The sequence below is a fragment of the Paenibacillus sp. FSL R10-2796 genome, from assembly GCF_037965315.1.
Taxonomy (GTDB): domain Bacteria; phylum Bacillota; class Bacilli; order Paenibacillales; family Paenibacillaceae; genus Paenibacillus_AQ; species Paenibacillus_AQ odorifer.
The window spans coordinates 5,878,121-6,108,806 of record NZ_CP150178.1 but is presented as its reverse complement, the minus strand read 5'-3'; the positions used below and the strand labels follow the sequence as shown (position 1 = coordinate 6,108,806).

The window sequence follows — 230,686 nt, the reverse complement described above, 5'->3', positions numbered from 1 at the left end:
TCAGTCTTTCTCCGAGCACGCTTCCTTATCAAGTGAACGGGAATGAATTGGTAGTCAGCCTTTCAGGAGGGACATTTAATCCTGATGCCATTCAGAGCATTTCTGTCTCGGGCCCAGGTAAGGATCAGGGGCATGTAAGTATTGGGGCAGCTGCCTTACTTGACCCTACCCATGTGAAGCTGACGCTGGCCTGGAATGATCATACCCCGTATTATAGTGATTTGCAGCTTGCCGTGAATGTACCTGCAAATGCTTATGCCGATTCAAGTGGTGGCGGCGTGCTGCGTGCGGAGGTTAAGCTCTTAGGAACAACTAGTGCTACAGCACCTATAGAAGTCACAAGCTTGAACGCACTGGATCAATTCTACCAGCTGCAAGGGATCACAGTCAGCGGTCAAGGCAGCGGAGCGAAGCTGACCGGCATTGATGCTGGAGACAGCATCGATTACTGGGTAAATGTGCCGCAGGATGGAAACTATGCTTTTACGCTTACCGCGACTTCCGCGAATGGTGCTCCTAAGGGCATTATTTATAAAACGGAGGATGGGAAGACATTAAGAACCGTTGATGTGCCGAATCTTTACTCGCAAACCGTTGGCATACGCACCGTTCTTCAATTGAAGGCGGGTGAACAGAAGCTGCGCCTGCAAGCTGGATCAGCAGGATACGAGCTCAGTGGTATTCAAATAGAACCTTATACTGAAGAAATCATGGATGGCGCTGGTTCTTTAAAGGTGGAAGCCGAGAATTATTACGATGCTACACCCAATGGAATTCAGAGTACCATGACTGGCGGTGTGCTGGACTTTAGAAATGTAGGGTTTACCGTTGCAGGGGGTTCCATGGATTATGTCCTTGATATTACTGAAGCCGGATTTTATAAAATCGTATATCGGTATGCTACAGCACAAGGCGGGGTAAGCACTACGTTATCTGTAAAGGGTACAAAACTCTCAACAGTGCCTATGCCTACTACAGGTGGATGGTCGAATTACACGCTGGCGAGTGGTGTCGTACAACTTGCGCAAGGAAAACAGGTAGTACGGATGAGCTTCAATAATGACGGTGCCAATCTAGATTGGTTTACGCTGGAACGGACGGAAGAAGGAGAGCAGCCGATTCATTCAAAGGTTTCCTTACCCGTTTCTTCTTTGAAACCGGGAGCTTACAGCGGATTACAAACGATCAGCCTTACTACAGCGACATCAGGAGCAGAGATTCATTACACAACCGATGGGTCATTGCCTACAGCAGACAGTCCACTTTATACCGGAACTATTGACGCAGCAGGAGTCACAGTTCTTCGTACGATAGCGGTAAAAGAGGGCATGGAGAACAGTTTTGTAGCTCCATTCACGTATGTGATCAGCGGAGTGGTTGATATGAAAACGGTGTCTGCACCGCAGGCTGATCCTGCCGGGGGAACTTATACAGGGCAGGTTGCCGTGAAGTTAACTACAGCTACAGCTGGAGCGTCTATTCACTACACGTTGGATGGCACTGTACCTACAGCAGCCAGCGAACTGTATAGTGGAGTGATTTATGTAGGCAAGAGCAAGACGATTAAGGCGATTGCTGTAAAAGAGGGCTGGAAGCCAAGTGATATTTCCAGTTTTGAATATATTGTTTCTGCGGATAAACCTGATCCAACACCTACACCAACAGCAACGCCTGAACCAACCCCAAGTCCAACCATTGAACCGACTACTCGGCCAACGACAGCACCAACTTCCGGAAGCGGGGGTACCACAGGTGGTGGCAACAGCGGAACAACAGGGGGGAATTCAAGCGGAAATGCAGGCAGTGTAACCGGCAGCACCATCCTTACAGCAACACCAGTGCTGAACAGTAATACCGGTGCGGCGAGAGCAAGTGTAGACCTGGAGAGCTTGAAAAAGGCTGCTACAGCAGGCTTAAGTGGAGCAACTTCAGCGGTTACTGTTGATATACCGGCAGTAGCTACAGCTAAGGGTTATGAGCTGCAATTGCCAAACGGTATAATCTTTGCAGATGATAAGACTTCATTGGTCGTTAATACTGAATTTGGTGTGCTGGAGCTGCCAGGTAGTCTGCTGAAACAAGCGGCAAAAGAGGCAGGAACCCCTTGGGTAATTACGATAACCAAGGTGGATTCAGATTCTCGTCCAGAATTTAAACTGAGCGTAACTATCAATGGCAAGGAAGCCGTATGGAACAGTCCTGACATGCGGGTTAAGGTGTCCCTACCGTATATTCCACGATCAGAAGAACGTGGTAAAGAAGGACATATAACGATTCATAGTCTGAATCCGTTGGGGATTCTAACGGTTGTTCCAAGTGGCAGATATATCGCTGCTACAGGGATGGTTTCCTTTACAGGAATTCTCTCTGGTACGTACAGTATCACCTTTACGGAGAAGACATTCCGGGATATCGGTAAATTTGAGTGGGCCCGCAATGCGATTGAGGTGCTTGGCTCCAAAGGCATCATCAACGGAATGACAGAGGATCAATTTGTACCTCAAGCGGAAGTGAAGCGGGGAGATTTTGTGCTCCTGCTTATAAAAGCGCTTGGCTTGGAAGGCGTTAGTGCAGAAAGCTTCATAGATGTGCAGCCTGGCGATTACAGATATGAAGCGTTGGCTATAGCGAAGCAGTTGGGGATCGCCACTGGTCGTCCAGATGGAAGCTTTGATCTTAACGCTTCTGTTACACGGCAGGAAATGATGACATTGGCTGCAAAAGCGATTGCAGCAGCCGACAGACAGCTTCCAGCCGGCAACGGAGCTTCAATGACCCGTTTCACGGATAGCCAGCAAGTATCAGCGTTTGCACGTGACAGTGTGGCAGCACTAATACGTGCTGGCCTGATCAAGGGAGACGGCTTGCGGATTCATCCACAAGGTGTTACCACCCGTGCAGAGGCAGCGGTTTTGATCTACAACTTGTACAATCTGTAATACATCAGTTCAGTTGTAAAGATACTTTAAGCTTTTGGGCTGTCGCATCCGTAGATTTTCTACGTTTGCGACAGCCTTTTTTAGGTGTGGTTGTTGGATCTACATTAAGCCCGCACCTCCGCCGCCAATCATAATTATCCCCTGAGGCTTACGGACCCAGTTGACGTTATTTGCAAATATACAACCTTTATCGGGGAAGTTCGGACACCAGTGGCGTTATTCCCTATGAAGAGGTTCATATTTGGGGTTTGGCATGCCAATAACGGCTTTGGGGTCCGTAAGTGAGTAAAATATGGGATTATACTGCCTTTAGGGTCTGCGGTGTCCGATAGCTGCTTTTGTGCGGGCAAATGTGATCTGAGGTAACGAAGGTTGGTGCGGTTGGTGCTTAGACCAAGGTGGAATTTTAAAAAAAGACGCGGACGTCACAGCAGCCATTATCATGACCTACTGGACACCCACGTCTATTGTAAAAAAAGGGATTGAAAATAGGAAAGAGCTTAGAGCTCTCTCCCGAGACTGTCATTAATGGTTAGACAAAAAGTGAACGGCTGATGATAACCAGCAAGATAAAGAGAACCAGGATGGCGCCAGTGCTAGTGAATGGGCCACCTCCACAACATCCATATCCGCCTCTAACTTCTTCGCTCATGTTCATTCCCCTTTCGGTGTGTGTGTTGTACTTGAGTACATCGTATTGTATGTGCGGAGAGTGGGGCGTGTATAGGCCAATGTCGGATTCGTGTACAAAAAAAATCAGCTCCGTGAAAACGGAGCTGATTGTAAGCTATATAAAGTTCAGTTAGGCTTTTTCTAAATCGCGAACACCTGCGTATACAAGATCGAAAAGATCTTCGAGCTGTTCCTCTTCGATACATGAGAAGGCAATACGTAGATCAGTTTCACCCAAAGCAATAGTGCCTAGTCCGTAATTATGAATCAGATGAAGCCGGAGATCTTCAGCCGCAACAGTATGCAGCTTCAGACACATAAAGTAACCGGAGTTAAAGGGATAATACGTCCATACATCCTCGCCGTATTTGCCGCTATCCAGTAGTGCTTTTACTTTATTCGCACGGCCTTTCATGATCTGGAACTTCTCTTCCTTCTGTGCTTCGAATTCCGGCGACTTCAAGGCGTCTAGTACGAAGGTCTGCGAAGGATGCGCACCGCTGGAAATGGTGGCACGGATGATGCCTAGTGTTTTTTGCTCCAATGCTGCCAGCAGGTCTTTGTCCTCCGAGGCATAAGTGATGAAACCGACACGGAAGCCCCAGACAAATTCTTCTTTGGTTGCACCGTCAATCTTGATTGGAAGCACACGAGGATGCAGATGAGCCAGTTTGCCGAACAGCGATTCTTTCAGTGAATCCTCAAAGAATAGCCCGAAGTATGCATCATCACTTACAACAACAACGTTGATGCCTTCCTCAGCCGCACGGAGGATAGCTGCAACGATCTCATCGCCTTCCTTAATCCCTGGAGTATATCCGGTAGGATTGTTAGGGAAGTTCAGCAGTACAATCGCTTTGCCGCGTTCTTTTTGAGCAAGCAGCGCGTCTTCCAGACCTGCACTGTTAAAAGTCATTTCTTCTGTGAACAGCGGATAGTTAACGGTCTCCCCATGGCGGCGGATTCCGAAGGTTAATTCGTAGTTCTCCCAGTTCTTGTCCGGGTAGATAATCGCGTCACCTGGCTCTGCGAAGAGGTCAGCGACAATGCTAAGCCCGTGAGTCAGGGCATTGGTTACAACGGGATTGCTGATGGTTTTACCTTCTAGCGATGGATTTTCGCGCAGCATCTTTTCACGCCATACAGTACGCAGCTCTGGTTTACCTGCCGGAGGGGCGTAACTATAAAGATCCTTAGGACTGTAAGCGGAGAGTTTATCCTGAATGACGCCGAGGTGCATAGGTACGCCACCTTCAGTAGCAATACCGATGGTTGCGTTGTATTTCTTGGCGTGAGCTCCTGCTTCAGCGGATTGGCTCAGGATGCCCTCTTTTGGGAAGTAAATCTCTTTGCCAAGCGTAGAGAGCATATCATACACATGTTCATTTCCTGCTTTGATACTTTCGTTTAATTGTCCAGCTAGTGGATTCATCAGTTTCATCCTTCCAGGGTTCTTTGGGGATAACATACTGTTAACATTGCCTAACATTATATCACCGCCAATTGCAACCGTCACTTGGAAAGATACGATTTTTAAAAAATATCATTCGGCGTGGAAAGGGCAGTATTTTTTCATCATTTCTATCGTTTCTTCATCACGCGGATTATTTCTTTCAGACAGGCCGGAAATGATGCCGGAGCGCTCTTCTTCTTTTAGGTTTTGCCCAAACTTAAACTTCGCAGTGATCTCCTCGGGGGTAATGCGCACAACGGCAACTCCCTTTAGACGGGGACGATATTTAGGGTCCTCTGCATCGATGGAATCATAACCCCCCTCGGGCTGGAGCTTTTTCATAAATAAGGAGAGTACACTGGCTTTTTCACTAATGTCTTCAACAGGTTCGGCTTTGCCGTAGGCGGTCACACTTTTAAAATAGGCGGTTGCTGGGCAGGCCAGCTCGGGATCGCTAAAATAAGACGGGATAAGAGCATACTCATCCGCTACCGTAAAGCAGACCTGCTGCTGATTGCGGATCGACTTCATTTTGCTACCAGCATGACTGCCGTGGAAATAGAAACAACCATCTGTATATACAAAATTCAACGGTGTCACCCGCGGTTGCCCCTGCTCATCGCTTGTTCCGAGAAAACCAAAACTCATTCCGTTTAGAAAAGAGACCAATTCTTCCTCCTGATCTACTTTAAATTCTTTTCTGCGCATAGGGATCACGTCCTCTTTCTTTTTTAGTCTAGAGCTTCTGCACCAATGTAAATGTTCTTTAAAGAATAGTAGAGTGGTTGACAATTAAAAAGGACCAATTAAGATAGTTTTTAATGGACCACTTGCTGGTCAAGGAGGATAACGATGAATATCACGCTGGCATACGATCAATATCTGGCGATACACCGCTACAAATATTTAGCGTTATATCACGCGCTTCGCGCAGGAATATTGGAAGGAACACTTCCGGGAGGCACTCCGCTGCCGTCTACACGAAGTCTTGCTAAGCACTATGAGCTGTCACGCGGATCGGTCTCGCAGGTGTATGAAATGTTGCTCGCTGATGGTTATGTAAGGACTGAAACGGGGCGGGGGACATTCGTATCGGAAGATAGCTTTGCTTCAGCTACCAGTGGCAGTGACGGTGAGAATCGGGCTCTGAGTGAAGTCGCAGATGCTGCTAGAGGAGATTGTGCAAGCGAGACTACGATTCCAATCTCGGCATGGGGAAAGCGGCTGCTCGCGCGCCCGATACCCTTTTATGAAAAGAGTAACAAGAAAGTAGTGAGCTTCCAGAGTAGTGGTATGCGGATGGAACATTTTCCATACTCCGAATGGCGTAGTGCGCTCTCTTATGCCGGAGGGAAGGAAGGTGGATTGCTGCAAAGCACTTGTCCACCTCAAGGCGATGAAGGACTTCGGAAAGCTATCGCTGCACATCTGCGGATTACCCGCGGGATTCGCGCGGATGCAGAGCATATCGTATTGTTCAGCGGCTCGATGCAAGGCATCGTTATTTTGACGCAGCTGCTGCTGGATGCAGAAGGTTCAGCGGTCGTTGAGAACCCGGGCTTTCACGGGATTCGCCGAGCCGTAGAGATCACCGGAGGCCGATTGCTGGCAGGGGAGCTGGATGGCAACGGTCTTATTCCGGAGGATTGGGATGCCCGGCTGTTGTTTGTTACGCCGAGCCGTCAATTTCCTACGGGTGTGGTACTGCCTTTGGAACGACGCCGAACCTTGTTGGAATGGGCGCAGCGGCATCATGCAGTAATCATTGAAGATGATTATGACAGTGAGTTCCGTTGGGCTGGGCGTCCTATCGAGCCCTTAAAAGCACTGGATCGTGAAGAGCGGGTCGTATATGTGGGCTCCTTTTCAAACACGATGTTTTCAGGCCTGCGGCTCGGCTTTGCAGTGCTTCCGCCCCCTTTAGTAAAGCCGACTATCGCCGCCAAGGCACTATATGAGCCCTTGCCGGTAGGGCTGCTGGAGCAGCGAGCCTTGGCGCGGTTCATGAATACAGGCGGCTATGGCCGTCATCTGCGCCGGATGACACGCATCTATGGTGAACGCGGACGCATCCTCAGGACGCTGCTGTCGGAACGGCTTAAGGAGCTCTTCGAGCTGCTGCCTGGTGATGCGGGCTTGCATGTATATGCCCGCTGGCTGCGCAGCAGCGAAGAGTTTGTTGCTTTCCGAGCGGCAGCGCTTAGGCGCGGCACGGATTTTAGAGATGCCGCGTTATATCAGCTATCACCGGGAGCGCCGGCCGCTTGTTTTTCTTTTGCCCATCTGAATGCCGCGGAGCTGGAGGAAGGGATAACAAGCCTGCATCTGGCGTGGGAAGATGTACAAAATGCAACATGACAAGGTATGATAAAGAAGATGAAATGCAAAACTAAGCGAATGCTTACGTATTTTGACGAAGAAACTCGGAGTAGATTAAGCTAAACAAAACTATATAGACACTGCGAAGTCAGAAAGAGCAGATTTGCTGAGAATACTAAGCGGATGCTTACGAGACAAGTTTTGCTAACAAAACAAAGCGGATGCTTACGAAGCAAGTTTTGCGAAGTAGTTCAAAGTAGGTTATGCTAACAAAACTTTTAGGAGGGAACGTTATGCTGCATGCATCGCCGTCCTCTTTTGTTATTTTGCCGGCTCTGGCTAAGATTGTATGCGAGCCGGGCTGGAAATGGCAAAAAAGAGAGAAGTCGCTGCAAAATTATGATTTATTTTATGTATGGAGCGGGGAAGGGACGGTTGTGCGTAACGATGAACCCTTTCAAGTAGGCAAGGGAAGCTGCTTCCTTTTTCGTCCGGGTGACCATACAAGTGCTACACATAATCCGCAAAAGCCACTTGTACTTACATATATTCATTTTGATGTCTCCGAAGAGGTGACGGATATTCCGCTGCCCTATCGTGAGCTTACAGAAACCGTTGAATTTGAACATCTGCTTGCTCGGTACGTTCGACTATTTCTGGTGGATACTTACGCCGCTGAGGAAGAAGGGCAGCTTGTACTGAAGCAGCTGATGATTCATCTGCTGAGGGAGGACCGTGTGAAGCCAGTAGAACGTTATGTTAGCAACCATTTGACAGAAATCATTCACGAAATAGCGAACTATGTGAGCCAGCATCCGGGGATTGCACACCGTGTAGAGGATCTTGCTGCTCGTGCGGGGCTTTCACCGCGGTATTTTTCAATTAAGTTCAAGGAGCTTACGGGTTCTTCTGTGCAGTCTTATGTCATCCGAGCCCGGATTGAGCGTGCTCAGCATTTACTGCTGTACGCGGGAATGAATGTTACTGAGGTAGCAGATGCGCTTGGGTATCGTGACATTTTCTTTTTCAGCCGCCAGTTCAAGCAATATACCGGAAAAAGTCCATCTGAGATCCGCTGATTCACTTTTGTTGTTTCAGTTTGTTCAACCAAGGGTAAATACTTTGCAGTTTAGTTTACAGAGAATTTACATAACTTCTTGGAAGGAGACTCTTGGCATGATCATCAGACGCAGAATTTGCAACACGGATTGTAAGAGTGGAGGCGGAGGTATTTTTAGAAACCGCTTAAAACGGTTAAAGCAGGCGAATGCTTTTGTCGTGGATAGCTGGTTCTAAACTGAACAAGCAAGCATAGAATCGCCTGATATGACTAAAAATATAAATAGCCGGGGCCGTGAGGCATCCGGTTTTTTTGTGTTGTTAGAAAATGATATATATAATGAACTTAAGTCGAAGATTAGAGTAACTGATGGGCATTTCATCGTGCCTCACGTTGTATTTTGTACAATAGATTGACTCTAATAGCAGTCGAATTTGAATTCTGAAGCACATCTTACATTCAAATTCAGGAGAAACAGCCTTTCTAGAGATTATCACGATAATCTATTGCACGAAGTACAATGTAATGTATCTTCAAGTGAAAGTTAAGATTTTCTGTTGCACATTCTGCAATGAAGCGTACGCTCATTTACCGCAATATCCACACACCATTCACGCTCCATGCACGCCTCATTCACGTACCTTTGAGGATGTTTAATTGGCCTAACTATGAGGTAGCGGTAGATATTTATTTCTACGATTGGGTTATTACTAAGGTGAGAGCTTTCTGCGATACGTTTCGCATAATGTTGTTCGTCGGTAGAATATATAAGGTTCATAGTTGGAAGGAGAGAGAGAAAATGTACGAAATCGTACTTATACGTCATGGTGAGAGCCAGTACAATGTACAGAATTTGTTCACAGGCTGGAGTGACCCGGATTTAACTGAGAAGGGTATCCAAGAGGCAAAGACTGCTGGTAAGCTGTTGAAGGACGCTGGGTATACATTTGATCTGGCTTTTGCTTCGGTACTCAGACGCTCGATTAAAACTCTTAACTATGTACTGGATGAGATGGATTTGCTGTGGATTCCCGTGCAAAAGTCTTGGAAATTGAATGAACGCCATTACGGGGCATTGCAGGGATTAAGTAAAAGCGAGACAGCACTAAAATATGGAGATGAGCAGCTGCATATCTGGCGGCGGAGTTTATCGGTGAGACCCCCGTTGCTGGAGCTTGATGATCCTAGGTATGCCAGAAACGATATTCGCTACAGCAGTGTTCGTCCGGGAGATATCCCGCGTGGAGAGAGCCTGGAGGACACTGTACATCGTGTAGGCGATTTCTGGGGAAACCGGATCGTACCTCTTTTGCGTAAAAAAGAACGGGTGCTTATCTCAGCCCACGGCAATACGCTGCGTGCATTGATTAAATTTATGGAGGATATTGATGAAGCGGCATTACTGGAGCTCAATATTCCTACAGGAGTACCGCTCGTGTACAAACTGGATGAGGACATGAATCCTATCAGTCGCTTTTATCTAGGAGATCCGGAACAGGTAGCGGCCAAGGCGCTTGATGTTGCTAAGCAGGGACATGTGTAATTGGCGTGTAGTAAGCGTATAGGCGTACCAGGTGTATTGAGTATGACGGATGTACAGTAATAAGCAAAACGGGGCGTAAAGGTTAAATAAGCGCATCAGGTGTAATAGGTTATATAAGCGTAACAGGCGTATTAGGTGTAATAAGCATATTAGGGCGTAGCAGGTTGAATAAGCATAACAGGTTTAATAGGTTAAATAGGCGCAACAGGCGTAATAGGTGGGTTACATGAAAAGATAAAAGGACAGCCTTGGGGCTGTCCTTTTTGTTATTAGTGTGTTTGTGACCAATCAAATGTGCGAAAATGGCGCGTTTAAGGTCAGTTGGGTCCGATGGCGATGAATGCTAACCTTCCACCAACTTTCCGTTGATTCTCGACCAACGCTCGACCAGCCCTCCACTACCGCTCGACCAGCCCTCCACTACCGCTCGACCAGCCCTCAACTAACACTCGACCAACCTCCACCAACGCTCTGCAAATGCTTACGGACTCAGCCGTCGCTATTTGCCCATTTATCGCTATTTGAGCGGAGTTTCGGACTCCAGCGTCGCTATTGCCCAAGAATCGACTCTAATATGGCGTTTTTCATGCCAATAGCTGCGGTGGAGTCCGATAGAATCGCAAATGTGTCAAAAATCCGCGTATAAGGTCAGCTGGGTCCGATAGCGCTGAGGCTAACCTTTCCCCAACTTTCCGTTGATTCTCGACCAACTCTCGACCACCTTCCACCAGCTCTCGACTAGCCCTCAACTAAATTTCGACCAACCTCCACCAACGCTCTGCAAATGCTTACGGACTCAGCCGCCGCTATTTGCCCATTTATCGCTATTTGAGCGGAGTTTCGGACTCCAGCGTCGCTATTGCCCAAGAATCGACTCTAATATGGCGTTTTTCATGCCAATAGCTGCGGTGGAGTCCGATAGAATCGCAAATGTGTCAAAAATCCGCGTATAAGGTCAGCTGGGTCCGATAGCGGCGAGCGCACACCTTCCACCAGCTCTCGACCAGCCCTCAACCAGCCCTCAACCAGCCCTCAACTAACACTCGACTAGCCTACACTAACACTCGACCAACCTCCACCTACGCTCTGCAAATGCTTACGGACTCAGCAGCCGCTATTTGCCCATTTATCGCCATTTGAGCGGAGTTTCGGACTCCAGCGTCGCTATTGCCCAAGAATCGACTCTAATATGGCGTTTTTCATGCCAATAGCTGCGGTGGAGTCCGATAGAATTGCAAATGTGTGAAAAAGCCGCGTATAAGGTCATCTGGGTCCGATAGCGCTGAGGCTAACCTTTCACCAACTTTCCGTTGATTCTCGACCAACGCTCGACCAGCCCTCAACTTACTCTCGGCCAGCCCTTAACTAACTTTCGACCAACCTCGACCAACGCTCTGCAAATGCTTACGGACTCAGCCGCCGCTATTGCCTAAGATCTCGCACAAATAGGGTGTTTTTCATGCCAATAGCTGCGGTGGAGTCCGATAGAATCGCAAATATGTCAAAAATCCGCGTATAAGGTCAGCTGGGTCCGATAGCTAACGATAGGTATACGATAGCTAACGATAGCTAGAGCGTTCGCGTCCGCAACTGTGCTCCACACGAAGTCCCAAAAATTAGAGGGCACCCCAGCAGCCATTTCATGGCTTTTGAGGCACCCTCTAATTTTTCTGGGAATTCGCCTAAATCTCCCTACAAAGGTCGATGCAACATTCCCAGTAGTTCGCCCATTTTTACCTTTGAGTTGACCTCAAGCTTGGGTCTCGGGGTAAAGGTACCGCTTTCCGTGAGCAGCACTACGGTGGAGCCAAACTCAAAATAAGCCAGATCATCGCCTATTTGCCACTCGGCAGCGGTATCATCCGTATAACGAATACTGCTGACGTTCATTGCGCCTACCTTTACTACCGCGGTTTCTCCGTGACTCCCGGCAATATACGTAATGAGACGTTCGTTGCGGTTCAGGACACCCTTCATATGTCGCATTCCGAAATCGTTGACAGGATAGGCCCGTCCGCGAATATAATCGCTCTCCACCTTTTGTCCGGTAAGGGGAGAGTGAATCCGGTGATAATCGGTAGGACTCAAATAAAGAACGAAGAAAAAACCCTTCTTGTACAGCTCCAGATGCGGGGAGTGATTAAGGAGATCCTCGATCTTATAATCCTGCCCTTTTACATTCATAATCGTACCGGCGTTAATGTCACCCATAGCAGTAATCGTTGCGTCTACGGGACTAACCAAAGCGTCAGCGTCGGTTGCAATAGGCCGCATGCCCGGCTTCAGCCGGCGGCTGAAAAACTCATTAAGAGTGAGATATTCTCCAGGATTTTTCTCCGCTTGAGCGGAGGGGATTTGATAAGTCTTAATAAATGCCGGGATAAGAAAACGGCTGATTCTACTATGAGAAAAAGATCCCATTAACCGTGAAAGCCACCGGTGTGAGGATAGCTCGGTCATCAGCCGTAGCAATTGTTTTACCATGCCCATCTCCCTTCCATAATGCAGCAGTACGGTTGTATACGGGTCGTCTCTGCTCTGCATTATATTGACATAGAATAGGAGACAAATCAATAACTGTTATATACCGTACTGTTCGTTTCTATTAAAAAACGCGCATATCCCATAGGTCTGCGATAGCTGTCTTTCCAAATTTCCGTAAGGCCGGCTTTATGAAATCCGTAGCGTTGGTCGCGACCGTTACATTCTATGAAGAAGAGTCGTCCGTCCTTAGTAATGCCTATATCCAGTCCGATATCGGCCAGTCCGGGAAGGTGTTGCTCCAGACACCGCGCGATTGCAAGGCTAAGTATTTCGACAGACATACGGATGTGGGCCGCTGTGGATCTTGAAAAGGCTTTTTCGAGCGCCAGGGAGGAGCTTAACGCTTCTCCTCCGCGGGCTATATTGGAGACAAAGCCCCCTGGGGCAGCCAGTTTGGCGAAGAGCCCAGTGACCTGCCAATCTCCTCCCCAGCCGCGCTGAACGGTGACGCGTAGATCAAAGGGACGTCCTCCAATCTCAGCAAGGGGAATACGTTCTTGTACAAGATAAGGCACGGAGGTTAGGCGTGCGCGGAGCGCTTGTGGCAACGCCGCCGGATTAACGGGAATACTTCTCCAGCGCTGCATCGAAGGGGAGAGGTAGCTCAAGGTCCAACGCTGAGCTCCCTTGCGGACCAGCCGCATGACCCCATTCCCTATACTTCCACGGCAAGGTTTAAGAATGAGATCGGGATAAAGATTCATCATTTCTTTTAGGCCTGAGACTCTCGTTGTTACGGGTAAATATTCGCGAAGCTCCGTATTTTTTTCAAGCAGCTGATGGATCTCATCTTTGCCGTATCGATTACATGTATTGAAAATCAGGGGATAGTGCTTCAGCAGACGCTGCATCCCCGGGCTGTTTTTGCTGTATATTGCCCGGTTATGGATAACAGCAGGCGTAGGAACAACTACGCTTTTATATCCATTAACTCCCTTTATATAGGCGGCACTAAAGCCTGTGTCCGTATCGATGTCCGCGAGCTTCAGGAAGCAAGGGACTAAACCGTATGCCGCCGCGGCCTCTTCATAGTTGGATAGAGACTCCTGTCCTGTTTTTAGCCGGGGAACGCCCCGGTGCATATCGGCATTTAGTAATATTCCAACGAGCTTATGCCCCATGTTTGTTCCTCCTGTTTCATCGGTTACATGATCCCTGCTTTTTCTACTCTTGTCATAGTATGTTTGTACCCGCGTGTCAGGGTGGACGAATGCGCGAAGGCAGATGCCTTTTTTTATACATAATCTTATGAAGGCCTCATCGCAAAAGGGTGTCATAAGCCCATACCGCTGCATATGATGCCTAGGAGAAACATTAGATGGAAGGAGGAGACTGCTTGTGAGGGGTTCCAAAAAAAAGCAGCCGCGCAGTCCACAGAAACGACTCTATTTTGTAGATAATCCCAATAAAGAGGAACTGAGTATGCTGGATACCAAAAGCAGCTCTAGAAGCTCGGGGAATAACAGTGACGGAGTCAGTGAAGCAGAGATCGCGGAAGTTCAGGTAAGTGGGGGAGCAATAGCTGAAGTCGTTCTAGAGGAGCCAACTTCTGCTCCAGTTCTACAATTGGAGCCGGAGCTTATAGAGGAAGCGCAGCTTCAGAAACAGGCGGATAATCTTCCTGAAACCGTATGGTTCGCTCCTCCAGAGAAAGAACGTTTTCAGCCCGTTTATACAGATGATCTTTCGGATGCAGCGGTGACCGGAGCCAAAATCGCTCCACGTACCATTGACGGTTCTAAGCTAAAGTTCGGCATTATTGGTACACCTTGGCTGCAAGATTACGCTGTACAGAGTATCAATATCGCGGACAAGGCAGTCACTTCTGCAAAAATCGCACCAGAATCGATAGTGGGCGAGCATTTAGCAGAAGGAAGCGTTAGTGGCGGTAAGCTGCTGGATCATTCGATCAGTGGAGAGAAGCTGAAAAATGGCAGTATTAGTCCAGAGAAGCTGGCTGATCGGATTATAGGCGGCGGTCAAATTGCAGATAAAGCTATTGAGAGCCGCCATTTAAGCGATTTGATTATTACTGCGGATTTACTGGAAGATGGAGCCGTTACTAGTGACAAAATAGGAAGCAGCAGCATCACAAGCCGCCACCTAGCAAACGGAAGTGTTGACCGTTCCAAGCTGGCCGATGCAGCGGTATCTGGCGATAAAATAGCTGATGGTGAAATCAGCAGTTCAAAGCTAGCGGATGCTGTCATTGAAGGCCGCCATCTTAGCGACGCTTTGATAACCGCCAGACATCTGGCCCCGGGAGCGATTGGTTCTGATCAGCTTGCCAGCAAATTGATCGGTAAGGAACAGCTGCAGACGGGTATTATCGAAGGCGGGCATTTAGCTGATGGAGCTATAGGTTCTAAGCAACTTGGTGCAGATGTCGTAAGAAGCGTACATTTAAGCCCAGAAAGTGTGAATGGTAATCATATCGGTGATGGCGAAATATCAAGTCGGCATTTGGCTGACCGCAGCATCTCTTTTTTAAAGCTGGCTGAGGGTGCAGTAGGGACTGCGCAGTTAGTGGAGCAAGCGGTAACCTCGTCCAAAATTGCTGACCAAAGCATTCTCCCACATAAGCTGGCAGACGAAGCAGTGACCACAAGACATATTGCTAAATCCGCCATTCGCGGACCGCAAATTGCTATGCAAGCCATAACTTCTATTCATCTGGAACGCGAAGCAGTGAATCATTCGCATATAGCTGCGGAAGCGGTCGGCTCGGAGCAGCTCAAGGAAGAAGCTATTCAGACTCAACATTTATCTTCCGGTGCTGTGACTGGAGAACAGCTGGCTTCAGAATCTGTGGGTGGGGAGCATCTTCGTGCACAGAGCGTTACTTCAGCCAAGTTGGCAGATGGAAGTGTAAATGCAGCTAAGCTGGCAGCAGGTGCAGTGATTGGCAGCACGATTGCGCGTGAAGTAGTCAGTGGCGAACATATCGCTTTTTGTACAGTGGAGGAAAAGCATCTGGCGGATGCCAGTGTGAGCGGCCGTGTATTGCAGGATGCTGTGGTAAATAAGGATCATTTGGCCACGGGAGCCGTGGAACGAAGACATCTTGGTGAAAATAGTGTGACTTCCGCTGCGATTCAGTCGGGCTCAGTTTCAGGAGATAAGCTGGCTTCCGCTGCGGTGAGAGAAATTCACCTGGCAGCAGGAGCCGTGCAGCCTCATCATCTGGCCGATCATGCAGTGACCTCGTTGAAGCTTTCACCGGAAAGTGTCTCAACGGATAAAATCAGTGATTTAGCAGTCACTTCGGCTAAGCTTGCAGACGGCAGCATAGAATCCAGTAAACTGGCGGCGTCAGCAGTTCAAGCGGAGCATTTGTCGGTAAATGCTGTGAGTTCGAAAACCATAAGCGAAAGTGCTGTTCAAAGTAGACATTTGAATCCCGGCAGTGTCAGTGGGGCGCATATCCGGCCGTTGTCTATCGGGAATGGTCATATCCTTCCGAATTCTATTTCTGCAGTTCAAATCCAAGAGGGCAGTATTAATAGCTCTAAGCTGGTAAAAGGTGCCGTGGATTCTCAGCATCTTTCACCTGGTAGTGTAGACGGCAGCCATCTGTGTATCGATACCATTGAAGGCCGTCATATCCTACCGGGTGAGATCACGCTGGCTCATCTGGCGGAAGAGGTACGTAGCTCTGAGTTGCTGCCAGACGGCTGCATAACTGGGGAGAAGCTGGCAGAAGGATCGGTAGATTCCAACCATCTCCTGCCTGGAAGTGTGAACGGAAGTCATTTGAACTCGGGTTCTGTAGAAGGTCGACATATCCTACCGGGTGAGGTCACGCTTGCTCATCTGGCTGCAGATGCATATACCTCCGACTTGCTGCCTGAAGGCAGTATTACCGGGAAGAAGCTGGCGGGAGCATCCGTAGATTCTATTCATTTAGTGTTTGGAAGTGTGGAAGGCGGACATCTGAGTTCAGGTTCCGTCGAAGGACGTCATATTGGAAAAGGTGAGATTACCTTAGCTCATCTTGCCGATGAAACCCGAAGCGCTGATCTGCTGCCAGACGGTAGCATTACTAGAGAGAAGCTGGCGGAAGAATCCGTAAGTTCTATACATCTAGTGCCTGGCAGTGTGGATGGCAGCCATTTAGGCCCAGACACAGTTGAAGGACGTCATATCCGATACGGTGAGATCACGCTGGCTCATTTGGCAAAAGAAACACGCAGCTCCAAATTGCTGCCAGACGGTAGTATTTCTGGAGTAAAGCTGGCACATGCTTCCGTAAATTCAAATCATCTAGTACCTGGCAGTGTGGAAGGCGTTCATCTAAGTTCAGGTTCTGTCGAAGGGCGCCATATTGGAAAAGGTGAGATTACGTTAGCTCATCTGGCCGAAGAAACACGTAGCGCTGACTTGCTGCCAGACGGTAGCATCACTCGGGAGAAGTTGGCGGAAGAATCCGTAAATTCTAATCATCTGGTGCCTGGAAGCGTAGATGGCAGTCATTTGAGTCCAGACACAATAGAAGGACGTCATATCCGATATGGTGAGATCACGCTGGCTCATTTGGCCGAAGAAACACGCAGCTCCAATTTGCTGCCAGACGGTAGCATTACTGGGGAGAAACTGGCGGAAGCATCCATAAATTCAAATCACATTGTACCTGAAAGCGTGGAGGGAACTCATCTGAGTCCGTCTGCAATAGAAGGACGCCATATTGGAAAAGGTGAGATCAAGCTAGCGCATCTGGCGGATGAGGTACGCAGCTCCGAGCTGCTGCCAGACGGAAGCATTACTGGGGAGAAGCTGGCGGAAGCCTCCGTAGAAGCAATTCATCTAGTGCCTGGAAGTGTGGATAGAACTCATCTGAGTCCGTCTGCAGTAGAAGGTCTCCATATTGGAAAAGGTGAGATCAAGCTAGCACATCTAGCGGATGAGGTACGCAGCACCGAGTTACTGCCGGATGGCAGCATTACCGGTAAAAAGTTGGAGGGTGGATCTATTACTGCCTACCACTTGGCTCCTGGCAGTGTCTATGGGGGACACTTAGGGGGGAATGCGGTAGATAGCCGCCATATCCGTGCTGGAAGCATTACTCTGAATCATTTGGCAGAAGAAGTGCGCAGCGCTGATTTATTGCCGGAAGGCAGTATTACAGGCGAGAAGATTGAAGTTGCGACGATTCAGTCTTTCCATTTAGCCCAAGGCAGCGTCTCTGGAGGTCATTTGGCCGGGGATGCGGTGGATGGCCGCCATATTCGATCGGACAGCATCACCCTAAAGCATTTGGCAGAAGAGGTACGCAGTGCGGATTTGTTGCCGGATGGCAGCATTACGGAAGAAAAACTCGCTGAAGGCTCCGTGAGTTCTTCACATTTACAACCATGGAGTGTTTACGGAGAGCATCTTGCTGACAAGATCGTGGCAGATCGGCATTTGCAGCCTGGCATCATCAAATTAGAGCATCTTGCGGATGAAACACGCAGCTCAGCCCTGCTCCCGGATGGCAGTATCAACGGAGCTAAGCTGAAGGAAGGCAGTATCGAGTCCGCTCATCTGACAGAAGGTGCAGTAGGGACAACAGAGCTTCAGGATGAAGCGGTAGTAGCATCCAAAATCTCTTCGTTTGCGATTCAAGCCCGCCATCTGGAAGAAGAGAGTGTTCAGGAATATCATATTTCCCCAGGTGCAGTAAACGGGACTCATCTGGCACCGAACTCTGTAAATACAGATCATCTGTCCTTCAGTCCGATTCAGACAGCTGGGAAGCGAGAAGCACTACAGCAGTTTGGAATGACAGCATTTATGTTCAATGGGGATGCAGAGAGTGTAGAGGTAACCGTATCGTTTGATGAGAGCTTTGGGCATACGGGTTATGTGCTTGTTGCCATGACCAATCAGCCTTACTTCTATGCTTCCTTAAAGAGCAGAGCCAATGGAGAAGCAGTGATTCAAGTGGTGCGGTTGCGCGAAACTCCGCATTTCTATGGGGTTATCTCTTGGATTGCTATAGGTGCTCCCTTAGCTAAACCGGCAGCAGATGATCGTGTATTTGATTGAACCTTAAGCAATTCCTCTTAAAAACAGCAGAGCAGCGAATCTCCTTATTGGAGATCGCTGCTCTGTTTTTTTGGTGGGGAACGGTACTTGTCAGCATCGCCGGGTTTAATCAATCGCTGTGGCTGCGGTTCTGTCCGATAGCCTGGTAGTCTAACATCCGCTGCCACTACGGACCCAGATGGCGTTATTTGCAGGTTTATCGTTTTTTGAGGCTGGTTTCGGACTCTAGTGACGCTATTGTATAGAAAAAGAGCCTTATTGGGTTCTTTTCATGCCAATAGCTGCTATGGAGTCCGTTAATAACCTAAAAGTGTGATAATGCGGCGAATAGGAGCAACTGTGTCCGATAGCGCTGAAGTATAATCATCCGCTGCAGATTCGGTTGTGTCCGATAGTGCAAAAGTATAATCATCCGCTGCAGATTCGGTTGTGTCCGATAGTGCAAAAGTATAATCATCCGTTGTGGATTCGGTTGTGTCCGATAGCGCTAAAGTACAATTACCTGATGCGGATTCGGCTGTGTCCGATAGCGTCCTAACCTAATCCCCCTGCTGCGTTACTGCGTTCGTTACCGCCGCAGGTTGTGTCCGCGGCAGCTGGCTATGCGCAATGTATCTAAGCCGAAGTTTGGTGGGGAGTACATTTGTCCTGTTTTCAGAACGACAGGAGACAATTGCCGTTACCCTGTGCGTTGTAGTACATAAACTGTGATGTAACCCTCAGCCTGAAGAATTGGCTCTGTAAGGAAGGTGGATGAGCATGAAGCCCAAACGAACTTCTGCCCGCCGCACAGGGCGGCGGGTCTCTCGGATGAAGCGGCGGACTTCACGCCCAGTGCGGCAAGTCGCTGTAGTCCCTATAGTTAACCATCCTAATCCCTATGTTTCGGTTATTATTCCAGCCATGAATGAAGCTCAGACCATTGCGGGAGTGATATCAGGAGCCAGAGGGGTCCACCCGCGCTGCGAGGTAATTGTGGTCGTGAATGGATCCACTGATCAAACGGCAGGGATTGCACAATCGCTAGGTGCGCGTGTTATTTCCTATGAGTTGCCGCTTGGACACGACGCTGGCCGTAGTGTGGGAGCTGAGGCAGCCAAGGGAGAAATCCTATTGTTTACAGATGGAGATTTGGTGATACCTGCTTCGGGGCTGCGTCCTTACGTCACTGCTGTTAGTGGTGGAGTGGACATAGCGCTTAATGATTATTCCGGTCCGGTCCGGAAGCTGTCCCCCCATCCGGTGGTGCTGTCTAAACATGCACTGAATATTCTGCTTGGCCGTCCAGATCTGAAGGGATGTTCGATGACGGCAGTTCCGCACGCAATCAGCCGCAGAGCACTTGATATTTTAGGGAGCGATTCATTATCACGTCCTCCACTGGCGCATGCCCAGGCAATTCTTAGTGGACTGCATGTGGTAGCCGCTCACAAAGTACCTGTAGGGAAGTTAAATGCGGTGAGGCGCAAGGAAGACGGCATAGATCCATTGCAGCAGTTGATTACAGCGGATCATATGGAGGCTGTATCCCTCTTGCTGGAACATCGGGGGAACAGAGCGGGCTTTGGCGACGGAGCCCGGCGCAGAGAGATGGTGAGATGATGGTTGCAACTTTACGAGGCACAGCAGCTCGAACGGCAAAGAAACGCCCAATCCGTCACAGGTCAGCCAATCGCTCTGTAAAAGCCAACGCTGCTGCTCGCCCGCTTCTGTCTCGGCAATCGAAGGCAGGCAAGGAGACTCTGAAATTACCGAAGTTACGTGGGACTTTGTCAGTCATTATCTCCGCGCGTAATGAGGAGCAGACCTTGTCCCGTCTGCTGCATCAGGTTGCACGGCTTGAACCTGCAGAAATTATTGTCGTACTTAATGGCTGCAGTGATAACTCTTTTCCTATTTCTAGACAACATCGTCAAGCCATTGTAGTACACTGCCCAGAGTCTGTCGGACATGATGTGGGCCGGGCTATCGGTGCAAAGCTGAGTCGCGGGGATATATTGCTTTTTCTGGATGGAGATATGGTCATTCCGGCCTCTCAGCTCGTTTCATTCACGGCGGCTGTAGATCGCGGAATTGATGTAGCTCTTAATGATTTAGACTCACTGATGCCTTCCTTTGGATTATGTGATGATGTCACCCGCAGCAAACTGTTTCTGAATTATGCTCTGGATAGGTACGATCTCGGGGTTAGCTCTATGACAGCTGTTCCTCATGCGCTTTCGCGGCATGCGCTTGAGACCATAGGCTACCGTGAATTAATGGTTCCACCTAAAGCCCAAGCTCGCTCTGTATTAGAAAAGTTACGGGTGGAGAAGGTAGGAACGGTAAATGTTATTAAACATAATCGGCTGCGCAAGGCAAATACAGGGGTTGGAAATGCTGTGGAAAAACTGATCATAGGAGATCATGCTGAGGCTCTACATGAGGTTCTTTCCCGGCGAAAAGCTGGCGGTCTGCTAAGTAGTGAAACACAGCGTGAGTACCGCAGACAGGTAGCCGCTTGGAGGAATCGGATATGACGCTGACGAGTATTATTATTCCAACCTACAATGCGCTGCCCTTGCTGCGGGCCTGTGTGGAATCTATTCGTGCCTACACTCCGCCGCCTTATGAGATTATCGTAGTGGACAATGCTTCAACGGACGGAACAGACACCTATTGCCGTGCGAATCATATAACGTTTATTTCATTGCCAGACAATCGCGGCTTTCCAACTGCATGCAATTTGGGGCTACAGCTAGCGTCAGGTGATGAAGTCCTGCTGCTGAATAACGATGTAGTGGTGTCTCAAGGATGGTTAACTAATCTGAAGAGGGCTCTATATAGTGCTCCTGATGTAGGTATTGTTGGACCAGTCACAAACTATGCCAGTGGACGTCAACAGGTGAAGACCGATTATGAAGGTCTGATAGGTTTTCATCAGGCTGCTGAGAGGGCGAACCTTCCAAATCCCCAGAAATGGCTGGAGACGAGACGGCTGGTAGGATTATGTTTTTTATTCAAAAGAGAGCTGCTAACTTCCGTAGGTCTACTGGATGAGAGATTCTCACCTGGACATTACGAAGATGATGATTATTGTTATCGCGCCAGGATAAAGGGATATCGGCTGCTTATCGCCGGGGATTGCTTGGTGCACCATGAAGGAAGTGCAAGTTTCAAGCAAGTTTACAATACCGGACTGCAAGTACTGGTGGAACGAAATCGCAAGATCTTTATAGATAAATGGAATGTAGATCCTATTAATTTTATATGAAGTGCAGATCCGAAGGCAAAGGACGTAGATAAAGAGGAGGAAAGTAAGTGAAAGGAGTCATACTGGCGGGCGGAACAGGATCTAGACTTCAACCGCTGACCCGGCTTATGAACAAACATTTGCTTCCGGTCGGCAAATATCCTATGGTCTGTTACGGCATAGACCGGCTTCGCCGGGGAGGAATTACCGACATTCTTCTGGTCATAAGCAAGCAGTCTGCTGGCCTGTACACGGATTTTTTAGGCAGCGGTGCTGCATTTGGTGTATCTCTGACCTATAAAATTCAGGAAGCTGCCGGAGGCATTGCCGAGGCGCTTGATTTAGCAGAAGGTTTCATTTTCCCAGGGGAACGATTTGTTGTATTGCTCGGGGATAATCTTTTTATGGATGATCTGAAGCCTTATGTGGAGAGTTATCTTCGTCAGCCAGCGGGCACTGCAAAGGTGTTGCTGAAGCCGGTGGAGGACGCGCGCAGATACGGTGTACCTGTGTTTGATAGTCAAGATGCGGCATGGATTGCTTATATCGAAGAAAAGCCTGAGCATCCGAAGACCAATTATTGTGTAACTGGTATTTATATGTACGATGAAGCTGTATTTGATATCATCCGGCAGGTATCGCCTTCCAAGAGGGGGGAGCTGGAGATTACCGATGTAAATAATATATACGCCGCTGATCGCAGACTTAGTTATGATGTGCTTAAGGATTGGTGGAGTGATGCGGGAACGTTTCAGTCTTTGCACGAGGCGGGGGAAAAGTTAAAAGATGCACTGCCATAAGGCAGTGCTTTTTTTGTTGTAATCCTGCTATAGATAGCCGCAAGGGCTTTGAAATCACGCGTTACTCAGAGAGCTCGGGGGTTAGAAATCCTCCACCAGATTAAATCCTCAGTTTCTTTGTATCTCTCAGAGCCTAGACGCTCCAATACTTTGTGGGAGGCTGTATTATCTTTTTCAGTGTCAGCGATTACATAGACAGCTTGGGGATGGGAGAAGATCCATGCATTAATTGTGTGTAGTGCCTCTGTTGCATACCCTTTTCTTCTATATTTCTCATCAATCCCATACCCTAGAATAACCTCGCCTTTCTCATTCGGGTAACCTTTAAGGATAATGAATCCTATAATACATTGATCTTCCCGATGGATGATGGCCCAGTTCGTTAACCATAGGTAATGGTCGGGGTCCTGCTGCACCTTTTTTAGCCTGATCTGCATAGCATATTGCATTTCATCATCAAGCGCCGCACTGATGGCAGCTAAGCCTAATTGCTGCTGTAGCTCCGAATAGTTATTTATTGCTAGCGTGAGCTCTGGGGCAGTTAAAGGTATTAGATCGATACGCTTGCTTTCAAGCTTCATATATTCCCCACCAACCTTTGGTAAACTCAGGATTGTGCATTTCACATTTTAATCCTTTTAAATGTACTTAGCAATAACGTAATTTTTATGTCATTCCAGTCACGAATAGAGCCTTAACTTGTCGAGGATCCCGGCACCGTCCCGGCTCCTGCCGCATATGCTGTAGCAGGGCGTTTGAGCAAAGGAGACATGAAGGTGCAGAGTAAAATAACTAAAGTCCTGCAGCACATGGCCCATACGCACGAACAGATGGCGCGGATTCTAGATGCTGAGCGCCATGTGGCTGTCCGTATGTCGCAAATTGTCCACGATCTGCCAGATGCGGAGCCTGATTTTGATGGGATCAGCGGGATGATCGAAAGCTCAACTCAGGTAAACAAGAACATTATTGCTTACTTGAATGCACTTGCAGATCTGGAAGAAGCGATGGCTGATGGGGTAGGCAGAGTGATTAAGGAATTGAACGGTCAAGAAGAAGAGTAACGCTATAGGAGCAGGAGGCGGAAGATGAGCAGAGAAAAGGCTTATCTGCAAATGCTGGAGTCCACCGCCGCCATCCAGTGGAACGTTGCGTTGATTCTGGAAGCTAAGGCGGTTGAAGCTGAAAAGGTAAAGCAGTGGGCACAGCATCATATCCACGCTAGAGCCTTTGATTCCCACAGTGAGCAACTGAAGGAGTCCCTCTCTATACACGAGGTCATCGTGGAGATGGTCGAAGGGCTGACCAAACTGGAGAACGGACTCTACAGCAATTTAAAAGCAGTGCTGGGCAGTGGTGAAGACGATGGTGGCGGGGAAGGTTTTGGAGACATGTCAGGTGATGGCTTTAGTTTTGGAGAAGACAGCAAATGAGCGGGGACCGTCTCTCTGAACATGCCGTCAAGCTGGAGATGATTCGCTCCATTTCGCGCAGTCAGGCTGCTTTGGCGGCCATCTTGGAGAGCATCGCCGAATTGACGGAGCAATCTGAGTTGACGGCCCGCAAATTGAGCGACAATATCAGGATTTTAAGTGGGTATCAGAGTGCGATGTGCCGGATGATGTCCGGGATTTCACTACATCGTCCTAAACGGGGAATTCCTGCTGCGCCATGGCTGAGCAAGGCATACGCCGTAGGAACCTCCAGAGAACATGGAGCACAGGAGGAGTAGAAGCATGAAGAAAAAAAGCCGCAGAACGCTACGTTCAGGCAGAACCCGTAGACGCACATTGCTGCTCTCGCGGAAAGCAAAAGTTCGTAAAGGGCTAGCCCGTAAATCCCGCAGAGTTCTTGCCCGGAAAACTGCTCGTTATGGGAAGTCAAAGAAAGGCCTATTGCTACGCAAGAAAAGAAGACTTCGTCGCAAGCTTGTTCGTAAAGTAAGGGTTGCGCAGCCACCGGTGATTGTGGTACCCGTGAGCGAGGCTCCGCCTGCTCCACAGGTAATTCCGCTCCCCCCGGAGCTGGGCGTTTCGCCGGAAACGCCTCCGGCAGACGCCTTTCAACAGGGCTACACCGAAGCATACAACGTGGGGTTCGACGCCGGTTTCGCCAAGGGCTTCGAGGACGGGCATAAGCTGGAATTCAGCTAGGAGACACAGATGACAAGATCCGCTCCGTCCGTGAGCGGGTCTTGGGGTTTTCGTGCGGACTGGTTTGCTGCGCTGCCGATGTGATAAACTTCATAATGAAAGTGAAAATAATATGAGGTTAAGATGAAGGCAGGGATGATTCATGGGTACTGAGATTCGCAGAGCACGCAAAGATGAGATTGATGAAATTATGGAGCTGATTGCCAAATGCGTACAGGTGATGCAAGCAGGTGGCAGCGATCAGTGGGACGAGCATTATCCGAACCGGGAGATCATCTCCCTTGATATTGAACGTGGCAATCTATGGGTATGTGAGGAGAACAATGCGGTGGCCGGCATTCTAGTGTTGGACGAGCACCAATCTGAGCAGTATGGGAAGATTGACTGGACAGAAACGCAAGGGCCTCATTTAATTATGCATAGATTGGCTGTGCATCCCGAAGTGCAAGGGAAGGGAATTGCGCGCCGTCTTAGCACTTATGCAGAAGAATATGCTCGCCAGAATGGTTATTCCAGTATCCGTCTGGATACATATGCTAAGAACACTGGGGCACTCGCCCTATATCCCAAGTTAGGTTATGATCGCAGGGGTGAAGTAACTTTTCCGGGGCGCACCGCTAATTTTCCGGTGTTCGAGAAGGTTCTAGAAAAGCATGGAAACTCGGAAGCTTAACATAGCGAGAGAACCAGAGGATATCTCATGAGCCATCAAATGGCTGCTGGGATATCCTCTTTTTTCGTGAAAATAACACCTTTCTCTAAACAAAAACTTTGTTTGATTAGGTAGCATTTGCGCTTACGGAAACCCTGCTCAAAAGGCGATGAATTTGCAAAAAAGCGTCATTGGAGTCCGAAACCCTGCTCAAAAGGCGATAAGTGTGCAAATAGCGTCATTGGAGTCCGAAATACTGATCAATAAGCGAAAATGTGTAAATAGCGTCAGCTGGGTCCGAAAGCATCAGTGGCAGAGTATGACTCGACACTATCGGACCCAGATGACCTTAAACGTGGAATTTTCCCACATTTGGGATGCTATCGGACTCCAGCGCAGCTATTGGTATAAAACACACTGCATATGGACCTGTTTCGAGGGAATAGCGTCATTGGAGTCCGAAACCCTGCTCAAAAGGCGATAAGTGTGCAAATAGCGTCATCTGGGTCCGAAAGCATCAGTGGTAGAGTATGACTCGACACTATCGGACCCAGATGACCTTAAACGTGGAATTTTCCCACATTTGGGATGCTATCGGACTCCAGCGCAGCTATTACTATAAAACACACTGCATATGGACCTGTTTCGAGGGAATAGCGTCACTGGAGTCCGAAATCTTGCTCAAAAGGCGATAAATGTGCAAATAGCGTCATTGGAGTCCGAAACCCTGATCAATAAGCGAAAATATGCAAATAGCGTCATCTGGGTTCATAAGCATCAGCAGTTGAGTATGACTCGATAGTAACGGACCCAGATGACCTTAAACGTGGAATTTTCCCACATTTGGGATGCTATCGGACTCCAGCGCAGCTATTGGTATAAAACACACTGCATGTGGACCTGTTTCGAGGGAATAGCGTCACTGGAGTCCGAAATCTTGCTCAAAAGGCGATGAATTTGCAAAAAAGCGTCATTGGAGTCCGAAACCCTGCTCAAAAGGCGATAAGTGTGCAAATAGCGTCATCTGGGTCCATAAGCATCAGCGGCTGAGTATGACTCGCCAGTAACGGACCCAGATGACCTTAAACGTGGAATTTTCCCACATTTGGGATGCTATCGGACTCCAGCGCAGCTATTACTATAAAACACACTACATATGGACCTGTTTCGAGGGAATAGCGTCACTGGAGTCCGAAACCATGCTCAAAAAGCGAAAATGTGCAAATAGCGTCACTGGAGTCCGAAACCCTGCTCAAAAGGCGATAAGTGTGCAAATAGTGTCATCTGGGTCCATAAGCATCAGCGGCTGAGTATGACTCGCCAGTAACGGACCCAGATGACCTTAAACGTGGAATTTTCCCACATTTGGGATGCTATCGGACTCCAGCGCAGCTATTGGTATAAAACACACTGCATATGAACCTGTTTCGAGGGAATAGCGTCACTGGAGGAGTCCGAAACCCTGCTCCAAAGGCGATAAATGTGCAAATAGCGTCAGCTGGGTCCGAAACCCTGATCAATAAGCGAAAATGTGCAAATAGCGCATCTGGGTCCATAAGCATCAGCAGTTGAGTATGACTCGATAGTAACGGACCCAGATGACCTTAAACGTGGAATTTTCCCACATTTGGGATGCTATCGGACTCCAGCGCAGCTATTGGTATAAAACACACTACATATGGACCTGTTTCGAGGGAATAGCGTCACTGGAGTCCGAAATCTTGCTCAAAAGGCGATAAATGTGCAAATAGCGTCATTGGAGTCCGAAACCCTGATCAATAAGCGAAAATGTGCAAATAGTGTCATCTGGGTCTATAAGCATCAGCGGTTGAGTATGACTCGATAGTAACGGACCCAGATGACCTTAAACGCGGAATTTTCCCACATTTGGGAATGCTATCGGACTCCAGCGCAGCTATTGGTACAAAACACACTGCATATGGCCCTGTTTCGAGGGAATAGCGTCATCTGGGTCCGAAAGTATGGAGGATTATGACTCACCCGTGGTGTGGACGTAGCGAGAGCAGTAGAAGCAGGAGTAGATGTAGATGTAGATGTAGAAGTAGACGTAGCAGTGTAATAGTCGCAAGGGGAACATAGATGTGCAGAAGTAGAAGTAGTGTAGGGACAGTAGTAGCAGAAGCAGTAGAAGTAGCAGTGGAGTAGGCGCAGGGAGAAAGTAAAAGTGCAGAAGTAGGAGTAGAGTAGGAGCTGTAGTTGTAGTTGTTGTAGCAGTAGACGTAGCAGAAGCAGTAGACGTAGCAGTGTAATAGGCGCAAGGGGAACGTAGAAGTGCAGAAATAAGAGTAGTGTAGGGGCAGTAGTAGAAGCAGTATCAGTAGACGTAGCAGTGGAGTAGGCGTAGGGGAGAAATACAAGAAGCCGAAGCAGTGCAGAAGTAGCAGTTGAGTAGCAGTAGGGTCGGCATAGGTCAGTTAGATGAATAGAGCTAGACGTACACTTTCGGGCTCTGACCAGTCCACCATACCGCGCTATATGCAGGCAGTGGTTTAGCACAACGCGTTAGAGTAAGCAGAGATACTGTCCGAAATGGTCGACCTAATCGTGCGAAATGGCCGACTTAATCGAACGAAACGGCTGTCTCTTAAGCCATGAAATAGCTCTCGGAAAGCTTATTTTCTATGTTTTCCTGACAGTAAATCTGACGCAAAGTACAGGGTATCGTGATCGAAATTTTCTTCAAACAGAATAATCGTGATCATAAATCGAATTATGTTATTTAACATAACATAAAATACTAAATCACTTTTATGAAACAGTATTAATAAAACGAAATCAATTTTATGTGTCATGTATATTGACATATAACCTGTCTTTAGATTATTATTGGACTATTCAAATTACAAATGAATAGTCTTTTTTCGTATATCCTTAATAATTGGTTTAAGGGTCTCTACCGGGAACCGTAAATTTCTGGCTACGAAAATATGCTCAGGCATATTTTCGTAGCCTTTTTGTGCTACATGCGTGAGGTTGTACTGGAATTAACTCAATGAGGGGGAGAAGGGCTATGGGGAATATTTTGATCAAAAATGCCGAAATCATTACGATGAACAAGCAAGAGGAAATTATACACGGGGATGTCCGGATTAAGGATGATCTCATTGTTGAAATCGGCACTGGCCTGATCCCGCAGGGCGACGAGCAGATCATTGATGCTACGAACCGTACATTAATTCCGGGTTTTATCCAGACTCATATTCATTTATGCCAGACGTTATTCCGAGGTAAAGGGGACGATCTGGAGCTGATGGATTGGCTGCGCAAACGAATCTGGCCATTAGAGGCCGCGCATGATGAAGAATCCCTTTATTATTCGGCTATGCTTGGCATCGGCGAACTGATCACCAGCGGCACGACGACGATTGTGGATATGGAGACTGTCCATCATACGGATTTTGCGTTTCAGGCTATAGCTAAAAGTGGAATCCGGGCCTTGTCCGGCAAGGTGATGATGGATCAAAAAGGGGGAGATGTGCCTGAGGCGCTGCAGGAGGATACCGCATCTTCTTTGCAGGAAAGTGTCGATCTACTGGAAAAATGGAATGGTTATGGAAACGGCCGGATTCAGTATGCATTTTCTCCACGTTTTGTGATTTCCTGTACAGAGCCTTTATTAACCGAGGTGCGAGATCTGTCCGCAAGATACCATGTGAAGGTGCATACTCATGCGTCTGAGAATTTAGGGGAAATTGAGATTGTGCAGGCCATGACTGGCATGCGTAACATCGTCTATCTGGACCATCTAGGATTAGCCAATGAACGGCTTATACTGGCGCATTGCGTGTGGTTGGATGCTGAGGAGCGGCGGATTTTGCGGGATCGAGGAGTGCATGTAAGTCATTGCCCGGGTTCCAATCTGAAATTGGCCTCCGGAATTGCCGACACACCAGGGATGCTTCATGAGCATGTTTCTCTTAGTCTGGGAGCGGATGGCGCTCCATGCAATAACAATCTGGATATGTTTAATGAGATGCGATTGGCGGCGATTATTCAAAAGCCTCATCACGGACCCACAACCATGGATGCCCGCAGTGTATTCCGTATGGCTACTATTGGTGGGGCGAAGGCCGTAGGGATGGAGCATAAGATCGGGAGTATCGAGGTAGGCAAAAAAGCAGATCTAGTGCTCCTTAATCTCTACAATTTTCATACCTTCCCCTCTTACGACGTAGATCCCATCTCTAGAATTGTATATTCCGCTACGCGGGCAGATGTGGAGACAACGATAATCGACGGGGAGATCGTGATGGAAAGAGGTTTGCTAAAGACTGTGGATAAAGAAATTGTACTAAATGAAGCTAACCGTTCTATTAAAAGATTACTCACGCATACCTCGATCGTTTGAGGGGAGAGGTCGATTCGGATTCGGATATCTTATCATTCGCAGGGGATCATCACTGGACCCCCTGTTTTTTTATGAGAAAATATGAACATAAGGGAACTAAGGTGCCTTTTATGAGGTCGTATTAAGTGAGGTGAAGCTAATTGGAACTGGAAGGTCTTCAGCATAGCGAGACGATGAATGAACAGCAACTAAGAGAAATCATGAGCCGTTACGGAGAGGATATATGGAATTATATCTATTATCTTACCAAAAATTCTGAACAAGCCGATGATCTGGCTCAAGAAGTATTCATTAAATGTTATTACCGGATTGGAACGTACCGGGGGTTCTTCATTTAAAGCATGGTTGCTTACGATTGCCAGGAATACTGTTTTTTCGCACCGGAAATCGCGCTTTTTTCGTTCGGGCTTATGGGGTGGTGTACAGCCATTGTCCACGGTTGATGTGAAGCAGCGGGAAAAAACTGTCGAACCTCTTGGCGTAGCCCGATCTGCGGAGATGGAGTATTTGGGTAATCAGTCCATTGGTGAGATATGGGATCTAATTATGGCATTGTCTCCAAAGCTGCGCGAAATATTGGTCCTGGATTTGAAATATGAGCTCTCTATAAAAGAAATAGCTGAACTGATGAACTTGAGTCACGGAACGGTAAAATCAAGATTGCACCGAGCGCGGCAAAAAATTCAGAACAAATTAAAGGGGGTAGAATGATGGAGGATCATAAACCGGAATGGTATGCTCAGGCCCGAAAAGGACCTTTTGGAAATGAAAAGTTTACTATGAGGCATGCAGACAACGTCATTCGCCGAATTCAAGAAGATCAACAGGGAGCGAAATCTTACTCAGGAAAAAGACTGCCTGTGCAATTGTTGGCTGTGGCGAGTTTTATTGTATTGTTGGGCTTAGGTGTATTCTTTCTGAACGGAAGGTTCCTCGGTAATGAATCAAGCAACCCTGCGCAAACTGAGGTTTCGTCGCATTTCACGGAGGCTGAGCTACAGCGGAACGCAGATCAGGTGATGCAGAGTTTACTTGGAAAGACTTATCCGCTAGATCACCGGGAATGGCTTAAGGAGCAACAGCAGATATTTTACTCTTACCAGAAAGGTGAGGACTCCGCATATATCTGGATCAATTATGAGACAGGAGAACTGGTGCAAACGAAGATGAGTAGGATTCTGACAGCTGCGGAGATCGACGCTGAAATGAATACCCGTGCGGAAGAGATCAAGGGCAAACTGGGTTATGCGAATGATTCAGCTTATGAAGTGCTCAGATACGTTGAATATGATGTTACACAACATTCTGGCGTGAAAATTGAGAATAACTTTAGGGCGGAGAAATGGCGTATCGGATTTGTAAATGGTGAATTCGATTACGCATCAGCCACGCTTGAGGCCTCGGCGGTATCAGAAGAGATGCGTCAAGCTGGGGAACAGGCCTTGAAGGTGTTGAGAGGTAACGGAGGTGAAGAGCTTAGTTTAGTATTTCGGGCTATGGACAAGGATCAGGATACGCTTACGCTGCAATACGGATCAAAGGTTTCGGTTACGTTCGATAATGTTACTAGAAGGATTGAGCAGATTAGTGATACAAATCCTCGTGCTAGTGATAAAACAGATCCCAAACAACTAACGGTATTAGACCGGGAGCTGTCTCTAATTGATGGGGATCGCCTACGTGAGAAGGCAGCACCTCTGCTGACTAAGATATTTAGCGTTGCTGATGTGAGCGAATATAGCTTGCTTAAAAGAGATCAGGAGCCCGGGAATCTCACTTTTCATAAGCTTGGCAGTCCTGAGATCACTGTATATTATGATAGTGATTTAACGATCTGGAAGGTAAAAGAGGATTTGCCAGCAAGCCAGTCTTAGATTGAAAGGCATAACATAATAGGCTTAAATAGGGAGGTTCCACAGCCGAAAAGGCGTGGGATTTCCCTATTTGTAGTGGGAGCGAAAGGTGCACATTTTTGATAAAAAAAGTAAGTATTGTTATACTAGAACAATCTGATATTTTACAGAAAAGATGAATAGAGTTCATAATCAGAACAAATGAAAAGGTAAGAGGGGATTAAAACGTGAAAAAGCACGGGCCGAATCGAGCTCAGTTCTATATTGTTGTCCTGCTGCTATGGTTGAAGCTGCTCCTGCTGAGAGTGCTGTTCTTTGATAGAATTGCTTGGGAGTGGATTGCAGCAGATGTTGCTCCAGTCCTCTTCATCATGGGGATACTGACAGTCATTACTCCTTCGCGGGTGAGAACAGCTGTCTATTGGACATTTAACGGGATATTATCGCTGCTGCTGTTCGCAGCCAGTGTATATTTCAATCACTTTGGTTCTGTTCCTACGTATCTGGCTTTATATGAACTGAATCAGGTGTTTCAAGTGAAGGCAAGCGTAGAATCAACGATACAGACTATTGATTATTTATTTTTCGCTGATTTTGTGATCATGGCAATCTATGTCTTGATCCGCAGATGGCAGCATGGAAAAGCCTATCCGCGTGAGCGTGAGCGATTCAGCTCCCGGAACACACGATTGGCACATATGATGGTGATTCTGGTGGCTATTCTTGGAGGTTTTGCTTTATCGGCCAATTCTGTCAATTCTGCGCGGGGAATTACAAATGAGCTTGTGCAGGCAGAAAGTGCCGGATTCCTGAATTATGAGGTCGTTGCCGCAATTAAGGTCAAGGAAGATAACAATCTCATTGGAACCGGAGATATTAAGGATACCATCGCGAAGATTGATGAACTGCAAGCTTCCTATCCTTATAGTAGTAAGGCCGCGGGCACAGCACCTGAGTATTTCGGCTCGCAAAAGGGCAAAAATGTAATTGTCATCCAAATGGAAGCTTTCCAAAACTTCCCGCTGCATCAATCCCTGAAGGGTCAAGAGCTGACTCCAGTGTTGAACAAGTTGGCAGATGAGGGATTTTACTTCCCCCATGTCTACCAGCAGATTGGTCCGGGCAATACTTCTGACGCTGAATTTATGAGCAACACGTCGATTTATCCAATCGGGACCTTGGCAATGTCCACTGGATTCGGGGACAGAGAACTGCCGAGCCTACCACGTCTGCTGAGAGATAAAGGATATGAGGCGTACACCTTTCACGTGAATCAAGTGGGCTTTTGGAATCGGAATGAGCTATATCCTGCACTTGGATTTAACGGCTATTATGATAAAGATTATTTTACCAATGATCATTTTAATGCGTTTGGTGCTTCCGATGAACAGCTTTATATTACGGGTGTCGAGAAATTGGCAGAGCTGCAGAAGAAAGGAACTCCTTTCTACGCACAAATGGTGACGGCGTCCAGCCATCATCCCTTCCAAATTCCGGACTCTTTTAAGAAGATATCAGTGCCTGATGAGTTAAAAAACACGATGCTTGGCGATTATTTGACTGCTATTAACTATACTGATTATGCCATTGGAACTTTAATAGAGGGTTTGAAGAAAAATGGAATGTGGGATAACACTGTGCTGGTGATGTATGGCGATCATTTTGGCTTGCAGCCGCAGGATGTGCCACCGGAGCAAGTAGAAAGTGCTTTGGGGATTCCATACGATTCCCGGATCAGTCGCTTTAATATTCCATTGATTGTACATGTACCAGGAATGGAGCAAGGGAAGGTAGTAGAGAGAACCGGTGGACAGTTGGATATTCTTCCAACAATAGCTAACCTATTGGGGGTTTCTTTAAAAGAAGAAGGTTATACAGCATTTGGTCATGATCTCTTGAACATTGATCGTAATGTGTTAGGGATGCGGTATTATTTGCCTTCTGGTTCTTTCTTTAATGATGATATTCTCTATGTGCCTGGTAAAGATTTTGCTGATGGTAAAGCTGTGTCGTTGGATACGCTTAAGCCAGTATCGGATTTCACAAAATATCAGACTGATTATGAGTATATTTTGAAGCTAATGAATTTGTCCGACGAATATGTGAAGCTGTTACCACAGAGATAGGGGGAATCATGAAAAAGTTCTGGAAACCGGAGTATCTCGTAGGCCTTGCCGGCTGCGGTATCATTATTTATTTGCTATTCGTAGGGCCATTTATTGGTGTTGCCGATAACGGAGATTTTCTGCGTATGATGAATACCATCGGTCTGAACTACTATGATACTGGAGCATCGTATGCCGACCAGTTTTTCAATTTTAGTCATTCCAGTTTTGCGTATGAAAATTTATTTAGAGGTTTTTATCCATCCTCACAGATTTTTATAGTACTTGTGCCGAGATTGATCGGCGGGCTCATCCATGGCAGCTTTTTTGATGTTCGTTTGCTGGGTGCAGTTTATGGGCTTCTTTTACTGGCGGCAACTTGGCTGCTGGTGAAGTATAATGCTCGTGGCTCTTATGTTACAGGGTTGCTGTTGGGAGCAGCTATCTTATTTGTATTTTACGATATCGGGTATGTGGCCTATTTCAACTCCTTGTTTGGAGAACCAGTGTCGATGGTGTTTATGCTGCTGACATTTGCATTAGGATTAAGATTAACCAGCCAAGAGAAGCCAACCACTAAAGGATTAACCTTATTTTTTATCGCGATTCTGTTTCTGGTCACCTCCAAAATCCAGAATGCACCGATTGGGATTGCCTTTGCACTGATTTTCTTGCGGTTTATGATGCTTGACGGAGAGGGCAAATGGAGGAAGTTGGCGTTACGTTTTTCGATTGCCATCTTTCTTGTATCCATCGTTTTGTATGTGGCAGCGCCAAAAGATCTGAAGCATATTAATCTGTATCAAACGGTGTTTTTTGGGATTTTAAACGAATCGCCGGATGTGAAGGGAGACTTGCAGGATCTCGGATTGCCGGAGCGGCTGGAGGTACTGGCGGGTACAAATTATTTTCAGACCGATACAGTGATTAAGCAGGATGATCCTTCGCTGGTTCCGGACTTCTATGACCGTGTATCTCATAAAGATGTATTGTTCTTCTATCTGAAGCATCCGGACCGGTTGATAGATAATATGAAATATGCTGCGAGTAACAGCATGGCGATTCGCCCGTATTATCTAGGAAACTATGAGAAAAGCGAGAATAAACCAGCAGGTGCATTATCCTATACTTACAGTGCATGGAGCCAATTCAAAAACAAACATATTCCGCACACGCTCGGATTTCTCTCCATATTCTATCTGGTGTATTTTGCGGGAGCTTTGTTCCAGTATTTCCGCAGCAGGGATATTCGTGGCAAAGTTGCCGGCGAGCTGCTGATGCTGCTAGGGCTAATAGGGATTTTCTCCTTCTTGGTTCCGATTCTTGGGGACGGAAGGGCTGACATCGGTAAGCATTTATTCTTGTTTAATGTGTGCTTCGATATGATGGTTGTAGTCATGTTTGGATGGATTGTTCACAAGCTGACGGTGATTGCGAGACGCTAATTTCAAGAACCTATCAAACACAAAATAACACAAAGCAAACAGCAAGTTTCCGATTTGGAGACCTGCTGTTTTTTTATAAATATGACTATGTTAAACTTTGTTGTTGATGTTTGATAATTGCGAACGAGTGTTCTATAATAAGGGCAATATAACTGTTCGGAGATGATTTGCCCATGGATTTAAAGGAACTGAAAAAGCTTGCTGATACGTTGGACGATAATGGTAAGCGAGAACTTATCTACTTTTTGCAGTCCCGAACCAAGGGAGTGGCACTTCCAGTTCGAGCGATTGATGAAATTCAAGAGCAGAAGCATAAAGATGGACTTGTTTGCCCGCATTGCAAAAACCATTCTGTTGTTCGATTTGGAAAGTAGGCTGTAAGAACACGCACTGGAGAGGTTAAACGTCAACGTTACCGTTGTAAGTCCTGTCGCCAAACATTCAATGACCTTACGAACACCCCTCTGCAACGAATGAGGCGACCTCATATGTGGGTTCGTTTTATCGAATGCATGATTGAGGGCTTTTCTCTGAGAAAATGTGCAGAGCAGTTAAACGATGAAGTCACGCATGTCACCTTGTTTTACTAGCGGCATAAGATTCTTTCCGCTCTGAAGCAGATTCCAACCGAAGCATTTCAAGATATTGTTGAAATGGACGAGACCTACTTTCTTTACTCGGAAAAGGGCAAGAGGAATATTACCGAACGCAAGCCACGTAAACGTGGCGGCAAAGCGAAATATCGTGGTATAAGCCACGATCAAGTGTGCGTGCTGGTTGCCCGTGACCGTCAGAAAATGACTTACTCTGGTGTACTTGGGCGTGGACGTATTCGGATTACAAAATTAGACGAAGCGATTGGTGGTCATCTATCTGACTCAAACGTGTTATGCACTGATTCATGGAGGGCATTTAGCTCCTATGCGAATTCAAAAGGCATGACTCATTACCGATTCAAGTCCGACGGAAAACAACGTGTGAAAGGCGTGTACCATATCCAAAACGTAAACAGCTACCACAGCCGCTGGAAGAAATGGATGGATCGCTTCAATGGTGTTGCAACAAAGTATTTGCAGAATTACTTGGCGTGGTTTCGTTACTTAGACAGCAAGGAATATGAGAATACCGCATCGAATAAGAAAAATATGTTGGTCAAATCGTGCCTGTTTACTGTGACCGACACGAACACCAAACTTCGGCTTTCTGCTTATTCTTGTTAAGCTAACGGGCAGTTATGCGTAACTTTTAGGGAATGTAAACATCTAAATAACGTAAGGAACGAGGAGGCAGACAATTCATGGGAGGAACGAATGTATGGGATGCGGAGTGGGAGGTTAACGAAGAGCAGGCGCGGACGCTGATCGGCAGACAATTCCCTCAGCTGTCATCGAAGCAAGTGAAGCGATTGGGCTGGGGCTGGGACAATACGGTTTTTCTCATCGGTGACGAGTACGTGTTCCGGTTTCCAAGAAGAACGATTGCAGTTGGCTCGATTCGTATGGAAGGGAAGCTGCTGCCAAAGCTGGAGGCATATATAACCATCCCCTATCCGAAACCGTTGTTTTATGGCGAAGCAAGTGACGAATACCCGGCACCATTTCTTGGCTATGCCTACGTGCTAGGAGATTTCCCAATCGGTTTGACGGAAGAACGTAGGGCTTTATCGGCAGAGACGCTGGCGAAATTTTTGCGGAGATTGCATGAGTTTCCGGTGCAGGCGGCGCTGAAGTGCGGAGTTCAGCAAGATCATCGAAACTTGACGGACATAGCATCGCGCAAAGTGAAATTGGAGGGCTTTCTATCGAAGGTGGTTGAACACTTGTCGCCGGAGGAGTCCGGTGTGATCGAAGCGTATATTAGCGGGCTGCAAAAGGACCGTGTCGAGGCGGTGAATGCACTGCTACATGGCGATCTTCATTTCAAAAATATGCTTGTGAATGAGAACGGGATCGTTTCCGGCATCATTGATTGGGGCGATCTGAGCGTAGGCCATCCGGCTTGCGATTTGAGCGTTGCTTATAGCTTTTTACCACCTTACGCTCGCGGCGTGTTTTTCGAAACGTACGGAGGAGCGGACGAGGAAACGAAGCTGCTGGCGCGGCTAATCGCGGTATACATCCCCATACTGATCTTAATGCAAGCGGTCGATGACGGGAATGAAGCAATTGCGGCAGAGGCGAAATCCAACATCATGCGGGCACTGTCGGATTAGGCTTATTATTTCGTTGCGGCTATGGGGCTATGGCTATCGGCACCATTTTGTCGTTTAAAGGCCGCGATAAGGTACGATCCGCCTTCTCTGATGCCGCTTTATGTTGAGGAATACGAAATTCAACAGAGTAAGTCGTTGCGCTAACGGGACACGATAGCTAGCAATAAACCGCCTTTTCAACGAAGGCGGTTTTCTTATGGTCAAATATCAAACATAGCCAAAAATATAAAAATTTATATGTTCCATGTTGTAAATATCCTTATATTTCTCGCTTAAACGCTTACCGTCCTTAAAGGGACGTCGAAGTCGTGTATGCTTATTCATCTTCAAATAACTCACGCAACATCCCTTGACGATCGTTCATAAACGCTTTGGTCACGGTATAATGTTCGGTTTCCTCCAAGGCGACGGACCGTATTCCCTCCCCCTCCAAGAGAAAAATTTCAGCACCGGGATAGGACATCAGAATGGGGGAATGAGTTGCGATAATGAACTGTGAATCCTGTCCGACCAGCTCATGCATACGCACCAGCAGAGACATTTGACGTAAGGGGGAAAGCGCTGCTTCAGGCTCGTCGAGGATATAAAGGCCGCGGCCGCCGAAACGGTGAACGAATGTAGCTAAAAAAGACTCTCCGTGGGACTGCTCATGCAGAGATTTGCCTCCGTAGGAGTCTTTGATCGGTGGGCCACCGGGTTGTTCATCCAACTCATCAATATAAGAAGCCACATTATAGTAACTCTCCGCACGCAGAAAAAAGCCGTCCTTCGGCCGTCTAACCCCTCTAGCAATTCTAAAATACTCATAAAGATTCGAATGCGAGGAACGAGTGTTAAAAGAAAAGTTTAGCGTTCCACCCTCAGGGTTAAAGCCCCAAGCAGCAGCAATTCCCTCTAACAAGGTTGATTTGCCCGTGCCGTTCTCTCCAACAAGAAAGGTCACTGGTTTTTGAAAAGTCAGGCGATCCAGCGTTCGAACAGCAGGCAGATGAAATGGATAGGTTTGAAAGGATGGCACCAGATCACGCAGCAGCTCCGCGTGTCGCAAATACAACGTGGTGTTATTCATAGTTCCCCCCTTGTGAATTTCAAAAAGTAATCATCTTCGGACAGATTGGACAGAGATGACAAGTTTAGTGCCTCTAGCTAGACCTTTATAGTATAACAGCATCCAGCGAGTGGATGAAATCTGACGGGGTTCGGGCAAGCCGGGCAAAAGACAGGGTACATCTGCCAATTTAGTTTTAGTAATGACAGATGTCCATGAGGCGAGTGCTGACTCCGCATATAGTTATACTGTCTTGAGAATACAACGGGGCAGGGTGAAGGCCGTGAAAGCGAAAAGGAGAAAACACAAGCGTCCGCGAGATTATCGCGACGGTTATCACGAAGGATATCGTCTTGGCATGTGTGAGGCTGTGCAGCGTCGGAGTACTGTAGAGGTCGAAGCCTGTCGGCCATTTAAGCTAATGTATGTTCCTCAAGGGTTCCATGCAATCGATACTGGGGTAATTGAGGCGCTTCAGCAGCTTGTAAGTGAGCTTGTGATAAGCACTCCAGAAACTATGCTGGAGACCGCAGCTCGGGAGATGCCCGGGGCAGTGCTGGTTATGAATGGACTGCATGTTTTTCCGGAAAATCATTTAGAACAGATTACAGAAATCAGAAAGCTGGGCATTCGGACTGCGATCTGGTTTGTGGATGATCCTTATTTTACAGAGGATACTTCAGTGATTTGCCGGCATTATGATCACGTCTTTACGCATGAGCTCGGTTGTGTGGAGTTTTATCAATCCTTTGGAGTTCCATCCGTTCATTATTTACCGCTTTGCGTCAATCCAAAGATGTTCTATCCGCGCCGTACGGCACCGCAGTATAAGTACGACATTGTGTTTATTGGCAATGCATTTCATAATCGGACAGCGCTGTTTGATGAACTTGCCCCCTATTTAAAGGATAAGAAGGTGCTGATCGCTGGCGGCTTCTGGGAACGGCTTGCGACTTATGACCAGCTTGCCCCTTTTATTAGCAATGGCTTTATCCCACCTGAGGAAACTGCGAACTATTACAGTGGTGCAAAGCTAGTCATTAATATTCACCGTCCGTGGGAGGAGGGGCAGGATAACCGGAATAGCTTCCGTTTACCATCACGCTCTATCAACCCACGTACTTATGAGATCAGTGCCTGCGGTACTATGCAGCTTACGGATGTTCGTGAGGATCTGGGCAATTATTATCGGCCAGGTTATGACTTGGATACTTTTGGCTCTGCTAAGGAATTGCAGGAGAAGATTGAGTACTATCTGAAGCATGAAAAAGAGCGCCGAATATACGCTTTACGGGGACTACAGACAACCATGCGCAACCATACATTCACTGCGCGTTTGCCACATTTGCTGAATGTGATTGCTTCAAGTGTATGAAATCTATAACGGGATAAAGGAGCGAGGATGATAATGAACAACAATGAATTTATTATGCCTGCACCACCGCTACCTCTGACACCTCCAGAGGAAGAAAAGCTTCGTGGTCGTCTGAGTGGTTTTAAGGGCGGATATGATGAAGGATATTTACGGGGGCGGCTTGCGATTTTGGATGGTCGGCCAGAAGAAGTATTTCCCGTACGGAATATTCATGTAATGTATGTGGCTTCTGGTAAAGGATATCCCTACTCTCCATTAGACGATGCAGTCCTCTACGCGCTGCAAAAATTAACCACACAAGTCACGATAACAGATGTGCGCCAAAACTTAGTGGAGTTAGCCGCTGCTCAAAGACCGGATCTGGTACTTGTGCTGGATGGTATGGATTTACCGCTTGAGCAGATCTCCGTTCTTCGGGCTAGCGGGATTAAGACAGCCATTTGGCTTACAGATGATCCTTATTACACTGATTTTACAGTTAAAATTGTGGCGCATTACGATTTTGTGTTCACGCTTGAGCGTAATTGTATTGATTTTTATAAGGGACTTGGCTGCCCTGAAGTTCATTATCTTCCTTTTGCCGCTCACCGCGAGCATTACCGTCCAACTACAACACGTTCACCATTGAATCGCGAAGTTAGTTTTATTGGCTCTGCCTATTGGAACCGGGTTAATTTCTTTCGTGAGATTCTTCCGGATTTGATGAACTATAACACGGTGATTAACGGCATCTGGTGGGACCGTCTGCCTGAGGCGGCACTTTATGGAGATCGAATTGAGATAGGCAAGTGGATGTCACCACAGGAAACAGCGGTAGCTTACAGCGGATCCAAAATCGTCATTAACCTCCACCGCTCGCACATTGATGAAGTAGTGAATAACAATACGCTTTCGATTCCGGCGGTATCTCCTAATCCGCGTACTTTTGAAATCGCGGCTACGGGTACGCTGCAATTAGTAGATGCCAGAGATGATATGGGATCTTTCTACAAACCTGGCGAAGAAATTGAGACTTTTGCAAGCCCTCAAGAAATGATGGATAAAATCCGTTTTTACTTGACTCATGAGGAAGAACGCCGTGCGATTGCCCTGCGCGCTTTTGAACGGACGCTTAAAGATCACACCTACACCAAACGTATACACCAGCTGTTAACAGTAATTTATGGCTAGGTCATATGCCCGGAAATGGAACGGAAATGTGCGCTTACCAGGGGACAGGTGTCGTGCCGGCATCTGTTTTTCCTCGATATACTGTAGAACCGAACCTCAGCTTATGCCTGTGGCCTGATGAAAAGAAGCAACGTCTGGAGCGGGCTTGTATAGCGGAGCGGAAGCGACTGGCTAGATTCGAGAGCAGAGTGGAAGTGAAGGGGCGAAGCTCGGGAGCGAAGTGAAATTGACTGACGAGATTCTAGAGCTAAGCGGAAGCGATGTTGCGAGTCACAGGAGCGACCATTTTCAAAGAGAGTTTTACTGCGAAGGATAGAACTTAGCGCAAAGTTTGTAAATTTTTTAAGGAGGTGAATGGCTGCTCCAGGCCCCTCGTTAGGGAGCGCCGAAACGCCATGGCTGACAAAGCTACAATCGTCCTCTTTTCACATGTATCCAATACACGCAGTATTACGGGAGCGGAGAAGCTATTGTTGTTTTTCGCTCAGGAGCTTTCTCCGTACTTTAATTGTATTCTCGTTGCGCCTCAGGACGGCAAGCTGACTTCTCAGGCTCGAAGCTGTGGAATAAGTGTACAGTTGCTTTCGATTCCTCTTTTATATGGAATGTACACTCCTTATGCAGGGTTGGAGGCAGATGCTCGGAAATTCCAGGAAAGCAGGGAGTATCACGAATTAACAGACTGGCTGAATTCCCTGCGCCCGGCGTTTGTTATTACAAGTACCTGTGTGCATGCTCTGCCAGCAATGGCTGCAAAGTCACTGGGCATTCCGGTGATATGGAAAATATCAGAGACGATAACAGACAATGAATATACACCTATTAGTGTAGGGCTGATTCATCGGAATAGTGATGAGATACTAGCTATTTCACAAACAGCTGCGGCTTGCTTTCCTGAGGACGTGAGAGCGGAAAAAGTGATCCAGCTGCCTCCCTCTTGGAATGATAAAGAGATGATGATTGAGGCTTGGAGCAAGCTTCGGAGCGAACGGCGGCGGGAATTGCGGGTTAAACCGCATGAACAGCTGATCGGCTATATTTCTTCTTTTATCAACAAGGAAAAAGGTCTAGAACATTTTGTGAAAATGGCTGTGCTTGTGCACGCGGTTCATCCAACCTCGAAATTTGTTGTCATTGGGTCAGCTGGCGATAAAAGCTACTATGAGCGCTGTGTCCGCAAGGTGAAGCTTGAGGGACTGTACACCCGGTTTAAATTTGTTGGTTATGCTGAATGTCTTCCATCTGCCTATTGCGCCATGGATGTGCTAGTGGTTCCTAGTCTGATCCGCGAAGGCTTCGGCATGACTGCTCTGGAAGGAATGGCTTTTGGAAAGCCCGTGGTCGCTTACGACTCTGGGGGCTTGCGAGAAATTCTGCACGCAGCGGGCTGTGGCGAAAATCTCGTGCCAGCATCGAACATTTCCGCGCTGGCAGAAAGAGTCAACGTCATGCTGGCGCAGCCGGGACTGGCGTTAACTCTAGGCAGTCAAGCGCGGGAGCGCGTCGACGCCGTCTATGGTCCGGCGGCTTATCGGAGCCGCCTGCAGGGTCTTGCGGAGATGTGGAACCTCCGCTATTGCAGCGCACCTGCGGTGCGCGAGGCTGACAGCGTGGTGGTGGTGGAACCACCTGCTGTCCAGCCTGATTTACCCGCAGCGTCGCCGGCTTTGCCGCCGCGAAGCAAGGGCCTGCCGAGCCGCGTCGCCCGCAAGCGGCGCGGCAAAGCCCGGGCGCGCCGGCGAAGCGGGCGCCCGTTGGTTTTGCGCCGCGTTGCCCGCAAGCGGCGTAAAGGTTCTGCCCGGCGGCGCAGCACTGCCGGGGGCAAGCGCCGCCGGGCCCGCCGCGGTGGGCGGCGGCGCGCGGCGTAAATGCCTCGATTGCAGCGAAGCGGCAAGCTGAGCGCAAAGAGAGGCATATTTGCCCTCGAATGCGTCGAATTCGGCAAGCTGAGCGCAAAGAGAGGCATATTTGCCCTCGAATGCGTCGAATTCGGCAAGCTGAGCGCAAAGAGAGGCATATCTGCCCTCGAATACGTCGAATTCAGCTAGCTGAGCGCAAAGAGAGGCAAAAATGCCCTTCATTGAGCTCATTCCAGCAACCGGAGCCCAATGAGCGGTATAAATCCCGCTAAATGAGCTCATTCCAGCAACCGGAGCCCAATGAGCGGTATAATTCCCGCTTATTGATCTCAATCCAGCAACCAGAGCCAAATGAACGGTATAAATCCCGCTAAATGAGCTCAATCCAGCAACCAGAGCCAAATGAACGGTACATTTCCCGCTAAATGAGCTCATTCCAGCAACCAGAGCCCAAAGAACGGTATAAATCCCGCAAAAAGAGCTCATTCCAGCAACCTGAGCCCAATGAGCGGTATAAATCCCGCAAAAAGAGCTCAATCCAGCAACCTGAGCGCAATGAGCGGTATAAATCCCGCAAAAAGAGCTCAATCCAGCAACCTGAGCACAGTCCGCTGACTGAGCCAAGTCAGACCATAATTAAACAGGCAGGGGAGTGAACTCATGAAGATCATGACGATTTTAGGCACGAGGCCTGAAATCATTCGCCTCAGTGTAATCATTCCGCTTCTCGACGAACATGCTGAGCGGCACATCCTGGTGCATACAGGCCAGAACTTCACCGCCAGTCTCAGCGGCATTTTCTTTGCTGAGCTGGGACTGCGGGCACCGGATTATGTGCTGCAGGATAAACAAGCAGGACTAGGCGGCCAGCTTGCCGCCATGTTCGGAGGGTTAGAAAGCATTTTACTAAAAGAACAGCCAGATCGCGTTTTGCTTCTGGGCGATACGAACAGCGCGTTATGCGCGATTTTGGCTGAACGTATGGGAATTCCGGTGGTGCATATGGAAGCGGGCAACCGCTGTTATGACCTCCAAGTACCAGAAGAAAAAAACCGCCGTGTCATCGACGCCGTTTCGACCATTAATATGCCTTATACGCAGCAGAGCAAAAGACATCTAATCAGCGAAGGTTTCCCCAGCAGGCGTATCGTGTTAACAGGAAATCCGATCCATGAGGTCATGACCCACTTTGAGCACAAAATCCAGACCAGTGACATTCTGGAACAGCTGAAGCTTACCTCAGGACAGTATTTCCTAGTCACGGCCCACCGTGCTGAGAATGTAGATGATCCAGAGTCCCTTGTACAAATTATGTCGGGTCTTAACGCAGTGGCTGAGCATTTTGGAATTCGTTTAATATGCAGCATTCATCCTCGCACTCGCTCCAAACTTACCGAGCAATTTTCCCTTCCAATGAACCCACTAGTTGAATTTCATGAACCTTTCGGATTTTTTGATTTTGTCTATTTGGAACAGCACGCCTTATGTGCCATCACCGACAGCGGGACTGTACAGGAGGAATGCTGCTTGATGAAAGTGCCAACAGTTACGATTCGCAGAACGACGGAACGTCCAGAAACAGTGGATTGTGGCAGCAATGTAGTCTCAGGTGTAGATCAGAAAAGTATTCTGCGCAGCGTCAAGCTGATGACGGCGCTCAATCGGGATTGGGAGGCTCCGGAAGGATACATGACTCCGGATGTTTCGGTCAAGGTAGTTAAATTCTTGCTTGGAGGGAACCTGCATGTTCAATAATAAAAGGATTGTGGTCACAGGCGGAACTGGTTCCTGGGGGCATGAGCTGATTAGGCAACTTCTGCCACAAAATCCTAAGGAAATCATCGTATTCTCCCGCAGTGAATCCGCTCAAGTGGCGATGAGCCGGGAGTTTGAAGATCAACGTCTCAGCTTTATCATTGGCGATATCCGTGACAAGGATGCGCTGATTGCAGCCTGCCGTGGCGTTGATTATATCTTTCATCTGGCGGCGCTCAAACATGTTCCAGTCTGTGAAGATCAGCCTTATGAAGCACTCAAAACCAATGTAGTGGGAACTCAAAATGTGATCGAAGCTGCCATTGTAAATGGCGTTGAGAAAGCAATTTACATCTCTACCGATAAGGCTGCGAACCCATCCAACTTCTATGGAATGACCAAAGCGATCGGGGAAAAATTGTTCGTTTATGCCAATCTGATTGGCTCAAACACCCGGTTCGTTACTGTACGCGGAGGTAATGTGCTCGGAACGAACGGCAGCGTAGTGCATTTGTTCATGAAGCAGATTAAGGATAAGGGTCAGGTACGCATTACGGATATGAAAATGACCCGCTTCTTTTTTACCCTACGCGATGCTATTACGTTATTATTTAAAGCTTCTGAGGTTAGCTTGGGTGGAGAAATCTTCGTCATGACTATGCCTACCTGCCGAATTATCGATCTTGCTGAGGTGCTGATTGAAGCTTCCGGAGAGTCCAATGTGAGTATTGTCGAGACCGGGATTCGTCCGGGGGAGAAAATCCACGAGATTTTGATGAGCGATTTCGAAAGCTTAACTACCGTTGTCTACGATGAACAGTATCTAGTAATTCTCCCTACGCTGAACATGCCGGAATTAAAGGCACATTATAGCGCTTATCCTCATGTCTCTTTCAATAGCTTCAGTTCAGAGACGAATCTGATGGATCGGGAAGAGATCAAAAGCATCTTGATCCGGGGAGGGTTCCTGCAATGAAGCTGCTTATCCTAGGTGGAAACGGTATGGCGGGGCATATGCTGGCGGATTATTTTCGCCGCCAGGGCAAGCATCACGTCTTCCATACAACCCGGGATAAGAGCGATCTTGGCGGGCTGTATGTAGATGCGAACGATATAGCCGGAGTTGAGAAGCTGGTCGATATCGTTTCCCCTCATTGCATTATCAATGCAATGGGGGTTCTCAATCAATTCGCGGAGCGTGACAAAATTGGGGCTTACCACGTGAATGGCTTTCTCCCTCATCACTTGTGGCGAAAGGCGGAGGATGTTCAGGCAAGGCTCATCCATATCAGTACCGACTGCGTGTTCGAAGGAACACGCGGAGGGTACACCGAAGAGGATGCTCCTGATGGAACCTCTGTATATGCAATTTCGAAAAGTCTCGGTGAGGTGCAAAAACCCGGGCATCTTACGATTCGCACTTCCATTATTGGTCCCGAAATCCGCTCAGGCGGTATTGGTCTGATGGATTGGTTCCTGGCGCAGAGTGGTAAAGTTTCAGGATACCGGCGGGTGATGTGGAACGGGGTCACAACGCTCCAATTAGCCAAAGCAGTGGATGTAATGCTGGATTCCCCTGTATCGGGGCTGATCCATTTAGCGCATCCAGAGCCGGTAAGTAAATATGAGCTGCTTCAGTATATTCAGGCGGCTTTTCATAAAGAAAATGTGGAGATCATCCCTGAGGATGAACATATTCAGGATCGTACACTAGTGAATACAAGAGCGGATGTCCTCTTGCCGCTGCCTTCATATCCTTTAATGCTGCAGGAACTGGCTGACTGGATGAAACAGTCAGAGATGTATTTATGACAGGTCAAAGACTTCTGATTACCGGAGCCGGTGGATTTACCGGGCAACATGCGGTTCGATTATTTTCGGCAGGAGGGGCTGAGGTTATCGCTGTATTGCGGCCGCAATCGACAGCTGCCTCCACTCTTTTTCCAGAAGGAGTAAAGATTTATGTTTGTGATTTAAGTGACCGGAAAGCAGTAGCTGAGATGATCAAGCAAACTGCACCGGACGCTGTCCTTCATTTGGCTGGGAAGAACTCCGTACCCGAGTCATGGCTTAATCCCTTGCTTTATATGGAGACCAATGTGATGGCCACCTTATATTTACTGGAGGCCATGCGAAGCCTGCCGAGCAGTCGGATTCTAGTGGCAGGCTCCAGACTTAAGTTCAAACCGGGTGTGGTGGCTGGGCCACCACACCCGTACAGTCTTAGCAAAACAATAGAAGAGCTGGTGTCCCTCGCTTGGGGCACCTTATTTAAACAGCCGGTTCTGCTGGCTGAGCCCTGTAATCTGATTGGTCCCGGTCCTTCCACCGGCTTCTGCTCTTTATTAGCACAGCACATTGTCCGAAGTGAAGGCCAGCCAGAAGAGGAAATACCTCCATTTAAGCTCTCTTCTCGTTATGCGCTGCGTGATTTTTTAGATGTAAGAGATGCCGTTAGAGCTTATGATTACATTTTGCGTAAAGGTACAAATGGAACCATCTATCGCATCGATTCGGGGAAGCAGCGGGAACTCGGGGAGATCGCGGAGCAGTTGCTCAGTCATTCTGTAGGTCCAGTGCCAATGGACTGGGGACCTGCAGATGCTGAACGGGCTATTTCAGAGATCGCAGCCACAGCGGATAAGAAGGTTCATTCAGAAGCATCAACCCCTGAGGCTGATGTGACTTCACTGGGCTGGCTTCCGGAAATTGGGCTTAACCAATCGTTAATGGATATTTTGAATTATTACCGAGTTAGCGGGGAGGGGAGGTTGTTATGAGACCGAAGGTTTCGGTAGTGATTCCTTTTTATAATTGTCCTTATATTGAGCACGCCCTGCAAAGTGCGTTCTCCCAGTCTTGGGAACCTTACGAAATCATTGTTGTCGATGACGGCTCGCATGCCCATAGCAATCTAATTACACCGTATCTTTCCCGAATTCATTATTTGGGCAAAGGCAATGGGGGAACCGCCTCCGCACTGAATCACGGCATATTGAATGCAACGGGTGACTATGTGGTCTGGCTTAGCTCGGATGATTTATTTTATCGGGATAAGATCAACAATCAGGTTCTGTTCATGGAGCAGAACCACTTGTTAATCTCCTATACCAACTTTAATTATATTAACGCTCAATCGCAGCTGGTTCAGCTGAATGCTGCGCCATTGTTTCCTAGTCACCTGGATTACTTACGTTGTTTTTTACACGGTAATCCCATTAATGGCTGTACGGTGATGTTTAAACGAGAGGTATTTGGAGCCATCGGGCTTTTTGATGAATCACTTCCTTACACCCATGATTATGACTTATGGTTCCGCGCCATTCTGAACGGATATCCACCGGTGATGTTGAATCAATCCCTCACAGCTTACCGGACGCATGAGGGCATGGGAACGATCAAATATTTTGATGTAATTATGGCAGAGGCAGCTGCGACCAATGCCCGCTACAAGAATTCGCTGCAGCACTTGATTTCTTCTATGGGGGGCTGAAGGTAATGTACCGGGAAATTGAAGTGAATGACTTTCTGCCAGTCTTACTGGAACAGTTGAAATTCTGCCAGAGTATTCTGGATATCGGCAGCGGCACCGGTACCCTGCTTGAACGATATGAAGCCGCAGTAGTGCTTGGATTAGAAATTCACAGGCCGTACCTGCTGCATCGTCAATATAAGTCACCTCATATTATTCCGGTACATGCAGATGCCAGTCATATGGATAAATTATTCCTCCCCAAAACATTTTCAGCGGTTACCTTTATTGATTCAATAGAGCACTTTAATAAAAATGAAGCGAAGACTCTGCTCGGGATGGCCGAAAGAATCGCCAATAACCGAGTAGTTGTATTTACCCCTCGGGGCTTTTTTCCACAGGAGGGTATGGATCATTATCATTTGCAGGGAGAGTATTTTCAAAAGCATCGGAGCGGATGGGAGCCGGAGGATTTTATTGCACTTGGGTATGAGGTAACGGTACTTAAAGGTTTCCATCATGCCCAAAACCCATCGTTTCGTGAAGCATTCGGGGAGGGCCATGCACCAGTAGATGCCCTGCTTGCTTGTAAAACAGTATAAAAGTTGAGTTCCGGGTGAAGGAGGTGAGCGCGTATGAGTGAAGAACCTAAAGTATCGGTGATCATCCCATTTTATAACTGTTCGTATGTGGATCTCGCCATCCAAAGTGTCTTGGATCAAAGCTATCCGAATATAGAACTTATTGTAGTCGATGACGGTTCTACCCTATGGCTGGAGAAGTTGGCCCCCTTCCGTGACAGAATCATTTATATACAAAAGAGTAATGGAGGGACGGCTTCTGCTTTGAACAAAGGGATAGAAGTGGCTACCGGAACGTATTTTGCCTGGCTCAGTGCAGATGATCAATTTCACCCGGATAAAATCAAAAAGCAAATAGAAAAGCTCAAAAGTACGGGTACTTTGTTTAACTATACAGCTTATTATTATATAAATGAGCAGGGAGAACGGATCTCAGATACGGTAAGTATGCTTTTTAGCAGCAGAGCCCATTTTATTGAGACTATGATGTTGGGTTGTCCGGTGAATGGGAGTACAGTTCTTCTTCATATGGATATATTTCGTGCTGTAGGAACGTTCGATGAAATGTTGTTATATACTCAAGACTATGATTTATGGCTGCGTATTTTACCGCATTTTAGCTGGTCTTATATTGAGTATCCGCAGCTTGATTATCGAGTGCATCAAGAGATGGGCTCAGTGATTTATAGTGAGGCGCAGAAAAGAGAGATAGAACTGGTACAAGCAAAACATCACGGGGTTCTATCGCATCTGCTGCTAAAGGAGAGAGGGGAATGAAGTTAATATTTCCTGTTCTAACTCTATCTAGGGGCGGAGCACAACGGATGCTGGCAGAACTGGCTAATCGTCTGTCAGAAATCGGTCATGAAATTACGATCCTCCTACCCAGCGATGGTGTCGTTGAATACGAGATGAATTGTGAATTGCGTTATGCGGCAGATGGTGAATTAACGGCCCATGATTTTCCAGTGGGGGACGTGATTGTCTCCAACTTTTATACCACAGTCGAGGTATCGCAGCAGGCAAGTAATGAGGGGAAAGGGATTCATATTCGCTTAGCACTTTGCTACGAGCCCACTTTTTTACCTGACAATAGCCGCTCTTTTGCATCTTATAGTTTAACTAGCAATCTGCTCGTACTTTCCCGCTGGCAGCAAGAAATCGTCCAGAAGAATCATGGGATTAAGGGGACAATCGTACCCATTGGTGTGAATCCTGTTTTTAGAAACCTGAACATTCGTGAACCTGAAAATAAGCTTGTAGTTTCCGCGGTTATGCGAAAGCCAGAGGGTGGATTCTCAGGCCATCGTGAACAAGACTATTTGCTTGAACAGTTAAATCGGGTCAGAAGAATGCATCCAGAAGTTGAACTTTATTTGATTATTCCACCTGGTGAATTTGCTGAATCGACTACACTGCAAACTTTACTAACGGATGAACGATATCATATAAGAACCCCAGCAAATGATACTGAGCTTTGTTACCATTATAGTGAGAGCGATATTTTTGTAAGCTCAAGTACGTATGATACGGGATCGCTACCAGGCATCGAGGCTATGCGTTGTGGAGCAGCACTCGTTACTGTTTACTCCGGTGGGAATATGGAATATGGCAGGCATGGCCACAACTGCTTAATGTCCTACCGGTTTGAGAATCGGCTTGCGGATGATATCATAACCTTGATCAAAGACCCTGATTTGCGCCAGCGGCTTGCTCGTAGGGGTGAACAGGATTCACAACGTTTCACTTGGGAAAAAAGCACACAATTGTTTCAGAATGCGCTGTTTGAGATCGTATCGCGGAACTCTTTATAATATACCCCTAAAATATAAAAAACCTTCAATACCACGTGAGAAGTGGCTTGAAGGTTTTTTTGCATGATTTCGGTTAGAAGATGGCATAGGAATTCATCATTTCACGAAAAGACTGCGCATACTTCTCAGTTCCGAAGCGTGAGACCATATATCCTCTTCCTTGCTGGCGGAGACCCTCTCGCAGAGGAATATTGTTCATAAGCTCCAGTCCTTCGTTGACGGCAGTTGGAATATTGCCAAGCGGGTAAAATTTACCCGTGACATTATGAACAATAAAGGATCTGACACCATCGGAATCTGTACTAAGTACTGGACAAGTGCAGCAAATCGCTTCGGCAACAGCATATCCAAATCCTTCTGTAATGGAGGTGGCTAACAGGAATCCACCAGAATTAGCGATCGAGGAATAATAAATCGGCATTACATGATTAGGAATATTGGTAAAAGTACTAAGACGATCATTCAGCCCTAGGGCGTGTAGCTCCTCCTGAAAGGATTGTTTCTGATCCTCTGCGGCTAAATTAGGATCATGGAACATCCACAAATGAATATCTGGTTTATAAAGGCGAATATCATGGGCGATTCTCAAATATTCCCGCCAATTTTTATTGCTCTCTAGCCGGCCTACCCAAGCGATAACCGGATTAGCGGGAGGTTCAGCAGGGATATGCTGAAAGGACTGGACATCAACAATATTCGGAATTACATAACGATGCAGCCAGGGACAGATTTCAATAAACAGCTCCAATAAATGATCGGTTGGCGGGATTAGTACCGCATTACAATAAGAACGTAAATAAGGGACGGCATCTCTGATCAGAGTTTCCGCATGACTGCGTTTTCCAAGGCCTTGAGATTCGTATATCATAATACCGCGGTAACCGAGTTCACGCAGACGTTTCAGTAATAAATAATCAGATGTAACAATAATGGCATCGTAATTATGGGTCTCCAGCAAATTTTTAATTTCTTCATCTGAAGATGAGACAAATACCGGAAAATTGGTCGTATTCTGGCCTGAACCCGGCATTAGATATAAAACATGGCATTCGATCCCATTTCGCTGGAGACTTTCACATCGCAGCTTATTTAATGTCTCCACCCCGCCACTCGGTACATAAAACGTAAATAGAACTTTCATGCACAAGCCTCCTGACTTTTGCGGAGTAATACCGACTTGTTGAGATATGGCTTACTGTTTATAAGATACGCCAATCTGCACTCGCGGGTGACGGTCAAAGCGGCATAGTTCCAAATCCTTTCAGGATAGCTTGTTCTTCAGAAGGTCATCCTAACGATCGTACACTGCACACATACAACATTAGAGATGGAGGATGAATTCATGTTGCGATCCAAGATCAGTATGTCAGTCTCAGCTGCATTGCTTCTCGGCTTGGTGAGTATTACAGGGTGTGGAACCAATACGGCAGAAAAATCGAATGTGCAAACCAATAGTGTCCGGGGAGTAAATGATGGGCGTATTGGTGTGAATTCCGTACGCGGTGGCACGCATAACATCACTAAGATGGAAGTTAGTCAGGAGCTTGCAGACCGGATTGCTGCAATGCCTGAAGTCCGCTCAGCGAATGTAATGCTTGCAGGAAAAAGCGCGTATGTAGCAGTAACTTTAAATGATGCAACTGCTGGCCTGCGTGCCAAAGGGACTCCATCGTATCGGGCAAAATCCTCAACCACTCCTCACAATTACGGACCGACTGGCGTAATGTCTGGTACAGGAAGAGTGAAAATTGGCCGTGATGGAATGAATGATACTGGAGCCGTAACCAATGGTATGAACGGAGCCTTAAAAGGTACTGTAAATACAGTTCCTGGTACAACAAGTACTGGACCGGCAACTAGAAATGGAATCAATGGCATGGGTAATTTGGGAGCGGGTATGTTGGGGACAGGAACAGGAACAGGTACAGGTACGACAAGAAACCATACTTATAATAATGGTCCTCTGCTGAACAGCAATGGCTCGAAACATGATGTAGATATGGGGATAGGAAAAGGTATGGGAACTGGAATGGGAATGGGCATGCGCAGTACCACTCCTAGTACCCATGATACGAATTACAGAAGTAATTCGACGCATATGTATAACACCAATAGCACGAATAACACAAATAACACCATAAATACAAGAGAAACAGAAACAGTTACCAAAGCAATTAAAGATAAAATTGCTGCAGAAGTTAAAAAACATGATGCGAGAATTAAGGATGTATACGTATCAGCAAATCCTGACTTCGTGGAACGCGCCAATGTTTATGCTGAAGAGGCTCGTGCCGGTCATCCAATAAAAGGGTTTGTGGATGAATTCCGCACCATGGTTGAACGAATTTTCCCAACTCGTAATTATTAATGATTTTTGTGATCTAAATAAAAAAGCAACAATCTCACCATCTGGAGAGAATTGTTGCTTTTTTGTTTGGAGCTAATTTTATTAAGTGGTGATTGGACGTCCGCCGATCCATACGCCGCGAATATTAAATTCAGCATCAAGGCGTAGGATATCGCCGCGTTTTCCAGCCTCCAAGGAGCCAATGCTTCGTTCCATTCCAATGGACGCCGCTGGCGTAAGGCTTGCAGCGCGGGAGGCCTCTTCCAAGGTGAGTCCTACCTCTTGGATCAGATAACGGAAGCCGCGAATCATCGTTAGTGTGCTTCCAGCTAGAGCAGCGGGATTATCTTTAAGGGTAGCGATGCCATCTTGAACGAGTACAGGTAAATCACCGATTGTATATTCACCATCACTAAGTCCAGTTGCAGACATGGCATCAGTAATCAGTAATAAATTGTTCTCTTTCTTGAGACGGGTCAATATAGAAATGGCTGCGGGATGAACATGAATCCCGTCGGCTATAATCTCTGCGCGAATGCGCTTATCGAACAAAATAGCTCCAGCCGCTCCAGGCTTACGGTGATGTAGGGGTGTCATCGCATTGAACATATGCACGGCTTGGTTAAGTCCAGCATCTGCTGCGGCAATAACCTCTTCAAAGGAGGCATCCGTATGCCCGAGCGCTGCAGTTATACCGTGCTTGCGCAGCCAGAGAATAGCTTCGAGGGCACCTTCACGTTCCGGAGCAAGCGTGACTTGCCGGATCATTCCTGGATAATCGTTCTCCCATTGTGCTAGCCACTCAATATTGGCAGGAACAATATGCTCTGGATTTTGTGCGCCGGACCATTTCGGGCTAATGAAAGGTCCTTCCAAATGCATGCCTGCGATTTGTGTGTAAGGCATTTCAGCAGCGCGATAAGCGCTGACTTCGGAGAATACTTGGTCAATAGCAGACTTGGAAGCGGTCATGGTTGTAGCCAGCATTGTTGTTGTTCCTTGGGAACTATGGAACTTAGTGATGGCATTAAGCGATTCAGTATCACTGTACATAAAGTCGTGGCCAGCTCCACCATGAACATGTACATCTACAAATCCGGGGATCAGAAGATCCGTTGCTTGACCACTGGCAGGCCAATGCGCGTAACGCTCTGGAAGCCAAGCCGCATCGCCAGCATAGTGGATCTGCTCTCCAGATACGGCAATCACACCGTGCTCAATTAAACCTTGGGGAGTCAGTACCTTACCGAACAGCAACTGTTCTAGTTCTTTATTTATTTCAGCCATTTGCCTGCTCCTTCATCTACGAGAACGATTACATTTGGATGGCTCTGCAGCAAAGATGCAGGGCATTGGGTTGTAATCGGGCCTTCAACAGCATTGCGGATGGCTTCAGCTTTGCCGGCACCACGAACTAATAAGAGGATTTGGCGTGCTTTTAGGATGCCTCCAATGCCCATTGTGATCGCTTGCCGAGGGACCTCATCCAAACTGTCAAAGAATCTAGCATTTGCTTCCCGGGTATCTTCAAGCAGGTCGACGACATGGGTTTTGCTGCTGAGGTTAGCATCGGGTTCGTTGAATCCAATGTGGCCGTTGCTGCCAATACCGAGAATCTGCAAGTCAACGGGTCCGTTTTCTTCCAGCATTTTATCGTATGCAAGGCATTCTGCTTCCATATCCGCTGCGTTTCCGTTAGGGATATGTGTCTGTCCTGGATCAATATCTATATGGTTAAATAATTGCTCGTTCATGAAACTGCGATAGCTCTGTGGATGGTCGACAGGCAAGCCGATATACTCATCCAGATTAAAGGAAGTTGCTTTAGAGAAACTCACAAGTCCTTTTTGGTGCATTTCAACCAATTTGGCATAAACCCCAACAGGGGAGCTTCCAGTCGCAAGACCGAGCACGGCTTTAGGATTGCTTTGCAGCAGGCTGGCGATAAGATTCGCACCCGTTTGTACGAAATCTTCATCACTATGGAACTTTAGAATATTCATTAGGATTGTCCTCCTCGTTTGTTTCGGTATTGTTGGACATTGAGATAAGATTGCTCCAGTCTAGGAATAAAATCCCCAAAACGGGTGCTGACCATTCCAGTGAACAAAATATCAATGATGTGAAGCTGAGCTATGCGTGAGGCCATGTCTCCCCGGCGCATGCCTTTCTCCAAAGATGAGGAGAATAGGGGGATATCCGCCAGAGTAGCCAAGGTGCTGCTGCCATAAGAGGTTAGCGCGATAGTGCTTGCTCCGCTAGCCTTCGCACACATCAAGGCATCAATGGTCTCGGGAGTCTCTCCCGAATAGGATACTGCAAATACGACATCACCTTCGGAGAGTGATGAAGCAGAGGTAATCTGCATATGGGAATCAGCAAAAGCAGTACAATTTACGCCTATGCGGATCAGCTTCTGATAGAAATCCTGAGCGACAATGGAAGAGGTCGCCATCCCGTATAGATCAACGCGGCGTGCTTGGCACAATAAATTAACTGCTGCCTGCAATCGCTCCAGATCTAACAGTGAGGTAGTATCCCGGATGGAGGTCAGATGGTTCGTCTGCATCGCTTCCACAATCACGGAGAGTGGGTTGCCGGCTACAATATCTTGATAAGAAGAGCCACCATCCTGCGGCGCGGCATCACTATGAGCAATTTCTGCTGCCAGCTTCACCTTGAAATCCGGAAAGCCTTTAAAATGAAGCACCTTACAGAAACGTGTGATCGTTGCCGGGCTTATTCCGCATTGTTCTGCTAATTCTGTAATGCCCATATGAACGATTTCGCCTGGTGAGGAGAGAATTCGTTCAGCCAGCTTTCGTTCCATTTGAGAGAGCTTGGCCTTCTCATGCTCGAGTGCATGCAGTATTGGGGACATCCATTCATCCACCTCGTTTCAATGGGGTATTGAAATTATTTTTATGATTATTAACTAAATTCAGAAAATTATTTTCATATTTAGGATAAAACAAATTCCATTCGGAAGCAAGGGATAAAAATGAATACTAAAGGGGAATATGCAAAAATAAAAAACGGTCTACTCGCAGAAGGCTGCAAAGTGGACCGTTAAAATGATGTAATTACGGAGATATAAGATGAAAAGGATACTATACTGTATTGCGTTCTATAATACGGTACTCAAGCTTGCGGTGGACGGGTTGTCCATCATTTCGCTGGATCTGATCATAGATAATCCGAAAAGCGGATATGCCCATTTCAGTTAACTGATTATCTACTGTGGTCAGACCTAACGTTCGGCCGATAGGCTGATCATCAAATCCAATGACGGCCAAATCTTCAGGAATGTGGATATCCTTTTTCCAAGCTTCGATGATTAAACCAGCCGCTATATGATCGCCTGCTGAAATAATCAGGGCATCAGGACGATTCTTCATCTGCAGCAGTTGGTGAAGTACGCGGGCACCGTCCTCTTCGGTCAGACAGTTATAGATCATCCATTCATCATTGTAAGGCTGATCTGTAGCTTCTAGAAAGTCTCTAAAGGCAATTTGGCGGATAGAGCTGCTGCTGCCGTGTGGTCTTCCTTCACAGTAGCCAATATGGCGGTAACCTTTATCATTCAAATATTGAAGGCCACTGCGAAAAGCAGAATAATGCTCAATATATACAGAAGAAAATTGGCGTTCTCCCCTATCCTGACATACCACAATAGGACCATAAGCTGTATATTCTTCAATAGCTTCTGAGCTCATTGTTGAAGAGACCATAACTACACCGTCAATTTCTTTGTTCCGCAGCATCTCAAGCACCTTAATTTCTTCTTCCGTACGATAATCGGTTTGGCAGAGAACGAGCCGGTATTGAGCCAGCAGTGCTTCTTGAGCCAAGCCTGCAATAATGACTGAGAAATAAAATAAGTTGGTATACGGAATAATAACAGCTATAGCTTGAGTCCGCCCAGTGATCAGATGCACGGCGTTCATATTACGCGTGTAGTTTAATTTTTCAATAGTTTTTAGGACTGCGGTTCGTTTGACTTCACTTACATAAGGGTGATTATTGAGCACCCGCGAGACTGTTGTCACAGAAACACCAGCCATACGGGCAATTTCTTTAATATTAGCCATTAGAGTACAACAGCCTCCCTTTTGTGCTTGTGTATAGTCATTTTATTTTATCATATTGTCCGCAAATTACCTCCCAAATAAAAAGCTTGCTATGGAATCCATTTCATAAATTAGACTGTAAATGCAAGAGATTACCGGACTAAACCGGCGTAACCACAAGGGCGTGACGGACCGGTATATCTATTGTATTAAAACTAAGCTGTTCGTGAAGCCTTTGGCGATCTGTTCCGAAACAGCTCCCACACAATAAACAACAAGACAAGCAGCTGTGGAAGCAAGGTTTCCCAAGTGGGATACATGCCAAGCCAGTTAATTGAAGGCAAGCCCTCTTGTACATGTGCAGGAAGTTTGCCGGCAACCTGAAGCGAGTGAATGCTCTCCCCAAGAAAGCGGAATACTAGGTAATAAATCAGAATTGTAGCTGTACGGAAGAAGGCGGCAATCGGTAATTTTGCACTCAAGGCAATAATTGCATAACCTACAATACCAAGAATAATCAGAGCACATCCAATCCCAAGCAGTAATTGAGACAGCTTGATGGATGGAGCCATGCCCACATAAAAAATTGTAGTTTCTGCACCTTCACGTAAAATAGCAAGCGCTGCAACGGAGGACAGTGACCAAAGGTTTCCTTTGGCCAGCGCGCCATCAACTTGCCTACCCACGTAGTTGTTCCAATTTGCAGTGTTTGATTTGCTATGTAACCAGCGTCCGATTGTGAGCATCATAACTACTGCGACAAGACCAGTAATTCCTTCAATCATCTCCCGTGCTCCCCCGGAAGCTGCCCGAGAAATGGTATAAGTGAGCACAACAGCCAATCCGATACTTGCGATGAGGCCGGCAGCTGCACCGGACCAGATCCATTTTTGCGCTTTGGCGTTCCCATCACGTTTCAGGTAAGCAAGAAGAGCTGACAAGACGAGAATAGCCTCAAGCCCTTCGCGCAAGAGAATCAAAGCGGCATCCCAAGCATTATAAGTGGTTTCACCAGCCAAAGGCGTTAGTTCGCTAAGCATATTGTTCATGATGGTTAAAGCTTGATCCAGTTTAGGCGGATTTGAGAGCAGGTAACCTGTGACAGCCGCACTCTCATTTTCGATATTGTTGTAGACTGTTGGTGAGGCGATCTGGACTTGCCCTTCGGCAGAAGGCCAGGCTACGATGAATTGCTCCATGATGTTAGCCGCTTCTGTGCTGTTATTGTCTTTGGCAGCGGAGGATGCTTTGTTCAGGTAGCTGATTAATCCCTCTATAGAAGCTGGTTCACTGGAAGTATCCCCAGCGTCAATGGTTTTGCCTTCACTGTAATCAGCCAGCAGTTGATACAGAGCTTCTGCTTCCGATTTCGCCGATGCCTCGCGAAGCGGTTCAGCCTGCAGCGCAATCCGCAGCAGGCTTATTCGCGTCTCCAGCAGGCTGTAGACGGTGGAATCGTCCGCCCGGATGTTGCGCTCCGCCGGCTTCCATCCGCTGACGATGTCGCGGTACGCTGCCGCTACCGCGCTCCAGTCGGCGCTGCGCGCCGCATCCCGCGTGCGTTCCGCCGCGGGCAAAAGCTTCGCCGCCGTCTCGCGTCCGGCGGCTCCGGTGTCACCGCCGACCGTGCCGGAGGCGGCGGTGACGTACGCGTCCACGCTTCTCGCGAGCGTGGACAGTGCGGTTTTGGCGGGCTCGCCGCCGCCCGCCGCAAGGGCTTTCGCCGCGTCTGCAAGCGCGGCGTCAACGGCAGCAGCCGGACCGGCGAGTGCCGGGTCCGGCGTGCCTGTGTTCGCGGTGCGCCACAGCGCAGCGAACACTTCTACATCGGCCGCGGCCGCGTCCCAGCGGCTCTGGCCGGCTTCGACGAGTGCGCTGCCGACCGGCGGCAGGAGCTCGTCGACCGTGCCATCGCCCTCCGCCCCCGCGGGGCTGGAGAGCAAAAGCATACACAAAAAGCCAAACAGAATCAGCAAGGCAACCTTTGGCATTTGCCGTTTAGGATGCGTAAGAGATAACATCGGGATAATCCCCCTTCAATAATGGACAGCCATAAATTTAGCTTAGTAGTGTTTCCCCGATAAAGCCGCCTCTGCGGACACCGGGGAAGCAGGCAAATACAGCGCTGCCGGTGTGAGTCATATATTCGTTCAAAAGATCAGTCTTAGAGAGGCGCTGCTGAATGGCAACGAATTGTTTCATTAAATCACGTTGAAAGCTAATGAATAACAAACCTGCATCAAGCTGGCCCGTGGTAACGTCCAAACCGCTGGAAAAAGAATAGGAGCGGCGCAGCATTTTGACTGTACCGTCACCATGCGCCAATGCGGAATGTGAATTCACCGGAATGACAGGTTTCCCGGAAGCGTCCGCAGCTGAAAGATCCAGATCATCGAATTCATCCTTAGCTCCGAGTGGAGCTCCGGTGTGACGATAACGCCCGAAGGTAGCCTCCTGATCACTTAGCGACGACCGATCCCAGACTTCAATACGCAGACGTACCCGGCGTACCGCCATATAAGTGCCGCCGCTCATCCAAGAAGGACCGTCACTGCTGCTGTTCCAGACCACTTTGTTCATTTCAGCGTTATCGGTTGTATCGGGATTGCCCGTGCCGTCTTTGAAACCCAAAAGATTGCGTGGCGTAGCCCCCTTGGGATCCGCTGCTCCAGTGCGTTGAAAACCTTCCTGTGTCCAGCGCAGTACAGCAGTCCCCCGGGCGATACGCGCCAGATTACGGATCGCATGGAATGCGACCTGCAGATCATCCGCACAGGCTTGCACACAAATATCCCCGCCACACCATTTCGGATCAAGATTGTCACCCGCAAATGCCGGAAGATCGGTCAATAGGGCTGGGCGTTTCGAAGCTAAGCCGAATCTTTCATCAAAAAAGGAAGGGCCAACACCAAAGGTCAGCGTACACCGTGCAGGGTTTAGCCCGTCCGCTTCCCCGGTGTCTGAGGGTGGAAGATTGGGGTTGTCATTTACGTCACCAATAAGCTCGCCAGTAGTAAGAGCGGCAGCGGCAGTGGTCCATGCTTGCATTAGTTTTTTCACATCGGCCAGTTTGGTTGTGGTGAAATCAAAGGCAGCAAAATAAATAAAGTTCTGTGCAGGTGTCAAAATCCCTGCCTGATGGCTCCCATAAAAAGGAATGGAACTGGAATCACCTTCTGCGGATTTCGTTGGCTCAGCTACAGCATTACGCGCAGCCATAATTCCACCGACACCTCCGCCCCCTAACAAAAGACCAAGGCCAGTGGCGCCAGTAAGCCGCAGCATATCGCGGCGGCTTAATTTTTTACCAAATATAGGCTCATTCTTCGATTGATCATTAAGAGGGGGACTTTCAGGATTACCTGGTACTCCAGTGAACTTGTTATGTTTATTCATGAGGGTCACACTCCTAGAATAGTTCCCATGTTGGACAATGGCTCAGCCAAGGCGTCCAAATTCTGACTCAGTTTACGTACTTCATCTTCTTTCAGCTCTTCATAGGAAACATATCCATCTCCGGATTTGAAAGGGGCAAGCTCAGCTTGCAAGGCAGCGAATCGCTCACCAATGGTTTTTTCAAGATCGGCATCTTTTTTAGCTAGTTCTGGTTTTAACAGCTCGTATATCTTTTGCGCACCCTCAACGTTTGCGACGAAATCATACAGGTCTGTGTGCGAGTAACGTTCTTCCTCTCCGGTTACTTTGGAGGAGGAGACCTCATTTAACAGCTCAACAGCACCAGTTACGAGCAGATTCGCGTCGATCTCAACGGTCTCCACTTTCGCACGCAGCAGCTGTGCATCCTTCAGCAATTGGTCAGCAACTTCTGTCATGTCTTTAGTTGTATTGTCCTGCCAGAGTGCTTTCTCAAGCTTGTGGAAACCGCGCCAATCTGCCGCATCTACATCATTTTCCCGGGCATCGATATTTGGGTCCAAGTCACCAAGGGCTTCTGCAATAGGCTCAATCCGTTCATAATACATGCGGGCAGGAGCATAGAGCGCCTTAGCCTCATCAATCTTGTCCTCTTTTACAGCGTTGGTGAAACTCTCTGTTTGCTTCACAAATTCATCACATTGCTGGATGACGTATGTGCGATATTGATCTATAGCTGACGTGAAGTCAGCGGTGGCAGTCTCCGGTGTGTTGGTAGCTGCTGCAGTCGTCGGTGCGTTGGTGGCTGTAGTGCTGTTGGCAGCAGTATTTGTAGAGTTGTTGTTATTGGCACATCCAGTGAACAGTATGGAGGCCGCAAGTAGACTTGCAGGCACAGCATAAGTAAATTTCATTAAAAAAACACCCCTTTTTTTATATCTAAATGATAATCGTTATCAATTATGCTGGACTTATCATAAGTCCGTATACAATTACTGTCAATATAAAAATGTGATGTATCTCATTGTAATAATTGCACGACAAAAAACTCCCAGGGTTGGGAGTATAGTTTGTAGCAATGTATCCGATTACAATTAAAAAAGCAGAATAGTAACCGCGCCAGCAAAGCTTTACGTGAACGCAGCAGTAACCGATATTTTGATCTTTGCGCATACGCAGTAACTAAAGGACCCAGATGACACTAAATGCAGCATTATTCGATATTTGAGCCGCTATCGGACCGCATAGTCGCTATTGGCTTAGAAAGTACCCTATATGAGCTTGTTTCTAAGGAATAGCGTCACTGGAGTCCGAAACTTCGCTCAAAAGGCGATAAATTTGTTAATAACGCCATCTGGGTCCGAAAGCCTCAGTAGGGGCGTTGAATACACTATTGAAGCGGGTAGCCGACCTGGCGAACCATTGCGTGCACGCAGCAGTAACCGCCCCAGCAAACTTTTGCGCATACGCAGTAACTAAAGGACCCAGATGACACTAAATGCAGCATTATTCGATATTTGAGTCGCTATCGGACCGCATAGTCGCTATTGGTTTGAAAAGTACCCTATATGAGCCTGTTTCTAAGGAATAGCGTCACTGGAGTCCGAAACTTCGCTCAAAAGGCGATAAATTTGTTAATAACGCCATCTGGGTCCGAAAGCCTCAGTTGGGGCTGGTGAATACACTATTGGAGTGGGCAGCCAACAGCCTACAACATAAAGCAGCGATTCCCATTAATGGCGAATCGCTGCTCTAAGTCGTTTACGATGTTTAAATGAAGGGAACCGTCTCATTTATAGTTAATTAAGCTGTTAATGTGACAGTTCCATTCTTTGAAGGTTTGATCTGCTTAAGAATAAGATCAAAGCGTCATCCGCTTTTTATCGTTCATTATGGGATTCATGATCTGCAGAGGGTTGGTTTTCGAACACTTCTGCAGCTTCCTCTGCAGAAAATTCAGGTTCGAATTTACCTACGAGTGGTAATTTGTTTAATTTCGTTGTTTGTACTTCTGCTTTGGTAGGTTGATTGTTTTTTGAATGGCTCATACATACACCTCCTTTAATAAGGAACAACAAACCGTAGTTTGCCCTAAAAAAAGATGTTCTTATTCATGAAAATTTCAGGCTTTTGCATTTGAATGAACTAAGCCCATTTTATAATTGTGACAGCACCATTAACATCAACACTACATAATATGTTTTGACTGTATCCCTTTACCTTGTTATACCAAACAAACCCAGGGCAAGGAGGGGTGACACCATTGAAGGGGAACGAACACCACAGCAAATTTCTGTTGACTCATCGTGAGCGCGAAGTTTTTGAGCTTCTCGTGCAGGACAAAACGACTCGTGATATCGCTGGCTTATTATTTATCAGCGAAAAAACAGTTCGAAACCACATTTCCAATGTAATGCAAAAATTAAACGTTAAAGGCCGTTCACAAGCGGTTGTCGAGCTGATCAAGCTTGGGGAGCTGAAAATATAGCTAGCCAATGTCTTCAGAAGTGACGCGTTTAAGCCTTCTCCACCCTTAGGGGTGTGGGAAGGTTTTTTGTTGTGAAGGAAAGAGCGACACGTGATGTCGCTGTGCTGTTCCCTTCTTCTGTGAAAATCTAAACGCTCTTTTGATAGAACTTCGTCTTTAAAAACATGAAAGATTTCGTGAATTGCCTATAGGGTGCTCGTTCCTTTTTTTTTGGAGCTATGTATAAACGGTATTTATGTGGATTATACTACTAAGTTAGCTTGGAGACGGGACTGCTTTAGAAACGCCTTCGATGAAGAGATGGAGATTCTATCTCCAAAAGGAGGAGTCTGGGGAATTACCACTATTCAGGGGATTCTCACTAATGAGGTATACACAGGCCAGAATATGTTTGGTAAATACGAAGTGAAAAAGTCTCTAACTGGCAGTTTAATTGAAAAATAACTTTTAAAAATCCCTTCGAATTTCATTGCGTATACAAAATAAGCGGAATTACTTTACATATGGAGAGTGATTCCGCTATTCTGCATCTTATAATTGGATTTATCTACTAGTTTATTTATTCAGCGAGCGACGAACAATCGGCGCAACTTTATTCGCAAGTAAATCAATAGCTTTTTCCACACGTGCCATCGATTGGTTACCCATATCAAATTGCCCCATGAAGCGTAAGTGACCAAATAAGCTCATGCTGATATAAAATCTTTTCAGCAAGTTCTTCTGCGCTACCGACGGCTAATATTTCATTTGCAGCGCGTTGTGGCATCATTTGCTCGGCTGATATTGGATAAAATGGCATGCCACGGTCCTTCAGGCCATACGCCATGTACTGATTATAGCAAGGTGCAAATTCACGAATGGCTTGCTCGCCGCTATCAGCAAGGTAGCTATGCCCTGTTACGGATACCTTTAGCTTGGATAAATCGTGACCTGCTTCATTTGCAGCTTGCCAGTAAAGTTTCGTTAAATGCGATACACGTTCTGGTGCACCTGCAAGAAGTCCAAGTGCCATGTTTAGGCCAAATTTCCCTGCACGAATGGCACTTCCTGGTGTACCACCCACGCCAATCCACATTGGAATTTTTGATTGTACGGGACGAGGTGCAATTTGTGCATCACGAAGAGGGGGACGGAATTCACCATGCCAATTCACGACTTCTTTTTCTTGCAATTTCATAAACAGTCTAAGCTTTTCTTCAAATAACTTGTCATAATTGTCAAGACTTACTCCGAATAATGAGAAGCTTTCTAAATAGAGCCCTCGACCTAAAATAATTTCGGTGCGACCACCACTTAATAAATCCAGTGTAGCAAAATCCTCATATACGCGAACAGGATCTGCCGTGCTAATGACCGATAGCGAACTCGCTAATTTAATGTTTTTTGTTTCTCGTGCAATCGCTGCAAGAATCATTGTATAGCTTGACGTGACGAAATCTAAACGATGATGTTCACCAACCCCAAACACATCAAGCCCAGCTTCATCTGCCCATTTAGCCATTTGAATGATATTTTCAATACGTTCCTGTGCAGGGAGCGCGTGACCATTTGCATCTGGAAACCGTTCTCCTAATGAATAAACACCAAATTCGAAGTTCATCGTATTTACCTTCTTTTATAGTAGGATGATTAGTAAAATAAGTGCTAAAACACCAAGTATTAAGATTGTTGCTGTTTCTTTCATTGTATCTTTTACACGAAGATGTGTAATTACGCCACCAATACCGACTGCTACTAAAATGGCTGCACCGATTAGAGCTGCTGTATGATTCCAAAAACCTACGACTAATAAAATAGCTGTACCTAATTCAATGCCACCTGTTAGAACACGGAACCATTGTGGTAATCCCCATTTTTTAAAGCCCTCGATGTGCATTTTTGAACCAGTTATTTTCCCAAAACCAGCCATTATAAACATTAATGCAAGTAAGCCTTGTAAAATCCATGCTAAAATTGTCATTAGTAATCCCCCTTATTTGTTAAATACGATTGGCATTTTGCCAATCCATTCTTTCTTACGAATTGCATCGTACATACATTGAGCTGCATTTTTGAGTGAAACTGTAAATTTTCCTTTGGTATCCCCGAGTGAAATTGCATACCCGCCACCATCTTTGTTGGTATTTGGGTTGACGATGCGAATAACTGTCCAATCCACCTGACTTTGATGAATTAGTTTACCAATCGCTTTCATTTCTGCGTAACCAGTAGGGAACAGCTGCTTCGCCATAATACTTGGCATGATCGTTACAAGCTGTTTTTGATCGAAAGTAGATTTAATGGTAGGTGTTGCAAGTGTAATAAAACGTTTTACATGTAATTGCTCCATGACATGTAAGATGGTTTCATGTGCCTTTGTAATCGGTAAGTCTTTTACTTTACGACTCATTGATAAAGGAGAGCCAAGGGTACTCACAGCAGTATCTTGCCCTTGAATAGCTGCTGCCACTTGTTGCTCATCCGTTAAGCTACCGACAATGGTTTCTAAGTTCGGGTGTTGCATCGTTAAAGCGCCTTCACGACGTACGTATGCTTTTACGTGATCGCCATTTTGTAGGGCAATTTGAATAAAGTGCTGACCGATTTTCCCGTTGGCACCAAATACTATAATGTTCATTTTGTGACCTCCAACTACTTTTGTATATCCAACATTTGTTGTATAGTTAGCATAAATTCAAATGGATTTTGGCACAACCAACAAAATGCTTGGGAAAATCGTATATCCGACATATTACTCGAAATGTCGGAAAAGTAGGGGGACTAGTATTGGAAAAAACAATTGATCCACGCATTTTAAGAACGAAACGCTTAATTATGGATGCGTTTATGCAATTAGCGATTGAAAAGGATTTTAAAGATATTACGATAAAAGATATTACCTCGCGCGCAACAGTAAATCGTGCAACCCTTTATTATCACTTCTATGACAAATATGATTTGCTTGAGAAAGTGTTGAGTGAAGATGTGCTAAAAGAAGTATTAAAGAATGTGGGTTCACATGAAGCATTGTCAGAGCGTTCATTAAAGAATATTTTACTTAGTCTGATTAGCTTTCAAAGGGGCTTAGCTAGCCAATGTAGTAGAAGCTATGAAGCATTCACACCTAAAATTGAAACCATTGTTAAACAAGAACTTGGAAGGATTTTCTGTGAGTTATTAAAGGGAGAACATCCAACTTGGGCAGATGAAAAGATAAATTTGCACAGTATTATGATCAGTTGGACGCTATACGGAATTTCTACGGAGTATGTAAAAAATGGCGAACAGCCTACGGAAGATGTAGTTGAATCCATTTTTAAAGCTTTACTATTAGACTAAAAATAAGCCCCTGTTCTTGATGAACAGAGGCTTATTTATTTTATGCTAATAATTGTTGAAGTGCTTCTTTTACAGATGCTGGCTTGCGTCAGCACGTGGAGCAGAAGAATACACCAATTGTTTTACACCTGCTTGTTTTGCCGCTTCAACAGCATTTGTTTGTTGTCGTACGTAAGATTCTAGATCACCAAATGTTGAGACAATATCAGGTATATTATCTCAATTCCCTAATTTAATTTCAGTTTTAGTTAAGAATTTCCCCAATGCTTCACTGCTATCAATATTCATACGTTCAGCCAAAATAATCAACCACCACATGCATTCACCAATCTTATGTTCAAGTTCAGATTCAGTATCCCCATTTGTTGGCCAACGACCTTGTTGAGACATTGTTAGGCGACCGACCAAGCCAGCATCTGTAAGGAAAGCTAACGCATCTTCTTCTACTGTCCATGCTTTTTCATGATACTTTCGTTCTAAACGATGGTAGACTTCCCTTAATTGTATAGAACGTTCAATAGCTTCACTGAAATTTATATTTTTCATTTTATTTCCTTTCTTTTTCCAGACAATTATTGTTCACCTGTTTGTGGATTGGTAAGGGCTTCTTCATTACTTATGAAAACATATGTTCGCGTTTTATTGTACCTTTAATCTACATAAAAATACAACAATAATTTCTTTAACTATTCTGCCCGTTAGCGGAACAACTAACCTTTGTAAACTTCGATCACCTCTCGATAATCAAAATTACACCACACCAAACTCTGATATTTTCGGAAAGACTACTTAAAGCTAATTAAAGTAAGTGAATTATAACGAGATATGATTGAACTAATGGGACACGAAAGTTGAATAATGAAGGTAGTCAAACGGATCGAATATTAGTAAGAAAACAAAGGAAATCTTGAGATTCAAGGGTTTATTGCATTGACTGTGAGTTCAATTTGGTGTGTTTCAAACCACACCACGAATGTAATGCAAAAACTAAACGTTAAAGGCCGTTCACAAGCGGTTGTCGAGCTGATCAAGCTTGGGGAGCTGAAAATATAGCTGGCCATGTCTTCGGAAGTGACGCGTTTAAGCCTTCTTTTGCCCTTCGGGGCAAAGGGAGGTTTTTTGTTTACTCACCAAAATAACTGAAGAGTGAGTTAGATCACCGTATGATTTTTATGGCATGATAAATTAGAGATATTAAGGTAGTTCAGGAGGATCTGTTATGACCAGATATGAACAACAAAGAAATTTTCTGAAATCCAATTTTCATGAATTCAAACATATCAAAACAGATAAGATCAAGGGAATTGCACAACCGCCAATTGTTAAGCCATTTGATTCAGATTCACTAATTATTGATTTGCCCAAGGTCAGCAAAGACGTTGTGAGTAAAGATAATATTTTTGATTGTATAGATCAAAGAAGAAGTACACGGTTCTATTCTGAGGATACTGTTAGTCTGGAGGAGTTATCCTATTTATTATGGGCTACCCAAGGGATTAGCGGCATGAATAAGAACGGACTTACGCTGCGGACTGTACCCTGCAGTGGGGCGACGCACACCTTTGAAACCTATTTAATGATTATGCGTGTAGAGGGTATTGGGCAAGGGATCTATAGATACCTGCCTGTGGAACATAAGCTCTTATTTATGTTTGAATTAGATCAACTTGAACAAAAGATTGATGCTATTACTTTGGATCAGCCCTTTGTCCCTAACTTTGCCAAAAAGGCTTCTGTATTGTTTGCCTGGAGTACCACACCCTACCGCTCCGAATGGAAGTATGATATTTCTGCTCACAAAAAAATCCTCATCGATGTTGGACATGTCTGCCAGAACCTTTATTTAGCCAGCGAATCCATCGGTGCAGGTGCTTGCGCAATTGGAATCTATGATCAAAAGTTGATAGATGAGATTTTAGAATTAGACGGCGATGAAGAGTTTGTTATCTATCTTGGGGCAGTTGGGAAGAAACGAGAGTAGCTATGAAGGCTAGATACGGCTTCGGAAGTGAGACATATAAGCCTTTTTCACCCTTCGGGGTGGGAAAGGTTTTTTTGATTATAATCCAGTGTATTTGCCCAACTGCTCAGTCTGAACGAAGAGGAAATCGTAATGTTTAATTGATAATCATTCTCATTGCATATATAATTAACCCAAAGTAAGAGGAAGCAGGGATGTGCATGGAGCGAAGCAATGGACTGAAAGAAGCAGAAACGATTGATGCCCATAAGACGCTTACATGTGAAGGGGTGGATTATAATTATCGTTTTGATGGGGCTCATTTTGAGATTAAACCTCCAGTCGAAATAGGGGAAGGCAGTTGCCGTAGCCTGCTTAGCCATGGGTATATCCAGATGACAGATTTTAATCTCTGTTTTAATCGGGATATCGAAGCGAAGGGCAATTTTAGCACTCCGCGTACAGAGCTGGCATTCTGCATGGGGCATGGCATTGAGTGGGGGACCTCGCTGAAATCGGACTATTTTGTTATAGATACAGGAGAAATTGCGCTGTTTCATGGCGGAGTAAGAAGTGAAAACTGCACATACCTGAGTGGAGCGGGGTACCGATTCATCAGCATAGATATGAGCCCTGCACAATTTGAGCGGATGACCAGTGGTCTGACTGAGGATACACGGCTTCGCATCGGAGCTGGTGCGGGTTTGTTTTTTGGAAAAAATAACATCACACCATCCATCCGCTTCATTCTATCGCAGATTGCGGATTGTTCCTATAGCCATGGCATGCGTGAACTTTATCTGGAGGGCAAAATGCTGGAGCTTATGGCGGTCTATCTCAATGAATCTTTATATGAAGCAGACCGGATTCCACGCTCGGTCAAGCTGTCCAGAGAGGATATGGAGAGCCTGCGGCTCGCTAAGGAGATTTTGCAGCGTGATTATTTGCACCCGCCGACGCTTGCAGGCCTTTCTCGCATTATATGCCTCAATGAGTTTAAGCTGAAAAAGGGCTTCAAGGAAATGTTTGGTTATACCGTGCATGCCTACGTTATCGAACAACGGATGCAGAGAGCACAGCAGCTGCTGGAACAAGGGAGTATGACTGTAAGTGAAGCAGCCTCCAGAGTTGGATACGGTAATGTGAGTCATTTCTCGGCAGCCTTCCGCAAAAAGTTCGGTGTGCGTCCAGGAGAATATCTGATCAGCGGCAGGCAGCGTCTCTTCGGTATTAAGTTGTAAGTCCGTATCCTGCACAGATGCTCCTGATTTGGTTAATAATAATCCCTTAAACGGTAGCAATCGTGAACAACGTTCCTATACACTAGTGCACAGAGAATCATTCTCAGTGCACTTTTTTTGTGCGTAATTACCAAGAGTGGGGGAACAGCTGTGAGTAAAACCAAAACCGGCATGCCAAGGCTGCTGGAGATCGCCGGAGAGAAGCGAGGTTTGCTGCTCTTGTCCGGAATATTGTCATCTGTCAGCGCTGTATTAATGCTGATTCCGTTTTTGTCTGTTTATTTCATTTTGGCAGAGCTGCTGCGCCATGCTTCATCGCCTGGACAGGTCGACGGTGCGTATATGATCCGCTGGGGGTGGATTGCACTTGGAGGGTTAATCGGAGGGCTGGTGACTTCGTATTGTGGTATTATGTGCTCGCATATTGCGGCTTTTCGTATTCAATATAATTTGCGTGTGCGAATGACCGAGCATTTGGGCAGATTGCCGCTCGGTTTCCTGAACGGGACTTCAACAGGCGTGGTCAAGAAGACGCTAGAGCAGAATGTCGACAAGGTGGAAAATTTCGTAGCGCATCAGCTTCCCGATTTAGTCAGCGTGCTGGCTTCTACAGTGCTGATGATCGTGGCGATGTTTTGGCTTAGTCCGCCGTTGGCGGTAGCTTGCCTGCTGCCGATAATTATAGGATTAGGTGTGCAGTCAGCGCTTATGATGAGCAGCAGAGGCAAGGCCAGTGTGAAGCAGTATCATGATTCGTTGGAGCAGATCAATACTTCGGCGGTGCAGTATGTACGGGGGATGCCCGCGGTTAAGGTGTTCGGGCAGACGGTGCATTCTTTCAGAAAGTTCTACAGTGATATGACCAGCTACCGCGATTATTGTCTGGAGTATACGGACCGTTATCAAACAGGTTATATCTTATTCAAAACATTGCTTGCGTCACCGTTTACCTTTATTTTGCCGGTGGGCGTCTTCATGCTAAGCGGTCGGCCGGATTCCATGTCCTTTGCGCTTGTGCTGTTGTTCTTTCTGATTATGGCACCCGGCGTTTCATCTCCGCTCTACAAGCTACTTCTGCTGGCTTCAAGCACTCGGGATATTGGCGAAGGCGTGGAGCGGATGGACCGTCTCTTGGCACAGCAGCCTGTACCGGAAATAGCAGAACCGCTATCCCCGCATACCTTTGACGTTGAATTTGTGGATGTAACTTTCTCCTACAGTGAAGATGCAGGGACTGCAGCGGCGCTCAGCGAAGTCTCATTCCGTGCGGAACAAGGGAAGGTTACAGCACTGGTAGGCCCGTCAGGTTCGGGAAAATCGACGGTGGCCAGCTTGGTGCCGCGGTTCTGGGACCCGCAAGTGGGTGCGATCCGTATCGGTGGAGTCGATATTCGCCATATGGCGATCCATGAATTAATGAATACAGTTGCTTTTGTATTTCAGGAAACCTTCCTGTTCTATGACACTTTGTATGAGAATATTGCTGTTGGAAAACCGGGAGCGACTTTGGAGGAAGTCCAGACTGCAGCCAGAGCGGCACAATGCGACGAGTTCATTACTCGGCTGCCGCAGGGATACGATACGTTAATTGGTGAAGGCGGTGTCTATCTCTCGGGTGGTGAGGAGCAGCGCATTGCAGTAGCTCGGGCTATTCTCAAAAATGCTCCAGTGCTCGTGCTCGACGAAGCGACTGCTTTTGCCGACCCAGAAAATGAGTTTCATATGCAGTTAGCACTTACGGAGCTTATGCGCGGCAAGACGGTTATTGTCATTGCTCACCGACTCTCCTCTATACGTGAAGCTACACAAATTCTGGTGCTGCGGGATGGAGAAATCGTGGAACGTGGAGAGCACGCAGGTTTGATTGAGGCGAAGGGGCTTTACGCAAAAATGTGGCATGCCTACAGTGACGCCGGAGATTGGCATATGGAAAAAGGAGGGGATCAGCTATGAAGGTATTGCATAATATTACTGCCGGTAAACCGCAGCAGTTGCTGAAGCCTGTACTTTTTTCTTTGCTGGCTAATCTAGTTAGTGTGCTGCCGTTCGCGCTTGTAATTGAGGCGGTGCGGTTGATTTTTGCTCCTTATATTACTGTAGGCGCAGAACTTCAGACAGAACGCCTTTGGTGGATCTGCGCAGGGCTTGTCGCCGTCATGGTGCTGATGTTCCTGAGTGAGATTCCCGCCTATCGCACCGCTTACCGCGGGGCATACAATGTTGCTGCACAGGGACGTGCGGAATTAGCAGAACATCTGCGGAAGCTTCCGCTGGGTTACCTGACTCGCCGGGATCCAGGTGATTTAGCCAATATGATGATGGGCGATTTCACGCTCGTTGAGACGGGCATTTCACATCTGCTGCCACAGCTTGCGGGAGCTTTTGTACTGCCGATATTTGCACTTGCTGGTTTACTGTTTCTGGACTGGCGGATGGCGCTTTCTATGTTCGTAGCGCTGCCGGTTGCTCTCCTGATCATGTATATATCGGGCAAGCTGCGGCGGAGACTCGGAGCGGATCATATGAAGGCCAAGCTGAACGCTGCGAACCGCTTGCAAGAATACTTGAACGGTATACGGGTGATGAAGGCCTATAACCTGACGGGAGAACGATTTGTCCGTCTGGATAACTCTTTTAAAACTTTGATGAAGGAAAGTGTGAAGCTGGAAGGGATGTTCGGTCCGGTTATTCTAACCGCTATGGCTCTTCTTCGTGCGGGACTGACCTTAATGGTATACGTAGGTGTTCATCTATTATTAGGGGGGGAGCTCGGTATTTTGCAGTTGGCAGTATTCCTTATTGTCGGCACACGTATCTATGATCCATTGACCACGGCGCTAGCCAATTATGCCGAATTCCGCTACAACGAACAAGCGGGTGAACGTATAGTAGACCTGCTACGCCAGCCGGTAATGACAGGTAATACGAGTCCTCTTCCTAAAAGCAGCACCATTCGGTTTGACAATGTAACCTTCAGCTATGGAGGAGAGCCTGTTCTCAAAAATTTAAGTCTGGAAATGCCGCAAGGTTCACTGACTGCAATTGTGGGCCCGTCAGGCAGCGGCAAGAGTACAGTGCTGCGCCTGATCTCACGTTTCTATGATCCTGAAGAAGGGAGCGTTCTGCTAGGTGGGCGCAACATCAAGGATATTGATCCAGAACATCTGCTAGGATCTGTATCGGTGGTGTTTCAGGATGTGTACCTATTCCAAGATACCATCGGGAACAACATTGCTTTTGGGCGGCCGGGGGCGTCGCATCGGGATATTCAGCAGGCAGCGCAAATGGCTCACTGCCATGATTTCATCATGAAATTACCGCTTGGTTATGATACGCCGGTAGGCGAAGGCGGCAGTACGCTCTCCGGAGGGGAGAAGCAGCGAATTTCCATTGCCCGTGCGATTCTCAAGAATGCTCCAATTGTGCTGTTGGATGAAGCTACTGCATCGCTTGACCCGCAGAATGAGGCCGAAATCCAGAAAGGAATTGATGCGTTGATTACGGGCAGAACCGTCATTGTTATCGCTCACCGGCTGAAAACCATACGCGGTGCGGACAACATTATCGTACTGGAAGACGGTCGGCTGGTCGAGCAGGGACGACATGAAGCCCTACTGTTGCGCGGCGGACTGTACGACCGGCTCTGGAAGCTGCAACAGCAATCCGTCGGATTCCGCATCACATCTTAGGCAATGCTCAGCACAGTTTAGGAGGGACACGTATGGCTATAACAAAGGATGAATCCGCTTGGCCGATCATAAGCCTTAGTTTGGGGGAGGCGTTTGATCAGGAGACAGTAGAAGAATATATCGCTTATTGGGAAGAGCTGCTCGCGCGCCGATCTGCCTTCGGCCTGCTGATGGTGCATTCTGCTGAGAAAAACACACGTCCAGAGCGTGCGGTCACACAGCTGTATATGAACTGGTGCAAGATGAACAAGCGGGAAATCGCCCAATATTGTTCAGGCATCGCGGTCGTAATGCAGAATGCTAAGTTACTTGCTGTCTACAAGCCAGTTACAGCGTTGTCCACTAAAAGAACCTACGGCTGCCCCGGAGGCGCTTTCTCCGGAGAGGCTGAGGCGATAAGGTGGCTGGAGGAGCAGTTGACTAAGGCACCCTCGGGTACGAAAACCTAATATAGCTGCCCATAATTTGGGGATACACATTTAAGCTTTCTTCACCCTTTTGGGTGGGGAAGGTTTTTTTGTCTAGAAAGATAAGAATCCGCCAACCCCTTACAACCAACGTGTCAGAGTAAGCTTTTTGAAATATAAATGGGGTGTGTTAGATGAAGATAAATAATAATTATTTGAAAGAAGAATTAAACCAAGAAGTTTGTAGAGGAATTAGGTTTTCAAACATTAGAGGATGATCTCTAGCCAATGGTTATTTCAAGTGGTCGAAGAGATGATGGAATTCTTTATTATTGACTTGCTGAAGTTACCTGATGACCAACCAATCCTAATAGATTTAGGAATAATGCCTGAATTTATATTACCGTTTATCCCGGAAGAGAGAATGCACTAAGCTGGGCATCAAAACCATAGAAAGAACACCAAACATGAGCGTAGAAGAACAATTTAGGTTAGTTCGTGAACATTTTAAAATGTAGGGATGACCGAAAGGTATACCTACTCAAAGAAACCATTCCTTTGTCAGGGATGGTTTCTTCATAACTAGAAAAGTACACAGGTGTGCCCGTATAATAAATAGGAGTAAGTAATTGGCAGTAGACTGATAATGAGGGGAGAGAAGACATGTTTTTCTTTAAGAAAAATAAAGGCATCACCAAAGAGGAGCTGCAGGCCCTGGTTGAAGGCTTGGAGCAGGCTTATATGGATAAGGATGAAGAAGGTTTGAGCAAAAAATTTCATCCAGATAAGAGGGGAATGTCCTTTTTAAATCATTTTCAATTAATGATGACATTTCAAATCTATAATATAAAATCTGAAATTCTCGAATTTGAATTGCTGTCAATGGATGCCACTAAAGCAGTCTTTACATACACTCGGAAGCACATTCATACCTGTATCAACCCCGCCGATGAACGTGAGGAAAAAAGAAATCAAATAATCAGTTATTACGTTGAGGCTGTGAAGGAGAATGGTTCAATTTGGATTACGAGGTACAGCCCTTATAGCACGATTTATGTAGATAAGAAGGGTGATTTCCTTAGTGGTGTGGATGCGGTCATTCCTCCTGGAGAAGAGATCAATTCAGGCATTGCGCGATTCATCCCGTATTTTCAACTTGATAGCTATGTACCTGCAACCTTCCATGTCTACAGTAACAGTCAATTTATCGGATATTATCCGCTGGGAGAATACCATCGGTACGAACCTTCGCATACGTTCACGATTAATTATTTTGATAAGATAGAGGCATCTTCTGTAGAGAAGCATACAGCGGATTATATCTCCCAAGAGACCTTGTTGACCGCTCAAGTACTGCATCAGACTGATAATAGCTCTATAGTGGAGACGCAGTTGATGAACAATAATGTATTAGAGCATGAACTTGTTACCAGCCTGCTTACGAAGGATGGGTTCTATATGATTAGATTTCTGTATGACAAAGGGGAGCCGATCCCGCCAGAGGAGCGAGAAAAGTGGAAGCGTGAGATGGTCACTTTAATAGAAAAAGAGCACAGCAGTTAACACAGAAACTTGCTGTTACAGACAACACGCGAACCGTATCCTAAGTAACGATAAGTTTTTTTGGTAATAATGAGAGAAAAGGAGAGATGGAAATGTCCTATATCGTTGATTTTAAAAATGTGTCTACGGTTGGGTTAGAATCTTCACCTGTAGTAGATGCACTTGCTGGTCTGCGTGCTAATGAGGCCCGTTACTTTATGAACAAATACAAACATGAGTTTACGGTTGTACAAGCCAGCGAAAGTCAGGAGACCCTTGATTATGTGAACCGAATTTTAAAAGAAGAACGTGATATTGAGTTTGCGGCCAAGCCTTTAGAGACGTCGCGTTTTCAAGTGGAAAACATTAAATTTGCTTATGTCTTTTATGAGGATGGTCTTGCAGTCAACGTTATGTATACGGTGGATGACCCTAAGAAGCGGGCTGTTGGTTTTAAGCTTTCTGAGGGGATGGAGATCCCAAAGGAGCTTGGAGAGAAGTTTAAGTTTGCTAGGCAGAAGTCCAAGCTAGCCGGAACAATTCGGGGTTCGTTTTTTGTAATTAAAGGAGAGTATTAAGGTTAGCAAAATTGCAACTTAATCAATGAGAGGGCCATCCTGTAAAAGGATGGCCCTAAATCTTGCCGATATAGATAATTTGCGTAGGTTATCTATGGGAATGGACTCTCATTCAAGAGGCCGAATTTATTATATAGGGCAACGAAAACTGGAGTTGCGAGCGTACTTCATAATTATTTTGCATGAATAGCTGGGACGGTAGAATGTACGGTATAAATCCCGTAGAAAAGAGCTGGAGTGGCTGAAACGGTAGAATGTACGGTATAAATCCCGCAGATAAGAGCTGAGGTAGCTGAAAAGGTGGAATGTACGGGATAAATCCCGTAGAAAAGAGCTGGAGTGGCTGGGACGGTGAAATGTACGGTATAAATCCCGTAGAAAAGAGCTGAGGTAGCTGAAAAGGTGGAATGTACGGGATAAATCCCGTAGATAAGAGCTGGAGTAGCTGAAACGGTAGAATGTACGGTATAAATCCCGTAGAAAAGAGCTGAAGTGGCTGAAACGGTAGAATGTACGGGATAAATCCCGTAGATAAGAGCTGGAGTAGCTGAAACGGCAGAATGTACGGTATAAATCCCGTAGAAAAGAGCTGAAGTGGCTGAAACGGTAGAATGTACGGTATAAATCCCGTAGAAAAGAGCTGAAGTGGCTGGAACGGTGAAATGTACGGTTCAACTGGTGGATATTCGCCAACATGTGATACGTAGACAGAGTAAACAGCAACATATACTCCCAGCTAGTTGTTTTATATTTGTCGTGCGGGGGCAAGGTGCTATCTGGTTGGATGGTAATAGGCATTCCTTAGAACGATTCTTTGTTTTACATGCGGGAAAAGGAAGTAACATCAAGTTCGAGGTTGGACATGAGGATGTCACATACTATTACATTTTATATAGAGGTAGTATTTCTACTAAAGCTAGTAAAACAATATTGAAATCCTATTATATAAATAACCCTTTTCATCTGCAATATGCATGTAAACCAAATTCTCCGGTTGTTTTATACCGTCATGCGGAATCGATGTATGAGGAATGGAATCGCAGACCGGCTATGGAACGGTTCCAGGCGAAAATCCAGTTTTATCAGTTTGTATATACACTTGTCCAGCAGTTACAGCTTCAAGGAGTTGCCCCCAAAGAAATAGATTTAGTGGAACAGATCATTCAATACATTCACAAACATTATTATGAACCTATTTCACTTGAATCTATGGCAGAAGTATGGAATTATAGCATTCAATACTTATCGAGGCAGTTCAAACGCCGTACAGGGAGAAGTCCCATTGAATATGTAATTCAGACCAGGATGGCTAAAGCGAAGGAGTTACTGATTCAAACCGATGCCACCGTACAGGAGATTGCTGTAAGCGTAGGTTATAGTGATGTCTTTTATTTTACCCGTCTGTTTAAGAAGCAGGTTGGGACAACGCCAGTTCAATACAAAAATAAGGTGAAGTCAGGTTTGATCGTTTCAGATAGTCCATGGCAAGAGTTCTTATCCTCCATGGGCAAATATTCTTCTGCTTGTTATATTGATGATGATAATCATTATCAATTAAAACTTGAAGGGGATAAACAGATGTTAAAGGGGATCGAAACGAAAAAAGGATTAATGCTAATGCTTGTGCTCACACTGTTACTTACAGCTTGCGGAAATGGGAACACTAGCCGTAATAGCAATGCGGGAGCAGAACCAACACAAAGTAAACCTTCCAATCAGGCCATTGAAAATACGGGTTTACGGAAAATAACAACGGTCATGGGGGATGTTAATGTTCCAGCCAATCCCCAACGTGTTGTAGTTGATTGGGATTTGGGACCAGTCTTAGCAGTTGGGGTAGTACCGGTTGGAGCATCAAATACCCAACTGGAGTATTCTCAGTTTCTCAAACCTTTCTTAGATGAGACGGTACAAGATATAGGGGCAGAAGGAAGTATTTCTTTTGAAAAAGTATTAGAGCTAGCGCCAGACGTCATCATAACCTGGAATAAAGATGCTTATAGTAACTATTCTAAGATCGCACCGACCGTATTATTTGATACAAGTAAATACGCAACGATTCAAGAAGAGATTACAGCTATGGGAGAAATTCTGGATCGAGAAGAAGAGGCTAAACAGTTTGTGGCAGATTTCGAAAAACGTAAAATAGCTGCCCGCGAAAAAATTAATAATGTACTTGCAAAAGATGCAACTATTTCTATCGTAGATTATATCACCGTAGAGAAATTTTTAATGGTCATTGGTAATCAGGGTGAGAGAGGCGGCAGAGCTACTTACGATATTTTGGGTCTGAATCCCGCTCCAAAAGTTCAAAGTGAAATCATTGATAAGGAAATGAGCCGGGTTGAAGTTTCTTGGGAAACGGTAAATGATTATGTAGGTGACTACGTTATTGTCCTTACCGTAAAGGACAAAGAACCGCCTAAGTTGCCAGCAACATGGAAGATGTTGGATGCAGTCAAAAACAATCGAATGATTGAGATTGATATGGAAAAATATTTTGCAGCAGATTCATACTCCTCCTTATTACAAGCCGAAGATATTGCCGACAAATTATCGAAGCTGGCTTCATCAAAATAACCTTATTGGATTGAACCTACCTGAAGCCATCTAAATATAAAGACGAAGCCTATTATGGCTTCGTCTTTTGTAGTTTTGCATACCCTTTTACAAATGAACTATTGGACCGAAAGTACAGTCTCCAGCTCAGGGATATATTCCTTGACCATATTGTTGTCTTCCCACAGTCCTTTAGTCCCAGCTAGGGCTTGACCTTCGGAAATGACTAAGTACGGTTTGATGGTTACGGTATTCGGTATAGTCTTGAAGGGTTCAAAACGAACATTATAAGATTCGCTTAAGGGGTGAGCACCGATGGGCTTCAGTTGAACGCCACGTTCATCGACAATGTCAAATTGAAGAGCGATGACGCCCCCGTTAGCACCCTTATATTTCGAAGGGATAGAAGCGAGCATTTCTTCTACGCTCTGGCCCGGTTTGGTTTTGTACTCAATGGATACCTGCGTTGTGATTGGGGTGATTTCTACCTTACTGATCTGCAAGTTAATGTTATCGTGATGCTTGGTCTCCTCTGAAGTTAGTGCGGTAACAGGCGTTGATTTGGTAACAGGCAGAACGAATTCGAACGGGACATCGTAACCCTTTAACGTTACATTTACAGTCAAGTCAAACTGATCAGGGAACTGGACAGTCTGTGTTGTTGTGCTCGGATCATAATAAGTATTCAAAACCTGAACCATTATGCTGGAAGCAGTCTCACCATCCATGTGTTCGTAACTCCAGAGCAGAGGTTGACCTTTATAGAGAACCTCAAACTTATCCACCGCCCCTTTATTGGCATCTGAAGGCGGCGAATTGGGCTCCGAAGCCAGACGGTTTCCAGGAGTGGTTAGGTTCATAAGAATTCGGGTTCCGTCAAATAACAACGTTGGGATATTCATGGTCACATCGCTATGGGTCACGCTTTGGTTTACGTTTGTGATGAAATCCCCGGCTTGTTGAACACCGGGATCTAAGTTTTTTTCGCCCCATAATGAATAGATTTGTCCCAAAACCGGAATTTGCTTGAGTGCACCAGCCATTGCGGGCGATACAAAGCCGGAAGCGAGGACTGTAACTCCAAGAATTGCAGCGGCTGCAGTGGAAATCAACCACTTATTAAAAGTTCTTGATGCATCCATCTTTCTCTGAATGGGGGAAATGGAATTATCGGTCTCCCTGATGATTTGGTAAGTCTCATTCAGTTTGGAGCGGGCAATATCCGATAACTGAGCGGGAAGTAGGCTTTGGCAGTTCTTTAACTGTTCTTCTAACTTAGTGTTTACCATGTCGCAACTCCATTTCTTGATTGAATTGAGATGAATGCTTTAGCTTTTTGCGGGCGCGATGCAGCCGGGTCTTCACAGCAACCGTAGAAATTTCGAGAATGTCGGAAATTTGACGGATCGGCATGTCCTGTAGGTAGTGAAGGTGAATGACAATCCGGAGGTTCTCCTCAAGATGTTGAACGGCATCCCATAATTCGATTTTCTCATAATCCTTGGAAGTGGAAGGGACTTCGGGAAGCTCTCCATAAGGGAGGGCTCTTGAGTTGTTTTTGAGCATTTTATTGCATTCATTAATCAGAATCCGGAAGATCCACGTTTTGAAAAAAGCGGGCTCTCTGAGTGTATGGATGTTCTTAAAGGCTTTAAGCATCGTCTCCTGCAGGGCATCTGCACAATCTTCTTCTTTGTTGACGATGGACCTTGCAGTTCTGTATAAAGGTAACTCTATCTCCTGCATCAACTGCACGAATGCTTCAGGGTCTCCAGCTTTGGCTTTGACGACAATAGGATCTATATGCAAAGATTTACCTGCTTTCTTGACTAGAAGTCTTAGGATGTTCGTAACGTTACTTAAATATTAGATCGGGTAGGTAGCTAGAAGGTTACCACAAACATGATTCAATTCTCCGCATCTCGCAATGCTAGCAAGGTGAGAAATTGGTTTTTTTTCACAAAAAAATCGTCGTTCAAATTCCCTGTCAGGAATCGGTCGACGATTTTTCATAAGCAAGTCAGTCAGTTAGTCAATCAATCAGTCAGTCAGTCAGTCAGTCAGTCAATCAATCAATCAATCAATGATATAAATGACCCATTCCCCTTGATCGTTTGGCCGAATAGCGTATAGCATTTTTACATTTTCAACTGTCTTTGCGGCCATATCCAAGCGTTGTCCGATTACCGTTATATTCACCTGATGTTCGTTGGGTAACATGGAATCGATGCTTTCGATGTCTGTGAATTTGTACTGATATTGTTCGTCATAATAAGGTTCCATAGCATCTGCTAGTTTTTTGTTTACGAACCCGGATTGGAAAAGTGTGTGGTCATGCTCAACCAAAGCAGTTAGGTTTTTTTCCAGCACTTCAAGTGCGGGGAGATCATACTCTGTCAATTGATCTGAATATGATTTCAGATTTATCGACAATTCTGCTTTAAAACTAGTTTCATTTGGCTGCTTGGGTTCTGTGTTTTGCGGCTTCTGCGTATTCATCGCTGGACTTTGGGTTGGCGTATTTGCTCCTGTGCTCGGCTCCTCGATGGGTTTAACATCCCCTGCACATGCTGCCAGAAAGATTAAAGACATCAACATGAGCATTCTTGCAATAGTTTTTAACATCTAACCCCACCTTTTTAAGGATATGTTAGTTAGTCGCGAGAAAATATGGAGAAGTTTCAAGGGCTGAATGAAGCCCGAAAAAGCGGATTAAATCGCTAGTTTTTGTGGATCATCTACAGAGTAACGTCCGCTTACCGCAAGCATGATTGTAGAAATAATGACGAGTATGAAACAGAGCACAAATGAGTACCGGTACCCAACAACACTAGCTAATAACCCGCCAACAAGACTGCCAATCAGTCTGCCGATCGTGGATGAATTAGAGTAGAGCGTGGATGCATACCCAGGCATGTTTGGAAGCAGATCCTGAATGTAGCTAATGCCAATCGCTGAAATAACGGCAACAAAAAAGGCAAGCAAAATTTGGGCTGCAAGCATTTGCCACATCGCGCCTGAAGTAATGACAACGAGATAATAAGCTCCTCCGAAAATGGCTCCGCACATCATCAGGATTCGGTTACTGTATTTCGCACTAAGTAGTCCCAGCATGATCATAAAAGGAATTTCCAGCGCAGCACAAATACTGCTGACTAAACCGACATCGCTTGTTGTTCCCCCTAGATTGTTAGTAATAAAGAGGGCAGTATTGATGCTACTCGTCCAGTGGGCTACATACATGAGTATCATAATCAGAAAAGGAAGCAGAACATTACGGTTCTGACCCAACCGGAAACTTTTTACTTTTACTTCTGCAGTACTGCTTTTCACTTCTGTATTTGATTTCAGGAATAGTGAAATAAGTAAGGCAACCAGCAGGAATACTCCGATGGTGCCCGAGAAAATCCCTTTAAACCCAACAGCAGCAATTAGCAGAGTACCGATTAAAGGACCTGTAATAAAGCCGAGAGAGAAAGCAGAACGCAAGGTAGAATTTGCAAACGCAGTATCCGTAAAATCGCTCTTATTCACTGCTTCTCTAGCTATGGCGAACAATTGAGGCATCCCTGGTGCACCTAGAGCGGTGAACACAATCATGTAGATGAATAAGATCGTAAAATCCCCAATGAGCAAGTATCCGCTATAAGCCAGAGCATTACAGAGCGTGGAGACAAGGTAAATGTTTCTTCGATTTAAGCCGAGGTCAGAGCGTCTTCCGATTAGTGTACTGATCCATATCCCGGCAATTAACGTGGTGGCCAGAAAAACACCAAACAGCCCGACAGATACTCCAAGCTGTTCCGTGAAATAAATGGATAAAAAGGGTGCGCTGAGTGAAATCCCCATCCCCTGCAGTAACATACATAAAAAGAGTAAGCCATAAGAGGGAATCGAAAATAGTGCAGTTAGTCGTTTGAACATGTTGTGAAAGTACTCCTCTATATTTGTATAGATATTTCATAAAAAAAAGCCGTTGAAATTGATTCCAACGGCTTTTTGTATGCTTGTTTTTTTCAAGACCTTATTCAACATCATAATTGATCAGAAAGAATAAGTCTATACTTTCGGCTGGATTTTATTTACTATTGTGAAGCCGGCAAAACCTAATAAATGGAGTGTTGTTAATGGACGTTACTTGTCATCTCGATAAGGCTGACTTACAGGATTATATTAGTAGGGTTTTTGGCAGCAGTTATTTCGTTGCTCGTGTTTCGCGCATGCATGGCGGCGCACAAAAGGTGGTCTACAAGATTGAGTGCAGTAATGGATTTTCCTGCGTTTTGTATGTGTGGGATCTTTCCATGAATTATTTTAAAGAAGAAAAAGAAAATGAAGATATAAACGAACAATCCTATGGAAGTCATTTATTCGAATTAAATAACAGGTACTTAACACAACATGGAATTCAGACCCCTGCTCTTTATGATCTGAATAAGGTAAGAGATCGTTACTCTTTCGATTATGCTCTGGTTGAATATATAGATGGAAGAATGGCAGAAACCTATTTTCATCATCCCGAGTTACGTGTTCAAGATAAAGTTTTTCAGCGTGTGGGGGAGATGCTTACTGCTATGCATACCCACGAGAGGCATGTTTTTGGGAAAGCAAATGCTAACGAGAGCAGCATGGGGCAATGTCATTTATTACAAATGGAAAATGCGAAAGTACAGCTAGCCTATGCCTCCCAACATATTGAGAAGATCAGGTCTAATCAAAGCAAACTGCTCGATAAGTTGTACGAGCTTGAATCAAAAATTCAACCCAGACAGCAATATGGGTTTATTCACGGGGAACTGGGTCCTGACCATGTTATGGTTAACGATAAACTGGAACCTTTCTTGATCGATATCGAAGGAGCAATGTTTTATGATATTGAGCATGAGCATAGTTTTTTGCAGATGAGATTTGGGGATTTCTACCGGTACTTAAAGAACGATGCTCTGGATCATGATAGGCTGTTATTTTATCAATTCCACCATCATGTCTCCTTAACTTCAGGTGGATTAAAGCTGCTGCATAGAGGATTTCCTGATCAACAATTCGCCCAAGGCCTAGCTGATTATCAATCGGAACGCGCGCTGAGGTTTATCGAAGGATGAACTAAACAAGACGTTTGGATTGATAACCTACTGCATGTCCTCGAAAGTAACCTATTAGCCTTCTTCACCCTTTAGGGTGGAGGAGGTTTTTTCGTTATACAACTACAAGGCATAATAAAAGACCGCATCCACTGAAATTGCTTCCAGAACTGGCGGTCTGATGTCTTCGTTATGAATCAATCTTTATCTGAAGGGTTAGTTAATGAAATTTAACGGTCTTGATGCGAGCCTCTTCTTCATAGCTAAGTGGTTTCGGAGATTGCGGAGTGTGCAGATGGCGCTCCACGGAGTACTCCATTTTCCGGTAGTCCTCATTACCTGTATTCAATGTTGGATTCCAGTTTTCTGTCACCCAATTTTTAAGTTCCTTAAGTCCTGCTAGCATTTCCTCCAGCCTCCTTTGGCGAAGAAACAAAATAGATTTTGTTGTTCTTTGTTTACGCTTTCATTATAATCCTAAACTCCATTTTTTAAAAGGTGTGTCCGTCTGAAAAACACAGATTATTCAGTGAACATTGTGTGTTATTTAGGTTTTGTGCTTCATCTGGAGAGAAGTGTCTCCCTGTAGGAGACACTTTTAGTGAAGCTGAAAGGATACTCATTAGTACCACTTTTTTAAATTATTTTACATCCGTATATCCAACAAATACTGCCCTGAAGAAATAAATTTAGGGTGGAGAATTTACAGGATTATTTTCTAATGAATATGGAAAAATAAATGATTATTAGCTGCGAGTTGCACTGAAAACCATTATTTTGCTAATCATAAATAAGATTGGTGGAAATAAATTTTATTTTTCTAAAAATAGAGAAAATAATTTACAAAAGCAAAATATAATGATATTTTGTTTATGTAGAAAAGAAACCGCTCACAACTTAAGGGGGATTAACAATGACACTCACAAAGTTCCACGGAATTATACCTGCCTTTTATGCCTGCTATGACGATCAAGGAAATATTTCGGAATCCCGGACGCATGCTTTATGTGATTACTTATTTGAAAAAGGAGTTCAAGGTGTATATGTGGGAGGCAGCTCAGGAGAATGTATTTACCAGAGTCTCGACGAACGCAAAGCGGTACTAAGCTACGTAGCTAGTAACCTGAAAGGTAAAATGACACTGATTGCCCACGTGGGTGCCCCTTCCACTAGAGATAGTATTGAGTTAGCGAAACATGCTGCAACCTTAGGATACGATGCATTATCCGCAATCCCGCCTATATATTTCAAGTTACCTGATAGTGCAGTCTATAAATATTGGAGCGAGATTATGGAGGCAACCCCTCTAAGCTTCATCATCTACAACATTCCTCAGACTACTGGATATACACTGACTCCGTCCCTATTTGAGAAGCTGCTTGCGAACAAAAAGGTGATTGGTGTGAAGAACTCCTCCATGCCGACTATGGATATTGAAAGATTCAAAAGAGTGGGTGGAAAAGATGTAGTGGTATTTAATGGACCGGATGAACAATATGTTGCGGGAAGAATCATGGGAGCGGATGCGGGAATCGGTGGAACCTATGCGGTTATGCCTGAGCTGTTCCTGCAAGCAAATGAATTTGTTAAGGCTGGTAAGTTCGAAGAAGCTGGACAAATTCAAAGCGATATCAACGATATTATCATCGCCCTTTGTTCGCTCAAAGGTGCCATGTATGCCGGAATAAAAGAGATTCTAAAATTAAGAGGCGTAAACATTGGTAGCGTAAGAGCACCGCTTGAGGCAGTAGCCGCTGAAGATGCTGGTCCGATCGCAGACATTATGAAATTGATTGATCAAGCTATTGAAAGATATTGCGGTTAAGACAAATGAAGAAATCCATCGTATGCTTTGGCGATTCTAATACTTGGGGCTACGACGCAGAGACAGACCGCAGATTTAAGGATGATATTCGTTGGACGGGAATTCTTCATACAGAATTGGGTGACGCCTACCGTATGATCGAAGAAGGGCTTCCCGGCAGAACAAGTGTCAGTGAGGACCCTCTATTTGAAGGACTTTCTGGAATTTCCTATATCTATCCCTGCCTAATGTCACATTCGCCATTAGACTTGGTTGTGATCATGCTTGGGACCAATGATACCAAAGAAAGGTTTGGATTAACTTCTTATAACATCGCACAAGGTATTGTTAGACTGGCTCTTAAAGCTAAAGGTAGCGGTGCAGGACCTGAGGGGAAGGCTCCAGAGGTTCTAGTAATCGCGCCCCCTCCGATTGGAGCAGAGTATATTCATACCCCTATTGGCAAACCAATGGGTAGCGGATGTAGTGAGAAGTCTATGGAGCTCGCTGAGCATCTTGCAGCTTTGCTAACGGGAACTGGTATCCACTTTGTAGATTCCAGAGACCATGTATCGATGAATGAAATTGATTATATGCATCTTGATCCGCAAGGACATCGCAACATGGCCGATTTAGTGCAATACCATGCTAAACGGATTTTAAATTAAAGGTTCTATGCTTTCGAAGCGAGTTTTGTACGAAGAGATTCAGAGAAGATAATGCTCACAAAACTTTAAGCGTATGCTTTCGATGCGAGTTTTGTACGTAGCGATTCAGAGAAGGTAATGCTCACAAAACTTTTAGGGAGGTTTATAAATGAAGAAAAAACGTTTACTCTCGACAATGGTTGCGCTAATGGTGATTATTTCTTTAATTTCAGGTTGCTCAGGTAACAATGCTGCGAGTTCTAATACATCCGATAATTCTTCTGCATCTGGGAAGGAAAAAGTGGCGATCAGAGTATGGCTGACTCCACAGTGGAAGGGTGTTGTGGATGCCACGGAGGCAGGCGCGGACTATGATAGCTTCCTAAAGCACGCCGCTGAGAAATTCAAAGCACAATATGATAAATACGATGCAGATATTCAAATAGAGGTCATTGCTGGAGATCAGCGCGATCAATTGCTTAACGTTAACTTAAGCGGAGGAACACCTCCAGATGTGTTCTTTGAGAGTGTATTCCCGATGGGCGATTACGTTCACCGGGGAGCATTGGTTCCTTTGACCGACATCATTGATGAAGACGCGAAAAGCGATATTGCTCAAAACTACTGGGACGCTGTAACGTTCGGAGAAGATATTTATTTCTATCCATTCCAGCACAACCCAGGCACCTTGGTTTACAACGCGGACATGTTTAAAGCAGCAGGCTTGGAAAAGTTTGTGGGTGAAGAATCCGAAATCAAAACTTGGAACTTGGATGAATATCAACAAATTCTTGAGGGTCTCAAAAACAATCTGCCGAAGGATAAGTATTCCAATGCATATCCAATGGCATTATTCGCTGTAAATAATCAGGGCGATACATGGAACCTTGCCTATATGAGAATGTTCGGCAATAAGTTCTTTGATGATCAAGGCAACATTGTCCTGAACGATGAGAACGGAGTTAAAGCTGCAACTTGGCTGAAAAACCTATACGACGGCGGATATACAAATCCAGGCGCAGAATCTGTTTCTTCTAATGATGCCAATGCTATGTTCCAAAATCAGCAATTAGCAATCAGTTTCACTAACCCGATTCTGTTTAATGGTACGAAAGCAAATATGGCGGACGGTACGGCAGCGAAATTCGATATGAGACTTGCTAATATTCCGTCGGAAAGCGGAGATCCTCTATCCTTTACTTATGTAGTAGGCGCTAGTGTATTCAAGTCCAAAGATGCTAAGAAGACTGAAGTAGCTAAGGATTTCGTGAAGTTCTTCTCAAGCGATCCTAAGTTAGTTAAATCCTCTAAGAATGGTATTCCTGTAAGAAGTTCTGTAGCCGAAGCACTTAAAGCAGAAAATCCACTGTTTGCAGCTTACGATGCCAACTCTAAATATTTGTTCAACTTCACAGGCAACGTTCCAGGATACAGCCAATTAAGAGAGGTTTTATATCCAGAGCTACAAGCACTTTACATGGGAGCTAAGACACCGGAACAGTTTGTGCAAGATTATCAGGCAAGTGGCAACAAGGTGATTGAGACCAATAAAGCTGGCTCTGTAATTTTCCAATAATCTAAGACCAGATAAACAATACACGATTGACAGCCTTTAGGGTCTGAAGAGACTCTGGGGCTGTTAATTAGAAAGGTAAACGATATGAAACTACGTAGTAATTACCTAAAAGAGAATATTACAGGTTATCTGTTTATTTTACCTCAGATGATAGTATTCTTAGCCTTTCTTGTCTATCCGATCTTAGAAGGGATGCGGCTGAGTCTATACCAGATTAATTATGACAGCGAGAAGTTTGTGGGTTTTGCCAATTACACTACATTGTTTAATGATCCGGTATTTTTTAAGGCTACCATCAACACCGTTGTGTTCGTAATATTTATCGTTCTACTTACAGTGGGGTTTGCATTGTTCGTAGCCTCTGCGGTATTTGATAAGAATGCTAAGTACGTTTCCTTTATTAGAGGAAGTTATTATATCCCGGTAATGGTGTCCATGGTGGTTATGAGTATGGTCTGGAGCTTTTTGCTGAATCCGGCTAACGGACTTATCTCTTATCTATATAAAGACATGGGACTAGGGACGATTAATCTGCTGGGAAATCCAAAGACGGTTCTGCCAGTCGTGATATTTGTAACCTTCGCAACTAACGTGGGCCAGGCAATTATTCTGTATATAGCTGCGATGATTGGTGTCTCGAAAGAGCTTTTTGAAGCAGCAGAAATCGATGGTGCTAGCAGATGGCAAGTGATTACAAAGATCCTGATTCCTTCGGTAGGACCTACAACAACTTATATTACGATTATCAATATTATTGCCGTATTAAAAATCTTTGTAGTTATTCAGTTATTGACCGGTGGCGGACCGAATAATTCCTCCGTAACGCTGATGTACTACCTTTATAATAATGCCTTTAAATATAACCAACTCGGTGTAGCTTCTGCGGTAGGGGTTATCATGTTCGTGATTACATTGATATTGTCTGTGCCACAGCTACGAAGCATGATTAAGGTGAAGTGAGGGGGAATACAACATGTCGAAGATTAAAAATAAGAAAAAGAGAGAGAAGTTTGATGTGATATCGAATGTGATCATTATCCTCTTCGCACTCCTTAATCTTTTTCCACTATATTGGTTATTCACAAGTTCACTTAAAAACAGCTCGGATGTTGTGAAGATGCCTCCAGACTGGTGGCCCAAATCGATTACATTCTCCAACTATGTGGATGTATTTCAGAACCAGCCGGCTTTAAGATGGACGTTTAATAGTATTTATGTATCTGGTATTTCTACTATTTTGGTTATTGTTGTAGGCTCTATGGCCGCCTATGCGTTCTCAAAGATTAATTTTAAAGGTAAAAATATAATCTTCATTATCTTTATATCAAGCTTGATGATTCCTAAAGAAATTATGATTGTGCCCTTATTCCGGATCACCCAACAATTTGGAATGGTAAATAGTTATAACGGTATGATTTGGCCGAACGTGGCGGGTGCATTTGGAGTGTTCCTATTAAAGGGATTCTTCGATTTAACCCCTAATGCCTTAAGAGAAGCCGGGAGAATAGATGGTGCAAATGAATGGAGAATCTTCACGCGCATCATGTTGCCTATTGTCAAACCTGGTATTGGAGCCTTATTTATTCTGAATTTCGTGCAAGTCTGGAATGATTACTTGTGGCAGCTGGTTATAGGCCAAGAGAACAAAATGAAAACATTAATGGTTGGTACTGCGACCTTAATGCAGGATTTGAATCCTAATTTCGCTTATAAAATGGCCGGAGCTACCATCGCTGCAATTCCGATGTTGCTAGTGTTCATGTTATTCCAACGGTTCTTCACCAATGGGATTACGGCAGGAGCAGTTAAAGAATAAATAAAAATGTGGAGTGGTTACTGATGAATACTGAAAATAATGTACTTAAAAAAATAAAACATAAACTAGTCGTCTCCAGTCAAGCCTTACCAGAAGAACCGCTGCATAGCCCGTTTATTATGGGGAGAATGGCTTATGCTGCTTACTTAGGCGGGGCTTCTGGAATTCGGGCAAACAGCGTAGCGGATATTCAAGAAATCAAAAAGCAAGTGAATCTGCCGATCATTGGGATAATCAAAAAGGTGTATGAAGGCTCTGAAGTCTTTATTACACCCACTCAAAAGGAAGTCGATGAGCTGTACCGCGAAGGGGTAGATATCATTGCTATGGATGCTACAGACCGTATTCGCCCGGACGGATCTACTATTTCTGAACTTTTTCCACTTTTAAAAGAGACCTATAAAGATCAACTGTTTATGGCGGATTGTTCTACATTTGCGGAAGCTGCGAAGGCTGTTGAGCTGGGATTTGATCTGATAGGAACTACCTTGAGCGGTTATACCGAGGCTACTAAAGGCCGCAACTTGCCAGATTTTGAATTGGTTCAACAAATCGTCAACAACTTCTCTGTTCCCGTTATAGCTGAAGGTGGGGTTTCCACTCCTGAAGAATTAAAGACCATGTTTGATTTAGGTGTGTATTCAGCAGTGGTTGGCTCTGCGATCACGAGACCGATGGAGATTACGAAACGGTTTGTGAACGCTATTCAGTAGAACGCCAGAGAGGGTAGATGGGAATGAGAATTGTAGCCGTAGATATTGGCGGTACCAATACCAAGATGTGTATATGCGATAAACAGGGGAATGTACATGACTTCAAGGAGTATGCAACAGAAAGCTACTTGGGGGGACCCCATGTAATCTCGAGAATGCTGGAAAAGATTGCAGAATACGATCATTTTGATGCCATTGCCATAAGCACCGCGGGCCAAGTTAATGCAGAAGAAGGATTTATTGTCTATGCTAACGAAAATATACCTAGATATACTGGAATGAAAATTAAGGATATTGTCACCCATCATTTTCATAAACCTGTTATGGTAGAGAACGATGTGAATTCAGCAGCATTAGGCGAAGCTTATTATGGAGCTGCTCAGAGCTTTAACAATTTCTTATGTCTAACCTTTGGCACAGGCATTGGCGGTGCGATCGTCATTAATCGCCAAATCTATAAAGGGGCTAATGGGGTAGCGGCTGAATTTGGCCATATCTTTACTCACCCATTGTCGGCCACATCCGGAGTAGAAGGACTGCCGTATTATGAGAAATACGCTTCAACTACAGCTTTAGTGAAGATGGCTCAGCTGGCAGATCCCGAATGCATGGACGGAAAAGCTTTATTTGATAAAATACAGAGCGGAAATGAGCAGCTTGAACGTATTTTAGATCTATGGATTACTGAAGTGGCTGTTGGTTTAGCTTCTATCACACATATCTTCAATCCATCCGCCATTATTATTGGTGGCGGCGTAATGGAACAAGAAGATTTGGTTCGAAGGGTAGAAGAACGCACGAAGTCTTTGATTATGGAAAGCTTTGCGGGAGTGAGAATTGTTAAAGCCTCATTAGGGAATAAGGCAGGTCTGCTGGGAGCTTCCTCCTTATTCGTACATTAATTTATTGAAAAGGAGGGGCTTTTTTGCGGACAATCAGTATTTTTTCTTCAATTCATTCTAAATACAATAATTTGACGAATACGGAGAAGAAGGTAGCGGACTACGTACTGGAGAATACGAGAAGTGTAGTCTACATGTCGATTACTGATCTTGCAGATGCATGTGATGTTGGGGAATCAAGTATATTTCGATTTTGCAAATCTTTAAGTTATAAAGGGTATCAAGAGTTCAAGATCGCATTGGCACATAGCATCACTGTGGAGAATGAGATCCCGCAGCTTACCGATCAAATTCTGATGGATGATACGATTGAAGCTGTTGCTTCTAAAGTGCTGACCACAAATGTAAGTGCACTCAACGAGACCTATAATTTAATTGATATACAGAAGATCAGTGAGGCCATTGAGTATTTGATTAATGCAGAACGTGTATTGTTTTTCGGTGTGGGCTCTTCTCTAGTCACAGCTATGGAAGCCAAGATTAAATTTATGCGTATTACGAACAAAACGGAATGTTTAATGGATTCACATCTGCAGATGATGTCGGCAGCGTTGATGTCTAACCGGGATGTCGCTGTTGTGATTTCTTATTCCGGCTCGACCAAGGATAGCATTGAGGTTGCGAGAAAAGCAAAGGAACGAGGAGCCAAAGTAATATCCATTACCAGGTTTGAAAAGTCACCGTTAACCTCGTACTCCGATCTGACCCTGCTATGTGGTGCTAATGAAGGACCGCTGCAAGGGGGTTCATTATCTGCAAAGATATCGCAGCTCTATCTGCTTGATATTTTATATGTAGAATATTTCAAGAAGACTAGTGAGCAATCCATAATCAATAAAGAAACTACAGCTTCAGCAGTCAGTGAGAAACTGGTTTAGCACATTAAGATGTGAGGGGAATGGGAAGTTATGATCTTAGGTTCTTTGTCATCTTGGGAAGAGCATATCAAGTATGAGAATCCTGTCATTGTTGAGGCTGTTGAGGAATTGAAAGTAATCTTACAACATGATCCTGATCTTGGGCGAATCGAAATCCGTGGGAACGAAATGTATGCTTCGATTATGGCTCTGGAGGCAAAATCGCTGGAGGAACAAGTCGCAGAGAAGCATGAGACTTATATTGATGTGCATTATCTGATAGAAGGTGAAGAAACGATTGGCTGGGCACCCCTGCAAGAAGGGATCGAGCCCATTAAGCCTTACGATGCCGAAGGAGAATATGCGCTTTATCCCCCATCAGCAGATGAAATATTGTTATCTTTGAAGCCTGGAATGTTCGCGGTCTTTTTCCCTCATGATGTTCACAGACCGGGCATGGGTCAACCGGGGCAGCAGATTAAAAAAGCTGTCATTAAAATCCACACAAATCTACTAACTCCATAATATAGAGATTGAGGCTGGTAGCGGAACCATTCCGCTGTCAGCTTTTTTTGCGTCGCTTCTATTTACTTATATCTAAATTTATAAATATACAAAATATAAAGATTGGTGGTAAACTTAACATGCCTAAAGCTTTTTTTGTAGAGCTTAAGGATTTTTTTGCATGCACATTTATGAGTGAGCAAAGAATATTACAGAGAATTACACTATAGAAAGAATAATGGAGGCAGGAGAGTTAAATGAAGAATAAAGGTCTAAAGAGAATGTTGTTGTTATCTATGATGGTTGTTGTCATCGCTGCACTTGCAGTGGGTTGTGGTTCGAAAAATAATACAAATACAGAATCGTCAGAGGGAGCTGCTCCAGAGGCTGCAAAAGAAGTTACCTCATTGTCGCTCGGTTTATTACCCTCGATTGATGCTATTCCTTTTATCATCGCACATGAACAAGGTTTCGATAAAAACCACGGTGTGGATCTGGACATCCAGACGTTTAAAAGCGCCAAAGATCGGGATGTAGCTTTTCAAGCAGGCAAGCTGGATGGTCTAAGTGCTGACCTGGTTGCGATCTCCATTTACAATGAGGCTGGACTGGATGTGAAGATCACCAGTACAACTTTTGGGGAATTTGATTTGCTGACTGGAAATGAATCGATCCAGGATGTGAAGGGTTTGAAGGGGAAAACCGTGATTTTGTCCAAAAATACCTCCACACAATATACAGTGGCCATGATGCTGAAACAAGCAGGTCTGACCGAAGCTGATATTACAGTGACAGAGGTTCCACAGATTCCGACCCGTTTAGAATTGCTTAAGAATAATAAGGCGGATGCGGCAATTTTGCCAGAACCTTTTGTAACGATGGGCAAAACCTCAGGCCTGCGTGTACTGAGCTCAACGCTAACTGCGGGAGTAAATCCGTTCGTATTAGCTTTCCCGCAAACTGCAATTGATGCCAAAGCAGAAGCTATCCGCAGTATGTATGCTGCTTATGATGAAGCAGTAGCTTATATGAAATCCCATGAACAATCTGAATATATCGATCTTGTAATCAAAGAAGTAGGATATCCAGAAACATTAAAAGATGAGATCAAGGTACCGGATTATGTACCAGCTTATCAAGTGGATGTGAAGGAAGTAGAGGCTGCATTTGCTTGGGCACGGGAAAAAGGTTTGCTTAGCAAAAATATCTCGGCTGAAGATGTGATTTCTGATGTCCAATTCAAGAAATAAAGGACTCGCCATAAAGGATCTGAAAGTAGAATATAAGAGCGGACAATTAGCCTTAGGTCAGGTGGATTTATCTTTGCCGGAACATGGGATCTACACCATTATCGGACCCTCTGGCAGCGGAAAATCAACCTTATTACGGGCGATTGCGGGCTTGCTGCCTAGCTATCAGGGACAAATTCTTTTTAATGAGAAATCTGTACATGAGAAAGAAACGTTAATCGGGCTGGTGCCGCAGAACTACGGGCTTCTTCCTTGGAAGACTGTACATGATAATATTCAGATAGCGATGAAGATTACGCATACGGCAAGTTCATCCAAGCAAGAACGGGAGACGCAGATTAAGCAGTGGCTTTCGTCGATGGGGATCTCTGATTTAGCAGAACGTTATCCCTTATCCCTCAGTGGAGGCCAGCAGCAAAGAGTAGCGATTGCCAGAGCTTTTGCCATTTTGCCTACTATTCTGTTGCTGGACGAGCCATTCTCTGCACTCGATGCGATAACAAGGGAAACGCTGCAGGTCCTCTTTTTAGAGAACTGGATGGCTAACCCGACGACTACATTATTTGTCACTCATGATGTGGAAGAAGCGATTCTGCTGGGGCAAAAGATTATCGTCATGCCGTCCAACAAAGAAACTACACCTGAAATTATTGATAATCATTTGGTGTTTCATATGAAGCATGAGGATAAGCGGGACAGTGTGGATTTCTTTGAGCAGACTAAGCGGATTAGAAAGGTAATGCAGGAGATATGGTAAACAAACGTCGACTTCATCATCTAGTAAGGCTGCTATTTGTATTTGTCTGTATGAATGTAGTCTGGTATATCGCATTTTTACTTATGAACCATTCGATTTTGCCAAGTCCCTTTGCTGTATATAAGGCGATGTTTCAGTTAGGAGCGCAGGATATTGCTATAAATGTAGGGTATAGCTTGTTCAGAATTTTTGCAGGTGTGGTACTGGCGTTAATTATTGGACTGCTTGTAGGTCTTCTAATGGGACGTTCGTTGACCTGGAACAAACTGCTGGACCCTGTGGTTTACTTGACCTATCCTGTTCCCAAAATTGCCCTGCTTCCAGTAGTGATGCTGTTCTTCGGGCTTGGGGAGACGTCCAAAATCCTAATGATCATGCTGATTCTATTGTTTCAGATCATCATTTCGGTAAGGGATGGGGTTAAGGCTATTCCGGACAATACCTATGATGTCTTAACTAGTATAGGTGCCAGCGCTGTGAAGAAGTTCTGGCATGTGACACTGCCGGGGGCATTGTCAGTAATTCTGAGTACGATTCGTATTTCGCTTGGAACGGCGATATCTGTACTGTTTTTTACGGAGATCTATGGAACAGAGCACGGTATGGGCTTTTTCATCATGGATGCGTGGTTAAGATTAGATTATCCGGAGATGTATGCGGGAATTATGTTGTTCAGCTTGGTCGGTTTTATTCTCTTCTTGCTTGTTGATTTTCTTGATTACAAGTTTATGAAGTGGCGGAACTAAATTTAGTTGGAAATTAAACGATAGCTTTCCTTTGCCTGAGTTTGGGCAAGGGGGAGCTTTTTTTATATGATTTTTTGGGGGCAACACAATTAATTTTAGTTTCATTATTATTTGAATGGAAAAATAAAACAGTAAAATAAATGAAGGAAAAAATGAAAATTAAACTTACTTAGGGCTGTAAACCCCCGTTTATTTTAGAAAAATATAAAGATGGTGAGATGAAAAGAGGGAATTTGTTTTAAAAAAACTAATAAATCTCTTGATTTCTTGCAAATCTATTGGAAATTATATTCATAAAAGTATAAAAAGGTTTAGTTTAATTTATTTACAACCAGATTTTAGTATGGTATTTTATCAATGGAAACGGATTCATTTAGGTTTTGTGAAATGATTTTAAGTTATTACGAATGGAAGGATCTGTTCACTTCATAAAAATGAAAACGCTAATAAAAGGTTGGGGGTAATTATCTTTGAATAAATATGGACGGAAGCTATGGCTTACGGTACTGATTTTCGTGATTGCGATTGGCGGGCTGACGTATTATTGGGCTTCTAAGGGCGAAAACCCAGCAACACTGTCTCAGGAGTCTGCCAAAGAAGCAACGGGTGAAGCGGGAAAGGAAACTCTTCCAACGGCGACAGCAGCTAACACAAGTAGTGGAACCGCATATACGTTGACTGTGGATACGGGGAATCCGGGAGCTAAGATCAGCCCGATGTTGTACGGAGCCTTTTTCGAAGAGATTAATCATGCGGGAGATGGAGGGCTATATGCAGAGCTGATTTCCAATCGTTCCTTTGAGGATAGTTCGGTCACACTGTTCAATTGGTGGATGGATGAAAAAGGAGGGAGTAAAGGGAAGCTTGCTCTGACCAGCACTAAGCTTTTGAACGATGCTCAGACCCAGGCAATGGCTTTAACAGTATCATCAGCTGCCGAGGGTGGTTCGGTATCTGCTGTGAATAATGGTTACTGGGGGATTGCTTTGACGAAGGAGGCCAGTTACAAGTTGTCTTTCTATGCGCGGCCAGAGCCAGGGGACAATATGCCACTGCGTATAACGTTAGAGAGCCCAGATGGCAATGAGCTATATGCAGAACAGACCGTTGATAAGTTAAAAGAAGGATGGCATCCATATACATACACACTGACTTCTACAGGTACTGTAGCAAACGCACGAATTGTAATCTCTGCTGCCAATGTAGGGACTGTTTATCTCGATATGGTGTCTTTGTTTCCTGAGACTTGGAACAACAGGGAGAATGGGCTTCGCATCGATTTGGCTGAAAAGGTAGCTGCGATGAAACCCGCATTCGTTCGTTTTCCGGGGGGATGTTTCGTGGAAGGGAAAACGCCAACTGATGCTTATCAATGGAAGAACACCATTGGTCCGATTGAAACGCGTCCCGGTCATAAGGGATATTGGGATTACCGCTCCTCAGATGGGCTGGGCTTTCACGAATATCTGCAATGGGCCGAAGATCTGAAAGCGGAACCATTATATGTAGCTTATATCGGGATTTCACATAACGGAGATCCTATAGCCAAGCAGAATACCGTTCCAGTCAGTGAAATTCATCCATGGATACAAGATGCGCTGGACGCCATTGAATATGCCAACGGACCGGTTACTAGCAAATGGGGGGCACAAAGAGCCGCCAATGGTCATCCGGAGCCTTTTAATATGAAATATGTAGAGATTGGTAACGAAAACAATTTTCAGATGAGTGAATATATTAAGCGTTATGGCTTGTTTTATAAAGCAATTAAAGAGAAGTATCCAGAGATTCATCTCATTGCCAATGCAGCAGTTGAAGGTGAGCCTATCGAGATGGTTGATGAGCATTACTATGAAACCTCTGAATGGTTCCTCAGCAACTCGAACAGATACGATACTTATGACCGGAGTGGTCCTGAGATTTATGTTGGTGAGTATGCGGTAACCAAGGGTGCCGGAGAAGGCAATCTGAACGCTGCAATCGGCGAGGCCGCTTTTATGATGGGCATGGAACGGAATTCTGATATCGTAAAAATGTCCTCTTATGCCCCGTTGTTTGTGAATACGAAGGATCGTACTTGGAACCCGGACGCTATTGTGTTTGATTCATCGACTAGCTACGGAACACCTTCTTATCATGTGCAGCAGATGTTCGGAAGCAATAAGGGGGATGTAGTTCTTCCAACCTCACTTGTGGCTCTAGGTCAAGAAGAAACCTCCGGTAAGCAATCCATTCAAGGTGGAATTGGTTTGGGGACTTGGGCCACCCAGGTAGAGTACAGCGATGTACGAGTAGCCAAAGGTGATGACGTTCTTTTTGAAGATCATTTCAAGAAGGATTCCGGAGCCTGGACTCTAAACAATGGGGACTGGGAACAATCCAAGGGTACTTTTAAGCAGACTTCTAATGATATTGATATTCGCGCAGTTGCCGGTGAGGCTTCCTGGAGTGATTATACACTTTCTCTTAAGGCGAAAAAGACTGGCGGAGCAGAAGGTATGCTCATTATGTTCGGCTCTAAAGATGAAGGCAACTTCTATTGGTGGAATCTTGGCGGCTGGGGAAATACGCAGAGCGCGATTGAAAAATCAGTAGGTGGAACAAGAGCAGTCATCGGAAGAACGGTTCCTGTAAGGATTGAGACTGGGAAATTGTACGATATCCGCATTGAATTATCAGGTGCTAATATCCGGCTCTATCTCGACGACGAGCTTATACAAGAGGTGAACGATGAAAGTCCAGCAGGGCCGCTGTTCCAAACTGCGAGCCGTGATCTTGCCACAGGTGAGCTGATCGTTAAAGTCGTTAATGCGGGTGACACTGCTCAGCGCACGGATGTTTCTTTTACCGGACTTGCCACATCAAGCCTGGAAGGAACAGCTACCGTACTTCAGTCGGACGATTTAAATGCTGAGAATAGCTTCGCTGAACCTGACAAGGTGGCACCTGTAACTCAAAAGGTAAGTGTAGACAAAGGTAGTCTGGAGTTTGAATTCCCGAAATATTCCGTGACCGTGTTAAGACTAAAGGAAGGGGGGAAATAGCCGGTCACGGAGGGAGGTTCACTCCTTCACTATAAACAAGCATTTATTTGTTCAATTTAAGAGGGAGGTTAGGTTATGAGTTCGAAAAGAAAAACGAGCAGTTTAGTCGTATGTATGTTAATGGTTTTTGTGCTTATTCTGTCAGCCTGTAGCAGCGCTGGAAGCTCAACGACGAATAAAAATGCAGCTAACAACGGTAAAACGAACACTGAAAAAACTAATAATGCTAGTGAACCAACCAATGCAACAGCTACTGAGGGCACGGAAGCAGTAGATCCTGCCAACGACCTGCCAAGCAAAGATATTCAAGGTGAGGTTACCGTTTGGGCCTTTAATGAAAAAGTGTTCGAGGAAGTCGGCGCTGCATTTATGGCTGAATATCCTGGAATCAAGCTGAAGACGGTAGTTATGCCCTTTGGCGACCTGCATGACAAGCTGCAAACGACAATCGCCGCAGGTAGTGGAGCGCCGGATGTAGCTGAAGTAGAAATGTACCAGTTGAACCGTTATATGGCGGGCAATGTGCTGGAGAATCTTTTGGAAGAGCCTTATAACGCTGGAAAATATAAAGATCTGGTTGCTCCATATAACTGGGAACGTTGGATGACACCGGACAGCTCACAGCTGCTTGGTATGCCTTGGGATATGACACCGGGGGTTTATTACTACCGTGCAGACATTTTTGAAGAGCTTGGATTGCCAAGTGATCCTGCTGAGCTTGGTGAATACATGCAAGATGAAGAGAATCTCTTGAACCTGGCTCAAATTTTGAAAGCTAACGGTAAATATTTCATGGAGTGGAGCGATGGCCCGATCGTATGGGCAGGAGATGAAGTCGGCTACTTTGATAAGGATATGAACTGGACACGTAATACGGACAAAATGGTGAAAGTTCTTGATATTACAAAACGTGGACAACAGCTGGGCTGGGCACCTCATATCGGTTATGGCTCAGACGAAGGTAAACAGCTAGTTCTGAAAGGTGATTTAGTTGGTGTCGTATCGGGTTCATTTGGAGCGCGCGGACTTCAGGAAACATTCCCTGAGCTTGCCGGAAAATGGAAGGTAACCCGTTTGCCAATAGGAATTAACGTGGGAATGGGCGGCTCAAGCTTTGTTATTCCTTCGCAAAGCAAAAATAAAGAAGCGGCATGGGCTTACATTCAGTGGAGCATGAGAAGTGAAAATGCTTGGAAAATTTGGACAAAACATTCCATTCAGCCGGGTTACAAGGATATTTCCAGTCTTGATTGGTACGCAAACACTAAAAATGAATATCTGGGTGGGCAAGAGGAATTTAAACTATATGAGCAATTAAGCAACGATATTCCAGTCAAACACCTTACACCAGTAGATAACAAGGGCTGGGAAATCTTTATAGCGGCGATCGGTGATGCACTGGCTAAGAACACAGATTCCAAGACGGCTATTCAAAAAATTGGTGATGATGTCTTGAAGCAAGCTTCCAAAGAAATTGCTGCCTTTAAAAAGGCAATGGGAATGCAGCCGTAAGGAAATCTAATAACAGGAGGGGCAGCCTGCAATTGCCAGAGCTGCCCTGCTTGTATTCACTTAAGTCCGAGAGGCCCGTAAAGATGGGAGGAGACCGATGCGTGTTACGCATACTGCGAAAATATAAGATTAGTTTGTTGTTACTGGTACTTTTAGGAGTCTCCCTAATGTGGTGGAATCAATCACGAGGGTTTGATAATTCAGCGATGGAGGGCGTCCCCGTTTATGCGGATGTTGATGAAAGCTCTATTTTAGAAAGCGATAGTGTGAATTCAAAACTCGAAGCCTCTTACTTAAGCTATTACGAGGAAAAACAGCAGGATGGAGCAAAGGACTCATCGGATTTTACGCTTGCTATTCCTTCGGCGGATTATACGGCCATTAGTGCTGAAGGTACAGAGGTAATGACGGATCTTGGTGGAAAACCCGGCAAGGTACTAGCGCTTAAAGCAGAGGATAGCTGGGTGGAATATACATTTACGGTTCCGGCAGATGGGTTGTATCAGATGGGGATGGAGTATTATGCCCTTCCTGGTAAACGATCCTCGATCATTCGAAGCGTAAAGATTGATGGGGAGTATTTATTCTCTCAAGTAAAAAAAATGGAATTCCAGCGGATGTGGAAGGAAAGTGCAGAGCCATGGCTGGACAATCAAGGGAATGAATTTAATCCCAAGCGGGAAGAGGTAACAGGCTGGCAATATCGGGAGTTTCGAGATGCCGAGGCCAGAACTGCGGATCCCTTTCGCTTTTATCTGACCAAAGGGGAGCATACGGTGAAGCTGGAAGCCATCCGGGAGCCGGCCGCACTTAGTGAACTGAGAATATTTTCTCCAGAACCGCTCCCGACTTATGCGGAAGTGAAGCAGGAGTATGAGAATAAGGGTTACAAGCCTGTTCAGAATCAAGTGATCAAAATTCAGGCAGAAGAATCCTCCCTTCGTTCAGATCCAACGCTGAAGCGGATCGAGGACCGGGAGCCACTCACCGAACCTTTTAACAAAGATGCTATTGTGCTTAATAGTTTTGGGGGTGTCGGGTGGCGTACGGGTGGACAATGGGCGGAATGGGATTTCGAGATTCCTGAGTCAGGGCTCTACAATATCGCAATTCGTTACGGCCAGTGGTTCCTAAACGGGATACCGGTGGAACGCCGGATTATGATTGATGGCGAGGTACCGTTCCAAGAGCTGAATGCCTTGAAATTCCCTTACAAAGCGGAATGGCAAGTAAACAAGCTGGGAAATGAGGACGGAGAATACTTCTTTTATCTCGAACAAGGCAAGCATACGTTGCGGATGGAAGTTCAAGTATCGGGTGTAGGCGGAATGATTGAAGCTGTGCTGAACACTACACATAAAATGTCTCTTTTGGGACGTGAAATCACGCAGGTAACGGGAACGAACCCTGATCCAAACGGGGATTGGCAGCTGGAGCAGAACATTCCTAATCTTGTGCCACGTTTACATTTGATGGCGCGGACGTTGGATGATGCCGTGCAGGATATGTATGCTTTTGGCGTTGCTGATGGAAGCTCTGAGCTGAGTACGCTTTATGAAGCACGTGATCGGTTCCTGGAAATGGCGAAGGATACCTCAAGTATTCCAGGTCGTCTTCAGCAATTTACGGATCTGCAGTCATCGCTTGGCTTATGGGTCAACGGATTAATGAAGCAGAGTATTGTAATGGACTATATTGAAGTGAAGTCGGAAGATCAGCCATGGCCTAAAGACGCGGCTCCTTGGTATACCCGTGTAGGGACGATGACGTATGACTTCTTTAGTTCTTTTACAAAGGATTACAGCGGCATAGGAAATACGTACAAAAATGAAAAGGTGCTGGATGTCTGGATCTCTCGTGGACGTGATTGGGCGGAGATCATTAAGCAAATGGTGGATGAGGACTTTACACCAAACACGGGCATCAAGGTGAACGTCAATATTATTCCTACGCTTGCAGCGGATCAGAAGCAGATTCTGTTATTAGCCAATACTGCCGGACTTGCTCCCGATGTGGCACTGGGGGTTGAGGGTGAAGTGCCGATTGACTTCGCGGTGCGGAATTCACTCGTGAATCTGAATGAATTCTCGGATTATCAAGAGGTTGCTGAACGTTTCAGAGCGGGCGCACTGATTCCTTATAAGTATGATAACGGAGACTTCGCATTGCCGGAGAATCAGAACTTCACGATGCTCTTTTACCGGAAAGATATTATGGCACAGCTGGGCATTAGCGAGAAGGATATTCCGAATACGTGGCAAGAGGTTATGGAACTGATTCCTGTGCTGCAACAAAACGGGATGGACTTCTATTATCCACATGCCCCGAACAATCCGAGTCTAGCCATTAATGAGTTTGCGCCGTTCTTATTCCAGTATGGTGGAGATTTCTATAAGAATAATGGGATGTTGTCTGATCTGGATTCACCAGAAGCACTGACAGCTATGAAAATGTGGACGGGACTCTTTACGAACTACAAGCTGCAGAAACAAGCGGATTTCTATAACCGTTTCCGTTCTGGAGAGATGCCAATCGGCGTTGCTGATTATTCCACATACATTCTGTTATCTACTGCCGCACCTGAGTTGACAGGCTGGTGGGGCATGAAACCAATGCCGGGTATTGAACAAGCCGATGGACAGATTAACCGTTCTACAGGCGGGCTTGCACAGACAGGAATTATTTTTAAGGATACGGATATGAAAGAAGAGTCTTGGGAGTTCCTGAAATGGTGGACCAGTGCGGATGCACAGGAGAACTTCGGCTCAGAGCTTGAGTCTTTGCTGGGTGTTGAAGCTCGTTGGAATACAGCCAATGTTGAAGCGCTCAAACGTCTGCCGTGGCAGCAAGATGATATCGACGCCATTATGGAACAGTGGGAGTGGTTTAAAGAGCGCGAAGTGGTGCTTGGAGGATATTACACGACCCGGCATATCGCCAACATCTGGAATGAAATTGTGCTCAACGGTAAATTCCCGCGGGAGGCGATGGAGCAAGGTGTGCGTGAAATCAATAAAGAGCTTAGTAAGAAACGCGAAGAGTTCGGAATTGAAACTTCCCAGACTTCAAGCGCTAAAGAGGAAGGAGGTCAGAAATGAGTAGTGAAATAATCACACCGGCACAGAACGAAGCCGTACAGATGCAGCCGACGAAAACTCCCGGGAAATGGGCTCAGCTTTGGTTGGATATCAAGAAAAATAAAGTTTCCTATTATTTCTTGGCCCCTTTCCTGATTCTGTTCACCGTTTTTACTATTGTTCCTATTATCATGTCCGTCGTTCTAAGCTTCAGCTATTACAACATTATTGAGACACCGAGATTCATTGGCTTCTCTAACTATAAGCTGTTGTTTGTAGACGATGATATCTTTCTTAAAGCTGTTGGGATTACGCTGAAATTTGCCATTATTACAGGTCCGATAGGTTATATTATGGCCTTCTTGCTGGCCTGGCTGATTAGCCAGATTCCGCAGAAGTTCCGCTTTTTCTATACCCTATGCTACTATGTGCCATCGATTACAAGTGCAGTAGCAATGTCCGTGGTTTGGTTGTATTTGTTCGCCGGCGACCGCAAGGGGTTGCTCAATCACTGGCTCATTCAGCTGGGGATTATCAATGAACCTTATTTATTTCTACAAAATGTAGATTCGATCGTACCGGTGATCATCATAGTTTCCTTATGGATGAGTATGGGGGTAGGTTTCCTTGCTTTTCTGGCCGGACTTCAAAATGTACCGACAGATTTATATGAAGCTGGCTCAATTGATGGGGTCAAGTACCGCTGGCAGGAGCTTTGGTACATTACGATTCCATGCGTCAAACCGCAGCTATTATTCGGTGCGGTGATGCAGGTGGTCGGTTCGCTTACCGTTTTTGACGTCAGTATGCGGCTTGTTGGATTTCCGAGTCCCCTTTATGCAGGCCATACGATTATGGCGCATCTGTTCGACTACGCATTTATCCGCTTTGAGATGGGATATGCGTCAGCGATTGCTGTATTACTGTTCGCTTTGATGCTTGGGCTCAACCGTCTCATCTTCAAAGTGCTGGGGAGGGATTAGGATGCACAAAATAAATTTACGGCGTATTGACTATGGCGGCATCTTTTTATATCTGTTCTTAACGGTGTTTGGCCTAATTATGCTGCTGCCACTTGTCTATATGGCAGTGACTGCTTTAAAACCAACAAGCGAACTATTCCTGTTCCCACCGCGGTTTTTCGTAGTGAATCCGACGTTGGTGAACTTTCGTGATTTGCTGTTAATTACCGGAACTTCGGCGGTGCCGTTCTCACGGTTTATTTTCAATAGCGTGGTCGTTACATCGGGGATTGTGGTCGGGGGTGTCTTAATTTCAGCAATGGCGGCTTATCCGCTTGCCAAGCACAATATGCCATTTAAAAGCGCTATCTTTAGTATGATTGTGGCGGCGCTGATGTTCTCACCTTTAGTATTGCAAATTCCGCAATATCTGCTGATTAGCCGCAGCGGATTAATGAATTCGTATTTTGCAATGATCTTACCTTATCTGGCTGCACCGATGGGAATGTTTCTTATGACCCAGTTCCTGCGGCAGCTTCCAGATGCTTTATTAGAGGCGGCCCGCATAGACGGGGCTTCAGAATGGAAGGTATTCTGGGTGGTTGTGATGCCAATGCTTAAGCCGGCGATTTCGACTTTTGCTTTATTTAGCTTTATTTCTGCTTGGAATGATCCGTATCCTTCAATGGTCTATACGACTGTTCAGGAAATGAAGACATTGCCGCTTGCCATCCAAACCATCAGTGGTGGAGCCGGAGTCGTTGCTAGGGTAGGTACTTTGGCAGCAGCAAGCTTCTTGATGATTCTCCCGACTATTCTTGTCTTTATATTAACGCAGCGGATGGTGCTTCAGACAATGGCCCATTCGGGGCTGAAGGAATAGGGGGAGTAATGATGATAGGACGCAATATGAAAAAAATGCTGCTAACAGGGCTACTGGTGACGCTGACACTGCCAGTGCTGCTGCTTCCAGGGCAGGCACTAGCTGGCGAAGCCCCGTATGAGGGGTATACGTGGAATCAGTCCGGCAATGAGGTCCGCTCGATTAATGGTTATCTCTACGATTCTTCTATCGATCCAACAGGAACAGATACGGGGTCCTTCAAAAATCCGGAATCTCTCTTTATTAGTGATGACGATTCACTCTACGTAGTAGACACGGGCAATAGCCGTATTGTTCATATGGATAAGGACGGTCGTCTGCTAAATCTGATCGGCGATACGGAAGGCAGCGGCAAGCTGCAGGAGCCGAAGGGTGTATTCGTGAAAGAGGATGGAACGGTATATGTAGCAGATACAAAAAACGCGCGTATTGCTATTTTTGATAAAAATGGCAAGTTCGTAAAAGAGTTTCTAAAACCGGATAGCCCATTACTGGGTGCTAATTTCTCTTATTCTCCTTCTAAATTAGTTGTAGATAAGCGTGATTATATGTATGTGGTGAGCGATGGTAACACGCAGGGGTTGCTGCAAATTGACTCGGGCGGTAAGTTCAAGGGGTTCTATGGAGCGAACCATGTAGGCTTCTCCTGGACACGACTCTTAATTAAGCTGGTGGCCACCAAAGAGCAGCAGAACCAGCTGGCGACGGTTAAACCTTCTGAGTTCTCCAACGTGGATCTGGATGAAGAAGGATTTATCTACAGCACAACCCTGGGCGAAGAGTATAACCAGATCAAACGGTTATCTCCGGTAGGCGTAGATACGCTGAACATTGGTAAACGCTGGTACGGCGATTATTACTCCGAGGGTCCATTCAGTATGGCTTCCTTTATGGGAATCAGTATTGATAAGAACGGGTTTATAACCGCGCTGGATTTGCAGTCCAGTAAAGTCTTTCAATATGACAAGCTGGGGAATTTGTTATTCAGCTTCGGCGGGATCGGGGATCAGAATGGACTCTTCGTGACTCCTTCCGCCGTAGATCAAACCGCTGATGGTCTCATCTATGTAGTGGATAAAGGACGGGGCAGAATCGATCGCTTCCGGACCACGCCGTTTGCGGATTTGGTTCATCAGGCATCTTTGCTATATGTAGATGGCAGCTATGACGAAGCGCAATCCTTATGGCAAGAGGTGCTGCGATTAAACGCCAATTATGATATGGCTTATCAGGCTATCGGCAAAGCGCTTTATAAAGCAGAGCAATATAAGGAATCTATGAGCTATTTCAAGCTTTCAAATTCCAAAGCTGACTATTCATCCGCTTTCCGCGAATATCGTAAATTGTATATCCGGGAGCACTTTACTTATTTCTTCGCGGGCGGAATTGGACTGTTCTTAGTACTGTTCTGGAGTGCGCCGAGATTATACCGGAGATTCCATGCCTGGCTGTATAGAGGAAACAAGGCAGTATTGGACCCGGCAAAGGGGGAGATTGGATGAACACTTTGCGAATGATTCATCAGGTTGTAGTTCATCCTTATCAGTTCTATAACGATATTCAGGGTAAGCAGCGTATCCGCTGGATACAGGGGATTGCCATCGTTCTACTGACCTTTGTGGCACGAATGATCTCGATTCTGATTACAGGGTATGCTTTTCAAACTAGAGAGCCGCATGAAATCTCTATGTTTCATGAGTTTATTTGGCTTATCGTTCCTTGGTTGACCTGGTGTATCTCGAACTGGGGTGTCAGTACGATTATGGATGGTGAGGGGAAATTTAAAGAGATTTTTGTGGGCAGTGCCTTTGCGCTTGTTCCATACATGCTCTTTATCATCCCAGTCACACTGCTAACGTTGATCCTTTCGCTGGATGAGGCTTCAACCTTCAATCTGCTGCACAAGTTTGTGATTCTTTGGGTGGCTTGGTTGATTTTAATGAAGGTGAAGATCCTGCATGATTTTGAGATTCGAAAGGTTATTTTTATCACCATAATCAGTGTAATAGGGATCGCCATTATCTGGTTTGTAGGCATTTTGCTGTTTGGTATTTCCAATCAATTTGTTTCATTTATTGTCGATCTGCTCAAAGAGTTGAGATTGCGCGCGTAAGGAGGGAAAGGTAACACGATGAGAAAAAAAGTTAAAGTGCGGGGCATTCTCTGTATTGTTGTGATGATGCTGTTCGCAGTGATAAATGTTCAACCCCTACACAGTTCCGCCGATCCGTCCACCGCTGCGCAGTCTGTTCAGGCTGAAGAAAGCAAAGAGGTTGGGCAAGAGCAAACATCGGTGGTGACTGAACCAGCTGAAGGGCAGGCCACTTCTGTGCAAGAAAAGGAGACCACGGCTCCCGTAGAAGAGCAGGCTCCAGCCGCTGTAGCAGCACCTGTACAGAAGGTTGAGCTACAGCCGGTCACGCCTGGAACAAAAGCATTGGAGAACGAACGCTATATTTTATATGTAGATGAGAAATCGGGAAATCTTCGCATCACAGACAAAATCACAAACAAGGAGTGGCTTGGATCTCCACAGCTGGAGCGAACAGCCATGCCAAATATTAAGAAATATACGACCGCGCCAATTTATGCCAGATACACACAGGGGGCTGACATTACACAGGTCTACCCACTTAAAGATGAAGACTCCACGGTTACCGTAACGATTGAGCAAGATGTCGTCCGCGCGGAGTTTGCTTTTATTAGCCTGAAGCTTTCTTTTGCTCTGGAGTACAGACTGACTGCTAATGGATTTGAGGCTTCCATTCCACAGGAGTATTTGAAGGAAGAGGGGAATGCGAAATTCACGAGTCTGGAGGTGCTGCCATTTTTTCATGCGGCTAGAGAAGATGCAGAGGGGGCAATGATGCTTCCAGATGGTTCAGGGGCATTGCTGGAGTTTCGGAAAGATCATCCCGCTTATTTGAAAGGTTATTCTGAATACATTTACGGCGGGGACGAAACCTTCGTGAAACAAAATCATGAAATTACGGATAACTCTTGGCAAAAGGCGGCACCTCTTAAAAAAGCTATCGCCTTGCCAGTGTTTGGGATCTATCAGGGAGACACCGGATATTTAGCAATTGTCACTAAGGGAGATACCGATGCTAAAATCAACGGTGTTCCATCAGGCATTCGCGCTATTTCGCTTTATAGAGCATCAAGTGAATTCACTCTGCGCAAGGATGATGTTATTTTTGTCGGCAATTCCGGCCAAATTCCTTATTATCAGGGTGAGATGATCAAAACCGATCGTAGCGTACGTTATGTTCTGCTCCAAGGCGAGGAAGCCAACTACGTTGGGATGGCGAAGGAATACCGTAATTACTTAATGGAAGAGAAAAAGGTCAAGGAAGTAGTTCTTGAGAACACGCCATTGTATCTTCAAGTGCTCGGCGGGATTTCACGTGATGAAGTCATCGGTTCAACTTTTATAGAAGCAGCTACGTTTAAACAAATCAAGAACATGATTGATCAATATCAGGCAGAGGGTGTTACTCAGCTAGAGATTACGATCGAGGGATGGTCCAAAAATGGTTTATACGGAAACCAGCCAGAACAATTCCCTGTTGAGAAGAAGCTGGGAGGCAAAAAGGGACTTAAAGAGCTTCAGGAATATGCCGCAGGTAAGGGCGTAAATCTTTATTTGAAAGCTAACTACGTGAAACCTTACCAAGATAGCAACGGCGTGAAGGCAAGCAGAGATGCTGTCCGCGGTATTAATCGTGAAGTCTTGAAGCAGTACGTCTACTATCTCTCTACCCGGTGGAATACGGATGATTATTTCTATTTAATGAAACCTAGTGTTATCGCAAAACGCAGTAATGCTGAGTTAAGCAAGTTTCAGGATCTGGGTGTGAAGGGTGTACAGTTTGAACACTTTGGAAGCTTGCTATACTCCGATGAGGATAATAAATCCAATACGGACCGCCAGCTTACAGAAGATACTTATGTTAATGCATTGGATAACTTCCGTAAGGGTGAGCTTAACACGGCAGTAGATTATGGTTTTGCCTATACATTAGGACATGTGAACCGGATTGATCAAGTTCCGCTCGACTCCAGTCAATTTGTCTATACAGATCGGGCGATTCCTTTTTATCAACTAGTGTTACACGGCTTAGTGCCTTATACAGCAAGCCCGGTTAATCTGTACGATGATTCCCGTAACCAAACCTTACGGGCGCTGGAATATGGAGCCCTTCCAAGTTATGAATTAACTTATGCTCCGACTAGCGATCTTCAGAGAACCATGGCAGACCGGCTGTTCAGCTCTAGTCTTGAGAACTGGCTGGTACCTTCTGTGCAGAATTATCTCGCATTGAAAGTGGTCTATGACAGCATTAGCAACCAGCAAATGACGAATCATGAGCAGCTGCAAAGTAAAGTCTTTCGGACGACTTATGCAAACGGTGTGAGCATTATAGTCAACTATAATGAGCAGTCCGTTGACGTGTCTGGTCAGACCGTCGAGGCATTCAGCTATGCGGTAACAGGAGGATGATGAAGTGAAAAAATCAAAGCTATCGATGCGAGCGCGTTATTTCGTTGAAGGATATTCCTTCATCGGCCTGTGGCTGGTCGGATTTCTGGTGTTTATGGCTGTTCCGCTGGGCCGTTCCTTGTATTATTCCTTTCAGGATCTCCAAGTGAGCAAAGGCGGCTTACTGGCCACTTTTGTTGGGATGGAGCATTATCGCGCCGCTTTTACTACAGATGTTAATTTCTTGCCTCTGCTCAAATCGACGATGGTGTCGACGGTGACTCAGGTTCCGTTAATTCTTATCTTTTCGCTCTTTTGTGCGATTCTGCTAAATCGCGGACTCGTAGGAAAAACCTTTTTCCGTGGCGTATTCTTTTTGCCGGTCATCATTGCTTCAGGGGCGATTCTGGGCAAATTGATGGATCAGGGTGCCGCAAATTTACCAATTTTTTATAATCAGGATTTATATGATAAGCTCCATAACTTTATCCCCGGCGACATTTTGAAGTCATTGCTGAAATATGCAGAATCTTTAACGCTGGTGATGTGGGATTCTGGCGTGCAAATTCTGATTTTTCTAGCGGGGTTACAGACGATTTCTGTTTCACTGTATGAAGCGGCCAAATGTGATGGAGCAACCGCGTGGGAGAGCTTTTGGAAAATCACCTTTCCGATGATTATGCCGATGATGCTCGTAAACACATTGTTTAGTATCGTCAGCTCATTCACGAAGGCAGATAATCAAATCATGAGTCATATTTTGAATGTCGTCTTTAAGAATAATGATTTTGGATATGGCTCAGCGATGGGCTGGATTTATTTTGTGTTTATTTTCTTGGTTCTGGGTTTGGTCTTCCTGTTATTCAGCAAGTCGCTCGGTGCCACCGAAGGGAGGAAGTAGAAGATGTTGAAGGAATCCGTAAAGCAGGTTCGGACAACGAACATGGAACATCTGACAACTCGTCTAAAAGCAAGCGGCAAGCTGGACAGGGTCGTGAAACGTTCGCTTCAGGTGCTGAATATCGCTTTTTATTACTTGGTTATTCTCAGCTTAACATTCGTATTCCTATATCCCTTGTTATACATGGTATCCAAATCCATGATGCAAGTAACAGACGTGGCCGATGCCACAGTGCAATGGCTTCCGAAAAAGATAAGTTTTGGCAACTATTTTTTGGCATGGGATTCGCTTAAATTCTGGGCCGGGTTCGCAAATAGTGCGATTATTTCCTTCGGGAGTGCGGTTCTGCAAATCTTAAGCTGTTCCTTAATCGGTTATGGTTTTGCCAGATACCGTTTTCCAGGCTACGCAGTGTGTTTCGTTCTGCTGCTGTTTACTTTTCTAGTTCCACCGCAGACGATTGTTGTGCCACTGTATTTGTTCTTTAGTGACTTGGGGTGGATTAATACACATTTGCCGTTTGTGGTTCCTTCTATGTTTGGGCACGGGTTGAAGGGGGCATTATTCGTACTGATCTTTATTCAGTTCTATCGCGGAATGCCTAAAGTGTTGGAGGAAGCAGCACGTATCGACGGTGCAGGCGCATTCAGAACGTACTGGAAAATCATGTTTCCTATCGCCAAGCCGGCAATGCTGATCGTATTCTTGTTCTCTGTGGTATGGCACTGGAATGACAGCTTTGAACCGAATACGTATTTAACAACACCGGATTTCTATAATCTGTCGCAGCGATTAGCGATGTTTTATGGTTCCAATAATCAGGCAGCGGAGACGATGTCGCAAATGACTTCGGGTTCTATTGGGATGGCCCCAACTGGACTGAATCAGGTTATGGCGGCGTGTATTCTAACCATTCTGCCAATTCTGATTCTGTATTTGTTCGTACAGCGTCATTTTGTAGAAAGTGTGGAACGCTCCGGTATTGCCGGGGAATAACTTTATTTACTAAAAACCAGCAAGCTCCCTGTGTGGAGGCTTGCTGGTTTTATTTTTAGGTAAAGGGTCTTCAAATTAGTATATCAATTCGGTTAAGATGGATAAGTATCCGATAAACTGTATTAGAAATACACATCCAAACCAAGGGAGTCAGACGATGAATAAACGCACATCGGGATTTGAGCACAGTACAGTATCCATTGCTGAGAAGAAAGTTACTTGGCTGGAGCTATTTTATGATCTGCTTTTTGTAGCAGCAGTTTCAAAAGCGAGCCATGTCCTATTGCATGTAGAGGCGGGTACAATTCCACTTGAATACTTATCCAAATTTATCTTAATATTTATTCCGATCTGGTGGGCTTGGGTAGGGCAATCGCTTTTTGTGAATCGGTTTGGGCAAGATATCTTTTCACATCGGATATTCTTGATTCTACAATTATTTTTTGTATTAATAATGACGGCGAGCCTATCGGTTAACTTTGATCAATATTATATGCCATTCTTAATAGGTTATGTTGGTTTAAGAGCTATGACAGCCATTCAATATCTTACGATAAATAAGAATGAAGCGGCTGATAGAAAGAGCACTGCCCGGTATTTGGGAAGCAGATCTTGGATTGGATTAATGATCTCTTCTTTATCACTTTTCTTTGACTCTTGGATGCGTTATGTAGTTTTGTATGCGGGAATTACTGTAGACATTCTGCTTCCATTAGTAGGCCGGAAATACTTGGTGAAAAGTCCGATCAATACTCATCATTTATTGGAACGCTTCTCGTTGTTTACGCTTATTCTGCTTGGGGAATCAGTGGTCAGTATCCTTGCGGTTTTACAGTCTAGCCACTGGACGTGGCAATCTATTGTATTTGCATTATTAACTTTTCTATTAATTATAGCTATGTGGTGGCAATATTTTGATAATGTTGAAAAGAAAGTGGATAAGACTATAGAGACTGCCGGGCAAACCATAATTTACGGGCATTTATTTATTTATGTATCCTTGAGTATGATTGCAGCTTCGATCCAACTGCTATTTTTAGATCAATTAAATTATACATTTATGGTGTGTTTTATTTTTGGATCGGTCCTGCTCTACTTCTTCTCTACCTCACTGGTCTTCCATAAATATAGACGTATACAGCAACGGTTAGGGATATTCCATTTGACGTTATTATTAGGTTTACTTGGTGTTTTTTTCGTAGTAGATTTGTTGTTCCTTATACCTAATTACCTGATCATTGGTGAAATGATGTTATTTTTTGTGGTATATGCAAAATTAACGACGTAAGCTTGTTGTGCCGAAGCTGAATACGAAAATAAGAAGGAAGCTGATCCGTGTGATCGGCTTCCTTCTTGTTTTAGATCCCATGAAATATAATCTATCTAGTTACGATCGAACGGGGAGGCTTATTTCATAATATGTATAAGATTGTATTTTTTGATGTGGACGGTATTCTAGTGAGTGAAATTGATAGAAGTATCCCAAGATTTCCTGAATTACGGTTCGAACGTTTTCACGGATACGTTATGAATGTGCTTGAAGAAACAAAAGTTTCTAAATCAACGGCGATTAAACAGGTGCTGGATTATCTGAATATTTGCAAGTCAGAGGCTATCGCGTTTGGTGACGGTGGGAATGATATCGACATGTTGGAGTATGTGGGATTGGGCATTGCGATGGGAAACGGTGCGGAACAGTTAAAACAAAAAGCCGATTTTGTTACAAAAAAAGCAAGTGAAGGCGGGATAGCCTACGCATTAAAGAAATTTGGTGTCATTTAAGCTTGCAGCAAACGAGTTGAAGAAAAATTAATAGCGATCATTTGTACAAATCTAACAGCGACAGCCCAAGACTTTATCAGTCTATGGCTGCGGCTGCTTTATGGATTGTGTGGTATCCACACATAGAACTGCATGTGATTTCTGGTTCTTACTGCCCTAGAAGAGCTGGCACAATAAATCGGCCGAAAACATTTGCAGGAGAGCCTTTTTTGTACTTATCCGCGGTGATAACGGCGACCAGCTCGTAAGCAGGAACTACAATGATATGCTGCCCTTTAAAGCCGAGTGCAAAATAATAAGGGATCTCGTTCGGCTGTTGCTCTGAACCTGCATTGAATTGGGATACCCACCAATGCCAGCCGTAGAATCCTTTTTGCGGATGATTGGCTTCAACGTAAGGGCGAGTAGATTGCTGAATTGTATCTGAAAAAAGGATCTGCTGATCCTTCCAGCGTCCCTCTTGCAAATAAAGTAAGCCGAATTTCAGCATATCCTCCGGCTTCAGATGAAGTCCGAACCCACCGGTATGTATGCCTTGCGGATCGCTCTCCCAGTGATAGCTTTGAATGCCAAGTGGTTGAAACAGCTGGTCTTCGGCAAATTCTGCAACCGCCTGTCCAGCACAATCACGCAGGATTGCGGACAAGAGCTGAGAGGAGCCTGAGTTATAAGTCATCACGGTTCCTGGTGTATGAGCTAATGGCTGTGCAAGCACAAATTTTATCCAGTCTGCGGTTTTAGTCATGGCCGGAAAAGAATTCTGCCCACCAAACTCTGTCCAGTTAAAGCCTCCGGTCATCGTTAATAAGTGTTCGATAGTGATCTCTCTTTTACGTGGGTCACGATCTTCTTTTAATGAAGGAAAAAATAAAGAAATAGGTGTGTCTGGAGGTGGAATCATTTGTTTATCTATGGCTATGCAAACTAAGGCGGAGAGTACGCTTTTGGTGCACGAGTTGATTTTGCCAAGCTCTTCAGCGATTTGTGGATCGCGGTAATGCTCCAGTATGGGTTCTCCATGTTGAATGATCAAACAACTGCGAATGTCTAGGTTAGTAATACCGTCAATAAGCGGCTGAAGGTTCCAGTCAGTAATGTCGGTGACCCCCTTTCTAGATGAATTATAGCTGCAACTGTTTACCATTATAGCTCACATCACAAAAATGTCGTAATTTCCTGTCGTTAAATAATTATGGAAAATACAAGAAAATATCTGTATAATAATATGAATCACGTGTTAGAGGAGGATGAATTCTTTTGAAAAGCAATAGTACTCTTTTTGTTCATCAAACAGCTAAAACGGTATTAATCACTTCCGTTGCACTCGCGTTACTCTTACCCCCTGGCTTAGCCGCAGCCGATTCTATATCTGTTAGCAGCAACACTTCCGTAACGCAGGTTAGTACGCAATCAGCGGCTCCAGCTACGACTACGAAATCTGAGGCTGATCCTGCTAAAGTGAAATTCACGCAGGAGCAAGCCATTGCAAAGTTAAAAGAACTATTCCCATCTCTAAAAGATGCAACTGTAAACAATGTTCAACTGGGATCTAACCAAAGCTACCCAGCTCCAGCAAATCAAATGATCTGGCATATTCAGTGGCAGGTTCAAGAAGGGAATATAGGATATGGTTTTAGCAGTGAGGTAGACGCCATTAATGGTGATATCATCAACACCTATCTCTCATTCTCCCAGGAGAAGAACGAATCCTATTATCCACCGAAAGTATCGCAGACTCAGGCATTGGAGATCGCTAAGACTTTTGTGGCTAAGGCAGCCTCATCGGTTAAGAGCAGTGAGCTGCAATTAAATGAGAATGTTGGTTATAGTTATTTTTCGGAATCATTATTCGGTCCTGTTCAATATGGATATAACTTCAGTATTCTGAAAAATGGTATTCCTTCTGGTTCGGACAGCATTAACATAGTTGTGGATGGTAACGGAACTGTAACGCAATTCTCTAAGTCTTCTCAAGGGCTTGAGTACCCGTCTGCACAGCCCAAGATTACCTTGGAGCAAGCACAGAAGCAATTTGCGGAACAGTTTGATGTGGGCCTATTTTACATTCCTATTTATAAGAACGGAAAACCTAACAACTGGATCCTAGGCTGGCGTCCAATAGATCAGTCTCTATATCCTATCGATGCATTAACGGGTAAGCGGATAGATTATGAAGGAAAAGAATCCGTATCCACCTCAGTCGTGTATTCAGAAGTAGCGAAGAGCAAGGATGTTTTTCAGGCAAGAAGTTCTAGTACAGAGCTTTCTGCAAAAGAAGCAGCACAGCTTGTAGAGAAGGTTGCTTATATCCCGGCAGATCGTAAATTGATCTCGCAAACCTTGAGAAATGACTATCAGGATTCAGATCGGAAAATCTGGCAGCTATACTGGGGCAGTAATGGAAATGATCGTTACATTGGTGCTGGCTTTCCAGAACAATCCTCTGCCGAGATCGATGCAAAGACCGGTGAAGTATTGCAGTACCAGGTTCAAGCTTATGGTGCTATTCAGGATAAGAAGAAGGAAGAGCCGGCACCTGCTGGAGGTAAGAAGCTTAGTGAGGCTGAAGCGAAGGTGAAAGCGCTTAGTATAATTAATAGTCTATATCCTCAGGCGAGCCAGAAGCTAAAGCTGGTAGAATACGGGGATAATTCGAGTTTGACTTCAGACGGATCAGGATATGGATACCAGTTTATTAGATATCATCAAGGAATTCCTGTGAGTGACAGCACCATTACGGTAAGCTTGGATCTTTACGGCAGACTGACTTCTTACATGGGGAATCGGATAAGCGGTATCGATGGAATCACATTATCGCCTGATGCAACAATTTCCAAGAAAGAAGCGCTCGAAAGTTATAAACCTAAATATCAGACTAAACTGAAGTATACTCAGGTTGGCGGATACAATACTTATAGTAACTATGTCGCACCGAAGGTGAAGCTGGTATATGATACAACCTTTGATGAATCTAATGGATTGAATCAGGTTTTGGATGCAGCCACTGGAAAATGGGTTGCGGTGTATGATTACCTCGGTCAGCAAGATGCTCAACTATCTGCAACGGATATCAAAGGTCATGCAGCAGAGCGGGAATTATCAGAATTGGTAAACCACCATGTGATTACACCGGATGCCGATGGCAAAGTGAACCCGGATCAAGAAATAACTGTCGGTGATTGGTTATCCTATCTTGCCAAAGCTTCTAGTCCAAATTTCACCAATTATTATAATAATAATGAACGAAAAACTGTGGCAGGCGTGAAGCCAGAGAATTCATATTATGATGCAGTTATTTTTGCAGCAGATCGTAAATGGATCAATAAGGATGAAAGCCTGCAAGTAGAGAGTAAGTTAACCCGGGAACAGCTTGCTGTTCATCTGGCTAATTTCTTGAAATACAATAAACTCACAGCTTATCTTGATAAAGATGTGACTGTAAGTCAGTTTAGTGATAGCTCAGCTATAAACAATAAGGGGGCCGTGGCTCTTGTTGTGAAATTGGGACTCTTAAAGGATGACAACGGCAAGTTTAATCCGCAGCAGAATGTAACAAAAGCGCTGGCGGCTTCGGTGATCATGAAGTTAGTGGAGCTGCAAGGAAAGACCGATCAGATCATAGGTCAATAAGTGTTAATAAGACAGCCAGGCAGCGATTCTCCGATGATTGGAGAATCGCTGCCTGGTTTTTTAGTTTGCAGCGCGGCGGATTGAATAAAGCATCTCTATCTGGCAGATGCAGTTTCCAGTATTCTCTCAGCATTTTTTGTGCGCCGATTCTTGCTGGAATCCGCAAAATAACTGCATTCTATACAGCTATTTCTTATGCAAAAGGTGCATGTGTATCTTTAATTGCATTCTCTGCAACTAAAAACTAGAGAATTCACCTATTGGCGAGAAAAGCAAGAATATAAGTGTACGAAATACACTTATATCCTTTGGCCGAGTGATTTGATGCATTATAAGTGTACTAAATACAATTAAACGCGTAATGCCGCGTAATTCAATGCTTAATTCAACGCTTAATTTATCCTCAGCGCAATCCTCCGCGTAATCCTCCGCGTAATCCTCCGCGCAATCCTCAGTCCATTCCTCAGCGTAATCCTCAGTCCAATCCGCCTACACTATGCAACCGCCGGCTCACTATATAGGTAATCTTGATGGCTAAGATTCTTATGGGATAGCATAAGGATCAGCCTCTTTTTTGTGTAATTAATTACCAATACATAGACACTTACAAACTCACAGTATTATGATAATCAGAGTGACCCTAAAGCGGAGCTTTGTTAGGCGAACATGAATAGGTAAAGAAAAGATACCGAATGTAAACGGTTCACACTCGCTGTGTTAACGCTTTCTTCTTACAATTAGGATATAGAAAATAAGGGAGGTTCAATAGATGAAAAGAAAGATTAAAGGCTTGCCTTTAATGGCATCGGCCATTGTTTTATCATTAGTTTTCAGTGGTTGCTCCAGCAATAATAGTGGAAACAGTAGTGGAAACAGTAGTAGTACCGCAGAGGGAAACACTAGTGCGCAAACGGAAATGGAAGGCGGCCCTTTAACCAAATATGATCCGCCGATCAAACTTCGCTCCACGATGAACGAAACAGGCAAAGAGACGTTGGCGCAGGGCGATACACATTCCAATAACATCTGGACCAGAGGATACGAGGAAGAGCTTGGGATTAAAGTGTCCTATGACTGGATTGTGGCTGATGCCAACTATAACGATAAAATGAACGTTACCTTGGCGAGCGGGGATTTGCCTGATTTGTTAAAGGTGTCCACGGTGCAATTCGAGCAGCTTTATGAAGCTGGCATGTTGGAGGATTTGACCGGGGTATTTGATAAATATGCTTCGGATCTTGTCAAAGAATATTACGCAGAAGAGGACGGAGCAGGGCTAAAGCCGGTTACGAAAGATGGAAAACTGATGGCGATGGTAAGCTTCCCGGGTTCGCTGGATTCCTCTGATATGATATGGATTCGAAAAGACTGGATGGACAAGCTGAATCTGGCAGAGCCAACATCCATGCAGGATATTATTAAGATTGCAGAAGACTTTACATTTAAAGATCCAGACGGAAATGGCAAACAGGATACTTACGGCATTTCGTTGAACAAGGACTTGCCAATCAATGCGTTTCTACTCGGGTACCATGCTTACCTGGAAACTTGGATCAAAAACGCCGATGGCGAGGTTGTGAATGGTACGATTCAACCGGAGGTAAAGGCTGGACTTGCGGAGCTGCAAAGATTGTATAAAGAAGGAGTCATTGATCCAGAGTTTGGGGTAAAAGACTTTGCCAAAGCGATGGAGGATGTGAATGCTGGTAAATCCGGTATGTTATTTTTGCCGCAATGGGCCCCTTTCCAAGTAAAGGACATGATTAAAAAGGATCAAAATGTTAACTGGGTGCCTTATCCAGTACAATCTATTGATGACCAACCTGCCAAAACCCAAAACCATCTTACAATTGGTGGCGTATTCGCGGTCCGTAAGGGCTACGAACATCCGGAGGCATTGATCAAGCTGCTTAACTTCCAAGCAGAGAAAATGTTTGGGGAGTCCGCTAAAACAGAACGGGCAAAATATTTGAACGGGGACACAGGTCTGGGCTTCCAAAACGCGGTTGTATCCAACCTCCCACCGAACAAAAATGTAAAGGCACAGGATGAAGTGGAAAAAGCCCTTGAATCGGGAGATACCTCAAACATGGGCCTTGAAGCTAAATTATTCTATGATGATATTCAAAGCTACCGCGGTGGAGATCTTGATAAATGGCATATGGAACGGATCTTTGGGCCGCTTAGCTCACAATCGGTTATCAAACATTACCGCGACAATGACTTGGTGTTGATGAATGAGTTCATTTATGCCCCAACTAAAACGATGAACAGCAAAGCGGCTACCTTGGATAAACTGCGTGCAGAGACCTTTGTCAAAATCATTTACGGAAGTCTTCCTATCGATGAATTCGACAAATTCGTAGCCAACTGGAAAAAGCTCGGTGGAGATCAAATAACGAAAGAAGTAAATGATATCGTAAAAGCAAACTAGTAAAAACGACGCAGAAGAGGACTGTCCCTAGTCATGATAATGACAAACGGGCAGTTCTTTTTTTGGCTGAACAGCTATTCGGTTCGATAACCAGGTCAACAAAAGATACTTAAAGTCAATACGCTACACTATTAAGGCAATTTGGGGCTGCTCTATAATTGAGATACAAGGAGGAGAAAGCATATGCACTTTAATACTAAGCAATTTCTACGTAATATTCCGCTCCATTTAATGATTTTACCTGCCTTAATAGTGATCATTATTTTTAGTTATATTCCGATGGCTGGCCTTGTAATTGCCTTCCAGAATTTTTCCCCGATCTCAGGGTTTAAGAATATGAACTGGACAGGGCTCGAAAACTTTCGTTATTTGTTTGAGCTTCCCGGTTTTGGTCAGGTCGTATGGAATACTGTATTTATCTCTGTCATGAAAATTATTGCTGGCCTGACCGTGCCAGTTATAGCGGCTCTATTGCTTAATGAGGTTCGTGTAAACGGCTTCAAACGTTCGATTCAGACGATTATTTATATGCCGCACTTTTTCTCATGGGTTATCTTGGGCGGGATTATCGTAGATGTACTGTCTCCGAGCAGCGGGATTGTCAACATGCTTTTAAAAGCACTAGGCATGCAGCCTATTCAATTTCTAGCGGACAATAGCTGGTTCCCATACGTACTAGTGATCACAGATCAATGGAAGGAGTTTGGATTCGGGACGATTATTTATTTGGCGGCTTTAACCAGCATTGACTCCTCTCTTTATGAAGCTGCTGTAATCGATGGTGCCGGAAGATGGAAGCAGACCTGGCATATTACGCTTCCGGGCATTCGCCCGATTATGATCCTGATGCTTACACTCAGCCTTGGCAACGTCCTGAATGGGGGATTTGACCAAGTGTTCAACCTCTACAACCCGCTAGTGTATGAATCAGGCGATATTTTGGACACGATGATTTACCGAATTGGTCTACAGGATGCTCAGTACTCTGTATCGACCGCACTAGGATTGATAAAATCGGTAGTTTCCTTCGTATTTATCGGGCTGGGTTATTATCTGGCGTATCGTTTTGCTAAATATCGGATTTTTTAGAGAGAAAGGAGTGGACTAAATGCACCATACTTCAACTGCTTATCGTTGGTTTCTCCGCTGCAATTATGTATTTCTGACTTTGCTCGCAGTGCTTTGTCTTTTTCCGATCGTGAACATTCTGGCGATCTCCTTTAGCTCCAGCGCAGCTGTTAACGCGGGTAGCGTAACCTTCTGGCCTGTGGATTTCACTCTTTCTTCCTATAAATATATCCTTCAGAACAACCAGTTCATTCACTCCTTCGGAACTAGTCTGCTTCGGGTAGTGCTTGGGGTATCCGTTAACTTGTTGTTTACGATTCTAGTAGCTTATCCGCTGTCTAAAGAGGCAAAGTCCTTCCGCTCACGGACCGTGTATGCCTGGATTTTTGTGTTCACGATGCTCTTCAGCGGGGGTCTGATTCCTGGCTATTTAATTGTAAAAGAAATGGGGCTGCTGGATAGCATCTGGTCGCTTGTTATACCGGGCGCGGTGCCGATCTTTAATGTTCTGCTCATGCTCAATTTCTTCAGAGGTTTGCCAAAAGAATTGGAGGAAGCCGCATGGATGGATGGCGCAGGACACTTACGTACGTTGTGGAGTGTGTATCTGCCGGTATCTATGCCAAGTATTGCGACCATTACGTTGTTCGCTTTGGTAGGTCACTGGAATGCATGGTTCGATGGCATGATTTATATGAGAAGCCCGGAACATTATCCGCTGGCCACCTATTTACAATCCATACTTCAGCAGGTATCGATCCAGACCGAAAATATTACTTTTGAACAAGCTGCGTTATTAAACCAAATCTCAGACCGTACAACGCAAGCCTCCCAGATCTTCTTGTCTATCATTCCGATCCTGGCGATTTATCCGTTCCTGCAAAGATATTTTGTGCATGGACTAGTCGTGGGTAGTGTAAAGGGTTAAACTGGACTGGACCTAAAAATAAGAAGGAGCCTGAACATGGCTCCTTCTTTATTATTATTCGATAGAAGAGGGAGAAAATTCCAATGAAATCATTCTCCATCGGGTGGAACCCCGATTCCATTGTGATCAAGCTGATCGGAGCTTTCCTATTGGTCATGCTTCCACTCTGTGCGCTGAGTATATCTATTACCTACTATAGCTCCAACCAAATGCAAGCTGAAGTGGAGAGGGCGAACGAATCGAAGGTTCATTTTTACTACAGCCATCTTGAATTTGAGCTGCAACGGATAACGGGCTTAGTCACGGAGTACTCTCAGGATGAAACGCTGGCTACCTTCAGTACCCGTATTCCAATTATGAGCCGGTACGAAGTGGATTCTAATCTGAACAATATATACACCAAGCTAAAACAAATCAAAGAAACCAGTCCTTATATTAGTGATGTTGTGTATTATGTCCCGGAAATTAATAAGCGGGTTAGCGCTGCGGTGGGGGTTAGGGATGTCACCAACGAGGAATGGCAAAGTCTGCTGGCCACTATGGGTAATCTGAAGGGTGCTTTATCTAAATACGAAGACGACTTATATTTACTGCGTAGTAATCCTTATAACCTGGATCGCAATCTTTCACCTAATTTTTTGCTGGGAGTGAAGCTTTCCTCACCTGAGCTTGAGTTGCGTTTGAAAGAATTTGCGGTATCAGGGGGGAGCGATATTACGTTAGCCTTCGGCAATAACGATTATGTGATATCAACTTCTGACCAGAAGCCCAGGTTGTTCCCCATAGAGAAACCACTAAATAGTGAAGAGACTGTAAGTGTGCAGCGGTATCGTTTTGATAATTCTTTTTACTATTCGCTCTACGATCACAGCAATAACTTTAGGCTGACCGCAAATATTCCCAATACGGTGCTCATGAAGCCGATTCAAGTCTACTCATTGCTGCTGTGGCTGTTGTTCGTTGTCTCGATAGTGATCATTATCTTGTTCTCTTTATGGACGTACAGGATGATTCATCGCCCGATGTCTATTCTTATCAGGGGGTTTAAGAAAGCGGAGCAGGGGCAGACGGGGATCTTTATTACTCACTCCCGCAGGGATGAGTTTGGGTATCTATATTCTCGTTTCAATGAGATGCTGAAGCATTTAAATACACTGATCGATGAGAACTACGTGCAGCGTATCCGGACAGGGGAAGCGGAGCTTAAACATCTACAATCGCAGATCACGCCTCATTTTCTCTACAACAGTCTATTTAGCATAAAACAGATGGCTGAGGTGGAAAATGTAGAGCTGATCAAGGAGTTCTCTGATTATTTAGGGCAATATTTTCGGTACATGACCCGGGATTCCGCCCAGGAGGTTACTTTGCAGCAAGAGCAGGAGCATGCTTTGGTCTATCTGGCTATACAGCGGATTCGTTTTGGCGCGAGAATTAGAGCTGAAGTGGATGAGATTGCAGCGGATTGCCGGGACATCAAAGTCCCACGGGTTCTCCTGCAGCCCATCATTGAAAATGTATTCGAGCATGGGCTTAAGCAAAAAAGCAGCAATGGCCTATTAAAAATGAGTTATGAAAAAGTTGAGCATACGCTGACTATTATAATAGAAGATAACGGTGACTCACTTAGTGAGGACAAGTTAAATCTCTTGCAGCGCCAGTTCTCCGAGCAGAATGCCATTCAGGGGGAGATCACGGGTTTATTAAATGTAAATCAGAGATTGAGGATCAAATTTGGTTCCCCTTATGGCTTGCAGGCAGAGAGAAGCAGTTTGGGCGGACTTTGTGTAAGAGTCAATTTACCGCTTAAAGGGGACGTGCAGGATGCAACGAATGATGATAGTTGATGATGAGCCTAATATTTTGGATGGGCTGTACGAATTTTTTGTAAAGGCGGATTTTAAAGATTTGGAGATCATAAAGGTTCATTCAGCGGATCATGCCATAGACTGGCTTAATACCGTAAAAATAGATATTGTGCTTAGTGACATCTGTATGCCAGGTATGGATGGGATGGCGTTAATTCAGGAAATTGTCGACCGCTGGCCACGTTGTAAAGTAATTCTGCTGACAGGACATAATGAATTCGATTTTGCCCATCAGGCGATCCGAAATCCATGTGTAGTTGACTATTTATTGAAGACAGAGGGGATGGATAAAATTCGTGCCGCTGTGGAGCTGACTTTGGAGAAAATATCTTCAGAAGAGGATTATTTCTATAAAAGCCAGTGGCTTCGCGACAAGCTCCCGCGCGCGCTGCCCCAGTTACAGCAGCAGTTATTACACGATATTCTAAGACGCACCGAACGGATAGACCGGCAGAGCTTGCAGGTTGAATTCGATGCCATTCAGCTCCCGTTCAAAGCGGATGGATCCGTCCTGCCTATTATTCTGCGGATGGAGGCTTGGCGAAATTATGAAACGGCTTCAGACCGGAGTTTAATTCGTTATGCGGTAGCCAATATTGCGGAGGAGCTGCTCAGCGACAAGGTTGAAGTTAAGGCTGTGGATCTGGATCCGGGGACGATAGCTTGTTTTGTTCAGCCTAAAAGTGAAAGTGTATCCTCAATCAAGGAAGAAGAGCTCTGGTTAAAAACGCTGCGCTTCGTCCACGGAACAATGGAATCCGTTCAGCAAGCCTGTGGCAAATGTCTGCAACTATCTGTGTCTATCATCGCCAGTGATCAGGAAGTGCATTGGCATGAGCTGAACTATGCCTTGAACCGTTTACGATTAGCTATTTTTGATAGCCCCGGACTTGGGATGGAAAAGCTGCTGAGGATAAATACCAAGGAAGTGAGCCAAAGTCCAGGTTCTATGCATAATCGAAATGCAACAGCGGAATTACTGCTCGACTATTTAAAACAACGGCTGCTTGAAGGTGATCTCGATTGGGGCACATCTTTTCGCAAATGGGTGGAGCTCTCGGGGGAAGGTGGGCCGGAGGATCCTTTTTTGAGATTAAGATTAATGTCTGGGATCAGTAACACCCTGCTGCAGACTTTACAAGAGTTAGGTTTAACGGAAAAAGCACATAGCGGTATGAATTTATCACGCTTGTTATATTTTAATATCAATACACACTGGTCGGATGTCATCTCTTTTTATCACACGTTTTTTGAATGGATTATCTCGAACAGAAGCGCTACCTATAAACATGATGAATCGAATATCCTGTCCATGATCCACCAATATATTAAATCCCATCTGGCTGATGATTTGTCCTTAACCCGGATTGCGCAGGAAGTCTCACTTAATCCGTCCTATCTGTCACGCTGGTATAAAAGAACGACAGGGAAGGGGATTTCTGATTATATTCTGGAGAAAAAAGTGGAGCTGAGTAAGGAGCTGCTGCTTGGAACTGCTCTAAAAATGCACGAGATCTCCGGCCAGCTCGGGTTTAGTGATCAGCACTATTTTTTTCGATTCTTCAAAAAAACCGTTGGCTGTACGCCGCAGGAATATCGAGAGCAAAAACGAGGATAAATAACAATACCCCGAAAGACAGACACCTGTTCAGAAGGTGCATCTTACGGGGTATTGTTTGTGGCTGTATTTTAACGATTATTTACCGAGTTGTTTGTCTACTTCTCGAACCGGATTCTCGCCAACATTCTCTTCAACCTTGTGGCTACTCATAAACCAGCCGATTACAGCGATGAGTACGAGCACAACGTAGAAGGTGGCTTTCCACCAGGTACTATGAGCGAAATCTTCGGACAGAACACCAAGTGAAGGGTGCGCCAATGTAATGACTGACAGCTTAACACCCACCCAACCTACGATAAAGAAGGCTGCAATTTCAAGTCCTGGACGGGAATGCAACAGCTTAACGAAGAAGGAAGCTGCGAAACGCATAATGACCAGACCGATAAATCCACCGGCAAAGATGACGAGGAATTGTCCACCATCAAGGCCTCCGATTTTTGGAAGACCACTTGCAGGAAGAGCAACCGCGAGTGCAACTGCGGCTAGGATGGAATCGACCGCGAAGGCGATGTCAGCAACTTCTACCTTCAGAACAGTAAACCAAAAGCTGGATTTCTTTTTATTGACCGCACCGTCAGTGCCGCTTTCAGCAGCTTCATCTGTGACGGGCTTCTTAAACAACAGTTTTCGGAAAATATGATTACCCGCGATAAATAATAAATAAATCGCGCCGATGGCTTGTACTTGCCAGATATCGACCAGATAGGAGATGACAAATAGCGAACCGAATCGGAACACGAAGGCCCCCGCTAATCCGTAAAACAACGCTTTTTTTCTTTCCTCATCAGGAAGGTGCTTAACCATAATTGCCAATACCAATGCGTTATCTGCGGCGAGTAGTCCCTCTAGTGCTACCAGAACAAGCAATACCCAACCGTACTCTAATAATAATCCCCAATCCATTACTGTTGTCCTCCCTTTTTGAATGCAAATATCTACCAAAAGATATCTACCCTACCATTTTAACCAAATTTATATAAAAAAGACCTTTACCAAACAGATTAGCCTTTGGAATAAAGGTCTAACCTGATTGGTAAAGGTCTCGCTAACAATGTGAATTGCCAATAAAGCCGGAGAATATCCTCATATTCTCGTATTGACGACTTTATTTAACAGCTACTCCCCTTTACGGGATATATTAAATTTTTAAGATTATTCAATGTGTTCTTGCCTAAAGAGATCATATACGAGATGAAAGTCATTGTCAATAAAAGTTGCAGAAATAAATGGATTCTATCTTTTAAGAATCCTTAAAATGGCCAGAAACATGACATGATGACAGAGAATCAACAGAGATTGAATAAAATGGAAACGGAAACATGATAGATATAGGTTATATAAACTAACATTTAATATGACGAAACTGCAAACATAAGGAAAAACAGGACTTAAAAAGGGAAAACTCGATTGACGATGTAGGTTGATGGAAATATGATGAAACTAATCAAAGCAATCAAGCGAGAACTATGTTAACTAAAATTACATCAGTTGTTCTATCAGAGTGAGTTTTACTGCGAAGAAGTACTAGTAGTTCATGCTGCATAAAATTTTTAGGAGGTGGGGAAATGCCGCAGACGTCATCGAGGTTATCCATTGAAGCAGAGGAGGAGCTCAGCCGCCATCCCTGCTACAGTGAGGAAGCTCATCGTTTTTTTGCTAGGATGCACATCCCGGTTGCTCCCGCCTGTAACATCCAATGTAATTACTGCAACCGAAAATTCGATTGTGTGAATGAAAGCAGGCCTGGTGTAGTTAGTGAAGTGCTAACTCCAGAGCAAGCTGAACGCAAAGTGAAAGGTGTAGCCGCACAGCTGATGCAACTGTCGGTAGTTGGGATTGCAGGTCCGGGTGATCCGCTGGCTAATCCAGAACGAACCTTTGACACGTTCGAACGAGTCAAGCGGCAGGTCCCTGATGTTACCCTTTGCCTGAGTACTAATGGATTGACCCTTTACAGGCATGTAGACGCCATACTAGCGCTAGGTATCCGTCATGTCACGATCACCATCAATGCCATTGATCCCAATGTGGGCCGTGAAATTTATCCATGGGTTGTTGACGAAGGGATCCGGTACGAAGGACAAGAAGCAGCGGAACTGCTGATCAGCCGCCAGCTTCAAGGTTTGGAGCTGCTGGCACAGCAAGGCGTTCTTGTTAAAGTTAATTCCGTTATGATTCCAGGGGTCAATGATCATCATCTCCCTGAAGTATCGCGAACAGTTAAAGCGCTCGGGGCAACTCTGCATAATGTGACGCCTTTAATTATCGCACCGGGAAGTCAGTATGAACGGGATGGGCGCAAGGCGCCGCGTCCTAAAGAACTGCACAACCTGCAGGAAGTGCTTGGGCGCGAAGGGATGAAGGTCATGCGCCATTGTCGGCAATGCCGTGCTGATGCCATTGGGCTGCTAGGTCAGGATCGTAATCAGGATTTTATATTAGAAAAGATGGATGCAAATCCAGTTATTAATGAGCAAGCTAGAGCGCTCTTTCAACGTGAACTCGATGCCAAAATCCGTCAGCGTGTCAAAGCCAAAGAGCTAAGGCAGAACTCTATCCAGCAAGGGCAGCACACCACTAAAGTCGCTGTTGCTACACGTGGTGGGGATAAGGTCAATCAACATTTTGGCCACGCGACAGAGTTCATGGTTTATGAAACGGATGGAATAAGCGTGAAACTGCTAGGTATCAGAAAGATTCAGGCCTATTGCCACGGTAAAGCGGATTGTAATGGGGATAAGAATGCCACGTTACAAGAAATTATTTCTATATTACAGGACTGTCAAATATTGCTCTGTTCTGGTATTGGCGATGTCCCTCGCGCCAGCTTAAATAAAGCCGGAGTATTGCCTCTGGTGCGTAAAGGTGAAATACAGGATGCGATTCTCGAAAGTGTGAAGATCAGCTCTTATTTTGAAAATATATCGATTTCGAAGGGATGATGAATGATGAGACAAATAGCTTTTTACGGTAAGGGCGGTATCGGTAAATCCACAACTTCGCAGAACACTTTGGCGCAGCTCGCCACTAAATTTGGTCAAAAAACAATGATCGTAGGCTGTGATCCTAAAGCGGACTCCACACGGCTGATTTTGAACACTAAAGCTCAGAATTCAGTGCTCCAATTGGCTGCAGAAAGAGGAACGGTTGAGGATTTGGAGCTCGAGGATGTAGTTCAGTTGGGATATGGCGACATTCTTAATGTGGAGTGTGGTGGACCTGAACCGGGTGTGGGTTGTGCCGGCCGCGGGATTATTACAGCTATTAATTTTTTGGAGCAGCAAGGGGCTTATGAAGGATTGGATTTTGTATCCTATGACGTACTTGGTGATGTGGTATGTGGTGGATTTGCAATGCCGATCCGTGAGAATAAAGCACAGGAAATTTATATCGTATGCTCCGGGGAAATGATGGCTATGTATGCGGCCAATAACATTGCGCGCGGAATTCTAAAGTATGCCAACAGCGGTGGCGTAAGATTGGGCGGTCTGATCTGCAACAGTCGTAATACGGACCGTGAGGATGAGCTCATTATGGAGCTGGCACGCCGTTTGAATACACAAATGATCCATTTTGTCCCGCGGAATAATGTGGTTCAGCATGCAGAGCTGCGAAGAATGACCGTAGCCCAATATAATCCTCATCATCAGCAAGCGAGAGAATATGAGATTTTGGCAGAAAAGATCCTGAATAACAATATGATGACAATCCCGACCCCGATTTCTATGGAAGAGCTGGAGGATTTACTCATGGAATTTGGTGTGATTGAGGATGAAGAGACGGCGCTGAAAAAGCTGAAGGCATCTGGCCAATAATTAGGTTCGTCCGGTGAACAGGAGTGGAGAGACGGCTGTTCACCGGATCACTCTGAGGGATGAGGAGGGTTCAGAATGGGGCTTAATATCGAAGATAACCAAAAGATGCTCGAAGAGATTCTTGAGGCTTACCCGGAAAAGGCACGGAAGGATCGTCAGAAGCATTTTGAAATCAATAATGAAGAGTTAATAAACTGTGGCAAATGCGCCATCAAATCGAATATGAAGTCCCGTCCGGGGGTTATGACCCAAAGAGGATGTGCTTATGCCGGTTCGAAGGGCGTGGTCTGGGGCCCGATCAAGGATATGGTGCATATCAGCCATGGTCCTGTAGGTTGTGGGCAATATAGCTGGGGAACAAGACGGAATTATGCCAACGGAACACTGGGCATTGATAACTTTACGGCTATGCAGGTGACGAGTGATTTTCAGGAGACAGATATTGTATTTGGCGGTGACAAGAAGCTTGAAGTCATTTGCCGTGAAATTAAAGAAATGTTCCCACTGGCTAAAGGAATTTCGATCCAATCAGAGTGTCCTGTGGGGCTAATCGGAGACGATATTGAAGCGGTGTCCAAAAAAATGTCTATCGAGCTAGGTATCCCGATCATTCCCGTTCGTTGTGAAGGGTTCCGTGGGGTTAGCCAATCCTTGGGTCATCATATTGCTAACGATGCGATCCGTGATTTTCTGATGGGGAAGAAGGAGCTTGCGGAATGTGGTCCTTACGATATTAATATTATCGGAGATTATAACATCGGTGGGGACGCTTGGGCTTCACGCATTTTACTGGAGGAAATGGGTCTGCGTGTAATTGCGCAGTGGTCTGGGGATGGAACCATCAATGAATTGGCGATCGCGCATAAGGCGAAGCTTAATCTGATTCACTGTCATCGCTCCATGAACTATATGGTAACGACGATGGAGAAAGCATATGGGATTCCTTGGCTGGAATACAACTTTTTCGGGCCGACCAAAACCGCTGAAAGCCTTCGAGCCATCGCCGCAAGGTTTGATGAATATATTCAGGAAAACTGCGAGAAAGTCATCGCTAAGTACACGCCGCAAATGGAGGCGATAATCTCTAAATTTAAACCCCGGTTGGAAGGTAAAAAGGTCATGCTGCTGGTAGGCGGATTACGTGCCCGCCATACACTGGGGGCTTATGAGGATCTGGGGATGGAGGTAGTGGGCACAGGTTATGAGTTCGCTCACAAGGATGATTACGAGAAGACATTTCCTGAACTTCCGGAAGGCACTATTATTTACGATGATCCAACCGCTTACGAGCTGGAAGAGCTTGCGCAAAGACTTGATATTGATCTGATGGGCTCGGGTGTGAAGGAGAAATATGTGTATCACAAGATGGGTATTCCTTTCCGGCAAATGCACTCTTGGGATTATAGTGGTCCTTACCATGGCTATGATGGGTTTAAGATTTTTGCTAAGGACATGGACATGACCATTAACAGCCCAGTGTGGAGCTTGATCAATTCAGGGAAAACAGGATCACTCCCTAAAAAGGAGGCGGGTGTATGAAGGACAAACTGGAGATCCCAGATTACAATACATTATTTCAAACTGAACCCTATGTGAAGCAACGTGAAGGGAAAAAAGCATTCGAGGCACCCTGCAGTGAGCAAGAGACAGCAGAAGCATTAGCCTACTCGAAGTCGTCTGAATATAAAGATAAGAATTTTGCCCGCACCTCACTGGTAGTTAATCCTCATAAAGCATGCCAGCCCCTAGGAGCCTTGATGGCTGCGCTGGGATTCGAAAAAACTCTGCCGTTTATACATGGCTCTCAAGGCTGCACTGCGTATTTTCGTAGTCATTTAAGCCGTCATTTCAAGGAGCCGACCCCCGCAGTTTCTTCCTCTATGACAGAAGATGGTGCGGTGTTTGGAGGGATGAACAATCTTATTGATGGTCTTGAAAATAGTGTGGCGCTCTATAAGCCAGAGATGATAGCTGTATCCACTACATGTATGGCTGAGGTTATAGGGGATGATCTGCAGGCGTTTATATCCAATGCCCGCCAGAAGGGTGCAATTTCGAACGAAATTCCAGTGCCCTACGCCAACACGCCAAGCTTTTCCGGATCACATATTACAGGTTACGACTCCATGTTAAAGTCTATCCTCAGTACCTTGTTCATCCGCTCTGGGATTGAAGCTACCCCTGGCAGTGGAGAGGGAACTGGAGAGAAGCTGAATGTCATTTTAGGGTTTGAGCCTTATACGGGGAATTTTGCGGAAATTCGAAAAATCCTTGCCGCGTTTGATACAGGCTACACCTTCCTTGGTGATCACAGCGGCAATTTTGATTCCCCGGCTACAGGTGAATATTCCTATTATTATGGGGGAACGAAGCTGGCGGATGTGCCGAAGGCAGCTAATGCGTTGGGTACTCTTTCACTTCAGAAATATTCTGTCAAAAAAACGTTGGAATACATCAGCGGCACATGGAAACAACAGACCGTTGCGATGTCGACTCCGCTGGGCATTCATGCGACAGATCGGCTAATAGAGTCTATCAGTGAATTAACGGGATTGCCCATTCCGCCTGAGCTTGTGGAAGAACGTGGCCGGGTAGTGGATGCTTTGCTCGATAGCCACCCTTATCTGCATGGCAAACGAGTGGCTTTAGTTGGCGATCCGGATTTGCTGATCGGCCTGATTGAATTCTGTCTGGAAGTGGGTATAGAGCCTATTCATATTGTGTGCTCCAATGGGGAAAACGGATTTAAAGAAGAAGCGAAAGCTCTGCTTGCTGCCAGCCCTTACGGGGCAGAAACGACGGTTCATATCGGAAATGATTTGTGGCATATGCGCTCTCTGCTGATTGATGATCCTGTGGATCTGGCCATTGGAAGCTCTCATCTTAAATTTGCTGCCAAAGATGCCGACGTTCCTTTGATCCGTGTAGGCTTCCCTGTCTTTGACCGCCATCATCTGCATCGTTATCCGATTATCGGTTATCAAGGTGCCTTGAACCTGTTAACTACTATAGTAAATACAATTCTGCAGGGGTTGGATGAGGATTCATCTGGCTTCAACCACGATCTTGTTCGTTAGTAGGAGAACGTTAAGCCGAATCGTATACTTCCGATTCATTCCCTCGTCCTCATACGGAGCCGAGCGTTGGGGAGCGGCCGGAAGTGCAATATTTATCGTAGTGACACTGAATAATTGAGCATTTTAAGCGTAAGGAGTATTCAGTTACGGGAGGTGGTACGATGGAGTCCATCAGAAACGATGTATCCGACGCGCAAGCTTGCGGGAGCTTAACTCCGAAATCGAAACCATGTCCACGCCCCAAGCCGGGCGAAGCGGCTGGGGGCTGCTCCTTTGACGGAGCCCAAATCACGCTGCTGCCGATCATGGATGCTGCGCATCTTGTCCATGGGCCGGCTGCTTGTGCCGGGAATAGCTGGGAAAGTAGAGGGGCTTTGTCAAGCGGGCCATCACTTTCACAATACGGTTTCACTACAGATCTCAACGATAACGATATTATTTTTGGCGGAGAAAAGAAACTCAAAGATAGCATTGACTATATTGCCGGGCGCTTTATGCCTCCGGCAATATTTGTATATGCGACCTGTGTGACAGCATTGATTGGCGAGGATTTGGATGCGGTATGCAAGGAAGCGGCAGGCAGATTGGGACTTCCTGTGATCCCCGTGAACAGCCCCGGATTCGTAGGCAGTAAGAATCTCGGAAATCGGCTGGCTGGAGAAGCGCTGCTACAATATGTCATTGGCACAGGTGAACCAGAAATGGAGACTCCTTTAGGTGTGAATTTGATTGGGGAGTACAATATCGCGGGTGAAATCTGGGATATCGAGAAATTAATGAAGAGTGTTGGAATTACGCTAATGTCCAGAATTACAGGGGATGCAAGATATAAGGAAATTACATGGGCACATCATGCAAAAGTGAATATGGTTGTGTGCAGCCGTGCATTGTTAGGTCTGGCAAAAGAAATGGAGGCAAGATACCACATTCCTTATTTCGAAGGCTCCTTCTATGGGGCCAAGGAGACAACTTATTCCTTACGTCAAATGGCTTATTTGCTGAATGACCGTGAGATGGAGCGGCGTGTGGATCGGTTGACGGAACGAGAGGAAAGCAGACTGATTCAGGAGCTGCGGCCCTACCGCAAGCTGCTTAAAGGAAAGAAAGCAGTTCTCTATACGGGTGGAGTAAAAAGCTGGTCGATTATTTCCGCACTGAAGGAGTTAGGCGTTCAGGTGGTAGGTGTAGGCACGAACAAAAGCACGGAAGATGATATACGGCGTATAGCGGATCGTGTTGGTGATGACACCGAATATATCCCGGAGGGCGGGGCAAGCCGAATTATCAAAACCGTCCGGGATCGTAAGGCAGATATTATGATTGCTGGCGGACGGAATATGTATGTGGCAATGAAAGAGCAGATTCCGTTTATCGATATTAATCAAGAAAGACACAAAGCCTATGCTGGTTACGAAGGTTTACTAAGGCTGGCTAAGGAGCTGACGTATTCTCTTGCTAATCCAATCTGGAAGCTGGCTGCCAGTGCCGCTCCCTGGGATAAGGAGGAACCTTCCTATGACCGTTAACAAAAGGAGTAAACCTACTTCAGTTAATCCAATCAAAATCGGTCAATCCCTTGGTTCCGTACTGGCATTTCAGGGCTGCTACAAGGCATTGCCTATTGTGCATGGTGCGCAAGGTTGTTCCGCATTTCCGAAGGCGCTGCTTACCCGGCATTTTCGCGAGCCTATAGCCGTACAGACCTCTGCTTTACAGGAGATGGATGTAATCTTTGATGCGAATCGTAATTTAGAGGAAGCTCTAAATACCATACTCAGTAAACACCGACCAGACATTATAGGCATTATTGGGACTGAGCTGACGGATGTGGCTGGAGTGGATTATCAATCCATGCTCAAGACCTATAAAAGGGAGCGGAACATGCGGGGTGGGCTTGCTTTTTCCGTCACCTTACCAGACTTTCGTGGTTCATTGGAATCGGGGTTCAGTTCTACCGTAGAGGCGATGCTTGATGAGATGATTCAGCAGGTAGGCCATCGGGGTTCAAGGAGTGTGAATTCACGTCAGATTACCCTCTTGCCGGGATCGTTTCTGACGCCGGGTGATGTGATGGAGCTGAAAGAAATGATATCCTCCTTCGGTTTTGAGGTAATCGCTGTACCTGATATATCGACCTCTTTGTCTGGGCATCTGCTGACAGGATTTTCACCGCTAACAAGAGGTGGGGTGCCTCTAGATTCGATGCTGCAAAGCTTGCATTCGGGTCTAACCCTTGCCATCGGCGGAAGTATGGAGCGTCCAGCTAGAAGACTGCATAATGCGCTGGGAACTCCCTACAAAGTATTCGAGAGTGCTATGGGGCTTAAAGCAACGGATGATATTTTGCAATTTCTGCATCAAATTAGCGGGGAGCCGGTACAGCTTCGTTATTGCTGGCAACGAGAGAATTTATTGGATAGCATGCTGGATGCTCATTTTCAATTTGCGGGAATGTCTGCACTTGTTGCGCTGGAGCCAGATCATTTGTATACCGTATCTTCTTGGCTCGAAGAGCTGGGGGTGGAGCAAAAGGCCCTGGTCACTTCCTATGAAACTCCTTTGGTGGTTGAGATGGAACGAGAGGTATGGGTCGGTGATCTGGATGATGTTGAGTTTTTGGGTAAAGGTGCAGATTTATGGATCGGTAACTCACATGGGATAAATGGAGCGGCGCGGTTAGATGCAGCATTTATGGCGGCTGGATTTCCCGTTTGGAATGAGCTTGGTGCTTATATGGCCACTTCTGTAGGGTATCGGGGAGCGATGGAGTGGACGAATAAAGCGGCGAATCTGTTAATGCGAAGGGAGGAGGAACATCGTGAAAGTAGCATTCGCTACAGAGGATGGAATTAGAGTGAATGCCCATTTTGGGCAGAGTCCGATGTTCGCAATTTATAAAGTTACCAAAGGTGGCGGGGAGCTTATAGGTCTTCGTAAACTGCCAACGATTCTCAATCAGGATGAAGCAGGCAAAATAGAGAGTCGTCTGGAGGTGGTAGAGGATTGCACGCTAATATTCATCATGCAGATTGGAGCCTCAGCAGCGGCAAGAGTCACACGTCGTAAAATTATGCCGGTAAAGGTTCCACCAGGCAGTCCTATTGATGAGCAAGTGAAGCGGATTGTTGAAATGCTACAGGGCAAACCACCGATGTGGCTAGCCAAGGTATTACATGCTGAAAATGAAGCGGAAGGGGCGAGTGTAGATGGATCCCATAGCTAATGAGAGTGCTGCATTAATGGGCCGGGTTGCTCCGGAAGCGGCAGTATTAAACCGCCGTAGTCGAACCACGGAGAAAGAGCTGGATAAAGATATAGCAAAGATGTTCATACGGCGGTTGTGTCAATTGCTTGATACAGAAGACTTTTTTGGAAGACATGCTTCTCTTTCACCACAGAAGAAGATCGAACGATTGTTTCTCGCTTCCCCTGAAGACAAGAACAAATCTGATTTTAACTGCGCGGTTTCTCCAAAAGTCCGTTTGCAGGTTCCTCTCTTGTTTCAGGCGGTGGCGGGCGTGATCGAGGAGAAGAGTGGGGTTCTGGTTCAGAGTTCATCTGAAATAAACGGGGAAGGATTTGGGCGTGCTCTTTTATATAGTGATCGGATTATTCTTGTGTTAAAAAGCTTGAGAGCAGGTTTTCCGTTTCCTTTTACCTCTGAGGAGAAAGTAATTCGCTACGGCGTTGCTTGTGTAGAAGAAGGGTTAGCCTTTATGGATAAATTTAATGAAATGACAGCTCTTTATGGAACGGATGGTCTGGAGGGTTAGATTCCAATGATGCAGCTCAGACAGGGAGGGAGCAACATGGAGCAGCTTGTAGGCGGCACTGAACTGGAACGATACGCTCGCCAATTGAAGCTGCTTGGAGAGGGCGGGCAGAAAGCACTAAAAGAAGCTACAGTGATGATTGCTGGAATTGGAGGGCTTGGAGGCACTGCCGCACTTTATTTAGCTGCTGCCGGAATCGGCAAGCTGATCTTGGCGCATGAAGGAAAGATTGTGCCTCCAGATTTAAATCGACAGATTTTGATGGACAGTGATCATTTAGGTATGGAAAGGATGAGCACAGCCATTCAGCAGCTAAAACGTCTGAATCCAAATGTTGAAATGGAAGGATTTAATTCGAAGATTGAATACAATATGGCAAAACCTTGGGTAGAACAAGCCGATATAGTGATTGATGCACGGTATGATTTTCCGGAAAGATATACGTTGAACCGCCTATGTGTAGAAACCGGCACGCCAATGGTAGAGGCGGCGATGTATGGATTTGAGATTTCACTAACAACGGTTATACCTGGTGAAACCCCTTGCTTAGAGTGTCTTTATCCGGATGTGAATCCAGAATGGGAACCGTTTGGCTTTCCAGTATTGGGAGCAACCTCCGGAATTGCGGGTTGTCTGGCTGCGTTGGAAGCCGTAAAATGGGTTACAAGGGTAGGGACGACTTATGCGGGCGTAATGCATCGCTTCAATTCACTCGACTTCGCCTGTTACAGCGTCCATATTACCCGTAATCCGAATTGCACTTGCTGCGGAGAGGAAGGTAAACCGTGAAAAGTCTCAGGCTATGTGACACGACACTTAGGGATGGTGAACAGGCGGCTGGAGTTTCATTCACGAGGGAAGAAAAGCTGGAAATCGCAAGGTTGCTGTCGGAATGCGGAGTGGAGCAAGCAGAGGTAGGAATTCCTGCCATGGGCAAGCAAGAGCAAGAAGATATTGCGGCCATCGCTGATTTAGGTCTACCTATGAAGATGATGACTTGGAATCGGGCTTTGGAAAGTGATATCGACAAAGCTTGGGCGACGGGTGTGAACTGGAGTCATGTATCGATCCCTGTCTCGGAAATTCAATTACAAGGTAAGCTAGGTTTAACACCTGCCAAAGGTCTGACAAGATTACTGCATGCGACGGAATATGGCCAACGGCTAGGAATGACTGTGTCGGTGGGGATGGAGGACTCTTCAAGGGCAAGTATGGAGTACCTGGTTGAACTGGTAAATACATTATATAAAGAAGGCATTCGTTGGTTCCGTTATGCAGATACGGTATCTGCTCATCATCCGGGTCAAATGGCAGAGCGGGTGAGCACATTACTTAGTGCTGTTCCTGTAGATGTAGAGCTTGAGGTACACTGCCACAATGATTTTGGTCTTGCGGCTGCAAACACACTTAGCGGTATTGCCGCGGGTGCGGTCTGGGCAAGCACTACGGTAGCAGGGATTGGTGAACGTACCGGGAATGCAGCAATGGAAGAAGTAGTGATGGCTTGGCGTTATCTTTATGGCGGAGAGAGCAGCGTACGTCCGGAGTGTTTGAAGGGGCTGGCGGATAGGGTGATCACAGCCTCGGGCCGAAGTGTCGGCGATGCCAAACCAATCGTCGGATCACTCGCCTTCACACATGAATCTGGGATACATGTTGACGGTTTGTTGAAAGAAACAGCCACCTACCAGACCTTTGATCCCACAGAGGTGGGGAGAGCACATCATTTTGTGTTAGGTAAACATTCCGGAAGTGGTGGAATCATGCATGTTCTGAACGCACATGGTTTAGAGGTTAGTGCTGGAACCGCGGGACGTTTGCTTGAACGGGTGAGAGACTATGCCGAAGTTAATAAAGTGAATGTGCCAGAGCTCCTCTTGGTTGAATGGCTGAGGGAGGATTGGCAACGACCGTAAGAGATATTAGTAAGAATGAATAACGGCTGACAAGACGGGTACGAAACCTGTCTTGTCAGCCTTTTAATGTTGTTAGGATTAAGTTTATTGTGTTAGCCCTTAACCGCTCCAGCGGTAATTCCCTTGGTCATCTGTTCTGTGAAGAGCAGGTAGATCAGGATGGTTGGGATAGCGATGATCGTCATAACCGCGAACTGTGCACCATAGTTGGATGAATACTCACCAGTGAATTTCATAATGGAGAAGGGAATCGTCTTAAGATCTTCCGAGGTGAGGAAGGTGTTCGCCATAATGAATTCATTCCACGTGCTGATGAAGTTGAGCACACAGATGGTTGCCAGCGCGGGTTTGGTGATGGGCAGGATGATACGGAAGATTAACCCGTAAATGCCACTGCCATCAATAACGGCGGACTCTTCAATAGCCCGTGGGATGGTCTCCAGGAACCCGGTCATAATCAGGACACTCATGGGGATGACAATGGCTGAGTAAGGCAAAATCAATGTGTACATATTGTTCAGCATCCCAAGCTTGTTAAACAGAATGAAGTTTGGCAGCAATGTGGCGTGAATCGGGATGATCATGCCTAACATGATTAGAGAGAGGACAATGCCACTTAGCTTCCATTTCATCCGGGTAAACGCATATCCCATCATCAGGGACACCAGCGCAGAGAGCATAACAGTTATCACTGTAATGATAAGACTGTTGGCGAAATAACGTGGCACACGCCCGTAGGTAAAAGCGTTTCGATAGTTCTCCCACTGGGGTGGAGAGGGCCATTTCAGAAATGAGCTTCCAAAGAACTCACCGCTCTTGAGCAGGGAATAATCGATCAACCAAATAAGCGGAAATAACTGAATCAACGCGATGATACACAGGAACACCATCATTAGGATTTTGCCCGTTGTAGGCTTTCTGCGTTCTTGTTTGTGAAGGTTTAGCTTAGGGGGTGAAGCGGCAGGCGATAAGGAATTATTCATAGGATTTCCTCCGGTTACAGGGTTTCTTTAAAATTCTCCGATATCTTTCTTTAAAATCTTGTTGAGGATAACGGTTAGGATCAGGCAGAACACAATAAACAGAATGGAAATGGCATTACCATAGCCGTATAGCGATGATGAGAAGGCGGTTTTGTACAGATAGTTCCCTAGGAACTGTGTGCTATTTGCAGGGCCACCGTTGGTCATTAAGAATACGGTTTCCATTTGCTTAAGACAGGTGGTGACGGCAATGATGATGGCAACCCGCATCATCGGCGAAAGCAGCGGAATGATGATACGCGTGTAGAGGGTAAAGTTGTTGGCGCCATCGATTCTTGCGGCTTCGCTTAAATCTTCCGGAATGCCTTGCAGACCTGAATAATACAGCAGTAGTGCATACCCAAAGCCTTGCCACATAACAACAATGATGATGCACCAGATGGCCGTCTTTGGATCACCGAGCCAATCATGTGTAAGTGCATCCAATCCAACTCCGCTTAGCAGCTTGTTAAGCAGTCCGTAGTTCGGATGGAAAATTCCGGTCCACAGCTTGGCTGTAACGACGACGGAAATTACAGCGGGGATAAAAAAGATCGTCCGGAATATTTTTTCGTATTTGCCGGAATTGGTTAGGAATATCCCCATGAGAATGGCAAAGGGATGTTGTAAAAATACTGTGGCGGCGGTCAGGAGCAGGGCGTTGACCAGCGATCTCCAGAACACTTTGTCATGAAATAGAATTTCGCGGTAGTTATCAAAGCCGATGAAATTGTATTTGCCGATTCCGCCCCAATCCGTAGAACCGTAATAAGCGCTCATGAAGATAGGGATGCAGATCATAAAAGCAAATAGGAACAGTCCAGGTGCGATGAGTAAGAAAATCGCTTTTTTGTCGCTTAACACTCTGTGCATGGAAATCTCCGTCCTTTTAAAGAGTAATCTATCTATTACCATCGTAACGGGAAGCCAGGCACCGGAACATGCCGTAAATTTCAGATCGGTGTATACATTTTTTCGAAAACAAACCCCCGGCCTCTGGGGGAAGCCGGGGGTTGCGCACTGCCATCTATAAGGTTACTTCAGGAGCGCTAAGGTTCATGTTTTTTGTAGTTCTCTGGTTTATTTACCAGCGAATTTATCAGATGCAGCATCCAGTGCTTTGGCGAATTCTTCAGGGGTAATCGCATCAGATAGCAGGCTTTGATGCGCCTCCATTACCTTTTGCTTGAACTCATCGTCACCCACATCCTGCAGTGGAGTACCGCTGGAAGAGGTCATGGAGCTGAACACTTCAATCAATTCTTTTTGCAGCTGGGTTTCGTTACCCGTTAGGAATTGATCGAATTGCTGCGCAGGTGTACCCGCGCCAGCTTGCCATAGCATTTTAGACCAATGCTCTGGAGCGAAGAAATATTTCAAGAAATCAACAGCGGCTTCAGCATGTTTGGAGTTTTTGCTGACTGCATATCCACCACCATACCAAGCGGCATCATCGGTTGCTTTACCTTTAGCTGAAGCTGGGAATGCGAAAGCACCTACGTTATTGCGGAATTCTTCAGAGAAGTTCTCGTCTGTTGCCAGACCCGACTCCCAAGCGCCCATAAAGAACATGGCAGCTTGCCCTTGTCCGAACAAGTTGCGTGCAGCACCGTAATCGGCAGTCAGCCAGCCATCGGCAAAACCTTTAGCATCGGCGAATTGCTGCATTTCAGTTGCAGCTGCAACCAGACTAGGATCTGTAAAGGATATTTTACGTGCAACAGCTTCATCCATTGTATTGAAATCGCCAGTCTGACGTTGGGCTACAAATTCATACCAGATAGGCAGTGTCCAAGCGTCCATACCATTCATAGCGATCGGGTTAATTTTCTTGGCACGAAGTGTTTTGACGGCGGCAAGCAAATCATCTGTTGTTTTTGGAACCTCGATGCCGTTGTCAGCAAATATTTTTTTGTTATAGTACATCACCATGTAGTCGGCACCACGCGGCAAGCCGTAAAGCTTACCGTCTTTACTGAAGCCGTCCATGGATCCGGACACAAACTGATTACCTTCGAAGTCAGCACTGTTCAGTTCAAGCAGTAGATCGTTATCCAGCAGCGGACTCAGGAAGGAGGGCTGACCCCAGGCTTGAATGATATCGGGAAGCTGATTGCTGGAGGCATACACTTTGATTTTTGATTTGTAAGGCTCATCTTGAAGCGCTTCCACTTCAATCTTGACGTTAGGGTTCTCTTTCATGTAAGCATCGATAATGTCTTGCTCTACCTTACCTGAACCATTGGCCCGATCCGCGAGCGCGGTGAAGAACTTCAGTGTGATTTTTTCGGCGGGTGTGTTTTCCCCTGCACTAGCTGTTGCTTCGGCAGTAGCTTCGGCCTTGTCATTTGTAGGTGCATTGGTAGCTTTCGCATTGTTATTTCCGCCACCGCAGCCTGCCAGCAGAGCTGGTAGCATTAGACTCATAAGTGCTAGCTTTATTCCTTTACCTTTCATCAAAAACCCACCTTTTTTATGAGATATATTTCCACGAGAACGGCTGTCATCAAACGAGGACGACAATGTCGTTTCTTCTTGCATCCCCATCTTAAGAGTTTATGACCGATAGAAACATGGTCCATATTTAAGAACTATGTAGGCATTTTTCAGTGATTGTAAAAAGCTGGTTCAGGGTTTAATGATTTCAGTTATACTTGGTTTACACATTTATTGATTATACATGAAGGTGGTTCTCATGAATCGAAACATCCGCTTATTAAGCCGTTATCGCCATCTTCCGCTCCAGTTTAAGCTGTTATTATGGTTTGTGCCGCTGCTTCTCGTGACTATATTTGCTATGGGGTGGAACTCCTATCAGATCTCTTCGCAGCAGGTGGTGGAGAAAATGAAACAGTCACAGGATCACCTGACCCGGAAAACAGCAGAGCAGATTGATGAGATGGTGAGGGGAATGATTTCTTTTTCCAATACACTCTTTCTGGATGAAAGTGTGCAGCGGCTCTTAGTGTCGTCAGAAGCACAAAAAGAACGTAATTCCGTATTTAAAACGGTCACCAACCTGATGGTCGCTGGCAATTCGATTCAATCCCTGATTCTATACTCTTTGGAAGACCAGAATAATGGGGCGGAGCCTTTTGCTGCGAACCAAGCCGGATTGACGACTGGCATGAAGTTCTCTAACTTTATCCAAACCTCGTACTACAAGGAAGCCGTTGAAGCCGCAGGCAGTCCAACCTTTGGATTGTCCAGACCCACGGATGGCATATTTGTTGGTGATCATTATCATAAGATTGTACTTTCCAGAATTATCAAGAATGTATATACTTTAAAACCCGCAGGGCTAGCGGTGATCGGGGTCGATGCTGGAAAGATCGGAAGCCAATATCTAGACAACTCTGAAGATGATGTAGATATGTTTGTGGTAGATCGAGACGGACTCATCATTACGGCTTCTAACCGGAGCTGGATCGGCAAAAGAGATCTTGATCTTCCGTATTTTGCGGACAGCGACCCTAAGTTGAACCTAGAGGAGAGACTGGAGTCTACAGCGGATCACAAACAGTGGATTGTCTCGCATCTGCAGTCAGAAACGACGGGTTGGTATGTAGTGGTGGTGCATTCCAAACGGCAGCTTGTCAAAGAGCTGGGGCAGATTTCACAGGTCACGGTGACGATCGCTTTTCTGTGCTTAGCAGTTAGCTTAATGGTTACCTGGCTCGCCGCCGCCTCAATAACGAAACCGCTGAAAAAACTTTCCCGCTCCATGCGCAGATTCCAGACAGGGGATTTCACGCAGCGCGTATTTTTTGAAGGGAATGATGAGATTGGTCTCTTGGGCCATGGTTATAATCTAATGGTGCAGCGGATCAAATCGCTCATCAATGATGTATATGCCTCCAAACTGAAGCAGCAGGAAGCAGAATTGAAAACGCTTCAGGCGCAGATCAGGCCGCACTTTTTATATAACACGCTGAATACGATTTGTTGGGAAGCTGAGAAGAAGGGCGACAAAGAAATAGCGGATATGGTCTATTCGCTTTCTCAAGTATTCCGGCTGAGCTTAAATGATGGGCGGGATACGTTTACATTGGAACAGGAAGTAGAGCTTGTGACGAATTATTTGTTCCTGCAAAAAAATCGGTTTAGAGAACGTTTTGAGTTCGAAATTGCCTTGGATGAGAGTATCAAGGATTTCACAGTTCCGAAGCTGCTGCTCCAGCCACTGGCGGAAAATGCAGTGATTCATGGGATCGAGCCACTGGCTGGAAGTGGACTCATCTCGATTCGCGCCTTTCGCAAAGATAGAACTATTGTACTCGAGGTTCAAGATAACGGGGTGGGAATCACGCCGGAAAGACTTCAGGAGCTACATCAGCGTTTAGCGAGAGGAAGCTCTATTTCGGAGGAAGAGGAGAATGCTGGACGTTCGGGGTTTGCACTCTCGAATGTACAGGAACGTTTAGCTTTGTTTTTTGCCGGAGCCTCATTGCAAGTAGAGAGTGTAGAAGGAGCAGGCACACGTATTATCATTCATATCACTGTGGAGGGTCCCTAAATGATGAAGCTGAAGCTGCTGATTGCTGAAGACGAAGACACCATCCGTGAGGGTATCGTCAATATGATTGACTGGAATTCGCATCAGATTGAGGTAATGGGCGAGGCGGGGAACGGAAGTGAAGCGCTGGCTCTGATGGAGTCTGAACAGCCGGATTTATTGTTAACGGATATCCGCATGCCGCAGATGAATGGTCTGGAGCTAATCGAAGCTGGACGGCGTCGCGGTTACGACTTTCGCTCGATTATTTTATCTGGCTACAATGAGTTCTCTTATGCGAAACAAGCGATTGCGCTGGGGGTTGTCGATTATGTGCTGAAGCCGTGCCGGCCGGAGGAAATTCTGAAGACGGTACTCAAGGCTAAGGAGCTAATTGAAAGGCAGCGTTGTCAGGAGAATGAGCAGCTAAAAAGAGATCGTTCCTGGCATAAAAATGCACCGCTTGTCAAAAGCCAAGTGCTGTCCCAATGGATTCATCATCCTCCGGTTCCGCTGGAGCGGCGGCAGGAGCTGATCGGTGAGTTAGCTATGGCTATTAGTCACGAAGGTCCGCAGATTGGGCTGGTCAGCTTTGATTTTGATCCTCCCTCTGCTGGTGGGTCTGGACAGGATTTTGTACTTTTACGTTACGCGGCCCTAAATATTATTAGTGAGACCTTGTCTCCTATCTATAAAGGAAAAATCGAGACCTTTCATGATGGCAATCTCCTGCTCTGGATCGGCAGTGGTTTAGCTGGAACGGATTCTCGCAAGTCTTACCGAACCCCCATCTATTTAAAAGAGCAGATCGGGATGCTGCAAAGCAATCTGGAGAAATACCTCAAGCTGTCAATCAGTATTGCTGTAGGCTCCTGTCGTGCGGATATTTCGGAAGCTCACCTGTCTTATAAAGAAGCGCTTCAGGCTATGGAATCCCGCTTTCTGAACGGGAAAGGCGGCGTTTATTTTTTTACAGAAGGTTCGGGAGTTATTGGGGGTGGCGCACAGGAGATCGGGATTTTAGATGATCCTGAATTAAATGTGCTGGAGGATGAGATGCTTGTGGCAGTCGGTGCAGGAAGTAATGAGCTTGCCCTCGATCTGCTGGAGCAGTGGCTGGAACGTTTTCGCGGAAACCCCGGATGCCTCAAGCAGGAGGTGAATATTCGGGCAACAGCTTTTGTCGTTCGCCTTAAGAGGCTTGCGCAGGAAAAACAAGTAGCTGGATTCGAATGGAAGCAGCATTTGGTCAATTGGATGGAGCAGGCACCACAGATCGAGACGCTGGAAGAATTATCTACGATCCTGAATAAGATCATGCAGAATGTGGTAGAGGCTTTTTCTAAACATCGCCCTCTGCATCGAACAGTAGTTACAGCGCTTGAGATCATCCGTAACAAATATAATACCAATCTATCTCTGGAGTATGTTGCGAAGGAAGCTTATGTATCTAATACTTATTTAAGTTCACTGTTCCGCCAGGAGCTGGGTGTGAATTTTCTCGATTACTTGCATCAATACCGGGTAGAAGAGGCAAAAAAGCTGCTCCGCCAAAACTTAAAAATGTACGCCGTTGCAAAGTTAGTGGGCTATGGGGAAGAACGCCACTTCAGTGCTACTTTTAAGAAATGGACCGGACTTACGCCCTCACAATATCAAAAGGGACTAGGGAAGTAGGAGTAAATTGTTATCTACTAGGCTTTGTGTGGTTAAACTCTACATATAGCTAAATAGGAGGTAACCGAGAAATGAACCCGAAATGGTGGAAAGAGAGTGTCGTGTACCAAATTTATCCGATTAGCTTCATGGATAGTAACGGAGATGGGATTGGAGACTTGCAAGGAATCATATCCAGACTGGATTATCTGCAGGATTTAGGTGTAGACGTGATTTGGGTCTGCCCTATTTATAAATCACCAAACCATGATAACGGTTATGATATCAGTGATTACTGTGACATTATGAAGGAATTTGGCACGATGGATGATTTTGACCATTTGCTGAGGGAGATGCACGCACGTGGGATGAAGCTGATGATGGATTTGGTTCTGAACCATACGTCACATGAGCATCCATGGTTTGTTGAATCCAGATCGTCGAAGGATAATCCGAAACGGGACTACTATATTTGGCGAAAAGGAAAAAATGGAGGTCCCCCGAATAACTGGGAGTCTTATTTCAGTGGCTCGGTGTGGGAGCTTGATCCGCGGACCGATGAATATTACCTTCACCTCTATTCCAAATATCAGCCTGATCTGAACTGGGAGAATCCGGTGGTCATTGATAAGCTGCATGAGATGGTGGAATGGTGGCTGAAGAAGGGTGTGGACGGATTCCGCTTTGATGCCATTGCACATATCGTGAAGACGAAAGGTTACCCGGATGCGGATAATCCAGGTGGAACACCTACCGTAAGGGCTTATGGAATGTTCTCCAATCTGGCAGATGTGCATACCCTGCTACAGAATTTATATGATAAAGTGCTTTATTTCTACGATATTATGACGGTAGGTGAGACTTCAGGACTTGGACCGGAGCAGGCGCTTGATTATGTAGGTGATGGTCGCCGGGAGCTGAATATGACTTTTCAGTTTGAGCATATGTTTCTGGATGCCGCTTCGGCAGGTAGTGGGAAATGGGATGTCGTCCCATGGAGTCTACTGGAGCTGAAAAAGATTATGAGTAATTGGCAGACGGTTCTGCATGACAAAGGCTGGAATGCGAATTATCTCTGCAACCATGACCAGCCGCGCGCAGTGTCCCGGTTTGGGAACGACCTTTTTTACCGGATTCCTTCGGCTAAAATGCTGGCGACCTTCATTCACATGCTGGAAGGCACACCTTATATTTATCAAGGCGAAGAAATTGGTATGACGAATGTCTGTTTCGAATCCATTGATGAGTACCGGGATGTAGAGACGCTTAATTATTATGAAGAAAAGCGAAAAAACGGCGTTCCAGAAGAGCAGATTATGTCTGCCATTCATCATAAAAGCCGGGATAATGCCCGCACCCCGATGCAGTGGGACGATGGTCACGCAGGTGGTTTTACGACGGGGACTCCTTGGATTGAAGTAAATTCCAACTATATGGAGATCAACGCTGGCAATGCGATTAAAGATCCCGATTCCATCTACAACTACTATAAACAGCTGATTGCCCTGAGAAAAAAACACAAAGTCATCGTTTATGGAGCCTACGGGCTGCTGCTCGCAGAGCATACAGAGATATATGCGTATACTCGGACATTAGAAGATCAGCGGCTGCTGGTTATTCTGAATTTTTATGATGGAGAGCCTGTATTCGAATGGCCAGCGGAGTTCCAACCAGACAATATTGAGCTGTTAATTTCTAATTATTCCGTAGAAAAAGATGAGCAGATCCAACCGCTTAAACTTCGTCCTTATGAAGCGCGAGTATATTTGCAGCAGCTTGTGTAAGGGAAGCTACAGGAATGAGTTGTCATGAAGGGGCTGAGCGCTCCACTGTGACAACTCTTCTTTGAGTTTGTGAGTAAAAGACTGTACAATGGCGATACATTAACATACATAGAGTGGAGTTACAGGAAGACGCCTGTGGGAGGAGAGACAACATGACTGAATGGTATGAAAAGAGCTTCGGAGAGGATTATCTGGTCGTATACAAACATCGAGACTTTGGTGGAGCTCGTAAAGAAGTTGAACGAATGATCTCGTGGCTGGGACTACCGCCAGGCTCCAAAGTGCTAGATTTATGTTGTGGGATGGGACGTCATTCACTGGCGCTTGCGGAAGCAGGGTACGAGGTAACTGGAGTAGATTTATCAGAGGTACTGCTGCGTGAGGCAAGATCTCAAAAAGGAGCGGAGCAGGTAACTTGGCTGCGTTCTGACATGCGGGACCTACCGTTAACTGGAGGTTTCGATGCTGTGGTTAATCTATTCACTTCCTTTGGTTATTTTGAAGAGGATGAGGAGCAGGTAAAGGTTTTGCGTGAAATCTATCGGATGTTGAAGCCGGGTGGCAAGTTTGTTATTGATTATCTGAACCCTGCGTATGTGATTCGTCATCTGGTGCCGCATTCTACCCGTGAGGATGGAAAGAATCTGATTGATGAGTCGCGGCGGATCGAGGATGGGTATGTGAAGAAGGACATCATTTTAACCTCTAAGAATGATTCTACACCTCGTCAATATCATGAACGTGTGAAGCTGTATTCCTTGGAGAAATTCAGCGGAATGATCGAGGAAGCGGGTTTACAGCTCGAAGCTGTGCATGGCAGCTATGAAGATGAGGTTTATAATGCAGCAAGCTCCACGCGGATGATTTTTAGTGGAATTCGATCGTAATGGTATCAGGAAAAAGATTCAAAGGCGGTGATCGCACCATGTCTAAGGCGGATATCACTTCATGGGACGAGAACATTCTTCAGGTCTCGGTGCCCATGGACTCGCCGCTTCGTCAAGTGAACAGCTATATTCTTCCCGATGAGGATGGCAGAATTACTATTATCGATCCGGGTCCGCGTAGCCCGGAGACAGAAAAATGCTGGCATGCGATCCTGCAGGAGCTGGGATTGTCGTGGAAGGACGTGCGGGATATCGTCGTAACGCATCATCATCCCGATCATTATGGATTGGCGGGATGGTTGCAGTCGCAGACCGGATGTAAAGTATGGATGACTGAACGTGCTCATGCCGAAGCGATGTTGATGTGGGGCAGTGACACGGATATCAATGAAGTTTTGCCGTTATATTTCATCAGACACGGAATGTCGGAAGAATGGTCGAGTGGAATAAAAGCGCATTTGGAGAGCTTTGACGCGCAAGTGGAGCCGCAGCCGGTTGTAACTTATCTGAATGAGGTAGAGCCTTTCGGGATGGGTGGCCGTGAATGGAAATTGATTGTAACTGGCGGACATGCACCGGGACATGTGAGTTTCTATCATGCGGGCAGCGGGCAAATGATCTGCGGCGATGCTGTGCTGCCGCAGATTTCGCCCAATGTCAGCCTGCTTCCAGGCAGCGATCCACAGCCGCTGCAGACGTTTCTTCAGGGGCTGCGGGAGCTGGGGAGCTACCCGGTCAGCATGGCGTTCCCGGGTCATCGGGAACCGTTCACGGGCTTCGCGCATCGGGTCAGCAGCCTGCTCGCTCATCATGAGGAGCGGCTGGATACCACGGCAGCCTTGCTCGCAAACGGCCCGCTGAGCGGCTTCGCCGTCTGCGAAATTCTGTTTCGCAGCCGGGTAACCACCGTTCACCAGATGCGCTTTGCAATGAGTGAGACACTTGCGCATTTAGCGGAGTTAATGCGCCGGGAGCAAGCGGTAATGATAGAGGCGGACGGTGCTATATTGTTTGCAGCATCTGAAAGTGCTGGAGACCATGTTAGTTAGAGTTTCTAGCGGGATCGAAGAGTGATGAATGATGAGTGATGAAATGAATGATGAATGATGAGTGATGAGTGATGAGTGATGAATGATGAAATGAATTGAGATATGAAGGTTATGATCGAGTAGAGGTACAGAGCAGTCCTGTGTTATTGGGACTGCTCTTTTTTTGGGTTTTGGTTTTAGTGACTAAGCAGAGAGTATAATTCGGTTATTTATATGAATATTGAGCTCCTTAGTCCGACCGAATACCAAACTAACATTTGATTACATACTCATGCGTCACGCTGATCATTTAGACTAACATTTGATTACTTTGCTTATGTGTCACGCTGATCATTTGGACTCAGATTTGATTACTTTACTCATGCGTCATGCTGATCATTTGGACTAACATTTGATTACATACTCATGCGTCACGCTGATCATTTGGACTAACATTTGATTACTTTACTTATGCGTCACACTGATCATTTGGGCTAACATTTGATTACTTTACTTATGCGTTATGCAGGTCATTCGGACTCAGATGCAGCTATTCGTGGATTTTGAGACTTTTGAGGTGAGTATCGGACCGGAGAGGCGTTATTGCTAGTGCAGAGGGTTGTCGTTGGTCATTTTTGAGTGAATAGCGACTCTGGAGTCCGAAAGTGTCCAAATCAAAGGGGATATGTGAGTATAGTGTCACCTGAGTCCGATCGCATTACCAAACTAACATTTGATTACTTTACTCATGCGTCACACAGATCATTCGGACTCAGATGCCACTATTCGTGGGTTTTAGGACTTTTGAGATTAGTATCGGACCGGAGAGGCGTTATTGCTAGTGCAGAGGGTAGTTATTGGTCATTTTTGAGTGAATAGCGACTCTGGAGTCCGAAAGTCACTAAATCAAGGGTGTTTTATGGAAATAGGGTCACCTGAGTCCGATCGCATTACCAACTACCATTTGATTACTTTACTCATGCATCATGCTGATCATTCGGACTCAGATGCCGCTATTCGTGGGTAGAAACACATCTTGCCGAGTAACTAAGTGTTGGTATTGACTAATTGGGGAATTTCTCCCTGTTTTTTGAGGTTTGTTAGGGTGTAGAGCGGATATTAGGGAATTTCTCCCTAATAATCTACGAATGTAGCTATAAATTAAGGTTTTCGTAGAGTTATTAGGGAAGAATTCCCTAATAACTTAGGTTTTGAACGATTTTCGGTATTTTTTAGGGAGTTTTTCCCTAAAACGGTCCCAACCCAACCTCAAAAAAAGCGATTGTCTCATAACCCGCAAGGGTTACGAAACAATCACTTTTTAATTCTCAGAGTGTACCCAAAACACCGGTTACTCCGGTTGTTTTTCATGTTCTGCAAGTTTCCTTGCAGCTTCTTCGCGATCCTCAGGCGAATGCGGAAGTTCGAGGTCTATCTCACGCTCCGCTTGCTTACGGTGTGCGATTCGGCTACTAGCTGCAGCGGCTACCGCGCCGACGATATCGTCGAGGAAGGTGTGGATCTGCCCGGTGTTTTTGTCGTTCAACCGTTCAAGAACGCCTGGCTTAAGCTTGTCCACATAACCATAGTTGGTGAAGCCAATGCTGCCATATACATTTACGATGGAGAAAGCCAGAATCTCATCCACTCCGTATAATCCCTCATCATTTTCGATCATATCCTGAAGCGGCGGAAACAACTTCCCCTCCTCCGCGAGCATGTCCAATTGAATGCCCGTAAGTACCGCATTTTGCACTTCCCGTTTGCTGAGTACCATCTCAACGTTATGGACACATTCTTCCATCGTTAAGTTTGGATAATATTTTTTTTGCAGAAACATAACGAGCTCTGCGATTTCCTGCAGGTTTACTCCACGCTTATTCAACCACATTTTGGTCGCATCTGCGACTGCCTTGCTGTTCAGACTGTAAGGTATTTTTGCGATTGGTTCATCAGCCATGATTAGTCACCTCGTAAGTTAAGTCTTTGCATTACAACGTTCGTTAGCATGATGTTAAGCGCTGGTGTTATCTCAGATTGTACGTTTAGAAAAAGTATTTGTCCAGAAAACGGAGTCTATGTGAATTAAAATCTAGATCCAACCTAACCTGAAAATAAAGCACACAGGCTTTTCCAACAATTTAGGATAAGCAGTTGTTATTTTTTGGACAAAGGTCTCGTATACATAGCAGTACAAATGCTATCTAACCTTGAAAGGGGTAATAAATGATGAAAACAATGCAACAAATCCGCGGGATTTCCGCAGTCTGCCTACTCGCAGTTCCACTGGCACTATCCGGTTGCGGCTTGTTCGGTTCGGAATCAGCATCGATTGATGCTCCGCCACCTGAGGTTGAAGCGCAGATGTTACAGACAGAGGGAAATAACACTTTGGATTCAGGTGTATTTGGTCCAGTGGCTCAGGATGATGCACAAGCAGTTGTGAAGGACAGCACCAAAGCCGCTAAAGCAACGGATAAAGCAACGGCTTCCGGTGACCGGACGACCGTATATTTGGAAGATGGAAATGGCTTACTCGCTCCAGTGTCGCTAAATCTGCCAAAAAGCAAAGATTCCAGCACGCTCAAGAACTCTTTAATGGCATTAGTGAATAAGGGAGAATATGCGTCCTCATTGCCAGAAGGCTTCCAAGGCATTCTACCAGCTGGAACTGAGGTGCAAAGCATTACGGTAGACAAGTCGAATTTGGCAGTTGTTGAGTTCAATTCGGAATTTAACAACTATGATGCTGCGGATGAACGCAAAATCCTTGAAGCGATCACTTGGACACTTACCGGTCAAGATGACATTAAAGGTGTACAGTTCTGGGTAGATGGTAAAAAGCTTACGGAAATGCCGCTTCAAGGTACTCCGCTGGATCGCCCGCTGTCCCGTACAATGGGCATTAACCTGCCTAAACAAGGTCCATCTTTGATGAACTCTAGTGCGGTTACTGTTTATTTTTCCACAACATCTCCTGACGGTATCCAATATTATGTTCCGGTTACGCGCTTTGTACCCGCAGGGCAAGAGCAGCTGACTGCTGCTATCAATGAACTGATTGCGGGACCTGAATCCGGAGACGGTCTGGAAATGGTTATGACACAGGGCACATCACTTGATTCGGTTGAAGCCGGACAAAACGGTGTTGTTACTGTATCCTTGACTGACGATATGTTCGCAGATGGGAAGGAAGTTCCTGCCGAATTGCTGGAATCGGTTGTTCTGACTGTTGCGCAAAATACGGAAGATGCTCTGGTTCAAATTCGTTTGAACGGCAAACAATCGATTACTGACACTGACAATGTGGATTATAGCAAACCTGTTTCTGCACCTGAATTTTTGAACGAGCTCCCGTTATAGAATGACCTTCTAAGGTTTAAAAGATGCTTTTGTGCCTCCTCTTTGGTAGAATAAAAGTTGCTCAAAAAGACGTAACGTCCCGAACGGTGAACTGCCGCAATGAACAACAGGGAAACGGGACTCACACTAAACTATTAGCTATACGATGTAGGAGGCAGAAAAGATGAGATCAAACGGGCGAACTGACGACCAATTACGGCCGCTGACAATAACGACCCAAACGAATAAATATGCTGAGGGCTCCGTGATCATTGAGATGGGAGACACCAAAGTTATTTGTACGGCTACTGTAGAGGAAAAAGTGCCTCCGTTTCTTAAAGGACAAGGAAAAGGCTGGGTAACTGCCGAATATTCGATGCTTCCTCGGGCCACCCAGTCCCGTAATCAACGTGAAGCTGCACGCGGTAAACTTACCGGACGTACAATGGAGATCCAGCGGCTGATCGGCCGTGCGCTTCGCTCCGTGGTGAATTTACAAGCGTTAGGTGAACGCAGTATTACGCTGGATTGTGATGTGATTCAGGCGGATGGGGGAACTCGGACGGCTTCGATAACAGGCGCTTTTGTTGCCATGGCATTTGCTATTAATAAAATTGCACTACAGCACAAGCTGGCTGTTTTTCCTATAACAGACTTTTTGGGAGCAATTAGTGTAGGTGTTGTAGGAGATAAAACATTGCTCGATCTGAATTATGAAGAGGATTCTAAAGCCAAAGTGGATATGAATGTAGTCATGACCGGCGGCGGTGCTTTTGTTGAGGTACAAGGGACTGGCGAAGAAAGACCATTCTCGCGTCAAGAGCTGGACCTATTATTAGGTCTAGGTGAGAAGGGAATTTATGAACTGATTGCGGCGCAAAAAGAAGCGCTCGGAGCGATTGCTCTGAAAATCCCTTCCGGCCAACCGGGCCAAGAGGTGTAACATGAATTCCAAGGGCAATATTCTCATTGTCGCAACGAAGAATAAGGGGAAGGTGCGCGAATTCGAGCACGCTTTTGCCCCGCTGGGCCTGACAGTTAAGAGTATGTATGACTATCCGCATCTGCCCGATGTGGTGGAAGACGGGGCTACTTTTGCAGAGAATGCGTTTAAAAAATCCAAAGCCGTAGGTGATGCACTTGGAATTCCGGTACTCGCTGATGATTCGGGTCTTTGTGTAGATGCTTTGGATGGCAGACCGGGTGTGTACTCTGCACGTTTTGCCGGTGAAGACGCTACGGATGGGGAAAATAACCTGAAGCTGCTTAGCGAGCTAGAGAGATTGAAACAGGGGGAAGACACAGATCAGCCTTTGCTGAGCACGGCTAGGTTCGTCTGTACTTTATCGCTGTACGATCCAGTTTCCAAGCAGGAGCTAACCGCAGAAGGTGCGGTCGAAGGTTGGATTACTTCAGAACCATCAGGTGCTGGCGGTTTCGGTTACGACCCGCTATTTTATCTGTCGGAACATGAAAAAACTATGGCCGAGCTTACGCTGGAAGAGAAGCAGCAGATTAGCCATCGAGGAACTGCACTGCGACTGCTGACGGCAAAGCTGGAGAAAAAACTGGCAGCCGAAGGCGGCCTATCGCAGGAATAGATTTTTATATAAAAGTGGGGGTGTCCAAAAGCCGCGAAATGGCTGCTGGGCACCCCCGTTTTTTATTCCTTCCCCTTAAACAAAGCATCAAACTTCGTTCGATTCTAGCACATTCAACCGTATGAAGCGGCTACCCGGACACAGCTGACCTTAAACGCAGCTTTATCCGATATTTGAGATTCGAACGGACCCCAAAGTCGCTATGGGCACGAAAAACACCCCGAAAGAAGCATTTTATAGGGAATAGCAGCACTGGAGTCCGATACACAGCTCCAAAGGCTTGAAATTTGTAAATAACGTCAACTGGGTCCGTAACGTAAGCCCCAAAGGATGAAAATGTCTCTGCACTAATAATGGGATGTTCTCCTTGTTGGAATCAAGGAGAGTACCGGATTATATCAGCTTCCAAAGAGCAGGTGTGGAAGCTGGCTCCCACCCCTGAAGTGAAGTGTGAGGCTGCAAGCAGGAATACGTTTTTCCACTGTAGGCGACGACATCACCTACTTTATAAGCAACTCCTGTTACCCAGCTAGACCCTCCCGAAGTAGGAGTAGCAGTCGGTAATGGAGTTTGCGTCGGTGTTACGGTTGCGGTGGGCGTCGGTGCCACCGTAGGCGCTGGAGTAACGGTTGCAGTAGGCGTCGGTGCCACCGTTGGTGTCAAAGTCGGTGTTACTGTTGGAGCTACAGTTGCCGTTGGTGTAGAAGTTGCTGTTCTACACACGCTGATGTATTTCCAGACACCGTCCGGTCCGCTAAGATCGGGACGATCGCCTTGTGTCCACCACTTGGCCTCATAGAGTGAGCCGTTGTAGGAAACGCGTTGTCCGCCAGTATATGCGGTTGCCGCATTCCAGGTCGCTGCCGAACATTGTCCCGGCGTAGGAGTAGGTGTTGGCGCTACAGTTGGCGTTGGCGTCACGGTTGCCGTCGGAGTCGGTGTTGTTGTAGGTGTAGTCGTCGGAGTCGGTGTCGGTGTCGGTGATGCAGACGGTGTTGGTGTTGGCGTAGGTGTAATGCCTCCGTACAGTTTATCGTATTCCTGTTGGGACGAGTTTCCGTTCAGGGTGATTCGCTGTGGACCGCCTGAAAAATTCAGCTTCATCATACCCGGAATTTCAAGTGAAGCTCCATTCGCAATAGTTTGAGTAGCTGTACCTGTAATACGGTAGCGGTTGAAATCCCAGGCCGTGGAGATTTGCTCAACGCTACCGGCTCCCCATGCCGAGGTTAGGGTTGTAGTTGTTGGCAGGTCGAACTCCAGCTTCCAGCCACCGGAAATATCTGTGCCGGTATTGTTCGTTATTTTTAATGAATAGGTATAGTTCGGATGATCATAGGCGCCGCTGAAGCTGAGGATGAAGTTTTTAGGTTCAGGCAACTGCGGCTTAGGAGCTCCACCCGGTGGCGTGGCTGTCTTCAGCTGATCATAGGCAAAATCGGTCAGAGAATTGCCATACGTATAAGTGCCATCGCTCTGCTCAGAGTAATCGCCCGTTAGTTCCCAGAACATCATACCTCCCAAGCCTTTTTGCTTGATGTAATCCAGCTTGTAGCCAAGAGATTCCTTATCTTCATACGTAAGAAAAATCTTCTTGTCTGCATTGAATAAGTACGGTGTTTTGGTAACAGGATCGAAGTAGCGCTTATTCGCTGGATCTTTGAGCAGATTTAGCACATGCCAGATCGGATTTGCACCAGCAGGCTGCTCTGGTGCGGGATCATTCCAGATCCCGTATTGGCCATCTGCTCCCCCACCGGTTGTCGGAGCTGTGCCGTAAAGGCCGGTATTGTTGATGCCTCCATTCACATTTTTCCAGCCTCGTGAATAATAAGGAACTCCGATCACGATTTTTTCCGGAGGAAGCGTTCCAAGATAGTATCGGACCGCCCAGTCGGTATTTAGAACCGGAGTGCCCAGCGCAGCAGTTTCAGTATCGCGGGAATCCGGGTACAGTGCAGAATGCGGCCCTACATATCCATTCCAAGCCCCATGGAAATCATAGGTCATAAGGTTCGCCCAGTCTAAATACTGATTGGCTTCCCCAAGCTTCATGCCCCCAAGAATCCAGGAAGAGGCGGTGGCCGCAATAGTCAGGTCATATTTCTGATTGTCTTGTGAACCTGCCAGATCGAGCTTTTCGCGGAGTTTTTTCATAAGAAGAACATAGTTGTTGTAATTTACGGTACGCAGCGGTTCTGCCACGGCAAAATCGTTAGGATTACCGGACTGCCCAGTGCCAGAAGGGTACTCCCAATCGATGTCTACTCCGTTGAACTGATAGGTACGCAGAAAATCCACAACACTATTGGCAAAAGCTTCTCGCCCGGCTTCTGAATTCGCCATGTTGAAGAACCCTCCGGAACCCGACCAGCCGCCAACAGAAATCAGGGTGCGGACATCAGGATAGAGCTGTTTGTACTTAACCAGTTGGTTAAAATGCCCCTTAAAAGGCAGGGTGGTCAGCTGACCGGGATAGTCTTTTTCGATTGCAGCTGTACGGTCCATGAGATCAATCTTGTTCGTTTGAGGATTTACCTTGGCGAAGGCGTAGTTAATATGGGTAATTTTATCCCACGGAATCTTGTCTACGGTGTAAAATCCTTTGTTCTCCTGATCGCCCCACTCTGGGAAGTAAGCAACGATTTTACGAGGGTGATCAGCTGCTGGAGCGGGAGCGGAGGGTGTTGTTTCCGCGGCATGGGCCACTGGTAAGGATGCACCTGTCCCGGTGTAAAGTGGAACCAGAACGATTAGGCTCATTAGCGCAGCAAGGTAACTTATGGATATTTTGCGCTTAGCACGTGCTTTTGCAATCATATTTAATATACCTCCAAAGGGGGATAATGTTATTTCAGGAACGATGCTTCCTGCAAGTCTTTAATTGAGCTTCCATAGCGCAGGTGTGGTGGCTGGCTCCCAGCCCTGAAGTGAAGTGTGGGGCTGCAAGCAGGTATATGTTTTTCCGTTATAAGCGACGACATCACCTGTTTTGTACGCAACGCCTGTTCCCCAGCTAGACCCTTCCGAAGTAGGCGTAGCGGTAGGTAAAGGAGTTTGTGTAGGTGCAACGGTTGCAGTTGGTGTTGGCGCTAAAGTAGGCGTAGGTGCAACGGTTGCGGTAGGCGTTGGTGCTACCGTTGGTGCTACCGTAGGTGTTAAAGTTGGGGCCACAGTTGCAGTTGGTGTTGGTGTCGCTGTTCCGCATACGCTGATGAATTTCCAGACCCCATCAGTTCCGCTAAGATCAGGACGATCCCCTTGCGTCCACCACTTGGCTTCATAGACTGAGCCATTGTAGGAGACACGCTGTCCGCCAGTGTATACGGTTGTTGCACCCCAGGTCGCTGCTGAACATTGTCCCGGTGTAGGCGTTGGGGTTGGCGTCACGGTTGCAGTTGGTGTTGGAGTTGCAGTAGGTGTAGCGGTTGCAGTTGGTGTAGGTGTTGGTGATGTGGATGGTGTCGGTGTCGGCTGCACCACTCCGCCACCAAGATCGGCGTTTAGTTTATTGGTTAGTGTTTTGTTCCGGTCACCACTTGTTTCCCAGAACATAGCACCTGCAAGACCTTTGGACTTCAGGTAGCTGATCTTGTGGCCAAAGGATTCTACGTCGTCATAACTGATAAAGGTTTGATTTGTTGGATTATAGAGATAAGGCACTTTGGATGTATCATTCCAATAGCGGGTATAACCGTTTTTGTTGATATAATTGGCTTCGAGATCATAGAAATCATAGCTGCCTTTTTCCCATGTACCCGTTGGTGAGATGCCAGCGGACACTTGATATTGGCCGTTTCCTGAAGCAGGAGCTCCGCCCCAACCACGACCGTAAAAAGCCATGCCAAGTACAAGCTTGTTCGCAGGTACACCATTCGCAAGATAGGAGGTTACCGCTTTATCGATGTTAAAATTTTGCGGTTCGGTTAAGCCCGAAGCGGAAGCTGCGGGATCATAGTACAACGGAGCATTATGTCCAGTGGTGGTGTTCCAGCTCCCATTAAAGTCATAGGTCATAATATTGATCCAGTCGACAACGGAAGCAATGCCGGCCAGATTATTATTGTTGATATACGTTGGGCCTGCCCCGGAAGCAATGGTCAGCAGATAGGTTTTTCCATCCGCCGCGCCGGCTGTATTCAGCTTTTCGCGAACTTTTTGCAGCAGCAGTACATAGTTTTCTTTATCTTCAGGACGGTAGCTATTGCCTGCGAGTCCACCACTTACTGGATATTCCCAGTCGAGATCCACGCCGTCCATCTTGTATTTTCGAATAAAATCAACCGCGGAATTGGCAAAAACCTCACGGGTCGCAGCTGTCGCAGCTACATCCGAGAAACGGTTCGACCAGGTCCAGCCCCCAACGGAGATTAGGGTCTTCAGGTTCGGGTTCTTTTCCTTCAGCTTCCATAGCTGCTTCAGGTTACCTTTGATGGGATCATCCCATTTGTCATCCCCGAAGCTTTTTCCAGTGTCAATCCACGGGTCACCAAGAACAATCGTACCGTTCGGAACGCTGATGGCTTGGCCTTGCTCATTCTGGCAAGACCAGGTCACCGGATTAGGTCCGGTGGGGTCGGGATTGCCATGGATGCCATTCCAACAAATATCCGCAAAAGCGTAGTTAATGACATTCATTTTGGTAGGATCGATATCAGTTACATTGTAAGCACGCCCGTAAGCGGCCCATGAAGCGTAATAACCAACCAGTTTGTAATCCTGTGCGGCGTTGGCTGTTTTGGGACTGCCGCCCAGGGTGGAAAAGAGTGTCAGAACAAGCGCGGCGATCATCGCAATTGCAAAGGTTTTGCGTGAAGCTTTTTTCGTGAAGATCATTGAATTTCTACCTCCTAGATTCAAAGTGTAGTTCGAAATTCTTTTCGGCAAGATGTCCTGACCTTCACCTCCCGTCGGTTGTAGTGCACCATCACCCTTGGCGTCCCTATCATTCTATTGAAGTTCAATTCGTAGATTCAGCAGCAAAAAAGCAGCGGTCCAAATCAAGCCTTACCCAATCAGTAAGCGCTTTCTTTTATGCTTTTTGTGTGCTGCTGTTTCTTGGATTTTAAAAGATGTAACATGCTGTGTATGGTTTGAATGAATAGAGGAGGTTGTTTGGAAGTTGGATAATTAGGATGAATTAGATATAAATGGGTGATGGTAACTCTTATTCTCAAGCATAGCTTGCAATTGCGCTAGGGATAAAATCAGGTGATATAGGGGGAGAATTTTCTAATTTATAGTGACTCTTCAAAAAGTGAACCCTTTTGGATTTGTATACTCGCCTTTTATCAAGAAACTCATGAAGAAACACATAACCACCGATGTAATGAATATAAATCATATACATGCCTGAAATATTTATTTATGGAACTATGCAACGCATCGATGTTTCTTTTCGTTATAGTAGTATCATACGGAAGGTGGTGGGCTCACCGATGGTTGTGTGGGTGTTTTGGCTGATCGCAGCCGGTGTCCTGTTTGTTGTTGAGATGATGACGCTTACTTTTTATTTATTGTGGCTTAGTATTGGTGCTTTGGCCGCAGGTTTGGTGTCGCTGATTGTTCCCGAAGCCATTTTGTTTCAGGTGGTCCTTGGATCACTGGTCGCACTTGGTCTGACTATATTCTCGAAACCACTGGTTTCAAGATTTCGCCATTCACGTGGGTTCAAGGATACAGGTACAGAAATCATCGGTAGGCAAGGAGTAGTTGTTGAGCCGATAGAGCAGGGACGTTACGGGCAAGTGAAGGTAGGCGGAGATACGTGGAGCGCGAGCTCTGATCAGAATCTGGGCAAGGATGAGGTTGTAAGAGTAGTGAAAAGAGGCACGACGATTATCGAAGTAGAACGATGGGGGGAAATGAACTAATGCAATGGGCAATTATCGCAATTATTATTGTAGTGGTCGTAGTTTTTGTGGCATTAACAGTCAAAATCGTACCACAGCAACGGGTAGGCGTAGTGGAAAGGCTCGGTAAATTTAATCGTCTGCTGACACCGGGGTTGAACATTCTGATTCCTGTAATTGATCAGGTGCGCACGTACCATGATTTACGGATTCAACAAGCGAATGTACCTCCACAAACGGTAATTACAAAGGATAACGTGCAGGTGCAGATTGATACGATTATTTTCTACCAGGTGGTTGGACCAGAGGAAGCTACTTATGGTATTTCTGATTATGTGTATGGGGTAAGAAACATTTCGACGGCAACAATGCGGCAAATCATCGGTAAGCTGGAATTGGATGAGACCTTGTCTGGACGGGAAAAGATTTCGACGGACATCCGTCTTGCTCTCGATGAAGCTACTGAGAAGTGGGGCGTACGGATCGAGCGTGTGGAAGTTATCGATATCAAACCGCCATTGGATATTCAGGAAGCGATGGATAAGCAGATGAAAGCAGAGCGGAGCAAACGTGCCATTGTTTTGGAGGCGGAAGCCGCCAAGCAGGATATGATCCTACGCGCTGAAGGGGATAAACAAAGTAAGATTCTAAAAGCAGAAGGCGATAAAGAAGCGCGTATCCGTCAAGCGGAGGGTTCTCGCCAGGCGCAAGAGCTGGAAGCACACGGTGAGGCTAAAGCGATTCAAGCCGTGGCAGAAGCAGAAAAATCACGCATTGAGCTAATTCGTTCGGCAGGTCTGGATGAGCATGTTCTGGCTTATCGTTCCTTCGAGGCTCTGGCTGAGATTGCCAAAGGTCCTGCTAATAAAGTGTTCTTGCCAACAAGCGCTGTTGAAACGCTGGGAAGTCTTGGAGCGATTGCAGAAGTCTTCAAAGCGAGCAAGGACAGTAAATAGATTTTACAATTCGAGCTTATTCCGTTAAAGTAAAAAGCAAAAACAACCTTATGCATAAGAAGCTATTGTTGTTCATGCTAACTTTGAAGGAGAGAAGCTACTGTGACGCAAAAAGAAATTTCACCGCTAGTTGAACTGCTTGGATTACAGCCTCACGTTGAGGGTGGTTGGTACAAAAGACTTTGGAATTCGGAATTTGAAATTTCGCAGGAAGTGTTAGGCGATAGCTATTCTGGATCACGTCATTCGGCATCTTCAATTTATTTTTTACTTCACGAAGGCGAACAATCTGATTGGCATACTGTATTGTCCGATGAAGTTTGGTTGTGGCATTCCGGTAGTCCAATCGTGCTAAGTCTCGGAGGTAATGGAGATAAGCCTGAGGATGTGCAGGAAGTTATTCTGGGTCTCGATATTGCTGCAGGCCAGCAGCCACAAGTGGTTGTTCCAGCGGGAGTATGGCAGGCCGCGCGCTCGTTAGGTAAAGAGCCGACGCTGGTATCCTGTATTGTTTCTCCTGAATTCCACTTTGATGATTTCAAACTAATTGAGAAATAAAGAAGAGCGGGGGCGCTTACGCCTCCGTTTTTTTATAAGGATTTGGGGAATGATGAAGCCATCTGCTATACTTTTTATGGTAGCGTTTGCTTCTTAAGTGGGTAAATAGGTTAAGTATGTTTAACGAAATAACAATAAGCTTGGAGGGTTAAGCGATGAGTGAATTAAATGCACCGTTCTCGGGTGGTCCTACTTTAAATGACGGGGTGACCATGCCGTGGCTGGGTCTTGGCGTGTATAAGACTAAAGATGGCGAAGAGGTTATTCATGCGGTCAAAACCGCAGTGGAATTAGGATATCGCAGTATTGATACGGCAGCCGGATACAATAACGAAGAAGGCGTAGGACAAGCTATTCGTGATTGTGGAGTGGCCCGGGATGAGTTGTTTATTACGACTAAAGTACGAAATCCTGATCAAGGTTATGAGTCTACGCTAAAAGCGTTCGAGGATAGCCGGCGCAAGCTGGGTCTGGACTATCTAGATCTGTATCTCATACACTGGCCGGTGGCAGGAAAATATCGTGAGACATGGAAGGCCTTAATTCATCTGCAAAAAGAAGGCCTCATCAAATCTATCGGCGTGAGCAATTTTCAGGTTCATCATCTGAAAGATATCATCGAGGATACCGGAGTGGTGCCTGTGGTGAATCAGGTGGAATTCCATCCGCTGTTGACTCAGCGCGAGCTGCTGAAATATGCCAATGAACAGGGCATTCAGCTTGAAGCATGGAGTCCATTAATGCAGGGGAATCTTGATCTACCGCTCTTAAAAGAGTTGGCTGAGAAGTATGGCAAGACCCCTGCTCAAATTGTACTTCGCTGGGATTTGCAGCAAGGTGTCATTACGATACCTAAATCCGTACATGCGGATCGAATCAAGGAGAATGCGGGATTCTTTGACTTTACGCTTAGTGATGAGGATGTCAAAGCTATCGAGGGCTTGAACAAAGACCATCGATTTGGCCCGGACCCGGACAACTTTAATTTTTAAAGATCGTAGAGTAATTATTGCAAATACAAGCCAAACAGCAAGCCACCGGATACGGGGACTTGCTGTTTGGCTTGTCGGTTACCTCAGTTCTCTACGTGCTTATTGGATGGAGACGTTATATTTACGCAGCCAGAGATCCACTTGGGCGAGGTAAGCAAACAGCTGAGGACCGGACATGAGCTGGCCGAACCAAGGCAGATTGGTTGAGGATTCCGGGGAAGCGGCGATCTCACGGATTTTGGCAGCATCAATTAGCGGAAGTAGGGGGGAAGTGGAGTCATCCAGAATGTTTAATACCTGAGTTCGTACCGCATTTAAATAGGCAGGATTATGAGTTTTGGGGTAAGGGCTTTTTTTGCGGTAGAGCACATCGTCTGGAAGAATGCCTTCAAGAGATTTACGTAAAATCCCTTTTTCACGGCCCCCCAGATTCTTGATTTCCCACGGAATATTAAATACATATTGAACGAGTCGGTGATCACAATATGGAACACGTACCTCTAGCCCTGCGCCCATGCTCATTCGGTCTTTACGGTCTAGCAGAGTAGGCATGAAGCGGGTGATATTCAGATAGGACATGACGCGCATTTGTGCTTGTTTTCCCGTCTCTCCATCCAACTTCGGAACTTCAGCCACCGCATCACTATATCTGTCACCCAAATATTCCAGTGGACGAATCCACTCGTTAATTTCTGGGGAAAGTAGACTTGCACGCATTTTCGGAGCAACTGACCAAGGAAAAGTGCCTGAGGAGAGCATTTCCTCACGGTGGAACCAAGGGTATCCGCCAAAAATCTCATCCGCAGCTTCACCGGAAATAGCTACTGTCGCGTTCTTTTTAATCTCCCGGCAAAATAAGTACAAAGAAGAGTCTACATCGGTCATCCCTGGTAAATCCCTAGTGTACAAAGCATTATCCAGCGCTTCTACAAGCTCTGGGGTATCGAACGAGATGTAGTGGTGGTTTGTATTCAATTCATCGACCATTCGTTTAATCCAGGGCCCATCTGCTCCCGGCTGGAAAGTATGACTTTTGAAATGTTTGTCGTTATCTACATAGTCTACGGAATAAGTATCCACTTGTCCCTGACCATTCCGGTTGTAGTAATCCACTGCAAGTGCCGTCAGCGCACTGGAATCCAGCCCTCCCGACAAAAGAGAGCAAACAGGGACGTCTGAGACCAGTTGGCGTTCGAGTGTATCTTGGAGCAGTTCACGCACCTTAGCGGCTGTCTCTGCTTCATTGTCAGTATGCTTTGCGCTCTCCAGCTTCCAATAGGCATAACTGCGCAGACCTTCACGGCTATAGATCATAGCATGACCTGGACAAAGCTCTTGCATATCCTTATAAACACCATGACCCGGTGTACGCGCTGGACCGATGATGAAGATTTCTGCGAGACCTTCAGGACCCACGATTGGTTGTACCTTGGGATGCTGCAGCAACGCCTTAGGCTCTGAGCCAAAAACTAGGACATCATCAACCTTGCTGTAGAACAGGGGTTTCACACCTAAACGGTCACGTGCAAAAAAGACTTGGTCCCGCAGACCGTCCCATACTGCAAAAGCAAAGATTCCATTGAGCTTCTCTGCGCAATCCGGCCCCCATTCGATATAGGAATGCAGCAGCACTTCTGTATCGCACTGGGTGCGGAATTGATGCCCTCGCTGCTTAAGTTCCTGTTTGAGTTCGAGGGCGTTATATAATTCGCCGTTGTAAACAATCGCGTATACCTGTTCCTCATGGCGGGTGATCATGGGCTGGGCACCGTTCTCCGGATCGATAACGCTAAGTCTGCGGTGACCGAAAGCACAGGGGCCTGAGATCCAGGTTCCGGCTGCATCGGGGCCGCGGTTTGCTAAAGTTTCAGTCATTTTGACCAGCAGCTGCGAGTGCTGAGTGAGATCTCCGCGCCACTGGATAAATCCGGTTATTCCGCACATGATGGTTCATCCTCTCTTTTGTGCGATTGTTGTCCTTACTTTTTTGCCAAGTAATACAGATATATGCCGAAGGAAGGCATAAAATGTATGTCCTTATCCGAACACTAGGGGAGAGGGGAATTTGCCAGGAGGGAAGGATGACAGGTGTATTATATTAAAGACGCCAAAATTCGCAGAATGATGGAGTACGATGGTGCGCCTTGTGCAGAAGTGGGTGTTTTGCCGGGTGCTGTTAGTGATCCTGCGCTTTTGGTGTATATCGTTGAGGATCGGCGTGAAGAAGGATATGAGATTGTCCGTATTCTGACTAATGATGCTGATACCTCCACCGATTGGTTTGATAACAATATGCATGACGCTTTTCAAGATGTGACCTCGAGTGCATTTACAGGCAGTAACTTCATGTCGCCAGAAGATGAGCATTCCAAGTTTCAACGAGAATTACTCACTTTTGGGGATTTAAAAAAGCAGCTGGAGAAGCGTTTTCGAAAGCTGGAGTAAATATCGAAGGTTTGTAAAACGCACACTGGAATGGCTGAAAAGGACGGCAGAAATGCCGTTTTTTTCATTTCCTGTGGTTACGCTGATGTGTGAAAAAGCTGCACCGGAAACACTTTTATTATTTTTCTAAGTTGTTTTGACTTGAAAAATCCGCTGAATAAGGTATAATAAATATCGTTGCGTCAATACATAGTATTTATTTCTTATATGTCCCGGTAGCTCAGCTGGATAGAGCATGCGCCTTCTAAGCGCACGGTCAGGGGTTCGAATCCCTTCCGGGACGTCAATTAACAGCCTTCCTTTGGGAAGGCTGTTTTTGCGTGCGGGAGTTTTAGTTCGAGGTCACACACGGGGTGCCTTTGTCTTCCTTCTTGATCTAAATGTTGAAATTCGAGTCATCGTTGAACATTAAACTTCGAACGACTAGATCACATTTACACCTATGCAGTAGCTATCGGACCCAGATGACCTTAAATGCTGAGAAATGCGGAATTTGCGATGTTATCGGACTCCATCGTCACTATTGATGCCAAACGTGCCCCAAAAGAGCCGCTTTCTCAAGAATAGCTGCTGTGGAGTCCGAAACGTTTCTCAAAAGGCGATAAATGAGTAAATAACGTCACCTGAGTCCGCGAGCCTCCTCGGTCTGAGTAATGCTGGTTACTTGGTGTGTTGAGCTACTAACCATCATAGAACATCAAGCTTCCAGCATCTAGCCCACATTTGTACATACGCAACAACTATCGGACTCAGATGTCCTTAAATGCTGAAAAGTGCCACATTTGCGATGTCATCGGACTCCATCGTCACTATTGATGCCAAACGTGCCCCAAATGAGCTACTTTCTCAGCAATAGCTGCACTGGAGTCCGAAACGTTGTTCAAAAGGCGATAAAAGAGTAAATAACGTCATCTGAGTCCGCGAGCTTCCTCAGTCTCAGGAAATACTGGTTACTTGGTGTGATGAGTTACTTATTTTGCACATACGCAGCAGCTATCGGACCCAGATGACCTTAAATGCTGAAAAGTGCGGATTTGCGATGTTATCGGACTCCATCGTCGCTATTGATGCCAAACGTGCCCCAAAAGAGCTACTTTCTCAGGAATAGCTGCACTGGAGTCCGAAACGTTGCTCAAAAGGCGATAAAAGAGTAAATAACGTCATCTGAGTCCGCGTGCCTCCTCAGTCTCAGAAAGTGCTGGTTACTTGGTGTGATGAGTTACTTATTTTGTACATACGCAGCAGCTATCGGACCCAGAGGACCTTAAATGCTGAAAAGTGCGGGATTTGCGATTTTATCGGACTCCATCGTCGCTATTGGTGCCAAACGTGCCCCAAATGAGTCGCTTTCTCAGGAATAGCTGCACTGGAGTCCGAAACGTTGCTCGTAAGGCGATAAAACAGTAAATAACGTCACCTGAGTCCGCGTGCCTCCTCAGTCTCAGAAAGTGCTGGTTACTTGGTGTGATGAGTTACTTATTTTGTACATACGCAGCAGCTATCGGACCCAGATGACCTTAAATGCTGAAAAGCGCCACATTTGCGATGTCATCGGACTCCATCGTCGCTATTGGTGCCAAACGTGCCCCAAATGAGCTACTTTCTCAGGAATAGCTGCGCTGGAGTCCGAAACGTTGCTCAAAAGGCGATAAAAGAGTAAATAGCGTCATCTGAGTCCGCAAGCCTCCTCAGCCTCAAACAGTGCTGGTTACTTGGCGGTGTTATGTACTAATCGCCGAAGAATGTAAATTACCCATTATGCGCACGCTAACCTCAAGCCATAAAAAAAGACCGCTCCTAAAGAAGCGGCCAGATTTCCTCCCAGACGGTATCCAGGATTCCCTGCATGTTATCTTCCATGCTGTTAATTGCAATGACTGCTTGAGCGTCCGGCACCACAAGACAGAATTGTCCATGAGCGCCATCGGCACGGTAAGCGTCGTGGGAGCAGAGCCAGAATTGGCAGCCGTATCCTTCTCCCCAGTCGCCGTTTCCATCATTGTCGATCTGTTTTTGTGTAACAAAATCGATCCATGCTGCGGGAATCAGTTGCTGGCCCTGCCACTTTCCTTGCTGTAAAAGCAGCTGTCCAAACCGGCTTAACTCTTCCGTGCTAATCTGAAGTCCGGCACAGCCAAGGGTTACCCCTTGAGGTGTTGTTTCCCAATCGACATTGTTTATGCCCAGAGGTGCAAACAAACGAGGTACCAGATAATCCTTTACGGTTTGCCCGACGCGGGCTTGCACCATTGCAGAGATCATAATGGTATCTCCGCTGCTGTATGTAAATTTCTCTCCTGGAGCTCTGTCTAAAGTCAGAGCCAAATAATGCTGCACCCAATTTTTATCCTTCAAGGCTAATCTCTCTTCAGCCCAAAATGGAGGGGAGTCGTGCCCTGTACTCATTCGCAGCAAATCGAACAAAGTTATATCTCCGGGCTGCATGGATGGAGGTGTTGGTTTAAGAGGAGAGGCGTACTCCGGAAAAACATCTTTAAGCGTTGTTTCCAGTGTCAACTTCCCTTCATCAATGGCAAGACCTACTGCCATACAAGTAAAAGACTTGCTGACGGAATGCTGCAAGCGCCGAATATCCTCCGTGAGATCCAGTTTTCCCACAAGGTTTCCGTTTTGAAGCACACGAACATTGAAAATATTCAGGTTTCGTTCACGAGCCTTAGCTGCGAATGGAGCCATGTTCAACATAAAAAGAGTCCTTCTTTCTCTTGATATTCCTAGCTAGGATAGCGAAGTGACAAAAAGAAAAACTAGAAAAATGAGTGGAAACGTTTTCTGTTATTGCGATAAAAATCGCTAAATTGATGGTATTCCATTCTTATTTTAAAGTCAATAAAACAAGGAAAACTATTGTTTGATATATAAATACCAATTATTTCTAATTTATAGATTGAATAACTATAGACTTATTGTAATTTTAACCAAATAAAAAGTGATGAATCACAATTTTTTTTGCCTTTTTAGTTGACTTATAAAAATTACCTGTTCATAATGGACGAAGTAAGCGAAAAAAACGCGCTAAGGACTCAAAATGATGTCGTGGGAAACGTTTCCCATCATTTCATGCGTTTCCACAACCTGATTTTCATCGGGTGAAGGGGGGACTCATCATAGGAGTGGAGCAAGGTAAATATGAATATCAAAGATATTGCAAGGCTATCAGGCGTGGGTATCGCCACAGTCTCCAGAGTAATCAATAATAGCGGTGTTGTAAGCGATACAACTAGAGCTAAAGTGATGGCGGTTGTTAGAGAACATAACTATATTCCAAACGGTAATGCGAGCAACTTGAAAAAAACGCGATCCAATACCATAGCGCTAATGGTAAAAGGGATCTCAAACCCGTTTTTTGCCGACATGATCAAAGAAGTTGAACGCCAGGTGAACCTACGGGGATGTCCGCTAATGATCCAGCATGTAGAAGATGGAGTAGACGAGATCGATATCGCTCTACAGCTTGTAAAAGAAAAAAATCTATATGGCGTAATTTTTATGGGCGGAACGTATGATCACTCCGAAGATAAATTCAAACAATTAAAAATTCCATTTGTTCTGACTACCATCACGACTACAAAAGAAGTCGATCCTGCTGTTTTTTCAAGCGTGATCATTGATGATCTTCAGGAATCTTATAAGGCTGTCAGCTATTTAATCTCATTAGGACATCGCAATATCTGTTTTTTAGCCAGATTTCCTCTGGTGCAAAATACAACAGGTAACCGGCGGCTTATGGGTTATATCAAGGCGCTTGAGGAGCATGGAATTGAGTACGACCCTTCAATGGTAGAGGACTGTGAATATAGTCCAAGCTCAGGCTTTACAGCTACCAAACGTCTGCTCAATAAGAAAAAAGATATCACTGCTGTTTTTGCTGCATCAGATACGATTGCCATTGGGGCGGCTAAGGCGTTATTGTCCTTGGGCTTATCAATTCCAAATGATGTTTCGATTATCGGATTCGACGGGATTGAAATGGCAGAATATTATCATCCATCTCTGGATACGATCAGCCAACCCGGAGTGGATATGGCGAAGGCCAGTGTTGAAATTTTGTTTGACCTGATCACAGGTGATTCGCAAAACAAACATATGGTATTCGAATCCGTACTGGTTAAGCGGGGATCTTGCAAGAAAATAAACAAATGAATAAGAACGAAAAGGAGATAACTCATGGCATTATTAACAGTTGAGACAGGCTCTCCTACCTTGAGAATGACAACGACCATCAGCATTATCTCCCCCGTCGATTCAGGCAACATGTCTGGAGGAACGCTCTACCTGCTGCATGGTGCTGGTGATAACGCCAGTACTTGGCACAGGATGACTACTATTGAGCAGTATGCAAGTCAATATGGTTGTACAGTCATAATGCCCCAAGTAAACAGGAGCTACTATACAGACATGGAGTACGGACTGGATTACTTCCACTATGTGACCCATGAGCTTCCCGAGCTTTGTGGCCGAATGATGAGGTTGGATGATAATCCGCAGAAGACGTATATCGCTGGTTTATCGATGGGCGGGTATGGCGCTCTGAAATGTGGACTTACCTATCCCGAGCGTTACAGCAAAGTGGTTTCGTTATCAGGAGTTACCGATCTCCAGAAACGATTAAACGATCCGCAAATGTCCAAGGACATGGCGAGGGAGATGGCGGGTACTTTTGGAAAACGCTTACAAATTAAGCCGGATCAGGATCTGTACGCTTTAGCCACTAAATTGGTCGACGATAAACGTAACCTGCCTTCGATTCTGACTTGCTGTGGTTCGGAAGATCCGTTTGTGGAGATGAATCGGGAATTCGCAGCTTACCTAGAGACGACCCCTTATGAATTTCAGTATGTTGAGACCTCTGGAACTCATGAATGGCGATTCTGGGAGGAACATCTGAAGACAACCTTTGATTTCTTGTACAACTAAAAGACATAAGCAGAGTGAGGAGATGCAAATTGAAATCCGAAGTTGCAATACCGGCTAAAAAAATGAACGACAGCAGATTCCAACTGTTCCTAAGGGAAGTCTGGAAGAACAGAATGGTCTATACTCTGGTGCTTCCTGGACTAGTGTGGCTTTTCCTATTCGCTTATCTGCCGATGGGTGGTCTATCTCTGGCTTTTAAAGATTTTAAAGCGAATTTAGGAATTTGGGGCAGCCCATGGAGCGGATTCGAGAATTTCACCTATGTGTTCCGTGACCCGGCTTTTATTGACGCCGTATGGAGAACGTTAACCATTAACATTGGTAAGCTGATTATTCAGTTCCCTTTTCCAATCATATTGGCATTGCTGCTGAATGAACTACGCATGAATCGTTACAAAAAAGCTTTACAGACGGTGTTCACATTTCCGAACTTCCTGTCATGGATCGTAGTATCCGGGGTTGTTATCAATGTGCTTTCCTATGATGGTCTGGTCAACAGCCTCATTCAAATGTTTGGCGGGACAGGCATTAACTTCCTAGGTTCTGAAAAAATGTTCGTTCCGATGTTGTATCTTACGGATATCTGGAAATCAGCAGGTTGGGGAGCCATTATCTTTATGGCCGCTATCTCTGGTATTGATACAGACCAATATGAATCCGCACAGATTGATGGTGCTACACGCTTGCAGCAAATGTTCCGCATTACTCTGCCTAACATTCTTCCGACGATTACGATTATGTTTATCCTTTCTGTCGGTGGCCTGATGTCATCTGGATTTGACCAAATCTTTAACTTGAGCAACGCTGCAACGAAAAACGTCTCGGAAGTACTAGATGTGTATATCTACCGAATCACGTTCCAGTCTTCAACAGACTTTTCATTCTCCACTGCAGTCAGTTTGTTCCGTTCACTTGTTAATATGATTCTGCTGATTCTGGCAGACAGAGCTGCCAAACTTATGGGCGGAGACGGTTTATTCCGGTAAGAAAGGAGTGCAAATGTATGAGTAAAAAAAAGCTGACAATTATGCAAGACCATAAAAAAATGACCGCTATGGATTATGTGATTTTCGTAATTCTGAGTGTAGGCGCTTTGGCCATTCTTATTCCATTCTGGAATGTCATTATGATTTCTTTTTCTACGCAAAAAGAATACGCTGATAACCCTATGATGTTATTTCCGAAGAACCCAACACTGGAATCCTATCGGGCACTCTTTGCTGATGGGCGGATCGGGACAGGGTATTGGAATACCTTTAAGATCTTAATCTTAGGACTCCCGCTTAGCTTGTTCTTGACGACAAGTATGGCTTACGGCCTTAGCCGCAATAAATTCCCGGGTAAAAAGCTGATTTTTATGCTTGTCCTGTTCACAATGATTTTTAATGGCGGGATTGTACCTTTGTACCTGGTGATGAAGGATCTGCATCTGACAGGCAACCTTTGGTCAGTTATTCTGGCAGGAAGCTTCAGTGCGTTTAACCTGATTCTGATGTCGAACTATTTTAGCAGTCTGCCTGAGTCCCTGATGGAATCTGCGCGACTTGATGGTGCTGGGGAATGGAGAATCCTATTCTCTGTAGTCCTGCCATTATCTGCTCCAATCGTAGCTACCATCACACTGTTCTACGGAGTAGCCTTCTGGAATGGATGGTATGACGCCATGATCTTCCTGCGGAAAGCGGATCAGATGCCACTGCAGAACGTGTTGCGATCTATCATTATGGAAGCCCAAGTGAATGCATCGAATGCCACAAGTGTTGACGCAGTGGGTAAACAATCATTCTCCATGGGTATGAAAATGGCGGCAGTATTCGTTACCATGGTTCCTATTATGTGTTTCTTCCCAATGCTCCAAAAGCACTTTGCCAAAGGGGTACTTACAGGGGCTATCAAGACCTAGTGGTTTATGATTTATCCATATAAAAGAGGGTCAGTCACACAATTTAAGGAGGACAAAATGAATATTTTAAAAAGAAAATCTGTAAAGTCAATCCTTGCCGGTGTTTTATGTCTTACTCCAATCATGTTGGCAGCATGCTCAAGCTCAGACAACAATGCTAATAGCGGAAATTCAGGCAATCCAACAGATGGATATAAAGATGAGTTGAAGATTTCGTTAGCCAGTACCATTAAGACAACAGAATCTGATTTTGATAACGTGTATCATAAATATTTTACGGATAAGTTCAATATTAAATGGGATTACAACTATATTGAATGGGATTCATGGGCTGAGAAGCTTCGCCTATGGATTAACTCTGGTGATCTTCCTGACGTAGCAAGCTGGAACTATGTTCACGGTGATGCGCTTAATTACATTGATCAAGGGCTGCTGTACAAGCTGCCAGATGACTGGAAAGAACGCTGGCCGAATGTGGCAGCCGCTTATAAGCTGACAGGACTTGGCGATGAATTGGAGAAAGCGGTAGGTGGCACTTATGTTCTGCCAAGACCGGTATACTTTGAGAACAAGCCGGCAGATCCGCTCATTAACCAAATCGGAGTAATTGCTCTGCGTTCTGACTGGGCTAAAGCCGTTGGTTTTGAATTGAAGGATGCCTACACTACTACAGAACTGATGGAATTTGCTAGATTGCTTAAAGAGAAAGACCCTGGCAAGGTAGGAGATAAACTCATTCCTATTTCTTATGACATCAACGATGCTTTGACTAATATTGTAATGGCTAATAGCGTGCATTCCAGAGTAGAGTCAGCATTCTATAAAGATGCAGATGGCAAATACCAATGGGGTCCAGCCAACGATGAAACGTTAGCGGCACTGAAAGAACTTCAAACTACTTATAAAGAAGGATTACTGCACCCTGAGTTTTATACTTGGAAAAATGGTGAATCTGGCCAAAAGTTCACAGTTAACGGTGTTTCCGGTATTACGAGTCTAGGTGGTTTGGCTTCTTACAGAAAAGACATGGACGTTAAAATGAAAGATAACCTAGGTGTAAATAGTGATGACCTAGTACACACAGCTATTGTACTTGGCGATGACGGTAAATATCGTAACCTCGATCAAGTTAACTTCTGGTCTGCTGTAATCTTCTCGCCAGATATTAGCAAAGAGAAATTTGAACGGATTATGGACTTCATGGAATATACAACAAGTAAAGAAGGTCAATTGACCGTTAACTTGGGCTTTGAAGGAACAGACTGGAAAAAAGGCGAAAATGGCGAATTAATCAGCCTACTCCCTGAAGGAACAACATTGGATAAGAAATATCCGAACCGTTTTGAAGGACTGTATGTCTTGGCGGATGACTTTAGTGTCGTGAACCCTGCGATCAAAAAAGAATATCGCGATCGTTCTGTAGAACTGTTCAAGGAAAAAGCTGAGCTTGCGTTAAAAGACAAAGCAACGGCTGAATATGACTGGGACTACCAGTTGTATGATTCCAAGGCTAAAAATCAGGCTTCCTTTGACTATGCTACAGAATACACTAACCTGATTTTGAAACCAGGCGATCTAGAGGCGAACTGGAAAGAATGGGTTAAGAGCAAACAATCCCTCGTTCAGCCGGTTCTAGATGAACTAAACAATCTAAAAAAATAGCTTTCGCCCTATGCATGTAGGAATGAACCTACAGGACCCGCGTGCAATTCTTGCACACGGGTTTTTCCATTCATAGGCATCGGCAGAATTGAACAATGGAGGATTTGAAATGAATGAGCAGCAACTGACTACCTTGTTGAACCAGATGACGCTTGAAGAAAAGATTGCACAATTGCAGCAGCTAGCCGCTAATTTCTATGAAGGGGCAGAGGATGGAGGACAAATCACTGGCCCTATGGCATCCATGGGAATTACGGACCACATGATCGAGAGCAGCGGCTCTGTACTTGGTCTATCAGGTGCAGCGCAAGTCATTGCGGTTCAGGAAGCCCATTTACGCAAAAATAGATTGGGCATTCCCTTGCTGATGATGGCGGATATTGTGCATGGCTTCAAGACGATTTTTCCGGTCCCGCTGGCAATTGGCTGCTCTTGGGATATGGATCGCGCAGAGCTGAGCGCCGAGATTGCGGCTAAAGAAGCGGCAGTCTCCGGTGTGCACGTTACTTATGCGCCAATGGCGGATCTTGTACGGGACCCACGTTGGGGAAGAGTAATGGAATCTACAGGAGAAGATCCATATTTGAATGGTAGGTTTGCCCGTGCGTTTGTGCGCGGATTTCAAGGAAGCGACTTGACTGGTGATGTAGATCGTCTGGCGGCTTGTATTAAGCACTTTGCTGCCTATGGTCTATCCGAAGGCGGTCGTGATTATAATACGGTGGATTTATCGGAACGGCAGCTGCGTGAATATTATCTGCCGGCCTATCGTGCAGCACTGGATGAAGGTGCAGAAATGGTCATGACTTCATTTAATACGATTGATGGGATTCCGATAAGCGGCAACGTCAAGCTGCTTCGCCAGCTGCTTCGTGAGGAATGGGGATTTGATGGCGTATTGATTTCGGATTGGGGTGCAGTGAAGGAACTGATCCCACATGGTGTCGCCGAGGATGAGGCTGAGGCAGCACTTAAAGCCATCAAAGCTGGTGTAGACATCGAGATGATGACGGCTTGTTACGTTCATCAGCTTCCGGCGCTTGTTGCAGATGGACAAGTAGATGAAAAGATTATTGATGAAGCTGTGCTTCGTATTTTGAAATTGAAGCAAAGATTGGGCTTGTTCGAGCATCCGTTCCGCGGAGCTGACGTCGAGAAAGAGCGTGAGGTAATCTTCTGTGAAGATCATCGAAATGCGGCGCGTGAGTTGGCGGCTAAATCCTGCGTACTGCTCAAGAATGATCAGGTTCTGCCGCTTGCTGCAGAGCAACGGATTGCGCTAATTGGACCGTTTGCTACTAGCGGTGATATTCTTGGACCGTGGTCGTGGTTGGGTTCAACGGAAGAGGCAAGCCGTCTTGCACCAGCACTTCAAGCTCGCGCAGGTGCGGGTAAGATTACTGTTGCAGAAGGTTCTGGAGTCGATAGCTTTACAGAGGAACAGTGGCTGGAGGCGGAAGCGGCTGCTAAGCAAGCTGATGTGATTGTACTGGCGCTTGGTGAACATTCAGAGATGAGTGGAGAAGCGGGCAGCCGTTCAGATATCCGTTTGCCGGAAGCGCAGCTTGAGCTTTTACAACGTCTGAAACAGCTGAATAAGCCTATCGTGGTGGTGTTGTTTAATGGACGTCCACTAGACTTGGCCGGTGTGTACGAGCATGCAGATGCTATTCTGGAAGCTTGGTTCCCGGGCAGTGAAGGCGGAGCGGCAATTGCCAGTCTACTTTATGGAGATGAGAATCCTTCAGGAAGATTAACGATGTCTTTCCCGGTATCCGTTGGGCAGATTCCAGTCTATTACAATCATTTCAACACTGGACGCCCACTTCATGCTCCGGGTGCCGACAAACGTTATGTCTCGCAATATCTGGACATTCCTAATGAACCGCTTTTGCCATTTGGTTTTGGACTGAGCTATACGACATTTAGCTATAGTGAACCAATTCTGTCCGGTGATATCATGACTGAAAATCAGCCTATTGAAATAAAAGTTACGGTGACCAATACTGGAGAAGTGGATGGGGAAGAGGTAGTGCAGCTGTATATCCGAGACATTTCCGGAGAGGTCGTCAGACCAATGAAGGAACTGAAGGATTTTGCCAAAATCAACCTCTCACCAGGGGAAAGTCGTGAAGTGACCTTTACACTTACCGAACAGCAGCTTCGTTACTATCATAGCGATCTAAGCTTTAGCAGCGATCCGGGACGATTTAAATTATTCGTCGGTTCGAACAGCAATGAGGTTAAAGAACGGGATTTTTGCTTAACATTAGCATAAGTAGAATATATACGGCAGTAACGCCGTAATGGAGGAAGTGTATAATATGACTACTAATTTGAATACTAACATCCGTTTAAACGCCGGGGATCTATCCTTCACTTTTACAAACAGCGGGGACTTGTTCCAAGTCCTCTACGAACGGACAATGATCAATCAATTGCTGCCAAGCATTGTGGATGGTTCATTATCCAATCTATATTTGCGAGTGCACAATGATGGAAACATTCAAGCCATTCCTTTGCTGGGCATTCATTCTTCAAGCACTGTACGTAAGGCTGGAAACCGTTTGGTTTGGGAAGGTACTGCGGAAAATATTGAATATCAAGTTATTTTCACCCCTACTGCAGGAGGAGCTTGGTTCTGGGATGTGAAGCTTACTGGACAAAATGCAGAGGTAGATCTTGTGTACGGACAGGATGTAGGGATTGCTGATATCGCCGCTGTCCGCAGTAATGAAGCTTACCTGTCACAGTATATCGATCATGCGGTATTTGAGGATCAATCCAACGGGTACGTTGTTTGCTCTAGACAGAATCAGCCGCAGGGCGGGAAATTCCCATATCTGCAACAGGGTTCACTTACCAAGGCAACAAGCTTCTCAACAGACGGTTTTCAATTCTTTGGACTGTCCTATAAAGAAACCAACCAACCAGAGAGCTTGGGTCGTGAGCAATTAAGTAATGAGATCTATCAATATGAATTTGCATATACTGCGCTGCAATCGGAACGGGTGAAGCTGAGCGGGGAAACACGGTTTGTGTTCTACGGATTGTTTAAGCAAGATCATCCAGAAGCGATCACTGCGCTAGAATTTGCTAATGATATTGCTGCGGCTTGGGATGCTGTTAAAGATTTACCTTTAGAAGCTGAAGCAGCACTTGAACGTTCTTTCTTCTCGAAGGAGCTGGGAGCACCGCTGGCTGCAGATTCGCTGACAGAGAAAGAGATCGGGGTCTTGTTTCCGGTTCGTTATCAGGAGGAGAGAGAAGGAGACACACTACTTTCCTTTTTCACGGAGAATTATGAGCACGTAGTATTAAAAGAGAAAGAAATGCGCGTAGAACGGCCACACGGCCATATCCTGATGAGTGGGGATAACGCTCGACTTAATGATAAGGTCATCACAACAACTTCTTATATGTACGGGATCTTTAACTCCCAAGTGGTAATTGGAAATACCAATTTCAACAAGCTAATGTCCAATCCAAGAAATGCGCTTAACATTCCAAAAGCTTCAGGACAACGCATTTATGTAGAGTGGAACGGTGAATATCGTTTGCTGACCATGCCTTCTCTATTTGAGGTTGGTTTCAACTATGCTCGTTGGTATTACAGAACAGATGGTGAATGCTTCATTATTACGAACTACACCACCGAAGATTCGCCAGAGATATTCCTGAATGTGCGTTCGGAAAGCGGACGAGCTTATCGTTATTTAGTCACTAATCAAATCACTATGAACGTTAATGAATACGAGCTTCCATATCAATCTAAGCAAGAAGGTGGAGCAGTAATCTTCTCCGCTGACAGAAGCGCACTAAGTGCTGGTGAATATCCTGACTTACAGTATAAATTAAAGGTACAGGGTGCGGAGTTAACTCTGCAGGATGAAGGTAGACTTGTCTCTCCGGTTCAACCAACTGAAGCGCCGTTAGCAGTTCTGGAGCTGTCTGCCAGCAGTGAATGGACCTTGAATATTCAAGGGCTTCTGGATGGTAAGTCACTTGCTCCAAGAAATCGTTCAGCTGAGGAAGAAATTTCTGCTTATCGCGCGTTTTATGCTGGTGTGATGAATGGCTTCCGCCTGACGCTTGGGGACGGAACAGAAGGTGAACTGTTTAAGGTTAACGCTCTGACTTGGTGGTACACACATAACATGCTGGTTCACTATTCGGTTCCACATGGTTTAGAGCAATATGGTGGCGCTGCTTGGGGAACAAGGGATGTATGTCAGGGACCTGTGGAATATTTCATGGCTACGCAAAAATACGAACAGGTTCGGGAAATTTTGCTGACGCTGTATAGTCATCAATATGAAGATGATGGCAACTGGCCACAGTGGTTCATGTTTGATAAATACACGAAGATACAACAAGAAGAAAGTCATGGAGATATTATTGTATGGCCGCTTAAGGTGCTTGGAGACTACTTGGCAGTAACTCAGGATTACAGCATCTTGGGAGCAACAGTACCGTATACCCGTAAGCACAGCTTTGACTTTACAGAAGAAAAGGCGACGTTGCTGGATCACGCACGGAAGGAAATTGCTTATATTAAGGATCATTTCCTGCATGACACACATCTGTCTTCTTACGGTGATGGAGACTGGGATGATACGCTCCAGCCTGCAAATCCACAGCTGAAGCAGTATATGGTCAGCAGCTGGACAGTGGCACTTACCTATCAGACACTTAATCAGTTCTCAGAGGTGCTTCGTTCAGTTGATCAAGCTGAGGCAGAGGAACTGAAGGCGATGGTGGAAGGGATCCGTGAGGATTTCCATACTCATATGCTTCAATCCGAAGTGATTCCTGGCTTCCTGTATATGGAAGACCCTGAGCAAATTAAACTTATGGTGCACCCAAGTGACACAGAAACAGGTATTCAGTACCGTCTGCTGCCTATGACGCGCAGTATGATCAGTGAGCTGCTTACTCCGGAACAGGCCGAAGCACACTATGATGTCATTCAGGATAAACTATTCTGCCCTGACGGTGTGCGTCTGATGAATCGTCCAGCTCAATATGTTGGCGGGGTCAGCACTCATTTCAAACGTGCGGAGCAAGCGGCTAACTTTGGCCGGGAAATTGGACTTCAGTATGTGCATGCACATATCCGTTATGTAGAGGCTATGGCTAAGCTCGGTAAAACCGATCAGGTCTGGAAGGGTCTGGCAGCGATTAATCCGATCGGAATCCGCGATGTGGTGCCAAACGCTGAACTACGTCAAGCTAACTCCTATTTCAGTAGCTCGGATGGTAAATTTAACACCCGTTATGAGGCACAGGAGAATTTCGATAAACTGCGCAATGGTGACGTAGCTGTTAAAGGTGGCTGGAGAATCTATTCCAGCGGTCCTGGGATCTATATGAACCAGTTAATCTCGAATGCACTGGGGATCCGTACGGAAGGTGGAGACTTAATTGTTGACCCTATTCTGCCGGAATCGCTGGATGGAATGCACTTTAGCTTTGAATATGCAGGCACTAAGGTAGACTTTATCTATCACCTTACAGGTCGTGAGATTAGTCAAATTACTATCAACGGTACGGAAGTGCAAACAGAAGGTACACCTAACCGCTATCGTAGTGGTGGTGTTCGCATCAAACGTGCGGACTTTGATCGTCTCAGCACGGAAGCTGGAAATGTGATAGAGATTTATAAGTAACATATATATAGAAGGGCAATCTCCGCGTTAAGCGCGGAGATTGCCTTTTTTGTGTTTTTTACATTCGGCTCGGTGTCGGTAACCCAAGCACTTCGAGCACATCTCCCAAGATGTCCTTGAATCTTGAAGTGAGCCAGAGGCGGAATTCGATCGTAGCTGGATCTCCTTTTAGAATCGGACATCCAGAATAGAAGTTGTTGAACAGTGTAGCTAAGGTATGTGCGTAAGTGCAGAGCGTATTTGGCGTTAACTCTATACTTGCTGAATGTAATATCTCCGGCCAGAGGCTTAGCTGTCTTAGCAGGGCAAGCTCTGCTTTTTCCAATTCGGAAGGGAACTGAAGCTGTGCGGCAGCTGTAAGGATTGGGATCGTAGCTTTACTCAAAACGCTTGTCGCACGCGCAAAAGTATACATCAGATAAACTCCGGTATTGCCGGATATTTCGGTAGCCTGTTTGAAATCAAACACGATTTCCGTTCCTAAATTAAACCGTAGCAGATAGTAGCGAATCGCAGCAGTGGCAATCAATCGGCTGGAGAGGCCGTCTTTATCGGAACGTGAGTGCTCAATGTTCTGTTCCATAAGCTCCACCAGATCGCTTACCTTAATCCCGATTCCCTGACGTCCGGACATAGCATAAGAAGATTTGCCTTCTGAAATATCTATACCCAGCTCGGCCGCCGAAGCGGGACTAAGAGATACAACACCATAGCTCACATGATGGAGTTTGTCTGCTTGCTCGTTATAACCTAGTGCCCCTAAGGCTTGCTTAACCATCTGTTGTGGATATTCCTGTCTGTAATCGATCACATTGATGACTCTGTCCGCCTGCCCATAAGATTCTTGGGTTCCAGTTAATCCAGTTGTCCATAAACCGGACGAGAATTCGCTAAAGGAGAAATCTTTGGTCAAAAGACCAAATTTCCAGAGATGATAGGCAATATCTTTGGCTGTATACGTTAAAATCCCATTCGAACGCACCAGCACCTTATCGAGCTGATGCTCCTCTGAATCCGCTCCAATGTTAGCCTCTGTTCCTTGCTTCAGCACCCAGCAGCCTGCGAGTTTACCTTCAGTCTCTTGTACAAAAACGGCTGTCTGCTTCAGTAGCTCAGCTGCGGCTGCCCAAAATCCCTCTTTTAAAATACTGCTCTCCCATACCAGCAAATCATAATAAATTCCAAAATGTTTCATTTCCTCTACATGCTCTCTAACGATGCGTTCAGCTACAAGGTTGCCCAGCCAGGCTTCGTTACCGCCCCCTTGTTCAAGGGAGTGCAGTATATCTGTGCGCTTATGTGTCATCTCAGGGTTCAGCGCATATTCTTTGTTCACTTTGGCATAAAGATCCCAGCAAAAATCACCGAAACGTTGGTGTTCCCCTTCTAAAGATATATTTAATAATCCAACAACTGTATCCGCCAGCTGATTGCCGAGATCATCAATGTAGTTATGGACCTCTACGTTATACCCAGTTCTTTTCATAATTCTGACTAGAGTATCGCCGATACAGGCGTTTCTTAGATGACCTACGTGAGCGGCTTTGTTGGGGTTGATAGAAGTGTGCTCGATGATGACTTTTTCCCCAGTGCTGGCAGGCAGTTCAAAGGAATGTTCAGCCCAGCTTTGCCAATTCATATACAAATTGATAAATCCGGGAGCAGCGATTTCAACTTTTTGTAAAAGACCGGCGAAGCGCCCTTGGAATTGAAGCTCTGCTTTCACTAATTCTGCTATGACCATTGGGGATTTACGTAGAGTTTTGGCTAGCTGCATAGCGATATTGCATGAATAATCACCATGCTCTAGATTAGCTGGCTGTTCGATCAGAATTGTAACATCTTTTGGGTAGGCAACTTCTAAGGTGTGGAATACTTTTTTTACACTTTGTTCAATGCTGTTTTTGATGATTTGATTTAACATGGTATACCCTCCTTTGAAAATACAAAAAAGCCCTCGTCTCAAAAGAGACGAGGGCTTTAGCGCTCGCGGTACCACTCTCGTTGCTGAACAAGTTGTTCAGCCACCTTACGGGATAACGGCCTTCAGCCGGGACTTCCTACTAAGGTTCAGAAGTCCATCTCACGGGTGCGCTTCATTAAAGGGATCTGTACCGGCTTACACTCTCCCGGCTCGCTGAGGACTAGATCTCGTTAACTACTCTCCCGCTCATCGATGCTTAATTAATTTTTACCAGTATACCTAATATTTCATAAAAAGCAATAGTGGTTAGCTTCTTAACAATCTTGGTTGCTCTTTGTTGTTAGCTTATCAGATTAGTAGATTATAAATTTGGAAAAAGAAGGCTGTCTTGTTATAGGACCAGCTGTTCCTTTGCACAACAGTCCACACGCTAACTCAAGCCAAGGAATATTACTATACGGAGCCACTAATCTTTCAAATTGTAGTGGAAGGGAGGAGTGAATAAAACATGGCTATTTTTTCTACTGGACCTATAGATAACAGCCCGATCCTAGGGGTCAGACCGTCGCAACTGGTAACCGTAAAAGTAGTTAATCGGGATTCTCTTAATCCTTATAATCTAGTTATTCAAGGTTTCCTTCTTAACGGATCAAGAACGATGTATGTGAATGAAACAGTAAATCTAGCACCTAATCAAGTTTTAACTAAGAACTATTTTGCCGACTTGGACGCATTTGAATTTGTGTTTACAACAGTAGAAGCGGTTGAAGCAGAGGTTGGGATTTCAGTCTGGGGTAAACAGAACTCAGGGGCATTGGTAGATCCTCATCGCATAGTTGCGTGGGAGAAGCAGGCAGTATTAATTTAATAATTATTTTTGTGACACAGTTAACGTTAAAGGAGTGATGAGAAATTGAGTTATTTATCTACCGGACCGATAGACAATAGTATGGTAGGGGGTGTAAGACCTACTCAGCATGTTACTGTCAAAATTGATAACCGAAGTGACATTGATTCATCAATGGCTCTTGTTCAAGGATACTATATGGATGGGACAAGAACTTTATATGTCAGCGAGCTGATAAATGTAGCACCTAATGAAGTTATAACACGTGATTATTATGCCGATTTTGATGCGTTTGAATTTATTTTTACAACTACAAGTCTGGTAGATGATCCGATTCAAATCTCAGTATGGGGAAAAAATAGCGTTGGCCAGATTGTGACTGCCCATCGACTTGTACATGCAGAATTGCTTGGTGTAACGCAAGGGATAACTGGCGCGACCGGGGCGACTGGTGCAACGGGAGCGGATGGAGCAACAGGAGCAACGGGAGCAGACGGAGCAACGGGAGCGACCGGCGCAGGAGAGACTGGGGCGACAGGTGCAGATGGAGTAACTGGTGCAACCGGGGCGACGGGAGCGGATGGAGCAACTGGAGCGACTGGAGCAGGAGAGACTGGGGCAACAGGTGCCGATGGAGCTACAGGTGCAACTGGTGCAACCGGAGCGGATGGAGTAACGGGTGCTACCGGAGCAGGAGAGACTGGAGCTACAGGAGCAGACGGAGTAACTGGTGCGACTGGTGCAACGGGAGCAGACGGAGCAACGGGTGCTACCGGAGCAGGAGAGACAGGGGCAACAGGAGCCGATGGAGCTACAGGAGCAGACGGAGTAACTGGGGCGACTGGTGCAACGGGAGCAGACGGAGCAACCGGGGCGACCGGAGCAGGAGAGACTGGGGCGACTGGAGTCGATGGAGCAACTGGGGCGACTGGTGCAACGGGAGCAGACGGAGCAACGGGTGCAACAGGAGCGACCGGAGCAGGAGAGACAGGGGCAACAGGGGCGACAGGAGCAGACGGAGTAACTGGGGCGACTGGTGCAACCGGAGCGGATGGAGCAACAGGAGCAACGGGAGCGACCGGAGCAGATGGAGTGACTGGTGCGACTGGTGCAACGGGAGCTGACGGAGCAACGGGTGCTACCGGAGCGACCGGAGCAGGAGAGACAGGGGCGACCGGAGCAGATGGAGTGACTGGTGCGACTGGTGCAACGGGAGCAGACGGAGCAACGGGTGCTACCGGAGCGACCGGAGCAGGAGAGACAGGGGCGACCGGAGCAGATGGAGTGACTGGTGCGACTGGTGCAACGGGAGCCGATGGAGCAACGGGTGCAACAGGAGTGACCGGAGCAGGAGAGACTGGGGCAACAGGAGCAGATGGAGCTACAGGTGCAACAGGAGCAACGGGAGCAACGGGAGCAGACGGAGCAACTGGAGCGACTGGAGTCGATGGAGCAACTGGGGCGACTGGTGCAACGGGAGCAGACGGAGCAACGGGTGCTACCGGAGCGACCGGAGCAGGAGAGACTGGGGCGACAGGAGCCGATGGAGCTACAGGTGCAACTGGAGCAACGGGAGCAGACGGAGCAACGGGTGCTACAGGAGCGACCGGAGCAGGAGAGACAGGGGCAACAGGGGCGACAGGAGCAGACGGAGTAACTGGGGCGACTGGTGCAACTGGAGCAGGAGAGACTGGTGCGACTGGTGCTACGGGAGCAACGGGAGTAGACGGAGCAACGGGTGAAACAGGAGTGACCGGAGCGACTGGAGTAGCAGGAGCAACTGGAGCAACAGGAGCAACAGGAGTAGCTGGTGTAACCGGAGCAACGGGTGAAACAGGAGTAACCGGAGCGACTGGAGTAGCAGGAGCAACTGGAGCAACAGGAGTAGCTGGTGTAACTGGAGCAACGGGTGAAACAGGAGTAACCGGAGCAACAGGAGTAGCTGGTGTAACCGGAGCAACGGGTGAAGCTGGAGTGACCGGAGCGACTGGAGTAGCAGGAGCAACAGGAGCAACAGGAGTAGCTGGGGCAACCGGAGCAACGGGTGAAGCTGGAGCGACTGGAGCAACGGGAGTAGCAGGGGCAACAGGAGCAACAGGAGTAGCTGGTGTAACCGGAGCAACGGGTGAAACAGGAGTAACCGGAGCGACTGGAGTAGCAGGAGCAACTGGAGCAACAGGAGTAGCTGGTGTAACCGGAGCAACGGGTGAAGCTGGAGTGACCGGAGCGACTGGAGTAGCAGGAGCAACAGGAGTAGCTGGAGTAACAGGAGCGACTGGAATAGCTGGTGTAACCGGAGCTACCGGAGCTACCGGAGTAACTGGAGCAACAGGTCCGAATATTCAACAAGAAGGGTTTTCTGCTTTCAAACCCTCATTGGCAATTTCCACATCTACACAATTAACTGGCTGGACTGTGACAACACCTTTTTATGATAGCCCGTCTTTCGACGAAGTTGGTGGAAATTATACCATTCCGACAACTGGTAGATATTCGATTGAAGCGACTATCAATTATTCCACAACTGCCTCACTTTCTATCAGTCTTGGTGCTGGAGTTAATCCGGCTTTCGTAGTTCAGAGAACTTCTCCTACTGCAACAAATCTGGTAAGTGGGTTGTTCCCAGTACTTGATGTGAATGTAGCGCTTATATTAGATTTGAGAGCAATTTTGGGAAGTGGTACTGTGACGCTAGCTGGAGAATTTGCATTAACCGCAGGTGATGTGATTGGCTTGTTCTATGTGGCAAATGGTTTGACGGTTCCTTTGAATTTGGGTGGAGCGAACTCAGCAGGTATCGTCTGGTCTGTTCATGAATTAACTTAAGCTTATTTATCTTCAAGTTCAGTGTTTATAACAGGGGTAATTCGGTAGCCGTTAGTGTGGCTCTCGGGTTACCCTCTGTTTTGTTGGCATATGTTATAAGTCGACTGGAACGTTGCTTATTAGATTCTTATTCTATTAAACCATTACAGATTTTTAGCTTATTTTAATAAATCAAATATGTGTAATAGTAGTTTTTAAATGGATGTCCACACCTTAATTCAAAATAAGAATAATACTATAAAGAGCCAAAAAATATGAACTGATTTGTAGGCTCATAGATTATCAACTTAGAGCAGGGGGAGGAATGATTATAGATAAAACCCTAGTTTATACGTAACTCTTGAGGATAGTTTTGTTCAGGTGAGTTGATTTTCGAAATTCAAATAATACGAGTATTATAATTTCATAAAAAATGAGGTGTTGAAAATTGAGTCAACTATCTACTGGTCCCATAGAAAATAATCTGGTAGGCGGTGTAAGACCTACTCAGCTTGTTACTCTTAAAATTGTCAATCAGAGTGATGATACTCCGTCAACGGTTCAAGTCGAAGGCTATTATATGAATGGGACAAGAACTTTATATGTAAGTGAACAGGTTAATTTAGCTCCTAATCAAGTGGTTAATAGGGATTATTATGCAAACTTTGATTCATTTGAATTTCTATTCACAACACCTATTACGATTGATGATCCCATTCAAATTTCAGTTTGGGGGAAGAGTAGCACAGGTCAATTAGTGATTGCTCATCGCCTTGTCTACTCTGAATTATATGGAGAAAATATAGGAATTACAGGTGCTACTGGAGCTACTGGAGCTACAGGAAGCGTTGGTGCAACGGGAGCGACAGGCGCTGGCGTAACCGGAGCCACAGGTGCTGGAGCCACGGGAGCGACAGGAAGTGCAGGGGCAACGGGGGCGACAGGAAGTACTGGAGCAACGGGAGCAACAGGTGCTGGCGTAACGGGAGCGACAGGAAGTGCTGGAGCAACGGGGGCGACAGGAAGTACTGGCGAAACCGGAGCGACAGGTAGTGCTGGAGCAACGGGAGCAACAGGAAGTACTGGAGCAACGGGAGCGACAGGAACTGCTGGTGTAACGGGAGCGACAGGTGCTGGCGTAACCGGAGCAACAGGAACTGCTGGAGCAACGGGAGCAACGGGAGTAGCTGGTGTAACGGGAGCCACAGGAGTAGCTGGTGTAACCGGAGCAACAGGAACTGCTGGAGCAACGGGAGCGACAGGAACTGCTGGTGTAACGGGAGCGACAGGAACTGCTGGTGTAACTGGAGCGACAGGAAGTACTGGAGCAACGGGAGCAACAGGTGCTGGTGTAACTGGAGCAACAGGTGCTACTGGTTCAGGTGCAATTATTCCATATTCTTCTGGTCTTCCAGTAGCAATGACCACTGTATTAGGGGGGCTTTTGAATACTTCAAGTGCAGTTGGTTTTGGTAGCAGTGCAACTAATATCAGTATTACAGGCGGTACTATAGATCTCACCGGAGCGGCTGGAACCTTGCTGAACTTTGCGTTCTCGGTTCCTAGAACTGGAACGATTACGTCTATGGCAGCCTATTTCAGTGCGACAGCTTCCGTTAGTTTGGTGGGGTCTACGGTAACAATCACGGCTCAATTATACAGATCTACTACACCTAACAATACCTTCACAGCAGTACCTGGGGCTTTAGTTACGTTAAGTCCTCCGCTTACAGGATTAATTGCTCTTGGAACTATTAGCAGTGGTAATACCACAGGTTTGAGCATCCCTGTAACTGTGGGAGAACGCTTGTTGTTGGTCTTCACTTCGACGGTCACGGCTGGCATTGACGTTGCAACAACTGTTGCTGGCTATGCTAGTGCAGGAGTTACAATCGCATAATCTGAAGAAAAAGGGATATCCCGATAGCCCTATGGGCTGCAGGATATCCTGATTTTTTCTCCAACGTTGTTATTTAGATCATTAGAATCTCCCGGATGTCTTGCTCTGTGAGGGTAGACAAGCTTTCTTGACCTGGCTGGATGACCTCATCGATCAAGTTCTTTTTCTTCTGCTGCAGCTCATACATCTTGTCCTCTACGGTGCCTTGGGTGACGAGACGAATTACTTGCACTACATTTTTCTGCCCGATACGGTGAGCCCGATCCGCAGCTTGCTGCTCGACGGCAGGGTTCCACCAAAGATCGTAAAGGATTACAGTGTCTGCCCCAGTTAAGTTGAGCCCGGTCCCGCCGGCCTTTAAGGAGATTAAGAAAATATCACGCTCTCCTTCATTAAATTTATTACATAAATCTACTCGTTGAGAAACAGGCGTTTGACCATCTAAATAAAAGTATGGAATGCCCTGATATCCTAGTTCACGTCCAATCAGGCCGAGCATCTCTGTGAATTGTGAGAATACTAACATACGTTTACCCGAACTGCGACATTCTTCTATGATTTCGAGCAGCTGCTCGAATTTAGCAGAGCTTCCTTCATATCCATCGACAAAAAGAGCAGGGTGGCAGCACAATTGGCGCAGACGAGTTAGTCCCGCCAGAACTTTGATCCGATTATTATTGCCGAAGCTATCTTGGGTCAAATGCTTAAGCGCCTCTTTTTTCAAACGGGCGAGATAAGCTACATATAACTTTTTTTGCTCCGGCAGCAGTTCACATGCTTGTACGGATTCAATTTTGTCCGGAAGTTCCTTTAACACATCACTCTTTAAGCGCCGCAGCAAAAAGGGACGCGCCCGCTTCGCAACCGTTTCTCTTGGTAAATCATGAAAAGCTTTTTTGCCTGGAAACAACCCAGGGAACACGGTGCCGAAAATGGACCATAAATCTTCCAACGCATTCTCCACGGGAGTACCCGTAAGTGCAAAACGGTGCCGGGCTTGAAGCGCCATTACAGCTTGGGCTGTCTGTGTAGTATGGTTTTTTATAGTTTGTGCTTCATCGAGAATCAGGGTATGAAAAGACTTTTTAGCATACAGCTGAACATCTCTGCGAAGCAACGGATAAGAAGTGATGATTACATCAGCTTTTGCTGTATTTTTTAAAATCCGCCCGCGCTCAATTAGACTACCGTCTGCAATGACAGCTTTGATCTCTGGCGTGAATTTTTTAAGCTCATTAAGCCAGTTATAAGTGAGAGACGCAGGAGCGACAATTAGGGCAGGCAGTCCATTCTGGCGGATCTCTGGAAGTTCTGACAGGAGAAAAGCGATACTTTGCAGCGTTTTGCCTAACCCCATATCATCCGCCAAAATACCACCAAAACGGTAATGGGCCAACGTCTTCAACCACTGAAATCCATATTGTTGATAATCCCTTAGCACAGGAACCAGACTGTCAGGTATAGGAAAATCAAGATTCTCAGGATTCCGCATGTTCGCAAGTAACTTTTTAAAGGATCTGCCCAGCTTAATGGAGTCACTCTTAGCATCCGTGGAGGTCAAATGTAGCCCGCGAACAACGGGCAGAGAAAATTCCACCCCTTTGATCTCACCTTCCCGGATGCCTATATCATTCATAAAGGTAATGATTTCTTGAAGCTCCTCGCTCTCCAGCGGTAGCAGGGCCCCATCAGGCAAGCGGTAGTATCTGCGTTTTTCCTGCAGGGATTTCAGAACCATAACAATCTCAGCTTCTGGAATCCCGCCCATATCGAATTTAAAATCAAGCCAGTCCGTCTTTTCATTCCAACTAATGCTCACCTTTGGGGGTGTAGTGCTCGTGAACAGTCTTGCTTTGACTGCGGAGGTCGCATAGACCGAAAGCAGCGGTTCCAGCACCGGAATGGTATGGTACAAAAAATCGTACTCGCCCTCTTCGTCTGTCATAATGTATCCGCCCTCGGTTTTAGCGAAGGATTCGTGCTCCATCAGCTCCAAAATGCGGGCTTCTCCCTCCCCGTCTCGCAAAAGAATCAAATTCGTCCCGCGAACATGGGCTTTTTCATCTAAGGGATTGATCACAATGTCACCATATTGGAACTCTAGTCCGGCGAGCAGCCGATCTCTCACACGGTCCAGATAAAGTCTCGCGATAAGCCTATGTTGGACAATCCGATCCGCGATGGAATCGGCGATATGGACGTTGCCTAGCTTTTTCAGACCAGGAATAACCTTGTCCATAAAAGACTCCATTTGCTCGGGGGCAATATCGATGCCATTTCGGCGGGAGGAATCCAGCATTTTTTTCATTTCAGCAAGGCGTATGCATTCTTGAGGGGATAGCTTCAGCAACTTACCTTCCGATAGTACTATCCCGTAATCTTCTAAGACCGAAATCTGCTCAAGTCCTTGAATATCCAGATGATATCCATCCTCTTCTGCCTGTTCAAATTCAAAGCTGAGTGGAGGCGCCTCATTAGACACAAGGATGCCTTCGTACAGCACCTCTTCTTGTTGCAAAAATACCGAAGAGACCTCTGAAAGCGCAGGTTGAAGCGACTCCCAGAAAAAAGGAGGGACGGCCAGCAACCGATCTCCCCCAATACTCCCCCCATAAGGTGAGTAAGGAGTGACGTTATCGCGGTACATTTTTTCATTTAATACAATATCAATCAGCTTCTGTAGAACAACATTGTCTTCCTTCCGAAAGCTGTAAATGGCAGGATCATAGATAAAATGTTTCGAGAACTCAAAGGATTCTCCGCGGTGTACGCTTTCTAGAAATCCCCTTATTTTCTGAACAATATATAGACGTTTTGGACCGACTTTCATTTCTATACCCAGCATGGTGTGGCTGTAACTATAAGTGAACGGCTTGCATGTAAACTCTATATTTAGAGGAAGTCTGTTATCTACAAAAGCCCCCGTACCGCTAGGACGCGGTGTATGGTTGCTGAACATCCCCAGTAGGCTGCTCACGAGCTGTTGATCTCTGGACTTTCCCCCGTTGTCTTGCGCAGTATCTGTAAAAATACGTGGGGTTAGAATCTCAGTATCTTTTATAGAAGACAGGTGCGAAGTATCGGTAAGCTCTGAACGATCTCGGCCAGTTTTAAGGGCGTCAACGTTGATCAGCACAGCCGCGATATGTTTACAGAATGGCCCCCCATGGGAGTAGGCTGGACAATTACACTCTGCCTGGACATCCCCATCAATATCAATGACCACCATAACTTCATAGTCGATCGCCCCCTGAACAATGGCTTCATATCGAGAGCGGGGCAAATCTGGAATGGAGTCATTGTATTCTTCAACTTCAATTATATCGACACTTTCAGTTTGGTAATAAGCTAATCCTTTTTCAAAAATAGACTTGCCGCACAGCAGTTTGATTACCCGTTCTGATACACTAAAGCCCATAACATAATTCCTTCCTCATAACTTGATCTCGAAAAGTCCGAATTTAATATAGTACTTATGATAACAGAACGGGCGTGCGCATCAAATAGGGGGTGTTGCTTTACTTATTCCATGCATGATAAAAGCGATCGTCAGGTTGATTTCTTCCTCGTCGTTCCAGTCCTTATCTGGCTGCAGCAGCAAGCGATTCATCAAATAACCTACGACAGACGAGAGTGTGAAGCGTATAAGTGTGGGTGTAGGCACCTCGATGATTTCACCCTTTTCCTTAAAATGTTCAACAATATCAATCACGCGCTCCAGTATTTTGCTAAGAATATTCTCTACAAACTGCGCTCTAACTGTTGGCTGAAAAGGAATCTCCTGAATAAGAATCTTAAGAATTTTAAAATTCTTGCGGGCGAAATCCAGCCGATTGATCATAAATGCCCGCAGGAACTCCTCGAAGCTGTCGTAGGGCATATCGAGCACGCCGTTGAAATTCCGCAGCACAAAAGGCGCAAGCATGCGACTCATGGTAGGACCTACTATGGCAAGCAGCAGATCATTTTTAGTCTTGTAATAGCGAAAAATCGTTCCCTCCGCCACGCCCGCCTTCTGAGAAATTTCACTCGTGGATGTCGCAGAGTATCCTTTTTCGGAAAACACCTCAATCGCCGCTTGTAGAATAGAAATCTGCTTCGGTGTCAGTTTCTCGTCTTTGCCAAGGGTCAGCAGCTCTTCTATCCACTGCTCTTCTATATTTTGTTCCGTAGAAACTTCCTCTTTCATTACAATAACCCTCCATGCTTGATTCATTTTGTTTCAATGATAATAGCTTTTGTGAAGTTACATTTTGCGATGCTTGCGCAGTGCCAATACATTCAGCAGCATAAATAGCAGCGAAAATCCTATAAGTACATAGACATCCATTGCAATTGCGCTCCATCCTTTGCCACGGACCATAATGTTCATCAGAGCTTCTGATCCGTAATAGATCGGTGTAGCGAGGCCAACGCGCTGGAGCCACAGTGGAAGGGTATCGAGCGGGAATAATCCACTGAGGAAGATTTGTGGCACTATAATGAGTGGAATGAACTGAATCATCTGCAACTCATTGGCTGCAAAAGCCGACAGCAGTGTGCCCAACGTCAGCGCTGTCATCGATAGGAGTAATGTGATCAGCAACACGTAACCAAAGCTGCCTGTCATCATAATGCCAAGAATCTGTATGGAATACCATGAGATCAATAGCGCCTGAAAAACGGTAAATATGCCGAAACCACATACATACCCGATCACAATCTCCCATCTTTTCAATGGAGTCGAAAGTAGGCGTTCAAGCGTGCCTGTGGTTCGTTCCCTTAAGAAGGATACACCTGCAATCAAGAATACGAAAAAGAAAACAAATACGCCAATCATAATGGGACCGAAACGGTCGATCGTCTTCATATTCTCAGAACCGTAAAGATAGCTGATCTGCGGCTGTAATTGTTCCTTTGTACTTGGAAGAAGTTTTTGGGAGATTTGTTGCAGCGTCATGATTACTGCCTTATTGGCTGTAGGGTTGCTACCTTCTAACAGCACTTGAGGCGTAACTTGCGAATCTCCGGCGATTCCGTTCAAAGTGATCAAAGCGTCAATTTTTCCTTCTACTAAAGCGCCTTTTCCCAGCTCTGCGCTGGCATATTCTTTGATGGTGGCATTTTGTTCTTTTAACGCAGCTGACATATTTAGAGGTACACCGGACACACCGATTTTGGGTTCATAGGCGTCACCGTTGAAGACCAAGCTCATTAAGCTTAGAACGAGGAGTGGTGCAATGAACATTAATGCCATTGTTCTTTTATCATGAATGAATTGTCGCAAAATCCTTAAGGTGATCGCTCGGATTCTCATGAACGCACACCTCCATAATATAAAAAGGCTTCTTCAATAGAAGCTGAACCGGTGGCTTGCAGCAGTCCGGCAGGCGTGTCGGCGGCAAGTAGCTTGCCATCACGGATCATTCCGAGCCGGTCACATTTTTCAGCCTCATCCATGACATGCGTGGTCAGCACAATGGTGGTGCCTTTCTGGTTCAGAGCTTTTAGTTCTTTCCAGATGGATAGCCGCAATACCGGATCTATGCCAACTGTAGGTTCATCAAGAATAAGCAACGGCGGTTCATGCAGCAGCGCGATCGCCAATGATAAGCGGCGTTTCATCCCGCCGGAGTATTGGTCTACTCTTTTTCTTAAATGATCTTGTAAATTAACGATCTCCATTACGGCTGTGATGCGTTTGGAGCGTTGCTCCCCCTTTAGTCCATATAGCGCTGCAAAAAACTCCAGATTCTCCTTCGCGCTAAGCTCCGTGTACAAGGCATCAGACTGGGCCATATACCCAATCTGTTGCAGCATAGTCAGCTTCGGCATCGTCACGCCAAGTATTTTCACCTCGCCGGAGGTTACCTCATCGATACCTGTAAGCAGCTTCACTAATGTTGTTTTTCCTGAGCCCGATGGCCCTAGTATGCCAAAGGTTTCCGCACGTTCCACTTGAAGCGAAATATCCTCGAGCACCTGTTTCTCTCCAAACGCTTTCCCGACATGGCTCACTGAAATAACTGGAATCTCTGAACCCATGTTTATCTCCTCGATTCTGAATGTTCTGGGATACTTGCTTGAGTTGAAGATGTAGATGGTGTAGAAGGTGTAGATGGTGTAGATGGTGGTGAAGGTGTAGATGGTGGTGAAGGTGTAGATGGTGGTGATGGTGATGGTGATGGTGATGGTGATGGTGATGGTGATGGTGATGGTGATGGTGATGGTGATGGTGATGGTGATGGTGATGGTGATGGTGATGGTGGTGGTGATGGTGATGGTGATGGTGATGGTGATGGTGATGGTGTTGAACTGCATTGCGTTAAACACTCTAAGTACATAATGAGTGAGTACTCACTCATTACTCTGCATCAAAAGTTAGGAATTGTAAACCATATATTTTATACAAATGTATCCCACAGTATAAGCTTAATCCCGATTGAGGTTTGTTAATTCAACTTGTCCTTTTACTATGTATATAGAGATGATTTGAATGACAGGCAAAAGTGCCACTAAATAGTGTCAGTCCGCCTAAACTAGGTAATAGAAAGGCATAAATGCCCTTAAATGGCGTCGATCCACTTAAATCAGCTAAAAGAAAGGCATAAATGCCTCAAAATAGCACGGGTTTACCTAAACCAGACAAAAGAAGGGCATAAATGCCACTAAATAGGCATGATCTAGATAAATCAAGCTAAAGAACGGTATAAATCCCGCACAATGAGCTCAATCCGACTGAAGTCAGTAAAAGAACGGTATAAATCCCGCACAATGTACCCAATCCCGCTAAAGTTAGCAAAAGAACGGTATAAATCCCGCACAATGAGCCCGATCCTACTAAAGTCAGTAAAAGAACGGTATAAATCCCGTACAATGTACCCAATCCCGCTAAAGTTAGCAAAAGAACGGTATAAATCCCGCACAATGAGCCCAATCCCGCTAAAGTTAGCAAAAGAACGGTATAAATCCCGTACAATCAGCCGAATCTCCTACGATGCCCCTTACGCAGAAAGCGCCCCAACAGACCAGTTAGTTTTTAAATCGTAAGCAGCAGCCACATAATTGATAGCAGACTCTCGCCAGTAACAAGCTTCCCCCACCCGCCAAGCGATCTCCGTAATACGCTCCCCACCCGCCCAAGCGACCTCCGCAATATACTCCAAGTGCCCATCGACCTTAGCAACAAGCTTCTCCACGCACCCAAGCGAACTCCACATATACTCCACCCGCCCACCTCGGCAACAAGCTTCCCCCACCCGCCTGCAATCTCAAATTAGTCCCTACGTCTCACCAAATCCCAAACAATTCTCCAACTAAATAAGCTAGCCACACCAAGCACCTTTTTACGAAAAGAGGCTATTTTGCTCTTTAGTTCATTTGGTTTAGAGCAAGAAAATTGTTAAATGAGCTAATATACCTGATTTTTTTAAAAAAAGAATACTAGTTAATATTTCCATTACATTCCTCTGCAACAGAATTGACAATTGTAGACGAAAATGACATTAGCAGTTACCTATACGAAAAGGGTGAATCTAATTGAAAAACAGTAAATGGATTAGCGCAACGTTGGCTTCAGCACTTCTTGCAACAGTAGGCGTTGGAAGTGTATCTGCAGCTAGCACCGGCAGTAATGTAAAATCTGTAGCTACCAATCAAGTCGCTGCTGTTACAGCAGTTAAAGAAGGTACAACTACTTGGAATGTAAACGGAACGCCGATTGTGTTTAACACCATTAACAGTAGTGGTTACAAGCTTTACTCGCTGACTCAGGTAGCTGGTGAAATTGGGGCTAAGGTAGTACTGGGAACAAGCGGGTTTGAACTTAACGACAGCAAAGGACTACATAATGTGCAACTCAAAACAGGCTCAAAGAGCTATCAAGTAGATGGTAATTCCGAATCGTTCACAGTGGCTCCAGTGTTTTATAACGGTAAAACCTATGTAGAGCTGACTAAGTTAGTTATTGCATTAGGTGGAGAGCTGGATGCTGATGCTAGCACGATTTTGAGCTTTGCACGTCCGGAAGGATTGTTTGATACTTTGCACTGGACAGCAGCTGGTAACCTGATTGCGAACAAAGGTGATGCTGAAACTACTCAGCTTATCAAATTCAGTACAGAACCAGGTAACTATGAAGTGTTTTCGTCAAATGACAGTGCGGTGGACTTTGCAGTATCGCCGGATCAACAGTGGGGAGCTTTTAATGATGAGAAAGGTTTGCTGAATCTGATTAACTTGTCTAGCGGAGCTGTTAAAACACTAGGCACCGACAATAGCGTGAAGACAGATCTGGTTTGGTCCAAAGATGGGAAAAGCATTTATTTCATCCAAGGAGACAAGCAAGAAAAAATCGCTAAAATCTCAGTAGAGACTGGTGATGTTAAATCCGTTTTGGCTGACAAGGTTGAGAATAAATCCGAACTGCGCATTTCTGCTGACGAAAAAAGCGCCGTTTATATCGTTAATTTGACGGGTGTTGCAAAAAATGATGCAGACAGCACAGAAGATTCTCTTACGGTAGACTTTAGCTCGGCAGGAGAGCAGCTTTACAAGCTTGATCTGGCTACAAAAGATGCTAAACCAGCTGCATTAACAACCACAGCGGATAACAAGCTTTACCCAGAGATTTTGGCTGATGGAAATGTGGCATACCTGAGCGCAGATGCAGACGGCAATGCGAAGAATACCCTGAAGCTTGTAAAAGCGGACGCAACCAGCACTAATATTGCACTTGATATCGAAGTGAATTGGTCCACTGGCGTTAGCAATGGTTTGGTAGTGGCAGGTACTACGGCAGACGGAAGCACAGTGATCTATTCTATCGATGGTAGTGGTGCAAAGACCGAACTGTTCCGTACGACTGAAGATGTATCTGAAGTATCTGTATCTAAAGACGGATGCAAGCTTGCGATTGTGAGTGGCGACAGCGTATGGGTTATCCAAGACGGTAAAGGGCTGCAACTGACTAAATAATTATTATTCCAAACATATTTTAACGGCCTAGAGCCGAGAGGAGAAAATAGTACAATGAAAATCTTCAAGAAATTAACAGTAACGGCTTTAACAGCCGTAATCGCGGTAACCGCATCTTTTGCAGGGATTGCAGCAGCAGCAGATTCACTTAGTGGCAAAATCACCGTTAACGGTTCAACCGCACTTCTTCCATTGACCTTGCAAGCGGCAAAAGAATTCCAAAAGCTGCACCCTAAAGTGAAAATCGCAGCATCTGGTAAAGGTTCTGTAACTGGACCACAAGCTGTGAAAAAAGGCATCGCTGATATCGGCGCTTGCGACTGGGATGCTAGCATCGACGTACCAGGCTTCAAAGCTTTTGACGGACAGGTAGCGAACAAAGTGGCTGTCATTCCTTTTGCAACGATCGTAAACAAAAATGTGGGTGTAGATAACCTTACAACAGAACAACTTAAAGGCATTTTCGCTGGCAAAATCACCAACTGGAAAGAAGTAGGCGGCGCAGATGCAGATATCGTTGTCATCACTCGCTCATTCGGTTCTGGTACCCGCGTTAACTATCAAGCTAAAGCCTTGGATGGCGGAGATATCGTTAAAAAAGCTAAGAACTACAAAGAAACAGGTTCATCCGGCGACATGAAAACAGCAGTAGGAACAACTCCTAACTCCATCGGTTATATCGACCTTGTTTATGTAAGTGGCGACGTAAAAGCAGTGAAACACAACGGTATCGCAGCTACTACAGACAACGTAATTAACGGTTCTTATAAGATTTGGGCTTATGGTTACTACATGACTAAAGGCCAACCTACTGGTGCAACTAAAGAATTTATCGAATACGTACAAAGCAAAAAGTTCCAACAAGGTTCTCTGAAAAAGCTTAAATTCATTCCGATCGCAGCAATGAAGGGTTAATAACATCTGAAGGTCATATTGAACGGTAACAGCGGCCAGCCCCGATTTTGATACGGGGTTGGCCGCTTACAGGAGGGAAAGTATGGGGGCACCAGTCCACAACCTGGCAACTAAGGTTAAGGAGGGCGTTACAGAAGTTAGCGCCAACTCCAAACGTCACAGTAGACATATGTTTAGCAACCGATTATTCCGCTTTTATTTCTTATTCAGCATTCTTGCACTTTGCTTCGTGCTTGGACTTGTAATTCTATTTATCGGCAAAACGGCGCTGCTTCTGTTTGGTCATCTCTCGCCTGCGGACTTTTTCTTTTCTTTTAACTGGACGCCTGAAGAGGACTCCTTTGGGGCTGCTGCCTTCATTGTAAATACACTTTCACTGACGGCTTTGACCCTGCTGATCGCAGTACCTATTTCTGTGGGTATGGCCGTGCTCTGTGCGGAAATTGCTCCAAAGTGGATGAAGACCTTCATTCGCCCGGTGCTCGATTTGCTCGTTGGTATTCCTTCTATAGTATATGGTTATTTAGGCTTAACGGTATTACTTCCTTTTCTGCGTAGAGTTAGTGGGGAGAGCTTGGGCGATGGATTACTGGCTGCGGCCCTCGTGCTCGCATTAATGGTCCTGCCAACAATTTGCCGAATCAGTGATGATGCTATTGTCGCTGTTCCACGCAAATATCGGGATGCTGCGTACGCTCTTGGATCTACCCGTTTGCAAGTTATTATGCGTGTTGTTTTGCCTGCTGCTAGCAGAGGAATTATCTCCGCGGTCATTCTCGGGATGACTCGTGCTGTGGGGGAGACAATGGCTGTAGTTATGGTTATCGGAAACACACCACAGTTGGCAAAAACCTTATTTACACCTGCCTCGGTCTTGACTAGTAACATCGTTATGCAAATCTCGAATGTAGAGTTTGAGTCAACCTGGAATTATGCCCTACATATGATGGCCTTTCTTCTGCTGGTGATCTCATTTGTACTGATTCTGATCATCCGCGTGCTGGGTAGAAAAAGGAGGGATGCAGCGTGAACGGATTCGCAAGTACAAAGCATACAGCGCGTGCTCAGAGACGCAATAAGCTCGCGACTATTGGGTTTTATACGCTTGGGGCTTTAGTCATGCTGCTAATCTTCTGGCTGCTCTTCACGATTCTTAGTAAAGGTCTGCCAGCGCTGCGGCCTGACTTCCTGATTAAACAGCCTGAAGAGATTGACGTAGGTGGCGGGATCGGTCCTGTACTTTTCAACTCTTTTTATATTTTGTTCATCTCGCTGCTTATTTCCGTCCCTATCGGTTTAGGTGCGGGGATTTATATGGCGGAGTATGCTCCGGATAATGCTTTTACAGGCGGCCTGCGTATATGTGTAGAAGCTCTCTCTTCGGTTCCTTCAATTGTATTTGGTATGCTTGGACTTGCGATATTTGCTGAATATTTTGGAATCGGCCTGACGATTCTTGGCGGTGGGGTAAGCTTGGCGCTTTTGAATCTGCCTATGCTTGCACGTGTGACGGAGGAAGCGGTTCGTGCTGTTCCTGGGGAGATGCGTGAAGCTGGATATGCACTGGGCATGACTAAATTCCATGTGATCCGCACAGTAGTTCTACCCGTTGCAATGTCAGCCATTGTTACTGGGATTTGTCTCGTTGCTGGGCGCGCCTTCGGGGAGTCTGCGGTTATTATCCTTACCGCAGGCCTCAGTACCTCGGGCGAAATGTGGGACTTTAATCTGTTCTCGCCGGGAGAAACCCTAGCAGTGCATCTATGGTATGTACAATCTGAAGCAATTGTAGAAGATGCGCGGCAAATCGCTGACAAATCAGCAGCCGTACTCGTATTTGTAGTTCTGTTTATTAACTTTGCCTTCCGTTTTCCGCTCTGGCTCGGAAATCGTCGCAAAGGGCGCTGATTCCGCTAATATAGGAAGACATGCATAAAAAACTGTCTCTCGGCGAGAAATCGCCGTGAACAGTTTTTTTATTCCCGATTAAATAAGCAAAGGTACTCTCATCCTTCGATAAAATTACTAATGCGCGTGTCTTTTGAGTAATTGGATTGGCCACGCTTAGCTTATAAAAAACTGAAAAAATCCCCATATTTAAAAATCAGAAATGGGAATTTGAAGATTAATAGTCGATGAGTGGTGAGTGGTGAGTAGTGAGTAGTGAGTGGTGAGTAGTGAGTAGTGAGTAGTGAGTAGTGAGTAGTGAGTAGTGAGCGATGAGTGGTGAGTAATGAGTAGAGAGTGATGAGTGGTGAGTGAGTAATGGTGATAAGAGTGGTTTTTAATTGCACTTTATGCACTTATTTTTAAGGGGGATAGGTTTGTTTGGGTTTAATTGCACTTTGTGCAGTTAAAAATGGTGAAAAGGCCATTCTAGGCGTAAATCTGAGAATATAAGTGTATGAATTGCAATTAAAGCGAGTTTTGGAGGTAAAAGGGTACTTTTAGTTGCAGAAAATGCAATTAGATAGCATGTAGCGGCGTTTCTCCGGAAAATTAGCCGTAATGTTCTAATGCGGCGGGGGATGATGTGGAACTGACTCATAAAAACTGATCAACGATTGCTAAGCTTCACAGAACCCTGAGCCCCAATGAGTTCTAAGGGTGACCAAGTCCGAGCGAGCATCAAAAGTTAAGCTCCATCGACTCTAGCCCGACGAGGCATGGGTTTTCACTGAATTCTAAGCTTCGAATGCTAAGCTCTATCGGATCCTGAGCTCCGACGAGGCTAAGTTTTCATCAGGCTCTGAGCTTCGAATCCGAACTCCATGAACCCCTGAGACTCAACTAATCCAGAGCCGCGAATCTTTAAGCTCAGTCATTCAGTCGTCTATTCGTCCCAGTGACTCCCTGAGCTCCGCCCAACCCCTCCCCTGAACACAGAAACAGCCTTCCCGAAGGAAGGCTGTTTCTATATGACGTCCCGGAAGGGATTCGAACCCCCGACCGTGCGCTTAGAAGGCGCATGCTCTATCCAGCTGAGCTACCGGGACATGGTTGCTGGCAGAAAAGCAAGCAGGGATTATCATATCATATGGGGTGTTTTTTTTCAAGCTGTTTTTTAAAAAGAGTACGGGGTATGCTATAATCTACAATTATTAAGTTTCGGAAGAAGCTTAAGGTATTAATAACTTTTATAATGGTTAGGATTCCATTCACATAAGTAGACATAAGGAGGTGCCCTCATTAAACATTCGGATTCCCCCGCCACCAAAGAGAATATCGTCCTTTTCCCCAAGACACTGGACTATTATCAAATCCAGCTGACGGTGATGCTGGAAAGTGAACGCTACGGGGAAGCGATGGAGCTGCTTCGTTTTTTGCTGCAGTGTCAAGGACAGGAAGAGCGAAATTACGAGGAATGGCGGTCCCTGCTGGAATGGCTCGAAACGGCATTTCCTTACGCGTCCCAGAATGGAGATGCGGAGGGAGCTGTTCACCCCGAAGACGAAGATTTAAGGGAAGAGGATATGGCCCGCTTTTTGGCCAAATCTAAAATGAACGAGGATACGGGGTATCCCAAAAAGCTGCTGCAGCGGGTGATGAACGAGCCTCTGTCTGAGGCGACAATACTTGCACTAGAGCAGCTATCCTATCTAGAAGGTGGCGGCGTTGACGAGGAGCTGACCACTTGGCTACAGGGGGATAATGTTCATCCACTGCTGCAATTTCGGACCTTGCAGACGCTTAAGCGGCGTGGGATGCAGGGAACAGTGAAGCTGATTCGCGGACATGAAAAGGTACTTGTAGAGATCGAGAGCGTGCCACTGCAGACGGAGGATTTTCCTCCGCAGGTGAGTCATGTGCTGGAGCGGGTAGCCGGGCAGGCCGAGGTGCATGAGCCTACGCTGTATTATTTTGCACAAGAGCTCTGGGGCCAGTTCATCATGTCGATTTATGGGTCGGATGAATATCGGAAATTGCTGGAAGGCGAAGACGTTTTGCTGGATATTTGGGCAGGAGCGTTGCACCAATTTGTTTCTGAGAGTTTAAACGGCTCCCGACAAGAGGAAGAGACACGTGGAATGTATGGCATCACAGACGGCATGCGCTTTCAATTTGAGGGAGCTTATCGTGCTCTCAAGGGTTTTGTAAAGACTTCTCTACTTGATAAATAAAGTAATGTTGTATATAATATAATGGTTATTCTGTGCGTGGATTGTATCATTATTTGAAGTAAACTTGTGAACCTATATTTTGGAGGGAAAAGTATAATATGAAAGCAACATGGGAAAAAATAGAGAAGAACCTTGGAGTTCTTGAAGTAGAAGTAGACGCAGAACGCGTAACAGCAGCACTTGATAAAGCTTTTAACAAAGTCGTTAAAAAAGCTAACGTACCAGGCTTCCGTAAAGGTAAAGTACCTCGGCCGATCTTTGAATCCCGTTTTGGTGTAGAAAGCTTGTACCAAGATGCAATCGACATTCTTCTTCCTGAAGCTTACGGTGAAGCAGTTGAACAAACTGACATCTTCCCTGTAGACCGTCCTGAAGTTGATATTGAGCAATTTGCTAAAGGCCAATCCTTTATCTTCAAAGCGAAGATCACGGTTAAACCTGAAGTGAAGCTCGGCGATTACAAAGGTCTGGAAGTTCCAGTACAAAAAGCTGAAGTGACTGAAGAAGAGTTGAGTGCTGAACTTGCTCGTCTGCAAGAACGTCATGCTGAGCTTGTAGTAGTTGAAGAAGAAGCAGCAGCTAACGGCGACATCGCTGTAATCGATTTTGACGGATATGTTGATGATGTACCGTTTGAAGGCGGAAAAGCTGAACGTCACTCTCTTGAGCTTGGCAGCAACTCCTTCATTCCAGGATTCGAAGAGCAAGTGGTAGGAATGGCTACTGGAGATTTCAAAGATGTTGAAGTTACTTTCCCTGATGAATACCATGCAGAGAACCTTGCGGGTAAAAAAGCAGTATTCAAAGTGAAGCTGCACGAAATCAAACGCAAACAACTTCCTGCATTGGATGATGAGTTCGCTAAAGATGTAAGTGAATTCGAAACTTTGGATGAGTACAAAGCAGATTTGAAGGCTCAACTCGAATCCCGTAAAGAGGAAGAACTGAAAGGCCTTCGTGAGAATGCAGTTGTTGATAAAGCAGCAGCTAACGCTGAAGTTGAAATCCCTGAAGCTATGATCAACAGTGAAGTTGAGAATATGGTTCGTGACTTCGACACTCGTCTTCGTCAACAAGGCATGAACATGGATATGTTCCTTAGCTTCTCCGGCCAAACTCGTGAAGACTTGCAGAACCAAATGAAAGGCGATGCTGAAAAACGCGTTCGCAACAACCTGGTATTGGAAGTTATCGCAAAACAAGAGAACATTGAAGTTTCCGAAGAAGAAGTTAACGAAGAGTTGGCTACTATGGCTGAAGCTTACAAACGTACTCCAGAAGAAATCCGCAGCATCTTGGCAGCTAACGGTTCACTGGGCAGCTTGAGCGAAGAGCTTTCGTTGCGTAAAACCATTGATTTCCTTGTTAGCAATAGTGTAGAAGTTGAAGCAGCAGAAGAAGCACCAGCTGCTGAAGACACTAAAGCTGAGTAGGATATTTTAAAATTATAAGAAGGTATAAGTTTCACTTTATACTTTATTCTTATAATTCTCGCATAAACGCTTACCGTCCTTAAAAGGACGCCGAAGGCGTTTTAGCTTGACACTACCTAGAACGGCCAGTTACACGGCCTCCATACAGATATGATAAGGCACGTAAGTTTCGTTACGTGCCTTATTTTTATCCTCGGCCGCAAATATATGTGACTACATAGGTATCCGTATGAACGTATGGCAATAAGGTAATAGGGGCGGTAACGTCACAATTCACAAGCAGCGGACTGTCCACTGTAGTGAAAAAATGACATCGCGCCGTGAACGTGTTAAAATATTTCTGAAACGATAAGACTAATCTGTACAGAGAAAAGAGGTTGGTGGCATGAGTCTGGTACCAATGGTTGTGGAATCAACAAGTCGTGGAGAACGTTCGTACGATATCTATTCCAGATTGCTCAAGGATCGCATCATTTTCTTAAGCAGTGCGATTGACGATGATGTCGCCAATCTGGTTATTGCTCAATTGCTGTTTTTGGCAGCAGATGATCCCGAGAAGGACATTCACTTGTACCTCAACTCACCCGGTGGTTCAGTAACAGCCGGCATGGGTATATACGATACGATGCAATATATCAAACCGGATGTTTCAACCATTTGTGTAGGGATGGCAGCAAGCATGGGATCGCTCCTTCTAACAGCTGGGGCTCCGGGCAAAAGATATGCGCTGACCAACAGCGAAGTTATGATTCATCAACCGCTCGGCGGTGTTCAAGGTCAAGCGTCTGATATTTGGATTCACACTGACTGGATCCTCAAGACGAGACAGAAGCTGAATCAAATTTATGTAGATCGCACAGGTCAGCCCCTTGAAAAAATCGAACGGGACACAGACCGCGATAACTTCATGAGCGCGGAAGAAGCCAAGGAATATGGGCTTATTGACCAGGTTCTTTCTTCACCGATGAAATCTTAAAGGGGTGGTTAGATGTTTAAATTTAATGATGAAAAAGGGCAATTGAAATGTTCTTTTTGCGGTAAATCACAAGAGCAGGTTCGTAAGCTTGTAGCAGGACCGGGCGTTTATATATGTGACGAATGTATCGAGCTTTGCACGGAAATTGTGGAAGAAGAGCTCGGTCATGAGGAAGAGCTTGATCTGAAGGACATTCCAAAACCAAAGGAAATTCGTGATATTTTGGATCAATATGTAATCGGTCAAGAGCAAGCGAAGAAATCTCTTTCTGTAGCGGTTTATAACCACTACAAGCGCGTGAACAGCCAAAGCAAGATCGAAGATGTTGAGCTGACGAAGAGTAATATCCTTTTGCTCGGTCCAACAGGTTCTGGTAAAACCTTGTTAGCACAAACGATGGCGAAGATTATCAACGTTCCTTTTGCTATTGCAGACGCTACTTCCTTAACGGAAGCTGGTTATGTTGGCGAGGATGTTGAGAACATTCTGCTCAAACTCATTCAAGCTGCAGATTACGATGTGGAGAAAGCCGAACGCGGCATTATCTATATTGATGAAATTGATAAAGTAGCACGTAAATCCGAGAATCCGTCCATTACTCGTGACGTTTCCGGCGAAGGTGTACAGCAAGCGCTTCTGAAGATTCTGGAAGGAACTGTTGCTTCTGTGCCTCCGCAGGGCGGACGTAAGCATCCTCACCAGGAGTTTATTCAGATCGACACGACGAACATCCTGTTCATCGTTGGCGGTGCCTTTGACGGTCTGGAGCAAATGATTAAACGCCGTATCGGTAAAAAAATCATTGGCTTCAACGCAGCAGTTGAAGGACAAAAGGATCTTAAGCCTGGCGAATATTTGTCGATGGTATTGCCTGAAGATTTGCTCAAATTCGGTCTTATTCCTGAGTTTGTAGGCCGTCTGCCAGTCATCTCGACTTTGGAGCCGCTTGATGAGAATACGCTTGTACGTATCCTTTCCGAGCCTAAGAATGCACTCACTAAACAATATATTAAGCTGCTGGAAATGGACAACGTAGCGTTGAAGTTCGAACCATTGGCACTCGAAGCAATTGCCAAGGAAGCGATCAAACGTAATACGGGAGCCCGTGGACTGCGCGCGATTATTGAGAGTATCATGCTCGATGTGATGTATGAAGTTCCTTCACGCGATGATATTAAGGATTGTGTGATCACGGAACAGGTCGTTCAGGAGAAAGCTTTGCCTGAGCTCAACCTTAAGAAAGACAAGAAGAAAGAGGAAAGCGCGTAAGCCGCTTTTCCTTAACAATACATGTCACAGTCTCCACCTTTCTTCCGCTTATCCCGCTTCACATTAGCGGGAGCGAAGGGGTGGAGCTTTGGCGTTATGGGGGAGAAAAATCATGTTCTTGAGACACCAAACCCGTCCTGTCAATGTTGGCGGGCTCATTATTGGGGGAAACAACGAGGTTGCGATTCAAAGCATGTGTACAACCAAAACCGCTGATGTGGAGGCTACTGTAGCTGAAATATTGCGGCTTGAGGAAGCAGGCTGCCAGCTAGTACGCGTAACTGTCAACAATGAAGAGGCGGCTGCCGCAATCAAGGAGATCAAGAAACAGATTCATATCCCACTCGTAGCGGATATTCATTTCAACTATAAGCTAGCGTTGATGGCTATCGAGAACGGCATCGATAAGGTACGGATTAATCCGGGGAACATTGGTCGTCGCGAAAAGGTAGAAGCGGTAGTTAAAGCATGTAAAGAAAAAGGAATTCCGATTCGGATTGGTGTAAACGCCGGTTCTTTGGAGAATCACCTTTTGGAAAAATACGGATACCCAACCCCAGAAGCTATGGTAGAAAGTGCGTTATACCATATTGGTATTCTGGAGGAACTGGATTTCCACGACATTATCGTTTCTCTAAAAGCATCCGATGTGCCAATGGCCATCGAAGCTTACCGTCAGGCTGCGGAAGTCATCCCTTATCCACTGCACTTGGGGATTACAGAATCTGGCACATTGTTTGCTGGTACAGTGAAGAGCTCCGCAGGTATTGGTGCACTGCTCTCTATGGGCATCGGCAGCACACTGCGTATCTCGCTTAGTGCCGATCCAGTTGAAGAGGTTAAGGTGGCGCGTGAGCTGCTGAAGACGTTTGGTCTGATCTCTAACGCGGCGACGCTGATCTCATGTCCAACTTGCGGCCGACTGGATATCGATCTTTTCTCCATCGCTAATGAGGTGGAAGAATACATTTCGAAGCTTAAGGTGCCTATTAAAGTTTCTGTCCTTGGCTGTGCTGTTAACGGTCCTGGTGAAGCACGTGAAGCAGATATCGGTATTGCTGGCGCTCGTGGGGAAGGTTTGCTTTTCCGCTACGGACAAATGATCCGTAAAGTGCCTGAAGCTGAACTCGTGAACGAGCTGAAGAAGGAAATTGATGCGATTGTGGTGGCTTACGAGGCAACGGGCGAAATCCCAGGCCGCGCCCACGCTAACCTTGCACCTCCGGTGCAATCGAAGTAACTTGGTTTGAATGGTATTTATAAAGAAATTTTCAATCTCATAATATTATAAACACTTCTTAGCATCGTATAGTAATTTTGGGCGACGTTAGGTAAGTAGTGATCTAAGTGGCGAAGAACGTCCTGTGCAGTTCCGGTATATCCGGGGCTCATGGGGCGTTTTTTTTTGCGTTTATTTCCTATTTTGGAGGAAGGAATGAGTAAACATGAACTATGAACAAGCCCATGAAAAATTTATTGCGCATCATCTTGCAAGCAGAACGGGCGAACGGCGGGGAAGGCTGGAGAGAGGTCATGGCCACGCCGAGAAATTATTTTTGCAGAATGTCTGGTGGCCGCTTCGTGGTGATTTCAATAATCTTCATCCGGAGTATGAGGTGCTGGATTTACAAAGACGAGCTTATTTTGCTGATTTTGCTTTTTTGCCGGGGCCGATCAAGCTCTTGTTTGAGATCAAAGGGTATGCAGCTCATGTAAGAGACATGGATAGGCTGAAGTATTGTAATGAGCTAAATCGTGAAACTTTTCTGTACGGAATGGGTTATCAAGTAATTTCATTTGCCTATGATGATGTTGAACAGCGCCCTGAGTTATGTGTTACACTGCTGCGTTTGGCGCTAAGCCGCTACCAAATTGTAGATGCACCGCGTGGCAGACTGCTAATCGCTGAGAAGGAAATCATGCGTTTAGTGGTGCGTCAAGCTGGGGTGATACGCCCTAAAGAAGTCGCTGATTATTTCACGCTAGATCCCAAAACAGTACGCATGATGCTAAAGAATCTCTGTGAAAAAGGTTGGCTTACCCCTGTGAAGAGGGGAATCGGCGTCAAAAATGTTGAGTATAACTCCTCACTCCTCCGCATTCCTTCCTCTCCAACCTCCTCAACAATCTCCTTTTTTTAATATTATCTAAGCTACATTCGTACTCCCCATACTCATTAATGCCCTTATAGTTAATTATCAGAGTCTATCCTACTGCAACAATTCAACAAATCCTCAAATTCGCGTTTACTAATTACCGAAACGGCTATACTACCTAATAGTAGCCAAGGGTGGAAAGGTAGACTGAACGAAACAGGAGGATGACCTATGGAATTAAGTATAGTTGTGATGATCGTGCAGCTCTTTTTCGCGCTGGTTATCGGCGTATACTTTTGGAATCTGCTGCGGGGTCAGAAGACAAATAAGACAGCGGTAGAACGAGAGTCGCGCAAGGAACTGGACAAGTTACGGAAAATGCGGATGATTACATTAACTAAACCATTGTCGGAGAAAACACGTCCGGCTTCTATTGGAGATATTGTCGGGCAAAAAGATGGGCTGCGCGCCCTGAAAGCCGCACTTTGCAGCGCTAATCCGCAGCATGTGATTATTTATGGTCCGCCGGGAGTGGGCAAGACTGCGGCAGCGCGTGTTGTCATGGAAGAGGCGAAAAAGAATGTGCTTTCTCCTTTTAAAAGTGACGCCAAATTCACAGAGATTGACGCCACTACCGCTCGTTTTGATGAGCGTGGTATTGCTGACCCGTTGATCGGCTCTGTGCATGATCCTATTTATCAAGGTGCAGGGGCCATGGGTGTGGCGGGTGTGCCACAGCCGAAACCGGGCGCGGTCACTAAGGCGCATGGCGGGATTCTTTTTCTGGATGAGATAGGAGAGCTTCACCCTATTCAGATGAATAAGCTGCTTAAAGTGCTTGAAGACCGGAAGGTCCTGCTAGAGAGCGCTTATTATAATTCGGAGGATAATAATACTCCGGCTTATATTCATGATATTTTTCAAAATGGATTGCCTGCTGATTTCCGGCTAGTTGGCGCTACTACGCGCTCTCCGGATGAGATTTCACCTGCGCTGCGTTCGCGCTGCATGGAGATTTATTTCCGCCCGCTGCTGCCGGATGAGATTGCCGTCATCGCGCGTGACGCGATACAGAAAATTGGGCTTAAACCAAGTCCGGAAGCAGTCACTGTGGTGCAACAGTATGCAACCAACGGCCGGGAAGCAGTTAATATGATTCAACTGGCTGCTGGGTTAGCCTTAACAGAGCAGAGAGATACACTAAATGCTGCTGATGTAGAATGGGTAGCAGGTAGTAGCCAGCTTCCGCTGCGTACGGAACGCAAGATTCCTTCGGCACCGCAGATTGGATTAGTCAATGGTCTTGCCGTGTATGGGCCGGGGATGGGGACTCTGCTCGAAATCGAAGTTTCCGCAGCGCCTGCTGTGAACGGCCAAGGCAGACTGAACGTAACCGGTGTGGTGGATGAAGAAGAGATCGGTGGAGGCTCCCGCACGATTCGGCGAAAAAGTATGGCAAAGGGTTCGGTTGAGAATGTATTGACTGTACTACGTACGATGAATCTGGAGCCCGATCGTTATGATCTACATGTGAATTTCCCAGGGGGTACACCGATTGACGGACCTTCTGCTGGAGTTGCGATGGCAGTAGCAATTGTCTCCGCTATTCGTGGACTTCCCGTGGATAACACGGTAGCGATCACAGGTGAGATAGGCATCCATGGTCGAGTTAAGCCAGTGGGCGGTGTAATTGCCAAAGTAGAAGCTGCTTTTCAAGCTGGTGCCACTACAGTGCTTATTCCAAAAGAAAACTGGCAGTCTCTCTTCGCTGACCTCGCGCCATTACGCGTTATTCCAATGGAAACAGTAGAAGAGGTGTTCCGTCATCTGTTTGGTGCCGATACAGCAGATGTAAGGTTGCCTGCAGTTGCTGGAGAGCTGTTCTCCGCTGCACCTTCACTCCTGAAGGCCGATGCGGCTGGTGAATCTGCAAAGGGTTAAACTAAATTGATCCCTAATTCGAAGAATAAGGTGAGATTTGTCGCTGTAAAATAAAGGAGGCTGCAGGCAATTCTGCTGCTTCCTTTTTAAATGCTACAAGAAAGGTTGTCTCTATTTAAGGAAAAGCAAGTCGGTTCTTCTTGAAATCTAAGGACTCTGTTGGTGTTTTGGGGCTGCTTTTGTTAGAATGAATGCATATGAGATTAATTGAGAGCCATGGGAGGTGCGAAAGCGATGATGACAAATAAAACAAAAGGTCGTCGTTTTCCTTTATTGCCGCTAAGAGGGCTTCTTGTGTACCCAAGCATGGTTCTTCACTTGGATGTGGGCCGTGAGAAGTCAGTTCGGGCGTTAGAGAAAGCTATGGTTGAAGATAATTTGATTCTTCTTTGTTCCCAGTCGGAAGTGAATATTGAAGAGCCAGGTCAGGACGATATTTTTCGGGTCGGTACTGTTGCCAATGTGCGGCAAATGCTGAAGCTTCCAAACGGTACGATACGTGTACTGGTTGAAGGTGTAGAACGGGCCGAAATTATTAATTATATCGATAATGATGAGTACTATGAGGTTATGGCGCGTGAGCTGCCGGAAGATGAAGATAGCGATCAAGAATGTGACGCGCTGATGCGTACAGTACTCAATCAGTTCGAACACTATATTACGTTATCCAAAAAAGTGACCCCAGAGACCCTCGCTGCTGTATCCGATATAGAAGAGCCTGGTCGACTTGCGGATGTCATTACGAGTCATTTATCGCTAAAAATTAAGGATAAGCAAGAAATTCTCGAGACAATTGATGTCAGTAAACGGCTGGAGAAGCTTCTTGATATTCTTAATAATGAGCGTGAAGTGCTGGAGCTTGAACGTAAGATCAATCAACGTGTCAAAAAGCAGATGGAAAAGACGCAGAAGGAATATTATTTGCGTGAGCAAATGAAAGCGATCCAGAAAGAACTCGGTGAGAAGGAAGGCCGGGTAGGAGAAGCGGAAGAGCTGCGGACGCTAATGGAAGAGAAAAATGTTCCGGAACGCGTGAAAGAAAAGATGGAGAAAGAAATCGACCGTCTGGAAAAAATGCCAGTCAGCTCTGCGGAAGGCGGCGTTATTCGCAACTATGTAGATTGGCTGCTCAGTCTCCCTTGGAGTGAACAGACAGAGGATGATCTTGACATCAAAAAGGCCGAGCAGGTACTTGATGAGGATCACTACGGTTTGGAAAAACCGAAGGAACGGGTATTGGAATATTTGGCCGTTCAGCAGTTGGTTAAGAAGCTTAAGGGTCCGATTTTATGTCTTGTAGGTCCTCCAGGGGTGGGGAAAACCTCACTGGCTCGTTCCATCGCCCGCTCGCTCAACCGCAAGTTCGTCCGTATCTCGCTAGGCGGTGTACGTGATGAGGCGGAGATTCGAGGTCATCGACGGACTTATGTAGGTGCGATGCCGGGCCGGATTATCCAAGGCATGAAGACGGCGGGTACGATTAATCCGGTTATCCTATTGGATGAAATCGATAAGATGGCTGCGGATTTCCGTGGAGATCCATCTTCAGCGCTGCTTGAGGTGTTGGATCCAGAACAAAACAACACGTTTAGTGATCATTTTGTAGAGCTGCCGTTCGACTTGTCGAACGTAATGTTTGTAACAACAGCCAACGTAGTGCATAATATTCCGCGTCCTTTGCTGGATCGAATGGAAATGTTGTTCATTCCGGGATATACGGAACTGGAGAAACTGCAAATCGGCAGCCGTTATCTATTGCCTAAGCAGAAGAAAAACCACGGTCTTGCAGAAGATCAACTGATTATCGAAGACGATAGTTTATTACGCATTGTCCGCGAATATACCCGTGAATCCGGTGTTCGTAATTTGGAACAGCAGATTGCAGCATTATGCCGCAAAGCTGCGAAACAAATCGTGTCTGAGGAAAAAGAGAAAGTGGTCATTCTTCCTGACGACATCAAGGATTATCTTGGGGCTTCCAAATATCGTTACGGTATGGCCGAGCTTGAAGATCAGATCGGTACGGTCACTGGGCTGGCTTGGACTGAGGTTGGCGGTGATACATTGCTGATCGAAGTTACGGTTGTGCAGGGAACAGGTAAACTAACCCTTACCGGACAGCTTGGCGACGTAATGAAAGAGTCGGCACAGGCCGCATTCAGCTATACTCGTTCGAAGGCGGAGGAGCTGGGCCTCCAGCCCGATTTTTATGAGAAGATTGATATTCATATCCATATTCCGGAAGGTGCAATTCCGAAGGATGGTCCGTCTGCAGGGATTACGATTGCAACCGCATTGATCTCCGCGCTCACGAAACGTTATGTTTCGAAGGATGTGGCGATGACAGGTGAAATCACCTTGCGGGGACGTGTACTGCCAATTGGTGGATTGAAAGAGAAATCCCTTGCGGCTCACCGAGCTGGATATAAAAAGATCCTTCTTCCCAAAGACAATGAACGGGATTTGAAAGATATTCCTGAGAGCGTACGTAATGATGTTGAGTTCGTACCAGTATCTAATATGGATCAGGTCTTGCATCATGCGTTAGTTGAGCATCATAATGAAATTAGCAGTGAGCCACCGAGTAGTGTGCATTAGAAAGGAAGTCCTATGAAAGTTAATATTGCCGAATTTATTATCAGTGCCGTTGGCCCTGATCAGTACCCTGATGATTCCTTGCCAGAGGTTGCTCTGGCAGGGCGTTCCAATGTGGGGAAGTCTTCCCTCATTAACCGAATGATTAACCGTAAGAATCTGGCTCGGACAAGCTCCACGCCTGGTAAGACACAACACATGAACTATTACCGTATCAATGAAGACAGCATGTATTTTGTTGACTTTCCAGGTTACGGGTATGCCAAGGTTTCCAAGACGCAACGCGCGGTATGGGGTAAAATGGTTGAAAAATACCTCTCTGAGCGCGATACGTTGAAGCTTGTTCTGCTTATTGTGGACCTGCGGCATTCACCTACCAGCAATGATAAGATGATGTTCGACTGGTTGAAGCATTACGATCTTCCAATGTGTGTTGTAGCGACCAAAGCGGATAAAATTCCGAAGACGCGCTGGCAAAAGCATATCAAGACCATGAAGCAGGAGCTGGGCGTGCTGCCAGGGGATAATTTTATTCCATTTTCCTCGGAAATTGGTCTCGGCAAAGACGAGCTTTGGGGCTTAATCGATGGGTATATTCGCCCTTCTGAGAATGAATCTCCGGATTCAGAGGATGCTGAAATGATAGCAAATGAATCTCAGCAAGAGGATTCAACCGAAGCGTAAGATAAGAACTCATTTACAATCAAGCAACCATTCCTAGTACGAATGGTTGTATTTTTTTGTTTAAAACTAAAATTTCTATGGAAAAGGACCGATAGATAACATATGATAGATATTCATTGCCACATCTTACCCTTTTTGGATGACGGAGCCTCTGATTGGGAAGCCGCTCTTGCCATGGCGCAAGACGCCCACAGAGAAGGGATTACTTCAGTCATCGCCACGCCACATCACGCCAACGGTCAATATATGAATAACGCCCCCAAGATTAGAGAAGCTGTGGAGCTGATGAACGAAAGACTTCGTCAGGCTGGTAATCCACTGCTTGTTCTTCCAGGTCAAGAGATCCGTATCTACGGTGATCTGCTGAATGATCTGGAGCGGGGGGAATTGCTGAGTCTTGCAGATTCGCGGTATATTTTACTGGAAATGCCTTCATCACGAGTACCACGTAACATGGAAGAAATCTGCCACGAGCTGATCATTCAAGGTTTCGTTCCGGTCATCGCTCATCCGGAACGCAATGCTGAAATAGCTGCTGATCCTTCTAAACTAGAGAGATTGATAGAGCTAGGATCACTAGGGCAGGTAACCGCACAGAGTCTTGCAGGCGTTTTCGGGAATAAGCTTCAGAAGCTGTCACTGGAGCTATGCCGTAGAAATGCAGTACATGTATTGGCCTCTGATGCACATGACAGTGTTCATCGTCCATTTGGATTAAACGCTGCTTATGTGGTTATGGAGAAAGAACTAGGCCCTGAGCTGCGCGACTATGTTTGCGGCAATGCTCAGCAAATTATGACCAATGGCGAGGTTATTCATGGAAAACACGTACAAACAAGGAGAAACCGACAAAAATTGTTTGGATTTTTTTTCCGAAAGGGCTGACTAATCTACCTAATAGTGGTAGAATGGGTTTTATTGGGTGATTTAATGCTAAACGCAATAGTGTAGCATTTGGGCGAATGGTTCTAGGTCTATGGTAGTACAATATTTTATTACATAAGAAGAGGTGGATATTTAGTGACTTTGAAAAAGAAACTAGTAGTATCAACATTAGCAGCAAGTATGGTAGCAGCATCCGTAGCGGGTCTTCCGCTGGGTAGCCTTGGTGCGGTAGGTACAGCATCTGCGGCTACAGTTAGTAGCAGTACCGCAGTTAAGGAAAAAGTTCTTGCTGTTTACAAACAATTGTCCGCAACAGATGCAGTTTATCTCTACAATTTGAAGACTGAGGTTGCAGCGCTGGATGAGGCGACTTTCGAAAAGATTTTTGCTCCAATTCTGGATAAGCTTGCTTTGGAGCCAGAAGAAAAGACAACATCTCTTAAATTGTTCCAAAGCGTTACTAGTGTAGTCTACGACGTCTATGGCAATGACTTCTCTGGAATCCAAGTTATCCGTAACAATGACAAAAATATTGCTTTGGTGAGCAAAATTGCAACTAAAGCAGGTGTGTCTGGACTTACTGTTGATAGTGTTGCTGAATTCTTGAGCAGCATTGAAACAGAACTTCGTGCACTGGTAGGCAGCAAGTCATCGGCAGATTTGTTGGCAATTCTTACTTCTGAATCTGGTTACGATACTTTGTTGGATGAAGCTATTGCAAAAGTATTGAGCCACACAACAGGAACAGGAGCACTTACAGTAAGCCAAGCGTTGGACAAGCTTGGAGTTACTGCTAATGATGTGAAGCAAACACTGAAAAACCTGAACAATACGATTAAATCCGCGAAACCTGCGGCAAAATCACTTGCTGTTGCTTACGTTAAAGCCTATGGATTTAGCGATGGTAACGGTAATGGTAACAGTGGAAGCGGAAATGGAAGTGGAAGTGTTACAACGCCTGTAGCTCCTGTTCAAACTCCAGGAATCTATGATGTATCCAAACTTGTAAGTATTGTTGATGGTAAAGCAACTGTGAAATTGGTTGATGCTGATGTAATTAAAGAATTTGATAAGCTGGTTGCAGCGAACCCTGGTAAAACTGGTCTTACTTTGACCCTGAATCTGGGAACAATAAATGCTACTACAGTTGAAGTTCCACTTTCCCAAGCTATTATTGAAGCTGCAAAAGCTAGAGGTATTGCAAATATTGCAATTACTTTCAACGGTGTAACTGTAACGATTCCTGTAAGCCAATTCAGCACAGCGATTTCATTGACAGTAACTACAGCTAAACCAGAAGTTGTAACTTCCGTTACCAAACTGAAATTGGCTTCAGATGTGTATGAATTCACACTTAGTGTGAACGGTGTAGTACAAAGCACATTTAAACAACCAATTACTATCAAACTACCACTTAAGAATACTGATGGTCTTGATAAAGAATTGCTTTCCGTTGGTAAACTTGTATACGGCAACCTGCAATTCCAAGGCGGAGTTCTTGATGGAGAATTCATCGTAGAACCACGTGATACATTCTCTTCTTACGCAGTACTTGAGAATAAAGTATCCTTTAATGATATTGCTACTGTACAAGCATGGGCTGGTAGACAAATTCAAGTCGTAGCTGCTAAAGGCGCGATTGAAGGTGTCGGAGCAGGTAAATTTGCACCGAAGAGCAATGTAACTCGTGCTGAGTTCTCCAAAATGCTGATTCGTGCGCTTAACCTGGAAAACAACTCTGCTATACAAAGCTTTAGCGATGTAAGTTCAACTGCTTGGTATGCACCATATGTAGCTGTTGCAGCAGAAAAAGGGATTATTACTGGACGCAGTGCGGCTAAATTTGATCCTAATGCAACTATTACACGTGCAGAAATGGCAACAATGATCTCCCGTGCGTTGAAATCTATCAATCCTGATGCAAAGACTGATTCTACTGCAATCAGCAAATTCTCCGATGCTGCTAAGATCAGCGCATCTCTAAGAGATGGCGTAGCGTTTGCAGCAAGCCACAACCTGGTTATCGGAAATGCTGGTAAGTTCAACCCGAACGATACAGCTACCCGCGCTGAAGCAGCAGTAATTATCTACCGTACTATTAACTTCAAGTAAATAAAACTTATAGTAAACAGCCTCCTCTCATGTAGGTGAGAGGAGGCGCTTTTTTTGCAAATAGGGAAGATTTGAACAGGCATCGAAATATTTCAGAAATAGCTTGGGGGTAATTTCACTTGTCATCACAAGAATTGGATCTTCGCGATTATTTTCAGATCGTCAGGAAGAGACTATGGCTGATTTTCAGCATAGTTGTATTGGTGTGTGGTATTGCTGGTGTATATAGTCTGTATATTAAAAACCCAGTATATGAAGCATCTACGAAAATTATCGTTAACCAAACACCGACGCAGTCAGCGGCGGGGCAGCTTGACTTAAACCAGATTAATACCAATATTCAATTAATTAATACGTATAAGGAAATTATTAAGACTCCGGCCATCCTTGATATTGTTACAAAGGATTATCCGCAATTCAATATTACTGCGGAAGAGCTATTGAAAAAGGTTAATGTGAGTTCCGTAAATAATACGCAGGTGATGACACTTGTCGTTCGAGATAATTCTTATCAGCGGGCTGCTGAAATCGTGAATGCCATTTCACTTGTGTTCAAGGAAGAAATTCCAAGTCTATTTAATGTGGAAAATGTATCGATTCTGAATGAAGCTAAAGTGAATCCAACTGTTGAGCCAGGGCCGGTAGAACCGAATGTTTTACTGAACATGGCTATTGCTTTTATCGTTTCTTTAATGATTGGATTAGGGATTGCCTTCCTACTGGAATATATGGATGACACCCTAAAGACAGAAGCTGATATTGAAAAGTATCTTGGATTGCCTACCATAGCTATGATTACAAGATTGGGGCAAGACGAAAGCAAACAAGGTGCCGCACAAACACAGAAACAATCATCCAGAAAGGCGGGGGACCTCGAACATGTCACAGCTTCCAAATAAACAACGCCATCTGATCACCGTTACGAACCCACGCTCTCCTGTCTCTGAAGCGTTTCGCGCATTGCGCACGAATATTGATTTTTCTTCCATAGATCAGACTATTCAAGTGATTATGGTCACTTCATCCGGACCGGAAGAAGGTAAATCTACGGTATCTGCTAACCTGGCGGCAGCATATGCACAAGCAGATAAAAGAGTGTTGTTGATTGACGCCGATTTGCGGAAGCCGACGGCACATAAGACTTTTACACTAAGTAACCGTTTTGGTTTATCCTCCCTACTGTCTCAACAAGCAGTTCTCGAGGACACTGTCCAAGAGTCCGGCGTTAATAATCTTTCAATCATGACCTCAGGACCAATCCCGCCAAATCCGGCGGAAATGATGGCATCTAATCGGATGAGCACTCTTTTACAGGACTTGCGTCAGCGGTATGATGTCATTCTTATTGATACTCCACCATTATTAGCGGTTACGGATGCACAAATTGTGGCCTCGAAGAGTGATGGCGTTATTATGGTTGTCAGCTATGGTAAGGTGAAACGCGATATCGCAGTAAAAGCTAAAGCTAATCTAGATCGTGTAGGTGCAAAAATGCTCGGCGTTGTTCTCAATAATGTAAAACGTAAAGCTAGTGAAGGGTACTATTACTACTACTATGGAAATTGATTTATTCATAATTAAAAATGTTATTTTTGGAGGCACTGAAAATGACAGCGAAATCTAGAGTGGTTCTTTTATTCTTCATTGATCTTGCGATCATTTGGTTCAGTATTGTGACATCTTATATGTTCCGATTCTATGATAACTTTCCCCAAGAGTATGTAATTCAAATGTTGCAATTTGGATTGATTTCAACGGTTTCATTTGGGGGGAGTCTAATTTATTTCGGTTTGTACCGGAGAATGTGGCAATATGCCAGTATTGGCGAGATTATTTCCATTCTTAAAGCTAGCATAGTAGGTGGGGGGATTGCTTACGCTCTGGCTTTCTTTATCCTACCTGCACGTGTACCACTTGGGGTGGAGGTGCAAGCCATGGAGGCGACCCTTGTCCTAGTGGGCGGAGTTCGCTTTTTGTGGAGAGTATTTCGTAATGATCGGATCAATTACAAGGACACGCAGACCCAGACGCTTATTGTCGGGGCAGGGGATTGTGGAATATTGATTGCCAGAGAAATGATGGGACCCTCTTTTGCCCATACCAAGTTAGTAGGCTTTATTGATGACAGCATGAACAAATTTCATATGACAATAATGGGTATTCCAGTGTTGGGTAACCGTTACGCAATTCCTGCTATCGTGAAAGAACGCGGAATCCATGAGATTATAATTGCGATGCCTTCCGTTTCACGTACTGAGATTTCTGAGATCATTAATCTTGCGAAGAAGACAGGAGCTAAACTTAAGATTATTCCAGCACTAAATGATCTGATTGCTGGAAAAATATCTGTAAAGAAGCTGCGGGATGTCAGTGTGGAGGATTTACTGGGGCGTGAACCTGTCGTAGCTGATCTAAACGGTATTCTTAGTTATGTGCATAATAGAACTGTATTAGTTACAGGAGCTGGTGGATCTATCGGCTCGGAGTTATGTCGTCAAATCTCACCTTTCGCACCGGAGAAGTTATTGCTTCTTGGACACGGAGAGAACAGTATCTACACGATCGAAATGGAGCTGCGTAAAAAATTCCCTGATTTAAATATAGTTACGGTGATAGCAGATGTGCAAGACCGTAATCGCATGATGGACGTTTTCCGTAGCCATAGACCGCATGTTGTCTTTCACGCAGCAGCACATAAACACGTTCCCTTAATGGAGCGGAATCCTTCGGAAGCCATTAAAAATAATGTTTTTGGTACAAAAAATGTTGCGGATTGTGCAGATAAATACGGAGCTGAAAGATTTGTAATGATCTCTTCAGACAAAGCGGTTAATCCAACTAGTGTAATGGGTGCGACTAAAAGAATTGCTGAGATGTATGTTCAGAGTTTGGATACAACGAGTGAGACTAAGTTCTCAGCGGTGCGTTTTGGAAATGTACTTGGTAGTAGAGGAAGCGTAATACCAGCATTTAAGAAGCAAATTGAAGCTGGTGGACCGGTCACGGTTACCCATCCTGAGATGGTACGTTACTTTATGACAATACCAGAAGCTGTACAGTTAGTAATCCAATCGGGTTCCTTTGCTAAAGGTGGCGAAGTCTTCATATTAGATATGGGAGAACCTGTAAAGATTCTGACACTGGCAGAGGATTTAATTACTTTGTCTGGATATGAGCCATATGCGGACATTGACATTCAGTTCTCAGGCATTCGGGAAGGTGAGAAGTTATATGAAGAATTGCTCACCGATGAAGAGAATCTAGATTCTACACATCACGGTCGAATCTTTATTGGCAGACCTAATGTGATCAGTCAGAATCAGATGGAACTGGAATTTAAACGTTTGGAACGTGTGCTAGCGGAGGATGCGGAAGTAATACGAGAGGTCATTGATCAGATTGTACCCATGCAACCAGTTGCTCAAGCTGCAATTAGCTAATTAATTCAAATGGGGGATACCCAATGTTCAATAAAAGATGGAAGAAGATATTAATTTGGACACTATCAGTCCTTGTTGTACTGGGTGTAGGTGGATTATTCGCTGCTAATTATGCTGTGGATAAGCTGATGAACTCCATGGCGGAGGGATTAGACTTAGAATCGGAAGATACAGTTACCGATGTTCGAGTTGAAGAGGTAGTGGACTCAACACCGACAGCTACTCCTGTTAGTACTTTTAGTGAACCTGTTGAGACTCCAATGCCTGTGGTAGAGCCTCTAAACGGATCTACCGAAGTTGGGGCAATTAATCCTCCTATAGCTAGCCAAAAAAAGGGGAACAACAAAACTCAAGCAACTCCAACTATAACAATACAACCATCTATCGAACCTTCCAAAGAAGTTTCTAACAGTACTGACGAAGGCTATACAGCTCAGATTTCTGCGGATAAGGCGAAGAAAATTCAAGATAATGTCACTGTGAAAGAGAAGGCAGATGTGGCCTCCATTGTATTAGGACAATTAAGTGTAGCAGATATTAAGAGGCTCAAGGAATTGGCATCTGGCGGGTTGACCCTTGATGAGAAACGGGAAGCGCGAAGTATTATTCTAGATAAAGTATCCGCAGAGCAATACAATGAGCTTTCTCAGATTGCTAAGAAGTACGGAGTTAGTCAAGGGAAAACACGTGACCAAATCATTGCCGAAGAAGAACAATTAAAAGCGGAAGAAAAGGGAAGTGAATAAGCATGTCTAAAGTAACACTACCAGTAGTAGCTTTATCATTAATTGCTTCAATTGGTTTAGCGCCATTAACAGCATCCGCACCTATATCAGTATCGGCAGCTGCGGTGGTGCCAAATGCAACGACTAAGACTGCAACTGCTACGATTAAAGTACAAAGTATGAATGTGAATTTGATTTTTGACGGCGTGAGTATTCAGCCACCCGCAGGTCAGTATGTATTCATGTACAACAATACTACTTATATTCCATTACGCTTTATGTCATATGCCTTGCAGAAAAGTGTTGCTTGGGATGCTAAAAACGTTAAAGTTACCGTAGCAGAGCCTAGCAGTTCAGAACTAGTTGTGATTAAAGAATACCTAATGAATGCAACGAACGGGAATAGTACTTCAGTAGCATCGAAGAATATTGTCCTCAATCAAGTTAAGGCAAGTTATGTATTTAACGGTTCAACCAAGGCTTTGCCTGCAGGTCAATCCAGCTTCATCCTGAATGGGTCCTTATATGTGCCCCTTCGTTTTTTATCGGAATCTGTAGGTCATAACATTAGCTGGGATCAGAAGACGAAGACCATTACTGCTGCTTCCAAGGCTTATCAAGAGCAATCCAATAATGGTTCAACAGGTAACAATGGTAAGGATCTATCTCCAGTAGCAACACCAGCACCAACGGATACAACTGACGCAGCGGGAGGGGGTTCTGCGGAAACTGGAAAGGTTTCATATGAAACTATCACCAGTGATACAGAAGCTAAGCTTACTGCACTTAAAAATCAAAGCCAATCGACATTAATGAATATTGCGTTTGAGTATATAGGAGCAACAGATGAAGCTAGTAAGAAAAGTATTAAAGCTAAAGGGGTACAACAACTAGCCTCATTTACTGCTAGCTTTAATAGTATAGTCACTGATGCTGAACAAAAACTGAACAGTAATGGCTACAGTACAGAAATTATTGGTAAATATAAAAGTGAATTTGAATCGCAGTTGCAGTTAGGGAAAGATCTGGCCGCGGGAATGGCGGATTAATTAGCTGTTAAGTGCTATTGAATTAGAGACGATATCGAAAGTAATAATATCAATAGGATCAGGTGAATTTATGAGACCTTATGTTTTTTTAAAACAAATTCTTGATTTTCTTATGGCGTTAATTGGAATCTTAGTGTTATGGCCTGTTTTTTTGATCATTGCGATTGTTATAAAAATAAATTCCAAAGGGCCTGTCTTATTCAAGCAAAAAAGATTGGGTAAGAATAAAAAAGAATTTTATATTCTTAAATTTAGAACTATGAGAATTGATACCCCAAAAGATACACCAACTCATCTGTTGGAAGATCCCGATTTCTTTATAACTAGTGTAGGTCGATTTCTTAGGAAAACAAGTTTGGATGAATTACCACAAATTATCAATATTTTAAAAGGTGAGATGAGCATTGTTGGTCCACGTCCTGCGTTATGGAATCAGTATGATTTAATTGCTGAGCGTGATAAATATTATGCAAATGATGTTAGACCAGGACTTACGGGGTGGGCACAAATAAATGGTAGAGATGAGTTAATAATTGATGAGAAAGCTAAGTTTGATGGAGAATATACTAAGAAAATTTCACTTTTTTTCGATAGTAAAGTAGTTCTTCTGACAATATTTATTGTTTTCAGATCTGAAGGAATAAAAGAAGGGAAGACTATCGATTCATTAGCAGATAATAAAAAGAAAGTATTATCATAAATGAAATACCAAAAGTAAATTATAATATCCCTTGGTTTTATACCTAATAAATAAAAAATGCAAACTTTCCATATAATCGCATTACTGAAGGGTGCTCCGTAATGAAAAAAGTGTTATTCTCTGCTACAGTAGATAGTCATATTTTTAACTTTCACATACCTGATTTAATATATTTGAAAGAAAATAATTTTGAAGTTCATGTTGCGAGTAATGGTACTGCTGATAGCCCCTCTATAGACTTTAAGTATAATGTACCATTCCAAAGATCTCCTTATAAAATTGATAATATAAAAGCATTTAAACAATTAAAAAAAATTATTGTTAATAATGATTTCGATATTATTCATTGTCATACTCCTATGGGAGGGGTAATAACTCGGTTAGCTGCCATTAGTGTTGGAAGAAAGAACACGAAAATTATATATACAGCACATGGTTTTCACTTTTTTAAGGGTGCACCATTAATTAATTGGCTGATGTATTATCCAATTGAACGATGGTTGGCAAGATATACTGATCTGTTGATCACTATTAATAAAGAAGACTATAGAAGAGCATTAAGTTTTAAATCTAAGAAGGTTAAGTATTTACCAGGAGTTGGTCTGGATACTAAAAAATTTGCGGGAATTGAGATAGATCGAGATAAGAAACAAATTGAATTAGAGATTCCATTTAATACGCTTAAATTAATCTCTGTGGGAGAACTCAATAAAAATAAAAATCATGAAATTATTATCAAAGCCATTGCAAAACTGGGAAATCCAAATATTAGCTATTTGATTTGTGGTGTGGGGGAAAAGGAAGAATATTTGAAAAAGTTATCTCAATCACTTGGGGTATCAAGTCAGGTGAAGTTTTTGGGTTACAGAAGTGATATTAATGAAATTCTAAAAATAGTTGATGTATTTGTATTTCCTTCCTTTCGTGAAGGTTTATCATTGGCTCTTATGGAGGCGATGGGGTCATCTCTGCCTGTCATCTGCTCAGATATTAGAGGGAATACTGACTTGATTGAAAATGAAAAAGGGGGATATCTTGTAAAGCCTGATGATCTTAATGGGTTTATAACAAGTATAACTAAAATGATTGATAACCCTGAACTACGAGAGTCGATGGGGGCCTATAATATAAAGTACATTGAAAAATTTGACAGAAAAAATGTTTTAGAAGAGATCGAAAAGGATGTATATTTACTTTGAAGAAAAGGTGGTAACAATGAGGATTTTACATATTTTACAAACTCCTAGGATATCTGGGGCGGAAAATGTTGTTGCAGACATTTGCATGATGTTTGAAGGGAATATTGATATGATGTATTGTTCACCAGATGGACCAATACGACAAGCATTAGAGGATAGAGGGGTTGAATTTTCCTCCTTGCGAAAGAGAAAAATTTCAGATTTGAAAGGAATTATAAAAAAATACAAACCCGACATAATTCATGCTCATGATGTTCGGGCAACTGTGCTTGCAACGTTGACAGCAGGGAAAATACCTGTTGTATCACATTTACATGGTAATATGGAAGATATGAGAAAGATAGGGTTAAAGTCGATTCTTTATATGCTCGCAGCAAAGAAGGTGAAGACAATAATCACTGTCTCTGAAGGTTGTTTAAAAGATTATATTTTCAAAAAGAAAATAGAGAAAAAAACTTTGTGTATGAGAAATGTTATTCATGAACCAAGAATTCAAAAATTGATGAATAAAGATTCAAAAGAATATAATATTGATTTCGTATTTATGGGGAGATTAAGTTATCCAAAGAACCCGCAAAGGGTGGCTAAAGTCGCCTCCATAGTATTGAAACAGTGCCCTAAAGCCTCGTTCGGAATAATTGGAAATGGTGAACTGAAGAACGAAATGGAATCTGTATTTATGGAAGAAGGAGTAATCGATAGAGTGGTATTCACAGATAGACTTGCTTATCCATATAAGGCGTTAGAACAAGCGAAATGTATGATAATGTGTTCGAGGTTTGAGGGCACTCCTATTGCTGGATTAGAAGCAATGGCGTTAGGTGTACCGATTGTCAGTACACCAGTAGATGGCATGTTGGATTTAGTTGATGATGAAAATACAGGGTATTTGCGCTCAGAAGATAAAGCATTAGCAAATGCAATTATTGGACTGTTGACTGAAAAAAACAAGCGAGAAGTGATGTCAGATAATAGTATTCGTAGATTTGGAAAATTGAATGCTAGTGATCGTTATAAAACACAGTTGAATGATATTTATTGCAATGTGGTTAGATAGGAGAAGTAGACAATGATTAAGCTAGCGATTATTATTCCAACATTAGATACTGGTGGAGCAGAGAATATGGTCGCCCAACTAGTTTCTAAAATAGATCAAAAATCTTTTGATTTAGAATTAATTGTGATATCGACTTCTAATGACTCAGTAGTAGAAAAGCGCATTAAAAATAAAGATGTGAAAGTAACTTTTTTTAATAAGGGACTTGGATTTAGCATGAGTACTCTTTTGAAAATATACAAACATTTAAACAAAATTAAACCTGATATAATTCATACACATTTAAGTGCATGCATGTACGCTGCGCCGTGGGCAGTTTTGAAAAAAACTACGATATTACACACTGTACATAATAGACCTATATATGAAGCTCATGGGTTGATTAGATACGTTCTTAAATATCTTTATAAAAGAAAATTAGCGATTCCTATTGCAATATCGGAAACTATAGCAAAAGAAACAGTTGAACTATACGGACTTTCTTCAAGTGTAGTAGAAACAATTTATAATCCTGTGGATGTCTTTAAATTTTCAAATATTCAACCTAAAGAAAAAATAAATTCAGAAGTAGTCTTTGTTAATGTAGCACGCTTTTCGAGACAGAAGAATCATAACGGATTAATAGAAGCTTTTTATGAAGTCTCTAAAATCAAAACTAATTGTAAGTTGATTTTAATAGGAGATGGCGAATTGAGAGCGGAAATAGAAGAGCGGGTTAAACACCTTGGTTTATCTGAGAAAGTTCAGTTTACAGGAAACGTATTGGATATTCCTCAAAAACTTGCAAATGCAGATGTGTTTATTCTTTCATCACATTATGAGGGATTACCTTTAACCATCCTTGAGGCAATGGCTGCTGGTTTACCTGTTATTTCTACGGCAGTAGGTGGTGTTCCTGATGTAGTAAAAGAGAATGGATTGCTTGTTGAACCAAATATTAGTATAAAACTAACAGAAGCGATGATAAAATTAGCTAATAATGAAAAATTGCGTGAAAAAATGGGGAAAATTGCACTAAAAGAAGTACGAAAATTTGATATATCAGAAGTGACACTACAATATGAACTACTATACAAGAAATATAGAAGGAAGTAGTTTTAAGTACTATATAACATAGAATCTTTTTATATTTACATACATCTAAAAACTCGTTTCTTCTAATAAAATATATTTGTGACTTTAAGGAATATCAGTCATTGACTGAAGGTGGGTTTAATAAATTGAGGAGATTTATCAGCTGTTTTAATTAATCTAAAGGCTGGTTTGGCTAAGGTTTGAAAGTCAATTCTCTTAGGAGTGTATATAGTGATTGAACAGTACGAAAAAAGGCCAATAGATGATAATAGTAGAGGGAAAAAAATACTGTATTTATTATTTTCCGTGATCATAGGGATTGTATTAATAGCTCCCAGAGATATAACGTGGGCAAGAGACAGAATGAACTACCTAGTCTACGCAGATTATAGCTGGGATATTATGCAAAGATATATATCGAACGGGATCTTCTCTTTTTTTTCAAATGAACCGCTATTTCTTGGTATTAATGCGCTGTTATCTCAAATGATTTCGGCTGAAAATATAGTGAGGTTTATTATATTTATATCTACTATTGGAGTTCTTTATTCTTTGGGTAAGCTATCTAATTATAATTTTTTTGTATTATTTTTCTTTCTATTTGTACCTCAGATTTTAAAAAATCATATCATTCACCTTAGACAAGGTTTGGGATTAAGTGTGTATCTTTTAGGTTTAGTGAGTAATAAGAAATATGGGAAAATCCTAAGATTCTCCTCAATGTTTATTCATACAAGTTTTGTATTTCTTATATTATTTGAAGGTTTAGAGGCATTGTTTCGAAAATCCCAGCTTAAATTCAGCTCGAAAATATCTTTATCAATAATATTTCTTATAGTGTTAGTTATTGCAGTTCCTTCTTTAGCTTCATATTTTGGAGATAGAAGAGTATTAGAATATAGTTTTGAGATGGCCCAGGGTGCTAGCGGATTCGGATTTATATTATGGTTAATGGTAGGGTCTTTCTTTATATTAATAATAAAAAAAAGTTATATTAACATCATCTGTTGTTATGGAATATTTATGTATATAATATCATACTTCTCATTGGAATTTGGTGCCAGAATTTTCGAAAATATAATTCCACTTATATTAGTAGGTGCATTAACTGATGAAAGAAAAGAAGTTAGGATAATATTTATTGTGTTTTTTGTTTTTTTTGGTGCTTTTCAGTGGTATTCAAATGGAATTAACTTTCTAATTTGAAAAAGTTTCTTTTGAGAATACATGATGGTTTTCAATGAAACAAGAATTATCTGTATAAAAGTTTAAGCTTATGCATTTAGATTAAATAGAGGATTTAGAATATGATATATATTTCAAAAGTAGTTCTTATATCTAGAGATTTTACCTAGAGTTTATTATATGGCTAACTATAACTCAGACAGAGAACAAATCTGTAATAATAAATTTAGCATTAGGTAGAAATTAATTAATGGATAATTCATAAGTTGAGAAGTAATGTCATAATCGAATTGCCGCAATAAATAAATTGATAAATATGAGGGATTATAATTGATTGAATTACTAAACCAATGAGAATTGAATAGGAGGGTAATTTTGAAATATTTACATATATTTTCTTACGATGAAAATGAAAAGTTTTCGACATCGTTTATCGAATTTATTAACGAAAATTTCAATTTAAACGAACACTATTTTCTTTTGACTAGTGGTAGAAAATATAATAATCATACAAAAAGTGGAAATAATCTGGAGATTTTGCCTTACGATATAAAAAGCATTGGAATATTAACAAAATATATAAATAAATCAGAAAAAGTGTTCTTTCATGGATTAAGTAATAATAAGTACATAGACATTACCCTGTTACTTCAACCTCGGGTATTAAAAAAATGTAATTGGTGTATATGGGGAGGAGACTTATATCTTTATGAGTCAAGAAATTCAAGCTTTAGGACGAAACTACGTGAAATTCCGAGGAGAACTATTATTAAAAACATAGGAGGATTAATAACTCATGTTAAGGGTGATTTTGAATTAGCACAAAAATGGTATGGTGCGAAAGGCGAATATTATTATTCTTTTATGTATACAAGTAATTTGTTTAAAGGGTATAACTTAACTAATAGTAAAAAAGATGAAGAAATCTACATTCAGATTGGTAATTCTGGGCTTGATACTAATAATCATTTAGAAGTATTCACTAAATTAGAAAAATATAAAACAAAAAAAATTCAAATAATATGCCCGCTTTCCTATGCATATGAATCGAATCCTAGTTACAGGGAAGAAGTAATAAAGGCAGGAAAAGAAATTTTTGGCGATAAGTTTATTCCTATATTAGAATTTATGCCCTTCGATGAATACCTTAATCTATTATCGAAAGTAGATATAGCAATATTTAATCATGATCGACAGCAAGCAGTGGGTAATATAACAACTTTACTTGGTTTAGGTAAAAAAATATATATTAGAGATAACATAACTACATGGGATTTTTGCATTGAACACGGATTGAAAGTTTTTGATTCTAATGGAGATTTTGAAGACTTATTTGAAATGTTAGATAATCATACAAGAGAAAGAAATATTGAAAATATAAAAGATAAATTTTCGAAAGAAAAATTAAAAAAAGATTTGAATAAACTATTTTCATAGGAGAATTCATTTGAAAGTTATAATTTTTGGAGTAGGCGATTTTGCAAAGCAACTTCATTACTATCTAGATAAAGAAGCTGAATATGAAGTTGAATATTTTTGTGTGAATGAAGAATATTACACTGAAAAGGAGTTCTTAGGTAGAAAAGTTATCACTTTTGAAGAAGGGTTAGTGTCATTATCTACCGAAAAATACAAATTTATAATAGGTGTCGGTTATAAAAACTTGAAAATGAGAAAAGAAATATTTGAAAAAATAAAAGCAAAGGGATTCGGCCTTATAAACTATATTAGTCCAAATGCTGTGATTTATGGGAATATAATTGGAGAAGGAAATGTAATATTGTCAAATGTTATTATAGAACCATTTTCGAGTATTGTTAATAACAACATTATATGGTCAAATTCCGTAATTTGTCATGATAGCGTTATAGGGAATCATAATTTTATTGCAGCTAATTCTATAGTTGGTGGTTTTTCTGAAATAATAGAAGGTAACTTTTTAGGTTTTAATTCTACTATAAAAGACAATGTTATCGTTGATAAAGAGGTCATAATTGGTGCTAAAAGTTTAGTAATGAAATCACCAGAAAATCACAGTGCCTATTATGGTGTACCAGCCAAAAAAATCAGAGAGCATTCAAAAAAAGGTATACAAATTTTCTGAATAAAAGGCAGTTTAGCATTAATATTTGAAAGGTAGGGAGTTAAAATTAAAAAATTAGTGATCTTAGGTGCGAATGAGTTTCAAAAGAAAATAATTAATAGAGCAAATGAACTAGGATATGAAACTCATGTTTTCGCTTGGAATGAGGGCGCAGTTGCAAAAGAAATAGCTGACTTCTTTTATCCAATTAGTATAACTGAAAAACAACAAATTCTTAATTTTGTCACAAAAATAAATCCTGATGGTATTTGTTCAATCGCTTCTGATTTAGCCATGCCAACCGTTAATTTTATTGCCAATGAATTAGGGTTGGTGGGAAATACATTACAATGCACAAGGGTTACAACTGATAAATTTGAGATGAGAAAAGCATTGAGTTATAACAATTTACCATGTCCTAAATATAAATTAGTAAAAGATATTAACGATATGAATTTTACTGACCTCGAATTCCCATTAATAATAAAGCCTGTTGATAGATCTGGAAGCAGAGGGGTTTCCTTGGTTGAAAAGTGGGACGAACTTAATGAAGCAATTAATAATGCCAAAAATGTATCTTTTGGTGATGAAGTTCTAGTTGAAGAATATATAGATGGAAGGGAGTTTAGTATTGAGTTTATTACTCAAAGTGGAAAACATTTTTTTCTGCAAATGACGGAAAAGTTTACTACAGGGGCACCGAATTTTATAGAAAAAGGACATCTTTCACCAGCAAGGATATCCGAAGATTTGATGAAAAAGATTATTGCAATAATTGAAAAGTCTCTTGATGTTTTAAATATTGAGAATGGGGCCTCACACTCTGAAGTGAAGATTAATTCTAACGGAGATATAAAAATAATAGAGATAGCTGCTAGAATGGGTGGAGACTTTATTGGCTCTAATATGGTCTATATATCCACAGGTTTCGATTTTTTAAAGAATACTATAAAGGTGGCTGTACAAGAAAAGATAGATTCAGTCAAAATTACTAACGAAAAGATGGCCTTAGTAGGCTTTATATTTAATAGAAACGATAAAAATAGATTCGAATTGTTAAAAGATAGACATCCTACTATCTTAAAAGAATATGAAATTAAGACAGAGCTAAACAATGTTTGTGATAGTTCTTCAAGAAACGGATACTACATATTAGAAATAGATAACGAAAAAATATTAAACGAGATATTGGAACTTCTGAATATGGAGGAATAAATAATGATTTCATTTAATGTCCCGCCTTATGTGGGTAAAGAACAATTTTATATAAATGAGGTGATCATGAAAAATCAAAAACTTAGTGGAGACGGCGAATTCACCAAGAAATGTAATAAATGGTTTGAAAAAAGATTCGACACGCCAAAGTCTTTACTCACTACTTCTTGTACTCATGCATTAGAGATGGCGGCAATCTTAGCAAATATTGAAGCAGGGGATGAGGTCATAGCACCATCATTTACATTTGTTTCAACAGTAAATGCATTCGTGCTTAGAGGTGCTAAGATAGTTTTTGTTGATATCAGACCAGATACTATGAATATTAATGAGGAATTAATTGAAGACGCAATTACTGAGAAGACCAAAGCAATTGTCCCTGTGCATTACGCAGGGGTATCTTGCGAAATGGATAAGATAATGGATATAGCAAAGAGACATAATCTATACGTAATAGAAGATGCTGCGCAAGGAGTAATGTCAACATATAAAAACGCATACTTAGGTACGATTGGAGATTTTGGATGTTATAGTTTTCATGAAACAAAAAATTATACCATGGGAGAAGGTGGAGCTATATTAATTCAAAATAAAGATAATATTGAAAGAGCAGAGATCATAAGAGAAAAAGGTACGGATAGAAGTAAATTCTTTAGGGGACAAGTAGACAAGTATTCTTGGGTAGATATTGGAAGTTCTTTTCTTCCAAGTGAATTGAACGCAGCTTATTTATACGCACAGCTTGAGGAACCAGAAACTATTAATAATAATAGATTACATACATGGGGTATTTATTATAGTGAACTCAAGAAATTAGAAGAAAAAGGAATTATTCAATTGCCGCATGTTCCTCAACATTGTAAACATAATGCCCATATGTTTTATATTAAATGTAAAGATTTAAAAGAAAGAACGGAATTAATTAGCTACCTGAAAGATAATAATATACTGGCAGTTTTTCACTACGTTCCTTTACATAGTTCTGAAGCTGGAAAACGGTACGGTAGATTTCATGGAGTAGATGAATATACAACCAATGAGAGTGAGAGATTGGTTAGATTACCATTATATTATGGGCTAGAAGAAGAAAAAACAAAATTTATAATTAATAAGATTTTTGAATTTTATAATACATTTGGTTTATCATAGGGGATTAGTTTGTTAATGTTAATGAGAATATATAGTAAACTATTTAAAAGTAAATTTGCTAAGAATATAGCTCTTGTAGCTGGAGGAACAGCATTCGCCCAATTGATAGGGGTGGTGTTTTCACCCATAATAACTAGGATCTATCTACCGGAAGAGTATGGGGTACTAACTGTATATGCTTCAGTTTTGGCAATTATATCGATATCAGCATCGCTTGATTATCAACTGGCAATTCCCATAGCTGATGACGATGAGAAAGCGATAAATTTATTAGCATTATCAACTATTGTTCTAACCTTTTTTGTAGCATTTACTGTCTTGTTGCTTATTTTTTTTGGTGATGAAATTCTTGAGATTTTGGATAGTCAGACTTTGATGAATTATAAATATCTTATTCCGGTAGGAGTTTTTTTTACTGGAGGATACAATATATTGCTCCAATGGACCTTTAGGATGAGGAATTATAAAGCTATCACCAAAACAAAAATTAACCAAAGCGTATCTTCCAATTTACTAAAGGTCATTTTAGGTTTCTTTCATATTGGACCATTAGGTCTGGTACTGGGAACAATTGTAGGTCAAAGCGCTGGAATAACTACACTAACATTACCGATATTTAATGAAAAGAGTGTTGTGAAAAAAATCAATATCAAAGAGATGAGGAAGCTTGCAAAAAGATATATAAAATTTCCATTATATTCAGCACCTAGTAACTATGTTTATACTTCAGGATCGCAATTACCTTTTATTTTTTTAACCTCATTGTTTGGGAATAATGTAATAGGATTATTCGGTTTAGCTAATAGTATCGTAAATATGCCTATGGATTTAATAGGAACATCAATTTCACAAGTTTTTTATGCAGAAGCAGCTAATATTGGTAAGAGCAATCCAGAAAAACTGAAAAGATTATCCATACAATTGGTAAAAAAATTAGCTCTAATAGGAATGATTCCAGTGTTAGTTCTTTTTCTGTGTGGACCTGAACTATTTTCTTTTATATTTGGCCCTAAATGGTATGAAGCTGGTGTTTATGCACAAATAATTTCAATTATGATTTATTTTCATTTCATTATTTTACCATTCGGGAGAATATTAGAAATATTCGAAAGACAAAGAGAAGGATTAATGTTAAACATTTTTAGATTAGTTTTAATTTTTTCTGTTTTTGGTATTGCTAAGCTCATGGAATTGAGTTCATATCAAACAATTATCCTTTATACAATTTCAAATTCCTTTACGTATGTACTTCTGTTTATTGTGGTATTGCGGATTATGAACTCTGAAATCAAAGACATTTATGAGAAATAACAAAAGAATAACAACCACTAGAAGAAAATTTATTTTTTATCATTAAAGCAATAATGTGTGAGATAAAAGAGATACATTAATTTATAGTGGGAGGTAATTCTGAATGATGATATTAGTAACTGGTGGTGCCGGTTATATAGGCTCACACACCTGTATTGCGTTGTTAGAAGCAGGACATACCGTGATCGTAGCCGATAATCTTTGCAATAGCAAGGTTGAGACTATAGATAAAATAAAACAAATAACGAATAGAGAAATCATATTTTATCACATAGACGTAACTGATCAAACCGCAGTAGATACTATTTTTTTAAATCATTCAATAGATGGGATTATTCATTTCGCGGCTCTTAAAGCGGTAGGAGAGTCTGTAGAAGAACCGCTGAATTACTATTGTAACAACATCGTTGGCACATTGATACTAGCTAAAGCGTGCGAAAAATTTGGAGTTAAGAGGTTTGTCTTTAGCTCTTCAGCTACAGTGTACGGTGAGAATGAAGTCCCATTTGTAGAAACTATGAAGCTTCAGCCCACTACAAATCCCTATGGTGAAACAAAAGCCATGAGTGAGAGGATTTTAACTGATATTGCGAAAGTGAATCAAGAGTTTTCAGTGTCGATTCTTCGATATTTCAATCCAGTTGGTGCGCATGAAAGTGGATTAATTGGTGAAGTACCCAATGGTATTCCGAGTAATCTTATGCCTTATGTCACTCAGGTAGCAAAGGGGAAAATCAAACACTTACGAGTTTTTGGTGATGATTATTCGACATTGGATGGTACAGGAATAAGAGATTACATTCATGTTATGGATTTGGCTGAAGGTCATGTTGCTGCATTGAACAAATTAAAAGCAGGTGTACATGTTTATAATTTGGGTACAGGTGAGGGGACTTCAGTTTTAGAGTTAATAAAAGCCTTCGAGAAAGCAAATGGTGTTGAAATACCTTTCGAAATAGTGGATCGCAGACAGGGGGACATTGCGGAGTGTTATGCAGATGTTTCCAAAGCTAAACAAGAACTTAATTGGACTGTCAAACGGGGGTTAGTAGAAATGTGTCGAGACGCTTGGCGCTTTGAGAAGAATTATAGAGCATCTGATATGTTGATAAAACATTAAAAAAGTATTCGTGTCAGCTTAATATTCCTTTGCTGTTGGTTGTTCTTCAAATAGTATTGAGTGAGCATATTTTTTTTGTTTTCGCACAAAATTAATTAATCTGAATATGGATTTAAGCTTATATAAATTCTCGGGAAGAAGGAATTATTAATGAAAGGTATTATCCTAGCAGGCGGCAGCGGTACGCGCCTATATCCATTAACAATGGTGACAAGTAAGCAGCTTTTACCTATTTACGACAAACCAATGATTTACTATCCGCTATCCACATTAATGTTAGCGGGCATTAAAGAAATTCTTATTATTTCAACTCCAGAGGACACGCCTAGATTTGAAAGCTTATTAGGTGACGGTTCTCAATTTGGTATCTCATTACAATACAAAGTGCAACCAAGTCCTGATGGTTTAGCTCAGGCTTTTATTTTGGGTGAATCTTTTATAGGTGATGATTCTGTTGCCATGATCCTTGGAGATAATATCTACTATGGCAATGGAATGCGGAAGATGTTGCAACGTGCTTCTACTAAACAACAAGGAGCAACGGTGTTCGGATATCATGTGCAAGATCCAGAGCGATTCGGTGTTGTCGAATTTAATGAAGAGGGCAAAGTGTTGAGCGTGGAGGAAAAACCAACTCAGCCAAAATCTAACTATGCAATTACTGGTTTATATTTTTATGATA

General features: G+C 44.9%; 184 protein-coding genes, 2 tRNA genes, 2 pseudogenes, 1 riboswitch and 1 other annotated feature (2 of these 190 cut by a window edge). Of the genes and pseudogenes, 144 read left to right on the top strand and 44 right to left on the bottom strand.

Translation table 11 applies throughout. The annotated features are described in order from the left end of the window. On the top strand, window positions 1–2,939 hold the final stretch of the coding sequence (locus tag NST58_RS27265; RefSeq protein WP_339244831.1) for a glycoside hydrolase family 3 N-terminal domain-containing protein. The gene continues 4,906 nt to the left of window position 1, outside the view; 2,939 of the gene's 7,845 nt are visible here — the last part of the coding sequence; its start codon lies off the left edge, out of view; the stop codon is at window positions 2,937–2,939. 532 nt (window positions 2,940–3,471) lie between these two features. Here NST58_RS27265 and NST58_RS27260 read toward each other — a convergent pair. The 3 genes from NST58_RS27260 to NST58_RS27250 form a co-directional block, all read right to left on the bottom strand. Then, window positions 3,472–3,591, bottom strand: a complete 120-nt coding sequence (locus tag NST58_RS27260; RefSeq protein ID WP_212592220.1) for a YjcZ family sporulation protein — start codon at window positions 3,589–3,591, stop codon at window positions 3,472–3,474. A gap of 150 nt (window positions 3,592–3,741) precedes the next feature. Further along, window positions 3,742–5,043 carry an aminotransferase class I/II-fold pyridoxal phosphate-dependent enzyme gene (locus tag NST58_RS27255; RefSeq protein ID WP_036679816.1) on the bottom strand — a complete coding sequence of 434 codons (1,302 nt, stop codon included), beginning with the start codon at window positions 5,041–5,043 and terminating at the stop codon, window positions 3,742–3,744. Window positions 5,044–5,154: 111 nt separating this feature from the next. Next, on the bottom strand, window positions 5,155–5,772 hold the full coding sequence (locus NST58_RS27250) for a pyridoxamine 5'-phosphate oxidase family protein (RefSeq protein WP_339244829.1): 618 nt from the start codon (window positions 5,770–5,772) through the stop codon (window positions 5,155–5,157). A 144-nt stretch (window positions 5,773–5,916) separates the two neighbouring features. Between NST58_RS27250 and NST58_RS27245 the strand changes: the two genes are divergently transcribed. The 3 genes from NST58_RS27245 to gpmA all read left to right on the top strand — a co-directional run bounded on the left by NST58_RS27245 (window position 5,917) and on the right by gpmA (window position 9,986). After that, window positions 5,917–7,422 carry a PLP-dependent aminotransferase family protein gene (locus NST58_RS27245; RefSeq protein WP_339244826.1) on the top strand — a complete coding sequence of 502 codons (1,506 nt, stop codon included), beginning with the start codon at window positions 5,917–5,919 and terminating at the stop codon, window positions 7,420–7,422. A gap of 254 nt (window positions 7,423–7,676) precedes the next feature. After that, window positions 7,677–8,462: an AraC family transcriptional regulator gene (locus tag NST58_RS27240; protein WP_036679782.1), complete on the top strand. Its 786-nt coding sequence runs from the start codon at window positions 7,677–7,679 to the stop codon at window positions 8,460–8,462. Between the two features lie 780 nt (window positions 8,463–9,242). Beyond that, entirely contained in the window at window positions 9,243–9,986 is a 744-nt protein-coding gene (gpmA, locus tag NST58_RS27235; RefSeq protein WP_076141983.1) for a 2,3-diphosphoglycerate-dependent phosphoglycerate mutase, read from the top strand. A gap of 1,692 nt (window positions 9,987–11,678) precedes the next feature. Here gpmA and asd read toward each other — a convergent pair. Both asd and NST58_RS27225 read right to left on the bottom strand, forming a co-directional pair. Continuing rightward, window positions 11,679–12,470 (bottom strand): archaetidylserine decarboxylase, encoded by a 792-nt coding sequence (asd, locus tag NST58_RS27230; RefSeq protein ID WP_076195251.1) that lies wholly within the window; start codon window positions 12,468–12,470, stop codon window positions 11,679–11,681. Window positions 12,471–12,556: 86 nt separating this feature from the next. Further along, a complete protein-coding gene (locus NST58_RS27225) occupies window positions 12,557–13,651 on the bottom strand; it encodes a YheC/YheD family protein (RefSeq protein WP_339244823.1) in 1,095 nt (364 codons plus the stop codon). 217 nt (window positions 13,652–13,868) lie between these two features. On the opposite strand from NST58_RS27225, the gene NST58_RS27220 reads away from it, so the two are divergent. From NST58_RS27220 to NST58_RS27200, 5 genes are all read left to right on the top strand, one after another. Continuing rightward, window positions 13,869–18,557, top strand: coding sequence for a WIAG-tail domain (locus NST58_RS27220; protein ID WP_339244820.1), 4,689 nt, complete (start codon window positions 13,869–13,871; stop codon window positions 18,555–18,557). A 759-nt stretch (window positions 18,558–19,316) separates the two neighbouring features. Next, entirely contained in the window at window positions 19,317–20,159 is an 843-nt protein-coding gene (locus NST58_RS27215; protein WP_249267796.1) for a glycosyltransferase, read from the top strand. Beyond that, window positions 20,156–21,076: a glycosyltransferase gene (locus NST58_RS27210; protein WP_111505479.1), complete on the top strand. Its 921-nt coding sequence runs from the start codon at window positions 20,156–20,158 to the stop codon at window positions 21,074–21,076. Before NST58_RS27215 ends, NST58_RS27210 begins: the two co-directional genes overlap by 4 nt. After that, on the top strand, window positions 21,073–21,810 hold the full coding sequence (locus NST58_RS27205; RefSeq protein ID WP_339244816.1) for a glycosyltransferase family 2 protein: 738 nt from the start codon (window positions 21,073–21,075) through the stop codon (window positions 21,808–21,810). Before NST58_RS27210 ends, NST58_RS27205 begins: the two co-directional genes overlap by 4 nt. A gap of 47 nt (window positions 21,811–21,857) precedes the next feature. Further along, window positions 21,858–22,589: a sugar phosphate nucleotidyltransferase gene (locus NST58_RS27200; RefSeq protein ID WP_076208710.1), complete on the top strand. Its 732-nt coding sequence runs from the start codon at window positions 21,858–21,860 to the stop codon at window positions 22,587–22,589. A gap of 65 nt (window positions 22,590–22,654) precedes the next feature. Here the strand turns inward: NST58_RS27200 and NST58_RS27195 are convergent, their stop codons facing one another. Beyond that, entirely contained in the window at window positions 22,655–23,170 is a 516-nt protein-coding gene (locus NST58_RS27195) for a GNAT family N-acetyltransferase (protein WP_076142552.1), read from the bottom strand. 195 nt (window positions 23,171–23,365) lie between these two features. Between NST58_RS27195 and NST58_RS27190 the strand changes: the two genes are divergently transcribed. The 13 genes and pseudogenes from NST58_RS27190 to NST58_RS27130 all read left to right on the top strand — a co-directional run bounded on the left by NST58_RS27190 (window position 23,366) and on the right by NST58_RS27130 (window position 37,378). Continuing rightward, on the top strand, window positions 23,366–23,653 hold the full coding sequence (locus tag NST58_RS27190; protein ID WP_036679726.1) for a hypothetical protein: 288 nt from the start codon (window positions 23,366–23,368) through the stop codon (window positions 23,651–23,653). A gap of 24 nt (window positions 23,654–23,677) precedes the next feature. Further along, on the top strand, window positions 23,678–24,022 hold the full coding sequence (locus NST58_RS27185; RefSeq protein WP_036679724.1) for a hypothetical protein: 345 nt from the start codon (window positions 23,678–23,680) through the stop codon (window positions 24,020–24,022). Beyond that, window positions 24,019–24,321 carry a hypothetical protein gene (locus NST58_RS27180; RefSeq protein ID WP_051491084.1) on the top strand — a complete coding sequence of 101 codons (303 nt, stop codon included), beginning with the start codon at window positions 24,019–24,021 and terminating at the stop codon, window positions 24,319–24,321. The genes NST58_RS27185 and NST58_RS27180 overlap by 4 nt, the downstream gene beginning before the upstream one ends. Next, entirely contained in the window at window positions 24,302–24,742 is a 441-nt protein-coding gene (locus NST58_RS27175) for a hypothetical protein (protein WP_139330222.1), read from the top strand. The genes NST58_RS27180 and NST58_RS27175 overlap by 20 nt, the downstream gene beginning before the upstream one ends. A gap of 142 nt (window positions 24,743–24,884) precedes the next feature. Further along, window positions 24,885–25,415 carry a GNAT family N-acetyltransferase gene (locus tag NST58_RS27170; protein WP_076179672.1) on the top strand — a complete coding sequence of 177 codons (531 nt, stop codon included), beginning with the start codon at window positions 24,885–24,887 and terminating at the stop codon, window positions 25,413–25,415. Between the two features lie 2,841 nt (window positions 25,416–28,256). Then, a riboswitch (purine riboswitch) is annotated at window positions 28,257–28,355 on the top strand. 70 nt (window positions 28,356–28,425) lie between these two features. After that, window positions 28,426–29,763, top strand: coding sequence for a 5'-deoxyadenosine deaminase (locus NST58_RS27165; RefSeq protein ID WP_339244814.1), 1,338 nt, complete (start codon window positions 28,426–28,428; stop codon window positions 29,761–29,763). A 140-nt stretch (window positions 29,764–29,903) separates the two neighbouring features. Further along, on the top strand, window positions 29,904–30,101 hold the full coding sequence (locus tag NST58_RS27160; protein ID WP_339244812.1) for a sigma factor: 198 nt from the start codon (window positions 29,904–29,906) through the stop codon (window positions 30,099–30,101). Continuing rightward, window positions 30,031–30,474 carry a sigma-70 family RNA polymerase sigma factor gene (locus tag NST58_RS27155; protein ID WP_339244809.1) on the top strand — a complete coding sequence of 148 codons (444 nt, stop codon included), beginning with the start codon at window positions 30,031–30,033 and terminating at the stop codon, window positions 30,472–30,474. Before NST58_RS27160 ends, NST58_RS27155 begins: the two co-directional genes overlap by 71 nt. Further along, on the top strand, window positions 30,471–31,637 hold the full coding sequence (locus NST58_RS27150; protein ID WP_339244806.1) for a hypothetical protein: 1,167 nt from the start codon (window positions 30,471–30,473) through the stop codon (window positions 31,635–31,637). The genes NST58_RS27155 and NST58_RS27150 overlap by 4 nt, the downstream gene beginning before the upstream one ends. A 206-nt stretch (window positions 31,638–31,843) precedes the next feature. Then, a complete protein-coding gene (locus tag NST58_RS27145; protein WP_339244803.1) occupies window positions 31,844–33,742 on the top strand; it encodes an LTA synthase family protein in 1,899 nt (632 codons plus the stop codon). An 8-nt stretch (window positions 33,743–33,750) separates the two neighbouring features. Further along, entirely contained in the window at window positions 33,751–35,166 is a 1,416-nt protein-coding gene (locus tag NST58_RS27140) for a hypothetical protein (protein WP_339244801.1), read from the top strand. Window positions 35,167–35,453: 287 nt separating this feature from the next. Then, window positions 35,454–36,386 (top strand): annotated as a pseudogene (locus NST58_RS27135) (IS1595 family transposase); the annotation flags it as partial. Between the two features lie 77 nt (window positions 36,387–36,463). After that, window positions 36,464–37,378 (top strand): phosphotransferase, encoded by a 915-nt coding sequence (locus tag NST58_RS27130; RefSeq protein ID WP_076187163.1) that lies wholly within the window; start codon window positions 36,464–36,466, stop codon window positions 37,376–37,378. Window positions 37,379–37,694: 316 nt separating this feature from the next. Here the strand turns inward: NST58_RS27130 and NST58_RS27125 are convergent, their stop codons facing one another. After that, entirely contained in the window at window positions 37,695–38,447 is a 753-nt protein-coding gene (locus tag NST58_RS27125; RefSeq protein ID WP_076130435.1) for an AAA family ATPase, read from the bottom strand. Between the two features lie 253 nt (window positions 38,448–38,700). Between NST58_RS27125 and NST58_RS27120 the strand changes: the two genes are divergently transcribed. From NST58_RS27120 to NST58_RS27065, 12 genes are all read left to right on the top strand, one after another. Next, entirely contained in the window at window positions 38,701–39,801 is a 1,101-nt protein-coding gene (locus NST58_RS27120; RefSeq protein ID WP_076098583.1) for a DUF3880 domain-containing protein, read from the top strand. 54 nt (window positions 39,802–39,855) lie between these two features. After that, window positions 39,856–40,971, top strand: coding sequence for a glycosyltransferase (locus tag NST58_RS27115; RefSeq protein WP_076187192.1), 1,116 nt, complete (start codon window positions 39,856–39,858; stop codon window positions 40,969–40,971). A gap of 53 nt (window positions 40,972–41,024) precedes the next feature. Continuing rightward, window positions 41,025–41,195: a hypothetical protein gene (locus tag NST58_RS27110; protein ID WP_178420205.1), complete on the top strand. Its 171-nt coding sequence runs from the start codon at window positions 41,025–41,027 to the stop codon at window positions 41,193–41,195. 171 nt (window positions 41,196–41,366) lie between these two features. Beyond that, window positions 41,367–42,839 carry a glycosyltransferase gene (locus tag NST58_RS27105; RefSeq protein ID WP_339244797.1) on the top strand — a complete coding sequence of 491 codons (1,473 nt, stop codon included), beginning with the start codon at window positions 41,367–41,369 and terminating at the stop codon, window positions 42,837–42,839. Between the two features lie 651 nt (window positions 42,840–43,490). Beyond that, window positions 43,491–44,585 carry a UDP-N-acetylglucosamine 2-epimerase (non-hydrolyzing) gene (gene wecB / locus NST58_RS27100; protein WP_076103696.1) on the top strand — a complete coding sequence of 365 codons (1,095 nt, stop codon included), beginning with the start codon at window positions 43,491–43,493 and terminating at the stop codon, window positions 44,583–44,585. Next, complete coding sequence (locus tag NST58_RS27095; RefSeq protein WP_036679704.1) at window positions 44,575–45,561, top strand: polysaccharide biosynthesis protein; 987 nt, start codon at window positions 44,575–44,577, stop codon at window positions 45,559–45,561. Before wecB ends, NST58_RS27095 begins: the two co-directional genes overlap by 11 nt. Further along, the gene (locus tag NST58_RS27090; protein ID WP_076305607.1) at window positions 45,558–46,397 is read left to right on the top strand and encodes an SDR family oxidoreductase; all 840 of its coding nucleotides are present in this window, start codon (window positions 45,558–45,560) and stop codon (window positions 46,395–46,397) included. Before NST58_RS27095 ends, NST58_RS27090 begins: the two co-directional genes overlap by 4 nt. Beyond that, the gene (locus NST58_RS27085) at window positions 46,394–47,365 is read left to right on the top strand and encodes an NAD-dependent epimerase/dehydratase family protein (RefSeq protein ID WP_339244794.1); all 972 of its coding nucleotides are present in this window, start codon (window positions 46,394–46,396) and stop codon (window positions 47,363–47,365) included. The genes NST58_RS27090 and NST58_RS27085 overlap by 4 nt, the downstream gene beginning before the upstream one ends. After that, window positions 47,362–48,078: a glycosyltransferase gene (locus NST58_RS27080; RefSeq protein ID WP_076130428.1), complete on the top strand. Its 717-nt coding sequence runs from the start codon at window positions 47,362–47,364 to the stop codon at window positions 48,076–48,078. Before NST58_RS27085 ends, NST58_RS27080 begins: the two co-directional genes overlap by 4 nt. A 5-nt stretch (window positions 48,079–48,083) precedes the next feature. After that, a complete protein-coding gene (locus tag NST58_RS27075; protein ID WP_076141519.1) occupies window positions 48,084–48,659 on the top strand; it encodes a class I SAM-dependent methyltransferase in 576 nt (191 codons plus the stop codon). Between the two features lie 33 nt (window positions 48,660–48,692). Continuing rightward, window positions 48,693–49,415, top strand: coding sequence for a glycosyltransferase (locus tag NST58_RS27070; protein ID WP_339244792.1), 723 nt, complete (start codon window positions 48,693–48,695; stop codon window positions 49,413–49,415). Then, window positions 49,412–50,452, top strand: coding sequence for a glycosyltransferase family 4 protein (locus NST58_RS27065; protein ID WP_339169615.1), 1,041 nt, complete (start codon window positions 49,412–49,414; stop codon window positions 50,450–50,452). The genes NST58_RS27070 and NST58_RS27065 overlap by 4 nt, the downstream gene beginning before the upstream one ends. A 73-nt stretch (window positions 50,453–50,525) precedes the next feature. On the opposite strand, the gene NST58_RS27060 is transcribed toward NST58_RS27065, so the two are convergent. Beyond that, complete coding sequence (locus NST58_RS27060) at window positions 50,526–51,593, bottom strand: glycosyltransferase family 4 protein (RefSeq protein ID WP_076130424.1); 1,068 nt, start codon at window positions 51,591–51,593, stop codon at window positions 50,526–50,528. A 201-nt stretch (window positions 51,594–51,794) separates the two neighbouring features. On the opposite strand from NST58_RS27060, the gene NST58_RS27055 reads away from it, so the two are divergent. Then, entirely contained in the window at window positions 51,795–52,820 is a 1,026-nt protein-coding gene (locus NST58_RS27055; RefSeq protein WP_076280487.1) for a YhcN/YlaJ family sporulation lipoprotein, read from the top strand. An 81-nt stretch (window positions 52,821–52,901) separates the two neighbouring features. Here the strand turns inward: NST58_RS27055 and nagA are convergent, their stop codons facing one another. From nagA to NST58_RS27015, 8 genes are all read right to left on the bottom strand, one after another. Then, window positions 52,902–54,086: an N-acetylglucosamine-6-phosphate deacetylase gene (gene nagA / locus NST58_RS27050; RefSeq protein ID WP_076130422.1), complete on the bottom strand. Its 1,185-nt coding sequence runs from the start codon at window positions 54,084–54,086 to the stop codon at window positions 52,902–52,904. After that, window positions 54,074–54,802 (bottom strand): glucosamine-6-phosphate deaminase, encoded by a 729-nt coding sequence (gene nagB / locus NST58_RS27045; RefSeq protein ID WP_076130421.1) that lies wholly within the window; start codon window positions 54,800–54,802, stop codon window positions 54,074–54,076. The genes nagA and nagB overlap by 13 nt, the downstream gene beginning before the upstream one ends. Further along, entirely contained in the window at window positions 54,802–55,680 is an 879-nt protein-coding gene (locus NST58_RS27040) for a MurR/RpiR family transcriptional regulator (RefSeq protein ID WP_036679688.1), read from the bottom strand. The genes nagB and NST58_RS27040 overlap by 1 nt, the downstream gene beginning before the upstream one ends. Window positions 55,681–55,909: 229 nt before the next feature. After that, the gene (locus tag NST58_RS27035) at window positions 55,910–56,890 is read right to left on the bottom strand and encodes a LacI family DNA-binding transcriptional regulator (protein ID WP_076187186.1); all 981 of its coding nucleotides are present in this window, start codon (window positions 56,888–56,890) and stop codon (window positions 55,910–55,912) included. 194 nt (window positions 56,891–57,084) lie between these two features. Next, window positions 57,085–58,689 carry an FTR1 family protein gene (locus tag NST58_RS27030; RefSeq protein WP_339244788.1) on the bottom strand — a complete coding sequence of 535 codons (1,605 nt, stop codon included), beginning with the start codon at window positions 58,687–58,689 and terminating at the stop codon, window positions 57,085–57,087. A gap of 238 nt (window positions 58,690–58,927) precedes the next feature. Then, window positions 58,928–60,265, bottom strand: coding sequence for an iron uptake transporter deferrochelatase/peroxidase subunit (gene efeB, locus NST58_RS27025; RefSeq protein WP_076305601.1), 1,338 nt, complete (start codon window positions 60,263–60,265; stop codon window positions 58,928–58,930). A 5-nt stretch (window positions 60,266–60,270) separates the two neighbouring features. Then, window positions 60,271–61,158, bottom strand: coding sequence for an iron uptake system protein EfeO (gene efeO / locus NST58_RS27020; protein ID WP_076305600.1), 888 nt, complete (start codon window positions 61,156–61,158; stop codon window positions 60,271–60,273). 966 nt (window positions 61,159–62,124) lie between these two features. Continuing rightward, window positions 62,125–62,292, bottom strand: a complete 168-nt coding sequence (locus NST58_RS27015; protein ID WP_169744806.1) for a hypothetical protein — start codon at window positions 62,290–62,292, stop codon at window positions 62,125–62,127. 215 nt (window positions 62,293–62,507) lie between these two features. Here NST58_RS27015 and NST58_RS27010 point away from each other — a divergent pair, with 215 nt between their 5' ends. Continuing rightward, entirely contained in the window at window positions 62,508–62,732 is a 225-nt protein-coding gene (locus tag NST58_RS27010; RefSeq protein ID WP_019908812.1) for a LuxR C-terminal-related transcriptional regulator, read from the top strand. A 300-nt stretch (window positions 62,733–63,032) separates the two neighbouring features. Continuing rightward, a complete protein-coding gene (locus NST58_RS27005) occupies window positions 63,033–63,176 on the top strand; it encodes a recombinase family protein (protein ID WP_081387619.1) in 144 nt (47 codons plus the stop codon). 205 nt (window positions 63,177–63,381) lie between these two features. Here the strand turns inward: NST58_RS27005 and NST58_RS27000 are convergent, their stop codons facing one another. From NST58_RS27000 to NST58_RS26990, 3 genes are read right to left on the bottom strand one after another with little or no spacing between them, the layout of a single operon-like run. Then, a complete protein-coding gene (locus NST58_RS27000) occupies window positions 63,382–64,332 on the bottom strand; it encodes an LLM class flavin-dependent oxidoreductase (RefSeq protein ID WP_339244784.1) in 951 nt (316 codons plus the stop codon). Between the two features lie 15 nt (window positions 64,333–64,347). Further along, complete coding sequence (locus NST58_RS26995) at window positions 64,348–64,692, bottom strand: DoxX family protein (RefSeq protein WP_339244782.1); 345 nt, start codon at window positions 64,690–64,692, stop codon at window positions 64,348–64,350. Between the two features lie 12 nt (window positions 64,693–64,704). Continuing rightward, window positions 64,705–65,349: an NAD(P)H-binding protein gene (locus tag NST58_RS26990; protein ID WP_339244780.1), complete on the bottom strand. Its 645-nt coding sequence runs from the start codon at window positions 65,347–65,349 to the stop codon at window positions 64,705–64,707. A gap of 149 nt (window positions 65,350–65,498) precedes the next feature. Between NST58_RS26990 and NST58_RS26985 the strand changes: the two genes are divergently transcribed. After that, window positions 65,499–66,050 (top strand): TetR/AcrR family transcriptional regulator, encoded by a 552-nt coding sequence (locus NST58_RS26985; protein ID WP_076277630.1) that lies wholly within the window; start codon window positions 65,499–65,501, stop codon window positions 66,048–66,050. Window positions 66,051–66,119: 69 nt separating this feature from the next. On the opposite strand, the gene NST58_RS26980 is transcribed toward NST58_RS26985, so the two are convergent. Then, window positions 66,120–66,254 carry an NmrA family NAD(P)-binding protein gene (locus NST58_RS26980; protein WP_256719074.1) on the bottom strand — a complete coding sequence of 45 codons (135 nt, stop codon included), beginning with the start codon at window positions 66,252–66,254 and terminating at the stop codon, window positions 66,120–66,122. A gap of 15 nt (window positions 66,255–66,269) precedes the next feature. Further along, entirely contained in the window at window positions 66,270–66,596 is a 327-nt protein-coding gene (locus NST58_RS26975) for a 30S ribosomal protein S15 (protein WP_076277629.1), read from the bottom strand. Window positions 66,597–67,004: 408 nt separating this feature from the next. On the opposite strand from NST58_RS26975, the pseudogene NST58_RS26970 reads away from it, so the two are divergent. The 9 genes and pseudogenes from NST58_RS26970 to NST58_RS26930 all read left to right on the top strand — a co-directional run. Beyond that, window positions 67,005–67,103: pseudogene (locus NST58_RS26970) on the top strand (LuxR C-terminal-related transcriptional regulator); the annotation flags it as partial. Between the two features lie 166 nt (window positions 67,104–67,269). Then, entirely contained in the window at window positions 67,270–68,031 is a 762-nt protein-coding gene (locus NST58_RS26965) for a SagB/ThcOx family dehydrogenase (RefSeq protein WP_076130854.1), read from the top strand. 200 nt (window positions 68,032–68,231) lie between these two features. Beyond that, window positions 68,232–69,251 carry an AraC family transcriptional regulator gene (locus tag NST58_RS26960; protein ID WP_179086330.1) on the top strand — a complete coding sequence of 340 codons (1,020 nt, stop codon included), beginning with the start codon at window positions 68,232–68,234 and terminating at the stop codon, window positions 69,249–69,251. A gap of 171 nt (window positions 69,252–69,422) precedes the next feature. After that, a complete protein-coding gene (locus tag NST58_RS26955; RefSeq protein WP_339248804.1) occupies window positions 69,423–71,204 on the top strand; it encodes an ABC transporter ATP-binding protein in 1,782 nt (593 codons plus the stop codon). Continuing rightward, window positions 71,201–72,940, top strand: a complete 1,740-nt coding sequence (locus NST58_RS26950) for an ABC transporter ATP-binding protein (protein WP_339244775.1) — start codon at window positions 71,201–71,203, stop codon at window positions 72,938–72,940. Before NST58_RS26955 ends, NST58_RS26950 begins: the two co-directional genes overlap by 4 nt. Window positions 72,941–72,972: 32 nt before the next feature. Further along, entirely contained in the window at window positions 72,973–73,389 is a 417-nt protein-coding gene (locus tag NST58_RS26945; protein ID WP_339244773.1) for a hypothetical protein, read from the top strand. Window positions 73,390–74,010: 621 nt separating this feature from the next. Continuing rightward, window positions 74,011–74,910, top strand: coding sequence for a hypothetical protein (locus tag NST58_RS26940; protein WP_339244771.1), 900 nt, complete (start codon window positions 74,011–74,013; stop codon window positions 74,908–74,910). 92 nt (window positions 74,911–75,002) lie between these two features. Next, window positions 75,003–75,467: a phage tail protein gene (locus NST58_RS26935; RefSeq protein WP_339244769.1), complete on the top strand. Its 465-nt coding sequence runs from the start codon at window positions 75,003–75,005 to the stop codon at window positions 75,465–75,467. 780 nt (window positions 75,468–76,247) lie between these two features. Then, window positions 76,248–78,047 carry an AraC family transcriptional regulator gene (locus tag NST58_RS26930; protein WP_339244767.1) on the top strand — a complete coding sequence of 600 codons (1,800 nt, stop codon included), beginning with the start codon at window positions 76,248–76,250 and terminating at the stop codon, window positions 78,045–78,047. Between the two features lie 98 nt (window positions 78,048–78,145). Here the strand turns inward: NST58_RS26930 and NST58_RS26925 are convergent, their stop codons facing one another. The 4 genes from NST58_RS26925 to NST58_RS26910 all read right to left on the bottom strand — a co-directional run bounded on the left by NST58_RS26925 (window position 78,146) and on the right by NST58_RS26910 (window position 81,950). After that, window positions 78,146–79,315: a DUF4179 domain-containing protein gene (locus NST58_RS26925; RefSeq protein WP_339169596.1), complete on the bottom strand. Its 1,170-nt coding sequence runs from the start codon at window positions 79,313–79,315 to the stop codon at window positions 78,146–78,148. Further along, window positions 79,302–79,835: a sigma-70 family RNA polymerase sigma factor gene (locus NST58_RS26920; protein ID WP_076129163.1), complete on the bottom strand. Its 534-nt coding sequence runs from the start codon at window positions 79,833–79,835 to the stop codon at window positions 79,302–79,304. Before NST58_RS26920 ends, NST58_RS26925 begins: the two co-directional genes overlap by 14 nt. Window positions 79,836–80,102: 267 nt before the next feature. After that, window positions 80,103–80,651, bottom strand: coding sequence for a hypothetical protein (locus tag NST58_RS26915; protein ID WP_339244764.1), 549 nt, complete (start codon window positions 80,649–80,651; stop codon window positions 80,103–80,105). Between the two features lie 87 nt (window positions 80,652–80,738). Beyond that, window positions 80,739–81,950 (bottom strand): sugar efflux transporter, encoded by a 1,212-nt coding sequence (locus NST58_RS26910; protein ID WP_052097297.1) that lies wholly within the window; start codon window positions 81,948–81,950, stop codon window positions 80,739–80,741. Between the two features lie 248 nt (window positions 81,951–82,198). Between NST58_RS26910 and NST58_RS26905 the strand changes: the two genes are divergently transcribed. Continuing rightward, window positions 82,199–83,128 (top strand): aminoglycoside phosphotransferase family protein, encoded by a 930-nt coding sequence (locus NST58_RS26905; RefSeq protein WP_076218773.1) that lies wholly within the window; start codon window positions 82,199–82,201, stop codon window positions 83,126–83,128. A gap of 199 nt (window positions 83,129–83,327) precedes the next feature. Here NST58_RS26905 and NST58_RS26900 read toward each other — a convergent pair whose 3' ends face one another. Beyond that, window positions 83,328–83,513: a hypothetical protein gene (locus tag NST58_RS26900; RefSeq protein WP_036679656.1), complete on the bottom strand. Its 186-nt coding sequence runs from the start codon at window positions 83,511–83,513 to the stop codon at window positions 83,328–83,330. 507 nt (window positions 83,514–84,020) lie between these two features. On the opposite strand from NST58_RS26900, the gene NST58_RS26895 reads away from it, so the two are divergent. The 24 genes from NST58_RS26895 to NST58_RS26780 all read left to right on the top strand — a co-directional run bounded on the left by NST58_RS26895 (window position 84,021) and on the right by NST58_RS26780 (window position 112,319). Then, the gene (locus tag NST58_RS26895) at window positions 84,021–84,932 is read left to right on the top strand and encodes a dihydrodipicolinate synthase family protein (protein ID WP_038573110.1); all 912 of its coding nucleotides are present in this window, start codon (window positions 84,021–84,023) and stop codon (window positions 84,930–84,932) included. Between the two features lie 5 nt (window positions 84,933–84,937). Next, the gene (locus tag NST58_RS26890) at window positions 84,938–85,579 is read left to right on the top strand and encodes an SGNH/GDSL hydrolase family protein (protein ID WP_076186401.1); all 642 of its coding nucleotides are present in this window, start codon (window positions 84,938–84,940) and stop codon (window positions 85,577–85,579) included. Window positions 85,580–85,727: 148 nt separating this feature from the next. Continuing rightward, window positions 85,728–87,134 carry an extracellular solute-binding protein gene (locus tag NST58_RS26885; protein ID WP_339244760.1) on the top strand — a complete coding sequence of 469 codons (1,407 nt, stop codon included), beginning with the start codon at window positions 85,728–85,730 and terminating at the stop codon, window positions 87,132–87,134. A gap of 84 nt (window positions 87,135–87,218) precedes the next feature. Beyond that, window positions 87,219–88,094, top strand: a complete 876-nt coding sequence (locus NST58_RS26880) for a sugar ABC transporter permease (RefSeq protein WP_076129168.1) — start codon at window positions 87,219–87,221, stop codon at window positions 88,092–88,094. A 13-nt stretch (window positions 88,095–88,107) separates the two neighbouring features. Continuing rightward, window positions 88,108–88,950, top strand: coding sequence for a carbohydrate ABC transporter permease (locus tag NST58_RS26875; RefSeq protein ID WP_081382492.1), 843 nt, complete (start codon window positions 88,108–88,110; stop codon window positions 88,948–88,950). Window positions 88,951–88,973: 23 nt separating this feature from the next. Next, window positions 88,974–89,663 (top strand): N-acetylmannosamine-6-phosphate 2-epimerase, encoded by a 690-nt coding sequence (locus tag NST58_RS26870; RefSeq protein ID WP_036679646.1) that lies wholly within the window; start codon window positions 88,974–88,976, stop codon window positions 89,661–89,663. A gap of 23 nt (window positions 89,664–89,686) precedes the next feature. Next, window positions 89,687–90,565 (top strand): ROK family protein, encoded by an 879-nt coding sequence (locus NST58_RS26865; RefSeq protein ID WP_339244756.1) that lies wholly within the window; start codon window positions 89,687–89,689, stop codon window positions 90,563–90,565. A 23-nt stretch (window positions 90,566–90,588) separates the two neighbouring features. After that, window positions 90,589–91,443, top strand: coding sequence for a MurR/RpiR family transcriptional regulator (locus NST58_RS26860; RefSeq protein WP_051491079.1), 855 nt, complete (start codon window positions 90,589–90,591; stop codon window positions 91,441–91,443). A gap of 30 nt (window positions 91,444–91,473) precedes the next feature. Next, window positions 91,474–91,947, top strand: coding sequence for a YhcH/YjgK/YiaL family protein (locus NST58_RS26855; protein ID WP_339244754.1), 474 nt, complete (start codon window positions 91,474–91,476; stop codon window positions 91,945–91,947). A 236-nt stretch (window positions 91,948–92,183) separates the two neighbouring features. Beyond that, complete coding sequence (locus NST58_RS26850; protein WP_139329957.1) at window positions 92,184–93,176, top strand: MetQ/NlpA family ABC transporter substrate-binding protein; 993 nt, start codon at window positions 92,184–92,186, stop codon at window positions 93,174–93,176. After that, a complete protein-coding gene (locus NST58_RS26845) occupies window positions 93,157–93,933 on the top strand; it encodes an ABC transporter ATP-binding protein (RefSeq protein WP_076129171.1) in 777 nt (258 codons plus the stop codon). Before NST58_RS26850 ends, NST58_RS26845 begins: the two co-directional genes overlap by 20 nt. Next, on the top strand, window positions 93,927–94,679 hold the full coding sequence (locus NST58_RS26840) for an ABC transporter permease (protein ID WP_076186390.1): 753 nt from the start codon (window positions 93,927–93,929) through the stop codon (window positions 94,677–94,679). Before NST58_RS26845 ends, NST58_RS26840 begins: the two co-directional genes overlap by 7 nt. A 470-nt stretch (window positions 94,680–95,149) precedes the next feature. Continuing rightward, on the top strand, window positions 95,150–97,723 hold the full coding sequence (locus NST58_RS26835; protein ID WP_339244748.1) for an alpha-L-arabinofuranosidase C-terminal domain-containing protein: 2,574 nt from the start codon (window positions 95,150–95,152) through the stop codon (window positions 97,721–97,723). Window positions 97,724–97,798: 75 nt separating this feature from the next. Continuing rightward, window positions 97,799–99,235: an extracellular solute-binding protein gene (locus tag NST58_RS26830; protein ID WP_339244745.1), complete on the top strand. Its 1,437-nt coding sequence runs from the start codon at window positions 97,799–97,801 to the stop codon at window positions 99,233–99,235. 167 nt (window positions 99,236–99,402) lie between these two features. Continuing rightward, a complete protein-coding gene (locus NST58_RS26825; RefSeq protein WP_339244741.1) occupies window positions 99,403–102,333 on the top strand; it encodes an extracellular solute-binding protein in 2,931 nt (976 codons plus the stop codon). Continuing rightward, window positions 102,330–103,295 carry a sugar ABC transporter permease gene (locus NST58_RS26820; RefSeq protein WP_076129175.1) on the top strand — a complete coding sequence of 322 codons (966 nt, stop codon included), beginning with the start codon at window positions 102,330–102,332 and terminating at the stop codon, window positions 103,293–103,295. The genes NST58_RS26825 and NST58_RS26820 overlap by 4 nt, the downstream gene beginning before the upstream one ends. A gap of 1 nt (window position 103,296) precedes the next feature. After that, a complete protein-coding gene (locus NST58_RS26815; RefSeq protein WP_036679629.1) occupies window positions 103,297–104,157 on the top strand; it encodes a carbohydrate ABC transporter permease in 861 nt (286 codons plus the stop codon). A gap of 8 nt (window positions 104,158–104,165) precedes the next feature. After that, complete coding sequence (locus tag NST58_RS26810) at window positions 104,166–105,659, top strand: hypothetical protein (protein WP_339244739.1); 1,494 nt, start codon at window positions 104,166–104,168, stop codon at window positions 105,657–105,659. Next, window positions 105,656–106,270, top strand: a complete 615-nt coding sequence (locus NST58_RS26805; protein ID WP_076303280.1) for a YIP1 family protein — start codon at window positions 105,656–105,658, stop codon at window positions 106,268–106,270. Before NST58_RS26810 ends, NST58_RS26805 begins: the two co-directional genes overlap by 4 nt. A gap of 18 nt (window positions 106,271–106,288) precedes the next feature. Then, window positions 106,289–108,661 (top strand): DUF5696 domain-containing protein, encoded by a 2,373-nt coding sequence (locus NST58_RS26800; protein ID WP_339244737.1) that lies wholly within the window; start codon window positions 106,289–106,291, stop codon window positions 108,659–108,661. 4 nt (window positions 108,662–108,665) lie between these two features. Next, a complete protein-coding gene (locus tag NST58_RS26795; protein ID WP_081382489.1) occupies window positions 108,666–109,541 on the top strand; it encodes a sugar ABC transporter permease in 876 nt (291 codons plus the stop codon). A 3-nt stretch (window positions 109,542–109,544) separates the two neighbouring features. Beyond that, window positions 109,545–110,537, top strand: coding sequence for a carbohydrate ABC transporter permease (locus NST58_RS26790; protein WP_051491074.1), 993 nt, complete (start codon window positions 109,545–109,547; stop codon window positions 110,535–110,537). A gap of 199 nt (window positions 110,538–110,736) precedes the next feature. Continuing rightward, on the top strand, window positions 110,737–111,825 hold the full coding sequence (locus tag NST58_RS26785; protein WP_339248803.1) for a low temperature requirement protein A: 1,089 nt from the start codon (window positions 110,737–110,739) through the stop codon (window positions 111,823–111,825). A gap of 131 nt (window positions 111,826–111,956) precedes the next feature. Next, entirely contained in the window at window positions 111,957–112,319 is a 363-nt protein-coding gene (locus tag NST58_RS26780; RefSeq protein ID WP_339244734.1) for an HAD-IIB family hydrolase, read from the top strand. A gap of 148 nt (window positions 112,320–112,467) precedes the next feature. On the opposite strand, the gene NST58_RS26775 is transcribed toward NST58_RS26780, so the two are convergent. Next, window positions 112,468–113,463, bottom strand: coding sequence for a serine hydrolase (locus tag NST58_RS26775; RefSeq protein ID WP_081387614.1), 996 nt, complete (start codon window positions 113,461–113,463; stop codon window positions 112,468–112,470). Window positions 113,464–113,576: 113 nt separating this feature from the next. Here NST58_RS26775 and NST58_RS26770 point away from each other — a divergent pair, with 113 nt between their 5' ends. The 6 genes from NST58_RS26770 to NST58_RS26745 all read left to right on the top strand — a co-directional run bounded on the left by NST58_RS26770 (window position 113,577) and on the right by NST58_RS26745 (window position 123,865). After that, window positions 113,577–115,949, top strand: coding sequence for a YcdB/YcdC domain-containing protein (locus NST58_RS26770; protein WP_076279966.1), 2,373 nt, complete (start codon window positions 113,577–113,579; stop codon window positions 115,947–115,949). A gap of 769 nt (window positions 115,950–116,718) precedes the next feature. Further along, window positions 116,719–118,383 (top strand): extracellular solute-binding protein, encoded by a 1,665-nt coding sequence (locus NST58_RS26765; RefSeq protein ID WP_076129181.1) that lies wholly within the window; start codon window positions 116,719–116,721, stop codon window positions 118,381–118,383. A 183-nt stretch (window positions 118,384–118,566) separates the two neighbouring features. Next, a complete protein-coding gene (locus NST58_RS26760; RefSeq protein ID WP_036679607.1) occupies window positions 118,567–119,472 on the top strand; it encodes an ABC transporter permease subunit in 906 nt (301 codons plus the stop codon). A gap of 19 nt (window positions 119,473–119,491) precedes the next feature. Continuing rightward, window positions 119,492–120,379, top strand: a complete 888-nt coding sequence (locus tag NST58_RS26755) for a carbohydrate ABC transporter permease (RefSeq protein ID WP_038573097.1) — start codon at window positions 119,492–119,494, stop codon at window positions 120,377–120,379. An 83-nt stretch (window positions 120,380–120,462) separates the two neighbouring features. Continuing rightward, the gene (locus NST58_RS26750; RefSeq protein WP_076129182.1) at window positions 120,463–122,226 is read left to right on the top strand and encodes a histidine kinase; all 1,764 of its coding nucleotides are present in this window, start codon (window positions 120,463–120,465) and stop codon (window positions 122,224–122,226) included. Continuing rightward, window positions 122,204–123,865 carry a response regulator gene (locus NST58_RS26745; protein ID WP_339244730.1) on the top strand — a complete coding sequence of 554 codons (1,662 nt, stop codon included), beginning with the start codon at window positions 122,204–122,206 and terminating at the stop codon, window positions 123,863–123,865. Before NST58_RS26750 ends, NST58_RS26745 begins: the two co-directional genes overlap by 23 nt. 78 nt (window positions 123,866–123,943) lie before the next feature. Here NST58_RS26745 and NST58_RS26740 read toward each other — a convergent pair whose 3' ends face one another. Continuing rightward, window positions 123,944–124,771: a TerC family protein gene (locus NST58_RS26740; protein ID WP_036679597.1), complete on the bottom strand. Its 828-nt coding sequence runs from the start codon at window positions 124,769–124,771 to the stop codon at window positions 123,944–123,946. A gap of 662 nt (window positions 124,772–125,433) precedes the next feature. Here NST58_RS26740 and nifB point away from each other — a divergent pair. The 10 genes from nifB (at window position 125,434) to NST58_RS26690 (ending at window position 136,449) form a co-directional block, all read left to right on the top strand. After that, window positions 125,434–126,810: a nitrogenase cofactor biosynthesis protein NifB gene (gene nifB / locus NST58_RS26735; protein WP_248549545.1), complete on the top strand. Its 1,377-nt coding sequence runs from the start codon at window positions 125,434–125,436 to the stop codon at window positions 126,808–126,810. A gap of 3 nt (window positions 126,811–126,813) precedes the next feature. Beyond that, window positions 126,814–127,683, top strand: a complete 870-nt coding sequence (gene nifH, locus NST58_RS26730) for a nitrogenase iron protein (RefSeq protein WP_235219430.1) — start codon at window positions 126,814–126,816, stop codon at window positions 127,681–127,683. Window positions 127,684–127,758: 75 nt separating this feature from the next. Beyond that, window positions 127,759–129,222 (top strand): nitrogenase molybdenum-iron protein alpha chain, encoded by a 1,464-nt coding sequence (gene nifD / locus NST58_RS26725; RefSeq protein ID WP_076129186.1) that lies wholly within the window; start codon window positions 127,759–127,761, stop codon window positions 129,220–129,222. Continuing rightward, on the top strand, window positions 129,219–130,760 hold the full coding sequence (gene nifK / locus NST58_RS26720; RefSeq protein ID WP_076303286.1) for a nitrogenase molybdenum-iron protein subunit beta: 1,542 nt from the start codon (window positions 129,219–129,221) through the stop codon (window positions 130,758–130,760). Before nifD ends, nifK begins: the two co-directional genes overlap by 4 nt. A gap of 161 nt (window positions 130,761–130,921) precedes the next feature. Beyond that, window positions 130,922–132,286 (top strand): nitrogenase iron-molybdenum cofactor biosynthesis protein NifE, encoded by a 1,365-nt coding sequence (gene nifE, locus NST58_RS26715; RefSeq protein WP_076303287.1) that lies wholly within the window; start codon window positions 130,922–130,924, stop codon window positions 132,284–132,286. Beyond that, complete coding sequence (gene nifN, locus NST58_RS26710) at window positions 132,276–133,613, top strand: nitrogenase iron-molybdenum cofactor biosynthesis protein NifN (RefSeq protein WP_076186360.1); 1,338 nt, start codon at window positions 132,276–132,278, stop codon at window positions 133,611–133,613. The genes nifE and nifN overlap by 11 nt, the downstream gene beginning before the upstream one ends. Continuing rightward, window positions 133,579–133,983, top strand: a complete 405-nt coding sequence (locus NST58_RS26705; protein WP_036679578.1) for a NifB/NifX family molybdenum-iron cluster-binding protein — start codon at window positions 133,579–133,581, stop codon at window positions 133,981–133,983. Before nifN ends, NST58_RS26705 begins: the two co-directional genes overlap by 35 nt. Beyond that, window positions 133,967–134,533, top strand: a complete 567-nt coding sequence (locus NST58_RS26700; RefSeq protein ID WP_076146353.1) for a DUF269 domain-containing protein — start codon at window positions 133,967–133,969, stop codon at window positions 134,531–134,533. The genes NST58_RS26705 and NST58_RS26700 overlap by 17 nt, the downstream gene beginning before the upstream one ends. Before the next feature lie 36 nt (window positions 134,534–134,569). Then, a complete protein-coding gene (locus NST58_RS26695) occupies window positions 134,570–135,322 on the top strand; it encodes a HesA/MoeB/ThiF family protein (RefSeq protein ID WP_076303295.1) in 753 nt (250 codons plus the stop codon). After that, window positions 135,319–136,449, top strand: a complete 1,131-nt coding sequence (locus NST58_RS26690; protein ID WP_076186351.1) for a homocysteine methyltransferase — start codon at window positions 135,319–135,321, stop codon at window positions 136,447–136,449. Before NST58_RS26695 ends, NST58_RS26690 begins: the two co-directional genes overlap by 4 nt. Before the next feature lie 92 nt (window positions 136,450–136,541). Here NST58_RS26690 and NST58_RS26685 read toward each other — a convergent pair whose 3' ends face one another. The 3 genes from NST58_RS26685 to NST58_RS26675 form a co-directional block, all read right to left on the bottom strand. Then, window positions 136,542–137,432: a carbohydrate ABC transporter permease gene (locus NST58_RS26685; protein WP_036679567.1), complete on the bottom strand. Its 891-nt coding sequence runs from the start codon at window positions 137,430–137,432 to the stop codon at window positions 136,542–136,544. A gap of 27 nt (window positions 137,433–137,459) precedes the next feature. Then, a complete protein-coding gene (locus NST58_RS26680; protein ID WP_036679565.1) occupies window positions 137,460–138,344 on the bottom strand; it encodes a sugar ABC transporter permease in 885 nt (294 codons plus the stop codon). Between the two features lie 207 nt (window positions 138,345–138,551). After that, complete coding sequence (locus NST58_RS26675) at window positions 138,552–139,928, bottom strand: extracellular solute-binding protein (protein WP_076129193.1); 1,377 nt, start codon at window positions 139,926–139,928, stop codon at window positions 138,552–138,554. 238 nt (window positions 139,929–140,166) lie between these two features. Between NST58_RS26675 and NST58_RS26670 the strand changes: the two genes are divergently transcribed. From NST58_RS26670 to NST58_RS26650, 5 genes are all read left to right on the top strand, one after another. After that, entirely contained in the window at window positions 140,167–141,987 is a 1,821-nt protein-coding gene (locus tag NST58_RS26670) for a sensor histidine kinase (RefSeq protein ID WP_339244724.1), read from the top strand. Further along, window positions 141,988–143,643 carry a response regulator gene (locus tag NST58_RS26665; protein ID WP_076129195.1) on the top strand — a complete coding sequence of 552 codons (1,656 nt, stop codon included), beginning with the start codon at window positions 141,988–141,990 and terminating at the stop codon, window positions 143,641–143,643. Between the two features lie 71 nt (window positions 143,644–143,714). Further along, on the top strand, window positions 143,715–145,406 hold the full coding sequence (locus NST58_RS26660; RefSeq protein ID WP_076186343.1) for an alpha-glucosidase: 1,692 nt from the start codon (window positions 143,715–143,717) through the stop codon (window positions 145,404–145,406). 152 nt (window positions 145,407–145,558) lie between these two features. Beyond that, window positions 145,559–146,293 (top strand): class I SAM-dependent methyltransferase, encoded by a 735-nt coding sequence (locus NST58_RS26655; RefSeq protein WP_312149175.1) that lies wholly within the window; start codon window positions 145,559–145,561, stop codon window positions 146,291–146,293. A 38-nt stretch (window positions 146,294–146,331) separates the two neighbouring features. Beyond that, window positions 146,332–147,342, top strand: a complete 1,011-nt coding sequence (locus NST58_RS26650) for an MBL fold metallo-hydrolase (protein ID WP_339244721.1) — start codon at window positions 146,332–146,334, stop codon at window positions 147,340–147,342. Between the two features lie 1,330 nt (window positions 147,343–148,672). Here NST58_RS26650 and NST58_RS26645 read toward each other — a convergent pair. Then, window positions 148,673–149,281, bottom strand: coding sequence for a phosphatidylglycerophosphatase A (locus NST58_RS26645; protein ID WP_076129198.1), 609 nt, complete (start codon window positions 149,279–149,281; stop codon window positions 148,673–148,675). 269 nt (window positions 149,282–149,550) lie between these two features. Between NST58_RS26645 and NST58_RS26640 the strand changes: the two genes are divergently transcribed. From NST58_RS26640 to NST58_RS26630, 3 genes are all read left to right on the top strand, one after another. Beyond that, window positions 149,551–150,684 (top strand): GerMN domain-containing protein, encoded by a 1,134-nt coding sequence (locus tag NST58_RS26640; protein WP_175623590.1) that lies wholly within the window; start codon window positions 149,551–149,553, stop codon window positions 150,682–150,684. A gap of 163 nt (window positions 150,685–150,847) precedes the next feature. Then, entirely contained in the window at window positions 150,848–151,606 is a 759-nt protein-coding gene (gene rph / locus NST58_RS26635) for a ribonuclease PH (protein ID WP_036686952.1), read from the top strand. A 1-nt stretch (window position 151,607) separates the two neighbouring features. Then, window positions 151,608–152,264 (top strand): XTP/dITP diphosphatase, encoded by a 657-nt coding sequence (locus tag NST58_RS26630; protein WP_076220464.1) that lies wholly within the window; start codon window positions 151,608–151,610, stop codon window positions 152,262–152,264. A gap of 393 nt (window positions 152,265–152,657) precedes the next feature. Here the strand turns inward: NST58_RS26630 and NST58_RS26625 are convergent, their stop codons facing one another. Together NST58_RS26625 and NST58_RS26620 are read right to left on the bottom strand one after the other, a co-directional pair. Next, window positions 152,658–155,084 (bottom strand): glycosyl hydrolase family 18 protein, encoded by a 2,427-nt coding sequence (locus NST58_RS26625; protein ID WP_339244718.1) that lies wholly within the window; start codon window positions 155,082–155,084, stop codon window positions 152,658–152,660. 60 nt (window positions 155,085–155,144) lie between these two features. Further along, window positions 155,145–157,100, bottom strand: a complete 1,956-nt coding sequence (locus tag NST58_RS26620; RefSeq protein WP_076278018.1) for a glycosyl hydrolase family 18 protein — start codon at window positions 157,098–157,100, stop codon at window positions 155,145–155,147. A gap of 602 nt (window positions 157,101–157,702) precedes the next feature. On the opposite strand from NST58_RS26620, the gene NST58_RS26615 reads away from it, so the two are divergent. The 4 genes from NST58_RS26615 (at window position 157,703) to NST58_RS26600 (ending at window position 160,622) form a co-directional block, all read left to right on the top strand. After that, complete coding sequence (locus NST58_RS26615) at window positions 157,703–158,137, top strand: NfeD family protein (protein ID WP_076129202.1); 435 nt, start codon at window positions 157,703–157,705, stop codon at window positions 158,135–158,137. Then, window positions 158,137–159,072: an SPFH domain-containing protein gene (locus tag NST58_RS26610; protein WP_076129203.1), complete on the top strand. Its 936-nt coding sequence runs from the start codon at window positions 158,137–158,139 to the stop codon at window positions 159,070–159,072. Before NST58_RS26615 ends, NST58_RS26610 begins: the two co-directional genes overlap by 1 nt. Before the next feature lie 102 nt (window positions 159,073–159,174). Next, window positions 159,175–159,630: a cupin domain-containing protein gene (locus tag NST58_RS26605; RefSeq protein ID WP_036686965.1), complete on the top strand. Its 456-nt coding sequence runs from the start codon at window positions 159,175–159,177 to the stop codon at window positions 159,628–159,630. Window positions 159,631–159,785: 155 nt separating this feature from the next. Then, window positions 159,786–160,622, top strand: a complete 837-nt coding sequence (locus tag NST58_RS26600; RefSeq protein ID WP_036686969.1) for an aldo/keto reductase — start codon at window positions 159,786–159,788, stop codon at window positions 160,620–160,622. A 99-nt stretch (window positions 160,623–160,721) separates the two neighbouring features. Here NST58_RS26600 and asnB read toward each other — a convergent pair whose 3' ends face one another. Continuing rightward, on the bottom strand, window positions 160,722–162,566 hold the full coding sequence (gene asnB / locus NST58_RS26595) for an asparagine synthase (glutamine-hydrolyzing) (RefSeq protein ID WP_339244714.1): 1,845 nt from the start codon (window positions 162,564–162,566) through the stop codon (window positions 160,722–160,724). A gap of 144 nt (window positions 162,567–162,710) precedes the next feature. On the opposite strand from asnB, the gene NST58_RS26590 reads away from it, so the two are divergent. Both NST58_RS26590 and NST58_RS26585 read left to right on the top strand, forming a co-directional pair. Then, a complete protein-coding gene (locus tag NST58_RS26590; protein WP_036686975.1) occupies window positions 162,711–163,067 on the top strand; it encodes a hypothetical protein in 357 nt (118 codons plus the stop codon). Window positions 163,068–163,276: 209 nt separating this feature from the next. Continuing rightward, window positions 163,277–163,350, top strand: a tRNA-Arg gene (locus NST58_RS26585). A gap of 1,514 nt (window positions 163,351–164,864) precedes the next feature. On the opposite strand, the gene NST58_RS26580 is transcribed toward NST58_RS26585, so the two are convergent. Then, window positions 164,865–165,773, bottom strand: a complete 909-nt coding sequence (locus NST58_RS26580; RefSeq protein WP_076278017.1) for a serine hydrolase — start codon at window positions 165,771–165,773, stop codon at window positions 164,865–164,867. A gap of 444 nt (window positions 165,774–166,217) precedes the next feature. Between NST58_RS26580 and NST58_RS26575 the strand changes: the two genes are divergently transcribed. From NST58_RS26575 to NST58_RS26545, 7 genes are all read left to right on the top strand, one after another. Further along, the gene (locus NST58_RS26575; RefSeq protein WP_076142395.1) at window positions 166,218–167,231 is read left to right on the top strand and encodes a LacI family DNA-binding transcriptional regulator; all 1,014 of its coding nucleotides are present in this window, start codon (window positions 166,218–166,220) and stop codon (window positions 167,229–167,231) included. 24 nt (window positions 167,232–167,255) lie between these two features. Beyond that, window positions 167,256–168,005 carry an alpha/beta fold hydrolase gene (locus NST58_RS26570; RefSeq protein WP_248549555.1) on the top strand — a complete coding sequence of 250 codons (750 nt, stop codon included), beginning with the start codon at window positions 167,256–167,258 and terminating at the stop codon, window positions 168,003–168,005. 62 nt (window positions 168,006–168,067) lie between these two features. Continuing rightward, a complete protein-coding gene (locus NST58_RS26565; protein WP_036687012.1) occupies window positions 168,068–168,991 on the top strand; it encodes an ABC transporter permease subunit in 924 nt (307 codons plus the stop codon). 17 nt (window positions 168,992–169,008) lie between these two features. Continuing rightward, on the top strand, window positions 169,009–169,908 hold the full coding sequence (locus NST58_RS26560) for a carbohydrate ABC transporter permease (protein ID WP_036686985.1): 900 nt from the start codon (window positions 169,009–169,011) through the stop codon (window positions 169,906–169,908). 57 nt (window positions 169,909–169,965) lie between these two features. Continuing rightward, on the top strand, window positions 169,966–171,570 hold the full coding sequence (locus tag NST58_RS26555; protein WP_076129208.1) for an extracellular solute-binding protein: 1,605 nt from the start codon (window positions 169,966–169,968) through the stop codon (window positions 171,568–171,570). Window positions 171,571–171,679: 109 nt separating this feature from the next. Beyond that, window positions 171,680–173,848 carry a beta-glucosidase BglX gene (gene bglX, locus NST58_RS26550; protein ID WP_076281897.1) on the top strand — a complete coding sequence of 723 codons (2,169 nt, stop codon included), beginning with the start codon at window positions 171,680–171,682 and terminating at the stop codon, window positions 173,846–173,848. 46 nt (window positions 173,849–173,894) lie between these two features. Next, window positions 173,895–177,239: a cellobiose phosphorylase gene (locus tag NST58_RS26545; RefSeq protein ID WP_339244711.1), complete on the top strand. Its 3,345-nt coding sequence runs from the start codon at window positions 173,895–173,897 to the stop codon at window positions 177,237–177,239. Between the two features lie 58 nt (window positions 177,240–177,297). Here NST58_RS26545 and argS read toward each other — a convergent pair whose 3' ends face one another. Then, a complete protein-coding gene (argS, locus tag NST58_RS26540) occupies window positions 177,298–179,163 on the bottom strand; it encodes an arginine--tRNA ligase (RefSeq protein WP_339244710.1) in 1,866 nt (621 codons plus the stop codon). A gap of 40 nt (window positions 179,164–179,203) precedes the next feature. Then, window positions 179,204–179,422 (bottom strand) — a binding site (T-box leader). Between the two features lie 249 nt (window positions 179,423–179,671). Here argS and NST58_RS26535 point away from each other — a divergent pair. The 3 genes from NST58_RS26535 (at window position 179,672) to NST58_RS26525 (ending at window position 184,715) form a co-directional block, all read left to right on the top strand. After that, window positions 179,672–180,031, top strand: coding sequence for a hypothetical protein (locus NST58_RS26535; RefSeq protein ID WP_036687001.1), 360 nt, complete (start codon window positions 179,672–179,674; stop codon window positions 180,029–180,031). A 45-nt stretch (window positions 180,032–180,076) separates the two neighbouring features. Next, window positions 180,077–182,836 carry a collagen-like protein gene (locus NST58_RS26530; RefSeq protein ID WP_339244707.1) on the top strand — a complete coding sequence of 920 codons (2,760 nt, stop codon included), beginning with the start codon at window positions 180,077–180,079 and terminating at the stop codon, window positions 182,834–182,836. Window positions 182,837–183,263: 427 nt separating this feature from the next. Continuing rightward, window positions 183,264–184,715 carry an exosporium glycoprotein BclB-related protein gene (locus NST58_RS26525; protein WP_339244704.1) on the top strand — a complete coding sequence of 484 codons (1,452 nt, stop codon included), beginning with the start codon at window positions 183,264–183,266 and terminating at the stop codon, window positions 184,713–184,715. A 73-nt stretch (window positions 184,716–184,788) separates the two neighbouring features. On the opposite strand, the gene NST58_RS26520 is transcribed toward NST58_RS26525, so the two are convergent. The 6 genes from NST58_RS26520 to NST58_RS26495 all read right to left on the bottom strand — a co-directional run bounded on the left by NST58_RS26520 (window position 184,789) and on the right by NST58_RS26495 (window position 191,914). Beyond that, entirely contained in the window at window positions 184,789–188,133 is a 3,345-nt protein-coding gene (locus NST58_RS26520; RefSeq protein WP_339244701.1) for an SNF2 helicase associated domain-containing protein, read from the bottom strand. Window positions 188,134–188,214: 81 nt separating this feature from the next. Beyond that, window positions 188,215–188,904 carry a TetR/AcrR family transcriptional regulator gene (locus tag NST58_RS26515; protein WP_076279985.1) on the bottom strand — a complete coding sequence of 230 codons (690 nt, stop codon included), beginning with the start codon at window positions 188,902–188,904 and terminating at the stop codon, window positions 188,215–188,217. Between the two features lie 57 nt (window positions 188,905–188,961). Then, a complete protein-coding gene (locus NST58_RS26510; RefSeq protein ID WP_339244696.1) occupies window positions 188,962–190,011 on the bottom strand; it encodes an ABC transporter permease in 1,050 nt (349 codons plus the stop codon). Further along, entirely contained in the window at window positions 190,008–190,739 is a 732-nt protein-coding gene (locus tag NST58_RS26505) for an ABC transporter ATP-binding protein (RefSeq protein WP_076279987.1), read from the bottom strand. Before NST58_RS26505 ends, NST58_RS26510 begins: the two co-directional genes overlap by 4 nt. Window positions 190,740–191,391: 652 nt before the next feature. Then, the gene (locus NST58_RS26500; RefSeq protein ID WP_339244694.1) at window positions 191,392–191,673 is read right to left on the bottom strand and encodes a hypothetical protein; all 282 of its coding nucleotides are present in this window, start codon (window positions 191,671–191,673) and stop codon (window positions 191,392–191,394) included. A gap of 25 nt (window positions 191,674–191,698) precedes the next feature. Then, complete coding sequence (locus NST58_RS26495; protein ID WP_339244692.1) at window positions 191,699–191,914, bottom strand: hypothetical protein; 216 nt, start codon at window positions 191,912–191,914, stop codon at window positions 191,699–191,701. A gap of 319 nt (window positions 191,915–192,233) precedes the next feature. Here NST58_RS26495 and NST58_RS26490 point away from each other — a divergent pair, with 319 nt between their 5' ends. The 4 genes from NST58_RS26490 (at window position 192,234) to pstA (ending at window position 196,493) form a co-directional block, all read left to right on the top strand. After that, window positions 192,234–193,670 carry a stalk domain-containing protein gene (locus tag NST58_RS26490; protein WP_339244690.1) on the top strand — a complete coding sequence of 479 codons (1,437 nt, stop codon included), beginning with the start codon at window positions 192,234–192,236 and terminating at the stop codon, window positions 193,668–193,670. Between the two features lie 54 nt (window positions 193,671–193,724). Then, window positions 193,725–194,585 (top strand): phosphate ABC transporter substrate-binding protein, encoded by an 861-nt coding sequence (locus NST58_RS26485; RefSeq protein WP_038573065.1) that lies wholly within the window; start codon window positions 193,725–193,727, stop codon window positions 194,583–194,585. An 82-nt stretch (window positions 194,586–194,667) separates the two neighbouring features. Then, window positions 194,668–195,615, top strand: a complete 948-nt coding sequence (gene pstC, locus NST58_RS26480) for a phosphate ABC transporter permease subunit PstC (RefSeq protein ID WP_036685038.1) — start codon at window positions 194,668–194,670, stop codon at window positions 195,613–195,615. Beyond that, a complete protein-coding gene (gene pstA, locus NST58_RS26475; RefSeq protein ID WP_036685040.1) occupies window positions 195,612–196,493 on the top strand; it encodes a phosphate ABC transporter permease PstA in 882 nt (293 codons plus the stop codon). The genes pstC and pstA overlap by 4 nt, the downstream gene beginning before the upstream one ends. A gap of 1,014 nt (window positions 196,494–197,507) precedes the next feature. Here the strand turns inward: pstA and NST58_RS26470 are convergent. After that, window positions 197,508–197,581 (bottom strand) — tRNA-Arg (locus tag NST58_RS26470). A 279-nt stretch (window positions 197,582–197,860) separates the two neighbouring features. Between NST58_RS26470 and NST58_RS26465 the strand changes: the two genes are divergently transcribed. From NST58_RS26465 to rfbA, 28 genes are all read left to right on the top strand, one after another. Beyond that, window positions 197,861–198,706: a hypothetical protein gene (locus NST58_RS26465; RefSeq protein WP_036685042.1), complete on the top strand. Its 846-nt coding sequence runs from the start codon at window positions 197,861–197,863 to the stop codon at window positions 198,704–198,706. Between the two features lie 98 nt (window positions 198,707–198,804). Continuing rightward, the gene (gene tig / locus NST58_RS26460; protein WP_076186119.1) at window positions 198,805–200,139 is read left to right on the top strand and encodes a trigger factor; all 1,335 of its coding nucleotides are present in this window, start codon (window positions 198,805–198,807) and stop codon (window positions 200,137–200,139) included. A gap of 385 nt (window positions 200,140–200,524) precedes the next feature. Further along, entirely contained in the window at window positions 200,525–201,115 is a 591-nt protein-coding gene (clpP, locus tag NST58_RS26455) for an ATP-dependent Clp endopeptidase proteolytic subunit ClpP (RefSeq protein ID WP_076129430.1), read from the top strand. A 12-nt stretch (window positions 201,116–201,127) separates the two neighbouring features. Then, entirely contained in the window at window positions 201,128–202,384 is a 1,257-nt protein-coding gene (clpX, locus tag NST58_RS26450; RefSeq protein WP_036685052.1) for an ATP-dependent protease ATP-binding subunit ClpX, read from the top strand. A 112-nt stretch (window positions 202,385–202,496) separates the two neighbouring features. Then, the gene (ispG, locus tag NST58_RS26445) at window positions 202,497–203,624 is read left to right on the top strand and encodes a flavodoxin-dependent (E)-4-hydroxy-3-methylbut-2-enyl-diphosphate synthase (protein WP_036685055.1); all 1,128 of its coding nucleotides are present in this window, start codon (window positions 202,497–202,499) and stop codon (window positions 203,622–203,624) included. A 205-nt stretch (window positions 203,625–203,829) separates the two neighbouring features. Next, a complete protein-coding gene (locus NST58_RS26440) occupies window positions 203,830–204,525 on the top strand; it encodes a BlaI/MecI/CopY family transcriptional regulator (RefSeq protein ID WP_339244686.1) in 696 nt (231 codons plus the stop codon). A 186-nt stretch (window positions 204,526–204,711) separates the two neighbouring features. After that, window positions 204,712–206,421: an ATP-dependent protease LonB gene (gene lonB, locus NST58_RS26435; RefSeq protein ID WP_038573063.1), complete on the top strand. Its 1,710-nt coding sequence runs from the start codon at window positions 204,712–204,714 to the stop codon at window positions 206,419–206,421. 234 nt (window positions 206,422–206,655) lie between these two features. Beyond that, on the top strand, window positions 206,656–209,019 hold the full coding sequence (gene lon / locus NST58_RS26430) for an endopeptidase La (RefSeq protein ID WP_076129428.1): 2,364 nt from the start codon (window positions 206,656–206,658) through the stop codon (window positions 209,017–209,019). 12 nt (window positions 209,020–209,031) lie between these two features. Continuing rightward, window positions 209,032–209,700: a ribosome biogenesis GTP-binding protein YihA/YsxC gene (yihA, locus tag NST58_RS26425; RefSeq protein ID WP_076277511.1), complete on the top strand. Its 669-nt coding sequence runs from the start codon at window positions 209,032–209,034 to the stop codon at window positions 209,698–209,700. A gap of 102 nt (window positions 209,701–209,802) precedes the next feature. Then, a complete protein-coding gene (locus tag NST58_RS26420; RefSeq protein WP_076277510.1) occupies window positions 209,803–210,585 on the top strand; it encodes a CpsB/CapC family capsule biosynthesis tyrosine phosphatase in 783 nt (260 codons plus the stop codon). 135 nt (window positions 210,586–210,720) lie between these two features. After that, the gene (locus NST58_RS26415; RefSeq protein ID WP_339244682.1) at window positions 210,721–212,697 is read left to right on the top strand and encodes an S-layer homology domain-containing protein; all 1,977 of its coding nucleotides are present in this window, start codon (window positions 210,721–210,723) and stop codon (window positions 212,695–212,697) included. A gap of 119 nt (window positions 212,698–212,816) precedes the next feature. After that, a complete protein-coding gene (locus tag NST58_RS26410) occupies window positions 212,817–213,596 on the top strand; it encodes a Wzz/FepE/Etk N-terminal domain-containing protein (RefSeq protein WP_076277508.1) in 780 nt (259 codons plus the stop codon). After that, a complete protein-coding gene (locus tag NST58_RS26405) occupies window positions 213,577–214,263 on the top strand; it encodes a CpsD/CapB family tyrosine-protein kinase (protein ID WP_076277507.1) in 687 nt (228 codons plus the stop codon). The genes NST58_RS26410 and NST58_RS26405 overlap by 20 nt, the downstream gene beginning before the upstream one ends. A gap of 41 nt (window positions 214,264–214,304) precedes the next feature. Then, on the top strand, window positions 214,305–216,137 hold the full coding sequence (locus NST58_RS26400; RefSeq protein ID WP_076277506.1) for a nucleoside-diphosphate sugar epimerase/dehydratase: 1,833 nt from the start codon (window positions 214,305–214,307) through the stop codon (window positions 216,135–216,137). 23 nt (window positions 216,138–216,160) lie between these two features. Then, entirely contained in the window at window positions 216,161–216,883 is a 723-nt protein-coding gene (locus tag NST58_RS26395) for a hypothetical protein (protein WP_339244679.1), read from the top strand. 2 nt (window positions 216,884–216,885) lie between these two features. Beyond that, window positions 216,886–217,911: a copper amine oxidase N-terminal domain-containing protein gene (locus NST58_RS26390; RefSeq protein ID WP_339244677.1), complete on the top strand. Its 1,026-nt coding sequence runs from the start codon at window positions 216,886–216,888 to the stop codon at window positions 217,909–217,911. Window positions 217,912–217,981: 70 nt separating this feature from the next. Next, complete coding sequence (locus NST58_RS26385; RefSeq protein ID WP_339244674.1) at window positions 217,982–218,611, top strand: sugar transferase; 630 nt, start codon at window positions 217,982–217,984, stop codon at window positions 218,609–218,611. A 101-nt stretch (window positions 218,612–218,712) separates the two neighbouring features. Continuing rightward, window positions 218,713–219,810 carry a glycosyltransferase family 4 protein gene (locus NST58_RS26380; protein ID WP_339244671.1) on the top strand — a complete coding sequence of 366 codons (1,098 nt, stop codon included), beginning with the start codon at window positions 218,713–218,715 and terminating at the stop codon, window positions 219,808–219,810. Further along, window positions 219,794–220,867 carry a glycosyltransferase gene (locus tag NST58_RS26375; protein WP_339244669.1) on the top strand — a complete coding sequence of 358 codons (1,074 nt, stop codon included), beginning with the start codon at window positions 219,794–219,796 and terminating at the stop codon, window positions 220,865–220,867. Before NST58_RS26380 ends, NST58_RS26375 begins: the two co-directional genes overlap by 17 nt. A gap of 12 nt (window positions 220,868–220,879) precedes the next feature. After that, window positions 220,880–221,962 (top strand): glycosyltransferase, encoded by a 1,083-nt coding sequence (locus tag NST58_RS26370; protein ID WP_339244666.1) that lies wholly within the window; start codon window positions 220,880–220,882, stop codon window positions 221,960–221,962. A gap of 210 nt (window positions 221,963–222,172) precedes the next feature. Next, window positions 222,173–223,147, top strand: coding sequence for an EpsG family protein (locus tag NST58_RS26365; RefSeq protein ID WP_339244663.1), 975 nt, complete (start codon window positions 222,173–222,175; stop codon window positions 223,145–223,147). Window positions 223,148–223,501: 354 nt separating this feature from the next. Continuing rightward, on the top strand, window positions 223,502–224,563 hold the full coding sequence (locus NST58_RS26360; RefSeq protein ID WP_339244660.1) for a TDP-N-acetylfucosamine:lipid II N-acetylfucosaminyltransferase: 1,062 nt from the start codon (window positions 223,502–223,504) through the stop codon (window positions 224,561–224,563). 10 nt (window positions 224,564–224,573) lie between these two features. After that, entirely contained in the window at window positions 224,574–225,230 is a 657-nt protein-coding gene (locus NST58_RS26355) for an acetyltransferase (RefSeq protein WP_339244657.1), read from the top strand. 57 nt (window positions 225,231–225,287) lie between these two features. After that, entirely contained in the window at window positions 225,288–226,424 is a 1,137-nt protein-coding gene (locus NST58_RS26350; protein ID WP_339244655.1) for an ATP-grasp domain-containing protein, read from the top strand. Window positions 226,425–226,427: 3 nt separating this feature from the next. Further along, a complete protein-coding gene (gene rffA, locus NST58_RS26345; RefSeq protein ID WP_339244652.1) occupies window positions 226,428–227,573 on the top strand; it encodes a dTDP-4-amino-4,6-dideoxygalactose transaminase in 1,146 nt (381 codons plus the stop codon). A 15-nt stretch (window positions 227,574–227,588) separates the two neighbouring features. After that, window positions 227,589–228,884: an oligosaccharide flippase family protein gene (locus NST58_RS26340; RefSeq protein WP_339244650.1), complete on the top strand. Its 1,296-nt coding sequence runs from the start codon at window positions 227,589–227,591 to the stop codon at window positions 228,882–228,884. Window positions 228,885–228,987: 103 nt separating this feature from the next. After that, on the top strand, window positions 228,988–230,004 hold the full coding sequence (galE, locus tag NST58_RS26335; RefSeq protein WP_339244647.1) for a UDP-glucose 4-epimerase GalE: 1,017 nt from the start codon (window positions 228,988–228,990) through the stop codon (window positions 230,002–230,004). 150 nt (window positions 230,005–230,154) lie between these two features. Beyond that, window positions 230,155–230,686 carry the 5' portion of a glucose-1-phosphate thymidylyltransferase RfbA gene (gene rfbA / locus NST58_RS26330; RefSeq protein ID WP_076220842.1) on the top strand. The gene runs 347 nt beyond the window's last position, so 532 of the gene's 879 nt are visible here — the first part of the coding sequence; its start codon is at window positions 230,155–230,157; the stop codon falls past the right edge of the window.

What these genes read in the sequence shown, in the direction of transcription:
- NST58_RS27260 (WP_212592220.1), bottom strand. Translation starts at nt 3,591, where the DNA reads ATGAGCGAAGAAGTTAGAGGCGGATATGGATGTTGTGGAGGTGGCCCA.
- NST58_RS27255 (WP_036679816.1), bottom strand. Translation starts at nt 5,043, where the DNA reads ATGAATCCACTAGCTGGACAATTAAACGAAAGTATCAAAGCAGGAAAT.
- NST58_RS27250 (WP_339244829.1), bottom strand. Translation starts at nt 5,772, where the DNA reads ATGCGCAGAAAAGAATTTAAAGTAGATCAGGAGGAAGAATTGGTCTCT.
- NST58_RS27245 (WP_339244826.1), top strand. Translation starts at nt 5,917, where the DNA reads ATGAATATCACGCTGGCATACGATCAATATCTGGCGATACACCGCTAC.
- NST58_RS27240 (WP_036679782.1), top strand. Translation starts at nt 7,677, where the DNA reads ATGCTGCATGCATCGCCGTCCTCTTTTGTTATTTTGCCGGCTCTGGCT.
- gpmA (WP_076141983.1), top strand. Translation starts at nt 9,243, where the DNA reads ATGTACGAAATCGTACTTATACGTCATGGTGAGAGCCAGTACAATGTA.
- asd (WP_076195251.1), bottom strand. Translation starts at nt 12,470, where the DNA reads ATGGTAAAACAATTGCTACGGCTGATGACCGAGCTATCCTCACACCGG.
- NST58_RS27225 (WP_339244823.1), bottom strand. Translation starts at nt 13,651, where the DNA reads ATGGGGCATAAGCTCGTTGGAATATTACTAAATGCCGATATGCACCGG.
- NST58_RS27215 (WP_249267796.1), top strand. Translation starts at nt 19,317, where the DNA reads ATGAAGCCCAAACGAACTTCTGCCCGCCGCACAGGGCGGCGGGTCTCT.
- NST58_RS27210 (WP_111505479.1), top strand. Translation starts at nt 20,156, where the DNA reads ATGATGGTTGCAACTTTACGAGGCACAGCAGCTCGAACGGCAAAGAAA.
- NST58_RS27205 (WP_339244816.1), top strand. Translation starts at nt 21,073, where the DNA reads ATGACGCTGACGAGTATTATTATTCCAACCTACAATGCGCTGCCCTTG.
- NST58_RS27195 (WP_076142552.1), bottom strand. Translation starts at nt 23,170, where the DNA reads ATGAAGCTTGAAAGCAAGCGTATCGATCTAATACCTTTAACTGCCCCA.
- NST58_RS27185 (WP_036679724.1), top strand. Translation starts at nt 23,678, where the DNA reads ATGAGCAGAGAAAAGGCTTATCTGCAAATGCTGGAGTCCACCGCCGCC.
- NST58_RS27180 (WP_051491084.1), top strand. Translation starts at nt 24,019, where the DNA reads ATGAGCGGGGACCGTCTCTCTGAACATGCCGTCAAGCTGGAGATGATT.
- NST58_RS27175 (WP_139330222.1), top strand. Translation starts at nt 24,302, where the DNA reads ATGGAGCACAGGAGGAGTAGAAGCATGAAGAAAAAAAGCCGCAGAACG.
- NST58_RS27170 (WP_076179672.1), top strand. Translation starts at nt 24,885, where the DNA reads ATGGGTACTGAGATTCGCAGAGCACGCAAAGATGAGATTGATGAAATT.
- NST58_RS27165 (WP_339244814.1), top strand. Translation starts at nt 28,426, where the DNA reads ATGGGGAATATTTTGATCAAAAATGCCGAAATCATTACGATGAACAAG.
- NST58_RS27155 (WP_339244809.1), top strand. Translation starts at nt 30,031, where the DNA reads ATGATCTGGCTCAAGAAGTATTCATTAAATGTTATTACCGGATTGGAA.
- NST58_RS27150 (WP_339244806.1), top strand. Translation starts at nt 30,471, where the DNA reads ATGATGGAGGATCATAAACCGGAATGGTATGCTCAGGCCCGAAAAGGA.
- NST58_RS27140 (WP_339244801.1), top strand. Translation starts at nt 33,751, where the DNA reads ATGAAAAAGTTCTGGAAACCGGAGTATCTCGTAGGCCTTGCCGGCTGC.
- NST58_RS27130 (WP_076187163.1), top strand. Translation starts at nt 36,464, where the DNA reads ATGGGAGGAACGAATGTATGGGATGCGGAGTGGGAGGTTAACGAAGAG.
- NST58_RS27125 (WP_076130435.1), bottom strand. Translation starts at nt 38,447, where the DNA reads ATGAATAACACCACGTTGTATTTGCGACACGCGGAGCTGCTGCGTGAT.
- NST58_RS27115 (WP_076187192.1), top strand. Translation starts at nt 39,856, where the DNA reads ATGCCTGCACCACCGCTACCTCTGACACCTCCAGAGGAAGAAAAGCTT.
- NST58_RS27105 (WP_339244797.1), top strand. Translation starts at nt 41,367, where the DNA reads ATGGCTGACAAAGCTACAATCGTCCTCTTTTCACATGTATCCAATACA.
- wecB (WP_076103696.1), top strand. Translation starts at nt 43,491, where the DNA reads ATGAAGATCATGACGATTTTAGGCACGAGGCCTGAAATCATTCGCCTC.
- NST58_RS27095 (WP_036679704.1), top strand. Translation starts at nt 44,575, where the DNA reads ATGTTCAATAATAAAAGGATTGTGGTCACAGGCGGAACTGGTTCCTGG.
- NST58_RS27090 (WP_076305607.1), top strand. Translation starts at nt 45,558, where the DNA reads ATGAAGCTGCTTATCCTAGGTGGAAACGGTATGGCGGGGCATATGCTG.
- NST58_RS27085 (WP_339244794.1), top strand. Translation starts at nt 46,394, where the DNA reads ATGACAGGTCAAAGACTTCTGATTACCGGAGCCGGTGGATTTACCGGG.
- NST58_RS27080 (WP_076130428.1), top strand. Translation starts at nt 47,362, where the DNA reads ATGAGACCGAAGGTTTCGGTAGTGATTCCTTTTTATAATTGTCCTTAT.
- NST58_RS27075 (WP_076141519.1), top strand. Translation starts at nt 48,084, where the DNA reads ATGTACCGGGAAATTGAAGTGAATGACTTTCTGCCAGTCTTACTGGAA.
- NST58_RS27070 (WP_339244792.1), top strand. Translation starts at nt 48,693, where the DNA reads ATGAGTGAAGAACCTAAAGTATCGGTGATCATCCCATTTTATAACTGT.
- NST58_RS27065 (WP_339169615.1), top strand. Translation starts at nt 49,412, where the DNA reads ATGAAGTTAATATTTCCTGTTCTAACTCTATCTAGGGGCGGAGCACAA.
- NST58_RS27060 (WP_076130424.1), bottom strand. Translation starts at nt 51,593, where the DNA reads ATGAAAGTTCTATTTACGTTTTATGTACCGAGTGGCGGGGTGGAGACA.
- NST58_RS27055 (WP_076280487.1), top strand. Translation starts at nt 51,795, where the DNA reads ATGTTGCGATCCAAGATCAGTATGTCAGTCTCAGCTGCATTGCTTCTC.
- nagA (WP_076130422.1), bottom strand. Translation starts at nt 54,086, where the DNA reads ATGGCTGAAATAAATAAAGAACTAGAACAGTTGCTGTTCGGTAAGGTA.
- nagB (WP_076130421.1), bottom strand. Translation starts at nt 54,802, where the DNA reads ATGAATATTCTAAAGTTCCATAGTGATGAAGATTTCGTACAAACGGGT.
- NST58_RS27040 (WP_036679688.1), bottom strand. Translation starts at nt 55,680, where the DNA reads ATGTCCCCAATACTGCATGCACTCGAGCATGAGAAGGCCAAGCTCTCT.
- NST58_RS27035 (WP_076187186.1), bottom strand. Translation starts at nt 56,890, where the DNA reads ATGGCTAATATTAAAGAAATTGCCCGTATGGCTGGTGTTTCTGTGACA.
- efeB (WP_076305601.1), bottom strand. Translation starts at nt 60,265, where the DNA reads ATGAATAAACATAACAAGTTCACTGGAGTACCAGGTAATCCTGAAAGT.
- efeO (WP_076305600.1), bottom strand. Translation starts at nt 61,158, where the DNA reads ATGAAATTTACTTATGCTGTGCCTGCAAGTCTACTTGCGGCCTCCATA.
- NST58_RS27015 (WP_169744806.1), bottom strand. Translation starts at nt 62,292, where the DNA reads ATGAGCCATTCAAAAAACAATCAACCTACCAAAGCAGAAGTACAAACA.
- NST58_RS27005 (WP_081387619.1), top strand. Translation starts at nt 63,033, where the DNA reads ATGGAGATTCTATCTCCAAAAGGAGGAGTCTGGGGAATTACCACTATT.
- NST58_RS27000 (WP_339244784.1), bottom strand. Translation starts at nt 64,332, where the DNA reads ATGAACTTCGAATTTGGTGTTTATTCATTAGGAGAACGGTTTCCAGAT.
- NST58_RS26995 (WP_339244782.1), bottom strand. Translation starts at nt 64,692, where the DNA reads ATGACAATTTTAGCATGGATTTTACAAGGCTTACTTGCATTAATGTTT.
- NST58_RS26990 (WP_339244780.1), bottom strand. Translation starts at nt 65,349, where the DNA reads ATGAACATTATAGTATTTGGTGCCAACGGGAAAATCGGTCAGCACTTT.
- NST58_RS26975 (WP_076277629.1), bottom strand. Translation starts at nt 66,596, where the DNA reads ATGAAAAATATAAATTTCAGTGAAGCTATTGAACGTTCTATACAATTA.
- NST58_RS26965 (WP_076130854.1), top strand. Translation starts at nt 67,270, where the DNA reads ATGACCAGATATGAACAACAAAGAAATTTTCTGAAATCCAATTTTCAT.
- NST58_RS26960 (WP_179086330.1), top strand. Translation starts at nt 68,232, where the DNA reads ATGGAGCGAAGCAATGGACTGAAAGAAGCAGAAACGATTGATGCCCAT.
- NST58_RS26955 (WP_339248804.1), top strand. Translation starts at nt 69,423, where the DNA reads ATGCCAAGGCTGCTGGAGATCGCCGGAGAGAAGCGAGGTTTGCTGCTC.
- NST58_RS26950 (WP_339244775.1), top strand. Translation starts at nt 71,201, where the DNA reads ATGAAGGTATTGCATAATATTACTGCCGGTAAACCGCAGCAGTTGCTG.
- NST58_RS26945 (WP_339244773.1), top strand. Translation starts at nt 72,973, where the DNA reads ATGGCTATAACAAAGGATGAATCCGCTTGGCCGATCATAAGCCTTAGT.
- NST58_RS26940 (WP_339244771.1), top strand. Translation starts at nt 74,011, where the DNA reads ATGTTTTTCTTTAAGAAAAATAAAGGCATCACCAAAGAGGAGCTGCAG.
- NST58_RS26935 (WP_339244769.1), top strand. Translation starts at nt 75,003, where the DNA reads ATGTCCTATATCGTTGATTTTAAAAATGTGTCTACGGTTGGGTTAGAA.
- NST58_RS26925 (WP_339169596.1), bottom strand. Translation starts at nt 79,315, where the DNA reads ATGGTAAACACTAAGTTAGAAGAACAGTTAAAGAACTGCCAAAGCCTA.
- NST58_RS26915 (WP_339244764.1), bottom strand. Translation starts at nt 80,651, where the DNA reads ATGTTAAAAACTATTGCAAGAATGCTCATGTTGATGTCTTTAATCTTT.
- NST58_RS26910 (WP_052097297.1), bottom strand. Translation starts at nt 81,950, where the DNA reads ATGTTCAAACGACTAACTGCACTATTTTCGATTCCCTCTTATGGCTTA.
- NST58_RS26900 (WP_036679656.1), bottom strand. Translation starts at nt 83,513, where the DNA reads ATGCTAGCAGGACTTAAGGAACTTAAAAATTGGGTGACAGAAAACTGG.
- NST58_RS26895 (WP_038573110.1), top strand. Translation starts at nt 84,021, where the DNA reads ATGACACTCACAAAGTTCCACGGAATTATACCTGCCTTTTATGCCTGC.
- NST58_RS26890 (WP_076186401.1), top strand. Translation starts at nt 84,938, where the DNA reads ATGAAGAAATCCATCGTATGCTTTGGCGATTCTAATACTTGGGGCTAC.
- NST58_RS26885 (WP_339244760.1), top strand. Translation starts at nt 85,728, where the DNA reads ATGAAGAAAAAACGTTTACTCTCGACAATGGTTGCGCTAATGGTGATT.
- NST58_RS26880 (WP_076129168.1), top strand. Translation starts at nt 87,219, where the DNA reads ATGAAACTACGTAGTAATTACCTAAAAGAGAATATTACAGGTTATCTG.
- NST58_RS26875 (WP_081382492.1), top strand. Translation starts at nt 88,108, where the DNA reads ATGTCGAAGATTAAAAATAAGAAAAAGAGAGAGAAGTTTGATGTGATA.
- NST58_RS26870 (WP_036679646.1), top strand. Translation starts at nt 88,974, where the DNA reads ATGAATACTGAAAATAATGTACTTAAAAAAATAAAACATAAACTAGTC.
- NST58_RS26865 (WP_339244756.1), top strand. Translation starts at nt 89,687, where the DNA reads ATGAGAATTGTAGCCGTAGATATTGGCGGTACCAATACCAAGATGTGT.
- NST58_RS26855 (WP_339244754.1), top strand. Translation starts at nt 91,474, where the DNA reads ATGATCTTAGGTTCTTTGTCATCTTGGGAAGAGCATATCAAGTATGAG.
- NST58_RS26850 (WP_139329957.1), top strand. Translation starts at nt 92,184, where the DNA reads ATGAAGAATAAAGGTCTAAAGAGAATGTTGTTGTTATCTATGATGGTT.
- NST58_RS26845 (WP_076129171.1), top strand. Translation starts at nt 93,157, where the DNA reads ATGTCCAATTCAAGAAATAAAGGACTCGCCATAAAGGATCTGAAAGTA.
- NST58_RS26840 (WP_076186390.1), top strand. Translation starts at nt 93,927, where the DNA reads ATGGTAAACAAACGTCGACTTCATCATCTAGTAAGGCTGCTATTTGTA.
- NST58_RS26830 (WP_339244745.1), top strand. Translation starts at nt 97,799, where the DNA reads ATGAGTTCGAAAAGAAAAACGAGCAGTTTAGTCGTATGTATGTTAATG.
- NST58_RS26825 (WP_339244741.1), top strand. Translation starts at nt 99,403, where the DNA reads ATGTGGTGGAATCAATCACGAGGGTTTGATAATTCAGCGATGGAGGGC.
- NST58_RS26820 (WP_076129175.1), top strand. Translation starts at nt 102,330, where the DNA reads ATGAGTAGTGAAATAATCACACCGGCACAGAACGAAGCCGTACAGATG.
- NST58_RS26815 (WP_036679629.1), top strand. Translation starts at nt 103,297, where the DNA reads ATGCACAAAATAAATTTACGGCGTATTGACTATGGCGGCATCTTTTTA.
- NST58_RS26810 (WP_339244739.1), top strand. Translation starts at nt 104,166, where the DNA reads ATGATGATAGGACGCAATATGAAAAAAATGCTGCTAACAGGGCTACTG.
- NST58_RS26805 (WP_076303280.1), top strand. Translation starts at nt 105,656, where the DNA reads ATGAACACTTTGCGAATGATTCATCAGGTTGTAGTTCATCCTTATCAG.
- NST58_RS26800 (WP_339244737.1), top strand. Translation starts at nt 106,289, where the DNA reads ATGAGAAAAAAAGTTAAAGTGCGGGGCATTCTCTGTATTGTTGTGATG.
- NST58_RS26790 (WP_051491074.1), top strand. Translation starts at nt 109,545, where the DNA reads ATGTTGAAGGAATCCGTAAAGCAGGTTCGGACAACGAACATGGAACAT.
- NST58_RS26780 (WP_339244734.1), top strand. Translation starts at nt 111,957, where the DNA reads ATGTATAAGATTGTATTTTTTGATGTGGACGGTATTCTAGTGAGTGAA.
- NST58_RS26775 (WP_081387614.1), bottom strand. Translation starts at nt 113,463, where the DNA reads ATGGTAAACAGTTGCAGCTATAATTCATCTAGAAAGGGGGTCACCGAC.
- NST58_RS26765 (WP_076129181.1), top strand. Translation starts at nt 116,719, where the DNA reads ATGAAAAGAAAGATTAAAGGCTTGCCTTTAATGGCATCGGCCATTGTT.
- NST58_RS26760 (WP_036679607.1), top strand. Translation starts at nt 118,567, where the DNA reads ATGCACTTTAATACTAAGCAATTTCTACGTAATATTCCGCTCCATTTA.
- NST58_RS26755 (WP_038573097.1), top strand. Translation starts at nt 119,492, where the DNA reads ATGCACCATACTTCAACTGCTTATCGTTGGTTTCTCCGCTGCAATTAT.
- NST58_RS26750 (WP_076129182.1), top strand. Translation starts at nt 120,463, where the DNA reads ATGAAATCATTCTCCATCGGGTGGAACCCCGATTCCATTGTGATCAAG.
- NST58_RS26745 (WP_339244730.1), top strand. Translation starts at nt 122,204, where the DNA reads ATGCAACGAATGATGATAGTTGATGATGAGCCTAATATTTTGGATGGG.
- NST58_RS26740 (WP_036679597.1), bottom strand. Translation starts at nt 124,771, where the DNA reads ATGGATTGGGGATTATTATTAGAGTACGGTTGGGTATTGCTTGTTCTG.
- nifB (WP_248549545.1), top strand. Translation starts at nt 125,434, where the DNA reads ATGCCGCAGACGTCATCGAGGTTATCCATTGAAGCAGAGGAGGAGCTC.
- nifH (WP_235219430.1), top strand. Translation starts at nt 126,814, where the DNA reads ATGATGAGACAAATAGCTTTTTACGGTAAGGGCGGTATCGGTAAATCC.
- nifD (WP_076129186.1), top strand. Translation starts at nt 127,759, where the DNA reads ATGGGGCTTAATATCGAAGATAACCAAAAGATGCTCGAAGAGATTCTT.
- nifK (WP_076303286.1), top strand. Translation starts at nt 129,219, where the DNA reads ATGAAGGACAAACTGGAGATCCCAGATTACAATACATTATTTCAAACT.
- nifE (WP_076303287.1), top strand. Translation starts at nt 130,922, where the DNA reads ATGGAGTCCATCAGAAACGATGTATCCGACGCGCAAGCTTGCGGGAGC.
- nifN (WP_076186360.1), top strand. Translation starts at nt 132,276, where the DNA reads ATGACCGTTAACAAAAGGAGTAAACCTACTTCAGTTAATCCAATCAAA.
- NST58_RS26700 (WP_076146353.1), top strand. Translation starts at nt 133,967, where the DNA reads ATGGATCCCATAGCTAATGAGAGTGCTGCATTAATGGGCCGGGTTGCT.
- NST58_RS26695 (WP_076303295.1), top strand. Translation starts at nt 134,570, where the DNA reads ATGGAGCAGCTTGTAGGCGGCACTGAACTGGAACGATACGCTCGCCAA.
- NST58_RS26685 (WP_036679567.1), bottom strand. Translation starts at nt 137,432, where the DNA reads ATGAATAATTCCTTATCGCCTGCCGCTTCACCCCCTAAGCTAAACCTT.
- NST58_RS26680 (WP_036679565.1), bottom strand. Translation starts at nt 138,344, where the DNA reads ATGCACAGAGTGTTAAGCGACAAAAAAGCGATTTTCTTACTCATCGCA.
- NST58_RS26675 (WP_076129193.1), bottom strand. Translation starts at nt 139,928, where the DNA reads ATGAAAGGTAAAGGAATAAAGCTAGCACTTATGAGTCTAATGCTACCA.
- NST58_RS26670 (WP_339244724.1), top strand. Translation starts at nt 140,167, where the DNA reads ATGAATCGAAACATCCGCTTATTAAGCCGTTATCGCCATCTTCCGCTC.
- NST58_RS26665 (WP_076129195.1), top strand. Translation starts at nt 141,988, where the DNA reads ATGATGAAGCTGAAGCTGCTGATTGCTGAAGACGAAGACACCATCCGT.
- NST58_RS26660 (WP_076186343.1), top strand. Translation starts at nt 143,715, where the DNA reads ATGAACCCGAAATGGTGGAAAGAGAGTGTCGTGTACCAAATTTATCCG.
- NST58_RS26655 (WP_312149175.1), top strand. Translation starts at nt 145,559, where the DNA reads ATGACTGAATGGTATGAAAAGAGCTTCGGAGAGGATTATCTGGTCGTA.
- NST58_RS26650 (WP_339244721.1), top strand. Translation starts at nt 146,332, where the DNA reads ATGTCTAAGGCGGATATCACTTCATGGGACGAGAACATTCTTCAGGTC.
- NST58_RS26645 (WP_076129198.1), bottom strand. Translation starts at nt 149,281, where the DNA reads ATGGCTGATGAACCAATCGCAAAAATACCTTACAGTCTGAACAGCAAG.
- NST58_RS26640 (WP_175623590.1), top strand. Translation starts at nt 149,551, where the DNA reads ATGAAAACAATGCAACAAATCCGCGGGATTTCCGCAGTCTGCCTACTC.
- rph (WP_036686952.1), top strand. Translation starts at nt 150,848, where the DNA reads ATGAGATCAAACGGGCGAACTGACGACCAATTACGGCCGCTGACAATA.
- NST58_RS26630 (WP_076220464.1), top strand. Translation starts at nt 151,608, where the DNA reads ATGAATTCCAAGGGCAATATTCTCATTGTCGCAACGAAGAATAAGGGG.
- NST58_RS26625 (WP_339244718.1), bottom strand. Translation starts at nt 155,084, where the DNA reads ATGATTGCAAAAGCACGTGCTAAGCGCAAAATATCCATAAGTTACCTT.
- NST58_RS26620 (WP_076278018.1), bottom strand. Translation starts at nt 157,100, where the DNA reads ATGATCTTCACGAAAAAAGCTTCACGCAAAACCTTTGCAATTGCGATG.
- NST58_RS26615 (WP_076129202.1), top strand. Translation starts at nt 157,703, where the DNA reads ATGGTTGTGTGGGTGTTTTGGCTGATCGCAGCCGGTGTCCTGTTTGTT.
- NST58_RS26610 (WP_076129203.1), top strand. Translation starts at nt 158,137, where the DNA reads ATGCAATGGGCAATTATCGCAATTATTATTGTAGTGGTCGTAGTTTTT.
- NST58_RS26600 (WP_036686969.1), top strand. Translation starts at nt 159,786, where the DNA reads ATGAGTGAATTAAATGCACCGTTCTCGGGTGGTCCTACTTTAAATGAC.
- asnB (WP_339244714.1), bottom strand. Translation starts at nt 162,566, where the DNA reads ATGTGCGGAATAACCGGATTTATCCAGTGGCGCGGAGATCTCACTCAG.
- NST58_RS26580 (WP_076278017.1), bottom strand. Translation starts at nt 165,773, where the DNA reads ATGTTGAACATGGCTCCATTCGCAGCTAAGGCTCGTGAACGAAACCTG.
- NST58_RS26575 (WP_076142395.1), top strand. Translation starts at nt 166,218, where the DNA reads ATGAATATCAAAGATATTGCAAGGCTATCAGGCGTGGGTATCGCCACA.
- NST58_RS26570 (WP_248549555.1), top strand. Translation starts at nt 167,256, where the DNA reads ATGGCATTATTAACAGTTGAGACAGGCTCTCCTACCTTGAGAATGACA.
- NST58_RS26565 (WP_036687012.1), top strand. Translation starts at nt 168,068, where the DNA reads ATGAACGACAGCAGATTCCAACTGTTCCTAAGGGAAGTCTGGAAGAAC.
- NST58_RS26560 (WP_036686985.1), top strand. Translation starts at nt 169,009, where the DNA reads ATGAGTAAAAAAAAGCTGACAATTATGCAAGACCATAAAAAAATGACC.
- NST58_RS26555 (WP_076129208.1), top strand. Translation starts at nt 169,966, where the DNA reads ATGAATATTTTAAAAAGAAAATCTGTAAAGTCAATCCTTGCCGGTGTT.
- bglX (WP_076281897.1), top strand. Translation starts at nt 171,680, where the DNA reads ATGAATGAGCAGCAACTGACTACCTTGTTGAACCAGATGACGCTTGAA.
- NST58_RS26545 (WP_339244711.1), top strand. Translation starts at nt 173,895, where the DNA reads ATGACTACTAATTTGAATACTAACATCCGTTTAAACGCCGGGGATCTA.
- argS (WP_339244710.1), bottom strand. Translation starts at nt 179,163, where the DNA reads ATGTTAAATCAAATCATCAAAAACAGCATTGAACAAAGTGTAAAAAAA.
- NST58_RS26535 (WP_036687001.1), top strand. Translation starts at nt 179,672, where the DNA reads ATGGCTATTTTTTCTACTGGACCTATAGATAACAGCCCGATCCTAGGG.
- NST58_RS26520 (WP_339244701.1), bottom strand. Translation starts at nt 188,133, where the DNA reads ATGGGCTTTAGTGTATCAGAACGGGTAATCAAACTGCTGTGCGGCAAG.
- NST58_RS26515 (WP_076279985.1), bottom strand. Translation starts at nt 188,904, where the DNA reads ATGAAAGAGGAAGTTTCTACGGAACAAAATATAGAAGAGCAGTGGATA.
- NST58_RS26510 (WP_339244696.1), bottom strand. Translation starts at nt 190,011, where the DNA reads ATGAGAATCCGAGCGATCACCTTAAGGATTTTGCGACAATTCATTCAT.
- NST58_RS26505 (WP_076279987.1), bottom strand. Translation starts at nt 190,739, where the DNA reads ATGGGTTCAGAGATTCCAGTTATTTCAGTGAGCCATGTCGGGAAAGCG.
- NST58_RS26495 (WP_339244692.1), bottom strand. Translation starts at nt 191,914, where the DNA reads ATGTGGAGTTCGCTTGGGTGCGTGGAGAAGCTTGTTGCTAAGGTCGAT.
- NST58_RS26485 (WP_038573065.1), top strand. Translation starts at nt 193,725, where the DNA reads ATGAAAATCTTCAAGAAATTAACAGTAACGGCTTTAACAGCCGTAATC.
- pstC (WP_036685038.1), top strand. Translation starts at nt 194,668, where the DNA reads ATGGGGGCACCAGTCCACAACCTGGCAACTAAGGTTAAGGAGGGCGTT.
- NST58_RS26465 (WP_036685042.1), top strand. Translation starts at nt 197,861, where the DNA reads ATGCTGGAAAGTGAACGCTACGGGGAAGCGATGGAGCTGCTTCGTTTT.
- tig (WP_076186119.1), top strand. Translation starts at nt 198,805, where the DNA reads ATGAAAGCAACATGGGAAAAAATAGAGAAGAACCTTGGAGTTCTTGAA.
- clpP (WP_076129430.1), top strand. Translation starts at nt 200,525, where the DNA reads ATGAGTCTGGTACCAATGGTTGTGGAATCAACAAGTCGTGGAGAACGT.
- clpX (WP_036685052.1), top strand. Translation starts at nt 201,128, where the DNA reads ATGTTTAAATTTAATGATGAAAAAGGGCAATTGAAATGTTCTTTTTGC.
- ispG (WP_036685055.1), top strand. Translation starts at nt 202,497, where the DNA reads ATGTTCTTGAGACACCAAACCCGTCCTGTCAATGTTGGCGGGCTCATT.
- NST58_RS26440 (WP_339244686.1), top strand. Translation starts at nt 203,830, where the DNA reads ATGAACTATGAACAAGCCCATGAAAAATTTATTGCGCATCATCTTGCA.
- lonB (WP_038573063.1), top strand. Translation starts at nt 204,712, where the DNA reads ATGGAATTAAGTATAGTTGTGATGATCGTGCAGCTCTTTTTCGCGCTG.
- lon (WP_076129428.1), top strand. Translation starts at nt 206,656, where the DNA reads ATGATGACAAATAAAACAAAAGGTCGTCGTTTTCCTTTATTGCCGCTA.
- yihA (WP_076277511.1), top strand. Translation starts at nt 209,032, where the DNA reads ATGAAAGTTAATATTGCCGAATTTATTATCAGTGCCGTTGGCCCTGAT.
- NST58_RS26420 (WP_076277510.1), top strand. Translation starts at nt 209,803, where the DNA reads ATGATAGATATTCATTGCCACATCTTACCCTTTTTGGATGACGGAGCC.
- NST58_RS26405 (WP_076277507.1), top strand. Translation starts at nt 213,577, where the DNA reads ATGTCACAGCTTCCAAATAAACAACGCCATCTGATCACCGTTACGAAC.
- NST58_RS26400 (WP_076277506.1), top strand. Translation starts at nt 214,305, where the DNA reads ATGACAGCGAAATCTAGAGTGGTTCTTTTATTCTTCATTGATCTTGCG.
- NST58_RS26395 (WP_339244679.1), top strand. Translation starts at nt 216,161, where the DNA reads ATGTTCAATAAAAGATGGAAGAAGATATTAATTTGGACACTATCAGTC.
- NST58_RS26390 (WP_339244677.1), top strand. Translation starts at nt 216,886, where the DNA reads ATGTCTAAAGTAACACTACCAGTAGTAGCTTTATCATTAATTGCTTCA.
- NST58_RS26385 (WP_339244674.1), top strand. Translation starts at nt 217,982, where the DNA reads ATGAGACCTTATGTTTTTTTAAAACAAATTCTTGATTTTCTTATGGCG.
- NST58_RS26380 (WP_339244671.1), top strand. Translation starts at nt 218,713, where the DNA reads ATGAAAAAAGTGTTATTCTCTGCTACAGTAGATAGTCATATTTTTAAC.
- NST58_RS26375 (WP_339244669.1), top strand. Translation starts at nt 219,794, where the DNA reads ATGTATATTTACTTTGAAGAAAAGGTGGTAACAATGAGGATTTTACAT.
- NST58_RS26370 (WP_339244666.1), top strand. Translation starts at nt 220,880, where the DNA reads ATGATTAAGCTAGCGATTATTATTCCAACATTAGATACTGGTGGAGCA.
- rffA (WP_339244652.1), top strand. Translation starts at nt 226,428, where the DNA reads ATGATTTCATTTAATGTCCCGCCTTATGTGGGTAAAGAACAATTTTAT.
- NST58_RS26340 (WP_339244650.1), top strand. Translation starts at nt 227,589, where the DNA reads ATGTTAATGAGAATATATAGTAAACTATTTAAAAGTAAATTTGCTAAG.
- galE (WP_339244647.1), top strand. Translation starts at nt 228,988, where the DNA reads ATGATGATATTAGTAACTGGTGGTGCCGGTTATATAGGCTCACACACC.